Origin of the sequence: Kitasatospora fiedleri, assembly GCF_948472415.1 — a bacterium.
In the GTDB taxonomy this organism is placed as follows: domain Bacteria; phylum Actinomycetota; class Actinomycetes; order Streptomycetales; family Streptomycetaceae; genus Kitasatospora; species Kitasatospora fiedleri.
Map to the genome: position 1 here is coordinate 7644182 of NZ_OX419519.1, position 229424 is coordinate 7873605.

The following is a 229424-nucleotide window of genomic DNA, read 5'->3' on the forward strand; positions in this document are numbered from 1 at the left end:
GGGAGAACGGCTCCTACGGCCTGACCACCGTCCTGCGCTCGCACGTCACCCTGGCCCGCGGCGAGGTCCGCTTCGACTACCCGGCCAAGTCCGGCCGGCGGCGGATCGCGGCCCTCGCCGACCCGCCGACCCACGCCGTGGTCCGGTCCCTGCTGCGCAGCCGGTACCCGGGCGAGCGGCTCCTGGTCCACCGGGAGGGCCGCTCGTGGCACGAGGTGCACGGGAGCGACCTCAACGCGTACCTGCGCGAGACCGGCGGAACGGACCTCACCGCCAAGGACTTCCGGACGTGGAACGCCACCGTCCTGGCCGCGGTCGGGCTCGCCGTCTCGCGGCCGGTGGCCGCGAGGTCCGAGGCGGCCCGGCGGCGGGCGGTGACGCGGGTGGTCCGGGAGGTGGCCGACTACCTGGGCAACACCCCGGCCGTCTGCCGGGCCTCCTACATCGACCCGCGCCTGATCGAACTGTTCGAGGAGGGCGTCACCATCGCCCCGGCCCTCGGTGGGCTGGGCGCCGACGGCGGGCCGGTCGCCACGCACGGCCCGGTCGAGGACGCGGTCCGCGCGCTCCTCTCCTGACCGCTGACCGCTGACCCCTGACCCTGACCCCCGACCGCCCGGCCGGCTCGCGGCGAAGGCGCGGTGACGGAAAGGGGGATCAGGGCGCGGCGGCGGCCGGGGGTGCGTCGCGGTCGTGGACGAGGACGCCGGCGGCGTAGGTGACGCGGACGGCCCGGTCGTCGCCCAGCACGGCGAGCACGAAGAGCAGTTCCTCGACGTCCTCGGCCCGGGCGGTGCGCCGGGCCAGCAGCGGGGTGGCCTTCGGGTCCAGCACCACGAAGTCGGCCTCGTGGCCGGGTTCCAGCGAGCCGACCGTTCCCTCCAGGCCCATCGCCTGCGCGCCGCCGCGGGTGGCGAGGTGGAACGCCTCGACCGCGTCCAGCGGGTAGCCGGTGAGCTTGGCGACCTTGTGGGCCTCGTTCATGGTCGCCAGCATCGAGAAGCTCGTCCCCGCGCCGACGTCCGTGCCCAGGCCGAGGCGCACCGGCCGGGCCGGGTCCTTGGCGGCGCGGACGCGGAACAGGCCGCTGCCGAGGAACAGGTTGGACGTGGGGCAGTGCGCGAGCGCCGTCCCGGTCTCGGAGCAGCGGGCCCGTTCCCGCCCGGTCAGGTGGACGCCGTGGGCGAGCACCGCGCGCGGGCCGAGCAGCCCGTGGTGGTCGTAGACGTCCAGGTAGCCGCTCCGCTCCGGGAACAGCGCGCGGACGCGGGCGACCTCGTCGGTGTTCTCCGAGACGTGCGTGTGCACCAGCGTCCCCGGGTGCTCCCGCCACAGGGCCCCGGCCGCCTCCAGCTGTTCGGGGGTGCTGGTGGGGGCGAAGCGCGGGGTGATCGCGTAGAGGTTGCGGCCCTTGCCGTGCCAGCGCTCGATCAGCGCCTTGGAGTCGTCGTAGCCGCGCCGGGCGGTGTCCAGCAGCGCGGCGGGGGCGTCGCGGTCCATCAGCACCTTCCCCGCCGCGATCCGCAGGTCGCGCCGGGACGCCTCCGCGAACAGGGCGTCCACCGACTGCGGGTGGACCGTGCAGAAGGCCAACGCGGTGGTGGTGCCGTTGCGCAGCAGCTCGTCGCAGAACGCGGCGGCCGTGTCCGCGGCGTACCGGGCGTCGGCGAAGCGCCGCTCCTCGGCGAACGCGTAGTGGTCCAGCCAGTCGTCCAGCCGCGAGCCGAACGCGGCGATGACGCCGGTCTGCGCGTAGTGGACGTGGGTGTCGACGAACCCGGCGCTGATCACGTGGTCCGGGTAGTGCACCGGGGCGGTGCCCGCGGGGAGCCGGTCGCGCAGCGCGGTGTGGTCGCCGATCGCGGTGATCCTGCCGTCCTCGCAGATCAGCAGGCCGTCGGGCTCGTGGACGAAGGACTCCGCCCGGTCGGTGAGGAACGGGTCGGCCCGGAACCAGACCATCCGCCCGCGTACCGCCGTCGTGCCCCGTGCTCCGGTTGCCGTTGCCATGGGGGAGTATCCCCACGGCGCTCCGCGGACGGTCAAACCGGCCCGACGACCTGGCGCGGCGTCATGCGGCCCGCCGGGGGCGCGGGGTGAGGGCGGCGTGCTCCAGCGGGGCGGACGGGTCGACGGAGAGGTCGAGCGGGGCGGGTGCGGCGCCGGAGCGGGCCAGCAGGTCGCCGATGGCGGCGACCATCGCGCCGTTGTCGGTGCACAGGCGCAGCGGCGGGACGCGCAGGGTGAGGCCGGCGGCGGCGCAGCGCTGCTCGGTCAGGGCGCGGACGCGGGAGTTGGCGGCGACGCCGCCGACCACGACGAGGGTGCTGATGCCGTGGTCGGTGCAGGCGCGGACGGCCTTGCGGGTGAGGGTGTCGGCGATCGCCTCCTGGAGGGAGGCGGCGGCGTCCGGGACGTTCGGTTCCGTTCCGGCGGCGCGGTGGGCCTCGGCCCAGCGGGCGGCGGCGGTCTTCAGGCCGGAGAAGGAGAAGGCGTACGGGTCGTCGTGCGGCCCGGTGAGCGGGCGGGGCAGCCGGACGGCGGCCGGGTCGCCGGTGCGGGCGGCGCGGTCGACGGCGGGGCCGCCGGGGTAGGGCAGGCCGAGGACGCGGGCGGTCTTGTCGAAGCACTCGCCGGCCGCGTCGTCCAGGGTGTCGCCGAGGTGGACGATCGGGTCGCGGGCCAGGTCGCGCACCAGCAGCAGCGAGGTGTGGCCGCCGGAGACGATCAGCACCACGCAGGGGTTCGGCAGCGGCCCGCCGTCCAGGGTGGCGGCGGCGACGTGCCCGGCCAGGTGGTGCACGCCGTACAGCGGCACGCCGAGCGAGAAGGCGTAGCCCTTCGCCGCGGCGACGCCGACCTGGAGCGCGCCGGACAGGCCGGGGCCGGTGGTGACGGCCACCGCGCCGACGTCGGCGAGGGTCAGCCCGGCGCGCTCCAGGGCCTCGCGCACCACCGGGGCCATCGCGTGGACGTGCGCGCGGGCGGCGATCTCCGGGACCACGCCGCCGTAGCGGGCGTGCTCGTCCATGCTGGAGGCCACCGCCTGCCCGAGCAGCACCCCGTCCCGCACCAGCCCCGCGCCCGTCTCGTCGCAGGACGACTCGATCCCCAGCACCACCGGCGACTTCGCCACCCGCCCGCCCTCCACTCCGCAATTGCTTTGCACTTGCATACAGTGTGCAGTAAGGGTCCGTGAAACGCGTACTTCCCGCTCTCCCGGGCTTTCCGGTCCCGGGCGCCCCGGGGGTGGGTTTTCGGCCAGGCGCTTGACCGCTCCGGAGATGACGGGACATGCTCAAGCCGCGTCGGACGCAGGGGGATATCCGGAGCAGAGCGACTTCCGACCCGCACTCCAGGGAGGTATGAGACCGTGCGTTCCGTTGCTCCTCCGGCGGTGGCGCCCGTCGCGTCGGGCCGGCTGCCGCTCCTCGGGCACCTGCCGCACCTGGCCGTCCGACGGGTGGAGTTCCTGCAGTCGGTCAGGGGCCAGGGCGACATCGTCAGGATCTTCCTGGGCAACCGGCCGGTGTTCGTCCTGAACTCACCCGAGGCGGTCCACGAGGTCATGGTCACGCAGGGCCGGAAGTTCGGCAAAGGGCTGCTGTTCGACGTCGCGCGCCCCTTCATCGGCAACGGCATCATCACCTCCGACCGGGACCTCCACCGGCGCCAACGGCGGGCGCTCCAACCCGCCTTCCGCCGCGACGGCATCGCCGCGTGCGTCGGCACGATGACCGGCATCGCGGAGGAGCAGGTGGCGGCCTGGCGACCGGGCGAGGTGATCGCCATGGACCTGGTGCTGCGCCGGATGATGACGGCCATGCTGGTCGCCACCCTGTTCAGCACCGAACGCCCGGACGGCGCCGCCGCGGTGGCTGCCCTCGGGGAGCGGGTGGCCGAACACCTGACCACGGTGATGCGCGGGGTCTTCGTGGGCACCGTCCTGCCCGCGCGGATCGCGGCCTCGCCCGCGCTCGGGCACCGCAGGTACCTGGCCGCGGCCGCCGCGCTGCGCGAACTCGCCGACACCGCCGTCCGGCAGGCCCGGCAGGACCCCGCCGGCCACGGCGACCTGCTGTCGGCCATGTTCGCCCCGACCCCCGGCAACCCGGACGGGATGACCGACACGGAGGCCCGCGACGAACTGCTGTCCCTGCTGATGGCCGGCGCCGAGACCACCTCGACCACGCTGGCCTGGGCGCTCCACGAACTCGGCCGGCGCCCGGAGATCACCGACCGGATCAAGGCGGAGTGCGACGCGCTGCCCGCCGACGCCCTCCCCGCCACCGCCGCGCTCCCCTTCACCGACCGCTTCCTCCGGGAGGTGCTCCGGCTGCACCAGCCCAGCTGGATCCTCATGCGGCGGGCCCTGGAACCGGTGCGGGTCCGCGGCGTCGAACTCCCCGCGGGCGCCGAGCTGATCTACAGCGCGGTGACGATGCACCGGGACCCCGCGCACTTCCCCGACCCCCTGCGGTTCGACCCGGACCGGTGGCTCGACCGCCCCGAGAAGGACCTCCCGCCGGGCGCCTACGTGCCGTTCGCCCTGGGCAACCGGAAGTGCATCGGGGACCACTTCGCGATGACCGAGATGCTGGTCGTCCTCCGCTCGATCGTTTCCCGGTGGCGTCCGCACCCGGTCCAGGGGCACCGGGTCCGGCCGGTGGTCCAGGCGCTGATCCGGCCCGACGCGCTGCCCATGCGCGTCTCGCCCTGGCCGACCCGCTGAACCCACCCCCCACGCCCACGGAGGCGCGCCCCACCATGACACCGACGGCAGAGACGACCGCGCCCGCCGACGCCCCCCGGCACCCGGCCCCGCCACCCCTCGCCCTCCCCTTCCCCGGCCGGACCAGCCCCGACCTGCGCGCCGCCCACGACCGCCACCTCGGCTGGCCGAAGTCCTTCGGGTTCCTCGCCTCGGAAGCGGAGGAGTCCCACCACCTCAAGGGCCAGTTCCCGCTGATCGCGGCCATGTTCTACCCGAACGCGACCGGAGCCGAACTGGACCTGGGCGTCGACCAGCAGAGCTGGTACTTCCTGTTCGACGACGCCCTCGACGAGCAGTGGGGTCGGTCGCCCGACCGGGTCCGGCACCTGGTCGGACTCGTCAAGGAGGGCGTCACCGGCGACGCGTCCCCGCTGCCGCTGGCCGCCGCCTTCGCCGACATGCGGCGGCGCAGCTGCCGGGGCATGCCCGAGGACTGGCGCCGGAGGTCGGCCGCCCACTGGTCCTCCTACCTCGACCACCACGTCCACGAGGCGCGCAGCCGCCGGGACGGCGTCCCGATGCCGCTGAGCGCCTACCTGCGGGTGCGGCGCCACACCATCGGCGTGGCACCGGTCATCGACCTCGCCGAGCGGCTCTCCTCGTGCGTCCTGCCCGACCACCTGTACACGCTGCCGCACCTGTCGGTCATGCGCGAGATGACCAAGACGTTCGTCATCTGCGACAACGACCTCGTCTCGCTGGACAAGGACGCGGCCCTGGGGAGCCGAACAACCTGGTGCTCTGCCTGGAGCGCGAGCACGGCCTCTCCCGGCCGGAAGCCCTGGCGCGTACCCGCCGCCGCCGCGCCGAGGCGCTGGACCTCTTCACCGCCGCCCAGCGCGCCCTGCTCGACCCGGCGGCGACCGGCCACCTCGCCCCGGCCGAACGCGAACTGCTGCGCCGCTACTGCACCGAGGCGCTGCAGACCACCGTCCGCGGCGCCCACGACTGGCACCACGCCTCCACCCGCTACCACGGGTAGCACGGGCAGCGCCGGCACCCGCCGGCACGACGAGCCGCCCCTCCCGGGGCCGACCCCACCGAGGAGCACGCACCGTGTCCGACCACCGCCCGGCCTCCTTCGTGGCCTCCGAACGGGACCGCCGCTGCCCCTTCGACCCGTCACCCGACCTGCTGCGCCTGCGCGGGGAGAGCGGCCTGCCGCGCCTGCGCGTCGTCCACCCGGTGCGCGGGGAGATCGAGGCCGCCGTCCTCACCCGGTACGAGGACGTCCGGGCCGCCTTCGCCGACGAACGCCTGGTGACGGGCGACGGCATCGACCCGGAACTGCCGCGCACCCTGTTCAACCACCCCGGCTTCCTGCCCGCCTACAGCGGACCGGAACACGCCCGCCTGCGCCGCATGCTCACCGGCAGCTTCACCGTCCGCCAGGTCGAACGGCTGCGGCCCGCGATCCGGGAGACGGTCGACGCCCACCTCGACGCCATGGCCGAGCACGGTCCCGGCATCGACCTGGTCGAGGCGTTCGCCCTGCCCGTCCCCTCCCTGGTGATCTGCGAACTGCTCGACGTCCCGTACGGGACGCGGTCGGTGTTCCAGCGCTGCGCACAGGTGATCATGGACGGGACGGCCGGAGCCGACCGGCTGGTGACCGCGTCGGCCGAACTGAACGCCGCCATGGCCGACACCGTCGCCCGCCACCGGGCCGCCCCGGGCCGCGGCGTGCTGGGCGCGGTGGTGCGGCAGCACGGCGCCGAACTCACCGACGACGAACTCGTCGGATTCGGCACCACCCTCCTGGTCGGCGGACACGAGACCACGGCGACCATGCTCGCCCTGAGCGTGCTGGCCCTGCTCCGCCACCCGGACCAACTCGCCGCCCTCCGCGACGACCCCGCGACCACCGGCCCGGCCGTCGAGGAACTCCTGCGCCACCTCGCCATCCCCGCCCCGCTGCTGCGCACCGCCGTGGCCGACGTCGAGGTCAACGGCCAGCGGATCGCCGCCGGCGAGCACGTGCTGCTCTCCCCGCTGACCGCGAACCGCGACCCCGCCCTCGTCCCGAACGCCCCGACGAACTCGACGTCCACCGCCGCCCGGTCGCCCAACTCTCCTTCGGCTTCGGCGTCCACCAGTGCCTGGGCCAGCAACTGGCCCGGCTGGAGCTGAGGATCGCCCTGCCGGCCCTGCTGCGCCGCTTCCCCGCCCTCCGGCTCGCCGTCCCCGAAACGGCCCTCCGATTCCGCCGGGGCTCGACGGTCTACGGCGTCGAGCAACTCCCGGTCGCCTGGTGACCGCACGGGCCGGATGACCGCACGGGCCGGGTGAGCGCGCGGGCCGGGCGACCGGCCGGAGCGGCCGGGGGCGATTTCGGCCGCGGGTTCCGCCGGCATGGTTGACCAAGTTGAAGCGGGCATGGCATTTTCGTGCGGCGCGGGCGTGCGCCGACCGGTCGCACGTCTGCAATCCCCACAAGGAGAGCCATGTTCAAGAGATTCGCCGCCGCGCTGGGCGCGGGCACGGTCGTCGCGGGCGCCCTGACCTTCGGTGCCGCTCCCGCGCAGGCCGTTCAGGCGGGCGATCTGACCTCCACCATCGCGCTGAGCAACTGCTCCGCCTCGCTGGTCCGCTACCCCAGCTCGGTGGAGACCGACCGGGCGCTGATGCTGACCAACGGCCACTGCCTGCCGACCATGCCGACGGCGGGTCAGGTCATCCAGAACGCGAGCGCCAGCCGCAGCGGCACGCTGCTCAACTCCGCCGGCACCTCGCTCGGCACCGTCCAGGCGGACAAGGTGCTGTACGCGACGATGACCGGCACCGACGTCGCGCTCTACCAGCTCACCGACACCTTCGCCTCGATCACCTCCAAGTACGGGGCGACGGCGCTGACGATCAGCGACACCCACCCGGTCGACGGGTCCTCGATGTACATACCCTCCTCGTACTGGAAGCAGGTGTGGAACTGCTCGATCAACGGGTTCGTCCCGACCCTGCGCGAGGACCAGTGGACCTGGCACGACTCGCTGCGCTACAGCGCCGGGTGCAACACCACGCACGGCACGTCCGGTTCGCCGATCGTCGACGCCGCCAGCCGGAAGGTCGTCGGCATCAACAACACCGGCAACGACGACGGCGCGACGTGCACCCTGAACAACCCGTGCGAGGTGGCCGCGGACGGCACCACGACCGTCACCAAGGGCCAGAGCTACGGTGAGGAGACCTACTGGTTCACCACCTGCCTGGGCACCGGCCGGGTCATCGACCTGAACGTCAGCGGCTGCCTGCTGACCAAGCCGGCCGGCGCCGCCGTGTCGGTGACCAACCCGGGCAACCAGTCCACCGCGGTCGGCGGCGCGGTCGGCCTCCAGATCACGGCTACCGGCGGCACCGCGCCGCTGACCTACTCGGCCACCGGCCTGCCCACCGGCCTGTCGATCAACGCCTCCACCGGCTTGATCAGCGGGACGCCCACCGCCGCGGGCGGCTCCTCGGTGACCGTCACCGTCAAGGACGCGGCCAACAAGACCGCCTCCACCACCTTCTCCTGGACGGTCACCGCCACCCAGGGCTCCTGCACCCCGGCCCAGCTGCTCGGCAACCCCGGCTTCGAGACCGGCACCGCCTCCCCCTGGACCGCCAGCTCCGGCGTGGTCAACAACTCCACCTCGCAGGCCGCCCACGGCGGTTCCTGGAAGGCCTGGCTGGACGGCTACGGCTCCGCCCACACCGACAGCCTCTCGCAGACCGTCACCATCCCGGCCGGTTGCAAGGCGACCCTGAGCTACTGGCTGCACGTCGACACCGCGGAGACCACCACCTCCAGCGCGTACGACAAGCTGACCGTCACGGTGAACGGCACCACGGTGGCCTCGTACTCGAACCTCAACAAGGCCACCGGCTACGCGCAGAAGACCGCTGACCTGTCGGCCTACGCCGGTCAGAGCGTCACGGTGAAGTTCAACGCGGTCGAGGACTCCTCGCTGCAGACCAGCTTCGTGATCGACGACACCGCGATCCAGACCGGCTGAACCCGGTAGCCCCCGGCGGAGGAAGCAGAACGCCGCCGGGTTGCGCACCCCCTCACACCGGCCCCCGAGACCCGATCGCGGTCTCGGGGGCCGACGCCGTTCGGGCCGGGAAACCTTGGAGAGCGCTCTCCTAAGATGGAGAGGGAACGGCGTCCAAGGCGGTTTCGATCGCGGCTCCTCCGCCCGGGACGTGGGTGCGGGAAGGCCCGGATGTGGCGCACCGGAACAGGTGTGATCCCTTGACAGGTTCAGGTGGGGGTCAGGAGAATTCGGGAGAGCGCTCTCTGTTCTTGCCGCCGTGGCCCACCCCACCCCGCGAGCCGCCGGCTCGCGTCCCCCACCGCCGACTGGAGCCGTCGTGCGCCGTTCCGATCACCGACCAGCCCTCGCCGGGCCCCTCGCCGCCCTGCTGGTGGCCGGGGCCCTCGCCGCCTTCGGCAGTCCGGCAGCGCGGGCCGCCGACCAGCCGTGGACCAACGCGTCCCAGACCCCGGACCAGCGCGCCGACGAACTGCTCGCGGCGATGACCCAGACCGAGAAGCTGACCATGCTGCACGGCGGGCCGTCCTGCGGCTACGCGGGCTGCATCCCGGCCAACACCCGACTCGGCATTCCCGCGCTGCACTTCCAGGACGGACCGGTGGGCGCCGGTGACGGCCTGACCGGGGTGACGCAGCTGGCGGCCCCGGTGGCCGGGGCGGCCAGCTGGGACCCGGACCTGATGCGCGCGTACGGCCAGGTGCTCGGCGCCGAGCAGTGGGGCAAGGGCACGAACGTGGTGCTCGCCCCGACGGTCAACATCGTCCGCGACCCGCGCTGGGGCCGGGCCTTCGAGTCGTTCGGCGAGGACCCGTACCTGGCCGGGCAGATCGGTGCCGCCGACATCGCGGGCATCCAGAGCCAGGGCCCGATGGCGCAGGTGAAGCACTTCGCGGTCTACAACCAGGAGACCAACCGCAACTCGCTCGCCGACAACGCGGTGGTCTCCGACCGCGCCGAGCGGGAGATCTACCTGCCCGCGTTCGAGGCCGCCGTCCGGCAGGGCGTCGACTCCGCGATGTGCTCGTACTCGGCCGTCAACGGCGCCTTCGCCTGCGAGAACGGGCCGCTGCTGAACGGCGTGCTCAAGGGCGACCTCGGCTTCAAGGGGTTCGTCACCGCGGACTGGGGCGCCACCCACTCCACCGTGGCCTCGGCCAACAACGGCCTGGACGTGGAGATGCCCGGCAGCGACTACTACGGCAGCGCGCTGACCAACGCCGTCGGCGCGGGCCAGGTGTCGCAGGCGACCGTCGACGATCACGTCCGCCGGGTGCTGGTGTCGATGTTCCGCCGCGGGCTCTTCGACAAGGCGCAGAACGGCAACCGGGACGCGGTCGTCACCACCGCCGCGAACGCCGCCGTCGCGCAGCGGGTCGCGCAGGAGGGCAGCGTCCTGCTGAAGAACAGCGCCTCGGTGCTGCCGGTGGCGCCGTCGGTGAAGTCGATCGCGGTGATCGGCGAGGACGCCGGGGCCGGGGTGATGACCCAGGGCGGCGGCAGCGCCGCCGTCAACGCCCCGCACGTGGTGACGCCCTACCAGGGCATCAAGGCCCGGGCCGGCGCCGGGACCACGGTGACGTTCGCCCAGGGCGGGCCGTCCGCCGACGGCTCGCTGCCGCCGGTGCCGGCCACCGCGCTCAAGCCGTCCTCGGGCAGCGGCAGCGGCCTGTACGGCGAGTACCACAACAGCACCGACCTCTCCGGGCCGGTGGTGGCCAGCCGGGTCGACGCGGGCGTCGACACGGTCTGGGGCGGCCAGTCGCCCGCCGCCGGGGTCAACGCCACCAACTGGTCGGTGAAGTGGACCGGCACGCTGACCCCGCCCGCCAGCGGCAGCTACCAGTTCTCGCTGAACAGCGACGACGGCAGCCGACTGCTCGTCAACGGGCAGCAGGTCATCAACAACTGGTACAACCAGGGCCCGACCACCCGCACCGGCAGCATCACCCTGACGGCCGGTCAGCCGGTGAACGTCGAGGTCGACTACTACCAGGCCGGCGGCGGCAGCAACGCCACGCTCGGCTGGTCGGTGCCCGGCCAGAGCGCCCACGACCAGGCCGTGACGGCGGCCCGGAACTCCGAGCTCGCGCTCGTCTTCGTCAGCGACTTCCAGTCCGAGGGCTCCGACCTGCGCGACATCGACCTGTCGGCCGCGCAGAACCAGCTCGTCGCGGACGTGGCCGCCGTCAACCCGCACACCGTCGTGGTCGTCAACAGCGGCTCCGCGGTCACCATGCCCTGGGCCGGCGCGGTGCAGGGCATCGTGGCCAACTGGTACCCGGGGCAGGAGGCGGGCTCGGCGATCGCCGCGCTGCTCTACGGGGACGTCAACTTTTCCGGCAAGCTGCCGGTGACCTTCCCGAAGTCGCTCGCCGACGTGCCCGCCGCGAGCACCGCGCAGTGGCCCGGCCAGAACGGCAGCGTGCAGTACTCGGAGGGCGTGAACGTCGGCTACCGCTGGTACGACGCGAAGAACAAGGAGCCGCTCTACCCCTTCGGGTACGGCCTCTCCTACACCACCTTCGGCTACTCCGGCCTCACCGTCTCCGCGCCGGACGCCGCGGGCGACGTGGCCGTCGGTTTCGACGTCACCAACACCGGCACCCGGGCCGGCTCCGAGGTCGCCCAGGTCTACGTCGGCCAGCCCGCCGCCGGCGGCGAGCCGCCGAAGAGCCTGCGCGGCTTCCGGAAGGTCACCCTGGACCCCGGCCGGACCGAGCACGTCGCGCTGACCCTGGACGCCCGCAGCTTCCAGTACTGGGCGGGCTCCTGGACGACCGCCCCCGGCACCCACACCGTCTCCGTCGGCTCCTCCTCCCGCGACCTGCGCCTCACCGGCCAGACCACCGTCACCGGCGGCGGCACCGGCGGCGGTCTGACCCTGCTGCCGCGGACGGGGTGGTCGGCGTCGGCGTCCTCGACGGGCGGGGGTGACGTTCCGGCGAACATGTTGGACGGGGTGGCCGGTTCGCGGTGGTCGTCGGGCGTGCCGATGGCGGCGGGGCAGTCGGTGACGGTGGACACCGGTGCGGTGCGGTCGCTGGCGCGGATCACGATGGACTCGGGTGGCAGTGCGAACGACTACGCGCGGGTTACCAGGTGTTCCTGTCCTCGGACGGGGTGTCGTGGGGTTCGGCGGTGGCGTCGGGCAGCGGGACGGGGGCGCTGGTGACGGTGGACTTCCCGGCGCAGAACGCCCGGTACGTGAAGGTGGTGCAGACCGGGGCGTCCACCTCCTGGTGGTCGATCGCAGAGTTCAACGCCTACACCAGTGGCGGGAGTTCGGGCGGCGGCGGGACGAGCGTGCTGTCGCGGACGGGGTGGTCGGCGTCGGCGTCCTCGACGGGCGGGGGTGACGTTCCGGCGAACATGCTGGACGGGGTGGCCGGTTCGCGGTGGTCGTCGGGCGTGCCGATGGCGGCGGGGCAGTCGGTGACGGTGGACACCGGTGCGGTGCGGTCGCTGGCGCGGATCACGATGGACTCGGGCGGTAGTGCGAACGACTACGCGCGGGGCTACCAGGTGTTCCTGTCCTCGGACGGGGTGTCGTGGGGTTCGGCGGTGGCGTCGGGCAGCGGGACGGGGGCGCTGGTGACGGTGGACTTCCCGGCGCAGAACGCCCGGTACGTGAAGGTGGTGCAGACCGGGGCGTCCACCTCCTGGTGGTCGATCGCAGAGTTCAACGCCTACACCAGTGGCGGGAGTTCGGGCGGCGGCGGGACGAGCGTGCTGTCGCGGACGGGGTGGTCGGCGTCGGCGTCCTCGACGGGCGGGGTGACGTTCCGGCGAACATGCTGGACGGGGTGGCCGGTTCGCGGTGGTCGTCGGGCGTGCCGATGGCGGCGGGGCAGTCGGTGACGGTGGACACCGGTGCGGTGCGGTCGCTGGCGCGGATCACGATGGACTCGGGCGGTAGTGCGAACGACTACGCGCGGGGCTACCAGGTGTTCCTGTCCTCGGACGGGGTGTCGTGGGGTTCGGCGGTGGCGTCGGGCAGCGGGACGGGGGCGCTGGTGACGGTGGACTTCCCGGCGCAGAACGCCCGGTACGTGAAGGTGGTGCAGACCGGGGCGTCCACCTCCTGGTGGTCGATCGCCGAGTTCAACGCCTACGGCTGAGCCGGTCCTGACGCCGCGGGGGCTGCCTCCCCCGCGGACCGGAGGTGGTCAGCGCCTTCCCGACGCCGCTCGGGGAGGCGCTGACCGGTCCGGTGCCCCGGCGGCGGGAAGCCGGTCTCCCGCCCACGGGTGCGGGCGGGTCGTGGCGCCCGGTCGCCACCGGGTTTTACAACGTTATACAGAGCCTGAGGGTCGTCGGCAAGGGTGCGTCGGTGCCCGTCGGCGGCCCTCCGGCCTTTCCGGTGAGTCGCCCGCTGCCGCTGCTGATCATGGGAATCGATCCGCGACGATCCCTGTCGGAGCACTGGACACCGCTCCCGCCGCATGCTGTCATGCCGTTGCCCCCAGGTTTCTAACGTTGGAATTCTCCTCGGGAGGAGAATGTCATGCCCATGAACCGCAGGCAGTTCGTCGGCAGCGCCGCCGCCGTCGGCGCCGGCCTCTCGTTGCCCGCACCGGCCGACGCGCTCGCCGCCCCCGCACGTCCAGCCCCCGCCCGGCCCGCCGCCGCGACGGCCGCCGCCGCGACGGTCGCCCCCGCCCCGGGCGGCCTCTACTTCCCCAACGCGGCGCCGCTGGCCCCCGTCGCGTTCCTGCGCCTGCCGCCCGGCAGCATCACCGCGGCCGGCTGGCTCGACGGCCAGCTGCGGCTCCAACTCGCCGGCCTGTGCGGCCGCTACGACCAGCTCTCGCACTTCCTCGACCTGAACACCAGCGGCTGGACCCACCCCGACCGGGTCGGCTGGGAGGAAGTCCCGTACTGGCTGCGCGGCTACGTCGACCTGGCCGTCGCCACCCGCGACGCCACCGCCCTCGCCACCGCCCGCCGCTGGATCGACGCGATCGTCGCCACCCGGCAGTCCGACGGCTTCTTCGGGCCGACCGCCCTGCGCACCTCGCTCAACGGCGGACCGGACTTCTGGCCGTTCCTGCCGCTCACCTGGGCGCTGCGCAGCTGGCAGGAGTACAGCGGCGACACCCGGATCATCCCGCTGCTCAGCGCCTTCTTCCGCTACATGAACGCCCAGGGCCCCGGCGCGTTCAACAGCAGCTGGGTCTCGGTGCGCTGGGGCGACGCGCTGGACAGCGTCTTCTGGCTCTACAACCGCACCGGCGACGCCTTCCTGCTCTCCCTGGCCGACAAGATCCACACCTACGGCGCGAACTGGACCGACAACCTGCCCAGCCTGCACAACGTCAACATCGCGCAGGGCTTCCGCGAACCCGCCCAGTACGCGCTGCGCTCCCCGTCCACCACCCTGACCGGCTCCGCGTACCGCACCTACGACAAGGTGATGGCGCAGTACGGCCAGTTCCCCGGCGGCGGCTTCGCGGGGGACGAGAACGCCCGGCCCGGCTTCGGCGACCCGCGCCAGGGCTTCGAGACCTGCGGCGTCGTCGAGTTCATGGCCAGCCACCAGCTGCTGAACCGGATCACCGGCGACCCGCTCTGGGCCGACCGCTGCGAGGACCTCGCCTTCAACTCGCTGCCCGCCGCGCTCGACCCCGACGGCAAGGCCGTGCACTACATCACCAGCGCCAACAGCGTCGACCTCGACAACACACCCAAGAGCCAGGGCCAGTTCCAGAACGGCTTCGCCATGCAGGCGTTCATGCCCGGCGTCGACCAGTACCGCTGCTGCCCGCACAACTACGGCATGGGCTGGCCCTACTTCCTGGAGGAACTCTGGCTCGCCACCCCCGACAACGGACTCGCCGCCGCCATGTACGCCGCCTGCTCGGTCACCGCCAAGGTCGCCGACGGCACGGCGGTCACCTTCACCGAGACCACCGACTACCCGTTCGCCGAGACCGTCACGCTGCGCCTGAGCACCCCCAAGCCGCTGGACTTCCCGCTCTACCTGCGCGTCCCCGGCTGGTGCGCCGCGCCCGCCCTCACCGTCAACGGCGCCGCCGTCAGCGCCCCCGCCGGACCGGCCTACACCGTCGTCCGCCGGACCTGGCGCGACGGCGACACCGTCGTGCTGCGCCTGCCGCAGCGCACCACCGTCCGCACCTGGGCCGCCAACCGCGGCAGCGTCTCGGTCGACCACGGCCCGCTGACGTACGCGCTGCGGATCGGCGAGAACTACCAGCAGTACGCCGGCACCGCCGCCTTCCCCGAGTACGCCGTGCACGCCACCACGCCCTGGAACTACGGCCTCGCGCTGGACGCCGGGAGCCCCGCCTTCACCGCCGCCGGGGGAGCGCTCCCGGCCAACCCCTTCACCCAGGCCGGCACCCCGGTGCGGATCACCGTGCCCGCCCGCCGCGTCCCCGAGTGGCAGGCCGACGGCCAGCACGTGGTCACCCCGCTGCAGAACAGCCCCGCCCGCAGCACCGCGCCCGTCGAGACCGTCACCCTCATCCCGATGGGCGCGGCCCGGCTGCGGATCTCCGCCTTCCCCACCACCTCCCCGAACGGCACGCCCTGGACCACCGGCGGCGCCTCGTTCCGGCTGCGCAACCGCAACTCGGGCAAGGTGCTGGGCGTGGACGGCATGTCGACGGCCGACAGCGCCCGGGTGGTGCAGTTCGCCGACAGCGGGACGGCCGACCACCTGTGGCAGCTGGTCGACAACGGCGACGGCTGGCTGCGCATCCGCAACGTCAACTCCGGCAAGGTGCTGGGCGTCGACGTGATGTCCACGGCGGACAGCGCGCGGGTGGTGCAGTTCGCGGACAACGGCACCGCCGACCACCTGTGGCAGCTGGTCGACAACGGCGACGGCTGGTTCCGGCTGCGCAACCGCAACTCCGGCAAGGTGCTGGGCGTGGACGGCATGTCGACCGCGGACAGCGCGCAGGTGGTGCAGTTCGCCGACAGCGGCACCGCCGACCACCTCTGGCAGCTCCAGCCCGACGGCCAGGTCCGGGTCCAGAACCGCAACTCGGGCAAGGTGCTGGGCGTGGACGGCATGTCGACGGCCGACAGCGCGCAGGTGGTGCAGTTCGCCGACAGCGGCACCGCCGACCACCTGTGGACCTTCCTGGCCGACGCCGACGGCTGGTTCCGCATCCGCAACGTCAACTCCGGCAAGGTGCTGGGCGTCGACGGCATGTCGACCGCCGACAGCGCGCGGGTGGTGCAGTTCGCGGACAACGGCACCGCCGACCACCAGTGGCGCCTGGTCGACAACGGCGACGGCTGGTTCCGGCTGCGCAACCGCAACTCCGGCAAGGTGCTGGGCGTGGACGGCATGTCGACCGCGGACAGCGCCCGGGTGGTGCAGTTCGCCGACAGCGGCACCGCCGACCACCTCTGGCAGCTGCGCTGACCCCGCCGCACTCCGCGCCACCGCGACCCCGCACCGCCCTTCCCCACCCGTTCGTTGGAGGAGCACCGATGCACCGACCGCCCCCCGCCGCCGCAGCCGCAGCCGCGCTCCGCAGCCGGACGGCCGCCCTGCTCGCCGTCCTCGTGACGGCCGCCGCCCTGCTGCTGGCGGCCGGGCAGGCCCCGGCCCGGGCCGCCGCCTGGACGCCCAAATCGCCGCCGATGACCACCCCGTGGACCGCCCAGGTCCCCGTCGACCACCCGCTGCCGGAGTACCCGCGCCCGCAGCTCACCCGCCCCGACTGGCTCAACCTCAACGGCATCTGGGACTTCGCCGTCACCCCGGCCGGCGCCGGCCAGCCCGCGACCTTCGGCGAGCAGATCCGCGTCCCGTTCGTCGCCGAGTCCGCGCTCTCCGGCATCCAGCGGCAGATCACCCAGAACGACCGGCTCTGGTACAAGCGCACCTTCACCGTCCCGGCGAACTGGTCCGGCCGCCGCGTCCTGCTCAACTTCGGCGCCTCCGACTGGCAGACTACCGTCCGGGTCAACGGCACCCAGGTCGGCGCCGTGCACAGCGGCGGCTACGACGCCTTCGGCTACGACATCACCCCGTACCTCAACGGCGGCACCAACACCGTCGTGGTCTCGGTCTGGGACCCGACCCAGACCGGCGGCGGCGCGGTCGGCAAGCAGCGCAACACCAACGGCGTCCTGCCGCACTCCGGCGGCGGCATCTTCTACACCGCCGCGTCCGGGATCTGGCAGACCGTCTGGCTGGAGCCCGTCGCCGCCGCCCACCTCAGCCGCCTCGACCTGGTGCCCGACCCCGCCGCCGGCACCGTCCGGGCCACCGCCCTCGCCGACGGCGCCGCCGGCCAGAGCGTGCGGGTCACCGTCTCCACCGGCGGCACCGTGGTCGGCACCGCCACCGGCCAGGTCGGCGCGCCGATCACCGTGCCCGTCCCCGGCGCCCGCCTGTGGACCCCCGAGGACCCGTTCCTCTACGACGTCCGCGCCGACCTGCTGTCCGGCGCCACCACCGTCGACTCCGTCGGCAGCTACACCGGCATCCGCTCGATCGCCGTCGCCACCGTCAACGGCGTCCAACGCCCGGTCCTGAACGGGAAGTTCGTCTTCCAGACCGGCACCCTCGACCAGGGCTACTGGCCCGACGGCATCTACACCGCCCCCACCGACGACGCGCTCAAGTCCGACCTCCAGGCGCACAAGGACCTCGGCTTCAACCTGGTCCGCAAGCACATCAAGGTCGAGCCGCAGCGCTGGTTCTACTGGGCCGACCGGCTCGGCCTGCTGGTCTGGCAGGACATGCCCGCGATGGACACCCGCACCCCGACGCCGCCGCCCGCACCCAGTGGGAGGCCGAGTACCACCGGATCATCGACCAGCACCGCAGCTCGCCCGCGCTGATCCAGTGGGTCGACGAGAACGAGGGCTGGGGCCAGTACGACCAGGCCCGGATCGCCGCCGACGTCAAGGCGTACGACCCCTCCCGGCTGGTCGACAACATGAGCGGCGTCAACTGCTGCGGCGCCGTCGACGGCGGCAACGGCGACGTGGTCGACAACCACGTCTACGTCGGCCCCGGCGCCACCACCCCCACCGCCACCCGGGCCGCCGTCCTCGGCGAGTACGGCGGCCTCGGCCTGCGGGTGGCCGGCCACGAGTGGTACCCCGGCGGCGGCTTCAGCTACGAGGACCAGCCCAGCACGGCCGCCCTCAACGACCGCCTCGTCAACCTGCTCGACAGCCTGCGCACCGGCCAGATGCCCGCCGGGCTCTCCGCCTCCGTCTACACCGAGATCACCGACGTCGAGAACGAGGCCAACGGGCTGCTCAGCTACGACCGCCAGACGGTCAAGGTGGACGCCGCCCGGGTCCGGGCCGCCAACCTCGCCCTGATCGCGGCCTCCCGCACCACCCCCGCCAACCCCACCCTGCCCACCGGCCAGTACACGTCGCTGCGCGCCACCACCGCCTGCTGCACCGACCGCTACCTGCGCCACTACGACGGCCTCGCCACCACCGAGCACGTCGACGCCGCCAGCAGCGCGCTGCTGAAGGCCGACGCCACCTGGAAGGTCGTCCCCGGCCTGGCCGACCCCGCCTGCTACTCCTTCGAATCGCGCAACTACCCCGGCCAGTACCTGCGCCACCGCGACAGCCGGGTCCACCGCGAGGCCGGCAGCGACGCCCTCTTCCGCGCCGACGCCACCTTCTGCGCCCGGCCCGGAACCGGCGGCGTCCGCCTCACCGCCTACAACTACCCCGACCGCTACCTGCGCCACTTCGACTCCCAGGTGTGGATCGCCACCTACGGCGGCGGCAACCCGTGGGACGGCAACACCCCCTCGTTCGTCGCCGACACCACCTGGTCCGTCGACGCCCCCTGGGCGCCCTGACCGACCCGGCAGCACCGACCGGCTGCGGCCGGGCCGACCCCGGCCCGGCCGCAGCCGCGTCCCCCCGCCCGTCCCCCCGTTCCCCCGCAGCACCAGGAGACCCCCGTGACCGTGTCCCGCCCCCTGCGCGCCGCCCTGCTCTCCACCGCCGTGCTGGCCGCGGCGCTGCCCGGCGTCAGCGCCGCCGCCCCCGCCGCGGCCGTCACCGCCGCGATCTGCAACAAGTACTGCGACACCCGCGACCCCGCCCTCAGCCCGCAGGACCGGCAGCCGGTCTCCGCGACGCTCTCGGGCCGCACGCTCGCCCTGCACTTCGACGACGCCGACGCCATGGGATGGGCCTCGATCACCGGCGGCGCGGCCGGCGACGAGGTGTGGCTGGACCGCTCCATGGACGGCGGCCGGACCTGGACCGGCGGCAGCAAGCTCGGCGACACCAAGGTCCCGGCGGGCGGCAGCGGCTGGCGCACCCTGATGTACAACGTGGACGACTGGAACACCCGCGGCGTCGGCGCGCTGCGGGCCTGCGGACAGGTCGGCACGGCCCTCGCCTGCACCCCCTGGGCGCGCACCACCTGGAACGCCTGGGACCGGCGCACCGCCGCCGCCACCGCCCTGATGGCCTCCTTCGACCGCACCACCAAGCTCTTCGGCGGCAACGGCTGGTGGACCGGCGCCAACGCGCTCACCGCGATCATCGACAACGCCCGGCTCACCGGCATGGGCAGCTACACCTACGCCATCGCCGAGACGTACGACAAGAACATCAACGCGCAGGGCGGCAACTTCACCAACGAGTACCTGGACGACACCGGCTGGTGGGGCCTGGCTTGGGTGGCCGCCTACGACCAGACCGGCGACGGCCGCTACCTGGCCACCGCCCGTGCCGACGCCGACCACATGACCGCCAACTGGACCGGCTCCTGCGGCGGCGGCGTGCGCTGGAACACCGGCAGCACCTACAAGAACGCGATCACCAACGAGCTGTACCTCCAGCTCACCGCCGCCCTGCACAACCGCATCCCCGGCGACACCGCCTACCTCCAGCGGGCCCGCGACGAGTGGACCTGGTTCCGGGGCAGCGGCATGGTCAACGCCGACCACCTCGTCAACGACGGCCTGAACGACGCCTGCGCCAACAACGGCCAGCCCACCTGGACGTACAACCAGGGCGTGGTCCTCGGCGGCCTGACCGAGCTCTACCGGGCCACCGGCGACGCGAGCCTGCTCACCACCGCGCGCACCCTCGCCGACGCCTCCACCACCCGGCTGACCAGCGGGGGAGTGCTGCGCGAACCCGGCGAGGGCGACGGCTGCACCGGCGACGGCCCCTCCTTCAAGGGCGCCTACGTCCGCGGCCTGGGCCGGCTCAACACCCAGCTGTCCGACCACCCCTACGCGCCGACCCTCACCGCCTGGGCGAACTCCGCCTTCGCCAAGGACCGCAACCCGCTCGACCAGTACGGCCCGCACTGGGCGGGCGGCCCCGGCAGCACCGACTACGGCTGCCAGCAGAGCGCCCTCGACCTGCTCAACGCGGCCGGCTGAGACCTGCCCCGGCGTGCCGCCCGCCCGCCGCCCCGGCGTGCCGCCCCCCGGGCACGGCGGTGCCGCCCGCCCCGGTCGGGGGCGGGCGGCACCGGACGGACGGCCCCGCTCGCTACGCGGTGGCCGGCGGGTTCCACTTCTGGGCGGTGGTCCCGTTGCAGTCCCAGATCTGGAGCTGCACGCCGTTGGCGGTGTTGGAGGACGGGATGTCCAGGCAGCGGCCGGAGTTGGGGTTCACCAGCGTGCCGTTGACGGCCTGCCACTGCTGCGCGCCGCTGCCGTTGCAGTCCCAGAGCTGGACCAGGGTGCCGGCGGCGGTGCCCGAGGAGGTGACGTCCAGGCACTTGCCGAGCGCCTGGAGGGTGCCGCCGGTGGACGTCCACTGCTGGGCGCCGCTGCCGTTGCAGTCCCACAGCACGACCTTGTTGCCGTTGGCGGTGCCGGAGTTGGAGTCGTCCACGCACTTCGCGGTGTTCAGGCCCGAGGTGATCGGACCGGACCCGGTGCCCGGGCCGGACGCGTACACCTCCAGTTCGTAGAGCCGGGCGGCGGTGTCGCCGCCGGTGTTGGTCGGGGTCGAGACCACCACCCGCACGTACCGGGCCGAGCGGACCGCGAACGGGCTGTAGGTGCGGCTGGAGCGCGAGCCCGTGACGGTGGCGGCGGTGCTCCAGGTGGTGCCGTCGGTGCTGGTCTGCACCTGGAAGGCGCCGGTGTTCCAGGCGGTGTTCTCACCGCCGAGCCCGGCGTGCTTGAGCACCACCGAACCGACCGGCTGCGCCGAGCCCAGGTCGACCTGGAGGCTCGCCCCGGTCGCCTTCGAGCACCACTTGCTGTTGTTCTGCAGGCTGCCGTCGACGGCCTTGTCCGCGCCCTCGGCGGTGGCGCACGCGGCCGAGGAGCTGGTCGCCTTCCCGCGCGCCAGGTCGGTGCCCAGCTCCGGGGCGGCGGGCACCGGGCTCGCGCCGTCCTGGAAGGAGGGCGGCACGTCGCCCGCGCCGGTGCCCCAGCTCGTGCTGGGCGCCGACCCCATGGTGAAGTCGAGGGTGCCGCCGGCCGCGAGGTCCGGGTAGCGCAGGTAGTTGTGGCTGGTGGCCGTCCCGTTGACCTTCAGTCCCTGCACGTAGGAGCCGGTGCCGGACGCGTTGACGGTGATGTTGCCGCCCGGGCGCTGGATCAGCACGGACGGGAAGGACGGGCCGTGCACGGCCAGGGTGTCGGCGCCGGGCGTCGACGGGTACAGGCCGAGGGCCGCCCAGACGTACCAGGCCGAGGTCGCCCCGAGGTCGTCGTTGCCGGGCAGCCCGCCCGCGCCGGTGGTGAAGGACTCGGTCATCACCTTGCGGACGGCCGCCGAGGCCCCGGCCGGGTAGCGGGCGTAGTTGTAGGCCCACGGGACGCCGTGCTCGGGCTCGTTGCCGATGTAGTAGTACGGCAGGCTCTGCCCGGCGTTGACCTGGGTGAAGTGGTGGTCGAGCCGCTGGACGGCGGTCTGCCGGCCGCCCATGTCGTTGATCAGGTCGGCGAAGTCGTAGGGGACCATCCAGGTGTACTGGGCGGCGTTGCCCTCGGTGAAGTCGGCCTGGGCGGCCGGGTCCAGCGGCCACTTCCAGCTGCCGTCGGAGTTGCGCGGCTGCACGTAGCCGGACTCGGGGCCGTAGGTGTTGCGCCACCACTGGGCCCGGGTCATGAAGTCGGTGTAGTCCGCGGTGCTGCCGAGCGCCTTGGCGAACTGGGCGACGGCGAAGTCGGAGGCCGAGTACTCCAGCGAGTCGGACGGCGCGCCGGGGATGTAGTGCAGGTTGGTGTAGGTGCCCTGGTTGCCGCGGATCGGCGAGCCCTGCGCGGTGCCGCCGGCCGAGGCCTTCTTCATCAGCGCCAGCGCGGCGGCGGTGTCGAAGCCGCGGGCCCCGAAGGCGTACATGCTGGCGACGATGATCGGGCCGGGGTCGCCGGTCATTACGAAGTCCTCGTTGGTCTGCTGCGACCACTTGGGCAGCAGGCCGCCCTGCTGGCCGTCCAGGACCATCGAGTTGGCGATGTCGGCGGCCTCGTTCGGCGCGATCAGCGCGATCAGCGCCGCCCAGGAGCGGTAGATGTCCCAGCCGGAGTAGTTCTGGTAGACCGGGCGGGCCGAGTTGTGCACCGCGCCGTCGAAGCCGCGGTAGTCGCCGTTGACGTCGCTGGCGACGTTCGGGCTCTGGAAGACGTGGTAGAGGGCGGTGTAGAACTTCTTCAGGTCGGTGGCCGAACCGCCGCTGACCTGGGCCCGGTTGAGGACCTGGTTCCACGAGGCGTCGGCGGCGGAGCGCACGGCGGCGAAGTCCCAGCCGTTGTTCTCGGCGGTCAGGTTGGCCTGGGCGTTGGCGGTGCTGACGTAGCTCAGCGCCACCTTGAACTGCACCGTCCGCGAGCTGCTGGTGTCGAAGGTGAGGTAGGCGCCGGTGTTGGTGCCGGACGCGCTCGCCGAACCGGCGCTGACGGTGGAGCCGGACCAGGTGCCGAAGCCGGTCGGGGCCCGGTCGAAGCGGATGTCGAAGTAGATCTGGTAGGTCTTCGAAGAGCCGCAGAAGCCGCCGGCGGTGACGCTGCCGGTCACCTCCGAACCGCTGACCTTCACCGAGCCGCTGCGGTTGCCGGTGGCGCTGCGGCCGGTGTTGACCAGCAGCTGGGCGGCGTTGGTGGCGGGGTAGGTGAGCCGGCCCATGCCGGTGCGGGTGGTGGCGGACAGCTCGACGTCGGTGGCGTACTTGTCGAGCCGGTTCTTGTAGTAGCCGGGGGAGGCGGCCTCGTTCGACTTGGTGTAGCCCGAGGCGTAGCCGGTCCAGCTGCTGCCGGGCGAGGCGCCCAGCGCGCCGGTGACCGGCAGCAGCGGGAGGTCCTCGTTGTTCGGGCAGCCGGCCCCGTCGAAGTGGGTGAGGCTGAAGTCCTCGATCGAGGTGTCCGAGTTGCGGTAGCCGGACGGCGAGGCCGTCGGCGTGTCGGGGCTGAACTGGACTCCGCCGAAGGGCACCACGGCGCCCGGGTAGGTGGAGCCGCCGGCGCCGCCCCCGACGGGGTTCGGCGCGTTGCTGTCGTCGGTCCCGATGAACGGGTCGACGTACGGGGTGAGGTTGGCCGCCGCCGTCGCGGCGTGCGCGACGGGGGCGGTGGCGAGGAGGCCGGGGCCGAAGGCGGCGAGCAGGAGCGCGCCGGCCGCGACGGCGGCCCGGGACTTGAGAGCGGGCAGGGGCACCGTGAGCACCTTCCGGTAGCGATGTGAACGTTACCGAGCGAGTGGCATTGTTCCGACGATGTCGAGCGCCAGTCAAGGTCATGACACAACGTCAACTCCGGTTTTTTCCGGGGACTTTGCCCGGGACATCGAGGTGTGACGAAGCTATTGACAGCCCGCCGCCACGCCATCAGACTCCCAACTCTTGCGTGAACGTTACCAATTGCGGCACGGAGGCCGGCCCAATGACACAACCCCTCCTGGAAGCCAGGCAGGTGAGCAAGCGCTACGGCCAGGTGCACGCCCTCCAGGGCGCCGACTTCACCGTCCACCCCGGCGAGGTGGTCGCCCTGATCGGCGACAACGGCGCCGGGAAGAGCACCCTGGTCAAGACGCTCTCCGGCTCCGCCGCCCCCGACGGCGGCGAGATCCTGGTGGACGGCACACCGGTCCGGTTCGCCGGCCCGCTCGACGCCAGGCGCCACGGCGTGGAGACGGTCTACCAGGACCTGGCCCTCGCCCCCGACCTGGACGCCGCGGCCAACCTGCACCTGGGCCGCGAACTGCACCGCCCCGGCCTGCTGGGCCGGCTCGGCGTGCTGGACAACACCGCGATGCGCCGCGCCGCCGTCGCCGCCTTCGCCGAACTCGGCGTCGACCTGCGGGACGTGTCCGTCCCGGTGGCCGCGCTCTCCGGCGGCCAGCGGCAGTCGGTGGCGGTCGCCCGCGCGGTCGCCTTCGCCAGCCGCGTCATCTTCATGGACGAGCCCACCGCGGCCCTCGGCGTGGTCCAGCGCGGCCGGGTGCTGGAGACCGTCCGGCGGGTCCGCGACCGCGGCATCTCGGTCGTCCTGATCAGCCACAACATGCCGGAGGTGCTCTCGGTCGCCGACCGGGTCGAAGTCCTGCGCCTGGGACGGCGGGTGGCGGTCTTCGACGCCGCCGCCACCTCGGTCGAGGAACTGGTCGGCGCGATGACCGGGGCGCTGGACCCGGTGCCCACCTCCACCAGGAAGGACGGTACGGCGTGAGCACGCGGATGCCCGGAGCGGCCGGCGGCGAGACGGCCGGAGTCGGCGGGGCGGTCGAGGACGGCGGGGCGGCCGGTGTCGGTGCAGCGGCCGGTGCCGGCGAGGCGGTCGGTAGTGAGGCGGTCGGCGGTGAGGCGGTCGTGGTCGAGGGTGGTGAGGCGGGCGCCGGCGGGGCCGGCAAGGCGGTCGGCGGCGGCGCGGTGCGGCGTTCCCCGCGCGCCGTCCCCGGGTGGGCGCGCCGGCTCGCCGCGGCGAACGAGGCGTGGACCTTCGGCGTCCTGCTGCTGCTGGTGGCGTTCTTCACCGCCGCCCGGCCCGACACCTTCCTGACCCGCTACGACCTGACCCAGATCGCCACCAACGCCGCGATCTACCTGGTGCTGGGCGTCGGCATGACGTACGTGGTCATCGTCGCCGGGATCGACCTGTCGGTCGGCTCGGTCCTGGTGCTCTCCGCCGTGCTGTCGGCCGAGTACACCATCCACCACGGCGGGGCGGCGGCCGGCTGGGGCACCGTCGCGGTGTCCACCCTGATCGCGCTCGTCACCGGGCTGCTCTGGGGCGCGCTGCAGGGCTGGCTGGTGGCCAAGGCGAAGGTGCCGCCGCTGATCGTCACGCTCGGCGGCTTCGGCGCCGCCCTGGGCATCGCCCAGATCGTCACCGGCGGCCAGGACCCGGCCGGGGCGGTCTCCGGGAAGCTCCAGCGCGGCGTCGGCTTCGGCAAACTCCTCGGCCAGATCCCCTGGCTGGTCGTCATCGCCTTCGCCACCACCGTGGTGTTCGGCCTGGTCCTGGCCCGCACCCGGTTCGGCCGGCACACCTACGCGATCGGCTCCAACCCGGAGGCCGCCCGCCGCTCCGGCATCGACGTGGACCGTCACCTGGTGCGGGTCTACGCCCTGACCGGGCTGCTCGCCGGACTCGGCAGCACGATGTGGCTGGCCTACTTCGGCACCACCTCGATCGCCGGGCACTCCACCGACAACCTGAAGGTCATCACCGCGGTCGTGCTCGGCGGCGCCAGCCTGTTCGGCGGGCGCGGCAGCGTGCTCGGCACGGTGATCGGCGTCTTCATCCCGGCCGTGCTCACCACCGGGCTGATCATCATGGACGTCCAGCAGTACTGGCAGGACGTCGCGATCGGCGTGGTCCTGGTCGCGGCGGTCTACCTCGACCAGTTCCGCCGGCGCGGCCGCGAGCGCGGCTGACCACCCGGCCGGTCCGCCCGGGCGCCGCCGCACGTCCGGTCGCCGCACGCCCGGACCCCACGAGCCCGCTCCCGCGCGCCCGCCCCCACCCACCCGCAGTTCCCCCCACCCGCAGGAGGAGACCCGCCATGCCCGGAACCAGCAGATCGCGCACCCTCGTCCGCTGCTGCGCCGTCCTCGCCCTGGTCGCCGCCGGTACCGCCACCGCCGGCTGCGGCAGCGACGGCGGCGGCGGTGCCAAGAGCGTCACGCTGAAACTCGTCACCGGCGTCAAGAGCGACCCGTTCTACATCACGATGGCCTGCGCCGCCCAGGCGGAGGCCGAGAAGCGGGGCGTGAAGCTCACCGTCGACGGCTCGGCGCAGTGGGACGTCGCCGTGCAGCGGCCCATCGTCGACGCGGTCGGCGCCAACCGCCCCGACGGGCTGCTGATCTCGCCGGTGGACACCGCGGCCCTCACCCCGTCGCTGACCCAGGTGCAGAACGCCGGCACCAAGGTCGTCCTGGTGGACACCGCGGTCAGCGACGCCTCCGTCGGCGTCTCCCGGATCTCCTCCGACAACGAGGCCGGCGGGCGGACGGCCGCCAAGGCGCTGGCCGAGCTGATGGGGGACCGGGGCTCCGCCCTGGTGATCAGCGTCAAGCCCGGGGTCTCCACCACCGACGCCCGGATCAAGGGCTTCACCGAGGAGATGAAGGCGAACCACCCGGCGATCACCCTGCTGCCCGTCCTCTACGACAACGACCTGCCCGCGACCGCGGCCTCCCAGCTCCAGGCCACCCTGGCCGCCCACCCCGACCTCGGCGGGGTCTTCGCCGGCAACACCAACACCGCGCAGGGCGTCGCCACCGGCCTCCAGGCCGCGGGGCGCCAGGGCGCGGTCAAGGTCGCCGCGTTCGACGCCGAGCCCGACGAGGTCGCCGCCCTGAAGAGCGGCACCCTGGACGTCCTGGTCGCCCAGGACCCGGCCGGCATCGGCACCCAGGGCGTCGACCAGGCGCTCGCCGCCGTCGCCGGACAGCCGGTCACCGCGCAGATCGGCACCACCATGGTGGCCATCACCAAGGCCAACCTGGACGACCCCGAGGTCGGCAAGTACGTCTACCGGGAAGCCTGCTGACCCCGGGCCGGGACCGCTCCCGGCCCCGGCGGGAGCCGCCCGGCGGTCGGCCGGGGACGGGCCGGCGGGCGTCGTAGGATGCACTCTCCGACGCCCGCGCCGACCCGCGGGCGCCCGGGACCCCCGTCGTCCGATGCCCCGGTACGCCGCGCGCGCACGCACCGGACGCCGCGGGGCCGCGGCAGGGGCTCGACGGCGGGCCCCGGGGGAGCGTGCCGAGGAGGAGCCCTGTTGAAGCGCCCGACGATGAAGGACGTGGCCGAAGCCGCGGGGGTCAGTCTGATGACGGTCTCCCGGGTCGTCTCCCAGACCCCGGGCGTCTCGCCCGACACCGCCGCCAGGGTCGAACAGGCGGTGCGCCGACTCGGCTACCAGCGCAACGACAACGCCCGCAACCTGCGGCAGAAACGACTCGGCACGTCCACGATCGGGCTGGTCGTCGACGACCTCGCCAACCCCTTCTACGCCCTGATGGCCCGTTCGATCGAGGACGAGGCGCACCGGCGCGGCTGCGTCGTCCTGGTCGGCAGCACCAACGACGAACCGCGCCGGGAGCGCGAGGTGATCGCGGCCTTCACCGCCCGGCAGGTGGACGGTCTGATCATCGTCCCGACCATCGGCAGCCACGGCTTCCTGAAACCCGCCATGGAGGCGGGCACCCAGGTGGTCTGCGTCGACCGCCCCGCCAAGGACCTCGACGTGGACACCGTCACGGTCGACAACCGCGACGGCGCCCGACGGGCCGTCACCCACCTGCTGGACCACGGCCACACCAGGATCGCCTACCTCGGCGACCGCTACGACATCTGGACCCAGCGCGAACGCCACGCGGGCTACCTGGACGCGCTCCGCGCCCGCGGCCTGGCCCCCGACCCCGCCCTGGTGCGGCACGGCCTGCGCTCCCACCCGGAAACCCGGCTCGCCCTCGCCGCCCTGCGCGCCCTGCCCGAACCGCCGTCCGCCCTGTTCAGCAGCAACGACCTGATCACGCTCGGCGTCCTGGACCGCGCCGACGGCCCGGACGGCCCGGACGACCCGGAGACCACCGACGGCCCCGCGCCGATGGCCGTCGTCGGCTTCGACGACCTGCCGCTCGCCAAACGCCTCAACCCGCCCCTGACCGTCGTCAGCCAGGACCCGGTCGCGGTCGGCAGCACCGCGGCCAACCTCCTGTTCGCCCGGATCACCGGCGACCGCTCCGCCCCGCGCCAGGTCGTCCTGCTCACCCGCTTCGTCGAACGCCGCTCGGGCGAACGCCCCGCCCACCGGACCGACCACCCCACCGACAGCCCGGCCGCGGCGCCCTGAGCGGCCCGGGCTCCGGCCCGGGCGGTGGGGCGGGGGGTGCGGTGGTTAAGGTCGGGGCATGAGCGCTCGTTACCTCCTGCCGTACGCCCCCGATGCGATCGGCGGTCTGCCCGCCGGACTCGACGCCCTGGTGTGGGACGGGGACGGGCCGGTGCCGCCGGACGAGGCGCTGCGCGAGGTGGAGTTCTTCTGCCTGCCGTACATGCGGCACGCCGTCGCGCTGCCGGTGATCGGGCGGCTGCCGTCGCTCAAGGTGGTCCAGACGCTCACCGCCGGGATGGACGACGTCCTGCCGCACGTGCCGGCCGGGGCCGTCGCGTGCAACGCGCCCGGGCTGCACGACGCCAGTACCGCCGAGCTGGCGGTGACGCTGATCCTCGCCTCGCTGCGCGGCGTCCCGCACTTCACCCGCCTCCAGGACCAGGAGCGCTGGCAGCAGGAGTTCCACCCGTCCCTCGCCGACCGGACCGTGCTCATCCTCGGCTACGGCTCGATCGGCCGGGCGCTCGCCGCGCGACTGGAGCCCTTCGAGTGCGAGGTGGTCCGGGTCGCCCGCCGCCCCCGCCCCGAGGAGGGGGTGCACGGCGTGGCGGAGCTGGCGGAACTGCTCCCGGCCGCGGACGTCGTCGTGCTGCTGACGCCGCTGACCCCGGAGAGCCGCCACCTGGCCGACGCCGGGTTCCTGGCCCGGATGAAGGACGGCGCGCTGCTCGTCAACGTCGCCCGGGGCCCCGTCGTCGACACCGGGGCGCTGCTCGCGGAACTCTCCGCGCGGCGCCTGCGGGCGGCGCTCGACGTCACCGACCCGGAGCCGCTGCCCGCCGGGCACCCGCTCTGGCACGCCCCCGGGGTGCTGATCACCCCGCACGTCGGCGGCCCCAGCAGCGCCTTCCTGCCGCGGGCCAAGCGCGCCCTGCGCCGACAGGTCCTGCGGTTCGAGCACGGCGAACCGCTCGCCCCCGGGCACTGACCCGCACCACCCGCCCGCCCCCGGCCGCCGCTCGCGCCCGCGCGGCACTTCCTTCGGACGATCACCCGATCCAGGGTGCGCGACGTGCTGCGCGCGCCCACTCGTCCCGGGCGGACGGGTAGCGGCCGTCGCGGGTTCAGCCCAGGTCGAGGAGCTGCTCGTGGAAGCCGCCGAAGCCCCGCGCGGTGTCGACGAGGTGGATCTCCAGAATCCAGTGGCAGACCCGTCCGGCCCGGTCGGTGCGGCGCATGGGCGTGGTGTTGCCGGGCGCGATGTAGGACTCGATCTCGGCGGCGTCGATCTTCTCGTGCGGGAACTCGCCGACCAGGTGCCCGGCGTGGCCGGTGCCGCCGAGCGTCCAGCCCGCGGCCCGGGCCAGGCGGTCGACCTCGGCGTGCAGTCGGGCGCCGGTGACGTCCGGGTGCTCGGCGAAGTAGCGGCGCCCGGCGTCGAACACCGCGGGCAGGTCCGCGGCGAGGCGCAGCTTGTCCGGGTCGTCGCCCAGGACGTAGGTGCGGCCGAGGTCGGCCTCGAACTCCTCGAAGATCGGGCCGAAGTCGGCGAAGGCGATGTCGTCGGCCTCGAGGACCCGGTCCGGCGGGCTCTCCCGGTAGGGGAACAGGGTGTGCGGGCCCGAGCGGACGATGCGTTTGTGCCAGTGCCTGGTCGTCCCGAACAGCTCGTTCGCCAGGTCGCGGATGCTGTCGCTGACGGCCTGTTCGCTCCGGCCGGGGGCGACCAGGCCGCGCCGGGCCACCTCCTCGAACAGGACGGTCGCCTTGGCCTGGGCGTCGAGCAGCCGCCGGGCGCGGAACTCCTCCGCGGTGGCGGTGTCCACGTAGGCCCAGGCCCGGGCGCCGGAGCGCAGGTCGGCCCGGATGCGCAGGTAGTCCTCGACCTCGTAGTGGTCGGCCGCCGCGAGCTCCGCGGCGTTGAGCGTGAAGACGGTGCCCTCGATCGCGTCCGCGGGGTCGTCGGAGCGGACGGCCACCGGGTGCCGGTCGCTGCCGCTGTCGGCGATCACGTCCGGGTCGGTGATCGTCACGGTGTCCAGCCGGAAACCGGTCAGCGCGTCGGGGCGGCCCGCCAACTCGCGCCCGAACCGGGCCCGTTGGACCTGCGGGAGGCGGAGCGTCCCGTACGAGAACAGCAGCTGGTCGGACACGGGACCCCCATTACGGTGTGGCATCTGCCAGTGGTTTCGCCACTCTACCGTGGCAGTTGCGAGGGCCACCGGTGATTTCGCCCACGCTCGGGTGCGCGGTACCCTCGCGACTGCGTGCCGCCGGCGGCATTTCCGCCAGTGGATGCGAGGAGCGTGCGCCGGACGGGGACGGGGACGGGGTCGTGCGGGCCGAGTGGGTCGGAGACTCGGGTACGGGCGGCGTCGTTTCCGCCCGCCGGGAAGTCCTCGCCGTGCGGGGCGCGGACGGAGTGCTTGCCGAACCGGAGACCGGGTCCCGGCCGACGTGGCGCGCGCACAGGACGGCCACACAGGACGGGCGATCGCCCCTCCACCGCACCGGATCAGCCGGTCACCCGCTGGTTGCGGGCCGGGCGGATTCCGGCGGGGACCGGCTCCCGCTCCTGCTCCGCGACCACCCGCGCCGGTGGTCGGGGAGTCGCCGGTCCGGGGTGTGCCCGCGTGGAGGCGGCGGACCATGCCGTAGAGCGCGCCCAGGGCGTGCACCTGGTCGGCGAGGACGGCCGGGTACTGCCGGGCCGTCGTGTTCAACGCGACGTAGCACGCGCGCAGTTCGTGCTCGCGCCGCTGCCGCGCTGCCGCCGCCTCGACGCGTTCCCGCTTGCGCCGCCCGCCGCCCGCCGCCCGTCGTCCGTCGTCCGCCGCGCGTTGCGTCAGCAGCGTCCCGACGATGCCGACCACCGCAATGCCCAGCGCGCCGGCCCCCTCGATGTCCACTCCGGCCCTCCGTCCGCCGCGCTCCGCCGTACGACCAGCGAAGCAGCGGGCCCGGGGGCGGGGGAACGGCAGGTCCTGGGTCCGCACGGGATTCGCCCCGGGGCCGGGCCGGTCTCAAGCCGTCGCTCAGGAAGGGGCGTTCGGGCGGCGGGCCAGGAAGACGTGTTCCCGGCCGGGGCGGTCCGGGGCGTCCCGGACCTCGACCGGGTCCAGGCCCGCCGCGCGCAGATCGGCCTCGACCTCGGCGCGTTCGCGGAAGCGCAGGGTGGAGTCCGAGGTGAGGTGCTGCCCGTCCGCCGCGAACACGTAGTGCCAACGGAACGTCACCAGCGGCCCGGAGACGTCCAGCAGCTCCACCCAGTTCTCCACCGCGCCGACGCCCGGCAGCTCGCTCACCCGGTGGGACGCCTCCCGCGTCTAGGACTCCCAGGCCCGGCGGGCCGGCACCCGGCTCTCGAACACCAGGTGCCCGCCCGGACGCAGCGCGCCGCGCACACCCAGCAGGGTGGCGTGCCACTGCCCGGGATCGGTGACCGCCTGGGCGGCGTTCGCGGTCATGGTGACCAGGTCGACCTCCAACGGGGGCAGGCCCGTCGCGTCCCCGACCAGCCAGCGGACCCGCCCGGCACCCGGCTTGCCGCGGGCCACCGCGACGGACGCGGCGGCCGGGTCGACACCGAGCACGCGCACGCCGCGACCGGCCAGCAGCAGGGCGAACACCCCGGTGCCGCAGCCCAGGTCGAGGACGCGGGACGCGCCGAGCTCGTCCACCAGGGCGAGGTAGGGCGGCAGGTCGTCGCGCACCGGGTCGAGCGCGTCGTGGATCGCCGCCAGCCGGGGCAGGGTGAAGCATTCGTCGGCCATCCGTGCGACGGTAGTGCCGACGGCGCCCCGGCCGCGCCCGGTTTTCGGTACGGCCGGGGCGGGGGAGAGGGGAGCGGCGGCAGCGGGAAAAGGGGTTGTCGGGGGTCGGGGGGATTCCGTACGGTGTCCGGGTGAACACCGGAACGGCCATGGGCCACGCACGGATCGGTGACCCGGTGGGCGACTGACCGCGCCCCGGGTGCCGCAGGGCCGCCCGCATGCCAGAGGACCACCAGCTCCTCCGCGCAGTGCGCGTACCGCCCCCCTGCCGACCACATCCGGAACGAGGTCAGACCCGAACCATGCCCGCCGCCTTCAACCACACCATCATCGCCTCCCGGGACCGCACTGTCTCCGCCCGCTTCTACCAGGAGCTGCTGGAGGCCGAACAGGCGCCCTCCTGGGGCCCGTTCACCAATCTCCGGCTCGCCGACGGCGTGCTGCTGCAGTTCGCCGAACCGCCGGTGGAGATCCAGCGCCAGCACTACGCCTTCCTGGTCGACGACGAACTCTTCGACCGCGCCCACACCATGCTGCGCGAACGCGGCATCGACCACTGGGCCGACCCGCAGATGCAGCGCCTCGGCGAGACCAACACCGAGCACGGCGGGCGCGGCGTCTACGTGCTCGATCCGGCCGGCCACGGACTGGAGCTGATCACCCGCCCCTACCTGTGACCGGTTGATCCGCCGACCTGTTGATCTGCCGACCCGCTGACCTGTCGACGCGGGTCGGCGGATCGGCGAATCGCGGGTGCGAGGATGGGGCGATGGACCATCAGGAACTGCGTGCGGCCCTGGCGGAGACGCGAAGCGTCCTCACCCCGCAGCTCGGCCTGGACTGGGGCGTCCCGGCCGGCCCCCTGGAGTGGAGCTGCCGGGACACCCTCGCCCACATCGGCCACGACCTGCTCGCCTACGCCGGGCAGCTCGCCGCCCGGCCCACCGACCGCTACCTGCCCTTCGACCTGACGGTGCGTCAGGACACTGGCCCCGCCGACCTGCTGGCGACCGCGCTGGCCTGCGGCGACCTGCTGGCCCTCGCCCTGGCCGCCGCCGACCCCGGGCTGCGCGCCTGGCACTGGGGCCCGACCGACCCGAGCGGTTTCGCCGCGATGGGCGTCGCCGAGACGCTGCTGCACACCCACGACATCACCACCGGCCTGGCCCTCGACTGGACGCCGCCGCCCGCGCTCTGCGCCGCCGTCCTGGCCCGGCTCTTCCCGGACGCCCCCGCCGGAGAGCCCGCCCCCGTCCTGCTCTGGTGCACCGGCCGCGGCGAACTCCCGGGCCGGTCGCGCCGGGAGTCCTGGGCCTGGCGGGCGGCGCTCGCCGAATAGCTGTCGGAGCTGTCGGAGCCGTCGGAGCCGGTGTGGCGGTCGCAGTCGGCGGAGGCGTGCGGGGAACGGGTGCGCCTTCGCTAGAGTCGGGGCATGAGCGAGCAGACGGAGCAGCTGGAGCAGGCCGGGTCGGCCGAGGAGTCGGTGCGGGCGCCGTTCGGGAACTTCCCGCAGGTGCGGCGGGCGGTGGACGCCGTCGAGGAGTTGGCGGCCCCGGTGGCCGAACTGCTCGGGCGCTGGGACGCGGAACTGGCCCGGCAGGTGCTGTACGTGGACACCGACCCGGAACTGGCCGACACCGCCGTGTTCTGCGCCGCGTACGACGTCCCGGCGGAGGCGTCCGCGAACTGCGTGGTGGTCGCCGCGAAGCGCGGCGGGGAGACCACGCTGGCCGCCGGGCTGGTGCTGGCCACCACCCGGCTCGACGTCAACAAGGCGGTGCGGAGTCACCTGGGCGCGCGCAAGGCGTCGTTCGCGCCGATGGACACCGCCGTCGGCGAGAGCGGCATGGAGTACGGCGGCATCACCCCGTCGGCCTGCCCGCGCACTGGCCGCTGCTGGTCGACGCGGCGGTCGCCGCCGCCCCGTACGTGCTGGTGGGCAGCGGTCGGCGGCGCGGGAAGCTGATCCTGCCCGGTGCGGTCGCCGGTGCGCTGCCCGGGGCGCAGGTGCTGGAGGGGCTGGCCGGCTGAGCGTGGCGGTGCGCGGGCCGGTGCACGGGCCGGGCGGGGAACATCGGGGGTGTCCGGATGGTTGGACCGGATGGTCCCCCGGGGCGGTGCCCCGGGGGGACGAGTCGACGTCCCATGCGAGGAGTGAGTACTAGATGACCACGGACCGTGCCGTCCTGGCCGGCGGCTGCTTCTGGGGTATGCAGGAGCTGATCCGCAAACTCCCCGGCGTCCAGTCGACCCGCACCGGCTACACCGGCGGCGAGAACGCGCACGCCACCTACCGCAACCACCCCGGCCACGCCGAGGCGCTGGAGATCGTCTACGACCCGGAGCGGATCAGCTACCGGACGCTGCTGGAGTACTTCTTCCAGATCCACGACCCGAGCACCCTGGACCGGCAGGGCAACGACATCGGCAGCAGCTACCGCTCGGCGATCTTCTACGCGGACGAGGCCCAGCGCGCCACCGCCCTTGACACCATCGCGGACGTCGACGCGAGCGGCCTGTGGCCGGGCAAGGTGGTCACCGAGGTGACCCCGCTCGGCGATTTCTGGGAGGCCGAGCCCGAGCACCAGGACTACCTCCAGCACTACCCCAACGGCTACACCTGCCACTACCCGCGCTCGGGCTGGAAACTCCCGGTCCGCGAAGGGGCGTAAGGGCCTGAGCCCCGACCCCCACGGGGGCCGGGGGCGGGTACGGCGGCGGCGGTCATCGGTTTCGGTGGCCGCCGTTCGTCGTGGTGGAGAGGGGCGAAACGCCGGGCTCCGTTCACGGCACGGCGGCGGGGGCACTGAGGTCGCGGGTCTTGCGCAGGAGTTCACGGTCGGTGCAGTAGCTGTCCGGGTCGTCCACGGTGCACAGGACGTATTCGCCGTGGACGCGGAAGACACTCAGTGCGAACTCGCAGTCCCATGACTTGCCGAAGCTGGCAAATGCCTCCTGCCCCTCGGTGGCGCTCCGCTCACTGACGAAGACGTCGGATTCGCTGCGGACGTAGAACATCCAGGTGCCCTCGCGTTCGCACGAGGCCGTGCCCGGAATGCCGTCGGCGATGGCCCGGTGGTCGGGGCCCAGGTGCAGCGTCATGCCGAAGCCGTCCTGCCACGTCCCGAGCATGTCGCTCTGGCCGACCACGACTTCGTCGGGCCGCTGGTAGCCGATCAGGCCGGCACGAGCTGCCGAGAGGAGGGCCAGCGGCGCGAGCAGTACCGCCACGATGAGCGCGATCCACCCCCAACGCGCCAGTGCTGTCTTCTTGATCATGGCCACCCGCCCCGTTTCGTTCGACGCATGCGAACGCACCCGGCCGACGGCATCCAGGGGCAGGCGATCGGATGAGATCGCCTCATCATGGCATCAAATTTGAACGCGTTCAATCTTGTGATGTCGTCCCGGACGGACGGCGGCGCGGACCCGGTCCTCGACCGGGTACCGGGACCCGGGCCGTGCCCACTGCGCAGACCGCAGCGGAGTCGGCATCCGACCGGTGGTGCGCGGCACTGCCGATGCTCGGCGAGTTCTGACGGCTCGGCGGACTTTCGGGGGAGCGGCGCACGAGGTGACCGGGGAAGGCGGGAGAGAAGGGCTCGTGAGCCCCGCCGACTTCTCCACCGAACCGGACAGTTGCCCGCCGCGCGCCGTACTGCCTGGCGGTGCGGCTCTCTGCGGCTGGGCCCGGAATTGCGTGACGGGCCAGGTGGTCGGCCCGAAGGTGGAGCCGTTTCGCGGGGATGGGCTTGCCTGCTCGGAAACAGGCGAGTCGGCACCCCTCCTCGATCGTTCGCGGGCCTCCGGCCGTAGCCCCGGAATTCCCCTGGTTCTGCCCGGATTCCCGCGCGGTTGAGCGGTGGGTGACGAGGTCGGGTCGCGCTTCGGATCGCCGTGGCTCAGTTCGGCGAGTGCATCAGGGAGGTGAGGTAGGCGTTCAGTCGTTCCTCCATGGTTGGTGTCGTCAGCTCGGTCCGTCCGGCCTCCTGCCACGGCTGCGCCACCCACTGGACTTCCTCCGAGAACGCCAGGGGGGCTCGCACCTGCCAGTACAGCCGTTCGGCCGCGGTCGGGGCCAGCGTTCCGCCGGCCTCCTGGTAGGTCTCGGTGAAGCGCAGGCCCCACTGTGGGCCGTGCAGTAGCGCGAGATTGGTGGAGCAGTGCGCCACGTCGAGGTCCGTCGGGCCCCAGGAGGCCGCCGCCCAGTCGACGACACCGGTGATCCGGGGGTCGGCGGTGCCGGTCGGATCGTCGGGCGGTGGGCCGAACAGCACGTTGCCGGGCTGGAAGTCGCGGTGCAGGAAGCGCCCTTCGTAGCGCGGCGCGGGCGGGCGGATCACGTCGATCGCGGCGTTCCAGACCGCGGGGTCGGCGGTCTCGGGGGTCACGACCGTGTCGGCGGTCGTCAGCGCCACGTACTCCCGGGGTCGGACGGCGGGCCGTACCGCGTGGATCGCCACGAGTTGACGGGCCAGCAGGGGCAGGCGCGTCTCCAGCCCTTCGTCGGCGAGGACCGTTCGGCCCGGCAGGTGGGTCATGAGGAGCGAGGGGTACGCGCAGTGCGCGGCAGTCGGATCGACGGCCACCAGTGCGGGCGCCGACACGTCGGTGCCGGTCAGCGCGGTCAGGGCGCCGGCCTCCCGGTGCAGGAGGTCCTCGGCCGGCCCCTGCCGGGTCGGGTCGACGAAGGAGCGGAGCACCAGGTGGCGGGTTCCTCCGTCCCGCGTGCCGATGGTCAGCCTCCGCATGTCGGCGGTGGCACCGCCGTGCAGCGTCTCCGCTCGGACGATCCGTTCGCCGGGCCCCAGGTGTCGACGCACCCAGGCCAGCGTCGACGGCCGGACGGGCGCCGCCTCGTCATGGTTGGTCATCGTGCCACTTCATCACCTGGACGGCGGTGCGCACGAGCCCTTGCGAGCCGGTCCGCGAGTGGTGGGCGGGGAGTTTCAGCCGGTCCCCTCCGGGGTGCTGCGGGCGCGGAGGAGGGTGTCGAGGGAGTCGACGATCCAGTCCCAGGACTCCTGCGGGGGGACGGGGGTGTGGGCGAAGCCGCCGGCGGATTCCAGGCCGATGTAGCCGTGGAAGACGCTGCCGAGGAGGCGGACCGCGTGGGTCTGGTCGGGTTCGGGGAGGCGGTAGCCGCGGAGGATGGCCCGGGTGAGGTGGGAGTGGCGGGGGGCGGCGCCGGCGGCGGCGGTCTCGGGGTCGAGGCGGAGGCGGGCGGCGTCGTAGCGGCCCGGGTGTTCGCGGGCGTAGCCGCGGTACGCCTCGGCGAAGGCGGCCAGGGCGTCGCGGCCGGACCGGCCGGCGATCGCGTCGGTGGCCCGGTCGGCGAGTTCGGCGAGGGCCAGCAGGGCGATCCGGACCTTGAGGTCGTGGGAGCTCCTGACGTGCGAGTACAGGCTGGCGACCTTGACGTCGAAGCGGCGGGCCAGTTCGGTCACCGTCACCTGGTCGAAGCCCACCTCGTCGGCCAGTTCCGCGCCTGCTCGGGCCAGTACCTCGGGGGTCAGACCTGCACGTGCCACCGCACCCACCCGTCCCTTCCTCGTCGTCCGGTCGTGCTTCCTGAGTCGATTATCCATTTGCCTAAACGACTTAGGCAAATTAGCGTGGTGTTTCGTGAGAGAGCTGACCGATCCCGAGATCCGCGCCGCGTTCCTGAACTGTTCCAAGGGCGAGGCGAAACGACTGAACCTGCCCCGTGAGCTGCACGAACAGCCCTGGCCGGAGCTGGACTTCCTCGGCTGGCGCGACCCGCAGGCCCCGGACCGGGCCTACCTGGTCACCGAGCTGGAGGGCCGCCCGCAGGCCGTCGTCCTGCGGTCCTCCTCCGGCGCGTCCTGGCAGCCGCGCCGCAGCATCTGCTCGCTGTGCGTCACCACCCACACCGGCGGGGTCTCGCTGCTGGTGGCCCCGCTGGCCGGTCCCGCCGGGCGGCAGGGCAACTCGGTCGGTGCGTACATGTGCAGCGACCTGGCCTGTTCGCTGTACGTCCGCGGCCTGCGCGAGACCGGCACCAAGCTCCACGAGTCGCTGACGCTGGAGCAGCGGATCGAGCGGATGCGCGGCAACCTGGCCGCCTTCCTGGCGAAGGTGCGCGGGGAGGCCGCGGCGGGCTGAAGCCCCGCCGGGGGTGCGCGGCCGGGCTCAGGGGAGTTCGACGGAGAGCTGGGTGCCCAGTTCGCGGAAGCCGACCCGGGCGGCGACCCGGCGGGAGGCCGGGACGCGGGCGCGCCACTGGGGAAGCAGCCCGGCGGCGAGGGCGAGGGCGTGGGCGGCGGCGGCCGTCGCGGCGGCGCGGGCCAGGCCCCGGCCGCGGGCCGCCGGGTCGGTCAGCACGCTGAACTGGGCGGTCTCGAACGGCCAGGCGCGGTAACCGCAGGCGGCCAGGACGCGACCGTCCCGGAGGACGGCGAACGCGGGCGAGGTGATCTCGCCGAGCGCGGCCTCGTCGCGTTCCGCAGCCGATACCCGGGCCTCCAGGGCGCGCAACTCCTGGTGTTCGCTCGGGAGTTCGCGGACGGGTGGGTGCCGGGCCGCCGACGCGAGGTCGATCGGGGCGAGGTAGGCGAGCGCGGCGGGGCCGAGCACCCGGCCGACCGGCAGGGTGGTGCGCAGCCGGTCGGCGTCCCACCCGGCCTCCGGGCAGGACCGCAGCGCGGCGCGGAGCAGTTCGGCGCGCCGGGCATCCGGGGCGGTCGCCAGCACCGCGCCGCCCAGCGTCAGCAGGCCGGTCCAACCCGGCGGGCACAGGCCGGAGTTCGGCGACACCACGACGCTCGCGGCACCCGGCGCGGGGAAGGCCGCGGGCACGTCGGCCAGCCCCGTCCAGAGGCGGGACGCCCGGTGGAGCAGGTGGTCGTCGGTCATCGCCCGATTCTGGCAGCGCGGTCGGCTCCGCCGCACCGGGATTGCGGACGGGGGCGGGGGGAGTCGGCGGGTGTGGCGGTCGGTCCTGGCCTGGTTCCGGCAGTGCCGTCGGCTCCGCCGCACCGGGATTCCGGGCCGGGGGCGGGGTGGCGGGGCGAGGCTCAGTGGCCGCCCTTCGGGAGTTGGCAGCCGCCCTCCAGGTACGGACCGTGCACCTCGATGTGCGGCGGGTCGGACAGCACGCCCGTCAGGCAGGGGCCGAGCTGCGGGACGGAGAAGGTGAAGTGCACGCCGTCGCCGCCCTGGTCGACGGTGGCGTCCGGGTAGCCGAGGCGGGTGAGCAGGGCCTTGGCCTGCTCGGGGCCGGTCGGGGGCTGTGCGGCGGCCTCGGCGGCGAGGCGGGCGGCGTGCGCCTCGCCGCGGCACTGGGCGGCGGGGTTCAGCGCGGCCGTCCGCAGGTAGGCGTGGTTCTCGGCGTACTTGGGGTTCTCGGGCTGGGGGCCGGACGACGGGGTGTCCACCGGTGACGGCTGCGCGGTGGGCTTCCCCGCGCAGGTCCTCGCGACGCTCGGGAACGCCCGGTCGTGGTCGGCCACCGCCTGTGCGTACTGCTGCTCGTACGCCTGCCGGGCCGCCTGCGCGGCGTCCGGCGAACCGGCGGCGGCGCCCGCGGTGGAGCCGGAACCCGCAGTGGACCCGGAGCCGGGGGAGCCGGAGCTGTGGGTGGAGCCGCAGCCGGCGAGCAGGGTGCCCGCGGCGAGCACGGTGGCGGCCACGGCCAGGGCGGGACGTTTCACGGTGGGGCGCTCCGGTCGGCAGGGACGGGCCCCGGCGGCCCGTCGCGCCGATCATCATTCCGTATGCGGTGGACCGGTGGCCTGAGTACCCGTACTCAGGCCCGGGACGCGCGGGGCAGCAAGGGCGTTCCGGTTCGGGTCAGTTGGAGGCGGCCGTGGTCAAGGCAGTCGGAGGACCGCGCGGAAGGCCGGCAGGTGGTCGGCGAGGAAGGCGTCCACCGTGCGGGCGGGGCGGCCGAGCAGGTCGGGGACGGCGGTGGTCACCCCGGCCAGCGAGCCCGCGGCGACCTGGCGCAGCAGTTCGGCCAGGCCCGCGGTGAAGCCGGCCGGGAGGCCCTGGGCGGCCAGTGCGGCGGAGACCTCGTCCGGGGTGAGGGGCGCGAGGCCGACCGTCCGGCCCAGGGCGTGCGAGATCCGGGTGGCCAGCTCCCGGTCGGTGACGGCCTCCGGCCCGGTCAGGACGAAGGACTCGCCGGGGCGCGGCGGCCCCGTCAGCAGGACCTCCGCACACTCGGCGATGTCCCGGCAGTCGATGTGCGAGACGGGCGCGCCGCCGTAGCGGCCGACCAGGCGCCCGTCGGGGGTGAACGTGCCCGGGGCCAGCAGGTTCTGCAGGAAGCCGGAGGGTTGCAGGAGCGTCCAGGCGACCGGGCCGGACTCGGCGAGGCGGCGGTCGAGCACGCCGTGCGCGCCCCCGGCGAGCGGGCGGCCGGGCGCGGCGTGCCACACCGAGACCTTCACCACCCGTTCGACGCCCGCCGCCGCGGCCGCGTCGATGACGGAGCCGAGCCGGCGGACCATCGGCTGCTCCCCGTCCACCGGCACCGCGCCGGGCCCGTTCAGGAACAGTCGGTCGACGCCGTCGAACGCGGCGGTGAGCGAGCCCGGATCGGCGAAGTCGCCTACGGCGTACGCGCAGCCCAGGGCGCGGCCCTTGGCCTCGTCCCGGACCAGGGCGCGGAACTCGGCGTCCCGGTCGGCGAGTCGGCGGACCAGGTGGCGGCCGATCGAGCCGGTGGCTCCGGTCAGCAGGATCACGGCGGGTTCTCCCCTGTCTGGTGTTCCGTGGCGCGGCGGACGGCGCGCCGATAAGCTGAGGCATCCTCGATTTCGAGGTAAGTCGAGGATGCCTCGACTTGACCGCCGACCGCAAGAGCCGATGTGCAGGGGGCGGCCACCAGGGCCGATCGCAGGAACCGACCGCGAGGGCCGGCCGCAAGGGCCCGGCCGGGAAAGGGAGATGACGTGACCGAGACCGTCCGCCGCCGTCCGCGCGCCGACGCGCGGCGCAACCGCGAGCGGCTGCTCGCCGAGGCCGACGCCGTCTTCCGGGAGGAGGGCACCGGCGCCTCGCTGGAGCGGGTGGCCCGCCGCGCCGGGGTGGCCATCGGCACGCTCTACGGCCACTTCCCGACCCGCGCCGCGCTGATCGCCGCGCTGCTGGACGCGCGCAACCAGGAGCTGTTCGCGCACGGGGACGGACTCGCCGAGCACCCCGACCCGGCCCGGGCGCTGGCCGACTGGGTCCGCGCGGTGGTCCGGCACGCCGCCGCCTACCAGGGCCTGGCCGCCACGCTGGCCGCCCGTTCCGACGAACTCCAGGACTCCTGCCACCGGTTGACGGCCATCGGCGACCGCCTGGTCGACCGGGCCCGCCGGGCGGGCGCCCTGCGCGGCGACACCACGGGCGCGGACGTGTTCACCCTGATGAACGCCGCCGCCTGGGCCCGCGAGCACGACACCGAGGACCAGGCCGACCGGCTGCTCGACCTCGCGCTGGCGGGGATGATCGCGCGGTGACGCGGGGGCGGGGGCGGGGGCGGGGGCGGAAGGTGGACGGGGTGGACGGGCGGCGGCCACGGCGGCGCCGGGGCCGGTGAGTTCGCGCGGGTGTTCAACGGTGACGGAACTTTCAACACATTCACCGGTCATATGACTGGATGGTGGGCGTACTGATTGGGCACTGTGGTGGCGGGCCGGACGTCGGCCGCGCCGAGGGGAGTCGGTGCGGGGCCGGGCGTGGTGCGGCCCGTACCGGATCGGCCCTCTCGCTGCTGCGGAGCGTGCAGTCATGCCCGTGTCGGTTCACATGTTTCCAGGCCAGGGGGACTTCCCCGTGCGGACGCTGTACCGGGCCGCCGCCCGGGACGGTGCCCTGCGCCGCGCGCTGCGGGCCGTCTACGAGGAGATCGACGCCACCGTCGCGACCGCCGCCGCCACCGTCGATGATCCCGCCGTCGATGACGCCGCCCCGCTTCCGGCACCCCCGCACCCGCCCCCGTCCCCCCGCCGGCCGCCCTGCTGCTCGGCGAACACCCGCCCGGCGGGAGGGAGTTGGCCGAGGGCCCGGTCGGCCTCCAGCAACTGGCCCACTACGGTGCGGCGGTGGCCTGGCAGCGGGTCCTGACCGAGCGGTACGGGCCGCCCGACGCGCTGCTGGCCGTCAGCTTCGGGGAACTCGCCGCGCTGACCGCCGCCGGTGCCTGGACGGTCGGGGCCGGCGCGCGCGCCGCGTACGGCTTGGCCCGGGTGCTGGCCCGGACGCCCGGCGGGCTGACCCTGATCGGCTGCGGGGAGCCGCGGGCGGCCGCGCTGGCCGCCCGCGCCGGGGGCGGCCGGGTCGCCGTCGGCTGCGTCAACAGCCCCGGGGAGTGCGTGCTCGTCGGGCCGGTCGACCGGCTGACCGCCGTCGAGCGGCTCGCCGCCGAGCAGGGCGTCACCGCGGTCCGGCTGCGCCTGCCCTTCACCTCGCACCACCCGGAACTCGACCGGCAACGGCGGCAGTTCGAGGAGATCCTGCGCGGCGGCCCGGCGATCGGGGAGCCCGCCGTCCCGGTCTACTCGGCCGTCGCCGGACGCCGCTACACCCCCGCCGACGACCTGGCCGCCCGCGCCGCCGACTGCCTGGTCCGCCCCGCCCACCTGCCCGGGCCCTCGCCCTGCTCGCCGCCCACGGCCACACCGACTACCGCGAGGCCGGTCCGGGCGGCGCGCTGAGCCGCAACGCCGCCGACTGCCTGCGCGGCACCGGCGCCCGGGTGCACACCCCACCGTCCGGCCGGCCGTTCGCCCCACCGTCCGATCGACTGCTCGCCCCACCGCCCGACCAACCGCTCGCCTCACCGCCTGCCCCACCACCTGACCAACCGCCGACCCCCGCAGCGAGAAGGACCGTGACGATGACCGAGGAGCCGACGAGGACCCTGGACGAACTGCTGCACGGTCGCCACCACCCCGGCTACCTGCCCCGCCTGCACCGCGCCCTGGCCCGGCACCCCTACCGGGTCGCCGAGTCCGCCGCCGAGCGCGAGCCCTACCTGTACCGCCGCCTGCGCGCCCTGCTGCGCGCCCTGCCCGCTGCCGCCGACCTGCACGCCGACGCCGACGCGCTGGCCGCCGCCCTGGCCTGGGCCACCGTCGCCGACCCCCGGCTCGGCATGACGGTGGTCACCCAGAGCATCCTGGGCCAGGGTTCGCTGTTGCGGCTGGCCGGCGGGCCCAAGGACGTCCGGCCGGAGCTCGACGCCGTCGACGCCGGTGCCCTGCGGATCGGCTACCTGGTCACCGAGGCCGGCCGCGCCAGCAGCCACCTCGGCGCCGGGACGGTGGCCGAATTCGACCCCGGGCGGCGTGAGTTCGTGCTGCGCACCCCCACCGCGGCGGACCGGAAGTTCGGCGGCGTGGCCGGGCACCCCGGGCCGCGCGGAGCCGTGGTGATCGCCCGCGCGGTGGACGGGCGGGGCCGGGAGGGCGGGGTGTTCGCCTTCCTGGTGCGCCTGGCCGACCACGACGGCCCGCGCCCGGGCGTCACCCTCTCCCCGCCCGTCCCGGTCGGCGCGCTCCCGCTCGGCTACCACCGGATCGGGTTCGACGGCGTCCGCGTCCCCGAGGCGCACTGGCTGCGGGACGACGCCGACCTCGACGAGCACGGCCGCCTGCGCGACCCGCGCACCCCGAGGACCGGCTGCGCCGCACCCTCGCCGTCGGCCGGGACCTGTGGGGCGTCCTGCCCACCGCGCTGGCCGCGCTGGCCCGCCAGTCCGCGGTGCTCGCCGTCCGGCACTCCGCCACCGCGAGACCCGCGCCGCACTCGCCCCCGGCAGCCCCCTGCTCGCCCACCGCAGCCAGCAGCGCGCCCTGCTCGGCGCCCTCGCCGACGCCTTCGCGCTCAGCTGCGCCGCCGCCCGCGCTCGCGAACTGCTCGCCGCCGCGCGGGAGTCCGACACCGCCGGCGCCGAGGCCGGATTCGCGCCCTGGTCCGCCGTCAGCCGCCCGCTGTCCGCGTACAAGGCGCACTGCGCCGACGAGGCCGAACGGATCGTCGCCGAGTGCCAGCGCCGCTGCGGCCACGCCGGACTCGCCGACGACAACCGGCTGGCCGGCTACCACGGCTTCGCCCGCTCCTTCGACCCGGCCGGCGGCGACAGCCGGCTGATCCGCTACGACCTCGGGCGCGCCCTGCTCGACGACCCGCCCGCCACCGGCACCGCCACCGGCACCGGCGCCCTCCCGCCCGTCCCGGCCGACCTCGCCGACCCCGGCTGGTGGCCCGCCGTGCTGGCCCGCCACCAGCACACCCTCACCGGGTGGCTGCGCCGGGCCCGCACCGAGCACGCGCCCGGCTCCGCCACCCCCTTCGAGGTGTGGAACCCGCTGCTCGACCGGGCGGCCGAACTCGGCGCCACCTACGCCGCCCGGCTCGCCGCCGAGGACCTTCCGCGCGCCCTCGCCACCCTCCCCCCGGACGAGGCCACCACCGCCCTCGCCCACCTCGCCGCCCTGCGCGCCGCCGACCGGACGGCCGGCGCCCTGCTGCGCCACCGCACCCTCACCCCGGGCGACCTGGTCGGCCTGGAGAACGCCCTGGAGCGCGGCTACGACCGGCTGCTGCCGCACCTGGAGCGGATCGAACGCGCCTTCGCCTTCCCGGACGACCTGGTCCGGGCCCGCGACGGCGCGCCCGAGGCCCGACCGGCCGCCGCCGACCCCACCGACCCCGCCGACCCCGCCGAGCGGAAGGAGCCGGGGCCGTGAACGCGGTGGGCGTGTGGGGCACCGGGCGGTACGTGCCGGCCCGAGTGCGGAGCAACGCGGAGGTCGCGGCCGGGACGGGGGTGACGCCGGAGTGGATCGCGGAGCGCACCGGCGTGCGCCGCCGGCACGTCGCGGACGGGTCGCAGGCGGCCTCGGACCTGGCCGCGGAGGCGGTGCGCCGGGCGCTGGCCTCGGCGGGCGTGACGGCCCGGCAGCTCGGGCTGCTGGTCTGCGCGACCTCGACGCCGGACGAGCTGGGCCCGGCGACGGCCTGCCGGGTGCAGGCCCTGGTCGGGGCGGTCGACGCCGTCGCGCTCGACGTCTCCGCGGCCTGCTCGGGCTGGCTGTTCGGCGCGAAGGTCGCGCACGACTGGCTGCGGGAGGCGGACGGGCCGATGCTCGCGGTGGTGGTCGGGGTGGAGGCGTACTCGAAGTTCCTCGACCCCGCGGACCGGGCCACCGCCGTGCTGTTCGCGGACGGGGCCGCCGCCACCGTGCTGGGCCCGGTCGAACCGCCGGGCGGGCTGGGCGGGTTCCGGCTGGGCTCGGACGGCAGGCTCGCGGACCGGGTGCTGATCCCGGCCGGCGGCAGCCGACGCCCGGCGACCCGGCAGACCCTCGCGGAGGGCGCGCACCGCATCCGGATGGACGGGCGGACGGTGAGCCGGTTCATCCGGGACGCCTTCCCGCGGATGCTCGGCGAGACGCTGGAGCGCCACGGCCTGACCACCGACGACATCGACCACGTGATCACCCACCAGCCCAACCCCGTCCTGGTGCGCCGGCTCGCCGCCGAGGCGGGCCTCGCCGACCGGATGACCGTGGTCGGCGACCTGGTCGGCAACATCGGTGCGGCCAGCGCCCCGTACGCACTGGCCACCGCGCACGCCGAGGGCCGGCTGCAACCCGGCGACCTGATCCTGCTGACCGTCTTCGGCGCCGGCATGACCTGGGGCAGCGCCCTGCTGCGCTGGTCCGAGACCCGCCCCGGAACCCGCCCCGAAGCCCGTCCCGGAACCCCTCCCGGCATCCGTCCGGAGACCCGCCCCGGCAGCCGCACCGACACCGGGACCGGGGCCGACACCGCGGCCGACCCGCACCGCACCGAACGGAAGGAAGAACTGTCATGAGCAGCAGCACACTGCCGGGCGCGTTCCGGCTGGACGGCGCCCGCGCCCTGGTGACCGGGGCCTCCCGGGGCATCGGGCGGGCCTGCGCGCTGGCGCTGGCCGAGGCCGGGTGCGAGGTCGTGCTGACCGCCCGGTCGGCGGCGGCGCTGCACGCGGTCGCGGAGGAGGCCGAGGCGCTCGGCGCCCGGGCCCGGGCGCTGCCCGCGGACCTGGGCGCAGCGGGCGCGCCGAGCGCCGTGGTGGCGGAGGCGGCCGCCGCGCTGGGCGGGATCGACGTGCTGGTGCACAACGCCGGGGTGCTGCCCACGGCGGCGGACGGCAGCCCCGTCCTGGTGCCGTTCCAGCACTCCGCGCAGGACGACTGGGAGCACGTGATCGCCGTCAACCTGAACGTCACGGCCGAGCTGTGCCGGGCCGCGCACCCGCACCTGGCGGCCTCCGGGCGGGCCTCGCTGGTCCTGATGTCCTCGGCGGCCGGGCTGATGGGCACCCCGATGCTGGAGGCGTACGCGGCCTCGAAGGCCGCCCAGATCTCGCTGGCCCGCAGCCTGGGGGTCGGCTGGGCGCGGGAGGGCATCCGGGTGAACGCGGTCTGTCCCGGCTGGGTGACCACCGACATGACGAGTTTCGCGTCCGACGCGGAGCCGGTCTCGCAGTGGCTGATGAGCCACGTCCCGCAGGGCCGCTGGGGCACCCCCGAGGACGTCGCCGCGGCGGTGCTGTTCCTGGCCTCGCCCGCCGCCGACCTGGTCACCGCGCAGACCCTGGTGCTGGACGGCGGGCTCAGCACCCCGGACGGCGGACTGGCGGGCGTCCCCAAGCCGCCGTCCCCGTTCGCGGCCTGAGGGAGCGCCGGATGCCCCGCCGGATGACCGGCCGGATGCCCCGCGCGGCCGTCGTCGGCCTCGGCTCCTGCCTGCCCGCCCGCAGCGTCGACAACGAGGAGGTGATCGCCGAGGGCGGGCTCGACAGCAGCGACGAGTGGGTCCGCCGGCGCACCGGCATCCACCGTCGCCGCCGCGTCGCGCCCGGCACCGCCACCGGCGACCTCGCCGTGTACGCCGCCGCCGCCGCGATCGAATCCGCCGACGCCGCACCGGACTTCGTCCTGCTCGCCACCACCACCCCCGACCACCCCTGCCCCGCCACCTCCCCCGCCGTCGCCCACCGGCTCGGCCTGCCGCAGGTCCCCGCCCTCGACCTGGCCGCGGTCTGCTCCGGCTTCCTGTACGCGCTGGCCACCGCCGACGCCCTGGTGCGGGCCGGGGCCTGCCGCCGCCCGCTGGTGATCGGCGCCGACACCTACTCCACCATCGTCGACCCCGCCGACCGCGACACCGCCGCCCTGTTCGGCGACGGCGCCGGAGCGGTGCTGCTGGCCGCCGCCGAGGACGGCGCGCCCGGCGCCCTGCACGCCGCCGACCTGGGCAGCGACGGCGGCGGGGCGGCCCTGATCACCATCGGCGCGGGCGGCTCCCGGCACCCCGACCGGCAGCGGCGGGACCCGGACGCGCACTGGTTCCGGATGCGCGGCCGGTCGGTCTACGGCCAGGCCGTCCGCCACCTCACCGACTCCGCCGCCCGGGCGCTGGCCGCCGCCGGGTGGAGACCCGCCGACCTGGGCGCGTTCGTCGCCCACCAGGCCAACCAGCGCATCCTCGACTCGGTCGCCGACCGCCTCGGCCTGCCGCCCGCCGTCCGCTTCGGCAACCTGCGCGACCTCGGCAACACCGCCGCCGCGTCCATCCCGCTGGTGCTCGCCGACGACGGCCCGCAGCGCGCCCTCGCCCCCGGCACCCCCACCCTGCTCACCGCCTTCGGCGGCGGCCTCACCTGGGCGTCCGTCGCCCTCACCTGGCCCGCCGCCACCCCCGTCCGCCGCACCCTGGGCTGACGCCCCGCCACCAGGAGGAGACCCCCGTGGACCAGGTCACCGCACGCATCACCGCCGTCCTCACCGAGAAGTTCGACGTCCCCGCCGAGCTGGTCACCGCCCGGGCGAGCTTCCAGGAGCTCGACCTCGACTCGCTGTCCGTCGTCGAGCTGTACGTCACCCTCCAGGAGGAGTGGGGCGTCCCGCTGGACGCCGAGGCCGCCACCGGCGAGGTGACGGTCGGCGAACTCGCCGACGAGGTGCGGAAGTCACTGGAGGGGAGGCGGCCCGACGATGACTGACCGGATCGTGGTCACCGGCACCGGGACGGTCACCGCCGGGGGCGACGGGACGGACGCGACCTGGCGCACCCTGTGCGAGGGCCGCGGCACCGCCCGGCCCGACCCCGGCCTGGCCGGCACCCCGGTGCCGATCAGCTGCCGCCCGCCGCACCCCGACCGGGCCCCCGTCCGGCAGGGCTGGCGGCTGGACCGCTCCACCCGCTACCTGCTCACCGCCGCCCGGGAAGCCCTCCGGGAGGCCGGGATCGAGGCGTTCGGCGAACGGCCCCCCGACTGGGACCCGGGCCGGGTCGCCGTGGTGGTCGGCTCGGCCGCCGGGGGCGTGGCCGTTCTGGAGGACGCCCACCGTCGACTGCTGGAACGCGGACCGGACGCGCTCTCCCCGCTCACCCTCACCGGCTACCTGCCCAACCTGTCCGCCGCCGGCCACCTCGCCCTCGCGCTGCGCACCACCGGCCCCGCCCTGCACACCTCCACCGCCTGCGCCTCCGGCGCCAACGCGATCGCGCACGCCGCGCTGCTGCTGGCCACCGGGGCCTGCGACCTCGCGGTGGCGGGCGGAACCGACGCGATGGCGACCCCGCTGTGCGCCGCCGCCTTCGCCCGGACCGGCGCGCTCTCCCGGCGCACCGACCGGCCCGCCACCGCGTCCCGCCCCTTCGACCGGGACCGCGACGGCTTCGTGCTCGGCGAGGGCGCCGGCGTCCTGGTGCTGGAGCGGGCCGCCGACGCCGCCGCCCGCCGCGCTCCCGCCCTGGCCCACCTCGCCGGGTGGGCCACCACCTCCGACGCCCACCACCCCGTCGCGCCCGACCCGGCCGGCCGCGGCCTGCGCACCGCCGTCACGCTCGCCCTGCGGGCCGCCGACGCCGGGCCCGAGCAGGTCGACCACGTCAACGCGCACGGCACCGGCACCCCGCAGGGCGACCGGGTCGAAGCCGCCGCGATCCGCGACCTGTTCGCCCGCACCCCGCCCAGCGTCACCTCCGCCAAGGGCGCCCTCGGCCACACCATGGGCGCGGCTGGCGCGATCGAGGCCGCCCTCACCGTCCGCACCCTGCTCACCGGCACCGTCCCGCCCACTGCCAACCACGACGCCCCCGGCCCCGACACCGCCGGGATCGACCTGGTCACCGGCGCACCCCGCCGGCACGCGCCCCGGCTGGCCCTCAGCCACTCGATCGGCTTCGGCGGCCACAACACCGTGCTGGCGCTGCGCCGCTGACCGGCCGTCCGGCGCTCGGTCACAGGCGGCGCGGGCCGACCCCGCCCTCGGCCAGGCTGTCACCCGGGTTCAGCAGTGCGCACGCCTTCATCGACAGGCAGCCGCAGCCGATGCAGCCGGTCAGTTCGGCCTCCAGCCGCTCGATGGTCTGCCGGCGCTCCTCCAGGCGGCGCTTCCAGCCGCGCGAGGCGCGCTGCCACTCCTGGTGGCTGGGCGGCCGGTCCAGCGGCACGTCGGCGAACGCCGCCCGGACGTCCTCCAGCGGGACGCCGATCCGCTTCGCCACCGAGACCAGCGCGATCCGGCGCAGCATGTGCCGCGGGTAGTGCCGCCGCCCCCGCCCGTCGCGCTCGGAGGCGATCAGGCCCAGCTCCTCGTAGAACCGCAGCGCCGACACCGCCACCCCCGTCCGCGCGCTGACCTCGCCGATCGCCAGCCAGTCGCCCGCCGCAGGCCGCCCGCCACCGGACCGATGGGCCGTCATCCCCGCCTCCCCGCCTCCCCTGTTGACCTCAACCTTACGTGAGGACCTACGGTCGGCTGCGCCAGCACGGCGAGCACCACCGACCCGGAGAGGACCGCACCCCGATGACCTTTGTGATCGCCCTGCCCTGCGTCGACGTCAAGGACAGGGCCTGCGTGGACGACTGCCCCGTCGACTGCATCTACGAGGGGGAGCGGATGCTCTACGTCCACCCCGACGAGTGCATCGACTGCGGCGCCTGCGAACCGGTCTGCCCGGTCGAGGCGATCTTCTATGAGGACGACCTCCCGGAGGAGTGGCAGCCCTTCACCCCCGCCAACGCCGAGTTCTTCGACGACCTCGGCACCCCGGGCGGCAGCGCCAAACTCGGCCTGATCCCCAAGGACCACCCCGCGGTGGCCGCCCTCCCCGTCCAGCACACCGCCTGACCGACACCCCCCGCCCCGCACCGGGGCGGGGGACGAGGTGGTCGGGCACGTGGTGGGGCGCGGCGCGGCGCGGGCGTACTGCACCACGCTGGACGCGGTGGTGTGCGCCGTCTTCCGGGGCACCGTCGACGACTTCGGCCACGACGGCGAGCGGTGGGAGGCCGTGGTCGGGTGGAGCGGCGGCTACCTGGACCGCGACACCCTGGCGGTGGTGCTGTACGGCGAGGACGCGGAGACCGGGCAGGAGCGGTTCCGCAGCCACCGGGTCGACGCGCGCACCGGCCGCGACCTCGGCGCGTTCGACTCCGGCGCCCGGGACTGCTACGACCTGCGCCCGCTCGGCGACGGCAGCCGGCTGACCACCGACGGGTCCGGCCACCCCGTGCGCCGCTTCCTGCCCGCGGAGCCGGACTGACGGCCGGTCAGGAGGCCCGCCGGGCCGGTCCGTCCGGCGCGCGGCGGCGGAGTCCGTCAGGGGGCGGACGGGGCGGGACCGGCGGGCTTGCGGGCCTCGAACAGGGTGCGGGACATGGTGGAGACGAACACGCCCTCGCGCTCGATCAGTCCGTGCAGCGCGCGCAGGCGCTCGCGGTAGCGGTCGACCGAGAAGTCCGGCACCGTCCAGACCACCTTGCGCAGGAACCAGACCACCGCGCCGACGTCGAAGAACTCCAGGCGCAGCCGCTCGTTGCGGCACCGCACCACCTCCAGCCCGGCCGCCCGGGCCCGTCCGGCCTCCACCTCGTGCTCGCGGGCGGTGGGCACCGGGAACGGGCCGAGGAAGAACGCGCTCAGCTCGACGTTGGTGCGTCCGCCCACGTGCTGGGCGAAGTAGGTGCCGCCGGGGGCCAGCACCCGGGCGATCTCCGGGAAGTCCACCGCGGCCGGGTGGCGGCTGGTCACCAGGTCGAACGCGCCGTCCGCGAACGGCAGCGGCGCGTCGGCCGGGGAGGACACCAGCACGGCGCCCATCGGTGCAGCCGCCGGGTGGCCAGCGCCGCGTTCGGCGCCCAGCCCTCGGTGGCCGCCATCGTGCGCGGGAAGTGCGGGAAGTCCGCCGCGCCCGCGCCCGCGAGCACCTCGCCGCCGCCGGTCTGCAGGTCGAGCGCCGCGCGGGCGGCGGCCAGCCGCTCGCCCAGCAGCCGCTGGTAGCCCCAGGACGGGCGCTGCTCGGTGGCCCGGCCGTCGAGCCAGGCGAAACCCCAGCCGTCGACGGGGGCGGCCCCGGCCTCGTCGACCAGGGCGTCGAATGATCGGTCCATGGCCATCATCCAAGCACGTCAGGGCCGGTGGACCGGGGGATTTAACGCTCCGTAGAATCTTGCCGACAAGGTGTCGGCAACCGCTTGACTTAGGTGAGCCTCACCTAAATAATCGAGTGGATTCGATCTTTGGAGGCCCTTCCCGATGTCCAGCCCCGATCAGCAGCCCGCCGCCTTCTCCGCCCTGCTCCGCACCGCCAGCGCCGAGGAGCACCAGGCGGCCGAGCAGTCCTCCTTCATGAGCGACCTGCTCGGCGGGCGGCTCGGCGTCCAGGCCTACACCGACCTCACCGGCCAGCTCTGGTACGTCTACCGCGCCCTGGAGTCCCGCCTGGACGCCCTGGCCGCCGACCCGCTGGCCGGCCCGCTGATCGACCGCGCCCTGCTGCGCACCGCCGCCATCGAGCGCGACCTCGACCACCTGGCCGGCCCGGACTGGCGCGGCACGCTCGCCCCGCTGCCCGCCACCGAGGCGATCGCCGCCCGGATCGAGGAACTCGCCGACACCTGGCCGGCCGGCTACCTCGCCCACCACTACACCCGCTACCTCGGCGACCTGTCGGGCGGTCAGATCATCCGCGGCGTCGCCGAGCGCACCTGGGGCTTCGAGCGCAAGGGCGACGGCGTCCGGTTCTACGTCTTCGAGGAGATCGACAACCCGGCCGCGTTCAAGCGCGACTACCGCGCCAAGCTGGACGCCGCGGGCGCGCTGATGGACGAGGTCGAGCAGCGCCGGGTCGCCGAGGAGTGCAAGCGCGCCTTCGTCCTCAACGGCGCGATATTCAGCGAGCTCGGCGGGCGGTACCCGCTGAGCGCCTGAACACCTGGGCGGTTGGACGCCTGGGCGGTTGGACGCCTGGACGCCTGGACGCCTGGACGCCTGGACACCTGGGCGGCTGGACACCTGGGCGCCCGGGCGAGTGGGGCGCCGCGAGGCCCGGTGCGGGAACCGTTCCCGCACCGGGCCTCGTCGTCGTCCGTGCCGGATCGGGACGGGGGCGTACCGGGTCGGGGCGGGTGACGGGGCGGCCGTGCGCTCGGGCATCATCGTCCGCATGAGCGACACGCACAACGACCAGTTGGACACCCGCTGGCAGGGCTTCCTCGGCCTGCCCTTCCCGCAGAGCTGCTACCGGCGTTCGCCCGCCGGCGAGGACCTGGTGCTGCTGGACAGCCACCTCGCGGGCTGCGTGTCCGCCGCGTTGACCGGCCCGCTCGACCAACGCCGCAGAGCGGCCCTGCGCACCGGCATCGCCACCGTCGACCGCATCCTGCCCGAACTGGCCGACGACCCCGGGGCCGCCGACTACTTCACCCGCCTGCGCGAACTGGCCGTCCTGGCCGCCGCCCGGTAGGCCCCGTCCGCCGGGAGCCGGGGAGGACGCGGTCGGGCCCGCGCGGACGTGTCCGCGCGGGCCCGAGACGGGGTCAGCGGGCCTACTCGGCCGCGGCGGTGTCGGCGGTGGCGGTGCCGGAGGAGCGGCGGCGGACCAGGACGGTGGTCGCCCCGCCCACCAGCAGCAGCCCGGCCGCGGTGGCCAGCATCGGCACGGTGCCGGTGCCGCCGCCGGTGAAGGCCAGCTCACCGCCGGTGCCGCCGGAGGTGGTGAGGGTGGCCCCACCGGTGCCGCCGGTGCCGGTGCCGGTGCCGGTGCCCGTGCCCGTTCCGGTGCCGGTGGTCGGGGTGCCGGACGGCAGGGTCGCGTTCCGGTCGAAGGAGAGGACCGCCGTCACCGGGGCCAGCTCCTTGCCCTCCTTGTACTGGCCGAACACCGGCACGCCCTCGGCCGTCAGCGTCGCCGGGACCTGGCGCAGCGTCACCACGCCGTCGACCGGGGTGAAGTCGGCCTGGGCGAGGTCCAGCTTGGCGATCTTCGCCCCGGTCAGCCGGACCGGCTCCCCGCCGGAGAGCGAGTTGGCGGTCACGTCGGCCACCAGGTACGCGCCGGAGGTGTCCACCCGCAGGCCCAGGTGGGAGAGGGCGGTGTCCAACTGGTAGTGCCCGTCGGCCGCCTGGTGCCCGAGGAAGCGCACCGACCCGGCGAAGCCCGCCGACAGCGCGTGGGTGTCCGTCCGGTAGCTGCCGCTGCCCGAACCGAAGCGGAACTCGGCCGCGCCGCCGCCGAACTCCACCTTGCCGTTGGCGATCGGACCCGTCACGTAGGCCAGGAAGTCGGACTGCACGTTCCACTCCAGCCGGCCGTCGACGATCGCCAGCTCGTTGCCCGCCGGGGTGGAGGCGGACGCGGACGCGGAGGGCGAGGGCGAGGAGGACGGCGCGGTGGAGGCGGAGGCGGACGCCGAGGGCGACGGGGAGGAGGACGGCGCGGTGGAGGCGGAGGCGGACGCGGAGGGCGAGGGCGAGGAGGACGGCGCGGGCGAGGCCGAAGCGGAGGCCGAGGCCGAGGCGGAGGGGGACGGGGCGGGCGTCTGCTTGAGGACGATCGACAGCGGGTCCAGCGCGGTGCCCTCGGGGTAGAACCCGGCGAACGCCTTCGCGCCGTCGGCGGTCAGGGTGGCGGCGGTGGCCCCGCCGTTGGTGGTGTCGCGGGCGACGGTGAAGGTGGCCAGCGCGACGTCCTGGCGCAGCGTCGGGGCGGCGGCGCCGATGCTCTCCTTCGAGGCGGTGTCCGCGGTGAGGGTGCCGGTGGTGCCCTCGGTGACGATCCGCAGGTCGCTGATCGCGATGTCCAGCGCGCCGTCGTGGGCGAGGAAGCGCACCCCGCCGTCGAAGGCCGCGTTCAGCCGGTGCGTCGTCAGGTCGTAGCCCGCGGAGGCCAGGTTGAAGTGGTACGAGCCGTCCGCGTTGGTGGTGGCCCCGCCGCTCAGCGTGACGCTCCCGCCGCCGGCCGGGCCGGTCACGTAGCTGCGGAAGCTCGCCTTGACGCCCCAGTCCAGCGAACCGGTGTCGTAGCTGACGGTGGTGGGGGCGCCGGCGCCGAAGGCGAGTGAGGGCAGGCCGAAGGCGGTCAGGCCGAGACCCGCGGTCGCGGCGGCCAGCGCGGCCAGCCGGGTGCGGTTGCGGTGGCGGACGGCAGGGGTGTGGGACATGGATCGGACTCCGGAATCGGTGGGGTGAGGGGGGAGGAGGGGCCGGGGGAGCGGCCGGGGACCTGCCGGGGGGGCGTTCGGGAACGGGGGCGTTCAGGAACGCCTGCGGCGCCGGACGACGAGCGTCGTGGCCGCCGCCACCGCCGCGGCGAGCACCAGGGCGAGGGTGGTGATCAGGGCGGTGCGGGAGGAGGAGGACGTGGCGGCGGCGACGGGCGCGGTGGCCGGGGAGGGCGTGGGCGTGGGCGTCGCGCCGAGGTCGGGCAGCGGTGGGACGGCCGCGGCGGGGGTGAGCGGGAGGTTGACGGTGAGCGGGTCCATCTCGGTGCCGGCCGGGTAGAGGTTGCCGAAGGCGCCCGCACCGGCGGCGGTGAGGGTGAGCGGCAGGTCGGTGGCGGTGAGGAGGTCGTTCTCGGTCTTCAGGGCGCTCGCGTCGAAGGTGGCGATCTCGGTGGTGGCGGCGGTGCGGGTGGTGCCGTCGGGGGTGCGGCCGGAGACGTCGACGGTCAGGCGGCCCTCGGTGCCGGCGGCGGTCAGGCGCGGGTTGGCGAGTGTCAGGTCCAGGCCGAGGGCGTCGCCCTCGCGCAGGCCGGTGAAGCGGACGGTGCCGGTGAAGCCCGCGTCGAGGGTGCGGGTGGCCGGGTCCCAGGTGCCGCGGGCGGGCGTCCAGCGGAAGAACGCCCCGCCGTCGGCCGCGCCGTCGCCGAGCTGCCAACCGCCCTGGGCGATCGAGCCGGTGACGTAGTCGCGGAAGGTCCGCCGGACGCCCCAGTCGAGCGCGCCCCGGTCGAGGGCGGTGGCGGTGGCGGTGGCGCTCGGGGCGGCTCCGGCCGCGCTCTCCGCGGGCTCCGGGGCGGCGGTCGGGGTGGGCGTCGGGGTGGGTGTCGGCGTCGGGGAGGGCGCAGTGGCCGGGGACTTGAGCGTCACGGAGAAGGTGAGCGGGTCGAGCGCGGTGCCCGCGGTGTAGAAGCCGCCGAAGGCACTGGCCCCGGCCGAGGTCAGCGTCGCGGGGACGTTGCTGAGGGTGAGGGTGCCGGAGGCGTTCTTGAGCGAGACGCCGGAGAGCGAGAGGTCGGCCAGCCGGGCCTGGCCGGTGCTGGAGGTCTTGCCGGTCTCGCGGGACTTGGAGCTGACGTCCGCGTACAGGGCGGCGCTGCCGTCGGCCGCGGCCTTGACGGTGAGGTGGGAGATCGAGAGGTCGAGCGCGTTGCTGCCGTTCTCCTGGTGGCCGGTGAAGCGGACCCCGCCCTGGAAGGCGGCGGAGAGCGCGCCGGTGGCCGGGTCGTAGCTGCCGGCCGCGGAGTGGAAGCGGAACGCCGAGCCGCCGACGGTGGCCGCGCCGCCGGTCAGGGCCCACTTGCCGTTGGCGATCGGGCCGGTGACGTAGGTGAGGAAGGACTGCTTGATGCCCCAGTCGAGCCGGCCGCCGGAGACCGCCGGATCGGCCGCGGCGGCCCGGCCGGGGAGCCAGGCCAGGGCCAGCAGCAGGGCGAGCGGCAGCACGAGGGCGGTGCGCAGCCGGCCGGCCGGGCGGCGGGGTGGTACGGGGGGCCGTCCGGGGACGGGCATGGCGGATCACTCCTCGGCGGAGGGGAAGCGGGCAGGTGGCAGGGGGTGCGGGGGGAGGCGACCCCCTTGCTCAATTGAGGTAAGGCTAACCTAATATATGAGTCAAGTGTCCCGACCACGACCCCCCTGGGCGACCTCGACGGGACGTCAACGCACCGAGAAAGGCCCGAGGTTGACCCGCACCCTCCGCGACCGGACCAGAACCGCCCCCGCCGTCCTGCTCGCCGTCCTCGGACTCCTGCTCGGTGCCGCCGCCTGCTCCACCGGCGAGGCCGCCCCCGGCGCACCGGCGGCCTCCGCCACCGCCGCCACCGCCGACCCCGACCGGATCGAGGCGCTGCCCGACACCCCCGCGCCCCGCCTGCCCGTCACCGTCCCCTCCGCCGACGGCCGACAGGTCACCGTCACCAGCGCGGACCGGATCATCCCGCTCAACGGCAGCCTGGCCGAGCTGGTGTTCAGCCTCGGCCTCGGCGACCGCGCGGTGGCCCGTGACGTGTCCACCACCTTCGAGCAGGCCGCGAAACTCCCCGTCATCACCCAGGCCCACGAGGTCTCCGCCGAAGGCGTGCTCTCCCTGCACCCCACCGTGGTGCTCGCCGACCGCAGCACCGGCCCCGCCGAGGCCGTCGACCAGATCCGCGCCGCCGGCGTTCCGCTGATCGTCCTGGACGACGCCAAGAAGCTCGACGACGTCGGCCCCCGGATCGACCGGGTCGCCGCCGCCCTCGGCGTGCCCGAGGCCGGCGCCCGGCTCAAGGAGCGCACGCAGCGTCAGATCGCCGACGTGCAGGCACAGCTCCCGGCCGCCGGGGCCACCCGCCCCAAGGTCGCCTTCCTCTACCTGCGCGGCAGCGCCTCCGTCTTCCTGCTCGGCGGCCCCGACTCCGGCGCGCCCTCGCTGATCGAGGCCGCCGGCGGCGAGGACGCCGGCACCGCCGCCCACCTCACCGGCGACTTCACCCCGCTCACCAGCGAAGCCCTGGTCAAGGCCGCCCCCGACGCGATCCTGGTGATGACCAAGGGCCTGGAGTCGGTCGGCGGCGTCGACGGCCTGCTCCACCTCCCCGGCGTCGCCCAGACCCCCGCCGGACTCGACCGCCGGATCATCGCCGTCGACGACGGCCGCCTGCTCTCCTACGGCCCGCGCACCCCCGAGGTGCTGCGCGACCTCGCCACCCAGCTGCACCGGGACGCCGAGTGACCGCCACCCTGCCCGAGACCGGCCCGACCGGCCCGACCGGCGCCGCCGCGACCCCGCTGGTGAAGAGGACCGCCCGCGACCGGCGCCCGCTGCTGCTGGCCGGGCTGTGCGCCGCCCTGCTCGCCTGCGCGCTGCTCGCCGCCGGCACCGGCGCCTACGCCATCCCGCTCGGCGACATCCTCGCCTCGCTCGCCCACCGCGCCCACCTCGGCGGCCACGCCCTGGACCGGGTCCCCGAATCGGTGCTGTGGAACGTCCGGCTGCCCCGGGTGGTGCTGGCCCTGCTGGTCGGCGGCGCGCTCGGCTGCGCCGGGGCGCTGATGCAGGGCGTGTTCGGCAACCCGCTGGCCGAACCCGCCGTGATCGGCGTCTCCTCCGGCGGCGCGGTCGGCGCCGTCAGCTGCATCGTGCTCGGCCTGGACGCGCTCGGCTCCTGGACGGTCACCGCCGCCGCGTTCGCCTCCGGCCTGCTCACCGTCGGCGCCGTCTACGCCATGTCGCGCAGCGGCGGCCGCACCGAGGTGGTCACCCTGCTGCTCACCGGCGTCGCCGTCAACGCGTTCTGCGGCGCGCTGATCGGCCTGCTGCTGTTCACCGCCGACACCGCCGCGATCAGCCAGGTGACGTTCTGGCAGCTCGGCTCGCTCTCCCAAGCCAGCTGGACGAAGGTGCTGGCCGTGCTGCCGTTCGCCGCCCTCGGCCTGGCCGTCGCCCCCCGCTACGCCCGCCGCCTGGACCTGCTCGCGCTCGGCGAACGCCCCGCCCGGCACCTGGGCGTGGACGTCGAACGGATGCGGATCGTGCTGATCACCGTGGTCGCGCTGCTCACCGCCGCGGCCGTCGCGGTCAGCGGCATCATCGGCTTCGTCGGCCTGGTCGTCCCGCACCTGCTGCGGATGCTGGCCGGCCCCGGCCACCGCTTCCTGCTGCCCGCCTCCGCCGTCGGCGGCGCGCTCGTCCTGGTCGCCGGCGACCTCGCCGCCCGCACCCTCGCCGCACCCGCCGAACTCCCGCTCGGCGTCCTCACCGCACTCCTCGGCAGCCCGTTCTTCTTCTGGCTGCTGCGCCGCACCCGACGCCGCCAGGGAGGCTGGGCATGACCGTGCTGCTGGAAGCCGAGGGCATCGGTTTCGCCGTCGGGGGACGGGAGTTGCTGGCGGACGTCGACCTGACCGTGCGGGCCGGGGAGATCCTGGCGCTGCTCGGCCCCAACGGCGCCGGCAAGTCCACCCTGCTGTCCGTCCTGGCGGGCGACCAGCGCCCGGCCCGCGGCGAGGTGCGGATCGACGGCCGCCCGCTGGCCGGGCACCGGCCCGCCGAACTCGCCCGCCGCCGCGCCCTGCTGCCGCAGACCCACGAGGTGTCCTTCCCGTTCCCCGCCGTCGAGGTGGTCCGGATGGGACGCGCCCCCTGGGCCGGCCGCCGCACCGCCGACCAGGACGAACGGGCCGTCGCCCGCGCGATGGCCGCCACCGACTGCGCACACCTGGCCGAACGCCCGTTCACCGCGCTCTCCGGCGGCGAACGGGCCCGGGTCGCGCTGGCCCGCGTCCTCGCCCAGGACACCGCGCTGCTGCTGCTCGACGAACCCACCGCCGCGCTCGACCTGCGCCACCAGGAACTCGTGTTGCGGGTCGCCCGGAAACGTGCCGACGCCGGACACGGCGTGGTCGTCGTCCTGCACGACCTGACGCTGGCCGCCGCGCACGCCGACCGGATCGCACTGCTGGACGCCGGGCGCACCGTCGCCGTCGGCCCCACCACCGAGATCCTGGACGCCGACCTGCTCAGCCGGGTCTACCGCCACCCCGTGGAGGTACTGGCGCACCCGCGCGGGGGCGCGCCGATCGTGCTGCCCGAGCGCCCCGAGAAACAGATTGACGGATCGTCGGCCCGGGAAGATCCCCGGTTGGTGGGCGACCGACCGGGCGAGATCCGGGCCGCAGGGCGGTCCGGGCGGGTGACCCGGGAGGGCGGTCCACATGTCCGCGCCAGGTGCGGGTACCCGCACCAGCAGGAACCGGACCACCCGGAGGCACCACATGCAACTCACCATGCTCCTGCTGCTCACCCCCCTGATCCTCGCCGGGGCCGTCACCGCGACCCGCGGCTCCGCCCGCCGCGGCCGCCACCGCGCCGACCCGCGCGGCCGGGAATCCTGACAGGCCGTCACTCCTCGTACCGGACGGTGAAGCGGGTCCCGCCGTACCGGCCCGGCCCGCCGAGGCGCAGCACCAGCAGGGTGCCGCACCGGGCCCGCGCCTCCGCCAGCCGCGCCCGGTCCGCCCGGTCGGTCCGGATGGTCCGGGTGGACCGGCCCGGCGATCGGGGCGGGACGCTCCAGCGGCGGTGACGCAGTCGGCCGGAGCCGATCCCCCGGCGCGGCGTCCGCACCCCGTCCCGGAGCGGGAGCGGCGCCCCCGGCCGGTCCCAGTCGATCCGCAGCTCCGGAGTGCCGAACTCCGGACCGGTGGATCGGGCCGGGCCGTACTCCGGGGCGGCATCCAGTCCGCGATGCCGTACCGCCGGAGCTCGTCCAGGACGTCGGCCACCTCGCCGCGGACCCCGAAGTAGGCGACGGCCCGCAGCTCGCAGGTGACCTTGCGGGCGGAGGGGGAGCCGAAACCCGCGAACTCGGTGCGCCGGGAGAAGGTCTCCGCGCAGTGCGTCACCACGTGCTCCAGGCCCCCGCACGCGCCCACCCGCTCGACCACCGCCCCCATCGCGCGCTCCGCCGCCGCCCGGCGCGACTCCACCCCGGGCGACTCGACCAGCCGCCGCAGCTTCCGCTTCGACGGCCCGCTCAGGTTCGTCCCGCCGAACCGCACCAGGGCGAGCGCCCCGACCAGCCCCAGCGTCCTGGCGCACTCGGTCGCGAACGACCTCCGCTTCCCCGTCATCCCGCACCTCCGGCTCCACCCTCGGCGAGCCGGGGGCCGGACGCATGAGTACGGGTACTCAGCCGGCCCCGGCGCCGGCCGCGGCGGCGCTGCTGTGCGCCCGGCCCGGGCGAGGGGGCGCCGGGCGCCCGAGGGGCGGGGCGGGCGTCAGGCGGCCGGTTTCTCCCAGACCGAGACGTGCCGGGTGCTGTGCTCGGTGAACGGCGTCCGCGTCCACCCGTCCCAGCGGTCGCGGAGCCGCAGGCCGGCCAGTCGGGCCATCAGGTCCAGTTCGGCGGGCCAGACGTAGCGGAAGGGGACGGTCCGGGCGGTGCCGCGGCCGTCCGGGGTGACCTGGAGGTAGTGGCAGGTCGCGTCCTGGGTGACGGTGTCGTAGGCGGTGTAGGCCCACTCGCCGGGGCCGGTACGGAACGGGACGGTGTTCTGCCCGGCCGGGATCTTGCGCAGCTCCGGGACCATCACCTCGACGACGAAGCGGCCACCGGGCGCGAGGTGGTCGGCGGCGTTGCGGAAGCAGGCGACCTGGGCCTCCTGGCCGGTCAGGTTCATGAGGGTGTTGAAGACCAGGAAGACCAGGGCGAAGGGCCCGTCGGCCGTCAGGTCCGCCTTCGCGGTGGCGAAGTCCCCGAGGGTGACGCCGATCGACTCGCCGCCGGGCTTGGCGCGCAGGCGCCGCACCATCGCCCGGGACAGCTCGATGCCGTGCACCGGAACGCCGCGGCGGGCGAGCGGCAGGGCGATCCGCCCCGTCCCGATCCCCAGCTCCAGCGCCCTTCCGCCGCCCGCCAGTTCGGCGAGGACGTCGACCGTCCGGGCGATGACGTCCGCCCGGAACTCGGGCCCCGAGGACTCGTCGTACCGCTCCGCCACCTGCTCACCGAAGTACCCGTCCGCGTCGCTCACCGGCCGACCGTACCGCGCGGGCGGCGCGGGGGCCCGGCATTTTCCCGGCCGCAACTCCCGCCGCCCAAAAGGCCGTTCGGCCTGCGGGGGTGAGAAGGGCGGGGGAGCGTCAGCGGGTGCGGTGGTCGATCAGGGCGGCGATGCCGTCGAGGATGCGGGCGATGCCGAAGTCGTAGGCGTCGTCGCGGCCACCGGGGGGTTCGGCGAGGGCGGCGGCGAGGGCGGGGTAGCGGTCGGCGTGGGTGTGGACCAAATCGCCGAGCGCGCGCAGGAGTTCGGCCTCGGGGGAGCCGTCGCGGGACTGGCGGTGCTGGGCGGCGATGGTGCGGACGTGGCCGACCAGCAGGACGGCGGCGTCCATGCGTTCCGCGCCGGACAGGCCGTGGCCGTCGAGTGCCGCCACCACCCGTTCCAGCCAGGCCAGTTCGCGCGGGCCGGTGGGACGCGGAGCGGCGAGGGCGTCCAGCAGCCAGGGGTGGACGGCCAGCACGGCGGACATCCGGTGGGCCCAGTCGGCGAGCTGCTCGCGCCACGGGGCACCGCTCGCGGGCGGGGGGTCGCCCGCGACGTGCTCGACCATCAGGGCGACCAGTTCGGCCTTGCCCGGCACGTACCGGTACAGCGCCATCTTGGTGTGGTCGAGCAGCCCCGCGACCCGCTGCATGGACACCGCCGCCAGGCCCTCGGCGTCCGCGATGCCGACCCCGGCGCGGGCGATCGACTCCAGGCTCAGGGACGGCTTCGGCCCCCGGGTCGGCCGGGCAGGCGGGCCCCACAGCAGCCGCAGCGCCGCGTTCGGTTCCGGCACGGTCCCTCCTCGCTCCGCGGGCCGGCCTTGTGCGCGACCCGGAACTGTGTCTACCGTACACAGCAATGAACCGCGTCCGGTGGACGCAGTTTCTCGGCGGTGACGCCACCCGAGGAGGAAGCACGTGCGGATACTGATCTCCGGCGCCGGCATCGGCGGCCCCGCGCTCGCGTACTGGCTCGCCGGTACGGACACCGGCCCACCGTGGTCGAACTCGCCCCCGGACTGCGGGCCGGCGGGCAGGCCGTCGACTTCCGCGGCCCCACCCACCTGACCGTCCTGCGCCGGATGGGCCTGCTGGACGAACTGCGCGCGCACCGCACCGGCGGCACACCCATGACCTTCACCGACCCGCGCGGCCGGACCAGGCTGCGGCTGCCCGCCGAGTTCGCCGGCGGCGAGGTGGAGATCCCGCGCGGCGACCTCGTCCGGCTGCTGCACCGGCACAGCGCGCCCGGCACCGAGTACCTGTTCGGCGACACCGTCACCGCCCTGCGGCAGCGGCCCGACGGCGTCCTGGTCTCCTTCCGGCACGCCCCCGAACGGCACTTCGACCTGGTGATCGGCGCCGACGGCCTGCACTCCCGGGTCCGCGCCCTCGCCTTCGGACCGGAACGGCGCTACGTCCGCCACCTCGGCTACTACGCCGCCACCTGGCCCTTCCCCAACCGCCTCGGCCTGCCCGCCGGCAGCACCGGCGTCAACACCCCCGGCCGGCTCGCCGCCGCCGGGGCCGACCCCCGCGACCCCGACCGGGCCGGCGCCTTCCTGCTGTTCGCCGCACCCGAACTCCCCCTCGACCGGCACGACCCCGCCCGGCTCAAGGCCCTGCTGCGCGAACGCTTCGCCGACCTGCCGCACCCCGTCCCGCACCTGCTCGCCACCCTGGACGAGGTCGACGACCGCGACCTGTACGTCGACTCGATCAGCCGCGCCGACGTCCCCGCCTGGTCCGACGACCGGATCGCCCTGCTCGGCGACGCCGCCTGCGGCGCCACCATCGGCGGCATGGGCACCGGCACCGCCCTGGTCGCCGCGTACGTCCTGGCCGCCGAACTCGCCCGCGCCGACGGCGACCACCGCGCCGCACTCACCCGCTACGAACGCACCGTCCGCCCCTACGCCCGACGCTGCCAGCGCGGCGGCGACCGCACCGGGCCCTTCCTCGCCCCGCGCACCGCCCACGGCCTGTGGCTGCGCAACACCCTGCTCGGCCGGCGCCCGCTGCTGAACCGCATGCTCGCGATGGGGGAGGACATCGCCACCCTCGACCTGCCCGAGCCCGCCCGGGTGCCGCAGGGGTGAGGGGGCGGCCGTCGGTCCCGTTCCGTCCTCGGGTGAAAGTTTCGCGGGGCCGGCAGGCTCCCCGCAGTGGCCGGGCGCGGGTGGGGCGGGCGCGAAGGGCCTGTTCGGCGGCGGGTCGACGGTGGTCCGGCCCGCTGGCGCGGGGTCAGGGGCGGTCGGGGTGGCGGGAGTTCGCGGTGTCCGGGGCCTGCCGTGAGGGCGGGGCGGGCCGCTAGCATCGGGCGCGGTTCGTTGCGGGAGCGCTCCCACGTTCCGGTTCCCGCATCGGCCCCGGTCAGCATGCCCCCCACCCGGCTGCCGTCCGCCTCTCCCACCCGAGAGCACCCCACCGGAGGACACCGTGCACACCCCCGACCCGCACCGGCACACCCCCGTCCCGCCCGTCCGGCCGACCCGTCGGGCCGCCGCCCTCGCCCTCGCCGCCGCGACCGCGGCCGTCGGCCTGGTGGTCGCCGCCCAGGGCGGCGCGGGCGCGGCCGTGCAGGGCAGCCTCGCCGCCGACACCCAGTTCTACAAGGACCCGACCTCGCAGGTCGTCAAGTGGGTCGCCGCCAACCCCGGGGACTCCCGCACCCAGGTGATCTCCAAGCGGATCGCCAGCCAGCCGCAGGGCATCTGGTTCTCCAACTACCGCCCCGACAGCGTCACCTCCGACGTCCGCGCGGTCACCTCGGCCGCTGCACAGGCCGGCCAGGTGCCGGTGCTGGTGGCCTACGCGATCCCCAACCGGGACTGCGGCGGCGCCTCCGCCGGCGGCGCGCCCGACCTGCCCTCGTACGACGCCTGGGTCGGCAAGTTCGCCGCCGGGCTGGGCAGTTCGCGCACCGTGGTGGTGCTGGAGCCCGACTCGATCGCGCTCACCACCTGCCTGAGCGCCCAGCAGCAGAACGACCGGTTCGCCTCGCTGGCCCGCGCCGTCACCACCCTTCACGCCGCGAACCCGAACGCCAAGGTCTACCTCGACGGCGGCCACTCCACCTGGAACTCCGCCGCCGAGCAGGCCAACCGGCTGCGCGGCGCGGGCGTGCTGAACGCGGACGGCTTCTTCACCAACGTCTCCAACTTCAACACCACCGCCAACGAGAGCTCCTTCGCCCGCAACGTGCTGAACGCCCTCGGCAACCCCGGCAACCTGCACGCCGTCATCGACACCAGCCGCAACGGCAACGGCCCGGCGGGCAGCGCCTGGTGCGACCCGTCCGGCCGCCGGATCGGCAACTACCCGACCGCCGCGACCAACGACAGCGCCGTCGACGCCTTCCTGTGGATCAAGCCCCCGGGCGAGGCCGACGGCTGCGCCGCCGCGGCCGGGACGTTCGTCCCCGACATCGCCTACCAGCTGGCGCAGAACGCGCCCGACCCGAGCACGCCGTCCCAGCCGCCGTCCTCGCAGCCGCCGACGTCCCAGCCGCCCACCTCGCAGCCGCCGACGTCCCAGCCGCCGACCTCGCAGCCGCCGACCGGGAACGCGGCCTGCTCGATCGCGTACCGGGCCAACTCCTGGGCGGGCGGCTTCACCGCCGACGTGACGGTGAAGAACACCGGCTCCGCCGCGATCTCCGGCTGGACGCTCGGCTGGACGTTCCCCGGCGACCAGAAGGTCACCAGCGCCTGGAACGCCAAGGTCACCCAGAGCGGGGCCGCCGTCACCGCCACCGACCTCGGCTACAACGGCACCCTGGCGGCCGGTGCGTCCACCGCCTTCGGCCTGCAGGCGACGTACGGGTCGAACAACACCACCCCGACCGCCTTCACGCTGAACGGCGCCGCCTGCACCACCTCCTGAACCACCCTCCCCAGCCCCGCCGGCCACCCCCCACCCGAGGGCCGGCGGGGCACCCTTCCGTTCCGCGCCGGGTCAGGGCCGGAGCTGGACGGCCGTCACCATCACGTAGCCGACCAGCAGTCCGAACAGGCACACCGCGGTGATGTACCGGGGGGTGAACGGCAGCCCGCGAGCGACGGGTAGAGCAGGACGGCGCCGCCCGCCGCGAGGTCGGCGATGTACAGGCCGTCGGGCGGGACGATGCCGGTGCTGCGGGCGGCCCAGCCGGTGGCGATCAGGAAGCCCGTCAGCAGGGTGAACCCGGACAGCAGCCCGGACCCGATCGCCCCGAGCGTCGGGTGCGGTTCCGGGAACGGCTCGCCCTCCGGGACCTCGGGGCGCAGCCGGTTCGCCACGCGAGCGCGCCCACCGCGAGCACCAGCGCCCCGAGGGCGCCGAGCAACGGAGCAAGGTTCAACGACTCCTCCTGGAGAACACGAAGTGCTGCCCCGCGAGGGCCGCGAGCACGGCCGGCAGCAGGACGGTGACGAGCAGGACGGTCGCCCAGACCGAGGGTTCGAGCGGGCCCGGCCCGGCCGGAGTGTCCGGCGGCGGGGCGGCGACCAGGGTCGAGTGGGCACTGCCGGCGGTCGGGACGGGGGCGGGTGCCGGGGGCGGCGGGCTCGCCGCCCGGGCGACGGCCGTCGGGGCCGGAGCCGCAGTCTGGGACGGAGGGTGGGGAGAGGCGGACGGGGTGCGGAGGGGCGTCGGGTGCGAGGCGGCGGGGGACGGGGTCGGGGTCGGGGCCGGGAGCGGCGTCGGGTGCGCAGTGGGTGCGGTGGTGGGAACGGGAGTTGGCGACGGGTGTGGTGTGGGGGTGGGGGTCGGCGTCGGGGTGGGGACGGGCGTCGGGGTGGGGGTGGGCGTGGGTGCCGGGTGGTGGCAGTGCCACGGCCACGGCCAGGGCGGGTGGTGCGGCAGGGGAAGCGAGGGCAGCGGAGGCAGGGGCGGGAGCGACGGGAGCAGGGGCGGCGGGTACGCGCCCGCGGCATGGTCCATTGCCCGATCATCGGACCGTTCCGGTGGTGCGCGGTAGTCGTTCGGGGTCAAACCCCACCGGCCGGTGAACCCTCCCGAGCTGCGGCGGAACGTTCGAACGTGGATCGGTCGCCCGTTCGGTCGGTGGCGGCCGCGGTCAGGGCCACCGCCGCCGCAGCCAGCACCGGCCAGCCGGTGCCGAGCAGCAGGGCCAGGACCGCCGGGCAGCTCACGGCCGCGGCCAGGCGCGGCGCGCCGGTCAGGACCCGGACCGCCGAGGCCGTGCAGGTCAGGTAGACGGTGAGGAACAGGGCGGTGGGGACCGCCACCAGCTGAGCGGTGGTCAGCAGGCCCGAGCCGACCAGGGCGAACAGCGGGACGCCGATGAGCGCGGTCGCGGCCGGTACCGCGAGCGCACCGCGCCGGCCGGCCGCCGCACCGGACGGGAGCAGGGCGTCCAGCAGGGCGGCGGCGCCGGTCAGGTAGGTGTTGGTGGCAGCCAGGGTCAGGACCAGGGCCGCGCCCGCGGCCAGCAGCGGGCCCCGGTCGCCGATCGCGGCGCGCATCAGGTCGGCGAGCGGCACGGAACCGCCCGCGCCCGGGCCGAGCACCGCGACCGTCGCGGCGGCCAGACCCAGGCAGAGCAGCGAGGTGACGGCGAAGGCGATCAGCACCACCCGGCGCAGCTGGCGGCGCGGGTCGCGCAGCCGGGTGGTCAGCGAGGCGGCGGCCTCCCAGCCGACGAACGCGAACATCAGCGGCGGCGCGGCCTGCGCGACGCCCGTCCAACCGTGCGGCAGGAACGGCGTCCAGTGCGCGGCCCGGGCCGCCGGAGCCGCGCCGATCACCGCGAACAGCACCAGCCCCACCAGCGCGGACACCAGCACCAGTTGCAGCCCGGCACCGGTGCGCACCCCCAGCAGCCGCACCGCCAGCACCACCGCCAGCAGCACCAGCCCCGCCCGGACGGCCGCGCCCCCGTCCGCGCCGACGGCCGCCGCCGCGTAGCTCCCGCCGATCAGGCAGACCACCGGCGCCCCCGCGACCACCCCGCCAGGAAGCACCACCCGCGGCCCGGCCCGCCCGCGCCCCAGCCCGGCCGCCGTGTACCCGGCCACCCCGCCGGACGACCCCAGCCGGGTGCCCAGCCCGCAGAACACCGCCGCGATCAGACCGGACAGCGCCAGCAGCCCCAGCCACGCCACCAGCGAGGCCGGGCCGCCGCCCGCGCCGCGAGCCCGGCAGGAGCAGCAGGCTGGCCCGAGCAGCGCACCGATGTACAGCGCGGACGCCCCGGCGGTGGACAGGAAGGCGGCCGGGCGGGAGGAGCCCCGGCGGGAAGCCCGGGAAGCCCGGGAGGCTTGGGAGGCTCGGGAGGTGAGGAGGCGGGGCGGGGACGGGTCGCGGACGGGGTGTCGGTCATGCCCTGATCCTGGCCCCGATCGCGCGGCACCCGCTGGCGAAATCCGCGCCGTGACGGGGCCCGGACGGCACGTCCTGCCGCGTAGCGGTCGTTTCGCGGCACCGCGTGCCGGGGCTAGGGTGCGGGGCATGTCGAGTCCGCAGTACGACCGCATCGACCGCGCCATCCTGGCCCACCTCCAGCGCCACGGCCGGACGCCCAACGTCGACCTCGCCGAGGCCGTCCGGCTCTCGCCCTCCTCCGCCCTGCGCCGGACGAAGGCGCTGGAGGCGGACGGGTGATCGCCGGGTACCGGGCCGAACTCGACCGGGAGCGGGTCGGGTTGGGGCTGACGGTGTTCGTGGCGCTGCGGGTGGAGCAGCACTCGCGGAGACCTCCCGGCACATCGAGGAGGCGCTGTGCGCGATCCCGGCGGTGGTCGCCTGCCACGTGGTGTCGGGCGAGGCGGACTTCCTGGTGGAGATCGCCGTCCGGACCTGGCCACCTACGAGCAGGTGCTGCTGGACGAGATCCTCGCGGTCGGCCCGGTCCGCGACGCCCGCTCCACCTTCGCCATCCGCACCGTCCGGTCCCGGGGGCCGCTGCCGCTCGACCACTGGCCGCCCCGACGGGGGTAGGACGGGGCGGGTGCCCGGGCTACCGGTGGGTAGGGAAGACTGGGCCGGGGCGGTGAGCGCCGCCGTCCCGCCGCTCCGCCGTCCTGTCGTTCCGTCGTCGCGTCCGTCCCGCACCGGAGGTGCCACCGTGGCCGAACCCCTGATCGCCGCCGTCGGCGGACTGCACCCGCAGGTCGACCCCGACGCGTTCGTCGCGCCCGGGGCGGTGGTGGTCGGGGCGGTGACCGTCGCCGCCGGGGCCAGCGTCTGGTACGGGGCGGTGCTGCGCGGGGACGCCGAGCGGATCAGCGTCGGCGCGCTGACCAACATCCAGGACAACTGCACCGTCCACGCCGACCCGTCCTTCCCCGCCGTCCTCGGGGAGCGGGTCTCGGTCGGCCACAACGCCGTCCTGCACGGCTGCACGGTCGAGGACGACGTGCTGATCGGATGAGCGCCACCGTCCTCAACGGCGCCCGGATCGGGGCCGGTTCGCTGGTCGCGGCCGGCGCGGTCGTCCCGCAGGGCATGCAGGTGCCGCCCGGGTCGCTGGTCGCCGGCGTCCCCGCGAAGGTCAAGCGCGAGCTCACCGAGGAGGAACGGGCCGGCATCCGGGCCAACGGCGAGGGCTACCAGCTGCTGGCCGCCGCCCACGCCCGGGACGTCCCCGGGGCGGACCGCTGAGGCCCGGCCGCCCTCGGACCGGTTCCGAGCGGCGGCGGCTCAGGAGACGAAGCCGACGACGCCGAAGCCCGGGCGCCCCTCCACCTGGCGCAGCCAGCCGACGACGTCGGAGACGGCGTCCGCCACGGCGGGCTCCAGCGGCGGGGCGTGGCCGTCCCGCTCGGTCTGCTCGAACTGCTCCAGCGCGGCCAGGCACTGCTTGTGCGTCCACTCGCCGCAGCGCGGCAGGTCGTCCGAGGGGATTCCGCTCGGCAGGCCCCCGTAGTAGCCGAACTCGGCCACCGAGACCGCCGTGATCCGCAGCGCCCGCAGCCCCTCGTCCACCATCTCCAGCCAGGAGCCGCGGAACGGCGAGAAGCTGGAGTTGTCCAGGAAGCTGCCGGTCAGCTCGCACAGGCGCTTGTAGGCGTAGCCGTACTGGAAGACGTACGGGGAGTCCGCCGGGTAGGGGCCGCCGTGCACCACCGCGTGCAGCGCCTCCGCGGCGGTCGGCGCGCCCTCCGCTATCTCGTCGGAGAACCAGTCGTCGTCCGCGGCGAGGCGGGCGCCGAAGCGCTCGCCGACGACCCGGAGCACCTGCTCGTCGCCGGAGCCGACCAGGCCGCGCACGGCGGCGGTGTCGATCAGGAAGGGGCTCAGGGAGGAACTCATGTGATCACCCTAGGTGCCGTGACCGACAGTCAGCTCGGGCGTCCGGCAGTCACAGCAGGCCACGTCAGGGCTCGTCAGGGCTCGTCAGGCCACGTCCGGGCTCGTCAGGGCGCGGCGGCCGAGGGCCAGTGGCCGGAGCGGGCCAGGGCGAGGACGAGGGCGGCGATGTTCCAGGCGTCGTCCGCGCCGCTGTGGTGGCGGCCCTCCAGCGGGAGGCCGGCCAGCTCCAGGGCCTGCGCCATGCCCGGCGTCGGCGCAGGCCGCGGGCGTCCGTGAAGACCGCCTTGGCGTTGGTGTGCCGGTGGCCGAACGGGTACGCGGTGCCCGTGGCCCGGCACTGGCGGGTGAACTGCCGCTGGTCGTAGTCGCCCCAGCTGGCCCAGGGCCGCTCGCCGGCCCGGTGCTCGGTGGCCAGCAGGCGGCAGGCGGCGGAGAACGGCAGACCGGTGTCCACCTCGGGCCCGGTCAGGCCGGTCAGTTCGGTGCAGAAGGCGCTGACGGTCGAACGCCGGGGGCGGACCAGGACGCGGTGCCGGCCGACCCGCTCCAGGGAGTCGAGGTCCACCACCGTCAGCCCGATCTCGATGATCTCGCTGACCTGGCCGGGCGGCGGCTGTCCGTCCCAGCAGGTGGCCTCGATGTCGACCACGTTCAACAGCCCCCGCGGCAGCCCGTGTTCCATGGGGGGATCATGGGCGGAGCCCGCCGCGCCGGTCAATCGGATATCGCCGACACCTGCAGGCGTCGCACCACCGGCGTCAGCAGCGCCGTGCACCACGGCCCCGCGTTCGCTCCACCATCGGCGCCTTCGGCCCCAGCCGACCCTCGTCGGCGTCGCCGGCGGGTTCGGCGGCACCCGCTCCGGCTTCACCCGGCCCAGCCGGAACGCGGAAGTCTCCTCCACTCGCTCCAGCGCCCTGCCCCGGCTTCGGTGACCTGGCCGCGGGAGCCTCGTTGGAACGATCATGATGTTGACCCATGACCCGCACCGCGGCCCGTCCGAGGGCGCTCCCGCGCGGGGCGCACTCCCACCAGTGACAGCTGGAGGCGTCGGCACCGGGCAGGAAGGGCTGGAGCGCATGATCGCGCTCCCCGCCGCCGCCACCTTGGGCACCGACCACCACATCGACGGTGCCCGGACCCTCGCCCGGCTCGGCGCGGACCGCGTCTACATGATGGGCGACAACCCGGCGCTGCCCCCGATGCCCGCCAGGCCCACCCTGGCGGACTTCTTCCGCCTGCGGCTCGCGCAGGACCCTTTCACCGCCCTGCACCTGATCCACAGCGCCCGCCGCGCCCGCGCCCTCGACCTCGGCGACGCGGTGGTCACCGCCTGCCTGCTGCACGACATTGCCGTCGGCGGCCTGCTGCGCAGCCACCACGGGCACTGGGGCGCCCAGCTGGTCGCCCCCTACGTCAGCGAGGAGGTCGCCTGGGCGATCCGCCAGCACGAGGTCTTCCGCTTCTTCCCCGACCCCGCGGTGGGCTACGACTACCCGCAGGCCTACGACGCGTTCTTCGGCGCCGACTACCGTCCGCCCGAGCACGTGCGGCATGCCTACCGGCAGGCCCGTTCCCACCGCTGGTACATGACGGCGCGTCTGGTCACCCTCAACGACCTCTACACCTTCGACTTCGACCCGGACGAGGCGATCGACATCAGCGAGTTCGAGGACGAGCTCGGCCGCTGCTTCCGGCAGCCCCGCGAAGGGCTGGGGTTCGACGACTCGCCCTCGGCACACATGTGGCGCACCATGATCTGGCCCAACAACTTCCTGTAGCGCGGCTCGGCGGCGCCGCGGACTCTGGTCGGCCGTGGCGGTCCAAGCCATCCGTGCGCCGGATGGACCGAGGACCGTCAGCCGCGGAGCTGCCTGACACAGCTGCCCGACCACGACGGAACAAGGCTTAGGGTGGCTGTCGACCGAAGGGGGCGGCGGATGGCCGACGTCAGGGAGCTGATCTGCTATCCCGTGAAGGGGTGCGCGGGCACGTCGACGAGCGAGGCGGTCCTGACGCCGGCGGGCCTCGCGCACGACCGCAGCTTCATGGTCATCGGCGAGGACGGCACCTACCGCACCCAGCGCCGCCACCCCCGCCTCGCCCTGGTCCGGCCCGCCGTCAGCCCCGACGGCACCCGGCTCACCCTCGACTCGGCCGACGGTACGGACCGCTTCGGCACGGTGCGCCTCGACGTGACGACGACCGCGCCCCGCCGCGACGTCGACCTGTTCGGCGCCGCCTTCCGGGGCATCGACCAGGGCGACGAAGTCGCCGCCTGGCTCTCGGAGTTCCTCGGCACCCCCAGCCGCCTGGTTCGGGTGCCGCCCGAGCACGACCGGATCGCCGACGGCCTGACCCCCGGCCCTTCCGGCTACGCGGACAGCAGCGCCGTCCACCTGCTGTCCCGCGCCTCGCTGGCCCTCCTCGACCGGCGGCTGGCCGAACGGGGCGCCGCGCCCCTGCCGATGAACCGCTTCCGTCCGAACATCGTCGTCGGCAGCCACGGCCACGACTCCGAGGGCCACGGCGACGACTGGGCGGCCGTCCCGCACGCCGAGGACCGGGCGCGCCGCCTCACCATCGGCGCGGCCGAGTTGGGCTACGCCAAACTCGCGGTGCGCTGCGCCGTCACCCTGGTGGAACAGGAGACCGGGGCGCGCCGGGGTCCGGAGCCGCTGCGCACCCTCGCGGGCTACCGGCGGGCCGCGAGCGGCGGCGTGGTGTTCGGGACGAAGTTCTCCGTGCTGACACCGGGAAAGCTGTCGGTCGGCGACGAGGTGGCCGTCCGGGAGTGGGGCGACCCCGAACGGATTTCCTAGGGCTGTCCTCACACCACCCGCCGTGCGGGCCCGCGTCGAGCTCGCCTCCGCTCGCGTGGAGAACCACGGGGTCTGCGCGGCTGCCGACAGGAGAACGACGGCCCGCACCACGCGGTGCGGGCCGTCGTTCTCCTGTGCACTACCTCGTCCGGACCGGAGGGGACGCCGGGACGGAGCGCGCTTCAGCCCGCCCTGCCACCCCCTGCTGCGACGGCCTTCAGCGGAAGGTCCAGACCTGGTTGGGCTGGGTGCCGCCCCGCCGTAGCAGTCCCAGATCTGCAGCGGGGTGCCGTTCGCGGTGCCTCGGCCGACCGCGTCCAGGCACTTGCCGGAGTTGGGGTTGGTCAGGGTGCCGTTCGCATTGGCCTGCCACTTCTGGGCGCCGAGCCCGTTGCAGCTCCACAGCCGCACCTGGGTGCCGTTGTCGGTGCGGCCGCCCGCCACGTCCAGGCACTTGCCGGACGTGGTGTTGACCAGGGCGCCGTTCGACCAGGTCCACTGCTGGTTGGGCCAGGTGCCCGCGCCGGTGTAGCAGTCGTACAGCTGGACGGGGGTGCCGTCCGCGGTGCCGCCCTCCTGGTCGTCCAGGCAGCGTCCGCTGCCCTGACCCACGATGCTCTTGCCGCCGCCGCCGCCGTTGTTGTTGCCGCCGCTGCCGTTGGGCGTGTAGGAGAAGGAGTTCACCGCGAGGCCGGGGCCGCCCTGCCAGGGCTCGAAGCCGAACTGGACGCTGGTCATGTACCAGGACGGCTGGAGGTAGCCGCGGTGGATCGAGTCGTCGGTGAAGTCCTTGATGTTCACGGTGATCGCGTTGGTGCCGGACTGGCGCACGTACGAGACGGTGTTCCAGGCGGGGCTGCCGCCCTGCCGGCCTTCCCAGACGTCCCAGGTCGCACCCTCCAGCGACACCGTGCCGACCTTCGACCCGAACGGCGCCGGCGGGCCCTGGTGGTTGGCCCAGATCATCAGCTCCTCGCCGTCGTTCTGCCCGGCGGGGTTGGGGTGGCTGTCGAACCAGATGTCGTACGCGGCGTCCCAGGACCCGGCGGCGGTGCTGAAGGCGACGCTGGACTGCGGGTTGGTGAACGAGGACACCTGCTGCGGCAGGCCGTTGCCGGTCGAGCAGTTGCCGTAGTGGCAGCCGGCGTAGATGGACGGGTAGGCGGCGGGGGCCCCGCCGGTGCCCACGTTGTGGTTGCCGGTGGTGACCTTGAAGCCGTTGTCGGAGACGTCGATGCACTGCTGGATCGAGTCGCCCCACTCGTTGTTCTGCACGATGTACGCGCCGTTCGAGACGGGGGTGCTGCCGAATGTGTCGCAGATGGTGGTGTTGGCACCGGCCGGGCCGGCCGCGGCCACCGGGAGGACGGTGGCCGCGGCCACCAGGGTGAACGCCGTCAGCGCGGCGCGCAGCGTTCGGACGAGAACGGAACCGGGCACGGAGAGACCTCTCTCGTTTCGCGACGTCGGTCAGGACGCCCAGCGGGTGGTCTGGGAGCGCTCCCACAACAGGCAGGACTCATGAAGCCAGCCGGTCATGTTTATGTCAAGAGCGTTGCCGCGTACAAGAGTTGAACCGGTCCCGCGCGAACCGGAGCCCCCCGGGCCCGGCGGTGCGGAACGACCTTCAGGGCCAGAGCGGTTCCTCGGCCCGGCGTTCGGCCTCGCGTAGCACCCGCAGCACGTTGCGGCCGGTCAGTGCCTCCAACTCCGTTGCGGACCAGCCGCGTTCGGCCAGTTCGTTCAGGAGGAGGGGGTAGCCGGACACGTCGGGCAGGTCGACCGGCTGCCGGTCGACGCCGTCGTAGTCGCCGCCGAGGCCGATGTGGTCCAGGCCCGCGACCTCCCGGGCGCGCTCGACGTGGTCGGCGACCTGGGCGGCGGTGGCCTCGGGGCGCGGGTGGGCGTCCAGCCAGCGCTTGAGCTCGGGCGGCGGGGGCCCGCCCGGACCGGCGGCGAAGGCGGCGGCGATCTCCTCGGCCACGGCGGCCGGGCTCTCGCCCGGGGCCGGGTGCCGGGGCCAGCTCCAGGACGCCGGGGGCAGGTCGAGGCGTTCCCGTTCGGCGGCCAACGCGGCCCGCCAGGAGGCGACTTCGGGCGAGATGAAGTCGGGCACGAAGGTCAGCTGGACCACCCCGCCGTTGGCCGGGAGCAGCGCCAGCACCTCGTCGGAGACGTTGCGGGGGTGGTCGTTCACGGCGCGGCAGGAGGAGTGGCTGAAGATCACCGGGGCGGTGGAGGCGGCCAGGGCGGCCCGCTGGGTGGACTCGGCGGTGTGCGAGAGGTCGACCAGCACGCCGATCCGGTTCAGCTCGGCGACCACGGCCAGCCCCGCCGCGGAGAGGCCGCCGACACCGGGGGAGCCGGGGTCGGTGGCGGAGTCGGCCCACGGCGTGTGGTGGTTGTGGGTGAGCGTCAGGTAGCGCACGCCCAGCCGGGCGTAGGCGCGCAGCACGCCGAGGGAGGAGGCCAGCGAGTGGCCGCCCTCGATGCCGAGCAGCGAGGCGATCCGGCCGTCGGCGATCGCCGCCTCGACCTGGTCGGCCGTCACGGCCAGCCGCAACTGCCCGGGGTAGTGGGCGATCAGCCGGTGGGTCAGGTCGATCTGCTCCAGGGTGGCGACGGCGGCCACCGGTTCGGGTAGGTCGGAGGGGACGTAGACCGACCAGAACTGCGCGCCGACCCCGCCCTCGCGCAACCGGGGCAGGTCGGTGTGGAGTTCGGGCCGGTGCCGGTCCAGCCCGGCCACCGAGCCGCCGCTGCGGGCCCGCAGGGCGACCGGCAGGTCGTTGTGGCCGTCGAACGCCGGGCTGCGGCGCAGGACCTCCCGGACGACGGCCTGCGGGGAACCGTCGGAGCTGTCGGAACTCTCAAGGTCGGCAGGGTCGGCAGGGTCGGCAGGGTCGGCAGGGTCAGCCGGGTCGGCAGGGCCGGTCGGGTCGGCGGGGCCCGGGGCGGTGCGGTCCGTCATGGGGCGGTGGCTCCTGTTCGCGGGAGGGGGAGGGCGGCGCGGCGCCGGGCCTGGCGGTCCGGGTCGGGCACCGGCAGCGAGGCGATCAGCCGCCGGGTGTACGGGTGCTGCGGGTCGCCGAGCACCCGGGCGGTGGGCCCGGACTCGACCACCCGGCCCCGGTGCAGCACGGCGACCCGGTCGGCCACCCGCTCCACTACGGCCAGGTCGTGGCTGACGAACAGCGCGGCGAAGCCCAGCTCGCGCTGGAGCCGGGTGAACAGCTCCAGCACCTGCGCCTGCACCGAGACGTCCAGCGCGGAGGTCGGCTCGTCGGCGATCACCAGCGCCGGATCGAGGGCCAACGCCCTTGCCAGCGAAGCGCGTTGGCGCTGGCCGCCGCTGAGCTCGTGCGGGTGGCGCTCGGCCGTCCCGGCCGGCAGCCGGACCTGCTCCAGCAGCTCCCGGACGCGCGCGGCGACGGCGGCCCCGTCCAGCTCGGGCCGGTGCACCCGCAGCGGCTCGGCCACGCAGGCGCCGATGGTCAGGTGCGGGTTGAAGCTGGTGGCCGGGTCCTGGAAGACGTAGCCGAGCCGGCCGCCGCGACCGGCCGCGGTGCCGCCGGCGCGGCGGCGCGGGCCGGTGCGCAGCGTCTCGCCGAGGACGGTGAGGGTGCCGCCGCTGACGGCGGTGAGCCCGGCGAGGGCGCGCCCGATGGTGGTCTTGCCGCTGCCGCTCTCGCCGACCAGCCCCAGCACCTCGCCCGCGCCGATCTCCAGGTCCACCCCGTCCACGGCCCGGAACGCCCGGCGGCCCAGCCGCCCCGGGTACTCGACGGTCAGGCCGCGGGCCGCGACCACCGGCGGGACGCCCCCGTCGGCGGGCCGGGCCGGGCGGGGCGCGGCCTTCCCGAAGTCCGGTACCGCAGAAAGGAGTTGGACGGTGTACGGGTGCTGCGGTGCGGCGAACAGCGCGCGGACGGGGGCCTGCTCCACGATCCGGCCCTCGCGCATCACCGCGACGCGGTCGGCCAGGTCGGCCACCACCCCCATGTTGTGGGTGATCAGCAGCAGCGCCGTGCCCAACTCGTCCCGGCAGCGGCGCAGCAGGTCGAGGATCTCGGCCTGCACGGTCACGTCCAGCGCGGTGGTGGGCTCGTCCGCGACCAGCAGCCGGGCCCCCAGGGCGAGGGCCATCGCGATGACGGCGCGCTGCTGCTGACCGCCCGACAGCTGGTGCGGGTAGTGGTCGACCCGCCGTTCGGGCTCGGGGATGCCGACCTGCCCGAGCAGGTCGACCGCGCGGGCGCGCCGCTCGGCGCGGGTGCCCCGGCCGTGCGCGCGCAGGCCCTCGGTGAGCTGCCAGCCGATCGGGTGCACCGGGTTCAGCGCGGTGGCGGGCTCCTGGAAGACCATGGCCGCCGCCGTCCCGCGCAGCGCCCGCAGCGTGCGGCGGTCCGCGGTCAGCACGTCCACCGGCCCGGCGTCCCCGTGGTCGAGCAGCACCCGCCCCCGGGCGGCGGCCGATTCGGGCAGCAGCCCGAGCACGCTGCGCGCGGTGACGGTCTTCCCGCTGCCGCTCTCGCCGACCAGCGCCACCGCCTCCCCGGCCGCCACCGCCAGGTCCACGCCCCGGACGGCGAGGGCCGGCCCGCTGTCGGTGGCGAACGACACGTGCAGGTCCTCGATCCGGAGCAGCTCCGTGGGCGGCGTCTTGGGCTCAGGCACGGCTCTGCTCCGGGGTGTCGGCGTGCGGGGCGGCGGGCGGGGCGGGCGCGACCGCGGGCGCAGCGGTGGGCTCGGCGGTGGGCGCGGCGACGACCGCGTCGACCACCGCGGGGGCGGCGGCGACCGGCGCGGCGGTCCCGGCGGGGGCGGTCCGCGGTGCCCGGCGGCGGCGCAGGCGCGGGTCGGCGAGGTCGTTGAGGCTCTCGCCCAGCAGGGTCACGCCGAGGACGGCGAGGACCGTGGCGGTGCCCGGGGCGAGCGCCGTCCACCAGATGCCCGAGGTGACGTCGGGGACGGAGCGGTTCAGGTCGTAGCCCCACTCGGCGGCGGAGTTGGGCTCGATGCCGAAGCCGAGGAAGCCCAGGCCGGCCAGGGTGAGGACGGACTCGGCGGCGTTCAGGGTGAGCAGCAGCGGCAGGGTGCGCACCGAGTTGCGCAGCACGTGCCGGAACATGATCCGCAGGCGGCCGGTGCCGATCACCCGGGCGGCCTCCACGAAGGGCTCGGCCTTGACCCGCAGCACCTCGGCGCGCACCACCCGGAAGTACTGCGGCACGAAGACCAGCGCCACCGAGCAGGCCGCCGCCGTCAGGCCGCCGACCAGGCTGGAGCGCCCGCCGCTGATCACGATGGACAGCACGATGGCCAGCAGCAGCGAGGGGAAGGCGTACAGCGCGTCGGCGACCCCCACCAGCAGCCGGTCCGGCCAGCCGCCCAGGTACCCGGAGACCAGGCCGAGCAGGGTGCCGGGCAGCGCCGACAGCACCAGCGAGAGCGCGATGACGGCCACGGCGGTCCGGGTGCCCCACAGGGTGCGCGCGAGCACGTCGTAGCCGCCGACGGTGGTGCCCAGCGGGTGGCCGTGGCCGGGCGGCTGCTGCGAGCCGAACAGCACTCCGCCGTCCTGGAGTTGGGCGTGCCCCCAGGGCGCGAGCCAGGGCGCGAGGAGGGCGGCGAGCAGGAACAGCGCGGTGAGCCCGGCCCCCGCCAGCAGCATGCCGCGCTGTAGGCCGACGCTGCCGCGCACCCGCTGCGGCACCAGCCGGGGCACCAGCCGGGGCAGCCAGGATGGACGGTCCGCACCGGACGGACGGTCCGCACCGGGCGGACGGGAGGGCTCGGGCGGACGGGACGGCTCGAACGGACGGGACGGGGAGGACGGCGAGGACTCGCGGGATGGCTCGGACATCAGTACCTCACCCGGGGGTCGATCAGCGCGGCCAGCGCGTCCACCAGGAAGTTGACCACCGCGACCACCACCGCGAACAGCGCGACGATGCCCTGGACGGCGGCGAAGTCGCGCACTGTCAGGTAGTGGGCCAACTGGTAGCCCAGGCCCTTCCACTCGAAGGTGGTCTCGGTGAGCACCGCCCCGCCGAGCAGCCCGGCGACCTGGAGGCCGAGCACCGTCACCACCGGGATCAGCGCGGGCCGGGCGGCGTGCCGGGTGATCAGGCGCAGGCCGCCGACGCCGCGCGAGCGCGCCGCCGCCACGTACTCGGTGTCCAGGGTGGCGATCAGGTGGGTGCGCACCAGCCGCAGCAGCACGCCGGCCAGCAGCAGGCCGAGGGCCAGCCCCGGCAGCACGCCGTGCCGCAGCACGTCGGCCACCGCCGCGCCGTCGCCGCTGCGCACCGCGTCGACCAGGTAGAGGCCGGTGGTGCTGGACAGGTTCTGCAACTCCAGTTCGACCTGGATCGATGCGCGGCCGGAGACCGGCAGCCAGCCGAGCCCGACCGCGAAGACCAGTTTGAGCAGCAGCCCGACGAAGAAGACCGGCGTGGCGTAGCCGAGGACGGCGGCCAGGCGCAGCACGGCGTCCGGGGCGCGGTCGCGGTAGCGGGCCGCGACCGCGCCCAGCGGGACGCCCACGGCGACGGCCACCAGCAGGGCCCAGCAGGCGAGTTCGAGGGTGGCCGCGCCGTAGGTGCGCAGCACCGCGGAGACGGCCTGGTTGTCGGTGGCGGTGCGGCCGAAGTTGCCGGTGGCGGTCTGCCGCAGGTAGTCCAGGTACTGGGTGAGCAGCGGCCGGTCGTAGCCGGCCGCGTGCAGTTTCTGCTGGAGCTGGGCCGGGGTGAGCCGGTCGGCGAAGGCGGTGGTGACCGGGTCGCCGGTGGCCCGCATCAGGAAGAAGACCGTGGTGAGCAGCAGGAAGACGGTCGGGACGACGAGCAGGAGGCGGACGGCCAGGTAGCGGGCCAGCGGCGAGCGGAGCACGGCCGACAGGGGTCGGCCGTGCTCCTGGCGTCCGCGTCCGCCCAGGGGTGGGGCGAGCGTCATGGCGGGATCTCTCGGGTGTGCGGGGTGCGCCGGTCGGCGGGGGTCAGCTCTTGCTGAGCTCGGCCCAGCGGAACCGGTAGGCGCTGTTCAGCCGCTCGGGCACGCCCTGCACGCCGGCCCGGGTGACGATCGCGGTGGACCCCTGGAGCAGCGGCAGCAGCGGCACCTGCGCGGCGGTGGCGTCCTGCACCTGCTCGATCTGCCGGGTGCGGGCGGCCGGGTCGGTCTCGGTCTCCTCCTGCTTGATCAGCGCCTGCACGGCCGGGTCGTCGTAGCCGCTGTTGACCCAGCTGTCGTGGGAGAAGAACGAGCCGACGTAGTTGTCGGCGTCCAGGTAGTCGGCGTACCAGCCGAGCTGGTAGAGCGGGTAGAGGTCGGCGACCCGGTCCTTGCCGTACTGGGACCACGCGGTGGACTGGAGGTCGACCTTGAACAGGCCGGTGGCCTCCAGCTGGGTCTTGATCAGGGCGTACTCGTCGGCCGAGGAGGAGCCGTAGTGGTCGGTGTTGTACTGGAGGTGGAGGTCGACCGGGGTGCTGACGCCGGCGGCGGCGAGCACGGCGGCGGCGGCGTCCTTGGAGGGGCCGCCGTTCTTGTCGCCGTAGAGCTTCTTGAAGGACGGGGTGGCGCCGGTGATGCCGTCCGGCACCGAGGTGTAGAGCGGCTCGAAGGTGTTCTTGTAGACCTGGGAGGCGAGTTGGGCCCGGTCGACGGAGTGGGCGACGGCCTGCCGGACGGCGAGCGCCTTGGCCGGGTCGGCCTGGCCGGTCGCGCTGCCGTAGGGCTGGGTCTTGAAGTCGAAGACCAGGTAGCGGATGCCGTTGCCGGAGCCGGTGTGGACGGTGACGTCCTTCTTGCCGGAGAGGTCCTGGAGGTCGGCGGTGGGCAGGGTGCGGTAGACGGCGTCGATGCCGCCCTGCTGGACGTCCAGCTTCAGGTTGTTCGGGTCGGTGTAGTACTTGAGCCGGACCTGCGCGGTCTTCGGCGTGCCCAGCTGGCCCCGGTAGGCGGAGTTGGCCTCGAAGGCGACGAGTGAGTTCTTGGCGTAGCTGGTGATGCCGTAGGGGCCGTCCCAGGGCTTGCCCTTGACCACGGCGTCGTCGTCGAGGACCTTGTCGGCGGGGAAGACCTCCTCGTCCAGGACGAAGCCGGCGCCGGTGGAGAGCACCTGCGGGAAGAGGCTGTCGTTGGCCGACTTGAGGGTGAACACGACAGTGGTCGGGTCCGGGGCGGCGACCGAGGCGAGGTTGTAGAGCAGCGAGGACGGGCCGTTCTTGTCGGCGATCCGCAGCTGCCGGTCGAAGCTGAACTTGACGTCGGACGAGGTCAGGTCGTGGCCGTTGGCGAACTTCAGGCCGGGCTTCAGGGTGGCCGTGTACTGGGTGGGCGCGGTCAGCTTGACGTCGGTGGCCAGGTTCGGCGAGACGTCCGAGGTGCCGTTCTTGGCGCTGAGCAGCGGGGAGTAGACCTCGTCCGCGATGGTGCCGGAGCCGGCGTCCCAGGAGCCGGCCGGGTCGAGGCTGACGATCTGGTCGGTGGTGCCGATGGTCAGCACGGAGGCCGCGCCGCCGCCGGAGGCGGAGCCGCCGGCCTTGGCGCTGGTGCAGGCGGTGGCGGAGACCAGGACGGCGGCGCTCAGCGCGAGCGCGGCGGTGGCGCGTCGGCGGGACGCCGGGGTGGGTATGACGACGGTCGAACGGCCGTGTCGGACAGGGGACTTGTGCATGGACGGTCTCCGGGTTCGCGGGTGCGCGGGTGCGGCGGCGGTCGCCGGCGGCGCGGCAGCGGTGCGGACGCGGGATGCGGCGGGCACGCTGGACGCGGGGCGGGCGGGTGGCCTGGTGAGCGGCGGGACGGGCACCGCCGGGCCGCCGGTGGGCGGGGGGCGGCTGTCGTGCTCAGCGACAGAGCGAACTGGAGACCATGAGCAGGTCGATGTGGCGGCGGCTGTACAGAGCCGTGGGCACCCTCGTCCTCCCGGTCGTGGTCGGTCCGGGCGTGGCACCGGAACTCGTGGCGAGGCACGAAGGTAGATCAACGGTCGGGGCCGGTCAAGGGAGCGGTCGGCGGTCCGGGTGCTCCGCCGGTCGCTCGGGTGAACCACAACTCCCCTGCCTCGCCCAATAGTTAACTGATCATCAGGCAATAGTGCCGGGGCCGTTCCGGTGACGGTCGTTCACCTCGCGTGCGGTGATCGCCACACGGTGGCAATGCAATCTTCACGACACGGTATCTACCCGCATAGACAATCGGCTGCCACGCTGGCTCGAAACCGCGGGCAGGTCCCAACGTGCCTTCCCGTAATGCCACTTGCGCGTTGCCCTGCCCTGCCCCGCATCCCGGTCCCCCCGTCCCTCCGTCGAGTTCAGGAGTGCCCCCGTGCCGAATCGTTTCCTCCGCCGTTTCGCCGCCTTCGCCACCACCTCCGTCCTCGCCGCCGGAGCCGTCACCGTCGGCACCGGCACCGCCGAGGCCGCGCTGCCCACCCCGGTCTCCGCCGCCACCGCCCGCAGCTACCTGGCCCAGTTGACCGTCAAGGCCGAGAACCGCACCGGCTACAACCGCGACCTGTTCCCGCTCTGGATCACCATCTCCGGCACCTGCAACACCCGCGAGACCGTGCTCAAGCGCGACGGCTCCGGCGTGGTCACCGACGCCAACTGCGCCGCCACCTCCGGCACCTGGTTCTCCCCGTACGACGGCGCCACCTGGCACGCCGCCTCCGACCTGGACATCGACCACCTGGTGCCGCTCGCCGAGGCCTGGGACTCCGGCGCCTCCGCCTGGACCACCGCCCAGCGCCAGGCCTTCGCCAACGACCTGACCCGCCCCCAGCTACTCGCCGTCACCGACAGCGTCAACCAGGCCAAGGGCGACAAGGACCCGGCCGAGTGGCTGCCCTCGGTGACCGGCTACCGCTGCACCTACGTCCGGGCCTGGGTGCAGGTGAAGTACTACTACAAGCTGTCCGTGGACAGCGCCGAGAAGACCGCGCTCACCAACATCCTCAACGGCTGCTGAGCGCAGCGCCGTTCGACCCGGACCGTCCGCGCGGAACCCCGCGCGGACGGTTTGGGCGTTTGCGCACGCGAATGACCGAAATGTCCGATCGGCGCGCCTTCGTCCTGGTCAACGCGGTTCTCCGGCATCCTTGCTGACGGAACGACGGACGGCTGGACACGGGCGGAGGGCTGACGGATGGACAGGCGGAGCTTCCACCGGGCGGGGGTCGCGGCCGGCGCCGGGCTGTTCACGGCCGCGGCGGGCGGACGGGCCTACCCGGCCCAGGAGTACGGAGCCCAGGCGTACGGGCCCCAGACGTACGAGGCCCAGGGCTACCCGGCAGCGGCCTACGCGGTGCCGACGTACGAGACGCAGGGGTACGAGACGCGAGGGTACGAGACGCAGGGGTACGGGGCGCACGGCTACCCGGCACCGGCGTACATGGTGCCGGCCTACCCGGCGCCGACGCACGCCGCGCCCGCGTACGTCGTGCCGCCGCGCACGGCGCCGTACGGGGCGGTGCTCTCGGACGGGCTGGCGGTGCCGTGGACGCTCAGGCAGGTGGTCGCCGGGGACCTGAACGTCTGCTACGCGGAGTGCGGCCCGCCCGACGGCCCGGTGGTGGTCTGCCTGCACGGGTGGCCGTACGACATCCACAGCTTCGCCGAGGCGGCCCCGCTGCTGGCGGCGCGCGGCTACCGGGTCCTGGTGCCCTACCTGCGGGCCACGGCCGGACCAGGTTCCGCTCCGAGCAGATCCCGCGCAACGCCCAACAGGCCGCCGTCGCTCGGGACCTGGTCGCCCTGCTGGACGCGCTCGGGGTCAGCAGCGCCCTGCTGGCCGGGTTCGACTGGGGCGCCCGGACGGCCGCGATCGTCGCCGCGCTGCGGCCCGACCGGGTCAAGGCCCTGGTGTCGGTGGGCGGCTACCTGATCACCGACGTCCACGCCCAGGCCGACCCGCTGGGCGCGGAGGCCGAACACGCCTGGTGGTACCAGTACTACTTCACCACCGAACGCGGACGCCGCGCCCTGCTCGACCGCCGGCTGCGCCGCGACCTGTGCCGGCTGGTGTGGCAGACGGTCTCGCCCGGCTGGCAGTTCGAGGAGCAGGTCTTCGACCGCACCGCCACCGCCTTCGACAACCCCGACTACCCGGAGATCGTGGCGCACAACTACCGCTGGCGCCTGGGCCTGGCCGGCGGCGAGCGCCGCTACGACGCCGACGAGCGGCGGCTCGCCGACCGGCCGGTGATCACCGTGCCCGCCGTGGTGCTCGACCCCGCCCTCGACCCGTTCACCGCGCCCGGCCGGGGCCGCAGCTACCGCGACCGGTTCGTCGGGCCGTACCTGCACCGCACCGTCGACGGCGTCGGCCACAACCTGCCGCAGGAGGCGCCCGGCGAGTTCGTCCGGGCGGTGCTCGACGCCGACCGGCTGTGAGCGCCGACCGGCTGTGAAGGCCGACCGGCTGTGGGGGCCGACCGGCGGACGGGGGCCGACCGGCGGACGGGGGCGGGCGGGCCCGGGGCGTGGGGCCCCGTTGGGCTCCGCGTCACCGGGTGAAGGATTGACGAACAGTCAGACCGCCCCCTGGACAAGCCGTTACCCGTCGGTAAGTCTCGTACGACGTGACCGACACCACCAACGCCACCGCCGCGCCCGCCCGCCGCGCCGCCGGGTGATCCAGGCCGCCGCCCTCACCGCCGGGGCCCTCGCCCTGCCGCTCACCACCCCGGCCGGCCGGGCCGACGCCGCCGACACCCCCCGGTTCCTGCACGGCGTCGCCTCCGGCGACCCGCTGCCTGACGGCGTCCTGCTGTGGACCCGCCTCACCCCCACCGCCGACGCCCTGCCCGGCTCCGGGCTCGGCCCCGACACCGCCGTCCGCTGGCAGCTCGCCACCGACCGGGACTTCACCACCGTCGTCGCCACCGGCACCGTCACCACCGGCGCCGCCACCGACCACACCGTCAAGGCCGACGTCCGCGGCCTGCGGCCTGACACCGCCTACTGGTACCGCTTCCTCGCCGACGGCGCGACCTCCCCGTCGGCCGCACCCGCACCACCCCCGCCGCCGACGCCGCCCCCGACCGGCTGCGCCTGGGCGTCGCCTCCTGCGCCAACTGGGAGGCCGGCTACTTCGCCGCCTACCGCCACCTCGCCGCCCGCGGCGACCTGGACGCCTTCCTCTTCCTCGGCGACTACATCTACGAGTACGCGAGCGGCGCGTACGGCACCCGCGGCACCGTGGTGCGCCCGCACGCCCCCGCCCACGAGATCCTCACGCTCGCCGACTACCGCACCCGGCACGGCCGCTACAAGACCGACGCCGACCTCCAGGCGCTGCACGCCGCCGTCCCCACCATCGCGATCTGGGACGACCACGAGTTCGCCAACGACGCCTGGTCCGGCGGCGCCGAGAACCACACCCCCGGCACCGAGGGCGACTGGTCCGCCCGGGTCGCCGCCGCCAAACAGGCGTACTTCGAGTGGATGCCGGTCCGCCCGTCGGTGGCCGGCACCACCTACCGGCGGCTGCGCTACGGCAAGCTCGCCGACCTGCACCTGCTCGACCTGCGCTCGTTCCGCTCCCAGCAGGCCGCGATCGGCGACGGCCAGGTCGACTCCGCCGACCGCACCCTCACCGGCCGGGCCCAACTCGACTGGCTCAAGGCCGGGTTGGCCGCCTCCGACACCACCTGGCGGCTGGTCGGCAACGAGGTGATGATCTCCCCGGTGGCCTTCCTCTCGCTGCCCGACTACCTGCTCCGCCCGCTCGCCCAACTGCTCGGCCTGCCCGGCGAGGGCCTCGCCGTCAACGTCGACCAGTGGGACGGCTACACCCACGACCGGCGCGAACTGCTCGCCCACCTCAAGGACCACCGCATCACCAACACCGTCTTCCTCACCGGCGACATCCACTCCGCCTGGGCCTGCGACGTCCCCTACGAGGCCGCCACCTACCCCGCCTCCGGCAGCGCCGCCACCGAGTTCGTGGTCACCTCCGTCACCAGCGACAACATCGACGACATCCTCAAGGTCGCCCCCGGCACGCTCTCCCTGGTCGCCGCCGCCGCGATCCAGGCCGCCAACCGGCACGTCAAGTGGACCGACCTGGACTCGCACGGCTACGGCGTCCTCGACATCACCCCCGAACGCGCCCAGATGGACTACTACGCCCTCTCCGACCGCACCAGGACCGACGCCACCACCCGCTGGACCCGCTCCTACCGCACCCGCACCGGCACCCAGCAGATCGAACGCGTCAACGCCCCGGTCGCCTGACGCACCGTCCGCCGCCACCGTCCGGGGGCGGCGGCGATGGTGACGGGACGTCACCCCGGTAGGGTCGCAGCCACGCCGTTGGAGACGTGCCCTCCGGGGCGGAAGGGTGGCCCGACCGTGCGCACCGCACCGCACCCGCTGCTGGCGTACTTCCTGGCCGCCGCCGAGGGCCGCTTCCCGCCCGCGGACGGGCGGGTGACGGTGCTGCCGCCGCTGCCCGGCGGGCTGGAGTGCTCGGTGGCGTTCACCGGGCACGCCGTCGTCGCCACCGCCCTGGACGCGCGCCAGGTCGCGGACGGCGGCGCGGACGGCTACGGGGGCTCGCTCGACCCGCGCTTCCTGCTGCGCCTGGCCGGGCCGGACGGCTGGATCGGCGTCACCGACGCCACCCTCACCGCCCGCGCCACCGGCGGCCCGCCCCGCCTCGGCCCGCTGCCCGGCCTCGACGACCACCCGCGGGTGCGCTTCGCCCGCTCCCAGCGCACCCGCGTCACCGTCCACGGCGACGGACGCGGACTGGTCACCCTCGCCCGCGGCCTGGCCGGCCGCCGCGAACTCAGCGTCGAACTGCACGACACCCGCCCCGACGGCCGGGGCCACGGCCGCACCCTGCTGCGCGACGCCCTCACCCTGCTCCCCGCCGGCACCCCCGTCTTCGCCGCCGTCGCCCCGGGCAACGCCCGCTCCCTGCGCGCCTTCCTCGCCGCCGGCTTCACCCCCGTCGGCAGCGAGGTCGTCCTGCGCCCCGGTCAGGCCAGGTCGTCGGGGCCGGGGACGCCGCCGTAGGCCGGGGCGAAGAGGACCAGGGCGACCAGGTCCTCGGCGATGTCGTGGAAGCGGTGCGGTTCGCGGGCCGGGACGAAGAGCGAGCTGCCGGGGCCGACGTCGACGGTGCGGTCGCCGGAGGTGAAGCGGGCACGGCCCCGGGTGACGACGTACACCTCGTCCTGGAGGTGCGGGGACTGGTCGTCGGTGGAGCCCGCCGGGAGCGAGTAGGTGCCGAAGCTCAGGGCGGGCACGCTCAGGTGCTCCGCGTAGTGGGGGGAGCCGTCCGGGGCGGGGCGGAAATGGCCGCTGTCGATGATCTCCATGACGGCCGATCCTCGCACGGGGGACGGGTGTCGGGGGAGGGCGGCGGGGAGGCGGCCGGGGCGGTGAGCGGGTTCAGCCGAGGCGGGCGAAGGTCGCGGGGACCGGCAGGGTGGTCCAGCGGCCGAGGGGCCAGACCAGGACGCGGGCGCGGCCGATCACGTTGCCGACCGGGAGGAAGCCGCCCCCCGGGTTGTGGAGCTGCTGGTAGCGGGAGTCGAGCGAGTCGTCGCGGTGGTCGCCCATCACCCACAGGAAGCCCGCCGGGACCTCAACCGTGCCGACCGGAAAGTCGTCGCAGGGGGTGGAGCCCGGGTACAGGTAGGGCTCGTCCAGGGCGGTGCCGTTGACCTTCAGGGGCTGGCCCGCGTCGCACTCGACGGTGTCGCCGCCGACCGCGATCACCCGCTTGATCAGGTCCTTCTCGCCGGCGGCGGGCATCAGTCCGAGGTGGCTCAGCACGCCCCGCACGACGCCGCCGGAGCCGGTCGGCTCGGTCAGCCAGCCGCCCGGGTCGCGGAAGACCACCACCTCGCCGCGGTGCGGCTGCTCGCCCAGCCAGGGGCTGAACTTGTCGACCGCCACCCGGTCGTCCTTCTGCAGGGTGCCCATCATGGACCCGGACGGGATGACGAACACCTGCACCAGGAAGGTCTTGACCAGCAGCGACAGCAGCAGCGCCGCGACCACGCAGCCCGCCACCGCCCGCCCCCGGGAGGGGCCGAGCCCCCGGCGCAGCCGCTGCCGCCACCCGGCACCGGACGGGGTGTCCGCGGACGAGGCGCCGTCGGCGGAGGTGCCTTCGGTGGCTGCGGTGGTCACGGCGGCTCCCGGGGCGGACGGTGGCGGGCTGCGGGCGATGACGGCTGACAGGTCGACAGGTCGACAGGTCGGGCGGCCGGTCGGTCGGAACGGCCGTCATCGTACGTGCACCGTGCGTGTGTTCGGCGTAAGGTGACGCCCCCTCGACCACGCGCCGCCAGCCCCCGGACGCGGGTGTGCCGCGACCGGTACCCGACCGGTCGCGGCACACCCGCTCACGTGCTCACCCGCTCGCGCCGCTCACCGGCGCCCGGCGGCTACAGGCGCTGCCACAGGGCCGGGACGACGTCGGGCGTCCAGGTGCTCTGCGAGGTGTGTCCCTGCAGGCACTTGTAGCCGACGCCGTTGTAGGTGACCACGTCGCCCGCCTTGTACGCCACGCCCGCGGCCCAGGTGCCGCCGCCGGTGCCGCCGCCGTTGACCACCAGGGTGTAGCCGGTGCCGTGGGTGGCGGAGGGGCCGGTGCCGGTGACCGTGATGGTGTAGGTGCCGGCCGGGGTGGTGGCGGAGGTGGAGACCGTCAGGGTCGCGCTGCCGCCGCTGGTGACGGAGGACGGGCTGAACGAGACGGTGGTGCCGGACGGGGCGCCGCTCGCGCTCAGCGCCACGCTCTGCGCGCTGCCGGAGCTGGTCGAGGTGGAGACCGTGGCGGTGGCCGCCGAACCGGCCTGGACGGTGCCGGTGGCCGGGTTCACCGCGAGGGCGAAGTCGTCGGCCGGGGTGGTGGTGCCGCCGACCGAGGTCTTCCAGATCGCGTACGCCACCCCGTCGGCGTTCCGGTTCAGCACCGTCGCGTCCACGTTGGAGGTGGTGTCGCACGCCGAGTGGTAGCAGGAGTCGTAGGCGCGGTTCGCGGTGCCGCCCCACTTGGCGGACTGCGCCGCGGACTTGACGGCGCTGGCGCCCGCGGCGTAGCCCGAGGTCGGGATGCCGCCCTGCTGGAAGGAGTAGTCGTCGGAACGGCCCTGGCCCTCGACGTTCTCCTCCGGCTGGAGGTTCAGCGAGTCCCAGTACGCCTTGAGCGGCGCGGCGGTGGCCGAGCCGAGGTTGTTGACGAAGTAGCCGGCGTTGGGGGAGCCGACCATGTCGAAGTTGTAGTAGCCCTTGATCGCCGAGCGCTGGGCGGAGGAGAGCTGGCCCACGTAGTACTGCGAGCCCTGCAGGCCCTGCTCCTCGCCGGCCCACCAGGCGAACCGGACGTGCCGGCTCATGGTCGGGTTCTGCTGCGCCAGCACGAGCGCGTTCTCCAGCAGGACGGCCGAACCGGAGCCGTTGTCGTTGATGCCCGGTCCGGCCGCGACCGAGTCCAGGTGCGCGCCGAACATGGTGACCTGGTCGGACGGGCCGCCGGGCCAGTCGGCGATCAGGTTGTTGGCGGTGTAGGTGCACGAGGTGCAGGTCTGCTCGGTGACGGTGTAGCCCGCCGCCTGGAGCCTGCCCTTCACGTACGCCAGCGACTGGGTGTAACCGGCGCTGCCGGCCCGGCGGTTGCCGCCGTTCTGCTGCGCGACCGCGTACAGCTGGCCCAGGTGCGCCTGCACCTTGGCCACGTCGATGTCGGGTGCCGGGCCGCCCGGGTTGCCCCCGCCGCCGACCGTCAGCTGGTACTGCGCGGTGTGGGTGGCCGGACCGGAGCCGGTCACCGTCAGGGTGTAGCTGCCCGCCGGGGTGTTCGCGCCGACGTTGACGCTCAGCGTCGCCGAGCCGCCGGACTGCACGGTGGACGGGGAGACCGTCGCGGTGGTGCCGGACGGCGCGCCGGTCACGGCCAGCGAGACGTTCGCCGCCGAGCCCGCGGTGACGGCCGTGGAGACGGTCGCGCTGGTCGAGCCGCCCGCCTGGACGGTGCCCGCGGCCGGGTTCAGCGCCAGCGAGTAGTCGCTGGTCGGGGCCGCCGCGCAGGTCGGGTCGCCGGTCTGGGCCGGGACGCTGACCGCGTCCCAGGCGGCCTTGGCGCGGTTGAAGAAGGTGCAGGTCGGGTCGAGGTTCTTGGCCGCGGTCAGGGTCGCGGTCCGGTACTTCTTGTACGTCATGCCGCTGGTCTTGAGCAGCATGCCGCCGTAGAAGATCCGGCCCGCGTCGCGGATGCCGAGGCCGGTGACGGACGAGGAGTTGCAGGTCGGGCTGGACGGCTTGCCGCCGCCCGGGTTGGAGCCCTCCGCCAGCAGGTAGAACCAGTGGTTCAGCGGGCCGGCCGCCGCGTGCTCCTCGGTGTTCGGGATCGAGGCCGAGTAGCAGTTCGGGTTGCCGGAGACCTGCGAGGGGTTGTACATCACCCGGATCGGGCCCTGCCCGACCAGGTTGATCATCTCGCCGACGGTGTAGTCCGGGGAGTCGTACGGGGCCGGTTCGTTGGCGTATGCCTCGGTCAGCGCGCCCATGATGTCGCCGGTCGCCTCGCCCAGGCCCGACTCGTTGTTCGCGCCGCCCGGGGTGTACTGGTCGATGCCGTGGCCGAACTCGTGGCCCACCACGTCGATCGCCGCGATCCACTCGTTGGACTGGCTGTGGCCGATCGAGATCGACGAGCCGTCCCAGTACGCGTTGACGTCGTTCAGGCCGACCTTGACCGGCCAGCTGCCGCCGTTGCCGTTGTGGCCGTTGCGGCCCAGCCAGTCCCGGAGCATGTCCCACTCCTTCTGCGCCGCGAACATCGCGTCGGCGCAGCCGGTCTCCTTGGAGGTGGCGGCCCCGGTGCCCCAGGAGTCGGTGGACTTGCCGAAGACCTGGCCGGTCGAGTAGTCGGCGCAGCTCAGGCCCGGGCGGCTCGGGTCGCGCAGCGCGTACGAGCCGCCCGAGCCGGTGGTGTTGATGGTCAGGCCCGCCGGGCCGTTCCACTTGCTGTTGATGGTGCCGGCCCGGACGTCGTCGTACCGGTCGGCGACCTCGCCGGTCACCGCGTCCACGAACACGTGCAGGTGGCTGGGCCGGTCCGCGGTCGCACCGGTCAGCACCGACTCCCAGGCCAGCCGCGAGGTGCCGTCCTTGACCCGCACCACCAGGCGCGGGGCCTCGGCCGCGTCGACCCTCGCCAGCTCGGCGCGGGCCGTCCCGGCCGCGGCCGCCGCGCTCACCTTCGCCGCGGTCGGCACGCCGACCGGCCCGGACACGGCGTTCTGCACCGCCCGGACCCTGCCCTGGCCGTCGGCGAGCACCACCGCGTCGCCGCCGACCACCGGCAGGCCCCGGTAACTGCGCTCGTAGGAGACCGAGTACAGGCCGTTCAGGAACGGGGTGACGGCGCGGCGCTCGTAGCTCTCGTCCGGGCCCTTGGCCAGTGCGTCCGACCCGGCCGACGCCGCCAGGTCCGCCGCCGAGACGGCGGCGGCCAGCGGGGTGGGGGCGAGCGGGGCGGGGGGAGGCGCGGCGTTCGCCTGTCCGGCGAAACCACCGAGCATGCCTCCCAGCACGGCCAGGGTGGTGCCGGCGGTCAGCAGTCTGCGTTTCATCAGAGCTCCTCAGCTCCTCGGATGTGGGGGTGCCCGGAACCCTCACACCGCCGCCATGGCCCGGTCAACGGACCTGACAATCCCCGCAGTGGGATGGCAAATTCCGTCAAATGCATTGATCGGAAAGGGAATTGACCTGCCATCGGCAAGGGTCCGGGGTGCTTCGGGCCAGGGTCACGACAAGGGCGATGGCAAAGAAGAGGTACAGACCACACCATGTACGGGCCCGCCCCGGCCGGGTACCGTCTCGACAGCAGGAACGCTCCACGGCAGGGACGTTCAACAGCAGGGACGTTCGAGGGCCGGAGCCTTCGACGGCAGGGACGGAAGCGCAACCGGGGGAGGTGTCGGCGCATGCTGGGAGCACCCAACCCGGTCGAACTGCCGTACGGCGGGAGCTGGCAGGAGTTCGGCGCCCTGCTGCGCCACTGGCGCCGCGACGCCGGCTGGACCCAGGCCCAACTCGGCGCCGCCGTCGGCTACGACCACACCGCCGTCAGCCGACTCGAACACGGCATCCGCCGCGCCACCCCCCGACTGGTCCGCCGGATCGACGAACTCCTCGGCAGCGGCGGCGAACTCACCCGCTGCTACCACCGCGCCGAGAGCGCCGAGGGCGACCGCCCCGCCCTCCCCCCGCACCTGCTGCGCCCCCCGCTGCCCCCCGGCACCGGCCCCCTCCCCGCCGGACCGCCACCGTCCCCGCCGACGACTGCCCCGCCACCCTCCCCGGCTACGACGTCCAGTGCCCGCTGCACGGCGCCACCGGCTGCCACCTCCCACCCCCGCCACCGCCGTCGCCCTGCACGCCGCGTTCTGCGCCGACCCGCCGCGCCCCTCGACACCGACACCGTGCACGCCCTCGCCGCCGTCCTCGGCGCCCAGCTCCACGGCGCCGAACGGGCCATGGCCGGGCCGGCGGCGGGTGGACGGGTTCCGGGTGGACGGGTTCCGGGTGAGCGGAGCACGGGTGGCCGGGGCCCGGGCGAACAGGGGCCGGGGGAACGGGGGTTCGGCGGGAGCGGACCGGGCGCCGTGATCGAGGGCACCCTGCGCGCCGTCGTCGCCCGGCTCGCCGACGCCCCCGCCCGGCACCGCCGGGTCCTGGCCCGCCTCGCCGCCGAGTACGCCCACGCCGCGGGCAGCCTGCGCCTGCACGGCGGACGCCCCGCCACCGCGATGGCCTGCTTCGACCGCGCCCTCGGCTGGGCCGCGCTGGCCGGCGACGCCACCACCCAGGTCGCCGCCCTCAGCGACATGGCCGTCCTCGGCCTGCTCGACGACGATCCCGCCTCGGCCGGCGACTACGCCCGCGAGATCCGCCGCGCCGCCCCGGACGCCACTGGTCCGACGCCCTCGCCACCCTCGGCGAAGCCCGCGCCACCGCCCTCGCCGGCGACATCCGCGCCACCGCCCGGCACCTCGGCCGCGCCCGCCAGCACCTCGACCGGCCCGCCACCGCCGTCGACGCCGAGGAACACGTCCCCTGGCTCGCCCCCGCCGCCCTGCGCCTACGCGTCGAATCCGGCTCCTCCGCCGCCCTGCGCGACCTGGCCGCCGCCACCGCCGACCCCCGCCTCGCCCACCGCGCCCTGACCGCCGCCACCGCCGCACTCGACCTGCTCGGCGACGGCCGACTCCCCGCCGCCCGCGCCATGCTCACCGTCCGGATCGCCGACTGCCACCTCTGCGCCGACGACCCGCACACCGCACTCGCCACCCTCACCCCCGTCCTCGACACCGACGGCACCCCGCTCCCCGCCCTGGTCCGCCACGAACTCCGCGGCCTGCGCACCCGCCTCGCCGCGGGCGCCGACCGCTGGGGGCCGGGGGCGGCGGAGGCGGTGGCGCGGCTGGGGGCGGCGATCTGAGGCCGCCGCGTGGGCGGTGCCGGTGGGGCGGGGGGTTGGTTGCCCTCTCCGCCCTGGGCCGCCGCGCATCGCCCGACGTGTGCGGTCAGGGCCGATCGCCGGGAGTGGGAATTCGGGTGTGGGTGGGTGGGGGGGGCGGGCGGCAGACTCGGCGGAGGGGAATCGACGGCGTCGCGGTGGCAGCCGCTTTCGGGCTGGGGCGGCCCTCGGGGCCCTGGCGTTCGCTCGACAACGGGGGTGCCCCGACCGACAGTCGGCTGCCGGTCACCTCGCGGGGGGAGGTGGGCGGCACGGACGGACCGGTTGCTGAGCGACTGGCACCTGGAGCAGGCCCGCCGGGTGCACCGCCTGCAGCGGGCGGCGCCGGCGGCCGGGACCGCCGTGCCGCGCCCCGTCGAACCGCCCGCTCCGGCCGCCGGCTACTGGCACCGGCCGTCCGCGGACGAGCAGACGGCGGTCCGGGTCAGCGCCTGGCTGGACGGGCACGACCTCCGGCAGACCGGAGCCGATGCCGATGCCGACGCCGACACCGACGTCGATGCCACGGCGGCCACCGGGTGGGTCGGCCGTACGCCGGCCCGGATCGCGGGCCTGGGCACCGGTGGCGGCGAGCCCGACCCGCCGCACCCCGTGGCGCAGTGGCGGGAGTGGGTGGCCGAGGCGGAGGCGGGCGGGCTCCCGGTGGCCGCGCCGGCCCGCGCCCTGCTCCCGGTGGTCGCCGACGCCACCGCCCTGGTGCACGACGCGATGCGCGCGGCCCCCGCCGCCGTCCTGGTGCACGGCGACACCTCCCGGGCGAACGTGCTGCGCACCCCCGACGGCTACGCGCTGATCGACCGAGAGACCGCCCGGGCGGAAGTCCCCTGGTGGGCGGCGGTGGACGTGGCCTTCCGGTTCGCCACCCCCGTCGGCGGCCGCACCGTCGCCCCCGACCCCCGGCAGGCGCGCCCCCTGCTCGCCGCCCACCTGCACGCCGACGGCCCGCCCGGCCCCGCCGACCCGACCGCCTTCGCGGGCCTGCTGCGCAGCCAACTCGCCTGCACCGCCTGGTCCCTGTGGCCGGCCCTGGGCCACCGCGCCGCCACCCCCGAACAGCGGGCCCGCGGACTGCGGATCGTCACCGCCACCGCCCGCGACCTCCCCCGGATCATCCGCTCCCTCGACGGCTGGACCACCCTGCACCACTGAACCGCCCGGCCGGGCCGCCCCCGGCTGCGCCCCGCAGCCTCGCCGCTCTGCTCCCTCGCCCGGTCGGCCCGATTCTCGCTGTTCCCCCAGCCCCCATACTCTGTCGGCCCTGCGCCCCCAACACCCCTCAATCCGATGTCATCACCCTTTCTTGGTGAAAGACATATGATCGCCCCGCCAATTCGGCCCGGACGCGAGCGGGCTGACGACCGATTCGACGGGGAAGTGGCCATGGCGGCAGGGCGAGGCGACGACGACCTCGGCGGTCGGGAGATTGCCGACGGCGATCTGCTGGAGGTTGCTGGCGATCCGGCGCAGACCACCGAACTGCAGCGCACTCTGCGGACGTTGGCGACGAACGACAAGGTCAGCCTTGAACTGCGGGAGATGGCGCGCGAGGTGCTCACCGGGCTGATCGGGATGCGGGAGAAGACCGAGTCTGACCGCTACCTGTCGGCGATCAGTGCCCGCCTGGACGAGATGCGCACCGCGGCCGAGAACCTCTCGCCGGAGGAGCGAGCGGCCTCCGAGAAGCGGGCCGTAAAGCTGCGTGAGCAGTACGAAGCCGAGCGTGGCCCGGAAGAGTCCGACGAGACCTGGGATCGTTCGCACGAGTCTCACAAGGACTTCGCTTGACCGTTCCCCGTAAGCTTTCTCGGAGCTTGGAAGTCGTCTCATCCGGGCCACCGGGTAGGCTCCAGGCGCGATGCTCGTGGAGCACCTGGTGCCGGACGTTCCAGTTGGCACCGGTTGAGCGTCCGGCCATGCCTACGCAGTACGAGTTCGGCTGAGACATCGAGGAGCAGCCGGGCGGGGATGACGTCCAGGAGGGTGAGGTCAGACATCGGGTCGAGATCGCCGCCATCGAGGGCCGCCGGGAATTGGCCGGCAACCGCGCGGTGCTGATCGGCAGTCGACAGGGCCGTGGAAGGAGCGATCACGTCCTTCGGGCTGTCAGTGCGGTGTACCGACAGGCTGCCAGCTGCAACGGAAACCTGCTATCGGTACCCCAGCCAGGTGTCACCTCCGATTGCGGCGCGGAGCCTGTCAGTCCGGACTGGCATGATGCGCGGTGCGCAGATCACGCTGGCCATGTGGTCGAGGAGGGAAACGAACGTGTTGAACAGAGGGTCAGAAGAGTTTTGCCGTCACTGTGGTGAGCCCGTCACCCTCGTCGGCGACCGCTGGACCCATGGCCGCCATGGTTTCGGCGGCTGGGGCACCGTGGGGTGCAGCGCGTACAGCTTCACCCTGCGCGGAGCCTGGGACAGCCGTCTGACCAAGTCCGAGAAGGCCCAGCCTCGTACGCGGGGTCAATTGGATGGGCGAGAGGAGTTCCCCGCCTGGCCCGCCTTGCAGCAGGCGCGGCGGGTAGCCGAGCGTAAAGAGCGCGAGGCGGCTGAACTCGCGGCGGTGCGCTTCTCTCCCGTGTTGGCCAGGGCTGTCAAAGCCGCAGAGGCGATCGTCGCGAATCCGGGTAGTACGACCTTCCGGACCCTGGAGCGGCGTCGCCAGGCCGTGTGCGTGGCGATGGAGCAGCAGGCCCGAAGCGCCCGTCTGACCCGTCATGACGGCGACCGCACATCGCTGCACTCCAGCGGTGGTAGGGAAGCCGAACTCAACCGGCTCTTGCAGCTCACCCGGGACCTGTTCAAGGCGCTACGGGAAGCCGAGGAGTTTCTGCCACCCGAGGAAGCGGTCAAAGCGGCCACCAGCCGCTACAGCGCCCGAATCGACCAGATCGCCACAGCGCGTTACGACTCTTTGCCGACGCACGGAGACGGGGCCTTCGACGAACGCCGGGCACTGGAGGCCGCCCGCCTACGAACCAGGAATTCCTAGGACTCGAGACAGTTCGGAGGGGCGCGGTTCGCGTTCGTGTTCTTCGGTGGCCGGGGTAGCGACCTGACGGACTTCCTTGCGGTCATCGCCGGCCGCGCCGTTAGCGGTGTGGACCACCAGAGCCGTCAGCGGTGGGTCGCCGCGGTGGTGCGAGGTGCGGACAGTGCGGCCGAGTACCCGGCCGCACCAGAGAGATCCCGGCTTCGAAACGCACCGACACTGTGACTGACGGTGCGTCAGCTCTGCCCCAGCGAGGGAGGTGCCTGCTCGTTAGGCTGCCCGAAGGGAACGTGGACGCTGGGCGTCGTACGCGAGGTGCTCGTGAGGTGGATGGCCTGGTCGTCGAAGAAGATGTGCGGCTTGAGGATCCTCATGATCTTGCCTTTGTCGATCCCGCCGAGGAAGAACGCGTCGTTCACTCGCAGGCCCCACCGCTTCAGGCTCATGACGGCCCGTTCGTGGGCGGGAGCGTTGCGGGCGGTGACGAGTGAGACGTGGACACGGAGGCGGTATCCGGGATCCTTCTGGCGTTCCTCCTCCTCGCGCCGCTGGATCCGGTTCACCGCGGCCAGGAAGTCTTTGAGCGGCCCCGGGTCGTGCGCGGTGCCGGCGTTGGCGATCTCATGCTCCCGAAATCCCTCGATCCCGTTGCTTTGGTAGACCTGTTCGGAAGCGTTGTCGGCCAGGATCCCGTCGAAGTCGAAGGATATTCGCAGGTCTCGGTCGCTCGTGTCGTCCTCGACGGTCGGGCCGAGGACGGAGCCGGCGGGTAGGCCCGCGCTGACGGCTTCGCGGACGTCCTCCTGGTTCGCTGAGAGGAACAGCGACATGTTGAGCGCCGGCATGAAGCGGTACGGCGATTTGCCCTGCATGAACACGGCCCGGGTGATCGGCAGCTCGTGGGTCTGGATGGACCGCATGACCCTCAGTCCGGTGTCGGGGTCATTGTGGGACAGCACGATGACCTCGACCAAGGGGTCGTGCGGGGCGGGAGCGAGGTCGTTCAGCGACAGCAGACGCCGGACGAACGAGAAGGCCACCCCGGGTTTGAGGGTCTCGTCCAGGTGCTCCTCTTGGTAGGAGCGGTAGCCCTCTTCGCCCTGCTCCCGGAACACCGCGTCAGACTCGGTCAAGTCGAACAGGGCGCTGGAGGCAATGCCTATGACGAGGCGTTCCGAAAGATCGTACGGCATCTCGCCAACCCCTCTGCACCATTCTGGGCCCATTACGCCCATTATTGTCGCACTTATGTGCGATCGTACCTGATGGGCCAGTGTGGGGGCCGTCAGGGGGCCGCGAGGCGTTGGAGCAGGGTGTTGAGGGTGGCGCGTTCGGTGGGGGAGAGGGGGGTGAGGAGGTCCTCGGTGACGCGGCGGCTGTCGCGGTCGGCGGTGCGGAGCAGGGCGTGGCCGGCGGGGGTGAGGACGACCTGGCGGCTGCGGCGGTCGGCCGGGTCGGGGCGGCGTTCGGCCAGGCCCAGGCGTTGGAGGTCGTCCAGCAGGGAGACGATCGCGCTGGGGTCGTAGCCGAGGCGGTCGGCGAGTTCGCGCTGGCGGGCGCCGTCGACGGTGGCGAGGTAGCGCAGGATCGCGTGGTGGCGCAGCCGGAGTCCGTGCTGTTCCAGGGCGGCGTTGAACGCGCTGCCGGAACGCAGGCCGAGGCGGTACAGCAGGTAGCCGGTGTCGGCGTGCAGGCCGTGCATCCAGGGGTCGTCGCTCATGGGGGTCATCATGCCAGAGCGAAGATGTTCGGAACAATCATTGACATCAACAATGATTGTTCATAGCTTCAATGGCCATGAGCAACGAAACCCTCCAGAACCCACCGACCGCCCTGAACGGCCGTCAGCCCCTCGACCTGACCGGCAAGGTCGCCGTGGTCACCGGCAGCGGACGCGGTCTCGGCCTGGCCTACGCCACCGCGCTGGCCGCCGCCGGCGCCGCCGTCGTGGTCAACGATCTGGACGCCGAGGTCGCCGACGCCGCGGCCGCCACCCTCACCGCCGCGGGCGGCCGGGCCGTCGCGGTGGCCGCCGCCGTCGGCACCGCCGAGGCCGCGCAGGCCCTGGTGGACCGGGCCGTCGACGCCTTCGGGCGGCTGGACGTGATGGTCACCAACGCGGGCATCCTGCGCGACCGGGTGCTGTGGAAGATGACCGACGAGGACTTCGACGCCGTCGTCGCCACCCACCTGCGCGGCACCTTCACCTGCGCCCGGGCCGCCGCCGTCCGGATGCGCGAACAGGGCGAGGGCGGCCGGTTGATCCTGATCGGCTCCCCGGCCGGGCAGCGCGGCAACTTCGGCCAGACCAACTACGCCGCCGCCAAGGCCGGGATCGCCGCGATGGCGCGCACCTGGTCGATGGAGCTCGGCCGGTCCGGCATCACCGTCAACGCCGTCGTCCCGGTCGCGGCCACCGCGATGACCGAGACCGTCCCCGCCTTCGCCCCGTACGTCGAGGCGATGCGGCAGGGCGCCCCGCTGCCCGATTTCCTGCGCAAGGGCGAGGGCTTCGGCACCGCCGAGGACTGCGCCGCGCTGGTCCCCTTCCTCGCCTCCGACGCCGCCCGCGAGGTCACCGGCCAGTGCATCGGCATCGGCGGCGACAGGCTCGCCCTCTGGTCGCACCCGCAGGAGGCGGCCGTGGCCTACGCCAACGGCGGCTGGCGCCCGGAGACCATCGCCGCCGCCTGGGCGACCTCGGTCGGCCGCGAGCCGCAGACCGTCGGCATCCCCGCCCCCGCCGTCCCGGCCGCCGCCCCCGCCACCCCGGGCGGAGCGAAGTGAACCCCGCCGAGCTGACCGCGATCGACGTCCACACCCACGCCGAGGTCTCCGCGCACGGCCGCACCGCGCTCGACGAGGAGCTGAACGCGGCCTCCAGCGGCTACTTCAAGGTGGCCGGCGACCGCAGGCCCACCGTTACCGAACTGGCCGCGTACTACCGCGAGCGGCGGATGGCCGCCGTGGTGTTCACCGTCGACGCCGAACACGCCACCGGCCGCCCGCCCGTCCCCAACGAGGAGATCGCCGAAGCCGCCGCCGCCAACGCCGACGTGCTCATCCCGTTCGCCTCGATCGACCCGTTCCGCGGCAGGGCGGGCGTCCGGCTGGCCCGCCGCCTGGTCGAGGAGCACGGCGTCCGGGGCTTCAAGTTCCACCCCAGCATCCAGGGCTTCTTCCCCAACGACCGGCTCGCCTACCCGCTGTACGAGCTGATCGAGGAGACCGGCACCGTCGCGCTCTTCCACACCGGCCAGACCGGCATCGGCGCGGGCGTCCCCGGCGGGGGCGGCATCCGGCTCAAGTACTCCAACCCGCTGCACGTGGACGACGTCGCCGCCGACTTCCCGCAGCTGAAGGTGGTCCTCGCCCACCCGTCCTTCCCCTGGCAGGACGAGGCGCTGGCCGTCGCCACCCACAAGCCCGGCGTGCACATCGACCTCTCCGGCTGGTCGCCCAAGTACTTCCCGCCGCAGCTCGTCCGGTACGCCAACACCCTGCTCCAGGACAAGGTGCTGTTCGGCTCCGACTACCCCGTGCTCACCCCCGACCGCTGGCTCGCCGACTTCGCGCAGCTGCCGATCAAGGACGAGGTCCGGCCGAAGATCCTCAAGGACAACGCCGCCCGCCTGCTCGGACTCGCCCGGCCGTGACGCCATGAGTGGAAAGGCAGTCACCCGCCCCATGCGCAACCAGGGAACCGGCTCCTGGCCCGCCCGCCGGGCCCGGAAGACCCCGCACCGCACCGCCCTCGTCCACGACGGGCGCCACCACACCTACGCCGACCTGCACGACCGCACCACCCGGCTGGCCCACGCCCTGCGCACCGCCGGCGTCCGCCGCGGCGACCGGGTCGCCTACCTCGGCCCCAACCACCCCGCCTTCCTGGAGACGCTGTTCGCCACCGGCCTGCTCGGCGCGCTCTTCGTCCCGCTCAACACCCGCCTGGCCCGGCCCGAGATCGCCCACCAGCTCGACGACTGCGGGGCCCGGGTGCTGGTCCGCGCGCCCGGCTGCGCCCCGCTGGTCCCGCCCGGCGCGGTGCCGGTGGCGGTGGAGGTCGGCGAGGCGTACGAGTCCTGGCTGGCCGGGGCCGACCGCACCCCGGTCGACGAACCCGTCGGCCTGGACGACACCTGCCTGATCATGTACACCTCGGGCACCACCGGCCGTCCCAAGGGCGCCCTGCTCACCCACGGCAACCTCACCTGGAACGCCTACAACGTCCTGGTCGACACCGACCTGCGGGCCGACGACCGGGCCCTGGTCAACGCCCCGCTGTTCCACACCGCGGGCCTCAACATGCTCACCCTGCCCGTCCTGCTCAAGGGCGGCACCTGCCACCTGATCGAGTCCTTCGACCCGGCCGGGGCGCTGGAACTCATCGCCCGGGAACGGATCACCCACACCTTCGGCGTGCCGACCATGTACGACCTGATGGCCCGCCAGCCCGGCTGGGCCGACGCCGACCTGCGCAGCCTGCGCGTCCTCAACTGCGGCGGCGCCCCCGTCCCGCGCCCGCTGATCGACACCTACCTGCGCCGCGGCCTCTCCTTCCAGCAGGGCTACGGCATGACCGAGACCGGCCCCGGCGCCCTCTTCCTGGACGCCGAGCACGCCGTCGCCAAGGCCGGCAGCGCGGGCGTCCCGCACTTCTTCACCGACGTGCGGCTGGCCGCGCCGGACGGGCGGGAGGCGGGCGTCGGCGAGACCGGCGAGATCCTGGTCAGCGGCCCGCACGTCGGCCCCGGCTACTGGGGCCTGCCCGAGGCCACCGCGCAGTCCTTCCGGGACGGCTGGTTCCGCAGCGGCGACGCCGCCCGGGCCGACGCCGACGGCTACCTCACCATCGCCGACCGGATCAAGGACATGTACATCTCCGGCGGCGAGAACGTCTACCCCGCCGAGGTCGAGGAGGCCCTGCTCGCCCTGCCCGGCGTCGCCGAGTGCGCCGTCTACGGCGTCCCCGACGCCAAGTGGGGCGAGGTCGGCCGGGCCGTCGTCGTCCCCGCCGCGGGCACGGCGCCCGACCCGGACGCGCTGCTCGCCGCCCTGGCCGGGCAACTCGCCAGGTACAAGCTCCCCCGGACGCTGGTGCTCGCGGACGAACTGCCGCGCACCGCCTCCGGAAAGCTCCTCAAACACCGGCTCCGCGCCCGGTACGGCAACTGACCCCTCCGCCCCCTCCCCGAAAGGCCCACCCCCCATGGCACGCACCGTCGACGGGCTCGACGCCCTCAAGGCCCTGGCCGGCACCGACCTCGGCAGCAGCTCCTGGCTCGACGTCACCCAGCGGCGCATCGACACCTTCGCCGACGCCACCGACGACCACCAGTGGATCCACACCGACCCCGAACGCGCCGCCGCCGGCCCGTTCGGCGCGCCCGTCGCGCACGGCCACTTGACGCTCTCCCTGTTCATCCCGCTCTTCACCGAACTGCTGGAGGTCGAGGGCGTCACCACCAAGGTCAACTACGGCCTCAACAAGGTCCGCTTCCCCGCCCCGGTCAGGGCCGGCTCCCGGGTCCGCCTGACCGCCCGCCTCGCCGCCGTCGAGGACGTCCCCGGTGGCGTGCAGGTCACCGTCGACGGCACCGTCGAGATCGAGGGCGCCGCCAAGCCCGCCGCCGTCCTGCAGAGCGTCTCCCGCTTCTACGCCTGACGCCCCGACGCGCCTGACGCCCTGACACGCCGACACCCTGACACGCCGTCAACCGGCCCAGGTCGACCGCCGAACGCCGGCGGTCGGCCCCGCCGATATTCGGACGACCCCGACCGGGCCCGCTGTTAGGGTGGCCCGATGGCAGTGCTCAGGCAGTTCCAGGTCACCTTCGACTGCGCCGAACCCGCCCGGGTCGCCCGCTTCTGGTGCGAGGTGCTCGGCTACGAGTCCCACCCGCCCAAGGGCTTCGACAGCTGGGAGCGGTACGAGACCTCCTCCCGCCCGCCGAACGTGGCTCGTGGTCCGCCTGCACCGACCCCACCGGCGTCGGCCCCCGCCTCTACTTCCAGCGCGTCCCCGAGGGCAAGACGGTCAAGAACCGCGTCCACCTCGACGTCCGGGTCGGCACCGGCCTCCTCGGCGAGGAGCGCCTCGCCGCCCTGGAAGCCGAATGCGCCCGCCTGCTCCCCCTCGGCGCCGTCCGGGTCCGGCTCCTGTACGACGGCGGCGACGACTCCTGCATCGTCATGCAGGACGTCGAGGGCAACGAGTTCTGCCTCGACTAACCCCCGTCCCCGTCCCCCTCCCCGCCTCCGGCCCGACGAGCGGGGGCACCGACCCGACATGGTGAACGCCCCCGGGCGCGCGCGGCCGTGCCCGCCCCGGCCGGAGGAGAACCGGACGGGAGCAGAGGAGGCGACGCGTCATGAGTACGGCAGCCCGCGTCCCCCGGGACTACCGCGTCAGTGACCCCGAACGGGCCCTGAAGTACGCGGTCCAGCACATCGCGGGGGACCGCGCCGAGATCATCGAGGGAGTGGCTTTATATGTGAGTGGTGGTTCTGGTCCAACTTCTGTGGTGTGCCTACTCCCTGTGGCTGTCGGTCTTGCTGGTACGCCTCGTGAGATCGTCCGGAAACTGACGGTGCAGACCGCCTCTGGGGTGATGGTTCTGGGCTGTGCGCGAGGTACTGCTCCGGCTGGAAGAGCTGCTCTTCCTGGCGGATCCGGGGATCAGGGTGGAGTCGGTCCAGGACGATGGCGAGGTGATTCGAGTCGGTGTCAGATGCCGGACGGCCGAGGCTCGTTGCCCGGGTTGCGGGAGCTGGTCTGGGCGGGTGCACGGCTCTTACCAGCGGTTTCCCGCTGACCTCCTCTTGGCCGGACGGCGGGTGGTCCTGCGACTTCGTGTTCGGCGCTTCACGTGTGAAGACGTTTGCTGCGGGCGGCGGACGTTCGTCGAGCAGGTCGCGGGCCTGACCCGGCGGCACAGCCAACGGACCGAACGACTCCGATCGGTGCTGGCCGAGGTCGGCCTCGCCTTGGCCGGTCGCGCCGGTGCCCGGCTGGCCGACGTCTTCGGCGCGAAGGTCAGCCGGAATACGGTCCTGCGGCTGGTCGATGCCCTCCCGGAACCCCCGCCGCAGGTCCCGCGTGTGGTCGGCGTCGACGAGTACGCGATGCGCAAGGGCTGTATCTACGGGACCGTTTTGGTCGACGTCGAGACTCGCAGGCCGGTGGACCTCCTGCCGGATCGCGAGGCAGGCACTGTTGCGGCCTGGCTGGCCGAGCGCCCGGGGATCGAGGTCGTCTGCCGTGACCGTGCCCCGTTCTTCGCCGAGGGCGCCAGGACCGGGGCGCCCACGGCGGTCCAGGTCGCAGACCGGCTCCACCTCTGGCGCAACCTCGGCGAAGCGGCCGAGCGGTGCGTCTCCCGCCACCGCTCGTGCCTCCGCGCGACCTTCAGCGCATCGGAACCGGAGCTGGCTGCGGCCCCGGCCGAGAGCGGGTCGCCGTGGCCCACCGGGCACCGGTTCGCCGACCGCACCCGCGCCAAGCACGCCACCGTCCACGCGCTGCTGGCTGCCGGCCACAGCAGACGCTCCATCCAGCGCCAGCTCGGCATGACCTACGGCACCGTCCAACGGCTGGCCGACGCCGCACGGCCGGAAGACCTGTTCCACGGGCAGTGGCAGAACCGCAGGACCAAACTCGACGACTTCAAGACCCACCTGCACGACCGGTGGGCCGAAGGCTGCACCAACGCCTGGACCCTCTGGGAAGAGATCAAGGAACACGGCTACACCGGCGGCTACGGAGCCGTCCGCGCCTACCTCCAGCCGTTCCGCACATCCCCGACAGCACCGGCCGCCCGTCCGCCATCCCCGCGCACGGTCACCGGCTGGATCCTGACCCACCCCGACACCCTGCCGGAGGGCGAACGCCTGAAGCTCAAGTCCGTCGTCGCCGGCTGCCCTGAGCTGGATGCCCTCGCCGGGCACGTCCGCACCTTCGGGCAGATGCTCACCCAGCTCCAGGGTGACCAGCTCCCACAGTGGATCAAAGCGGTTCGCGCCGACGACCTACCCAGCCTTCACGCTTTCGTCAACGGCCTCGAACGCGATCTCGCCGCCGTCACCGCCGGCCTCACACTGCCGTGGAGCTCCGGCGTCGTTGAAGGCCACGTCAACCGGATCATTCTGTGGAATCAGCTCTGTCAAGCAGCGGACGTCATCCGGTGGCTGACAGGGTCTGCTGTGTGGCCGCCGCTCGAACAACGGCCTCTTCAACCTGGTGTCGACCGGCTTCACCTCGACTCCAGATGAATACGCGCCAACGACGTGGCGCGTCGCTGCTCCAGTTCCGGAACTCTTCGACCGCGACGTTGTCGGAGAGCCGCCATCGGATGGTGCTGCCTGATGCTTCGGGAATGTCGGTGAGGCCGTCGAGCTGTTCGGCGAGTGCGAAGCTGTCGACCTCTGCGGTGGTGCGGTCCCAGGTCGAGACGGCGTCGGCGAGGGCATGGGATTCGATGAGTGCCGGGATGGACGGGGCGATTTCGAGGAACGTGCCGCCTCCATCGTCCACCCCGACTCGTCCGTCCGTATGCACTAGGTAGCGCACTGGAGAGGAGACACGTTCCCCGAACCAATCGAAGTACCAGCCATCGGCGGAGCCGGACCACATGCCCTGGCCCAGGTCGTAGTGCCAGTCACGAAGCACCTCGCGGCGTTCGCCCTCGACGGTGTAGCTGCTTCGCACCTGGTAGCGCAGTCCGCCGTACTTCTGCTCGAATCCCTCCCGGCGGATCACGAGCATCATGGGTGTGGGAACCAACTGGCCGAAGCAGTCCCGGACCCGCAGGAACTCGGTGGAGAGCCGGGGTTCCGACGGATCATCGCGCCAGCCGGTTCGTTCAAGCAGACTCTTTGCACGAGAGGAAAGACCGGTGAGGTCATCCAGGATGTGCATCCTGCACTTCTTTTCCCAAGACAGGGGCATGGATTCGTAGGACCGCACGATACTCGGTCGAGGTGACTCGGTGCAGTTCGAACCACAGTGGCCGTGACCGTCGTGGGTTCAGCATTGACCTCCCGGACCGCACTCTCGGGGACGGGCGGTCACGTTGACGACCGGCAGCAGTGTCGCGGTAGCTGGGACGCCGATCTGACGTGGCGTAGGCCCTGCTGGCGTGGGGGCATTGGCAAGCCGTTCCAGTAGCTGGTCCAGAGCGGCCTGGCCGTCGTCGACGGCGGCTCGTTCGTCGTCGGTGAGTGGGATGGCCACGAGCATCTTCTGCAGGTTCTCCTTTGCCTCCAGCAACTGGCCCTTGCTGGAGGCCTTCGGCGTGTAGAAGTCGCAGCGCGCGCAGGCCATTCGGTGCTGGCATTGCTCGAAGAATGTGTAGCTGCAGTAGCCGTGTCCGAGGTCGTAGTGCTGCCAGGGTTCGCCGGCCGCGGCGGCGCCGGAGGCCACGGCGTCGCGGTCGACCAGGACCTCAATGGTGCGCACGTTGCGCTCGAAGTAGCCGGCTTCGGAGTAGGCCTTGGACAGGGTGTTCGGTGTGATCTTCGCGTAGTACTGGGTGGATTGCGGGGAACGGCGCCCGAGCCAGGCCTGCAGCTCGAACAGGGTCATCGGTTCCTTGGCGTTGTAGAGCTGGCTGGCGATGGTGGACCGGGCGCGGTGGCTGGTGATATTGCCGCGGACGTCAGCGGCCGGGACTCCGGCCTTGCGGCAGAGCATCGGGATGATCGTGTCGTTGATGTAGCTGGTGGAGACGCGGCGGGCCCGGACGGCGAACAGCGGGTCGACCAGCTCGCCGGTGCGGCGGTCGGTGAATTTCGGCTGGTCGGGGCGCGCAGCCTGTCAGGCGTCGACGGCCTGGCCGAGGATCGGGTCGACCGGCTTGGTGAAGGCGGTGCCGGTCTTGTGGGTGGGGACGTCGAGCAGGCAGACCGCGTCGCGGGCCAGGACCTGCTGCGAGTCGCCGTCGATGGGTGTCCCGTCGTGCTGCCAGCGGATGCAGCCCACCTTCAGCCGGGCGATCTCGTTGCTGCGTTGTCCGGAGAACAGCCAGGTCAGCGTGACCGCGCGGACCAGTTCGAAAGGGTAGAAGTGCCCGGAGCGGGCCTGGGGGAGGTCGGCGGGTTCCAGGTTCAGGCCCGCCCACAGCAGCTTCGCCCAGACCTCGTCGGCGATCACCCTGGGGTCGGGTCCGAGGAGGGCGGTGATGCTGCGGGGAATCGCCAACGCGCGAACGGGATCGAAGCGGCGGGGCAGCAACTCCCATTCCTGGCAGTCCCGGAAGAACGTCCGTAGCGCGGTGATCTGCCCGGCTTTGCTGGGCGCTTCCAGCGGCTTGCCGAGACGGTCGCCCAGCCCGATCGTGCGCTGGACGTAGTCGCCGACCTTCATTCGGTCCAGCGCGGCGATCCACGAAGCGCAGGTCTGCCGGGTCCAGTCGGCCGGATCGGCGGCGTCGGGCTGTTCGGCGGCGATCCACCGGCCGACCTTGAGCAGGTTGGAGCGGACGCTGCCGCGAACGCGCGGGCTCAGCGTCGAGGTGGTGTGCCAGCGGTCGGCCCACTGTTCCCAGATCGGCGCGCCGCCGCTGGCCCGGGCCGAGTGGCGGCCGGTGCCGGGACGCGGAGGATCACAGAATCCGAGCTCGGCGACCGCCCGCTGCATCGCGTGCAGGGTGTTCAGCCGACTGCCTTCCAGCAGCCCGTCGCGGCGGACCCGGTCGAACAGTGTGGTGTCCAGATCCTCAAGATGCGGGCTGCGGTTGAGCAGGAACAGCTGGCAGGCCACCATCGGCAGCAGGGTGTCCTCGTCCCGGCCGAGCCGGTAGCCCCAGGCGCCCAGGACCGTACGAAGTCGTGCGACCTCGCCGTTGACGTGGTCGCGTCCGAAGATGCGCCAGGCCAGGGTGAGCCGCTGGAAGCTGCCGAGCCGGTGGAACTCGTTGAAGCCGCCGAGCAGGTAGGCGTGCGCCGCGAGGTAGGGGCGGACCTCGTCGCCCGCCCAGGCGGGCGCGTGCCGGCGGAACTCGGCCTGAGTGCGGCCGAGCAGGTGGAACCATTCCTCCTCGGTCCAGCCCCAGAAGGTCCTGCCGGTCTCCGCGCACCGCGTCAGCAGCACCGCGACCACGTCGAGCATGGCCCGTCGGCGGTGCGGGGTGGGCGGGGAGTCCAGTGCGGCGTTGACCGCCTCCAGCGGACCCAGCAGTCGCGCGATCACGCGCCAGCCCGGCGCGGACGGGTCGTGGTACTACAGTCGCCGCAGATTGCGTATGCCCAGGTCGGCCACGGCCCTGGCCTCGGCGGGTCGCACCGCCACCGCGGCGGTGTCGCGGGGCGGGGAGATCGGCGAGGACCAGCGTCCGGCCCCGTCCTCGGCGGCGATGGCCGGCAGTGGTGCGGTCACCGCGACACCTCCGCCGTCGTGCCGTCCGCGGAGGTGAGCATCTGTATTCGCCAGGCATGGATGTGCTCCATGCCGCGGGCCAGCTTGTCGGCGAGGTCCCGGCCGGACAGGTGTACGTACTGAAGAGTGGAATCGGTGTTGCGGTGGCCGGCGAAGGTCGCGATCGCGTGCAACTCCCAACCCATCCGGGCCAGATCGGTCAGACACAGGTGCCGGGTTGTGTGGGTCGAGAACCGCGGGACACCGGCTGCCAGGGCGATCCGGCGGACCACCTTCGACCAGGTCCACAGGGTCAGCGGCTGTCCGTGGTTGCGCCGGAACGCCGACAGGAACAGCGGCCCCCTGGCCCGGCTGACCGTGGCCCGGTGGGCGAGGTAGGCCGACATCAGCACGCCGGTCGACGCCGAGTACGGCACCACCCGCTCCAGGCGGTTCTTCGTCGTCTCCGCCCGCACCCTCAGCGTCCGGTGGGCCGGATCGAGGTCGTCGGTCCGCAGCGAGCACAGCTCCTCCCGCCGCAGCGCGGAATCGTAGGCCAGGGCCAGCATCACCCGGTTGCGGACCGGCTCCTCCCGCGCGACCTGCAGGATCCCCAGCCACTGCTGTTCGCTCGGGATCCACGGCAGCTTCGTCAGCCGCGGCACCAGCCCGCGCTGTTGCCCGCCCCGCTGGCGGCCAGGGGTGTAGCGGCCGCGGCCCACCGGGTTCGACTCGCGCAGACCCTCCTCCATGAGGAAGTCGTAGAACAGGCGGACCGGCACCAGGCGCTGCTGGATCGTGGCGTTGGCCAGCCCGGCCCCAGAGTCGATCGCCACCACGTTTGCACCCCGACGGTGCGGCCGTGACGTCAACTCCCTCACGTAGACGGCGATGTGGGCGCAGTTCGCGGTGACCGGGTCGACGTTCTCCCGTTCGCACATCAGCAGGTACTCGGCCAGCCCGCGGGCGTAGGCGTCGATCGTCCTCGGCGCCCGACCGAGATCAGTCCAGGTCTGCAGCCACACTGCTGCCTGCTCGTGCCGGCCCAGCACCGGCCACTTCTCCGTCAGCACCGTCGTGCCGCTCAAGCCATCTCCCAAGTTCGTGGTTGCACCGAGGAGACATGATCACCCCGGACAGATTCCACGTAACTTTTAAAATGATCAAGCGTCAGATGTACGGCCGCGCCGGCTTCGACCTGCTGCGGAAGCGAGTCCTGCTCGCCTGACTGCAGCTCTGTCGGTCGGGTCGTTCAGCTGAGCGCGAGCGGCGCGGGATCCAGGGCCAGCTTGCTCCGGCATGAGTCGACAGCTCGCGTGACCCATGCGGCGACGGCGTCGCGATCTGGCGCGATCGCGTGAAGCTCACGTGCCTTCTCCTGGGCTTCGACCATCCACGGGGCCAGCGGGTCTTCCCGGAGGACGCGCTCGAAGTGATCGCGGGCCGCGTCCGGATTACCGATCAGGGCAGCTGCGATTCCGGCGTCGAAGCTGTCCCAGAGGAATCCCCGCCGCACAGGCCTGGACATCAAGTACCGGGCGGCGCCTGGCAGAGCCAGGAACTTCTCCCTCAGCGCCACCACGCTCGCAGCCGCCTGCCGGCTGAGGTCGAGCGCCACCCGCGTGAACTGGTCCTCTGTGCGAAACAGTTCGGAGCCGACCCGGACTCCTTCCACGTGGAAGGCCAGGTGGTCCACGTCGTGCCACAGCCACATCGCACCGACGTACAGACCGCTGCCGGCAGTCCGCGGCGGGGTGAACTCCACGACCCCGAGCCACCATCCGTGATCATCAATCCACAGCCGCGACCGCCCTTGCTGGTTCAGGCCGAGCGGCTTCAGGGACTCCCGCGCCGCCGAGGTGATGATCCGGAGGGCCGAACTGCGATCTGCCATGACCGGCATTATTGATCGTCTTACCGACACCTCCATCAGCACCGAGCGTCACCGTCCCACAAAAGTTGGACCAGAGCCCGTTTTCACCTATGCAGCCAAGGGGGTCATCACCCCCGTGTCGCCGTCCTGGGCGCACGAGAACGCGGCCGAGGTGGTGCGCCGGCAGCCGACCCCGCGGCTGGAGGAACTCGGCCTGGTCCCCGGCTCCGGCACCCTCGACCTGCCCGGCAGCGCGAACTGGTTCATCCCCGACCTGGCGGTCGTCCCGCTGCTGGTGGTCCGTCAGCAGCGCGAGTGCACCGTCTTCTCCGACCCCGGCCGCCTCGGTTGCGCGGAGGTCGACGGCCCCCACCCCTTCGGCAGCCCCGTCCGCCTCCCCGCCCCGTTCGACCCGGACCCGGACACCGGCCGTTTCCGAAACCGGACCCGCCGCGTCCGGCCCGATGACGGGGGGAGTGGCGGACCCCTCCGGTGGGGAGGGGTACGGTCGAGGCAGACGCACGGGAGGGCAGGGGCATGACGGCGACAGCGGAGACCGGGGCGTTGCGCGTGCCGCGCAGCATCAACGGCATCGAGCAGGCGCTCACGTACGAGGAGCGGGCCCGGTTCTACGGCGAGCTCGGGCCCGTCGAGGACCCGGCGGACCGGGAGGCCGTGATCACCGCGTGGTGGCTGCGGGCCATGTCCGGCGCCTACGGGAGCGATCGGAGCGGGTTCCGGGCGGCGGTCGCGCCGGTGCTCGCCACCGGGCGGGCGCAGCAGGCCGGGGCTGCCGCGTGAGCGGTTGGCGGATATGGCTCCAGGACCAACCCGCGCACACCATGGTCGCGATCTCGAAGGCGGACGACATCCTCTTCGCCCTCGTCACCGCCTCCCTGGTGCTCCTCGACGACCGGGCCGGCAGCCCCGTCGACGAATGGGGCGACCTGCGCAACGTCGTCCTGGCGCCCTCCGTCACCGCCGAGGTCTTCGTCAACCCCGACCAGCGCACCATCGACGTGGTGCGCCTGGTCTGGCTCCCCGGCTTCGACGACTGACCGGCCGGCGAGTCCGGTGGACCCCCGGCCCGGGGGCCGGGGGTGGCGGGTCAGAGGGCGGGGGTCAGGCGGGGGGTGCGGTCCTCGACGGCCTGGGCGGCGTCCAGGACGAGTTCCTCCTCGAAGCGGCCGCCGATCAGCTGGACGCTCATCGGGAGGCCGTCGACCAGGGCGGCGGGGACGGTGGCGGCGGGGAAGCCCAGGATCGGGACGGCCGCCATCGGCCACTGGGCGGCGACCAGGGCGGCGGCGCGTTCGGGGGAGGCGAGGTCCGCGTCCTGTTCGAAGGGCGGCTCGGCGCTGACCGGGGTGAGCAGCAGGCGTTCGCGGCCCAGGAGTTGCTGGAGTTCGGTGATCAGCGCGGCGCGCCGCGACCAGCCGTGGATGTACGTGCCCAGCGCGGGGGCCTCCCCCCACTCGGCGGCCGCGGCGGCGAAGGAGTAGGCCAGCGAGGTGCGCACGCCCGGGTCGCCGACCCGGTCGACCAGCGGCATGGTCGGGCGGAAGTCCTCGTAGATCAGCAGGGACCAGAGCCGGGCCGCCTCGGCGAGCAGCGGGAGGCCGTCCAGTTCCTCGACCCGGTAGCCGGCCTCGGTGAGCTTGCCGACGGCCGCGTCGATCGCCCGTTCCACCGCCGGGTGGTTGGGGACGGTGCCGATCGAGCGCACCACCGCGACCGCCGGGAGGGTGCCGGGCGCGGGGCGCTCCGGCAGGGCGGGGACGCCGACCGGGTCGCGCAGGTCGGGGGTGGTCATCACGCGCAGCGCGAGGCGGGCGTCCGCGACGGTGCGGGCCAGCGGGCCCTCGACCGCGCAGGACTGCACGGTCAGCGGCATCACCAGCTGCTGACGCCCCGCCGGGGTGTCGACGAAGACCGGCGCGGCCCAGTTGGAGACCCGGCCGACCGTCGGGCGGATGCCCACCACGCCGCAGCAGGCGGCCGGGTAGCGGATCGAGCCGCCGATGTCGTTGCCCTGGGCGAGCGGGGTCATCCCGGCGGCCAGGCCCGCCGCCGCGCCGCCGCTGGAGCCGCCGGGAGTGCGGTCGGGGGCCCAGGGGTTGAGGGTCCGGCCGTGCAGGTCGTTGGTGCTGAACCAGCGGTAGGAGAACGCGGGCGCGTTGCTGCGGCCCAGGAAGACCGCGCCCGCGCCGCGCAGCGCCGCCACGCAGGCGGCGTCCTCGGCGGCCGGGGTGCCGGCCAGCGCGGCCACGCCGTGCGAGGAGGCGAAGCCGCGCTGGTCGGTGTTGATCTTCGTGGAGACGGGGACGCCGTGCAGCGGCCCGAGGTCCTCGCCGGCGGCGGTGCGCCGGTCGGCCTCGCGGGCGGCGGCCAGGCTCTCCTCCGGGCGGAGGTCGGCCAGCGCGTTGACGGTCGGGTTGACGGCCTCGACGCGGTCCAGGCAGGACCGCACGAGCTCGGTGGCGGAGAGGGACCGGTCGCGGATCGCGGCGGCGGCCTCGACGGCCGTGAGCTGCCACGGCCGGGTGGAGAGGGAGTGGTTGTCCATGAACGCCTCTACGAGGGCGCGCGCTCCGGCGGAACGCGCGGAGGGGGAGTGCTGACGCACAAGATGTGACGACGTTATGCAACAACGTTTGATGAAGTCAAGGTCCGGGGCCCGCGCCCCCGCATCGGTGCGGGCGCGCCCCACCCCGGCCCGGCGAGCACGCCCCGGCCCGGCGAGCACGCCTCAGGCCCGGCCGGTGAGCAGGCGCACCGCGGTGCGGGCGGCGTTCGCGCCGCGGGGGGCGGGCCAGTGCGCCGGGTCCTCCAGGGTGGAGAGCCAGTAGCCGCGGAAGAGCAGGTGGAGCAGGTCCGCGGCGCCGGGGTCGGTGATGCCGGCCTCGGCGAGCAGCGGGTCGAGGGCGGCCCGGTGGTCGCGGGCGAGTTCGGCGACCAGGACGGCGGCGTCGGAGCCGTCGCCCTCGCTGACGATCTCGGCGAGCAGGCGCCGCATCACCTCGTCGTCGCGCTCGGTGGTGCACATCCACTCGGCCAGGGCCAGCAGGCGGTCCGGGCTGCTGTGCCCGGCGAGCAGGGCCTCGGTCTCCCCGGCCCAGTGGCGCTCCGCGTGGCGCAGGGCGTTGGCGATCAGGGCGGAGCGGGTGGGCAGGTAGTTGGTGATCATCGCGGTGGAGCCGCCGAGTTCCTGCGCCACGGCGCGGATGGTGACGGCCCGGACGCCGCGGGTGCGGGCGACCTCGATGGTGGCGTCGGCGATCCGGGCCAGGCGGTCTTCCTGGTCGACCTCGATCGGCATCGGCGTACTCCTCCGGAAAGTGTTGACCGGGTGGCGGGCAGGTGCAATCTTGTCATACAACAACGTTGCACAACGCCGTTGCATGACGTCGCCGGCGAAGTCCCCCGGCGCGCGTCCGCCCGTTGCGCACCCCCTGCCACGCCCTCCAGGCCGGAGCGACACCCCCATGCCATCCCCCGAACACCCGCCCCTCGCCATCGAGCGGATCGTCCCCGCCCCCGTCCCCTCGCAGGCCCGCCAGCACCTGGTGCGGGTCCGCGACGGCGTCCGCCTCGCCACCGACGTCTACCTGCCGCAGGACGGCGGCCCGCAGTGGCCCACCGTGCTGATCCGGCTGCCGTACGACAAGAACAGCCGCTACGTGTTCACCGACCGGATCGCCGCGCGCCTCACCGCCCGCGGCTACGCCGTCGCCGTGCAGGACGTGCGCGGCAAGTTCCGCTCCGAGGGCGGGACGCTGCCGTTCGTCCACGAGTCCGCCGACGGGTACGACACCATCGAGTGGACCACCCGGCAGGACTGGTCGGACGGCCGGGTCGGGATGTTCGGCGACTCCTACTACGGCTTCACCCAGTGGGCCGCCGTCGCCGCCGGGCACCCCGCGCTGCGGGCCGTCGTCCCGCGGGTCACCACCGCCGACTTCAGCGCGATGTTCCGCCACGGCGGACGCGAACTGCCGCCCCCGCCCTGGCGGGAGGGCGTGACGTACTTCGCCCACCACTGGGTGGGCCGGGACACCTACGAGTACCGGGCCGACCCGGCGGCCCGGCCCGCGATCGCGCCGTACGAGCAGGCGTTCCGGCAGATCGGCGACCGCTCGGCCTGGTTCACCCTACTCGCGCCGCACCGGGTCGACCTGTGCACCCAGTTCGGCCGGCACCCGTTCGACGCCCGGCCGGTGCCGGTGCTGCACTGCGTCGGCTGGTACGACAACATCGTCCGCGCCCACCTCGCCGACTACCTGGAACTCGCCGCCCGCCCCGAGTGGGACGCCGTGCAGTACCTGTGGGCCGGGGCCGTCGACCACGAGAACTACCGGCTGGCGCTGGCCCCCGTCGCCCCGCCGGACGACCACGCCGAGGACGAGCGGGCCCTGGAGCGGATGCTCGACGACTACCTCGGCCCGGCCCTCGACTTCCTCGACGTGTTCCTCCAGGGCAGCCGGAACGCCGATGAACTCCCCAAGGTCGCCTGGGAGTTGGGCCACGCCGGCTGGCGCACCGCCGACACCTGGCCGCCGCCCGGAACCCGCCCGCTCACCCTGCACCTGGACGGCGCCCACCTGGCCGCCGGCCCGCTGCCCGGCGGCGCGCTGACGGCCCGCCCGCCCCGGGAACAGCGGTGCGCCCGCTGGACGCACGACCCGGACGCCCCCGTCCCGTCCCTGGTCGAGAACTCCTTCGCCTACCTGCACACCCACCCCGACCTGGCCGCCCCCGCCGCCCGCCCCGACGTGCTGGCCTTCACCGGCGAGGCGCTGGCCGAACCGCTCGACCTGGCCGGGCCGGTCGAGGCCGAGCTGCACGTGGACGGCGAGGCCCCCGTGTTCGACGTGTTCGCCAAACTCGCCGACCTCGCCCCCGACGGCACCGCCCGGCTGATCGTCCGCGGCCAGGTGCAGGCCACCGCCGCCGGACCGGTGCACATCGACCTCGCGCACACCGGCTACCGGGTCCGCGCCGGACACCGGCTGCTGCTGCTGGTCGCCGCCTCCGACTTCCCGCTCTTCCTGCCCGCCACCGGCACCGGCGACAACCCGTGGACCGCCACCGAGGCCCGCCCCGTCGTCCAGCGCCTGCACACCGGCGGCCCCCGGCCCTCCCGGCTGACCGTCACCGTCCTGCCCACGAGCGCCGGTTGACGCCCGCCCCAGCCCGCCCCCGTCCGCCCCCGTCCGCCGGCACCCGCCGACACCCCCGACCACCGACCCCCACAGGAGCACCCCCTCATGCACGCTCCCCGCGCCGCCGCCGCCCGCAGAGCCGAGCCCCGCAGAGCCGAGCCCCGCGCAGCCGCGACCCGCAGAACCGCCCTCCTCGCCCTGGCCTGCGCCCTCGCGCTGACCGCCTGCGGCTCGGCCGGCGCCCCCGGCGGCGGCAGGCCCGCCGAACTCACCGAGTTCACCCCCGCCGCCACCGGCCGGGTCGACCACGCCGCCTGGAACCTGCCCACCGGCGAACCGCTCAGCCTCGACCCCGCCAAGGCCGGCGACTACGCGCCCAGCACCGTGGTCTCCAACCTGTGCGACCCACTGCTGCGCCTGCACGCCGACTACACCTACGGCCCCGGCCTGGCCACCGGCTGGACCTGGAGCGACCCCACCACCCTGGTGCTCGACCTGCGCGCGGACGTGACGTTCTGGGACGGCAACCCGATGACCTCCGCCGACGTGGTCGCCAGCCTCAAGCGCCAGCAGGACCCGGCCACCCGCAGCGTCAACGCCGACGCCCTGCGCAACGTCACCGCGATCACCGCCGACGGGCCGCACCGCGTCACCGTCCGCTTCAAGCAGCCCGACCAGCTGTTTGTCAAAGCGCTCACCAACGGCTTCGGCGCCGTCAGCGAGGCGAGCTACCTGGCCACCGCGGGCGCCGACTACGGCACCCCCGGCGGCGGACTGATGTGCACCGGCCCCTACCGGCTGGGGCAGTGGAAGGCCGGCGAGTCGATCGGCATCACCAGCACCGGCACCTACTGGGACCCCGCCCTGCAGCCCAAGGTCGGGGAACTGACCTTCCGCTTCATCACCGACGGCTCCACCCTCACCGGCGCCCTGCTCTCCGGCGAGGTCGACGGCTCCTACGAGGTCAACACCGCCACCGCCCGCGCCGTCGCCCGCTCCACCGCCGGCACCCTCTACCGCGGCGCCTCCGCGCAGACCGTCTTCCTCACCCCCACCGGCCCCGACTCCCCGCTCGCCGACCCGCACACCGTCCAGGCCCTGCAACTGCTGCTCGACCGCGACGCCCTGATCCGCAACGTGTACGACGGCGCCGCCCAGAAGCTCAAGACCTTCGTGCCCGCGCTGGTCCGCGCCCACGACCCCGCCGCCGCGACCTACGCCCGGGGCTACGACGCCCTGCCGCCCGTCCCCGCCGTCGACCTCGACCGGGCCCGCGCCGCCATCGCCCAGTCCGCCAACCCCCGCTACAGCCTCACCGTCGCCACCGCCGCCGGCGACCAGCAGTCCCTCCAGACGCTCACCTTCCTCCAGGACGCCGCCCGCCGGATCGGCCTGGACATCCGGATCGAACAGCTCCAACCCACCCAGCTCTCCGGCCTGTTCTACGACCCGGCGCTGCGCCGGGGCCTGGACGCCGTGATCGTGCTCGGCTACGTCGAACTGCCCGACCCGGCCTCCTACGTCCAGCAGATGACCGATCCCGGCTCGCTGTTCAACTGGGTCGGCTACCGCAACGACACCGTCACCGCCGCCCTCGCCGAGGCCCGCGCCGCCACCGACCCCGCCCGGGCCGCCGACGCCTTCAACCGGGCCCAGGCCGCGTTCGTCCAGGACCTGCCGATCGTCCCGCTCGCCGCCCCCGACGAGCGGCTCTTCCTCAACAAGCGGCTCAGCGGCGCCCCCGCCACCTTCGCCTACGTCAACATGCCCTGGGCCGCCTACCTCGGCGGCACCCGATGACGCTCCGCCACCTGGGCCGCCGCCTGCTCGGCCTGCTCGCCACCCTGCTGGCCGCCAGCCTCGCCCTCCACGGCGCCCTGTTCCTCGCCCCCGGCGACCCCGCCACCCTGCTGGTCGGCGGCGGCAAACCGCCCAACCCCGAACTGCTCGCCGAGATCCACCGCCAGTACCACCTCGACGACCCCTTCCTCACCCAGTACTGGCACTGGCTCACCGGCCTGCTGCACGGCGACGCCGGCACCTCGCTCGCCCAGCACGACACCGTCGCCCACCTGATCGGCGCCCGGATCGGCACCACCGCCCTGCTGATCGGCTACGCCGCCGCCCTCATCCTGGCGGCCGGCCTCACCCTCGGCACCCTCGCCGGACTGCGCGGCGGACGCACCGCCACCGCCGTCACCGCCGCCACCGGCACCCTGATGGCCGTCCCCACCTTCGTCTCCGCCGTCCTGCTGATCTGGCTGTTCGCCGTCCGGCTCGGCTGGCTCCCCGCCTACGGCGACGGCGACGGCGGCCTCGGCGACCGACTGCGCCACCTCACCCTGCCCGCCCTGGCCCTGGCCGCCTCCTGGCTCGCCTACGTCGCCCAGGTCACCCGCTCCGCCGTGCACGCCGAACAGGGCTCCGAACACGTCCAGACCGCCCGCAGCCGGGGCATCCCCGAACGGCTGGTCGTCCGCCGGCACGTCCTGCGCAACGCCTCCGGGCCGATCCTCTCGGTGGCCGGCGTCTCCGTCGCCGGACTGATCGCCGGCAGCTCCGTCATCGAGCAGACCTTCGGCCTCAACGGCCTCGGCGCACTGCTCGTGCAGAGCGCCGCCCGCCGGGACCTCGCCGTCGTCCAGGCCCTCGCCCTGCTCACCGTCACCGCCTTCGCCCTGGTCAACACCGCCGTCGACCTGGCCACCGCCGCACTCGACCACCGCACCCCGATCGGAGGCGCCCCCGCATGAGCACCCTCCGCCCCGCCGCCGCGGTCCGCGGCCCGCGGCGGCGCGCGATCCGCGTCCGCGGCCGACTGGTCCCGCTGCTCGCCGGGACGTTCGTCGCCCTGGTCGTGCTCGCCGCCGCCCTCGCCCCGCTGATCGCCCCGCACGACCCGAACGCCGTCGACCCGCTCGCCGTCTCCCGACCCGCCACCGCCGCCCACTGGCTCGGCACCGACGACACCGGACGCGACATCCTCTCTCGCCTCCTGTACGGCGCCCGGCCCAGCCTGCTCGCCCCGCTCGCCGTCACCCTCGCCGCCGGGGCCCTCGGCACCGCGCTCGCCGTCAGCGCCGCCTGGCGCGGCGGCTGGTGGGACCGCGCCGTCACCGCCGCCCTCGACCTGGTCTTCGGCTTCCCCGGACTCGTCCTCGCCGTGGTCGGCGCCGCCCTGTTCGGCGCCGGGCTGCCCGTCGCCGTCGCCACCCTCACCCTCGCCTCGCTGCCCTACGTCGTCCGGGTGGTGCGCGGCAGCGCCCTGCGCGAACGCCACCTGCCCTACACCGCCGCGCTGCGGATGCTCGGCGTCGGCGGCACCCGGATCTGCCTGCGCCACCTGCTGCCCAACCTCGCCCCGCTGATCCTGGTGCAGACCGCCACCTCCTTCGGCTACACCCTGCTCGACATCGCCGCGTTCTCCTTCATCGGCCTCGGCGCCCGACCCCCCACCGCCGAATGGGGCCTGATGGTCGCCCAGGGCGCCCCCGGCATCCTGGCCGGCCGCCCCGAACAGGCCCTCGCCGCCGGCACCGCCATCGTCCTGTTCACCGTCGCCTGCGGACTGCTCGGCAACGCCCTGTCCCAGCGCCTCGCCGGAGACCCCACATGACCACGCCCCTGCTGGAGTTCGACGCCCTGCGCGTCACCCTGCCCGGCCCGCACGGCACCCGGCGCACCGTCCTGCACCGGGTCGACCTCGCGCTCGCCCCCGGCAGCGCCGTCGGACTGGTCGGCGAATCCGGCTCCGGCAAGTCGCTGACCGCGCGCAGCGTCCTCGGCCTGCTCCCGCCCGGCGCCGCCCTGACGGGCGACGTCCGCTTCGACGGCGCCTCCGTCCCCGCCATGCGCCCGCCCGAACTGCGCGCCCTGCGCCGCGGCGGCGCCGCCATGGTCTTCCAGGACCCGCGCGCCCACATCAACCCGCTGCGCACCGTCGGCGACTTCCTCACCGAGGCGCTCACCGCCGTCCGCGGCCTCACCCGCGCCGCCGCCGACGCCCGCGCCACCGCGCTGCTCGACGAGGTCCACGTCGCCGACGCCGCCCGCCGCCTGCGCCAACGCCCCGCCGAACTCTCCGGCGGCCTGCTGCAACGCGTCATGATCGCCGCCGCGCTCGCCGCCGAACCCCGGCTGCTGCTCGCCGACGAACCCACCACCGCCCTCGACGTCACCACCCAGGCCGAGGTGATGGCCGTCATCGACGAAGCCCGCGAACGCCACGGCCTCACCCTGCTGTTCATCACCCACGACCTCGCCCTCGCCGCCGCCGTCTGCGACCGCGTCGCCGTCCTCTACGCCGGCACCCTCGCCGAGGAACTCCCCGCCGCCCGCCTCGCCGGCCGCGCCGCCCACCCCTACACCCGCGCCCTGCTCGCCGCCCGCCCCGACCCCACCGCCCCCGACGCGCGGCTCCGCGCCGTCGAGGGCCGCCCGCTCGCCGCGTCCGAGACCGGCCCGGCTGCCCCTTCGCCCCGCGCTGCGCCCACGCCACCGCGGTGTGCCGCACCGAACGCCCCGAACCGGCCCCGCACGGCGACGGCCGGGCCGCCTGCCACCACCCTGTCCCCCCGGAAGGGAGCACCCGGTGAAACCCGCACGGGAACCCGCGTCCGAACCTCCGGCCGGGCCGACGCCCCTGCTGGACGTCGACCGGCTGGTCAAGCACTACGACGGACACCCCGCCGTCGACGGCGTCAGCCTGCGCCTGATGCCCGGCCAGGCCCTCGCCGTGGTCGGCGAGTCCGGCTCCGGCAAGACCACCACCGCCCGTCTGGTCACCGGCCTGGAACGCGCCGACGCCGGACGGATCACCCTCGACGGCGCACCCCTGCCCGGCCCCCGCGCCCGCACCGCCGAACGCCTCGCCCACGCCCGCCGCGCCCAGATGGTCTTCCAGGACCCGTACACCTCGCTCGACCGCCACCAGCGGATCGGCGACGCCGTCGCCGAGGTCCTCGCCCGGCACACCCCGCTGCGCGGCGCCGCCCTCGAAGCGCGCCGCGACGAACTGCTCGACCAGGTCGGCCTGGACGCCCGGCAGGCCGGCGCCCGCCCCCGCGCCCTCTCCGGCGGCCAGCGCCAGCGCGCCGCGATCGCCCGCGCCCTGGCCGTCGAACCGAGACTGCTGGTGCTGGACGAGGCGGTGGCCGCGCTCGACGTCTCGGTGCAGGCCCAGATCGTCAACCTGCTGGTCCGCATCCGCGAACAGCGCCCGATCGCCTACCTGTTCATCACCCACGACCTGGGCATCGTCCCGTTCCTGTGCGAGGACGTGGTGGTGATGCGGCACGGCCGGATCGTCGAGTCCGGCCGCTCCCGGGACGTGCTGACCGCCCCGCGCGACCCGTACACCCGCGCCCTGGTCGACTCGATCCCCCGCCCCGGCTGGAAGCCCGTCCGGCAGCCCGCCCGCGATTCCGCCCAGGACCCCCACCGGAACCCCGACCGGAACCCCGACCGGAAGGCCGCCGCCCCGTGACCCCCGCCCTCGACTTCGCCTTCGAGATCCGCGCCCACCTCGCCCCCACCCGACACGTCGGCCACGGCGACGGCGAGACGCTCGAGTTCACCCCCATCACCGGCGGCACCGTCACCGGCCCCCGCCTCACCGGCACCGTGCTGCCCGGCGGCGACTGGAGCAGCACCCGCGGCCCGGTCTGCCAGCTCGACGCCCGCTACCTGCTGCGCGCCGAGGACGGCGCGGTCATCGACATCGTCAACCGCGGCTACTACCGGCTCGACCCCGACTGCCCCGCGCAGGACGAGGACGAGGACGAGGACGACGGGCTGCGGATCGCCGAGCCGGGCGCCTACTACCGCACCGTCCCCGTCTTCCGCACCGACGCCCCCGCCCACCGCCGGCTCGCCGGAACGGTCTTCGTCGGCCTGGCCCGGCCGGAGGACGAGGAGCGCACCGTGGTGATCCGGGTGTACGCGCTGCGCTGAGCGGGCCGGTGCCGGGCGGCCGGAGACAAAAATCGGATAGGTCATCCGCTTGTGCTATCGTCCCGCACAAGGGGATGACCTATCCGATTATTTGAGTGGAGGAGCCCATGGGGAAGACAGCCGTGGTCACGGCGGGCACCGGCGGCATCGGCCTGGAGACCGCGCTCGGACTGGCCGCCGCGGGATTCGCCGTCACCGTGGTCGGCCGCAACGCCGGGCGCGGGGCCGGGGCGGTGGAGCGGATCAACGCGGAGCGGCCCACGCGGCCCGCCCGGTTCCTGGCCGCCGATCTGGTCTCGCTCGACCAGGTCCGCGCGCTGGCGGACACGATCGCCGCCGAGCGGGCGGCGTCGGGGGAGCCGCTGACGGTGCTGGTCAACAACGTGGGCGCGATGTTCGCCCGGCGGCAGCGGATCGACGGCGTCGAGGCGTCGTTCGTGGTCAACCACCTGTCGCCGTACCTGCTGACCGAACTGCTGCTGCCCACGCTCACCGCCGGGGCGCCCAGCCGGGTGGTGAACGTGACCTCGGCCGCGGTCGGCGTCGCCAGGCGGGCCTTCGACGCCGTCGAGCCGCCGGGCGGCTACTACGGCTTCCACTGGTACGGGCGGGCCAAGCTGGCCAACCTCGCGTACACGCTCGACCTGGCGAAGCGGCTGGCGGGATCGGGCGTGTCGGTCTTCGCCGCCGACCCCGGGGGCGCCGCTACCGCGATGACCGACGGAACCCTGACCGACCCGAGGATCGTCTCCCCGCCGCTGCGGCTGCTGTGGCCGCTGGTGCGCCGCCGGTTCGAACGCTCCACCTCCGGCTCCGCGGCCGCGGCCGCCCGGCCCTCGATCACCGCCGCCACCGACCCCGCGCTGGCCGGCCGGACCGGCCTCGTCCTCGGCCCCTCGGCCGTTCCCGTCGCCCCGTTCCGCGCCGCGACCGACCCCCGGACCGCCGCCGCCGTGCGCCGACTCAGCGAGGCCCACGCACCCGTGGCCGCCCCCGCGCGCACGGAACGCCGCAACTGAGCCCCGAGCCGGCCGTCGTCGCCCGTTCACCGCTTCCACCCGAGGACACCACCATGACCACCGCAGAACCGACCCGCTACGCCCGCACCGTGCACGGCTCCGGCCCCGGCCTCCTGCTCGCCCACGGGGCGGGCGGCGGCATCGCCGCCAACTTCGGACCGATCATGGACGGTCTCGCCGCCCGGCACACCGTCGTCGGCGTCGACTACCCCGGCTCGGGCACCACCCCGCTCCCCGCCGCGCCCCTGGAACTCGACGACCTGGCGGACCAGTTGGTCGCCGCGGCGGACGCGGAAGGGCTCGACACCTTCGCCGTCTGCGGGTACTCGCTGGGCGGCGCGGTCGCCCTGCGGGTCGCCGCCCGCCACCCGCGCCGGGTCACCGCACTCGTGCTGAGCGCGGCCTTCGCCCGCCTGGACACCCGCACCGAACTGGCCGCCGCTATCTGGCAGCAGCTCCACGACGCCGGACAGCACCTCATCCTCGCCCAGTACCTGACCCACCTGACCGTCAGCGCCCCGGTGCTGGACCACCTCGGCCCCGCCCGGGTGCGCGCCGCCGCCGAGCAGAGCGCCCTCGCCCTCCCGCCCGGCACCTCCGCCCAGGTCGACCTGGTCCGCCGGACCGACGTCCGCGACGGCCTCGCGGCCGTCACCGCGCCGACCCTCGTCGTCCTCACCACGGCCGACCCCCTGATACCGGTGGCCCTCCAGCGCGAACTGGCCGCCGCCGTCCCGGGCGCACGGACCGCCGAACTCGCGACCGGGCACCTGCCGTTCCTGGAGCAGCCCGAACGGTGGCTGGAGACCATCACCGGCTTCCTCGCCGAGCGGGACGGCGCCCGCTAGCCCCGGCGGTGGGCGGGCCGCCCGGCCCGTCCACCCCCAGGGCCGCACTCCGTCCGGGACCGTCCGGGACCGTCCGGGACCGTCCGGATAGGATCGCCGGACCGACCCCGCGCACCACGACGAGCAACCTGGACACGCCCTATGACGACCCCACCGCTGCGCAAGGACGCCGCCCGCAACTGGGAGCGGATCGTCGCGATCGCCCGCGACCTGGTCGATCAGGGCACCCCGTTGCAGCTCAACGACGTCGCCCGCCGGGCCGGTCTCGGGGTCGCCACCGTCTACCGGCACTTCCCCACCCCCGAGGCACTGCTGGAGACCGTCGCCGCCCCCTGCCTCGAGGACCTCGCCGGCCACGGCGCGCAGGCCCTGGCCGACACCGACCCCTGGCGGGCACTGGGGAGCTTCCTGGCCCGCGTCGTCGAGGCGCAGCTCACCGACGCCGCGCTGCCCCCGGTCGCCGCCGCCCCCGCCGACGCCCTGCCGCGGACCACGGAACTCAAGGAGTCGCTCGCGTCGGCCGGCACCGCGCTGCTCGACCGGGCCCGCGACGCCGGAGCCGTCCGCCCCGACCTCGCCGCGCGCGACCTGGTCCCGCTCATGTGCGGCATCGCCCACGCCGTGAACGTCCACGGCGGCACGCCCGCCGACAAGGCCGAAACCGCCCACCGCTACCTCGACACCCTGCTCGAAGGCATGCGCCCCGCGCCGTCGCACGCCTGACGTCCCGGAGGCCCGGGGCGAGCGGGGGACCGGGAGCGCGGGGGCGGTTACTCGCCGGTCCGGGCGTCCGCCGGGTCGCGGGAGCCTTCGGTGTCCGAGGCCAGGCCCGCGAGGAGGCGCAGGCCGTCCTCGGAAGGGCTGCCGGGGGCGGCGGAGAGGACCAGAAGCTCCACGCCCGAGCCGTCCGGCAGGGAGAAGTTCTCCTGGTGCAGTTCGAGCAGCCCGACCAGGGGATGGCGGTACGCCTTGCGGCCGTGGGTGCGGGCGCGCACGTCCGCGCGGGCCCACAGGCGGCGGAAGCGTTCGCTGCCCATCGACAGTTCGCCGATCAGGGAGGCCAGCCGGGGGTCGTCCGGGTACTTCCCGGCGGCCAGCCGCAGGTGGCCGACCACGTCGAGGGTGCAGCTCTCCCACTCCGCGTAGAGGCCGCGCTCGCCCTCCTCCAGGAAGATGTGCCGGGCGGTGTTCAGGCCCTCGGCGGGCCGGCCGTAGAGCAGCCCGGCCAGGCGGTTGCGGGCGAGGACGTCCATCCGGTGGTCCATGATGATCGCGGGCGCGTCGGAGACCATGCCGAGGACGCGCAGCAGCTCCGGCCGGATACGCCCGGTCGGCGCCTTCGCCCGGCGCCGGGGCTGCCGGGCCAGCCGGTGCAGGTGCTCCTGCTCCGTCGCGTCCAGGCCCAGCACCCGCGCCAGCGCGTCCAGCACCTGCTCGGAGGGCTGGGTGGCCCGCCCCTGCTCCAGGCGCACGTAGTAGTCGACGCTCACCCCGGACAGGTGCGCGACCTCCTCGCGCCGCAGCCCCGCCACCCGCCGTCGGCTGTCGGTGGGGATGCCGGCCGCCGCCGGGTCGACCCGGGAGCGCCTGGTTCGCAGGAAACCCGCGAGATCGTCCATGGGCCCAGTATCGCCCGGCACCGCCCCGGCCGGGTGGTCCTGCGAGTACCAGGAAGTCCGGTCCTACGGAAGCGGAGCCCCTGAACGGGGCGCGCCGCGGCGGCCAGGATCGGAGGCACCGCGGACCACCGGACCGCGGACCGCCGAACCGGAGGACCCCCATGAAGACGCTGATCGTCCACGCCCACCCGGAGCCCAAGTCGCTCAACGGCTCGCTGACCGACCACGCGGTGACCGTCCTGCGGGCCGCCGGGCACGAGGTCCGGGTGAGCGACCTCTACGCGATGGGCTGGAAGGCGGCCGTGGACGCCGCCGACTACGGCCCCCACGCGTCCGACCCGCTGAAGGTCCCGCTGGACTCGGGCCGCGCCTTCGACGCCGGGGCGCTCACCCCCGACGTCCGCGCCGAGCAGGAGAAGCTGCTCTGGGCCGACACCGTCGTGTTCCAGTTCCCGCTGTGGTGGTACGGCATGCCCGCCATCCTCAAGGGCTGGGTCGACCGGGTCTTCACCTACCGCTTCGCGTACGGCGTCGGCGAGCACAGCGCCACCAAGTACGGCGAGCGCTTCGGCGAGGGCACCCTCGCGGGCCGCCGGGCCCTGCTGTCGGTCACCGTCGGCGGCCCGGAGTCGCACTACGCCGCCCGCGGGATCAACGGCCCCATCGACGACCTGCTGTTCCCGATCCACCACGGCATCCTCTACTACCCGGGCCTGGAGGTGCTGCCGCCCTTCGTGGTGTACGGCGGCGACCGGCTCGCCGAGCAGGACTACCCGGCCGTGGCCGCGGCCTGGGAACAGCGGCTGCTCACCCTGGGGTCGACCGAGCCGATCGCCTTCCGGCCGCAGAACTCCGGTGACTACGAGATCCCCTCGCTGCACCTGAAGGACGGGCTGGAGCCGGTCGGCCGGACGGGCTTCGGGCTGCACGTGCGTCCCTGAGGGGGTGGTCGACGGGCGGTGGCCGGTGGCCGGTGCTCGGTGGTCGACGGGCGACGGGCGACGGTCGGTGGCCGGCCGTCGGCGTGGGGCCCGGCGGGGGCGGGTGCGGCGGATAGCATCGGCGGATGACCGAGTTCCGCATCGTCCTGGCCACCCCGCTGACCGCCGACGAGACCTGGCGGCGTGTCACCGACTGGCCGCGGCACGGGGCCGGGGTGCCGTTCACCGCGGTGCACGGGGACGGCCGGACGGTGGTGGCCCGCACCGGCGCGGGTCGGTTCGGCTTCGACGACGTGATGGACGTCGTCCGATGGGAGCCGCCGCGGGCCGACCGGCCCGGCGTCTGCCGCCTGGTCAAGCGCGGCCCGCTGGTGACCGGTTGGGCCGAGATCGAGGTCCGCCCGCACCGGGGCGGCGCCGTCGTCCGCTGGCGCGAGGACCTGCGGGTCGGCCCGCTGCCCGCCCTGTTCGACCGGCCGACCGCCTGGTGCGGCCGCATCCTCTTCCGCCGGACCCTGCGCACCCTGCTGCGCTGACCGGCCGGGGCCGGCGGCAGGCCCTGATCGGTCAGTCCCCCTCCCGGACGCGGGCGTGCAGGTGCATGTCGTGCCAGCCGTCGGCGTGCAGCAGGGCGCTGCGGCGGGTGCCCTCCAGGAGGTAGCCGGTCTTCCCGGCGATCCGGCAGGAGGCGGGGTTCGCCGTGGAGTGGCCGAGTTCGATCCGATGGAAGCCCGCCTCGTGCAGGGCCCAGTCCGAGACGCGGTCCACCGCCCGGGAGCAGACGCCGCGGCCGCGGGCCTCGGGGGCGGTCCAGTAGGCGATCTCCGCCTGTCCGCCGCACAGGACGAGGCACTGGAGGGAGACCCGCCCGAGCAGCCGACCGCCGTCGGCGTCGGCGTCGGCGTCGGCGTCGGCATTGGCATCGGTGCCGGCGTCGCCGTCGACGGTGGCCACGGCCCAGTGGGCGGCGGTCTCGTCCGCCCAGCCGCGCTGCCACTTGGCGATCCACTCGCCCGCCTCCTCGGCGGAGTCCGCGCCGCGCAGGTGCCGGCGCCGGATCGCCGGATCGCGGAAGACCCGGGCGACGGCCGCCGCGTCGGAGCCGAGCCAGGGCCGCAGCAGCAGGCCGCCGCCGATCGGCAGGGTGGGCTGGGCGGAGCTGCTGAGGCTGCCCGGAGGGATGACGGGGGGAACGAGGGGAGACACGCACCGGATCATGGCGCAAGCCGCGGTGGGAGGGCGGTACCGGGAGCGCGCCGGGAGCGCGCACGGCCGAACGGTGCGGACGGCCGGGCCACCGTTCGTCCGGTGGGCGGTTCCTGACGGATCGTCTGCTCGCGTGCGCAGGCTCTTGCTCGGACGAGCAGACAGGGCTACCTTCTTGCTCAGGCGAGCAAGAGCTGGCTCGGGCGAGCAGAGAGGGGTGCCCGGTGGGGCGCACATTCACCGAATCGGCGCGGCGTCAGCAGATCGTGGCGGCCGCCATCGAGGTGATCGCGGAGGCCGGGTACGCCAAGGCGTCGTTCGCGCGGATCGCCAAGCAGGCCGGGCTGAGCAGCACCGGGCTGATCTCGTACCACTTCAAGGGCAAGGACGACCTGCTGCGCGAGGTGGTGGCGGAGGTGCTGCGGGTCGCGGAGGCGTACATGCTGCCGCGGATCGACGCGGCGGTGGGCCCGCGCGGGCGGATGCGGGCCTTCATCGAGTCCAACATCGAGCTGGTGGCCGCGCACCCGCGCGAGCTGGCGGCGCTGGTGGAGATCCTGAACGGCCAGGGGGACGACGCGGCGGGCGAGTTCGCCGCGAGCCGACGGGCCGTCATGGACTTCCAGGAGCAGCAGGTCCGCAGGGCGCAGGCGGACGGCGAGTACGGCCCGTTCGATGCCCGGGTGCTGGTGACGGCCGTCCGGGGCGCGATCGACGCGGTGCTGGTACGGGTGCTGCGCGAGCCGGAGCTCGACGTGGCCGCCGGCGCAAGGGAGTTGGCCGACCTGTTCGACCGGGCGGTCCGCCCGGCGGAGGTCTGCCTGGAGACGCATCGGAGACTGGGGGAAGAATGATGGACGGACAGCAGGTACGGGCGGAAGCCGCCGGGGCGGGCCGGACGGAGCTGCCGCGCGGCGCGGACGGCCGGGTCGACTGGGCGGCGTACGCGGGCGACGGGGCGACGCCGAAGGAGCGGGCGGCGCGCGGGAAGCGGCAGTTGCTGCGCTCCGTCCTGTTCGAGCTGGGGGTGCCGCTGGCCGCCTACTACGTGCTGCTCGGCCTGGGCGCCGGGCAGTGGCTGGCGATCACGCTGAGCGGCCTGGCGGCCCTGCCGTGGGTGCTCTACGGCCTGGTCCGGAACCGGCGCCTGGACCCGATGCCGGTGTTCGCGCTGGTGCTGATCGCGGTGGGGGCGCTGCTGTCGGCCGTCACCGGCAGCCCGCGGGTGCTGCTGGTGCGCGACAGCTGGGTGTTCGGCGTGATCGGCCTGTGGGTGCTGGGCAGCCTGCTGACCCGCCGCCCGTTCATGCTGGGCGCGGCCCGGACGGTGGTCGCCGCGAAGATCGGCCCGGTCGGCGCGGACGCCTGGGCCGGGCAGTGGGAGCACGACCCGGTCTTCCGCCGCGACCTGCGCCTGCTGACCCTGGTCTGGGGCTGCGGTTTCGCGCTGGACGCGCTGGTGCGGGTGGCGTTCGCGCTGACCCTGCCGATCGGTGCCGTCCCGCTGGTGAACACCCTGCAGTGGCTGGCCGTGCTGGGCACGCTGTTCGCCTTCCACTTCTGGTACATCAAGCGGCACGGCCTGGAGGTCTGACCGGCCCGCGCCGACGCGGCTGGACCGACGGCCGGACCGGGGCGGCGCGGGCCGCTGCTCCGGTCCGGCCGTCAGTCCAGCCGTGCCCGCTCCCGGGCGGTCCGGATCGCGATGATGTTGTCGACCAGGCGGGGGGCGTCGGTCGCGGGGTCCATCGGGGAGGCGAGCAGGGCGCGGACGTAGGCCGGGGCGAGGATCAGTTCGAAGACATCGCCCCAGGTCAGCACGGTGGCGCCGGCGGCGTCCAGGGTGGCCTGGAGCTGGCGGATTCGGGGTTCGACGAAGTCGAGGCCGTGCTCGCCCTGGTCGCCGGCCCGCAGCATGGCGCGGAAGAAGGCCAGGTGGCCGGGCTCGCCCAGTTCGGCGAGCAGGCGGCTGGTCCAGCCGAGCAGGTCGGCCCGCAGGTCGCCGGTGGCGGGCAGGGGCGAGCGGCGGCCCAGCTCCTCCACGACGGTGTCGATGATCAGGCCGTCGGCGGTCCGCCAGCGGCGGTAGAGGGTGGCCACGTGCACGCCGGAACGCGCCGCCACCTCGGCGAGCTCCACCGTGCCGTCGGCGGATTCGGCCAGCAGTTCGCGGGTGGCGGCGTGCACGGCCTCTCTGGTGCGGGCGGTCCGGCCGCCGGGCCGGGACGTCCCCGTTGCTTGCGTCACTACACCAGTTTAGCGCCTTAGCGCGAATTTGTTGCGTTAGTGGGACAGGCATGCCAGGCTAAATGCGAAAGATTCGCGTCAGTGTGGTCGAGGTCAACCGTGAACGGTGAAGGGGAGGGCGTCATGGCACGAGTCCTGGTGGTGGGCGGCGGGATCGCGGGGGACACGCTCGCGCTGATGCTGGAGCGGGACGGCTGGGCGGTCACCGTCGCCGAGATCGCCCCGGCGCCGCGGACCGGCGGGCAGACCGTCGACCTGCGCGGCGACTGCCGCGAGGTACTGGACGGACTCGGGCTGCTCCCGGCCGCGCTGGAGTGCCTGGTGCCGCAGGCCGGGGCGGCCTGGATCGACGCGCGGGAGCGGCGGCTGGCCGAGATGCCGGTCACCGCCTTCGACGGTCGCGGCTACGTCTCCGAGGAGGAACTGCTCCGGACCGACCTGGCCCGGATCATCCACCGGGCGACCGGCCCGGGCGTCACGCACCGGTTCGGCGAGACCGTCGAGGCGCTGGAGGACACCCCCGGCGGCATACGCGCGCGGTTCCGCAGCGGAACGACGGAGGAGTTCGACCTGGTGGTCGGCGCCGACGGCGCGCACTCCCGGGTCCGCGCCCTGCGGTTCGGCCCGGAGGAGCGCTACCGCAAGCCGCTCGGGCTGGCACACGCCTGGTTCACCCTCCCCGAGCGGCCCGGGACGCCGCGGCTGGACGGCTGGTTCCTGATCTACAACGAGCCCGGCCGCCGCAGCGTGCAGGCCCGGCCGGGCCGGGCGGGCGAGCAGGAGGTCGGGCTGACCTTCGCCGCCGACTCCCTGCCGCCCCGACAGGACCGCGAAGCCAGGTTCGCCCTGCTGGAGCGCACCTTCGCCGACGTCGGGTGGCGCGCGGGGGAGTTCCTGGCCGCCGCACGGCAGGCCGAGGACTTCGCGCTGGACACCTTCGACCAGGTACGGATGCCGAGTTGGCGCAACGGCCGGGTGGTGCTGCTCGGCGACAGCGCCTGGTGCGCGAGCCCGCTCAGCGGCCTCGGCACCGCGCTGGCGCTGCGCGGCGCCGCCGAACTGGCCACCGCGCTGAAGTCGGCCGACGTCCCGGCCGACCCCGGTCGGCTGCCCGCCGCGCTGGCCGCCTACGAGCGGGCGATGCGCCCACGAGTCACCTCGGCCCAGCAACTGCCGCCCGGCCGGGTCGCCTCCATGGCACCCGCCACGGCCCTGGGCATCCGGGCCAACGCGCTGGCGATGCGGGCACTCCAGTCGCGTCCGCTCCGTCCGCTGGTACGGCGGGCGATGGCGGGCACCGAGCACGGCCGCAGCGCGACCGAGGCGACCGAGGCGGCGTAGGGGGGCGGGCCCCGGTCGCGGCAGCGGCGGGACGGCGGATGGCGAGGCCGGTGGGTCGCTCAGGCTCACGCGCACGTCCGCGTCCGTGAGCGTCAACTCCTCGACGGAACTGGGCTCGTGCTGCTCCAGCGCGCCGGCAGGTGGGCGGTCGCGAGCCGCTGGAGGGGCTCCGACCGTCACGCCCACCACGAGGTCCTGTCCGGCGGATCGTGGCCGAGCGATGAGGTCCTGCCAGCAGCCTGGTTCGGGCCGTGGGGGATAGTAAGCCCTGACTGAGTACAGGCGTAGGGAGGTCACGGGTGGCGACCCCGTCATGGTGGGAAGAGCTGGTAGGCGTCAGCGGCATTCTGGTGGATGCTGACTGTGTCGAGGTTGAGTACTGGCGAGGTCCCGCAGGGGAAACCATCGCGGAGGGCGGGGACGACGTTCCGCCGTTGACGGTGCGGCTGAGCACCCTCGGGCGCGTCTTTGCCGAGCACGCGGCCGAGTTCACCGCGGAGCAGACCCATCGGTTGTTCCAGCTCTTGGAGGAGATCCTGGTGAAGGGCAGTGACGAGGACGGGAACGCCATCACCACAGGATTCTTCGAGGCGCTGTTGAACGCCTGGGACGAGGGGTTCGACCTCGACTCTGTCTGGGCGGTCGTAGGCCCCCAGTCCCGTGATTACTGCCGGGCCTGGAATGCCTTCACAGGGGTCGAAACCCCTGGCTGGATGCGCTGAAGCCTGTCGGCTGGTCACGAGCGGAGCCACAGGCGTATCGATGCGACCGTGACGGTGCCGTGGAAGACGGAAGCGCGCTTGTCGTACCTTGTCGCCACGGCCCGGGAGTGCTTGAGCCGGTTGATCGTGCGCTCGACCTCGTTCCGGCGCTTGTACATCTCCTTGTCGAAGCCGGCGGGCCGGCCCCCTCGGCTGCCGCGGAGGGCTTGGCGCGTCTGCGAGCGGCCCGGATCTTCCAGTTTGTCCCCATCTGCGTCCCCTTTTGCGCGCGCCGGCGGCATGCTGGTGGGCCCGGTTGATGGTCGAGTCGACGGAGACGGCCCAGTCCACCCGGCCCACCGCGTCGTCACGGACCTGGACCTGCTTCCGCAGCTTCGCCCACGTGCCGTCCGCCTTTCAGCGGGCGAACCGCTCGTAGACGGTCTGCCACGGCCCATACCGCTCGGGGAGATCGCGCCACGGGGCCCCGGTCCGCAGCCGCCACAGTACGCCGTTGACCACCTGGTGGTGATCACGCCACGGACGGCCACGCCCGTCCACCTGCGGCAGCAGGGGTTCTATCCGCTCCCATGCCGCGTCCGTCAACTCGCCTCGACCAGCCACAAGATCAATGATCGGAGTGCTCGTGGTCGGCCTCGCACGCGGGGTCCGTCAGGAACTGGCTCAGCCGATAGGCGGTCGGCTGCACCAGACGGCCGCACAGCGTGTCGATCTGGAGCATCGACCCGTCGATTCGCGCCTCCCGAAGACGGTGCAGGTGTGCGCGAAACTCCGCCTCGTCCCGCGTTTCGAAGATCACTTCCCACCGCCCCGCGTCCGGCGCAGTGCGAGCAGCAAGCCGCTGCCTCTCGGTCTCTTGCCGCCGCTTTCTCTTCCCCTGTCCTGGCACCAGCCCAGAATCGCTGGCCAGTGCGGGAACGGCAAGACAATTGACCCGAGCACCACAGCCCTGCTCGGTGACCATTTGTCAGACAGGCTCTAGTGCAGCGGCCTCTGCCGTCGCCCCCGACGCCGACCAGGGCGACCCGGTCGACACGTCGATCGCCGACCCCGCGACCTCCGGCGACGCGCCGACCGGGCAGCCGGCCGGCCCGGTGGGCCGGGCCGCGACGTCCGACCTCGTCGGGACGGGCGCGGACCTCTCGGTCGGCGCTATCGGGCCGGTGCTGCTCGCCGCCGGGAGCGCAGCCTTCCTGACCGGCCGCAACCGCCGCCCGCACACCCGGCACCGGCGCCAGGAATCCCTGACGGAACCCCCGGCGCCCGGGGCGGCCCGGTGGGTCGTCACTCCTCCGGGAGTTCCACGATCACCAGGGTGCCCCGGCTGCCCGGGCCGACCGCGTGCGCGGTCCTGGCCGGGACCACGTACAGCTCGCCCGCCCGCACCGGCAGTGGGGTGCCCTCCAGGAGGAGTTCCAGTCGGCCGTCGAGGACGAGGAGTGCCTCGGCGGTGCGGTGGCTCTCCTCGGGCAGCGGTGTTCCGTCCATCCGCAGGACCTTCACGCAGGCCGGTCCCACCAGGCCCAGGGGGAGGGAGCTCCAGGCTTCCGGGAGACCGGCCGCCGTCTCCGTCAGGTTGACCGCCAAGGTGACCGGGTTCACGGCGCACGCCTCCTGACGGACCCGCCCGTCCGGACGGGCCCGTGTCTCGACATCAAGGGGATGACCCGGAAACTACCCGACCGGGAGCGGCGGTTGGTCGACCGTTCGGCAAAGAATGCATCCGGCCCGGAGTGGGCACACGGCCTGGCATGAACGAGACCGCACCGCCGAACCCGGAGCCGTCCGTGCCGCCGCACCCGGTGGCCCCGCCCCATCCGGTTGCCCCGCCGAAGCCGGGCGCGCCGCCGGCCACCGTGCCGCCGACCGCCGCTCCGCCGAGCGGGCGCCGCCGCGCGTGGCGGTTCGGCGCGGCGGCGGCCGTGCTGGTCCTGGTGGGGGCCTGCGCGGTGGCCCTGGCCGGCCGGGAGGGGCGCGGGCCGGTGCACGGGTCGATGCCCGCGCCGGTCGTCGGGCCGGTGGACGGGGACGGGGCGCAGGCGCTGCCGGGGAGTCCGCACGCGCTGCTGCTGGACGGGGTGTCGGGCCGGGTCGAGATCGTCGGCTCCCGCGACTCCGCCGCCACCGCCGCGTACCTGCCCGAGGGCTCCGAGGCACTCGGCCGGGTCGGGTTCGGGCCGGTCGGGAGCGACGGCGCCGTGCCCGTGCGGTGCGCCGCCGCGGACGGCGGGCCGCTCGCGCGGTGCGGCGGGGTGCTGCGGCTCACCGTCCCGGAGGACACCGCACTGACGGTCCGCCAGGAGTCCGGGGAGATCGCACTGTCCGGGCTGCGCGGCGACCTCGCGCTGTCGCTGGCCTCGATCCGCTGCACCGCCGTCGGCCTGCGCCCGGAGCACGCGACGGTGTCGGTCCGCTCCGGCAGCGCCGACCTCGGCTTCGCCGCCCCGCCCGGCGACCTGACCCTGGAGTCGACGTCCGCCTCGGTGGCCCTGCGGCTGCCGGCCGACCACCCCGACGACGGGTACGCCTTCGAGTCGGACGCGGCCTCCGCCGACGTCCGGATCGCGCTGCCCGAGCAGCCGGGCGCCGACCACCGGGTACGGCTGCGCACCACCTCGGCCTCGGTGGCCGTGCTGCCCGCCGAGGCCGGGTGACGCGGAGTGGCGCGGGCCGACGCCGGGTCAGCCCGCCGTGCCGCAGCGCTCGGTGTCGATCTCCGGCAGGGTCGCCGCCGCGTAGCGCGCGCCGTGCACCGTCCGGTCGGACAGCACCCGGCCGGCCGCCGCCAGCAGCTCGGCGGGGACGTCCAGGTCGAGGGTGGCGACGTCCTCGCGCAGGTGGGGCACCGAGCGGGTGCCCGGGATGGCCAGGACGTGCTCGCCCCGGGAGAGCACCCAGGCCAGGGCCAGCTGGGCCACCGTCAGGCCCGCGGCCGCCGCCAGGGCGGACAGCTCGGCCCGCAGGGCCAGGTTGGCCGGGTAGTGGGCGTCGGTGAAGCGCGGCATGCCGAGCCGGATGTCGCCGGGCGGCAGGTCGGCCGTCCGGGGCGGCTCGTCGGTCAGGAAGCCGCGGCCGACCGGGCTGAACGCGACCAGGGCGACGCCCAGTTCGCGGGTGGCGGCCAGGGTGCCGCGCTCCGGGTTGCGGGTCCACAGGCTGTACTCGTTCTGCAGCGCCGCCACCGGGTGCACCGCGTGCGCCCGGCGCAGGGTGGCCGCCGACACCTCGGACAGGCCGATCGCGCGGACCTTGCCCGCCGCGACCAGCTCGCCCAGCGCGCCGACGCTCTCCTCGACCGGGACGGCCGGGTCGAGCCGGTGCAGGTAGTACAGGTCGATCACGTCGGTGCGCAGCCGGGCCAGCGACTCCTCGACGGTGCGCCGGATCGTCTCCGGGCGGCCGTCGATGACCCGCCGCCCGTCCACGCCGGTCATGCCGCACTTGGAGGCCAGCACGATCCGCTCGCGGTGCGGGCCCAGCACCCGGCCGACCAGCTCCTCGTTGGCGCCGAAGCCGTACAGCGCGGCCGTGTCGAACAGGGTGACGCCCGCGTCCAGCGCGGACAGCAGCAGCTTCGCGGCGTCCTCGGGGGAGGGCGGGGTGCCGTAGGCGTGGCTGAGGTTCATGCAGCCGAGGCCGACGGCCGGGACCTCGAACGGCCCGATGCGACGGAGCTTGCTCATGCGGGCACCGGGGCGGCGGCGAGCTGCCGTTCCAGGTCGGCCAGGGTGCGGTAGCAGGACAGCACCTGGGCGAGCGAGGCGTTCGGCTCGCGGCCCTCGCGGATCGCCGCGACGAACTCGCGGTCCTGCAGTTCGATGCCGTCCAGCGAGACGTCGATGCCGCTGACGTCGATCGGTTCCTCTTCTCCGGTCATCAGGTCATCGTAGCGAGCCAGGTAGGTGCCGGTGTCGCCGATGTAGCGGAAGAAGGTGCCCAGCGGGCCGTCGTTGTTGAAGGAGAGCGAGAGGGTGCAGATCGCGCCGCTCGCCGCCTGCAACTGGATCGACATGTCCATCGCGATGCCCAGCTCCGGGTGGAGCGGGCCCTGGAGCGCGTTGGCCCGGACGATCGGCGAACCGGTCTGGTACGCGAACAGGTCGACGGTGTGCGCGGCGTGGTGCCACAGCAGGTGGTCGGTCCAACTGCGCTGCTGTCCCATCGCGTTGAGGTTGCTGCGGCGGAAGAAGTAGGTCTGCACGTCCAGCTGCTGGATGGTCAGCTCGCCCGCCGCGACCCGGCGGCGCACCCACTGGTGGCTGGGGTTGAAGCGGCGGGTGTGCCCGGCCATCGCCACCAGGCCGGTGCGCTCGGCCGCCGCGGCGCACGCCTCGGCGTCCGGCAGCGAGGCCGCCACCGGGATCTCCACCTGCACGTGCTTGCCCGCCGCCAGGCACTGCCGGGTCTGGGCGGCGTGCAGCGGCGTCGGGGTGGCCAGGACCACCGCGTCCACGTCGTCCATCGCCAGCACCTCCGCCAGGCTGCCCGCCGCCCGGGCGATGCCCTGCTCGGCGGCGAACTTCCGGGCGCTGTCCAGCGAGGAGGAGACCGCGGCGGCCACCTCCACGCCCTCGATCCGGCGCAGGGCCGCCGCGTGCTTGGCGCCGAACGCGCCGCCGCCCGCCAGGGCGATCCTCAGGGGCTGCTGCTTCGTCATCTCAGTTCTCCTCGGCGGGAGTCGGGCCCTGCGGGCGGTTGGTCAGGATCAGGTGGCCGACGGCCGTGTTGGACGCCGGCACGTGGTAGAAGCGGTGCTCGACGTCCACGGCGCCGCCGTCGTCCACGTCGCTCAGCGCGCCGCGCGCGATCAGCCACATCACCAGCTCGATGCCCTCCGAGCCGGCCTCCTCCACGTACTCCAGGTGCGGCACCCGGGCCAGGCCCGCCGGGTCGGCGACCAGCCGGTCCAGGAACGCGTTGTCCCACTCCCGGTTGATCAACCCGGCGCGCGGGCCCTGGAGCTGGTGGCTCATCCCGCCGGTGCCCCAGACCTGCACGTCCAGCGGGCGCGGGTACGACTCGATCGCCCGGCGCAGCGCCCGGCCCAGCTCGAAGCAGCGGGCCCCCGACGGCACCGGGTACTGCACCACGTTCACGTGCAGCGGGATCACCCTGCACGGCCAGCGCTCCACCTCGCCGAACATCAGCGACAGCGGCACGGTCAGCCCGTGGTCGACCGGCATCTCGTTGGCCAGGGTGAGGTCGAAGTCGTCCTGGATCAGGCAGTGCGCGAGGTGCGCGGCCAGCTCCGGGTCGCCCTCGACGCCGGGCACCGGGCGCGGGCCGTAGCCCTCGTCGGCGGTCGGGTAGGCGGCGCCGGTGCCCAGCACGAAGGTCGGGATCAGCGAGAGGTCGAAGGCGCTGGCGTGGTCGTTGTAGACCAGCACCACCACGTCCGGGACGTGCGCGGCGGCCCACCGCCGGGAGTGCTCGTACCCGGCGAACACCGGCCGCCAGTACGGCTCCCCGGTCCTGCCGTGGTCCAGCGCGGCGCCGATCGCCGGGACGTGCGAGGTGAACACGGCGGCCGAGACGGCGGCGTGCTCGGCGGGCGGCGCCTGGTCGGCGTGCGCGGCCTCCAGCACGGCGTGGTCGATCCGGCTGCCCGAGGCGGTGGCCGAGCGGCCGCCGGAGACCATCATCTCCCGGTACTCCCGCTCGGTCATGCCGGTCATCGAGCCCGCCATCTGCTGGAACGACAGCCCCAGCGTGGCACCCCACTTGGCGAGGAAGTAGATGTTCCCGCCCTCGCGCACCGCCGCGTTCAGGTCCCGCTCCAGCAGCGCCCGCCTCTGCTCCTCGCGCAGCGGCCAGGCGTCCAGGTAGCCGCGCTCGTCGGCCAGGTACGCGGCCCGGTTCTCGGCCGTCATCAGCGACATGCAGAACTGGTTGAGGTGGTAGCCGCGGGCGGACTGCTCGGCGTCGAAGATCGTGGTGCCGGGGACGAGCCGGTAGCTTCGGTCCAGTGCCATGCCGTCAACTCCCTTCGTTCTCGGGCCAGTACAGGCGGTTCGGGTTGTCCACCAGGAGCCGCCGGCGCAGTTCGGGGGTGGGCGCGACGTGCGGCAGGAAGTCGACCAGCAGGCCGTCGTCCGGCATGTGGTCCTTCAGGTTGGGGTGCGGCCAGTCGGTGCCCCACAGCACCCGGTCGGGGAACTCCTCGACCACCCGGCGGGCGAACGGCACCACGTCCCGGTACGCGGCCCGCTCGCCGTCCAGCGCGGGCGGGCCGGTCAGCGAGAGCCGCTCCGGGCAGCTGACCTTGCACCAGATGTCGTCCCTGGCCCGCAGGAAGGACAGGAACTCGGCGAACTCCGGCCCGTCCGGGTCCTTGGAGACGTCCGGGCGGCCCAGGTGGTCGACCACCAACGGCACCGGAACGGAGAGGAAGAACTCGCGCAGCCCGGCGAGGTCGGCGGCCTCGAAGTACAGCACCACGTGCCAGCCCAGCGGGGCGATCCGCGCCACCACGTCCCACAGGTCCGCGCGCGGGGTGACGTCCACCAGGCGGCGGACGAAGTTGAACCGCACCCCGCGCACCCCCGCCTCGTGCAGCTCGCGCAGCTCCGCGTCCGAGATGCCGGGCCGCACCGTCGCCACGCCGCGCGCCCGGCCGTCCGACCGGCGCAGTGCGTCCAGCAGGGCGCGGTTGTCGCCGCCGTGGCAGGTCGCCTGGACGATCACGTTGCGGGCGAAGCCCAGGTGGTCGCGGAGGGCGAACAGCTGCTCGGCGGAGGCGTCGCACGGGGTGTACTTGCGCTCGGGCGCGTACGGGAACTCGGCGGCCGGGCCGAACACGTGGCAGTGCGCGTCCACCGCGCCCGCGGGGAGGTCGAGTTCGGGGCGGCCGGGGGAGGGATGCCAGTCCAGCCAGCCCGGGGTCTTCTGCTGTTTCATGGTGATCAGTCCTCGTAGCGCAGGCCGAGCGCGGCCAGCGGGCCGCGCATCGCGTACATGTCCAGGCCGAGCTCGCCCGCGCGCAGCCGCTCGCGCTTGCCCGCCTCGTTCTCCTCGCGCCGCGCGGACGCCTCGGCGGTCCCGGCGGCCCGCTCGCGCGGCACCACCACCACGCCGTCCGCGTCCGCCAGCACCACGTCGCCCGGGCGGACCGGCGCGTTGGCGCACACCACCGGCACGTTGACCGAGCCCAGGGTGGCCTTCACCGTGCCGCGGGCGTTGACCGCCCGGGAGAACACCGGGAAGTCCATCGCCGCCAGCTCCGCGACGTCCCGCACCCCGCCGTCGATCACCAGGCCCGCGCAGCCCCGGGAGCGGAACGAGGTCGCCAGCAGCTCGCCGAAGAACCCGTCCTCGCTCTCCGTGGTGCAGGCCGCCACCACCACGTCGCCCGGCCGGATCTGCTCCGCCGCGACGTGCAGCATCCAGTTGTCGCCCGGCTGGAGCAGCACCGTCACCGCCGGGCCGCACAGCCGCGCCGCCGGGTACACCGGGCGCAGGTACGGGCGGGCCAGGCCGGTGCGGCCCATCGCCTCGTGGACGGTCGCCGTGCCGAAGGCCGCCAGCGCGGCCACCGCGGCCGGGTCGGGCCGCTCGATCCTGGTGTGCACGACACCGAGTTCGGGGTGCGTCATGGTCTGCTCCTGGGGGGTCTCAGCGGCCGGCCGCGGCGAGGCGGGCGGCCAGTCGGGGGTGGACGCGCAGCGCGTTGCCGGCGTACACGGCCGCCCGCTGTGCGTCGGTGAGCCGGTCGGTCGCGTCCACGTACCGCCGGGTGTCGTCGAAGTGGTGGCCGGTCAGCGGGTCGACCCCCCGCACCGCGCCGATCATCTCGCTGGCGAACAGCACGCCCCCGGACGGGACCACCGAGGCCAGCAGGTCGATGCCCGGCTGGTGGTACACGCAGGTGTCGAAGAAGACGTTCGTGCCCACCAGCTCCTCCGGCTGCGGCCCGCCCAGCGCCTGCGCCAGCCCGCGGAAGCGCCCCCAGTGGTAGGGCACCGCGCCGCCGCCGTGCGGGACCACCAGCCGCAGCGTCGGGAAGTCCGCGAACAGGTCGCCCTGGAGCAGCTGCATGAACGCGGTGGTGTCGGCGTTCAGATAGTGCGCGCCGGTGGTGTGGAACGCCGGGTTGCAGGAGGTCGACACGTGCACCATCGCCGGGACGTCGTACTCCACCAGCGCCTCGTACAGCGGGTACCAGCTCCGGTCGGTCAGCGGCGGCGCGCTCCAGTGCCCGCCCGACGGGTCCGGGTTGAGGTTCACCGAGACCGCGCCCAGCTCCTCCACCGCCCGCCGCAGCTCCGGCAGGCAGCTCGCCGGGTCCACGCCCGGCGACTGCGGCAGCATCGCGCCCATCGCGAAGCGCTCCGGGAACAGCGCGCCCACCCGGTGCACCAGGTCGTTGCAGATCCGGGCCCAGGCGGCGGAGACCGCGAAGTCGCCCAGGTGGTGGGCCATGAAGCTGGCGCGCGGCGAGAAGACGGTCAGGTCGGTGCCGCGCTCGTCCATCAGCCGCAGCTGGTTGGACTCGACCGCCTCGCGCAGCTCGTCGTCCGGGATGCGCGGCCCGGCCGGGTCGGGGGCGGCGGCCGGGTCGCCCGCGGCGGCGACCTGGCGCTCGCGCCAGGCGGCGAGCTGCGGCGGGGCGGTGGTGAAGTGGCCGTGCGCGTCGATGATCACGGAGGTCTCCTGAGGGGTCTTCGGACGGGAGGGGTCAGGCGGCGGACGGCCAGCCGGTGTACTGCTCGGCCAGGTACGCGCGGCCCGCGCGGGTGCCCACCACGCCGTCCAGCTCGCCCAGTTGGCGGCGTAGCTCGAACGGGGAGGCGCCCGGCGCGGTGTGCAGCAGACGGGTCATCCAGGACGAGAAGTGCTGCGCCCGCCAGACCCGGCGCAGCGCCTGCGGCTGGTAGTCGGCCAGCGCCGGTTCGCCCTCGGCGCCCAGCGCCCGCAGCAGCACGCCCGCCAGCACCTTGACGTCGTGCAGCGCCAGGTTCAGCCCGCGCGCCCCGGTCGGCGGCACGGTGTGCGCGGCGTCGCCCGCCAGCAGCAGCGCACCCCAGCGCATCGGCTCCTGCACGAAGGACCGGAAGCGCAGCACCGTCCGCTCCAGGACCGGGCCCTCCACCAGCCGGAAGCCGTCCCGGCCCGCGACCCGGGCCTGCAGGGTCGCCCAGATCCGCTCGTCCGGCCAGTCCTCCGGCCGCTCCCGCGGGTCGCACTGGAAGTACATCCGCTGCACGGTCGCCGTCCGCCGACTGACCAGCGCGAAGCCGTGCTCCGAGTGCGCGTACACCAACTCCGGTGCGCTGGGCGGGGCCTGGGCCAGCACGCCGAACCAGGCGAACGGGTACTCGGCGCCGTACCGGGTGCGCAGCGCCGCCGGGACCAGGCCGCGGCAGGTGCCGCGCGAACCGTCCGCGCCGACCACGTACCGGGCCCGCAGCTCGTGCCGCGTCCCGTCCGCCGCCGTGAAGCGCACCCGGGGGCGGTCGGTCGCCACGTCCAGCACCTCGGTGCCGCGGACGCCGAAGTGCACCGTCCCGCCGTCCCGTTCGCGGGCGTCCGCCAGGTCGGCGAACACCTCGGTCTGCGGGTACAGCCACACCGAGGCGCCCACCAGCTCCCGGAAGTCGATCCGGTGCGCCCGGCCGCCGAAACGCAGCTCGGTGCCCCCGTGCTCGTGGCCCTCGCGCAGGACCCGGTCGCTCACCCCGGTCTCCACCAGGTCACGGGCCGCGCCCGCCTCCAGGATGCCCGCCCGGTGGGTGCCCGCGATCTCGGCCCGGGTGCGCAGGTCGACCGCCACCGCGTCCACCCGGCCCGGCCCAGCCGGTGCGCCAGCATCAGCCCCGCCGGGCCCGCGCCGACCACCGCGACGGGCACCTCGGTGACGGTGTCGACCGCGTCGTCGGCCGCATCGGAGCCGGAGCCGGTGACGGAGCGGGTGACGGAGACGGAGTCGGCAACGGCATCGACGGCGGAGTCGGTGACGGGTTCGGGCATGACGGCTCCAGGGCACGGCGGGGCGAGGGTGGCGGCACCCGGGGCGACAGGCCGGCCGGCACGCCCCGAACGTTGGCAGCTCGCTCCGCCGGCCGTCGCCACCCTTTCCGCCTGACGGAAACGCGCTGCTCGTGGCGGGCTGCGCGGCGCAGACTGTGGGACGGCCCACGGCGTCGTGCGCGGTGCGGCGTCGTGCGTCGTGCGCGGTGCGGTGTCGTGCACCGTGCGCGTTACGGCGTCGGGCGCGCTACAGCGCCGTGCGGGCCCGTCGTCCCAACTCCTCGGAGATCCCGTGCACCGCCCGCAGCAGCGGCTCCCGCAGCCCGCGCGCCCGCTCCGCGCCGCGCGCCGCCACCACGATCCCCAGCGCCGCGCCCACCGGCCCGGTCCGGCCGATCCGCACCGGCGCGGCCACCGCCACCGTGCTCTCCGACAGCTGACGGTCGCTCACGAACACCTGCTCGCGGCGGATCAGGTCCAGCTGCGCCCGCAGCGTCCTCGGGTCGGTCACCGTGTGCGGCGTCCACGGGCGCAGCGGCGCCGCCAGCACCTCCTCCTGCAACGCGCGCGGCGCGTGCGCCAGCAGCACCCGGCCCATCCCCGTCGACCCGACCGGGAACCGGGTGCCCACCATCGTCAGCAGCTCCACCGAGCGGTGCCCCGCGATCCGCTCCACGAACACCAGCTCGGTGCCCTCGCGGACCGCTAACTGGATGTTCTCGTGCGTCGCCTCGTACAGGTCCTGCATGAACGGCAGCGCCGCGTCCCGCAGGATCTGGGTCCGCGGACACCCCGAGGCGATCTCCACAGCCGCAGCCCACGTGCCACGACCCGTCCTCGGCCCGCTCCAGCGCACCCCAGGACGCCAGCTCCGCCACCACCCGGTGCGCGGTGCTGACCGCCAGCCCCGTGCACTGCGCGATCTCCGACAGCGTCCGCGACGGGTGCTCGCGGTCGAACACCGCCAGCACCTGGAGGACCTTGCCGGCCGCCGAAACCCGGTTCGCACTCATCCCGCCAGTCTCGCACCCGCCCGTCGCGCCCCCGCCAGCCTCACCCCGCCCGTGGAGGAACCCCCGTGGACCTGCTCGCCCTGACCTCGATGGCCGTCCGCCCCGCCCTCGCCGACCTCGCCCCGCTGCTGCCCCCGGTACGGTTCGAGGCCGCCGGCGGCGTCGAGGTGACCCGCCGCATCCGTGCGGGCGGGTCCGCCGACCTCGCCGTGCTGCCGCCGACGCGCTCGCCGCACTGCACGCCGAAGGGCTGGTGGAACGCCCCCGCCCGCTCTGGGACTCCGCCACCGTCGCCGCCGTGCCCGCCGACGCCCCGCCCGCCGACCTCGCCACCACCGCCGACCTGCGCACCCTGCTCACCACCGCCCGGGCCGTCGCCCACTCCACCGGCCCCAGCGGCACCGCCCTGCGCGCCCTGGTCGAGCGGCTCGGCCTCACCGCCCGGGTCCGCCTCGTCCAGGCCCCGCCCGGCACCCCCGCCGGCCACCTGCTCACCGACGGCCGCGCCGACCTCGCCTTCCAGCAGCACAGCGAACTCGCCGACCTCCCGGCATCCGCGTCCTCGGCCGCTCCCCGGCGACACCGCCATCACCTCCACCTTCGCCGCCGCCGTCCTCACCGCCACCCCCGCCCCGGCCCCGCCCCGCCACCTGCTCGACCTGCTCGACCGCCTCGCCACCGCCGGAGCCCCGCCCACCGCCCGGGCCCGCGGAATGCACCCGCACACCCCGGCGACCGGCCGTCCCGCCGGGTGACCGCCGACCGGCACCGGGCCGGCCGAATTCGGTTCCGGCGGACCGGCCCGACCGCCTACCATCGCGGCCATGCCCAGACCCTTCGGCTTCAGCCACGACCAGCGCCCCGACGGCACCGTCACGATCACCCACCAGGGCCGCCCGGCCGGCACGCTGCGCGGGGCGCGCGCCGAGAAGTTCCTCGCGGAGGTCGGCTCCGGTGACGCCCAGCTGGTGATGGCCCGCTGGACGGGCGCGTACAAGCACGGCAACGAGCGCACGGCACGCGACCACCCGCGCAACCGGCGCTAGCCCCCCGTCCCGGCCCCGGGCTTCCGTCCTCGCCCCGTCCCTCCGCCGGGCGATAGCGCACCGCCCGGTGCGCCGTCAACTCCGCGACGCGGCGCGCCGATAACGGCTGGACGGCCCCGCGCCCGGTGCCGAGACTGGGTGCGGTGACGACCCATACGGACCACTCGACGGCCCCCTCCGCCGCCGCCCCCTCCACCGACCTCGGCGAACTGCGGCGGCAGTTGGCCGTCCTGCACGGCGGCAAGGTGACCTCGGTGCACGTCCCCAGCGGCAGCGCGGGCCTGTTCGCCCTGCTGCTCGGCCTGCCGGACCCCCGACCCGACGGCCCGGCCGAACTCGCCCACCGCTGGCTCACCGTCGCCCGCAGCAGCTGGACCCTCGACCGCCCCACCACCCCCCGCACCACCCCCGGCCCCGGGGCCCGGCACCTGGCCGACGACCTGCGGGCCCTGATCGGCCGGGAGATCACCGCCGTCCGGATCGCCGAACCCGACTGGAACACCCTGATCGAGTTCGGCGACCACCACCTGCGCATCCACCCCGCCGCCCCCGCCCCCACGCCCCACCCGACGAAACCCCCGCCTGGGCCCTGCGCCTCCCCTCCCGCCACCTCCTCCTGATCGGCCCCGGCCCCGCTGGCGAAACCGCCCCTGACCTGCGACGATGCCCGAATGCTGCGCCACGTCCACCGCGTCACCGCGGACGATCCCGCCGACCGCGACGCGTACGGCCGCCCCACCGGCACCACGGACACCCGCAGCGACCGCGGCCCCGAACCGGAGCCGCGCGCGGTCGAACAGCGCCCCGCCGACCAGGCGTTCTGGGACCGGACAGGCGGACGCCCGGGCGAACTCCGGGCCCGGGTCTCCGGCGCGCCGTGGGATCACGCCACGGCTGTGGGTAGGGGGGCGTGCGGGGGCGGAGCCGGTGCCACCTCGCTCCGGGTGCCGACGTCCTGGACGCCGGGCTGGTCTCGGTCTTCGGCCGCGGTGAGCGGAAGGGGACGGACGGGCCCGTGCTCGCCCGGCTGATTCCGCAGCCGCCGGAGGTCCTGCGGAAGGTCTTCGCCGCGTTCACGGCCGGTGGTTGACGAGCTCGGCGGCGGAACGGCCCCGGCGGAGGACGGGACGTTCGGCGTGGTGGGCGTGCGGGTGCGTCATGTTCCGGGGCCGGACGGCGGGGCTTCACTGCTCCAGCGGATCTCGCCGTCGACGACGGTGTCGGTCGGGGTCAGGCCGAGGGCGCGGGCGACGCCGGCGGATGCCCGGTGTTCGGGGTGGACGTGGGCGAGCAGGACGTCCACCCGCTGGGTGCGCAGCCAGTGGGCCATCGCGAGTGCGCCCGTGCGGGCGTGGCCGTGTCCCTGGTGGGCGGTGCCGATCACCCAGGCCAGTTCCGCCGTGACGCGGCCGTCCGGGGTGCGCTCCAGGGTGGCCTGGACCGTGCCGACGAGTCGGCGGTCGGAGTTGCGGCGCAGCATCCAGTTGAGCCAGCCCTGTTCGCCGTCCGGGGAGCGGCCCTGCTCCAGGCGGCGGTAGCGGGCGTGGAGTTGCTCCGGTGAGAGCGGGCGCCCGCCGATCCAGGTGTGCAGCCGTACGTCGTCCAGGAGGGTGAACGCCTCCGCGGCGTGCGCCGCCCGCAGCGGTTCGAGGCGGAGGGCTCCGGCGGTGATCTCGGTGGCGGCGGGCCACTGCGCTGGGTCGGGCACCCGGCAGCGTACGCCGCAGTGCCCCGGCGCGTGGTCACCCGGTGCGGGGCGGGCCGTCCAGCTCGGCGTCCAGGTGGGCGAGGACCGCCTCCGGCTGTTCCAGGTGGGGGAGGTGTCCGGCGCCGGGCACGACGGCGAAGCGGGCGGCGGGGAAGGCGCGGGCGTAGGCGGCGCCGTACCCGGGGGTGGCGACCCGGTCGCTCTCGCCCCACAGCACCAGGACGGGCACCCGGACGTCGCGCAGCCGCTCCCGCAGCCGGGGTCGTGCATGTAGGGGTCGCCGGCCAGCGCCCGCATGGTGGCCAGGTTGGCCCGGCGGCGGGCGAGTTCGGCCGGGGGGAGGGTGGCGGGGTCGACGAAGTGGCGGTCGGGGTCGTGCCAGGAGTGCTCGGCCAGGCCGCGGGCGTCGAGGGCGAAGACGTCGGTGAGCGGCTCCCCGTCCACCTGGATGCCCACGGCGTCGATCAGCACCAGCCCGCCGACCACCGCCCCGCCGCCGGCGCCCGTCCCGGTGTCGCGCAGCGCCATCTCGGCGCCGATCCAGCCGCCCAGGGAGGAGCCGACGACCAGGACGTCCCGCAGGCCGCGCAGGCGCAGCAGGTCGAGGTAGTGCTCGGCGAGGTCGGCGATCCGCGTGAGCGCGGCGGGGCGTTCGGTGCCGTCCCAGCCGGGGTGGACGGGGGTGAGGACATGGGCGGTGCGGGCCAGTCGGGCGGCCAGCGGGGCGACGGTGGCGGGGCCGCCGCCACCGTGCAGGAGCAGGACGGGGCGGCCGGTACCGGCCTCGGTGAGGAGCTGTTCGGCGGTCATGCGCCCACCCTAACTAAGGATGCTTAATTAAGCTAGTTGAGTCAGGGGTAGGCTGGCAGGCATGAACCCGAGCTCCACGTTCTCGGCCAGGCCGTCAAGCAGGTCCAGTACCGGCAGCACCGCGCCCTCGACACCGCCCTGACCGCCGTCGGCACCACCCTCGCCCAGTGGGACGCGCTCCGGGCGATCGGCCGCCGCCCCGGCGCCTCGGCCCGGGAACTCGCCGCCGCCACCTTCCAGACCGAGCAGTCCTTCGGCACCCTGGCCGGCCGCCTCCTCGCCCAGGGCCTGATCGAACGCACCCCCGGCCGCGGCCGCCGCCTCGAACACCACCTCACCCCCGCCGGCGACCGCCTCCTCGCCACCGGCGAACAGGCCGCCGACCAGGTCCTCGCCGCCCACTTCGCCCCGCTGGACGCCGCGGACCGCGCCACCCTGCTCCGCCTGCTCCGCGCCCTGGCCCCCGCGCCCGCCGACACCCTTGCGCCCGCCGGCGACACCGCCGAGGACGGCTGACGGCCGCTCAGGGCGGGGGAGGGGACCCGCCGGGGCGGCGGCGTGACAACCTGGCGGCGTGAACGACGTCCTCACCGCCGCCCTGCGGCGCGCCGCCGACCACCAGCACCGCTTCGAAGCGCGCTTCGCGGCGCACCTCGACGCCCTGGCCGACCCGGCGTCCGGCCCGCTGGAGCCGCCGCCGCACGGCAGGTTCCCGGCCCGGGCCCTCGCGCTGGTGCGCGAACTGTCGCTGCGCGGCGGCAAACGGCTGCGGGTCGCCCTGCTGCACGAAGCCGCCGCCCTGGCCACCGACCGGCCGGTGCCCGGCCTGGACGCCGCCGCGATCAGCATCGAACTGCTGCACACCCACGGGCTGATCCACGACGACCTGATCGACGACGCCCCGTACGCCGGGGCGGCCCGTCCACCTACCACGCCTACCGCCAGGAGTTCCCCGACCGGCCCGACACCGCCCTCGCCCTCACCGTCCTGGCCGGGGACCTGGCCGCCTTCCTGGCCGTCCGGGCCCTGCTCTCCGGCGACCTGCCCCCGCCCGCGCCCTGGCCATGGCCACCGTCGCCACCGACGCCGCGGCCGCCGCGGTCAACGGCCAACTCCTCGACCTGGAACGCGACTTCCACCCGCACCCGACACCGAGTTCCTGCACACCGTCACCGAGTACAAGTCCACCCGCTACTCGATCCTCGCCCCGCTGCGCCTGGGCCTGCTCGCCGCCGGCGCCGACCCCGCCCCGCACGACGCCGAACTGCGCGCCTACGCCACCGCGCTGGGCATCGCCAACCAGATCCACGACGACTGGCTCGACCTCTTCGGCGACCCGGCCGCCCTCGGCAAACCCCTCGGCACCGACATCCGCGCCGGTCGCCGCAGCTACCTCGTCCGCGCCCTGCTGGCCGCCACCGCCGACGACGCCCCCGCCCGCGCCACCCTGCACGCCGTCCTGGGCGTCCCGCACCCGGACGAGGACGCCCTCGCCGAACTGCGCGGCCTCGCCCGCGCCCGCGGCCTCGACCGCACCCTGCACGACGAAGCCGCCCGACACGCCCACCGCGCCGCCACCTGGCCGCCGCCTGGCAGCGGCACTGGCGCCCGGACGCCGTCGCCTTCTTCACCCACCTCCCGGCCTGGTCCGTCACCCGCGACCACTGAAGCCCGCCGCGCCCGGCCGGACCGGCCCGTGTGGCCGCCTGCGACGTCGAGGACGAGCTCCCGCAGGTCTGAGTCGGAGTCGGGAGTTCGGACCTGACCGGACGCGACCGGCCCGGCCGCCCGTGCGGGGCAGCCGGGCCGGTCGGGCCGACGGGGTGTCAGGGGGCCTCCGGGGCCGGGAGGAAGCCGGTGTCCCGGAAGTAGGAGAGGTAGCGGACGAGCACCTCCTCGGTCAGCGGCGCCGGGCGGACGCCGAGGCGGGCCGCGGCCTCGGTGGTGCGGCGGGAGTCGAAGCGGCGGGCCTCCGCAGGCTGCTCCGCGCCGCCGCCCCCGCTGCCGTCCGCGCCGCCGTCCGCGCCGCCGCCCCGCTGCCGTCCTCGCCGAGGAAGAGCTGGGCGGCGTTGTCGTGGCGGGCCGCGACGGCGGCTCGCCACTGGTCGGCGGGCAGGGTGCGCAGGCGGTAGCCGAGGTGCTCGGCGGCGGCGAACACCCGTGCCAGGTCCGGCGGTTCGGGGTGGGTGAGGTGGAAGGTCCGCCGCCGCCGGGGGCGTCGAGGACGAACGCGGTGATCGCCGCGCTGACGTAGTCCACCGGCACCCAGCCGGTGGAGCCCGGCGGCAGGTCGGGCACCGCCCCCGCCTGGAGGCAGCCCTTGATCAACTGCCAGAGCAGGTCGCGGTCCTGGCAGGCCCCGGTCACGCTGTCGCCGCTGATCCGACCGGGACGGTGCACGGTGACCGGCAGCCCACGCTCCCGGGCCAGCCCGACCAGGCCCTCGGCCACCCACTTGCTCTGCGCGTAGCCGTCCGGCAGCGCCGCCACCGGCCCGGCCGGGGTGCGCTCGGTCACGACGCCGGGGCCGCCCGTCGCCGGGTGCACGCCGGTGGTCGAGACGTGGTGCAGGCCGGGGAGCGGGACTCCGCCAGCAGCCGCAGCAGCTCCTCGGTGCCCGCGACGTTCGCGGGCCGCAACTCCCGGTAGCCCCGCCGCGAAGTTGACCCGGGCCCCGTTGTGCACGATCGGCCCGAGCCGGCGCAGCAGCGCCGCGCGCGCCCCCGGGTCGAGACCGAGCCCGGGCGCGGCCAGGTCCCCGGGCACCGGACGGAGCAGCTCCCGGTACCGCTCCTGCCACAGGCCGTACCGGCGCAGGTTCCGCTCCAGCCGCAGCGCCCCGTCCCGCTCGTCCTCGGCCCGCACCAGGCAGTCCACCGGGCCGCCGGTCGCCTCGATCAGGTCGCGCAGCAGGAACGCCCCGAGGAAACCGGAGGCACCCGTCAGCAGCGGCCGGGAGGAGGGCGGCACGGCGGCACCCGCCCGACCCGCCGTTCCGGCCCCGGTGATGTCCGGCGCCAGCCGGACCTCGGCCGCCCAGTCCACCGCCTCCGTTCCCGTCCCTGCCTCCGTTCTCGCTCTCGCTTCTGTTCCCGTTCCCGCTCCCGTTCCCGCCTCCGTTCCGGTCCCCGGCCCGGCGTCGGCCGCCGCGTCGGCCGCAGCCCCGGGCCCGTCCAGCAGGCGGGCGACGCCCTCCGCCGTCGGGGCCGCGAACAGGGCGCGCAGGGAGAGGCGCCGGCCGCAGCGTTCCTCGATCCGCTGAGCCAGGGACACCACCAGCAGGGAGTGGCCGCCGCAGGCGAAGAAGTCGTCCGTGGGGCCGATCTCCGGCAGGCCGAGGGTCCGGGCGAACACCTCGCACAGGACCGCCTCCCGTTCGGTGCGCGGTTTCCGGCCGGTGCCCGGGGGTGCTCGGGCGCGGGCAGGGCCCGGCGGTCGGTCTTGCCGTTGGGCGTCAGCGGGAGCGCGTCCAGGGCGACGTACGCGGAGGGCACCAGGTGGTCCGGCAGGACGGCCGCCAGCCGGGCCCGCAGCTCCGCGGCGTCCGGGGGCGTCCGGTCGTCCGGCCCGCCCACGGTGTACGCGACCAGTCGGCGGTCGCCCGGCCGGTCCTCGCGCACCACGACGCAGGCGGCCGCGACGCCCGGCAGCGCGGTGAGCGCCGCCTCGACCTCGCCGGGCTCGATCCGGAAGCCACGCAGCTTGACCTGCTCGTCGACCCGGCCGACGTACTCCAGCTGCCCGTCGCGGCGCCAGCGGGCCAGGTCGCCGGTGCGGTACATCCGTTCGCCCGGCGCCCCGGCGGGGTCGGCCACGAAGCGGGCGGCGGTCAGGCCCGGGCGGCCCAGGTAACCGCGGGCCAGGCCCTCCCCGGCCACGTACAGCTCGCCCACCACGCCCGGCGGGACGGGGGCCAGCCGGGCGTCCAGGACGCGCACCCGGGTGCCGTCCACGGGGACGCCGATCGGCACGGACCGGTCCGGGACGGCCGGACCCGCGGCGGGCTGGAAGCCGCTCATGGTGGCGCAGACCGTGGTCTCGGTGGGCCCGTACGCGTTGACCAGGCGGTGCTCGGGGGCCCAGGCGCGGGCCAGCGCGGGCGGGCAGGCCTCCCCGGCCAGGACCAGGGTCGTCCCGGCGGGCAGCGACCCCGCAGGCAGCGCCGCGAGCGCCGCCGGGGCAGGGTCAGGTGGGTGATGCCGTGCTCGCGGACCGGGCGGCCAGGGCCGGTCCGGGCAGCAGCGCCTCCCGGGCGTCCAGCTCCAGGCAGGCGCCGGACAGCAGGCCCATGCACAGCTCCCAGAAGGCGGCGTCGAAGCTCACCGACGCCAGTTGCAGCACCCGGTCGGCCCCGGTCAGCCCCAGCCGCTCCCGCTGGGTGCCCGCCATCGCGGCGATGCCCCGGTGGGTGACCACCACGCCCTTGGGCCGCCCGGTGGAGCCGGAGGTGTAGATGACGTACGCCGGGTGCGCCGGGTCCACCACCGGCAGCCGGTCCGACGCCCCGGCGGGCTCCGACCCGGCGGGCGCGTCCACCCCCGCCCCGGCGGACGCGTCCAGGTACAGGTGGGGCACGTCGGACGCCGGCAGCCCCCGGTGCACCTCGGGCGTGGTGAGCAGCAGCCGCGGCGCGGCGTCGTCGAGCATGTACGCCAGCCGGGCCGCCGGGTAGCCGGGGTCCAGCGGCAGGTAGGCGGCCCCGGCCCGGAGCACGGCCAGCAGGGCCACCGGCAGGCCGCCGTCGCGGGGGAGCGCCACGGCGACCCGGTCCTCCGGGCCGATGCCGCGGGCGGCCAGCCGCCGGGCCAGCGCCTCGGCGCGGGCGTCGAGTTCGCGGTAGGTCAGGGTGGTGCGCGGGTCGCGGACCGCGGGCGCGTCGGGGGTGCGGCGCACCTGCCGGGCGAACAGTTCGGGGAAGGCGGCGGGCGGTTCGGCCCGCGGGCCGGTGCCCCAGCGCTCCAGGCGGGCCCGCTCGGCCGGGTCGAGCACCGGGTAGGCGTGCAGCGGCAGGCCCGGGTCGTCGGTGACGGCGCCCAGCAGCCGCACCAGCCGCTCGGCCAGCGCCCGGACGGTGCCGGCGTCGAACAGCGCGGTCGCGTAGTCCACGGTGGCCGCCAGCCCCCCGGTGCCGTCGGGGTCCGCGGCGAAGGTGAAGGACAGGTCGAACTTGCTGGCGCCCAGGTCCAGCGGCACCGGGTCGACGCGCAGCCCGGGCAGTTCGACGGGCGCGGCGGGGGCGTGGTTCTGCAGCACCAGCATGGTCTGGAACAGCGGGTGATGCTCGGCCCGGGCCGGGTTCAGCAGCTCCACCAGCCGCTCGAACGGGACGTCCTGGTGGGCGTACGCGGCCAGGTCGAACTCCTTGACCCGGTCCAGGAGTTCCCGGAAGGTCGGGTCGCCCGACAGGTCGGTGCGCAGCACCAGCGTGTTGACGAAGAAGCCCACCAGGCCGGCCGTCGCCTCGTCGGTGCGCCCGGCCACCGCGGTGCCCAGCGGGACGTCCTCGCCCGCGCCGTGCCGGGACAGCAGCAGCGCCAGCGCGGCCTGGAGCACCATGAACTCGCTGCACCGCCCGGCCCGGGCCAGCCCGGCGATCCGGCCGGCCGTGGCGGCGTCCACCGCGAAGTGGTGGGTGGCGCCGTCGTGTCCGGCCCCGGCCGGGCGCGGCCGGTCGCAGGGCAGCTCGACCCGCTCCGGCAGGTCGGCCAGCGCCCCGCGCCAGAACGCCAGCTGCCGGGCCAGCGGGCCGTCCGGGTCGTGCTCGTCGCCCAGCAGCTCGCGCTGCCACAGCGCGTAGTCGGCGTAGTCGACCGGCAGCGGGCTCCAGTCGGGGGCCGCGCCCGCCAGCCGGGCCCGGTAGGCGGCGCCTAGGTCGCGGAAGAGCGGCGCCAGCGAGGAGCCGTCCGCGGCGATGTGGTGCACCACCAGCACCAGCACGTGCGAGTCGGCCGCCAGCCGCAGCAGCACCACCCGCAGCGGCGCCTCCCGCTCCACGTCGATCGGCTCGGCCACCGCCGCGGCCGTCCGGTCGGCGCACTTGCCCGGCTCGACGTCCTCCACCGCGAACGGCAGCCGCACCTCGGCGGCCGGCACGATCCGCTGCACCGGCCCGTCCGGGCCCGCCGGGAAGACGGTGCGCAGCACGGCGTGCCGGTCCACCGCGTCGTGGCAGGCCAGCCGCAGCGCGTCCACGTCCAGCGGGCCGTCCAGGCGGACCGCGAACGGCACGTGGTACGTCGCGGACGGGCCGTCCAGGCGGTGCAGGAACCACAGCCGCCGCTGGGCGGGGGACAGCGGCAGCGGCTCCGGCCGGGGCCCGCGGCGCAGCGCCGGGCGGGCCGGGCCGTCGGCGTCCCGGAGCGCCGCGGCGAGCGCCGCGACGGTCGGGTGCTCGAACAGGGTGCGGATCTGCGCCTCGGCGCCCAGTGCGGAGCGAATCCGGCCCACCAGCAGCGTCGCCAGCAGCGAATTGCCGCCCAGCGCGAAGAAGTTGTCGTCCGCGCCGACCCGGGGCAGGCCCAGTGTCTCGGCGAACAGCCCGGCCAGGATCTCCTCCCGGCCCTCCAGCGGCGCCCGGCCGCCCACCGGCGCGGCGGCGGCCGGCGCGGGCAGCGCCGCCCGGTCCAGCTTGCCGTTGGCGGTCATCGGCAGCGCCTCCAGCACCACCACCGCCGAGGGCACCAGGAACGCGGGCAGCCGGCCGCCCAGGTACCCGGCCAGCGCCGCCGGGTCCGCGGTGCGGCCCGCCGCCGGGACGGCGTACGCCACCAGCGCGCGGTCGCCCGGCCGGTCCTCGCGCACCAGCACGCAGGCCGCCCGCACCGACGGGTGGGAGCGCAGCGCGGCCTCCACCTCGCCCGGCTCGATCCGGTGACCGCGCAGCTTCACCTGCTGGTCGGCCCGCCCGACGTACGCCAGCTCCCCGTCCGCCGTCCGCCGCACCAGGTCGCCGGTGCGGTACATCCGTTCGCCCGGTGCCCGGCCGGGTCGGCGACGAACCGGGCCGCGGTCAGCCCCGGCTGCCCCAGGTAGCCGCGCGCCACGCCCGGCCCCGCCAGGTACAGCTCGCCCTCCGCGCCCTCCGGCACCGGCCGCAGCGCGCCGTCCAGCACCAGGGCGCGCACCCCGTCCAGCGGCCGCCCGACCGGCGGCACCCCGGCCGGGGCGTCCTCGGCGGGCACCCGGTGCAGCAGGACGAAGGTGGTGGCCTCGGTCGGCCCGTACGCGTTCAGCACCCGGGTGCCGGGGTGCGCCGCCGCCAGCCGCTGGAGCACCCCGGGGGCCGCCGCCTCGCCGCCGCAGGCCACCAGCCGCAGCAGGCCCAGCGCCGCCGGGTCGGTCTCGGCGACCACGTTGAACAGCGCCGTGGTCAGGAACGCCGCCCGCACCCCGTCCCGGACCACCGCCTCCCGCAGCGCCGCCGGCTGCAGCACGCCCTCCGGCGCCGCCACCACCCGGCCGCCGCGCAGCAGCGGCACCCACAGCTCGAAGGTCGCCGCGTCGAAGACGTACGCCGAGTGCAGCAGCACCGCCTCGCCCGCGCCGTCCCCGTCCCAGGCCCGGTCGGCGGCCAGCGCGGCCACGTCCGCGTGCGTGACGCCCACCGCCTTGGGCCGGCCGGTCGAGCCGGAGGTGAACATCACGTACGCCAGCCGCCGCCCGCCCGCCGGGGCGGGCAGCGGGCCGGGCACCGGCGGCGCCCCGGCCAGCACCCGGCCCGCGCCGTCCACGGTCAGCACCCGCACCCCGGGCCCCAGCGCCCGCACCCACGGGTGCCCGGCGTTCGCGGCGTCCACCACCAGCAGCCGGGGGGCCGCCGCCGCGGCGACCGCGGCCAGCCGCTCGGCCGGCCAGCGCGGGTCCAGCGGCACGTACGCCGCGCCCGCCCGCAGCACCCCCAGCGGCGCGGTGACCTGCGCGGCCGAGCGGCCCAGCAGCAGGCCCACGCCCTCCTCGGGGCCGCCCCCAGGCCGGTCAGCGCACCCGCCAACCGGTCCGACAGCTCGACGAGTCGCCGGTAGGTCAGCGGCTCGACCGCCCCGGCCACCGCCGGCGCCTCCGGCCGCTCGGCGGCCCACCGGGCCACCGCCGCCGCCAGGTCGGTGCCCGCGACGCCGGTGGGCAGCGCCGCCCCCGCGCCCCGCGCCAGCAGCTCCTCCCGCTCGCCCGCCAGCAGCACCGGCACCGCGTCGGCCCGCCCCGCCAGGCCCGCGCCCAGCAGCTCCAGCAGCCCGCGCAGCCGGTCCACCGTGCGCTCCGCCCACGGCCGCTCCAGCACCGAGGGGCGGAAGGCGAAGGTGATCCGCAGCGTCCGGCCCGGCGCCACCGTCAGGGTCAGCGGGTAGTGCGCGGCGTCGCTGCCCGCCATGCCGGTCACGGCCAGGCCCGGCAGCGCCCGCCCGGCGGCCCGCAGGCCCTCCTGGTCCAGCGGGTAGTTCTCGAACACCAGCAGGGTGTCGAACAGGGTGTCCAGGCCGGTGGTCGCCCCGATGTCGGTCAGCCCGACGTGCTGGCTGCCCAGCAGCGCGCCCTGCTCGTCCTGCAACCGGGCCAGCAGCGCGGCCAGGCCCTCGCCCGGCCGCACCGCCAGCCGCACCGGCACCGTGTTGATGAACAGGCCGATCATCGACTCGACCCCGGGCAGCTCCGGCGGCCGACCCGACACCGTCGTCCCGAACAGCACGTCCGACCGGCCGGTCAGCCCCGCCAGCAGCAGCCCCCAGGCGCCCTGCACCAGCGTGTTCAGGGTCAGCCGGTGCGCCCGGGCGGTGGCCCGCAGCCGCTCGGTGGCAGCCTCGTCCAGCTCCAGCACCAGCGTCTCGGGCAGCTCGCCCGCGTGCGCCGCCCGGGCCGCGGCCCGCCCCGCCAGCAGCGTCGGCGCCTCCACCCCGGCCAGCGCGCCCCGCCAGGCGTCCAGCGCCGCGCCCCGGTCCTGCCCGGCCAGCCAGGCCAGGTAGGAGCGGTACGGGGCGACCCGGGGCAGCCCGGCGGCGTCGCCCCCGCTCCCGTACAGCTCGAACAGCTCGCGCAGCAGCAGCGGCACCGACCAGCCGTCCAGCAGGATGTGGTGACTGGTGATCACCAGCCGGTACCGGGCCGGGCCGGTGCGCAGCAGCGCGAAGCGCATCAGCGGCGGCGAGGCCAGGTCGAAGCGCCGCACCCGGTCGGCGGCCAGGAACTCCCGCAGCCGCTCCTCGACTGCCGCGCCGTCCCCCGCTGCGGCCTCCGCGCCGTCCGCCGCGGCGGTCAGGTCCGCCACGTGCAGCGGCACCGGGACCTCGGCGGCCACCGCCTGCACCGGCTGGTCCAGGTCCTCGTGCAGGAACCCCACCCGCAGGTTGGCGTGCCGGCGCAGCAGCGCGCCCAGCGCGGCCCGCAGCGCGGCCGGGTCGACCTCGCCCTCCAGGGCCAGCACGAACTGCGAGGTGTAGACGTCCACCGCCTCGGCGTCGTACAGCGCGTGGAAGAGCATGCCCGCCTGCAACGGCGTCAGCGGCAGTACGTCCTCCAACTGGAACCCGGTCATGCGCGTCCACCCCACTTGGTCTGCAGTCGGTCGAGTTGGGCCTGGTCCAGCGAGACCAGGGGAAGGTCGGACGGCGTCCAGCCGCCCGCGTCGGGCTGCGCGGAGTGCTCCGCGATCGCCCGCAGCGCCCGGTCGAAGGCGTCGGCGAGCGCCGCCACGTCCGCTTCGTCGAGCAGGTCGGCGGCCCAGGTCCAGCGGGCCGTCAGGCGCGGGCCGCCGGGCCCGTCCTCGGTGTGCGCGTTGATGTCCAGCACGTGGTGCACCGGCATCGCCGGGTCCGCCGGGTCCGGCGCGCCGCCCTCGGGCAGCACCTCCCAGTCCGCCTCCGGGCCGGCCCCGGGCGCCGGGTGGCGGCCCAGGTAGTTGAAGCCGATCCGCGGCTCGGCGCCGCCGGCCAGCAGCTCCCGGGCGGCCGGGTCCAGGTGCCGCAGCACGCCGTACCCGACGCCGTGGTCGGGCACCGCCCGCAGCTGCTCCTTGACGTTCTTCACCGCCCGGTCCACCAGGCCCGCGTCGAACCGGCCGGCACCCGCGGGTCCAGCGGCCCCGGGTCCAGCAGCACCGGGTACAGGCTGGTGAACCAGCCCACGGTGCGCGACAGGTCCAGGCCCTCGGCGAGCTGCTCGCGCCCGTGGCTCTCCAGGTCCACCAGCACCCCGGCCCGCCCGTCGTCCCCGGCCCGCCCGGCCCGCCAGGAGCGCACCGCCAGCGCCAGCGCCGTCAGCAGCACGTCGTCCACCCCGGCGTGGAACGCCTGCGGCGCGCTGGTCAGCAGCTCCCGGGTGCGGTCGGACGCCGGACGGGTGGTCAGCGACCTGGTCCGCCCCGCCGTGTCCCGGGCCGGGTCCAGCGGACGCACCCCCAGCGGCGGGTCGTCGGCCCGCGCCACCGCCTCCCAGAGCGGCAGCTCGCCCGCCCGGGCGCCGCTCGCGCCCTGCGCGGCCAGCAGCCGGGCCCAGGCCCGGTACGAGGTGCCCACCGGCGGCAGCACCGCGCCGCCCGGCGCGACCCCACCGGACACCGCGCCGACCGGCGCACCGGACACCGCACCGGGCAACTCACCGGACACCGCACCGGGCAACGCACCGGTCAGCCCGGCGGGCGCCGCGTCGGACACCGCCCGCCAGGCGGTCGCCAGGTCCTCGACCAGGATTCGCCAGGACACCGCGTCCACCGCCAGGTGGTGCACCAGCAGCAGCAGCCGCCCGCGCACCCCCGGCCCGGCGTCGCACCACACCGCCTCCAGCACCCCGCCGTGGGCCGGCCGCAGCCGCGCCCGGGCCCGTTCGCCCTCGGCGGCCAGCGCGGCGCGCACCTCCCGCTCGTCCAGCCCCGCGACGTCCAGCCGCACCAGCCGCGGCCCGACCGGCACCGCCCCGCGCGGCAGCGCCTCCAGCGCCGCCGCGCCGTCCGCCGCCCGGGTCACCCGGACCCGCAGCATGTCGTGGTGGTCGACCAGCAGTTGGAGCGCCGCCGCCAGCCGCTCCCGGTCCGCCCCGGCCGGGGTGCGCAGCACCGCGGACTGGTGGTAGCCGTCGGTGGGGCCCGGCCGGTCCAGGAACCAGGCCGCGATCGGGGTCGGCGGCATGGTGCCCGTCCCGTCCTCGGCCGCCGCCGCGGGGACCTCCCCGGCCGGCCGGGCCACCGCCGCCACCGCCTGCGGGGTGCGGTGCAGGAACACGTCGCGCGGGGTGATCCGCAGCCCCGCCTCGCGGGCCCGGCTGACCAGCTGGATCGACAGGATGCTGTCCCCGCCCAGCGCGAAGAAGTCCTCCTCCGGCCCGACCTCCGGCACCCGCAGCACTCCTGCGAACACCTCGCACAGCACCCGCTCCGGCCCGTCCGCCGGCCGCCCCGCGCCGCCGCCGGCCGCCGTCGCGGGCCGCGGCGGGTCGGGCAGCGCCCGCCGGTCCGCCTTGCCGCTGGGCAGCAGCGGCAGCGCCGCCAGCCGGACGAACACCGCCGGCACCAGCCCGGACGGCAGCAGCTCCGACAGCCCGGCCCGCAGCTCCGCGTCCGGCGGCAGCGCGCCGCCGTCCGCGGCGGGCACCAGGTAGGCCACCAGCCGCTCCGCCCGGACCAGCACGCAGGCCGCGCCCACGCCCGGCAGCGAGGTCAGCGCCGCCTCCACCTCCCCGGGCTCGATCCGCAGGCCGTGCAGCTTCACCTGGTCGTCGCCCCGGCCCAGGTAGCGCAGCAGCCCGTCCGCGCCGCGCCGCACCAGGTCCCCGGTGCGGTACATCCTGGTCCCGTCCGCCGCGAACGGGTCCGCGACGAACCGGGACGCGGTCAGCGCCGCCCGCCCCAGGTAGCCGCGGGCCAGGCCCGCGCCCGCCAGGTACAGCTCGCCCACCGCCCCCGGCGGCACCGGCCCCAGCGCGTCGTCCAGCACGTACGCGCGCAGGTTGTCCACCGGGCGCCCGATCGGCACCGCCGCGTCCGCCCCGTCCACGGCCGGCCGCCAGCGGTGCGCGGTGGCGTCGATGGTCGCCTCGGTCGGCCCGTACAGGTTGTGCACCGCCACGCCCCAGGCCCGCTCGGCCCGCGCGGCCAGCGCCCCGGTCAGCGGCTCGCCGCCGCACAGCACCGCCCGCAGCGCGGCCGGGGCCGGCTCCCGCTCGGTCTCGCCCAGCACCAGCGCCAGCAGCGAGGGCACGAACTGGGCGACCGTCACGCCCTCGGCGCGCATCCGCCCCAGCAGCGCCACCGGGTCGTGGTTCAGCTCCGGCGGCACCGGGCAGGTCGCGCCGCCGTACAGCAGCGGCAGCCAGGTCTCCCACACCGAGGCGTCGAAGCTCGGCGAGGTCCGGGCCAGCACCCGGTCGTCCGGGGTCAGCTCCAGGTGCCCGGCCAGCCAGGCCATGTGGTTGACCAGCCCCGCGTGGGTGACCACCACGCCCTTGGGACGGCCGGTGGAGCCCGAGGTGTGGATCACGTACGCGGCGTCCAGCGGCGCCGGGTCCACCAGCGGCATGTCCGGCGACTCCGGTGCGTCCGGCTCCCCGTGCCCGTACCCGTCGCCGTCGCCGTCCAGCGCCAGCACCGGCACCGGCAGGTCCGGCAGCGCCGCCAGTGCCCGCGCCGGGGCCAGCAGCAGCACCGGCCGGGCGTCCTCCACGACGAAGCGCAGCCGGGCCGCCGGGTACTGCGGGTCCAGCGGCAGCCAGGCCGCGCCCGCCTTGGCGACCGCCAGCATCGCCACCACCTGCTCCGCGGTGCCCGGCATCGCCAGCGCCACCACGTCCCCGCGCCCGACCCCGCGTCCGCGCAGCCGCCGGGCCAGCGCGTCCGAGCCCGCGTCCAGCTCCGCGAAGGTCAGGCCCGCGCCCCCGTCCCGCACCGCGAGCGCGTCCGGGGTGCGGGCGCACCGGGCGCGGAACGCCCCCGGCACCGTCCGCTCCGCCACCGCCCGCACCGGGCCGCGGCCCGCCGCGGCCAGCGCCGCCCGCTCCGCGCCGTCCAGCACCGGCACCGACCGCACCCGCAGCCCCGGATCGGCCGCCAGCACGCCCAGCAGCCGCACCAGCCGGTCCGCCAGCGCCCGCGCCGTCCCCGGCTCGAACAGGTCCGCGGCGAACTCCAGCGACCCCTCCAGCCCCAGCGGGCGGCCCCGCCCGTCCCGGCGCTCGGCGAAGGTGAAGGTCAGGTCGAACTTGCTGATCCCGGTGCGCACCGGCTGCTGCGCCACCGCCAGGCCCGGCAGGTCCAGGTCCGCCCCGGCGTTGTTCTGCAGCGCCAGCATCACCTGGAACAGCGGGTGGCGGCTCTCGGTCCGCTCCGGCGCCAGCGCGTCCACCAGCCGCTCGAACGGCACGTCCTGGTGCGCGTACGCCGCCAGGTCGAACTCCCGCACCCGGTCCAGGACCTGCTCGAACGTCGGGTCGCCGGACAGGTCGGTGCGCAGCACCAGCGTGTTGACGAAGAAGCCCACCAGCTCGTCCAGCGCCTCGTCGGTGCGCCCCGCCACCGGCGTGCCAGCGCGACGTCCTCGCCCCCGCCGTGCCGGGACAGCAGCACCGCCAGCGCCCCCTGGAGCACCATGAACAGGCTGCAGCCGCGCGAGCGGGCCAGCGCGTCCAGCGCCCGGTGGGTGTCGGCGTCCACCGGGAAGGCGAACGCGTCGCCCCGGTGCGAGGCCACCGCCGGGCGCGGCCGCGTCCAGCGGCAGCTCCAGCACGTCCGGCAGGCCCGCCAACGCCTCCTCCCAGAACGCCAGCTGACGGGCCGCCAGCCCCGCCGGATCGGCCTCGTCGCCCAGCAGCCCGCGCTGCCACAGCGTGTAGTCCGCGTACTGCACCGGCAGCTCGGCCCAGCCCGGCGCCCGCCCCGCCGACCGGGCCCGGTACGCCGCGCCCAGGTCCCGGGCCAGCGGCGCCAGCGACCAGCCGTCGCCCGCGATGTGGTGCACCAGCAGCACCAGCACGTGCGCGTCCGGCCCCAGCCGCAGCAGCCGGGCCCGCACCGGGCGCTCCACCGCCACGTCGAAGGCGTACGCCGTCTCGGCCGCCAGCACCGCCGCCAGCAGCGCCGGGTCCACCTCGCGCGGCGTCAGTCCAGGTCCGCGCCGGCCGCGTCCAGCACCAGCTGGCCCGGCACGCCCCCCGCCTCCGGGAAGACCGTCCGCAGCGACTCGTGCCGCTCCACCACGTCCGCCAGCGCCAGGCCCAGCGCCGCCGCGTCCAGCGGCCCGTCCAGGCGCAGCACCAGCGGCACGTTGTACGTCGCGCTCGGCCCCTCGAAGCGGTGCAGGAACCACAGCCGCTGCTGCGCGTACGACAGCGGCAGCGGGTCGGGCCGGCGCGCCGCCCGCTCCAACCGGGGCCGGGCGGCCCGGCCGCCGTCCAGCGCCGCCGCCAGCCCCGCCGGGGTCGGGTGCTCGAAGACCGTGCGCACCTCGGTGTCCACGTCGAGCGCCGCCCGCAGCCGGGCCGCCAGCCGGGTGGCCAGCAGCGAGTGGCCGCCCAGCGCGAAGAAGTCCTCGTCGGCGCCGACCGAGGCCCGGCCCAGCAGGTCCGCGAACAGCCCGCACACCAGCTCCTCGCGGGCCGTGCGCGGCGCCCGGCCCGGCCCGGCGGCCCCGCCGTCCCGTCCCGGGCACCGGCAGCGCCGCCCGGTCCACCTTCCCGTTCGGGTTCAGCGGGAACGCCGCCAGCAGCACCACCGCCGCGGGCACCATGTACCCGGGCAGCACCCGGCCCACCGCCGCGGCCAGCTCCTCCGGCCGCGGCGCGGCCCCGGCCGCCGGGACGACGTACGCCACCAGCCGCCGGTCGCCCGGCACGTCCTCGCGCACCAGTACGAACGCGTCGGCGACCTCCGGCAGCGCCGCCAGCACGCCCTCGATCTCGCCCGGCTCCACCCGGTAGCCGCGCAGCTTCACCTGCCCGTCGGCCCGGGCGACGTACGCCACCTCCCCGTCCGCCGTCCAGCGCACCAGGTCCCCGGTGCGGTACATCCGCGAGCCGTCCGCCGCGAACGGGTCCGCCACGAAGCGCTCGGCGCTCGCCCCGGCCGCCCCAGGTAGCCGCGCGCCACGCCCCGGCCCGCCAGGTACAGCTCGCCCACCACGCCCGGCGCGACCCGGTTCAGCGCGCCGTCCAGCACGTACAGCCGCATGCCGTCCAGCGGTCGGCCGATCGGCGGCGGGCCCGGCGGCAGGTCGGGGGAGACCCGGTGCCGGGTGGCGAAGGTGGTGGTCTCGGTCGGCCCGTACACGTGCAGCACCGCGGTGTCCGGCGCGGTCGCCGCGACCCGCTGCATCGCGTCCGGCGAGGCCAGCTCCCCGCCCGCGCACACCACCCGCAGGCCCGCGAACGCGCCCGGGTCGGTCTCGGCGACCACGTTGAACAGGGCGGTGGTCAGGAACACCGCCGTCACCCCCCGCTCGTGCACCGCCACGTCCAGCGTCCGGGCCTCCAGCAGCCCGCCCGGCGCCACCACCACCCGGCCGCCGTTCAGCAGCGGCGTCCAGATCTCGAAGGTCGAGGCGTCGAAGACGTACGCCGAGTGCATCAGCACCGCGTCCACCGCGCCGTCCGCCCAGGCCGCGTCGGCCGCCAGCGCCGCCACGTCGGCGTGCGCCACCCCCACGCCCTTGGGCAGGCCGGTGGAGCCCGAGGTGAACATCACGTACGCCAGCGCCTCCGGACCCACCGCCGGGGCCGGCCGCCCCGGACGCGGCGGCGCGCCGCGCAGCACCCGGCCGCACCGGTCCAGCACCACCACCGGCAGGCCCAGACCCGCCACCCACGGCGACCCGGCCCCCTCCTCGTCCACCAGCAGCAGCCGCGGCCGGGCCACCTCCGCGACCCGGTCCAACCGCTCGACCGGCCAGCGCGCGTCCAGCGGCACGTACGCCGCTCCCGCCCGCACCGCGCCCAGCGAGGCCGTCACCTGCGCCGCCGACCGGCCCAGCAGCACGCCCACCCGGTCCTCCGGGCCCACCCCGTGCCCGGCCAGCACCCCGGCCAGCCCGGCCGACAGCCGGTCCAGTTCGGCGTAGGACAGCACCTCCTCGCCGTCCACCACCGCCACCGCGCCCGGCGCGCGCCGCAGCTGCCGCTCGAACAGCGCGGGCAGCGTGTCCGCGACCGCGGCGCCCGGGCCGGCGGGCAGCTCCCGCGCGGTGCCCCAGCGGGTCAGCCGCAGCTGCTCCTCCGCCGTCAGCAGCCGGTGGCCCGACAGCCGGCGGTCCGGCTCGGCCGCCACCCGCTCCAGCAGCCGCACCAGCCGGGCCGCCAGCGCCTCGGCGGTGGAGCGGTCGAACAGCGCGGTGGCGTACTCCAGGCCCGCGGTCAGCCCGCCCGCCCCGGCACCCGTCCCGGTTTCGGCGTCCCCGGCTTCCCCGGCGTCCGCGGTGTCCTCGGCGAAGGAGAAGGTCAGGTCGAACTTGCTCAGCCCGTTGTGCACCAGCCGCTGCTCCACCGCCAGGCCCGGCAGCTCCGGCCGGGCGGCCCGCTGGTTCTGCAGCACCACCACGGTCTGGAACAGCGGGTGGTGGTCCCGGGCCCGCACCGGGTTGAGCTCCTCCACCAGCCGCTCGAACGGCACGTCCTGGTGGGCGTACGCCGCCAGGTCGAACTCCCTTACCCGGCCCAGCAGTTCACGGAAGGTCGGGTCGCCGGACAGGTCGGTGCGCAGCACCAGCGTGTTGACGAAGAACCCCACCAGGTCCGCCAGCGCCTCGTCGGTGCGCCCCGCCACCGGCGCGCCCAGCGGCACGTCCTCGCCCGCCCCGTGCCGGTGCAGCAGCGCCGCCACCGCCGCCCGCAGCACCATGAACAGCGTCCCGCCGGTGGACCGGGCCAGCCCCAGCAGCGCCGCGTGCAGCGCCGGGGACACCTCGAACTCCACCACCGCGCCGCGCGGGTCCGCCACCGCCGGACGCGGCCGGTCCCACGGCAGCGCGACCAGCCCCGGCAGCCCCGCCAGCGCCCCGCGCCAGTGCGCCACCTGCTCGCGCAGCAGCGCCCCGTCCTCGCGCAGCAGCTCGCGCTGCCACAGCGCGTAGTCCGCGTACTGCAACGCGGGCGCCCCGGATGCCCGGGCCGGGCCGTCCCCCGCCAGCCGGGCCCGGTACGCCGCGCCCAGGTCCCGCACCAGCGGGCCAGCGACCAGCCGTCCCCGGCGATGTGGTGCAGCACCAGCACCAGCACGTGGTGCTCCGGCGCCGCCCGCAGCAGCCGCACCCGCAGCGGCGGGTCCACCAGCACGTCGAACGGCTCGCCGACGGCCGCCAGCACCGCCGCCTCCAGGTCCTTCGGCGCGGTGCTCTCCACCACCGGGCGCGGCACCGCCGCCGCGGCGTCCAGCACCACCTGGTGCGGCACCCCGTCCCGCTCCGGGAACACCGTGCGCAGCGACTCGTGCCGCTCCACCACGTCCGCCAGCGCAGCCCCAGCGCCGCCGGGTCCAGCCCGCCGCGCAGCTCCAGCACCAGCGGCAGGTTGTAGGCCGAACCCGGCCCCTCCATCCGGTTCAGGAACCACAGCCGGCTCTGCGCGAAGGACAGCGGCACCGGATCGGGCCGCTCCACCGCCCGCACCACCGGCCGCCGCGCCGCCCCCGGCTCCAGGACGCGGGCCAGCCCGGCCGCCGTCGGGTGCTCGAACAGGGTGCGCACCGCGAGGTCCGCGCCCAGCACCGACCGCACCCGGCCCACCACCCGCATCGCCAGCAGCGAGTGCCCGCCCAGCTCGAAGAAGCTCTCCTCCGGACCGACCTCCGCCCGCTCCAGCACCTCGGCGAAGATCCCGGCGACCAGTTCCTCGCGCACCGTGCGCGGCGCCCGGCCCGGCCCGGCGGCCCCGCCGCCGTCCGCGGGCACCGGCAGCGCGGCCCGGTCCACCTTCCCGTTGGGCAGCAGCGGCAGCGCCGCCAGCACCACCACCGCCTCCGGCACCAGGTGCCCCGGCAGCACCCCGGCCAGCGCCGCCCGCAGCGCGCCCGCCGCCGCGCCCGGCGCGACCGCGTAGCCCACCAGCCGGGCCCGGCCCGGCACGTCCTCCCGGACCACCGCGCAGGCCGCCGACACCCCCGGCAGCGCCAGCAGCGCCGCCGCCACCTCGCCCGGCTCGATCCGGAACCCGCGCAGCTTCACCTGGTCGTCGGCCCGCGCCAGGTAGTGCAGCAGCCCGTCGGAGCCCCACCGCACCAGGTCCCCGGTGCGGTACATCCGCTCCCCGTCCGCCGCGAACGGGTCCGCCACGAAGCGCTCGGCGGTCAGCCCCGGGCGGCCCAGGTACCCGCGGGCCAGGTTGGCCCCCGCCAGGTACAGCTCCCCGGCCACGCCCGCCGGCACCGGCCGCAGCCGCCCGTCCAGCACGTACGCCCGCATCCCGTCCACCGGGCGCCCGATCGGCACCGCGGCGCCCGCCACCGGCCCCGCCACCCGGTGCGCGGTGGCGTCGATGGTCGCCTCGGTCGGGCCGTACAGGTTGTGCACCACCGCGCCCCAGCGCCCCCCGACCGCCTCGGCCAGCGCGCGGGGGAGCACCTCCCCGCCGCACAGCACCGCCCGCAGCCCGCCCGGCGGCCGCCCGGGCCCGCCGCCGCCGTCCGCCGCGGCACCCGCCGGGACGGCGCCCTCGCCCTCGGCGAGCACCAGCGCGAGGTGCGAGGGCACGAACTGGGCCACCGTGACGTCGAAGCGGCGCATCCAGTCCAGCAGCTCGCGCGGCTCCCGTTGGCCTCCGCCGGGGCCACGCACACCTCCGCGCCGCAGGTCAGCGGCAGCCACAGCTCCCACACCGAGGCGTCGAAGCTGGTGGAGGTCCGGGCCAGCACCCGGTCGTCCGGGGTCAGCTCCAGGTGGCGGGCCATCCAGGCCATGTGGTTGGCCAGCGCCAGGTGCGGGACGACCACGCCCTTGGGACGGCCGGTCGACCCGGAGGTGTAGATCACGTACGCGGCCTCCGCCGGACCGGCCGGCTCCCCGGCCCGCCCGCCGCCGGGGTCCGCCGGGACGGGCGGCAGCGGCTCGTCCAGCGCCAGCCGGGGCACCCCGGCCGCGTCCGCCGGCAGGCTCCCGGCCGGGAGGCCCGGGCCGGTGAGCAGCAGCGCGGGCCGGGCGTCCGCCAGCATCTGCCGAATCCGCGCGGGCGGGTACCCGGATCGACCGGCAGGTAGGCGGCACCCGCCCGCAGCACGGCCAGCATGGCGACCACGGCCGCCGCCGACGGCGCCGCGGCCAGCGCCACCAGCGCCCCCGGGCCCGCCCCGCGCCCGCGCAGCACCGCCGCCAGCGCGTCGGCCCGGGCGTCCAGCTCGGCGTAGCTCAGCCGGGTGCGCCCGTCCCGCACGGCGGGCGCGTCCGGGGTGCGGGCGGCCCACCGGGCGACCTGCTCCGCCACGTTCGCGGTCGGCAGCGGGCGCTGCTCGCCGCGCCCGTCGGCCAGCAGCCGGGCCCGCTCCCGCGGGGTCAGCGGGTCGAGCTCCCCGACGCTCCGGTCGGGGTCGGCCGCGGCCAGGGCCAGCACCCGGGCGAACCGGTCCGCGAGCGCGCGCGCCGTGCCCGGGTCGAACAGCTCGGTGGCGTACTCCAGGTACCCGCCCAGCCGGACGGCACCGGGCCGGTCCGGGCCCGCGTCCACGGCGTCGGAGTCGGGGTCGGCGGTTCTCGCGGCGTCGGTGTCCCCGGCCGCCAGGGCGGCTCCGGCGAGCTCGGTCAGCGAGAAGGTCAGGTCGAACTTGCTGGTGGTCGGCGGACCGGACAGGTCCCGCACGGTGACGCCGGGCAGGTCGAGTTCGGCCGCCCGCTGGTTCTGCAGCACCAGCATGGTCTGGAACAGCGGGTGGTGGCCGCCGGAGCGGTCCGGGTTCAGCTCCTCGACCAGCCGCTCGAACGGCAGGTCCGCGTGGCCGAACGCGGCCAGGTCGAACTCCCGGACCCGGCCCAGCAGTTCACGGAAGGTCGGGTCGCCGGACAGGTCGGTGCGCAGCACCACGGTGTTGACGAAGAAGCCCACCAGCTCGTCCAGCGCCTCGTCGGCGCGCCCGGCCAGCGCCGTGCCCAACGGGACGTCGGTGCCCGCGCCGTGCGCGTGCAGGGTCACCGCGAGCGCCGCGTGCAGCACCATGAACGGCGTGCAGCCGCTCTCCCGGGCCAGCCGCACCACCCGCTCGTACGCCCCGGCGGGCAGCGCGAACGGCACCGCGCCGCCCCGGTGGCCGGGGACGGCCGGGCGGGGGCGGTCCCGGGCAGCTCGACCGGCCCCGGCAGGCCCGCCAGCGCCCCGCGCCAGAACGCCAGCTGACGCGCCGCCAGCGACTCGGGGTCGCCGTCCGCGCCCAGCAGCTCGCGCTGCCACAGCGCGTAGTCGGCGTACTGGACGCGCAGCGCCGGCCAGTCGGGCGCGCCGCCGCCGGTGGTCCGGGCCCGGTAGGCGGCGGCGAGGTCCCGGCACAGCGGGGCCAGCGACCAGCCGTCGGCGCCCACGTGGTGCAGCACCAGCACCAGCACGTGCCGCTCGGGGCCGGTGCGCAGCAGCCGCGCCCGCACCGGCAGGTCCGCGGTCAGGTCGAAGGGCGCGGCGGCCAGCCGCCGCACCGCGTCCGCCACCCAGGCGTCATCGCCGGCGCCGTCATCGGTGTCGTCGCCCGCCGGGGCCCGCTCGACGTCCAGCGGCACCCGCGCCGCCGCGTCCGCCGGCGCCAGCACCAGCTGCTGCGGCACGCCGTCGCGCTCGGCGAGCACCGTGCGCAGGCTCTCGTGCCGGGCCAGCACGTCGTCCAGCGCGCCGCCCAGCGCCGCCGGGTCCAGCGGACCGTCCAGGGCCAGCACCAGCGGCACGTTGTAGACGTCCCCCGCGCCCTCGACCCGGTTGAGGAACCACAGCCGCCGCTGCGCGAAGGACAGCGGCAGCGGGTCGGGCCGCTCCGCCGCCACCAGCGCGGGCCGCGCCGCCCCCGCCGGGCCCAGCACGGCCGCCAGCTCGGCCACCGTCGGGTGCGCGAACACCTCGCGCAGCTCCAGCTCCGCGCCGGTCGCCGCCCGGACCCGGGCCGCCAGCCGGGTGGCCAGCAGCGAGTGCCCGCCCAGCGCGAAGAAGTCGTCGTCCACGCCCACCGCGGGCAGCCCCAGCACGTCCGCGAACAGCCCCGCCAGCACCTCCTCGTACGCGGTGCGCGGCGCGGGCCCCTCGGCCGCGGCGGTCGGCGGCGCGGGCAGCGCCCGCCGGTCCACCTTGCCGTTGGCGTTCAGCGGCAGCGCGTCCAGCAGCACGAACGCGCCCGGCACCGTGTACGCGGGCAGCACCCGGCCCAGCGCCCGGGCCAGCGCCGGGCCCTCCACCCGCGCCCCGGGCTCCGGCACCACGTACGCGACCAGCCGCGGGTTGCCCGGCACGTCCTCGCGCACCAGCACCCGCGCGTCCCGGACGCCCGGACGGGCCAGCAGCGCGTTCTCCACCTCGGCGGGCTCGATCCGGAACCCGCGCAGCTTCACCTGCCCGTCGGCCCGCCCCACGTAGTCGACGTCGCCGCCCGCCGTCCAGCGCACCAGGTCGCCGGTGCGGTACATCCGCTCCCCGTCCGCCGCGAACGGGTCGGCGACGAACCGCCCGGCGGTCAGGCCCGGGCGGCCCAGGTAGCCGCGGGCCACCCCCGCCCCGCCCACGTACAGCTCGCCCACCACGCCGGGCGGGACGGGGCGCAGCGCCGCGTCCAGCACGTACAGCCGCACGCCGTCCAGGGCCCGGCCGATCGGCGGCACCCCGGACGCGCCGGGGCGCACCCGGTACCGGGTGGCGAAGGTGGTGGTCTCGGTCGGCCCGTAGACGTTCAGCACCGCGGTGTCCGGCGCGGCCGCGGCGACCCGGCCCAGCACGCCGGGAGCGGCCGCCTCGCCGCCCGCCGCCACCAGCCGCAGGCCCGCGAACGCCGCCGGGTCGGTCCGGGCGATCTCGTTGAACAGGGCGGTGGTCACGAAGAGCGCGCCCACCCCGTCCCGCTCGACCGCCGCCCGCAGCCCGGGCGCGTCCAGCACCCCGGGGGCGGCCACCACCACCCGGCCGCCGTTCAGCAGCGGGGCCCAGATCTCGAAGGTCGAGGCGTCGAAGACGTACGCCGAGTGCATCAGCACCGCGTCCACCGCGCCGTCCGCCCAGGCCGCGTCGGCCGCCAGCGCCAGTACGTCCGCGTGGCTGACCCCGACGCCCTTGGGCAGGCCGGTGGAGCCCGAGGTGAACACCGTGTACGCCAACCGCCCGCCGGGCACCGCCCCCGGCAGCGGGCCGGGCCACTCCGGGCCGCCGCGCAGCACCGCGCCCGCCCGGTCCACCACCAGCACCGGCAGCCGCCCGGCCGCCGCCGCCACCCAATCCAGCCCGGCCGCCGCCCCGTCCACCACCAGCGCCCGGACCCGGCCCACCTCGGCCACCCGGTCCAGCCGCTCGGCCGGCCAGGCCGGGTCCATCGGCACGTACACCCCGCCCGCGGCCACCGCGCCCAGCGAGGCCGTCACCACCGCGGCCGAACGCCCCACCAGGACGCCCACCCCGTCCTCGGCCCGCAGGCCCCGGCCGGTCAGCGCCCCGGCCAACCCGGCCGACAGCCCGCCCAGTTCGGCGTAGGACAGCACCCGCTCGCCGTCCACCACCGCCGGCGCGTCCGGCGCGGCCTGGGCCCGGGCCGCGAACGCCGCCGCCAGGCCGTCCGCCGCCGGGCCGTCCGTCGCCCGCCGCGGCAGCGCCCCGCCCCGGCCCTGCTCGACCAGCTCCCGGGCCCGGGCCGCGTCCACCAGCGGCAGGCCGTCCACCGGAGCGTCCGGGGCCGCCCCGGCGAACGCGGCCAGGAAACCGGACACCGCCCGCTGGTGCAGCCGCACGTCCTCGGGCGGTACAGCGCCGGATCGGTGTCGAAACCGATCAGCGGGCCCGTCCCCTCGGCCCGCTCGGAGACGAACAGCGACACGTCGTTCAGCGGGCCGATCGACAGCAGCCGGGAGGTGGCCCGGCTGCCCGCGAAGTCCAGGTCGTAGTCGTAGCCCATGACGTTCACCACCAGGTCGGTCAGCCGCGACCCGCCGTCCGACAGGTTCAGCTCCCGGGCCAACTGCTCGCGCGAGAAGCGCCGGTGCCGCAACGCGCCGCGCATCTCGGCCGCCACCGCCCGCACCAGGCCGCCCACCGTCGCCCCCGGCTCCACCGCCAGCGGCAGCGGCAGCACGGTGGCGGTCATCCCCACCGCCTCCCGTAACCCGCCCGGACGCCCGTGCGAGGCCAGCCCCAGGCAGACCTCCCGCCGCCCGGCCACCCGGGCCGCGTACGCGGCGAGCGCCGCGACCAGCACCGCGCTCCAGGTGGTGCGGTGCTCGGCGGCCAGCCGCCGCAGGCCCTCGAACACCGGCAGCGGCAGCGTCTCGCCGGTGTGCAGCGCCCCGCCGGTGCCCGGCGCGCCGGCGTCCTTCCCGCCGCCGCCCGACCGGTCCGCGCCGCCGCCGTCGGTGCGCCGGCGTAGCAGGCTGCCCGCGCCCGCGCCGCTCCCGTCGACGGCCCGGTCGGCGAACCGGCCGACCCAGTACGCCCGGTCCGCCGCGTACCGCTCCGAGGCCCGGTACGCCGCCTCCTCCTCCACCAGCGCGCGCAGCGGGCCGCCGAGCGGCCCCGGCAGCGCCACCGGCTCCACTCCTGCCGCCGCCCGGGTGTACAGCTCGGCGACCGCCCGGGCGAACACCGCGCCGCTGAGGCCGTCCACCGCGATGTGGTGGTAGCGCACGTACCAGTAGTGCAGCTCCGGGCCCAGCCGCAGCAGCGCCCAGTGGTGGGTGGGGGCCTCGACGTCGTCGACGGTGGCCATGTCCCCGGCCATGTACCGCTCCGCCGCCGCCGCCGGATCGGCCGCCCCGCTCAGGTCCACCCGCAGCAGCCGCGCCCGCGGCACCCCGGACCGGACCACCCGCTGGCGCACCGCGCCGTCCCGCTCGACCAGCACGGTGTTCAGGCTGTCGCACTGGTGGACCACCCGGTCGACCACCTCGGCGAACAGCTCCTCGTCGAGCCCGCCGCGGATCTCCATGCATTCGCCGATGTTGTACTTCGGGCTGTCCGGATCGACCAGCTGGCCGTACCGCACGCCCTGCTGCGCGGTGGTCAGCTCCAGGAGTTCGGAGTCCGGGAGTTCGGACTCCGGCAGCTCGGAGCCGGGGAGTTCGGCTTCCGGGAGTTCCGGGTCCAGGAGTTCCGGGGCGGTTTCGTCCGACAGGACGGGACGGTATTCAAGCATGCCGACGACACCTTCGGTGAGGTTTTCCAGTGACGAATGGGAAGAACTGCGGACACGGTGGAGCGCGCGGTCGGCCGGGGCGCGTCCGCGGGGTGAATTCCCACTGAATGGAGGGATTGCCACCGGGCCCGTGGAAGGTGCCGACGGGCCCGGAGCGGAAATCCCATAAATAAGATGATCAGATCAAGATGATCGGATCGGACGGCCGGACCGCTCGGACGGCCGGACCCCGGGTCAGTCGGTGTCGGACTCCATGGCCGCGACCAGGCCGGCCGGGCGCATGTCGGTCCACAGGCGGTCGATCCGCGCCACGCACTCCTCCCGCGACCCCTCGGCGCCCACCTGGTCCCAGCCGCCCGGGGCCTCGATGTGCGCGGGCCAGAGCGAGTACTGCGCCTCCGCGTTCACCAGCACGACGAAGCGCCCGGATTCGTCATCGAAAGGATTGCTCACGTTGCCCACCCCTTGTATCGCCTTGTCTCGGTCGCCGTTCCGCGTTTCGAGCGTCTTGCGGTCCGGGGGCGACGGCACTCCGGTGCGGAACCCCCGAAAACCGCCCGGCGCACAACCCGGCGCACAACCCAGCGCAGATGTCATGGGTGTGATGCGCCGGGGCACGACTGCCCCCGAAAAACATATCTATTCCTATCACGTCATTGGATGTGTCGAGGCCGCTCCCGGTGATCGCCACGTTACCGGTCCGTAATCATTCAAGTGAGCGAATTAGAAAAGGCCCCGGTCATATGCCGAACCGCCCGGACCGGCGCACATGCGGTCGCGACCTGCCCGCTGCACCCCCGCATGTACCGATATGGAACGATCCGTTCCCCTCGGTCTCCGGTGCTCTCCCCGTGACCCCCTGCGCCCTTCCGGCCCCCACCGTGCTCCCGTGCGCCCGTCGTACGCCCCGGGTTCTCCCGTGTCCTCCGGTGTCGCCCCGTGTCCCCCGATGTCCCCCGGCCACTTCCCCCGGGGCCACCCCGAGGCCGCCCGGGCCCCGCTCCCGGGACGGACCCTCCGGCCGCCGCCCGTCCGGGGCCGCGTAGAGTGACCGCTCCGCCCACCGGGAGAGGACGGCAGCGTGCGTGAGCGTTCCGGAATCCTGTTCGTCACCGACCTCGCGTACCCGGCCCAGGGGCGCCGGTACTGCGATGAGGACATCTACCTGACCGCGCGGCTGCGCGAGGAGTTCGACCTGGCGCTGTGCCACCCGCGCGACGCCGCCGCCCTGATGGACGGCTTCGACGCGGTCGTCATCCGCAACAGCGGGCCGGTGCTGCACTACCGCGAGCAGTTCGACGCCTTCCGCCGCCGGGCCGCCGAACGCGGCACCCGGGTCTACAACCCGCTGACCGGCCGCGGCGACATGGCCGGCAAGGACTACCTGCTCGACCTCACCGCGGCCGGCCACCCGGTCATCCCCACCGTCGACCGCCCCGCCGACCTCCACCGGCTGCCCTCGGCCGAGCGCTACGTGGTCAAGCCCAAGGCCGGCGCCGACTCGATCGGCCTCTCCGTGGTCGACCGCGCCGAACTGACCGACCGCGCCCCCGGCCCGGCCCCCTCCTGGGACGGCATGCTCGTCCAGCCGCTGGTCGACTTCCGCTACGAGGTCTCGTTCTACTTCGTCGACGACGCCTTCCAGTACGCCCTGCACGCCCCCGACCCGTCCCGCCGCTGGGAGCTGACGCCCTACCACCCCACCGCGGACGACCTGGACTTCGCCCGCCGGTTCATCGCCTGGAACACCCTCGACCACGGCATCCAGCGCGTCGACGCCTGCCGCACCACCACCGGCAAACTCCTCCTGGTCGAACTGGAGGACCTCAACCCCTACCTCTCGCTGGACGTCGCCCCACCGCCGCAGCGCGAGGCGTTCGTCACCGCGATGGCCGCCTCACTCCACCACTTCCTGCACACCGCCCCGGGGAGTGACCACCCCGCCCACGGCCGCCGCCCGCCGCTCCGGCTAGGACCTGTTTCAAAAGTGCTGGTCACAGCCACTCGTTGATGGCTGCGATCAGCACGGTCGCTTCGTAGCGAACGGCGAGTTTGTCGTACCTCGTGGCGACCGCGCGGTGGCGCTTGAGGCGGTTGATCCCGCACTCCACCGCGTGGCGTTCCTGGTAGTCGTTCTTGTCGAACTTCGGTGGCCGCCCGCCGTGGGAGCCGCGTTCCTTGCGATTCGCGATCTGGTCCCGCTTCTCGGGGATCGTGCAGCCAACGTGGCGTCTTCGCAGGTAGGAGCGGTTCGCGCGGGACCCGTAGGCCTTGTCGGCGCGGACCCTGTCCGGCCGGGTCCGTGGGCGTCCCGGGCCCAGGCACGGTACGCGGATTCGGTCCAGGACGACCTGGAACTGTGGGGAGTCGCCGCGCTGTCCGGCGGTGATCACGAGCGACATCAGCTTCTGGGCTTGTTCGACCGCCAGGTGGATCTTGGAGGGCAGTCCGCCGCGGGAGCGTCCGAGTCCGTGGTCGTCGGGCTCGGTGAAGATGCCGCCGGGCGACTCGACCTGCAGGTCCCCCTTTTACGCGCGCCGGCCGCGTGCTGGTGTGCAGCGGAGGCCGGCCGGGCCTGGCGCCCTGCGGCAGCAGCGGTTCCAGCACTGCCCACTGGGCGTCCGTCAGGTCTCCCCGGGCCATGGAACGTGATCATCGCATGGCCTTGATCTACTTCTGGGGGCGGGCCGCTTCCTTCAGCCAGTCCGCGGCGACGGCTCGACGGGCGGCGGCTCGGATGAGTAGCGAGCCCGGTTGGCGTTGAAATGGGCCAGGTAGTAGGTGGCACCGTCGAGGTGCAGCTCCATGGGCGGAGGATCGGCGACCAGCTGGGTCCAAATGTGTCGGCCGTCCAGCTGTGCCTCCATCTTGGGGGTGTTCCAGGAGCGCGCCCAGCTCTCCGCCTCTTCCGGGGACCACAGGAAGCGGGCGCCGAACTCCTTCTCCTCGCCGGGCTCCGCCGCCGTCAACGCCCTTACCAGCGCCGGGCTGTAGACGGCGCGGACCCGGAAGTTCACGAGGAACCGCCTCTTGATCACGATTCGCGCGTAACGACGGCTGTTTCTCCGGTGGCGTCCGGCCACGATGACGCTTTCGCCACCGTCGCCCCAGCCCGGCGGTGCGACCCACACCTTCGCCCCCGGCACGAAGTGCCGATGCCCCTTGCGAATCTCCAGCCCGCCTTCGCCCTGGCTGGTCTCCGGGGCGATGTTGGCCACGATGCACAGGCCCAGCGGCTCAGGTCCGGTTTCATCCGTCATGGCTGCCATCATCGCCAGGCCCACGGGCGCTGTCGCGTCCTTTTGGCGGGCCGGGCTCATGGCACGGAGCCATCGCGACATCGGGACCGTGCTGGTCGCAGCCATCAATGAGTGGCTGTGACCAGCACTTTTGAAACAGGCCCTAGGCGCCCTTCGCCGCGGCGACCTTCGCTCCGGCGTCCTTCGCCCCTGTGGCCTCCGTTCCGCCGCCCTTCCCCTTGCCGTTTCGGGTCGGCCGTTCGGCGTGGGCGGCCCGGGCCGCCAGGACCTCGGGGGTGCGGGTCTCGGCCCAGCGGGCCAGCGTCCAGACGTGCTGGGCGGCCTCCTCGCCGAGCGGGGTCAGCGAGTAGTCGACCCGCGGCGGGATGACGGGGTACGCCTCCCGGTGGACCAGGCCGTCCTGCTCCAGCGTCTGCAGGGTCTGGGCGAGCATCTTCTCGCTCACCCCGCCCACCGCGCGGCGCAGCTCGCTGAACCGGTGGGTGCCGTCCAGCAGGACGGCCAGCACCAGCACCGCCCAGCGGCTGGTGACGTGCTCCAGGATGCCGCGCGAGGGGCAGCAGACCGAGTTGACGTCCACGGGGATACCGCCGGTCAGTTCCTTCACCCTGATGTTCACGGAAGTACCTTACCCGAAAGTGGGTACTTCCGAATGGTTAGCGACTTTCCTAGGGTGGGTCTCCAAGCGTTGTCCCACCTCAGGAGTTGCATCACCATGAGCATCGTCGTCACCGGCGCCACCGGTCAGCTGGGCCGTCTCGTCATCGACGCCCTGCTGGCCCGCGTCCCGGCCAGCGAGGTCGTCGCCGCCGTCCGCGACGAGGGCCGGGCCGCCGACCTGGCCGCCCGCGGCGTCGAACTGCGGGTCGCCGACTACGACCGGCCCGAGACGGTGGCCGCGGCGATCCGCCCCGGCGACACCGTGCTGCTGGTCTCCGGCAGCGAGGTCGGCCGCCGGGTCGCCCAGCACACCGCCGTGATCGAGGCCGCGAAGGCCGCCGGGGCCGCCCGGCTGGTCTACACCGGGGTGCTCGGCGGCCCGGACGCCGACTTCCGGCTCGCGGACGAGCACAAGGCCACCGAGCAGCTGATCCTCGACTCCGGCCTGCCGTACACCTTCCTGCGCAACGGCTGGTACACCGAGAACTACACCGCGCTGATCCCGGTCCAGCTGGAGCACGGCGTGGCCGGCAGCACCGCCGGCGGCCGGATCGGCTCGGCGTCCCGCGCCGACTACGCCGCCGCCGCGGCCGAGGTGCTGACCGGCGAGGGCCACGAGAACCGGGTCTACGAGCTCAGCGGCGACACCGCCTGGACGCTGGAGGAGTACGCCGCCGAACTCTCCCGGCAGAGCGGCCGCCAGGTCGCCCACCACGAGCTGCCGGCCGAGGCCAACCTCGGCGTGCTCACCGGCGCGGGCCTGCCCCCGCAGCTGGCCGAGATCCTGGTCGACGTCGACGTCTCCGGCATCTCCCGCGGCCTGCTGGCCGGCGGCAGCGGCGATCTCTCCCGCCTGATCGGCCGCCCCACCACCCCGCTCTCCACCACCATCGCCGAGGCCCTCGCCACCACCCGCTGAGCCTCCGGCCCGATCGGCTCCGGCCCGCCCGGTCCCGGCCTGCCCGGCCGTGTCCGGCCCGGCCCAGGCCCGCTCGGCTCCGGGGCCCTGGGCTCAGCCCGGTTCGTCCTCGTCGCTGCGGCGGCCCGCCCGGGCCGCGGCGAGGAAGACGGCCAGGGCCACCACGGGGCAGGCGAGTCCGAGAGCCAGCAGGACGTAGCGCACGACGACCCCCTCCTTCTGTTCACGAACCCTTTCGGCGTGGAGGGCGGTCAACCTGACCCCTAAGGGCGGACTTTCACCCGTCGGTGTCGTGGGCGTCGTCGCTGTTGCCGCCGTTCTTGCCGTCACCGTCACCGTCGCCGGTGTCGGCGACGGCGGTGCGGATGCGGCCGAGCAGGGTGCGCAGCTGCTCGCGTTCGGCGGCGCCGAGGGCGCCGGTGGCCGCGGCGAGGGCGGCACGGTCGAGTTCCTCGGCCTCGCGGTGGCGGCGCACGCCCTCCGCAGTGAGGGTCAGCAGGAACGCGCGCCGGTCGGAGGGGTGCCGGACGCGTTCGACCAGGCCGTCCCGTTCGAGGCTGTCGACGATCGTGGTGGTCGTGCGGGGGCGTTGCCCACGTACTCGGCGAGGTCGCGCATGCGCAGCGGCCCGCCCGCCAGGGCCAGGACGCGCAGGGTCCGCAGCCGGGCCACCGAGGCGCCGTGCTCGCGCAGTCGGCCGTCCACGAAGGTGCGCAACTGCTGGGTGGTGGCGAACAGTTCGTCGATCAGGACGTCGCTGCTGCCGAACCGGTGCCGCGCCTTCGCTTCCGCTGCCATGCCGTGTGCTCCCCATCCTCGTCCGGTTCCGCTGCGGAATCCGGTGCGTTCCCGCCGGGCCCTCGGACTTCATGAGCATACTCATACTGAGTATGCTCAGCTTCTATGAGCACCCGCCTGGGCCAGCGCCGTGTCGTGCCCATCATGGCTGTCCTGACCACCTTCATCTGCATCGTCGACGGGGCGATCACCACCGTCGCCCTCCCCAGCATCGCCCGGCAGTTCGACCTGACCCCGGCCGCCCTCACCGGCGTCGTCGTGGTCTACCCCGTCTGCCTGGGCCTGATGATCCCCGCCTCCGCCTGGCTGGTGGAACGCCACGGCGGCCGCCGCCTGATGCTGCTGTCGCTGTCCGCCTTCACCGCCGCCAGCGCCCTGTGCGGCGCCGCCCCGAACCTGACCGCCCTGGTCGGCGCCCGCGCCCTGCAGGGCCTGGCCGCCGGTCTGCTCATGCCGACCTCGCAGGCCCTGCTCTTCCGCACCTTCAGCCAGGCCGAGCAGGTCAGGCTGTCCCGGCTGATGGTCATCCCGCAGCAGATCGCCCCGGCGATCGCCCCGCTGCTGGGCGGCCTGCTGATCACCGGCCTGTCCTGGCGCTGGGTGTTCTACGTCAACGTGCCCTTCGGCGCCGCGGCGGTCCTGTTCGGCGCGCTCTTCCTGGCCGAGCACCGCGACCACGCCGCCGGCCGCCTCGACCTGCCCGGCCTGCTGCTGTGCGGCGCGGGCACGGCCGCCCTGATGTACGGCGTCTGCGCGGGCCCCGACCTCGGCTGGACCCGGCCGCCGGTGCTCGGCACCCTGGCCGCCGGCGCGGTCCTGCTCGCGGTCGCCGTCCGGCACCAACTCCGCACGCCCGAGCCGATCCTGCGGCTGCGGCTGTTCCGCGACCGGCTGTTCCGCGACACCAACCTGGTCAGCCTGGTCGGCTACGTGCCGATGATGGGCGCCATGTTCCTCGGCCCGATCTTCCTCCAGGAGGCCCGCGGCGGCACGGCGCTGGAGAGCGGCAGCACCACCTTCACCGAGGCGTTCGGCGTCCTTGTGACGATGCAGGTGGTCGGCGCGGTCTACCACCGGGTCGGACCGCGCCCGATCATCGGCACCGGCCTGCTCGGCGTCGCCGGCGTGATGCTGCTGTTCGCCACCGCCGACGCCGACACCGGCCTGTGGACCTTCCGCGGCTACATGTTCCTGCTCGGCCTGGCCATGGGCGCGGTCTTCATCCCCACCACCATCGCCTCCTTCAGCACCATCGCCCGCGCCGACGTCGCCCACGCCGCCACCCTCAACACCGTCGTCCGGCAGACCGGCAGCGCCCTGGCCCCCGCCGTCGTCACCTCGGTCCTGGTCCTCGGCGCGAGCGGCCCGCAGCGCGCCCACCCGCCCCTGGCCGCCTACCAACTCAGCTACGCCGTCCTGGCGGCCGTCGCCCTCGTCGCCGCGCTCTTCGCCTTCACCCTCCCCGCCGGCCCCGGCACCACCCGCCCCACGGACGCCCCCACCACCGCCCGCACCCGCCCCGGACCCCGCCAGCAGGTCGGCTGACCGCCCCGCCCCGCCGCCCGGTCCGGACCCCGAGCCGGGACGGGCCCGGTCAGGGCGCCGGGACGGTACCGAGCGCGGGGAGCATCCGGGCGACCTCCGCGTCGTCGGCACCCTCGACGGCGACGTCGCCCGCCACGCGCAGCTCCAGGTGGGCGAACCGGGGGCCAGCGCGGCGAGGAGGGCCGGCGGATCGAGGTCCCCGTCCACGTCCGCGGCCCCGATCACCAACTCCCTGATGCCCAGGTACTCGAGTTGGGCGAGCAACGGGTGCTCCGCGAGGAGGACGAAATCGCCGGTCTCCTCGGGCTCGAAGTGCGCCCGGCCCAGGTCGAGGTGCCGCAGCCGGGGGTACCGGGCCGGGTCCAGCTCCGCCAGCTGGGCGTTCGTCCCCACCGTGCCGTGGACGTCGCAGTCGATCTCCACCTCCAGCGAGACGAGGGCGGGCGTCGCGGAGGGGAACAGGGAACCGTCCGCGAAGACGGCCCCCCGCACCCGCAGGTGCGCCAGGCCGTCGTGCGCCACGTCGTCGAACAGGAACGCGCCCTCGAGCTCCAGCGAGCGCAGCGCGGGCAGCGACCCCCACAGCGCCCGCGCCACCTCCTCGGGGACCACCGCGGCGTTCAGGTACGCCTCGGGCTCGACGGAGTTCCCCGCCGAGGTCGGGTGCGACTCCAGCAGCGTGTCGAACCCGTGGCCGAAGGACAGGGACGCCAACCGGGGCCACCGCCGCCGCCCCAGCGCGACCGCGGCCCGCTCGGCGGAGTGGTGGTAGTCGGTGAGGCGCAGCTCCAGACCGCGCAGCAGCCGGGCCGCCGGATGGGACAGCAGGGCGTCGACCAGCACCCCCTCCCACTGCTCGGGATCGGCCGGGTCGACCTCCCCGCCCCCGAACGGCCCGGTCGGCGACCGCTCCGCCAGCAGCCGCTCCACCAGCGCCCGGCGCCGCCGCCCCGGGTCCGGCGCGAGCCGGAAAACGGCCTCGTCGACGAACCCCCGGGACCAGGTGAACCGCCAGGACCCGTCCGCCCGGAGCAGATCGAGCCCGCACTCCCGCTCCACCCGCCCGTACGCCGCGACCGTCTCCGCCGACTCCCCGCCGCTGCGGTGCTCCCGCCGGATCGCCTCCCCGCGCGGATCGCCCACCGCGGCGAGCGCGTCCGCGTGGGCGAGCCACTCCGCCCACCCGTCCGATACCGGTACCGCTACATCATCGACAGAGCCCACATCGCCCTCCTGGCCTCGGGTACGGGGGCACCCTACGGGCGCCCACCGACACCCGCCGTCCCCGGCCGGCCTCCTGACGGGCCGCCGGCTCGGGCGGTCCGCTGAGGCGGGGGAGTCGGCTCAGACGCTAGGACTTCCACGCCCCCAGCATGTCCTTCATGGAGTCCGTCAGCGCGAGCTGCAGCAGCGGACCGTAGGTGATCCGGCCGACGCCGAGGCGGCGGAAGCGGTCGAGGTCGTGCCGGACGGGGTGGGCGGTGGAGTTGACGGGGACGCCGAGGGCGCCGGTCACCGCCGTGAGCAGGGCGTCGTCGTCCTGGATGCGCACCGGGTAGACGCTGTCGGCGCCGGCCCGCTCCAGGGCCAGCAGCCGTTCGACCGCCTCGTCGAGGACGGCGGATGCGTCCTGCGCGTGCAGGAAGAGGTCGGTCCGCCCGTTGATCCAGACCGGGACCCCCGCGTCGTCGGCCGCCGCGCGCAGCCCGGCGACGTACTCCGCGTGCTCCTCGGTGCTGCGCAGCCGCCCGCCCTCCGAGTGGACGGTGTCCTCGACGTTGAGGCCGACGCCGCCAACCTCGATCAGGCCGGCGATCAGGTCGGCGGGCCGCTGCCCGTACCCGGCCTCCAGGTCCACGGAGACCGGGACGTCGACGGCCGCGATGATCGGCCTGACGGCGGCGAGCACCTCCTCGAAGGTCTGACCCTCGTGGTCCTCGGCGCCCCGGGACTCGGCCAGCGGATGACTGCCGATCGTCAGCGCGGGAAACCCGGCGCCGGCCGCCGTCCGCGCCGACCACACGTCCCAGACGGTGGGCAGCACGAGCGGCTGGTGGTCGGCGTGCAACTGCTTGAGGCGTCGAGCGCGCTCGACGGTGGTGGGAAGGTCCATGCCCAGGACGCTACCCCCGGATCGGCCGCGCACAACGCCTTGACGGGCACGACATGCGCCCGGGCCGGACGGTCAGGCGGGATCGGGGTCAGGGACGGGGCTGTCGGCGGAGGTGACGGCCAGCAGCCGTTCCAGGGCCGTCAGTACCGCGTCCAGGGCGTCGGAGCGGGTGAGGTCGTCCAGCGGCAGGCCGGGCCACAGGTTGTAGTCGCGGGCCGCGGCGTCCGCGAGTCTCCCCGCCAGCGTGGGCAGTCGGCGCAGGTCGGCGGTCAGGGCGGCGGCGGCCGCCGCGCCGAGGCGCTGCCGGACCGCGCCCAGGCTGAAGTCGAGCCGGGCCTTGTCGCTGCGGGGCGTGAGAGTCAGGGCCCAGAGGCGGCAGTTGCGGCCGGCGGCCGTGTACTCGGCCAACGCACTGGGGTGTTGACCGCGGCCCCCTTCCCAGCGGCCGTGGCGGGAAGCGTGCTCCAGGAGGCGGCGGGCGGCGTTCTCGTGGGCACGGGGGTAGCCGCTGACCGCCTGTTCGATCTCGTCGCGGGACCAGGCGGCCCGGCGGGTGGCGGTCGAGGAGGACTTCCCGGGCACCGCGGCCGTCTCGCCGTAGACGCGCGGCACCAGGACGCGGAGCGCCCCGGCGCCCCGGTAGTGGGTCAGTTCGACCGCGTACACGTCGGTCTGGCGCAGTTGCCGGTTGAGGAACTCCACGACCGCCCGCAGCTCGCCCGGGATTCGGTCGGCCACGAAGAGCAGCCGCATGCGGCCGGCGGCCAGCCGCTCCTCCACCTCGGCCCAGAACTCCTGCGTGGTCCGCTCGCCCAACAGGGCCTCGTACGCCTGCTCCAACGGAACGCCGTCGGTGGCGCAGGTGTCCTCGAAGGTCTTCCGCAGCAGGGCCGCCGGCCAGTAACGGGCCCCGTTGGCGGCGTAGTCGAGCATCTGGCCGACCACCTCGCGCCGGATGCGGGTGTCGCCGGCCCGCTTCACCTCCACCAGGGTCGGCACCGCGTCCTCGTCCACGAACAGGTGGTCCAGCGCCAGCGTCGGCCCGGTGTGCTCCCCGGTGGCCACGCCCATCTCCCGCGCCACCAGAAACAGGTGCAGCGGACGGCCGTCGGCCAGCGAGCCGAAGTCCAGGACGCGCGGGTGACGGGCCAACAACCGCTGGAACTCCTCCTCGGAGTCGAAGCCGACCGCCTCCAGGGTGTGCACGTCCTCGTCGCCCACCACGAACACCGGTTGCAGTGTCACCGACACCCCTCCGTCACCCAAGCCATCCCCGCGGGCACCGAACCTACCAGCGGCCGACCACCGGACGCGGGGCCGCGTCGGGGTGGGGGCACGGCCGGTCTCCGGGGGCGGCGAGTCGGGGACGTCCGGGACGGCGAGCGGGCGCGGGGCCTGTGGCGAAGCGCCGTCAGCTCCCGGCGGGCGGTCGGAGAGCAGCGCGGCGACGGCCCCTGGCGACGGGTGCGTCGCCGCCCACCCCGAGGGCCGGTACGTGCCGGAACCCTTCGGTGTCCGCGACGGGCAGCGTGCCGAGGACCGCTGACATCCCGGCACCGGCACCGGAAGCCCGTCGGCACCCCCGCCGCTTGTCGGCCCGGGGTGCCAGGCTGTGTCCCATGGACGAGCACCACGAGCAACTGCTGCGCGGCCGGGTCTACGGCGCCGACCACGAGGACCCCGGCCCGCGCCCCGGCCGCGAGTACCGCGAACTGGTGGGCGGCCCTCTGGACGGCCTCCTCCTGGACGTCACCGGCCGGGACCAGGCCGACCTCGAACGCGGCGCCGCCCTCGTCACCGGCCTCAGCCACTACGGCAGCGAAGGCCGCGCGCACTACGCCCCCCGCCCCACCGCCCCGCACCGCTGGGACTGGACGGGCGACACCCCGTAGCGCCCCCGCGCACGCGAGACCGCCCGGCGCGGCGGGCGCGGGTCGACCCCGTACGGCGGGGGCCCGGCCGCAAGGGGGGATTGGCCGGGCCCTCGTCCGCCGCACCCGACGCCTGCCCCGGCGGGGCGCTCTCATGCGCCCTCCTGTTCCCGTCCTTGCTCCTGCCCCTGTTCCTGTTCCTGCGGGACTCGTCCGAGTCCGTCGAGGAGCTGGAGGATCTGCTGGAAGGGCCTGCGCAGGGCCACCGCGGCGGGGCGGGAGTCGGCGCGGGCGTAGGCGGCGAGACTGTCGCGGACGGTGGCCAGGGCCGGCCCGGGCCCGCCGGTGTCCAGGACGCCGGTGATCGCCCGACCGGTGGCGGCGGTGAGGGCGTGCAGGTGCGGCCGGGCGTCGGTGACGACCGGGGCGAGGTCGTCCCTGGCGGTGAACGCGGCGACCTCCCCGGCCAGGGTCTCCAGGTGCGGGGCGAGGCGGTCGACGGCGGTGACGGCCCGGGCGGTGCGCTCGGCGCTGTCGCGGTACCGGCGGTGCAGGGGGTTGAAGCGGACGGAGCGTTCGGCTTCGCGGGCCCGTGCGGCGTTGTCGTGGACCGCGTCGACGTGGCCGGTGACGGCGGTGACGTTGTCGCGGGCCACCGCGGGATCGGTGCCGAGGGCGGCGGCGGTGCCGGCCAGTGCCCGGGTGAGGTGGGCGGACGAGTCGCGGGCGAGGGCGGTGAGGGCGCGCCGGGGGTCGGCGGGCCACAGCAGCGGCGCGAGCAGGACGGTCACGGCCGCCCCCGCCGCGGTCTCCCAGAGGCGGTGGAGGGCGTAGGCGTCGGGGGAGGTGCTGGCGAAGACCAGCAGGGAGGAGGCCGGGACCTGGACGTTCGGCGGCCCGCCGACCCGCAGCAGCATCCCGATGCCCAGGCCCAGGGCGACGACCAGGGTGAGCGCGCCGGTCGAGGGGTGCAGGACGTTCAGGGCGGCGATGCCGATCGCCACCCCCGCCACGACGCCCAGCACCCGCTGCAGCGAGGTGCGCAGGGCGGTCGCCGGGTCACCGCCCAGGGCCACCAGCGGGACGACGGCCGCGTACACGGGCGGCTGGTCCGCCCCCAGCCAGAGCGCCACCTGCCAGGCGACGGCGACCGTGACCACGATCCGGGCCGCGGCGGGCCCCTGGGACGCCAGGACGCCCCGGGCCCGGCCGCCCGCCGGTGCGTGCCGCCGCGCCGCCCCTCGTGCCCGCTCGGACAACGCCTCGGACGGTCTGCGCACCATCGGTCTCCCCGATCCGGACCGTGATCAACATGATCAAGCCGTGATCAACGCGATCAACGCGATCAACGGGCCCAGCGTGGTCGCCGGACGGGCCACGGCCGCCGATTGCGCCGAATGCGGCATGTCACGGACCGGCACCCCGCGCCGGAGACAGCTCGGACGGGGACGGGCACGGGGTCGGTCAGCCGTCTTCCCCGCGCAGCGCGGCGACAGCCCGGGCGGTGGCGGCGCCGATGGCGGCGTTGATCGCGGTCTCGTCCGAGCCCGGCCGGGAGCGGGTGAAGACGGCGGCGGCGTACCGGCGGCCGTCGGGGTGGGAGATCACGCCGACCTCGTTGCGGACCACGCCGAGCAGGCCGCCGCTCTTGGCCGCGACCCGCACCGGCGGCCGGAAGCCGCTCGCGATCCGGTGCCGGGTCAGCTGATGGCCCATCAGGGTGCGCACCCGGGCGCACGCGGCGGCCGGTCCGGCCCGGTCGGTCCAGATCAGCCGCAGCAGTTCGGCCATGTTGCGCGGGGTGGTCCGGGTCCCCCGGGACGGGTCGAGCGCGCGGGCGGTCGGCAGCAGCTCCTCGGCCCGGGCCGACTCGGCCGCCGACGCCCGCTCCCCCCAGGCCACCGCGTCCGCCCAGCCGGTGCGGCCCAGGTCCCGGCCGATGGAGTCGAGCATGGTCCGCAGGTCGGACTCCAGCACGGTGCCGGTCAGTCCGAGCCGTTCGGCGGTCGCGTTCACGGCGGCGACGCCGATCCGCCGCAGCAGCACGTCGGTGGTGTGGTTGTCGCTGATGGTGAGCATCAGGACGACCATGTCCCGCCAGGAGAGCACCACGTCGTCCTCGAACAGCGAGGTCCCGGTCGGGCCGGGGGTCCGGTCGGCGGCGCTCAGCGTCACCCGTTCGCCCGGGTCCAGGCGGCCCTCGGCGAACCAGGTCTCCACCTCCAGGGCCACCTGCACCTTGACCACCGAGGCCGGAACCGACGGCTCGTCGGCGCGGAAGCCGAACTCGCCGGAACCGGCTCCACGGAAGCCGGACTCGCCGTCGTCGTCCAGCGGTAGGACGCACAGCGCGCCCTCGCAGCCGGCCCGCTCAAAGATCCCCCGGATGTCGTCCGTCACGGCGCCCATCCTGCCGGCAGGGCTCCGGCAGGGCTCCGGCAGGACCTCAACAGGACCCCGGCAGGGCCCCGGCAGGGCGGTCACCGCCGGTGCAGCGCGTCCAGCCGGGCGAGTTCCGCCGCGGACAGCCGCAGGCCGCCGGCCGCGACGTTGGCCTCCAGGTGCGCGGGGTCGCCGGTGCCGGGGATGGCCAGCACGTGCGGGCCGCGGTGCAGCGTCCAGGCGATCCGGACCTGCGCGGGGGAGGCCCCGTGCGCCCGGGCGACCTCGACCACCTCCGGGTGCTCCTCGGCGCCCGCCCCGTACTGGCGGCCCGCGGCCGCGATCGCGTAGAACGGCACGAAGGCGACGCCCTGTTCGCGGCAGAGCTCGACGAGGGCGTCCTGCTCGGGCCGGACCCCGAGGCCGTACATGTTCTGCACACACACCACCGGTGCGACGCTCTGCGCCTCGGCCAGTTGGTGAGGCTGGACGTTGGACAGGCCGAGGTGCCGGACCAGCCCGGCCGTCCGCAGCTCGGCCAGCGCGCCGAACCGCTCGGCGACCGAACCGTCGCCCACCACCCGGAGGTTCACCAGGTCCAGGTGGTCGCGGCCGAGCTGGCGCAGGTTCTCCTCCACCAGCCCGCGCAACTGGTCCGGCCCGGCGTGCGGCAGCCACGCCCCCGACGGGTCCCGCGGCTGCCCGACCTTGGTGGCGATCACCAGGTCGTCGGGGTAGGGCGACAGCGCCCGGTTGATCAGTTCGTTGGCCGAGCGCAGCGGCGAGAAGTAGAAGGCCGCGGTGTCGAGGTGGTTCACGCCGAGCTCGACGGCCCGGCGCAGCACGCCGACCGCCTGCCCGCGGTCGCGCGCGACCGCGCCGGGCACCAGGGCCGCGCCGGTCTGGGCCAGCCGCATCGCGCCGAAGCCGATCCGGTGGACCACGCGGTCGCCCAGCGTCCAGCTGCCCGCCGCGGCGGCGGTGATCGTCTGTGGGGTCATGCCGCCGATGATCGACCGGCGGCTACAGTGGCGGCCACTGATTCGGACATCCGCGAATCCTCGGAGAGCGGTCCTCGGAGAGCGGTCCTCGGAGAGCAGGAGGTGGCCGTCCTGGCCGAACTGGCCTTCCCGGCCCGCGACGTGGCGCGGGTGCGGTTCGCCGTCTCCCCGATGTGGCAGCTCACCACCGGCTACCGCCTGCTGGCCGCCGGCACCGCGGACCCGGTCCACCGGCGCTGGCTCGACCAGGTGCGCCCCCGGGTGGCCGCCGCCGCGCTCGACCGGGGCCGGCTCGCCGAACTGCTCCCGTCCGGCACCCCGTACGTGCCGGACTTCCTCAACCCCGCGCCCGCCGGCCCCGCCCCCGCCCTGGACGAGGAACTCGCGGCGATCGCCGCCACCCCGCCGAACGCGTCCGCGCCGACCTCGACCACCTCCGTCACCACCAGGGCCGCACCGGCCCCCGGACGCGCGCCCTGCACGCCGACCCGGCCGCCCGGCTGCCCGCGCTCCTCCGGGAGATCGCCGCCTTCTGGGAGACGGCCCTCGCCCCGTACTGGCCGCGCATCCGCGCCCTGCTGGACGCCGACGTCCTGCACCGCTCCCGGCAGGCCGCCCGGCACGGCACCGGACGGCTCCTCAACACCCTGCACCCGCAGCTCAGTTGGGACGACACCGCGCTCCGCCTGGACCGCCGGAGCCGGACCCTGGCCCGCCACACCGCGGGCGGCGGACTGCTCCTGATCCCCACCGCCTTCAAGGGCCCCGGCCTGTCCACCCGGATCGCCCCGCCCGATCCGCCCCAACTCGCCTACCGCGCCCACGGCGTCGGCCGCCTCTGGCAGCCCCGCACCGGCTCCGCCACCGAGGCACTCGCCGCCGTCCTGGGCCGGGCCCGCACCCTCCTGCTGGCCGAACTCGACGCCCCCGCCACCACCACCGAACTCGCCCACCGCACCGGCCTCTCCCCGGCCCACGTCTCGCAGAACCTCACCGCTCTGCGCGCGGCCGGCCTCGCCACCGCCCACCGCACCGGCCGCACCGTCCTGTACGCCCGCACCGCCGTCGCCGACGCACTGCTCGCCGCCGATCACTGACGAGCCGTCATATCCATTTCCCGCCAGGCGACTTGTTGCCCGGCTCGGCCGCGTGGAACGATGGCCGCTCCGCGCCGGACTCGGCGTCGGGGGGTCGGGTGGGCGTGGGGGCGCCCGCCCTCTGCGGTGGGGGAGTACACCATGGCTCTGCAATTCGTCGGTCTGTTCGCGAACGACCCGGTCTACCAGGCGGCGCAGGCCCAGCTCACGCTCTGCGACCGGCCGGCCGCCCCGGCCGACGCGGCCTGGGGGCTGTGGCCGGCGCCCGCGGTGCTGGGCGCGACCCTGCTGGGAAAGCTGGCGAACGTGCCGGGCGCCAACGTCGTCGTGCGCGGCGCCCGGGGCCGGATGCCGGTCGGGGACACCCAGCTGATCGGGGTCCCGGCGGGCGGCCAGCAGCAGCACAACCTGACGGCCGAGACGGCCGGATCGCTGCGGACGTGGCTGGCGGCGAACCCCGGGGCGGCGCTCACCGTCGTGGTGAACGTGACCACCAGCCCCAGCACCACCTTCGCGGGGACGATCGTCGAGATCCTCAACCACGAACTGTCCGCGCACGCCGAGCCCTACGCCGACTTCCTGATCGCGGAGGCGGCCGCCGCCGGGACGGGCGTCCTGGACACGGCCGACCAGCAGCACCAGGCCCTGGCCGCCGGCAACCCCCGCTACCGGCTGATCGGGGCGGAGTACGTGACGACCCACCCGGCGGCCGACCAGGCGCCGCGCTACCGCACCCGGATGGCGCAGGACACGGTGGCCAACGCGACCCTGCCGCCGGGCGTCTGACCGCGCGGCAGCCGACCGCGGCCGAAGTGGCGCCGGGCCCCGAGGAGGGGGCCCGGCGCCACTTCGTCGTCCGCCCGGCGGCGGGCGGCCGAACGGGGCCGTACCGGGTCGGCGGCGGGTCGGCAGCCAGGTCCGTGGCGGGTCAGCGGCCGGGTCCGCAACGGGTCGGCAGCCGGGTCCGCAGCAGCGTTCCGGTCGCCGGCCCGGTGACGTCCGGAAACGCGGAGGAGGTCCAGACCATTGACCGGGTGCCTCCTCGCTCCCTAGCATCCGCCCTGTCACAGCAGCCCCATTTCAGCCATCCCGGCCCGGACGTCCCGGCCCGGGTGGCCGGCGTACCCGCGTGCGGCCCCACCCGCCCGCGCCGCCGCCGAACGGGGCCGCCGGGACGGCCCTCGACGGCGGAGGGCCCCGCACCGCGCACCACGGAAAGACCAACGGGGAGCTCGATTCATGCCTACCGGGAACACCGGACCGGAACCGGTGGCCGAAGCCACCGCCGTGCTGTCGGCGGGCCAGGAACGCCTCTGGTTCCTGGCCCAACTGGAGCCGGGGGACCCGTCCTACAACATCCCGTACGTCCTGCGGCTCACCGGGCGGCTCGACCCGGCGGCGCTGCGGACCGCCCTCGACGCCGTCGTCGTCCGGCACGAGGCCCTGCGCTGCCGGTTCCCCGCCGCGGACGGGCGGCCCGCCGTGGTGGTCGAGCCGCCCGGGCCGGTCCGGCTCGATGCGCGCGACCTGCGGGGCGCCCCGGCGGGGGAGGCGCAGGCGGCGCTGGCCGAGCTGAGCAACACCGCCTTCGACCTGGCCGCCGACCCGCCGCTGCGCGCCGCGCTGCTGCGCACCGGGGACGAGGAGCACCTGCTGGCCCTGGTGCTGCACCACATCGCCGCCGACGGCTGGTCGCTCGGGCTGCTGCGCGCCGAACTCGCCGCGCACTACACCGCGCACCGGGAGGGCCGCAGCGCCGAACTCCCGCCCGCCCCCTCCTACCTGGCGCACGCCGCCGCCGAACGGGCCTGGCTGGACGGCCCCGAGGCGGCCCGGGCACTCGCCCACTGGCGCGAACGCCTGGCCGGAGCGCCCCCGCTGGAACTGCCCCTCGACCGGCCCCGGACCGGCGCGCCCAGCAGCGCCGGGGCCTACCACACCCGGGTGCTGCGCGGCCTGCGACCCGTCCTGGAGGCGTTCGCCCGGGCCCGCCGGGTGACGCCGTTCATGGTGCTCGCCGCCGCCTACCAGACCCTGCTGCACCGGTGCACCGGACAGGACGACTTCTGCGTCGGGGTGCCCACCGCCGCCCGGGACACCGTGGAGAGCGAACGGATCGTCGGGTACTGCTCCTCGGCGCTCGTGCTGCGCGCCGACCTCTCCGGGGCGCCCACCTTCGACGCCCTGCTGCGCGCCGTCCGCAGCGACTGGACGCGCGCGCTGAGCCACCGGCGCATCCCCTTCGAACGGCTCCTCGACGAACTGGGCACCGACCGGGACCCGGACCGCGCGCCGGTCTTCCAGACCATGCTCACCGTGCACACCCACACCGGCGGCGAACTCGGCGAGGAGCCCTTCGCCGACCTGCGCTGCGCCGAGGCCGACGCCGGCCACACCGCCGCGAAGTCCGAACTCGGCCTGGACGTCCGACCGGACGGCGACGACCTGCACGCCGTCTTCGGCCACCGCACCGACCTGCTGGACCCCGCGACGGCGGCGGCCCTCGCCGCCCGGTTCGAGACACTGCTGCGCGCCGCCCTCGCCGACCCGGACACCCCGGTGCACCGGCTGCCGCTGCTGACCGACGCCGACCGCGCCCTGCTGGCCGACGGGGCCCGCGGGCCCGCGCTCCCGGCCGGACCGCCCACCGTCCTGGCCGCCGTCGACCTGGCCGCCCGTCAGGGCCCGGACGCCCCGGCGGTGGTCGGCCCGGACGGGACGCTCACCCGCGCCGGGCTCGCCGCCGCCTCCCGGGCGCTGGCCGCCCGGCTCGCCGCCCACGGCGTGCGCCGCGGCGACCTGGTCGCGCTCTGCCTGCCGCGCGGCCCGCGCGCCGTGACCGCGATGCTGGCGGCCTGGCGGCTGGGCGCCGGCTACCTCCCGCTGGACCCCGGCTACCCGCCGTCCCGGCTGGCGTTCATGCTCGCCGACAGCGGCGCCGCCGTGCTGCTCACCGAGGACGGCACCCTCCCGGACGGCGTGCGCGCCGACCTCCCGGTGCTCGCCGCCGACGGGCCGGACCCGCAGGACCGGGCCGCCCCCGAGGAGAGCCCGGCCACCCCGAGGACCCCGCCTACCTGATCTACACCTCCGGCTCCACCGGCACCCCCAAGGGCGTCCTCGTCCCGCACCGCGCCCTGGCCGCCCGGGTGGCCTGGATGCGCGACGGGTACGGCCTGACGGCCGACGACCGCGTCCTGCAGTACGCCACCCTGTCCTTCGACACCAGCGCCGAGGAGGTCTTCCCCGCGCTCGCCGCCGGCGCCGTCCTGGTCACCGCCCGCCCGGACGCCACCCTCCCCGACCAGCTCGCCGAGCCGTACTGCGCCGGCCTCACGGTGCTCGACCTGCCCACCCCGTACTGGCACCACCTGGTCGCCGACCTCGCCGAGACGCCCTGGCCGCCGGACCTGCGGCTGCTCGTGCTGGGCGCCGACCAGGTCCGCCCGGAGGCCGTCGCGGCCTGGCGGGCCCGGTTCGGGGAGCGCGTCCGACTGGTCAACTCCTACGGCCCCACCGAGACCGCGATCATCGCCACCACCGCCGAGCTGGGCCCCGCGGACGCGCACCGCCGCCCGCCGATCGGCCGCCCGGTCGGCGGCACCACGGTCGCCGTCCTCGACCGGCACGGCACCCCGGTGCCGCCCGGCACCCCGGGCGAACTGGTCATCGGGGGAGCGGGGGTGACGGACGGCTACCTGGGCCGCCCCGGCGCCACCGCCCGCGCCTTCGTGCCCGACCCGGACGGCCCGCCCGGCGCCCGCCGCTACCGCACCGGCGACCTGGTGCGCCGCCTCCCGGACGGGACGCTGGAGTTCCTCGGCCGGATCGACGACCAGGTGAAGGTCCGCGGCTACCGGGTCGAACCCGGCGAGGTGGAGTCCGCGCTGCTCGCCCGCCCGGGCGTCGCCCAGGCCGCGGTGGTCGCGCACCGCGACACCCTGGCCGCCTACGTGGTCGGCACCGGCCTCGACCCGGACGCGCTGCGCACCGCCCTCGCCCGGACGCTCCCCCCGCACGCCGTCCCCGGCGCGATCGTCCCGCTGGACGCCCTCCCGCTCACCCCCAACGGCAAACTCGACCGCCGCGCCCTGCCCGCCCCCGACGCCGTGGCCGGCGCCCGCCGCCGCCCGCCGCACGTGCCGCCGCGCACCGAGGCGGAGGAACTGGTCGCCGACGTCTGGCAGGAGGTGCTGGGCGTGGCCGCCGTCGGCGCCCACGACGACTTCTTCGACCTCGGCGGCCACTCCCTGCTCGCCACCCGGGTCGTCGCCCGAATCCGCGCCGCGATCGACCTCGCCGTCCCGCTGCGCGCCCTGTTCACCCACCGCACCGCGGCCGCCTTCGCCGAGGCCGTCGAAGCCGCCCTGGTCGCCGAGATCGACAACCTGTCCGACGACGACGCCGCCCGGCTGCTCGCCGCCCCGGACGCCCCGGAAGGAGACCGGCTCCCGTCATGAGCTCCGACACCACCGCCCCGGACGCCCCCGCCAAGGCCGGGCTGTCCGCCGCCAAGCGCGAACTCCTCAGACGCCGGCTGGTCGGCCGCCCCTCCGCCCGGACCACCACCGTCCCCCGGCGCGCCCCGGACGCCCCCGTCCCGCTCTCCTTCGCGCAGGAACGGCTCTGGTTCATGGAGCAGTTCGCGCCGGGCACCGCCGCCTACAACATCCCCGTGGTCCGCCGGCTGCGCGGCCCGCTCGACCCGGACGCCCTGCGCGCCGCCCTGGACGCCGCCGTCGCCCGGCACGAGACGCTGCGCTCCCGCTACCCCGCCACCGAGGACGGCCGCCCGCTGCTGGTCGTCGACCCGCCCGGCCCCGCCGAACTGACCGTCACCGACGCCGCCGACGAAGCGGCGGCCGAACGGATCGTGGACGCGGACGCCGCCGTCCCGTTCGACCTGGAGCACGGGCCGCTGCTGCGGGCCCGGCTGATCCGGCTCGCCGCCGAGGACCACGTCCTGCTGCTGGTCGTGCACCACAGCGTCAGCGACGGCTGGTCCAGCGAGGTGCTGCTCGGCGAGGTGCTGCGCGGCCACGCCGCCCGGGTCGCGGGAGCCCCCGACCCGCTGCCCGAACTCCCGGTCCAGTACGGCGACTTCGCGATCTGGCAACGGCAGGAGCTGAGCGGCGACCGGCTGGCCGCCGAGGTCGCCCACTGGGGTGCCGCACTCGCCGGGGTGGAGCCGCTGGAGCTGGCGTTCGCCCGCCCGCGCCCGCCGCGCCAGACCTTCGAGGGCGCCGGGTACGCGTTCCGGGTCGAGCGCCCCCTGCTGGAGCGCCTCACCGCCCTGGGCCGCCGCCACGACGCCACCGCGTACATGGTGCTGCTGGCCGCCTTCCACCTGCTGCTGGCCCGCCACAGCGGACGCACCGACTTCGCGGTCGGCTCGCCCGTGGCCGGCCGCCCGGAGGCCGAACTGGAGCCGCTGGTCGGCATGTTCGTCAACGTCCTGGCGCTGCCCGCCCGGCTGGAGGGCGACCCGGACTTCGCCGAACTGCTCGCCCGCACCCGGGAGACCTGCCTGACCGCCTACGGCACCAGGACCTGCCGTTCGCCCAACTGGTGAGCGAACTCAACTGGCCCCGGGACGTCTCCCGGCCGCCGGTCTTCCAGGCCGTCCTGGCGGTGCAGAACTACGCCGTCCAGGGCGAGGGCCCCGACACCGCGCCGCTCACCGCCGAACCGTTCGGCGTCCGGGCCAGCGGCACCCGCTTCGACCTCGAACTCTTCCTCCAGAACGGCCCGAGGGCCTGAACGGCTCGTTCAACTACAACACCGACCTGTACGACGAAGCCGACATCGCCCGCCTCGCCGACCACCTCGGCCGCCTGCTGGCCGCCGTCGCCGACGCGCCCGACACCCCGCTGTCCGCCCTCGACACCCTCACCGCCGAGGAACGGGAGTTCGAGACCCGGCGGTTCAACGACACCGCCGTGGACCGCCCGGCCACCACCCTGACCGCCCTGGTCGCCGCCCAGACCGCCCGCACCCCCGACGCCGTCGCCGTCGCCACCGAGGGCCGCCCCGCCCTGACCTACCGCCAACTCGACGAGCGGGCCGACCGGATCGCCGCCCGGCTCGCCGCCGAGGGCGTCGGCCCCGGCAGCCTGGTCGCCGTCAGCGCCGAACGCTCACCCGACCTGGTGGCCGGCCTGCTCGGCGTGCTGCGCACCGGCGCCGCCTACACCCCGCTGGAACCCGACTACCCGGCCGAACGCCTCGCCTTCCTGCTCGCCGACAGCGACGCCACCGTCCTGCTCACCCAGCGCAAACTGCCCGTCCCGGCGGGCTGCGCGGCCCGCGTCCTGCTGCTCGACGACCCGGCCGAGTGGCCCCGGGCCCGCACCCGCCCGGCCGGACCCGCCCCCGACGACCCCGCCTACGTCATCTACACCTCCGGCTCCACCGGCCGCCCCAAGGGCGTCCCCAACACCCACCGGGCGATCGCCAACCGCCTCCAGTGGATGCAGGACGCCTACCGGATCGGCCCCGAGGACGCGGTGCTCCAGAAGACCCCCACCGGCTTCGACGTGTCGGTCTGGGAGTTCTTCTGGCCGCTGACCACCGGTGCCCGGATCGTGCTCGCCAAGCCCGGCGGCCAGAAGGACAGCGGCTACCTGCGCGACCTGATCGCCTCCGCCGGGGTCACCGTCGCCCACTTCGTCCCCGCCATGCTGCGGGCCTTCCTCGCCGAGGAGGACGTCGAACGCTGCACCACCCTGCGCCGCGTCGTCAGCAGCGGCGAGGCCCTCCCGCCGGACGCCGCCCGCGAACTGACCACCCGGCTGCCCGGCCTGCGCCTGGCCAACCTGTACGGGCCCACCGAGGCCGCCGTCGACGTCTCCTCCTGGGAGTGCGCCGGGCCGCTGACCACCGTGCCGATCGGCCTGCCCGTCGACAACACCCGGCTGTACGTCCTGGACGCCCGGCTGCGCCCCGTCCCCCCGGGCGCCCCCGGCGAACTCCACATCGGCGGCACCGCCGTCGCCCTCGGCTACCACCGCCGCCCCGGCCTCACCGCGGCCCGCTTCGTCCCCGACCCCTACGGCCCGCCCGGCTCCCGCCTCTACCGCACCGGCGACCTGGCCCGCCGCCGCCCCGACGGCACCCTGGAACACCTCGGCCGGATCGACGACCAGGTCAAACTGCGCGGACTGCGGATCGAACCCGGCGAGACCGAGGCCGCGCTGCGCGCCCGGCCCGACATCGCCGACGCCGCCGTCGTCCTGCACCGGGACCGCCTGGTCGGCCACCTGGTCCTCGCCCCCGGCGCCGAGGAACCCGACCCGGTGGCCCTGCGCGCCGCCCTCAAGCGGACCCTCCCCGACCACCAGGTCCCGGCCGCGTTCACCACCCTCCCCGCCCTGCCGCTCAGCCCCAACGGCAAACTCGACCGGCGCGCCCTGCCCGCCCCGCACATCCACCGCCCCGACGGCGCGGCCGAGCCCGCCACCCCCGCCGAGACCGTCCTCGCCGAGATCTGGGCCGAGGTGCTCGACCTGCCCGAGGTCGGCACCGACGAGAACTTCTTCGACCTCGGCGGCCACTCCCTGCTGGCCACCCAGGTCGTCGCCAGGGCCCGCAAGCGGCTCACCGCGATCGGCGCCCGCCCGGTCGGCGTGATGGACCTGTTCACCCACCGCACCGTCCGCGACCTGGCCGCCCTCGCCGCCGCCGACGACCGGCCGAGCGGCCCGCGCGCCCTGCTGCACCGCCTCACCCGCGCCGTCCCCGCCGCCCGCCGCACCCTCACCCTGGTGTGCGTCCCCTACGGCGGCGGCAGCGCCGTCGTCTACCAGCCGGTCGCCGACGCGCTGCCGCCCGACGTCGAACTCTGGTCCGTCGCCGTCCCCGGCCACGACCTCGGCGTCACCGAACACCACCTCGACTTCGACGACCTCGCCGAGGCCGTCGCCGCCGAGGTGCGCGCGAAGGTCGACGGACCGCTCGTCGTGTACGGGCACTGTGCCGTCGGCACCGCGCTCGCCGTCGCCGTGGCCCGCCTGCTGGAGGGCTCCGGCCGGGAACTGGAGGCCGTCTACGCGGGCGCCCAGTTCCCGTTCGCCCGGCCGCGCAACCGGCTGCTCGCCGCGCTCGGGAAGATCGCCGCGCTGGAACCGCTGGTCGGCGACCGCTCCTACGCCAACTGGCTGACCGGCATGGGCGTCGACACCTCCGAACTCGACGAGGACCAGGTCCGGTTCGTCATCGGCAACATGCGGCGCGACACCCGGGCCGCCGAGGACTACTTCACCCGCGCCCTGGCCGAGGTCGAGGCCGGCGCGCCCCGGCTGCGCGCCCCCGTGGTCTCGCTGGTCGGCGACAAGGACCCGGCGGCCGACTTCTACCAGGAGCGCTACCGCGAGTGGCTGCTGCTGGCCGAACGCTCCGCGGTCGCCGTGCTGGACGAGGGCGGCCACTTCTTCATCGCCTACCGGGCCGCCGAGACCGCCGCCGCCGTCACCACCGTCCACCGCGCGCTCCTGGACGGCACCACCGCCGACCTCCCGCGGCGGGACCCGGAGAACTCCTGGTGGTTCCACGGCGGGACGGCCCCCGCCGCGGACGGCACGGACGGCTCCGCACCGGGCTCCGCGGACGGCCCGGCGGGCCGGGAACCGGCCGCCGCCGCGGACGGCCCGCAGCCCGGCATGGGCCGCTTCCTCTGGGTCGTCGGCGGCCAGCTCGCCTCCATCACCGGCTCGGCGCTCACCGAGTTCGCCCTGCCGATCTGGATCCTGCTGGAGACCGGGTCGATGGCCCGCTTCGCGCTGTACGCCGTGGTCGCGATGCTCCCCGGCATCCTGGTCGGCCCGCTCGCCGGCGCCCTGGTCGACCGCCTCGACCGCCGCCGCGTGATGCTGCTGGGCGACCTCGCCGCCGGCGCCACCCAGGCCGGACTGCTGACCCTGCTGCTCACCGGCCGCCTGCACACCTGGGAGGTGTACGCGCTACTCGCGGTGCTGTCCGTCGCGCTCACCTTCCAACGCCTGGCGTACGCCTCCGCCGTCCCGCAACTGGTGCCCAAACGCCACCTCGGCCACGCCAACGCATCGTCCAACTCGCCTTCGGCACCGCCCAGTTCGTCGTCCCGCTGGCCGCCGTGGCGCTGCTCGCCGCGATCGGCCTGCGCGGCATCCTGATCATCGACGTGGTCTCCTACGCCGTCGCCGTCACCATCCTGCTCACCGTCCGCTTCCCGAAGACACTGCCCTGGACCCGCCGGGAGTCGCTGACCGCGGAGATCCGGCACGGCATCGCCCTCTCCTGGCGCCACCGCGGCTTCCGGGCGATGCTGCTCTGGTTCGCCGGCCTGAACGTCTTCCTCTCCCCGCTGTTCCTGCTCACCACCCCGCTGGTGCTCTCCTTCGACGACCTCGGCGGCGCCGCCCGGGTCGCGGTCGCGGCCGGCGCGGGCGCGATCCTCGGCGGCGTCGCGATGGGCTTCTGGGGCGGACCGCGCCGCCACAAGCTGCGCGGCATGCTCGCGCTGGCCGCCGTCCTCGCCCTGGCGGGCGCGGTGGAGGGGCTGCGGGCCAACCTGTGGACGGTGGCGGCCGGCGCGTTCGGCATGTCCTTCGCGCTGGCCCTGGTCAACGGCATCTACGCGACGATCGTCCAGGTCAAGGTCGCCCAGCGGTTCCACGGCCGGGTGTTCGCCCTGAACACCCTGGTCGCCTGGTCCACCCTCCCGCTCGGCCACGGCGTCATCGCCCCGCTCGGCTCCGCCCTGTTCGGCCCGCTGATGGAACCGGACGGCGCGCTCGCCCCCGTCTTCGGCCCGCTGATCGGCACCGGCCCCGGCCGCGGCATCGCCCTGATGTACCTGCTGTTCGCCGCCGCCATGCTCGCCCTGGTCGCCCTCGGGCTGCGCCTGCCGGTGCTCGCCCGCTTCGACCGCGACGTCCCGGACGCCGAACCCGACGACCTGGTCGGCCTGCGCGAACGCGCCCGCACCGCCGCCGCCCGCCGCGCGGCCGGGACGGGGGCCCGATGAGCACCGCCCCGCACACCCCCGCCACCCTGCCCGCGCTGCTCGCGCACCGGGCCGCCGCGCACGGCGAGCGCACCGCCGTCGTCTGCGGCGCGCAGCGGCTCGACTTCGCCGCCTGGCAGGCCCGTTCCGGGGCGCTGGCCGCCGCGCTGCGCGCCGAGGGCGTCCGGGACGGCGACCGGATCGGGCTCTGCTTCGGCACCGACCGCTGGGCGGAGTACGCCGTCGCGTTCCTCGCCGTGCTGCGGGCGGGCGCCGTCGCCGTGCCGCTCTCCGACCGGACCTCGCCCGCCGGGACGGCGCACGCCCTCACCGACGCCGGGGCCCGCCTCCTGCTGCACGCCGACGGCGGCCCCCGCCCGCCGGGCGTCCCGGACGGCGTCCGCACCCGCACCGAGGCCGCCGCCACCGCCCACCACCCCGCCGACCCCGCCGACCCCGGCCTCCCCGAACCCGAGCCGGACGCCCCGGCGCAGATCCTGTACACCTCCGGCACGACCGGCACCCCCAAGGGCGTCACCGCCCGGCACGCCAACCTGGTCCACGGCTGCACCCTCGACGAGCGCCGCCGCCCGCTGCGGCACTCCCGCACCTTCCTGCACGCCTTCCCGGTCGGCACCAACGCCGGGCAGACCATGCTGGTCAACGCGCTCAACGCGCACGCCGCCTGCGTCACCGCCCCCCAGTTCACCCCGGCCCGGTTCGTCCGGCTGATCGCCGAGCACGCGGTGGGCAGCGTGTTCCTCGTCCCCGCGACGGCCGTCGAACTGCTCGCCTCCCGGGCGCTGGCCGCCGCGGCCGAGCGCGGCGACCTGGACACCGTCCGGCTGGTCGGCTCCACCGCCGCCGCGCTGCCGCAGCCCGTCGCGCTCGCCCTCGACCGGGCGTTCGGCAAGGCCCAGGTCGTCAACTACTACACCTCGACCGAGGCGGCCCCCGCCCAGGTCACCCTGCTGTTCGACCCGGCCCGCCCGGACTCCCCGGGCCGCCCCGCCTCGCTCGCCGAGCTGCGCGTCACCGACGCCGACGGGCACCCCGTCGCGCCGGGGGAGCCCGGCGAGCTGTGGCTGCGCTCGCCCGCCGCCCCGCGCGCCTACCTGGGGAGCGGGACAGCGCGGTGTTCCGGGGCCGCTGGGTGCGGATGGGCGACCTGGGCCGGGTGGACGCCGACGGGTTCCTGCACCTGCTCGACCGGGAGCGCGACGTCGTCAAGTCCGGCGCCCACAAGGTCTCCACCCTCCAGGTCGAGAACGCCCTGCACGCCCACCCGAAGGTCGCCGACGCCGCCGCGTTCGGCGTCCCGCACCCGGTGCTCGGCAGCGTCGTCGCCGCCGTCGTCGTCCCGGACGGCGAACTGACCGCGGCCGAGCTGCGCACCTTCCTGCTCGACCACCTCGCCGTCCACGAACTCCCCGCCACCGTGCACTTCCGCGCCACCCTGCCGCGCAACGAGGGCGGCAAGGTCCTCAAACGCGAACTGCGCCGCACCCTCACCACTCCGGACACCCCCGAGGCCACGCCATGACCACCCCGCTCACCCCGCCCAGCACGGCGTCTGGCTCACCGGGCGCACGCTCGACACCGGCACCGCCTACCACCTCGCCGTCACCCTCGACCTCACCGGCCCGCTCGACGCCGACGCCCTCGACCGGGCCTGCGCCGCCGTCGTCGCCCGCCACCCCGTCCTGGCCTCCCGGTTCGCCCCCGACGGCACGGCCGCGCCCACCGCCGCCGTCGCCCCGCCGCGCCGGGTCGACTGCGCCCCCGCCGACCTCGACAAGCTGCTCGACGAGGAGCGCGCCGCCCCGTTCGACCCCGCGACCGGGCCGCTGTGCCGGTTCGCGCTGTTCCGCCCCGGGCCGAACGGTACGTGCTGCTGGTCACCGCCCACCACCTCGTGCTGGACGGCGAGTCCAAGGAACGCCTGGTCGCCGACCTCGCCGCCGCCTACCGCGGCGAACCGCTCGACTCCGCCGCCGCCCCGGCCGACCCGCCGGCCCCCGCCCTCGAAGCCCCCGCCCTGGCGGCCGCCGCCGCGTACTGGACGCCGCGCTGGCAGGAACCCGCCGCGCCCGTCCTGCCCGGCCTGGCCCCGCCGCCCGACGGCGGCGTCCGCCCCGCCCCCGGCGCCGAGACCGCCTTCCGGCTCGACGGACGGCGCTGCGCCGACACCGCCCGCGCCCTCGGCGTCACCCGCTTCGAACTCCTCACCGCCGCCTGGCACGCCCTGCTGGCCCGCTACGGCGACCCCGTGCCCACCACCGCCGTCGAACTCTCGCTGCGCCGCCCCGGCGAACCCGTCGCCCTCGGCCTCGCCGTCAACGAACTGCCGCTGCGCCCCGGCGACCCCGCCGACCGGACCTTCGCCGACTGGGCCCGCACCGTCCGGGCCGAACTGCGCGCCCTGTACGCCCACCGCGCCGTGCCGCTGGGCCGCGCCGTCCCGGCCTGACCCCCCGCACCGCGCTCACCCCGCTGTCGGTCAGCTACCGCCGCCGCCCGGCCGCCGCCGCCCCCGACTTCGGGCCGCTCACCGCCCGGGTCGGCTGGACCGGCTTCGCCGGCACCGCCCGCAACCTGCTCCACCTCCAGCTGGTCGACTGCGGCGAGGAGATCCTCGGCAGCCTCCAGTACCGCACCGGCGCGCTGGACGCCGCCACCGCCGCCCGGATCGCCGGGCACTACACGGCACTGCTGGACGCCGCCCACGCCGCCCCCGACACCCCCGTCGCCGCCCTGGAGTTCCTGGCCCCCGACGAGCGCGCCGCCCAGCTCGCCGCCCCCGCCCCCGCCCCGACCTGCCCGCCACCACCGTCCCCGCCCGGTTCGCCGCCCGCGCCGCCGCCCACCCCGACGCGGTCGCCGCCGTCGCCGACGGCACGCCCGTCACGTACGGCGAACTGGCCCGCCTGGTCGCCCACGCCGCCGCCGCCCTCACCCGGCACGGCGCCGGGCCCGGCCGCACGGTCGGCATCACGCTGCCCCGCGGCCTGGACCAACTCGTCGCCGTGCTGGCCGTGCTGGCCACCGGCGCCGCCCACCTCCCGCTCGACCCCGACTACCCGGCCGCCCACCTGGCCTTCGTCCGCGACGACGCCCGGCTCGCCCTGCGGATCACCGACCACCCGGAACAGCCCGGCGACCTCACCCCCGCCGACCTCGCCCCCACCGGCGACGGCACGCCCCCGCTGCCCCCGGCGCCCGACCCCGCGCTGCCCGCCTACGTCCTCTACACCTCCGGCACCACCGGCCGCCCCAAGGGCGTCGAAGTCCCGCACTCCGCGCTGGCCAACGTCCTCGGCAGCCTGCGCGACCGGCTCGGCGCCACCGCCGCCGACCGCTGGCTCGCCCTCACCTCGCTCGCCTTCGACATCTCCGCCGTGGAACTCCTGCTGCCGCTCACCACCGGCGCCCGGGTCGTCCTCGCCCCGCCCGGCGCCCACCGCGACGGCCCCGCCCTGCTCGCCCTGCTCCGCGAACAGCGGATCACCCACGTCCAGGCCACCCCCAGCGGCTGGCAACTGCTGCTGGACGCCGGACTCGCCGACACCGCCCTCACCGCCCTCACCGGCGGCGAGGCCCTGCCCGCCCCGCTCGCCGCCGCCCTGACCGCCGCCACCGCCCGGCTGGTCAACGTCTACGGCCCCACCGAGACCACCATCTGGTCCACCTGCGCCGACCCGGCCCTCGACGAGCACGGCGCCGTCACCCTCGGCGAACCCCTGGACAACACCCGGGCCTACGTCCTCGACCAGCGGCTGCGCCCCGTCCCGTACGGCGTCCCCGGCGAACTCCACCTGGCCGGGGACGGCGTCGCCCACGGCTACCGCGGCCGTCCCGGCCTCACCGCGAGCCGCTTCCGACCCGACCCGTACGGGCCGCCCGGAGCCCGGATGTACCGCACCGGGGACCTGGTGCGCCGCGCGCCCGGCGGCGCCATGGAGTACCTGGGCCGCGCCGACACCCAGGTCAAGCTCCGCGGCCACCGCCTCGAACTCGGCGCGATCGAGGCCCGCCTCGCCACCCACCCCGGCGTCGCCCGGGCCGCCGCAGCCCTGCGCGGAGCGGACCGGCTGGTCGCCTACGTCGTCCCGGCCGGCCCGGCCCCCGACCCGGCCGAACTGCGCGCCCACCTGGCCGCCGTCCTCCCCGCCGCCGTCCTGCCCAACGCCTACGCCGTCCTGGACGCCCTCCCGCTCACCCCCAACGGCAAGCTCGACCGGGCCGCGCTACCCGACCCCGGGCCCGCCCGCCCCGACCCCGCGCCCGCCGCCGGGGGCGCGAACGCCGGACCCGGGGACGCCGGACCCGGGGACGCGGTGCTCGACGCGGTGCTCGCCATCTGGGCCGAAGTCCTCGAACTGGACGACCTCGGCCCCGACGAGGACCTCTTCGACCTGGGCGGCCACTCGCTGACCATCACCGCGATCGCCGCCCGCGTCTCCCGCACCCTCGGCGTCGACGTCCCGCTCGACGTCTTCTTCGACGAACCCACCGCCCGCGGCGTCGCCGCCGCCGTCCGCGCCCTGCAAGGAGCCACCCCGTGAGCAACGAGATCCGCTACGTCGTCGCCGTCAACGACGAGGAGCAGCACGCCCTGTGGCCCGACGGCGCACCGCTGCCCGCCGGCTGGCGCGCCGAGGGCTTCGCCGGCACCGAGGCCGAGTGCACCGCCCACGTGGACCGGGTCTGGCCGGACATCCGCCCGCTCAGCCTGCGCCGCCGCCTGGCCGGCCACCCGGACGCCCGCGAGGACGCCCGATGAGCGAGCTGCGCGACCGCGTCGCCGACCTGGTCTCCCGCGCCACCGACGGCGCCGTCGGCACCCCCGAACTCCTCGGCTCCGCCGACGTGCCGCTCGCCGCGCTCGGCGTCAGCTCGCTCGCCCTGCTGCGGCTCGCCGACAGCCTGGAGGAGGAGTTCGGCATCCTGGTCGACCTGGCCGACCGCACCCTGTACACGGCGGACCTCGACGGGCTCACCGCGCGGGTGCGGGAGCTCGGCGGCACCCCGTGACCGCCCTGGAGGTGCCGTTCGCCGGCGGGCGGGCCGGAGCGGCGCCGCTCACCTGGGGACAGCGGGCGATCTGGCACGCGATCGGCCGCACCGCGCCCAACGACCACTACTTCAACCTGGGCCGCGTCCTCCCGCTCGCCGACCGGGGCACCCCCGTGGACGCCCCCCGGCTCACCGCCGCGCTGGCCGCCCTCATGCACCGGCACGAGGCGCTGCGCACCCGGATCGCCGACGGCCCCCGCCAGCAGCTGCACGGCGCGGGCCGGATCACCGTCGACCTCCGCGACGCCCCCGACGCCGACGCGGCCGCGCGCACCGCCGACGGCCTGCTCGCCGAACTCACCGCCCGCCGCTTCGACTACGCGGGGAGTGGCCGGTCCGCTTCGGCGCGGTGCGCCACGACGGGCGGATCAGCCACGTCGTGCTCGCCCTGTGCCACCTGGCCTCCGACGGCCACGGCGCCGAGGTCCTGGTCCGGGACCTGCGGCTGCTGGCCCGGCGCGGCTCCGCCGGACCGGCCACCCCCCTGACCCCGCACGACCTGGCGCACCACCAGCACTCCCCGGCGGGCCGCCGGGCCGGCGAGGCCGCCCTCGCGTTCTGGGCCGACGGGCTGGCCGCCGCCCCGCCCACCATGTTCCCCACGCCCGTCGCCGCCCCCGAGCACCCGCGCTACTGGACCGGCCGCCTGGTGTCCGCCGCCCTGCCCCGGGCGGTGGACGCGCTGGCCCTCGCCCACCGGGTCAGCGGCTCCACCGTGCTGCTCACCGCCGCCGCCGCGCTGGTCGCCGCCGACCAGGGCCACCGGACGGCGGCCGTCATGCCGATCGCCGGGAACCGCGCCGGAGCCGACCGGCGCACCCTGGTCAGCACCCTCTCGCAGGACGCCCTGTTCGTCCTGCGCACCCCCGACGACCCGGACGCCGTCCTCACCGACCTGCTGGCGGACGCCTGGCCCGCCGCGCTGGCCGGCTACCGCGCCGCCTCCTACGACCCGGCGGCCTGGGACGCCCTGCTGGCCCGCGCCGCCCGCGAACGCGGCACGGAGGTCCACCCCTACTGCTGCTTCAACGACATGCGCCTGGTCGACCGCCCGCCCGCCACCGGCCCGCTGGACGCCGCCACCCTGGCCGGGCTGCGCCGGCGCACCGCGCTGGACTTCCCCGCCACCCAGGACCGGGTGGCCTGCCGCTACTGCCTGCACCTCACCGGCGACGGGGACACCCTCACCGTCACGCTCACCGCGGACACCGCGTACCTGCCCAAGGCCGCGATCCACGCCCACCTGCGCGCCCTGGAGGACGTCATCGTCGACTCGGCGGCGGGCCACCCGCCCCGGGTGGCCCGGCTGCGGGAGGCGCTGCTGCGGGAGGCGCCGCGATGACCGAGGGAGCCGTGACGACCGGACCCGGACCGGTGCCCCGCCCGGTCGCCCGCGCCGCGGACGGGGCCACCTCGTGCCCGCAGGGCGGCCGGATGCGCTTCGAGGTGACCGCCGGCGACGGCGGCCCGCTCACCGGACGGGTCCTGGTCACCGACGTGGTGGCCGGCCGGGTGCGCGCCGCCGCGGACCTCCGGGGCACCCACTGGGAGCTCACCGTCCCCGCGCACTGGCCGAGTTCGCTCTACCGGGCCAGCTTCCACGACCTGCGCCCCGAGGAGCCCGAGCCGGAACGCGACGCCGAGCACGAGGTGTGGTTCGCCGTCCGGGCCGCCCGCCCGGCCGCCCCGATCCTGGTCTCCGTCCCGTTCGCCACCTGGCGGGCCTACCACCGGGCCGGCCAGCCCGGCCGCAGCCTCTACTACGCCGAACAGCCCGACCGGGCCGCCCGGGTGGCGCTGGACGCCCCCGGCGGCGGCCCGCCGCCCGAGCGCTGGGAGGAACCGCTGCTGCACTGGCTGCACCGCACCGGCCGCCCGGTCGAGTTCTGCTCCGGATTCGACCTGGACGACGGCGACGCACTGCTCTCCGCCCACCGGCTGCTGGTGGTCAACGGCCACGACGAGTACTGGACCGCCGGGATGCGCGACAGCGTCGAGGGCTTCGTCCGCCGCGGCGGCAACCTCGCCGTGTTCGCCGGGAACACCGCCTGGTGGCAGATCCGGCTGGAGGACGGCGGACGCACCCTGGTCTGCCACCGGGACGCCGCCGCCGACCCCGTCGCCGCCACCGACCCCGCCCGGGCCACCGTCGAGTGGTCCTCCGCGCCGGTCGACCGCCCGGAGAACACCATGACCGGCGTCAGCTTCCGCAACGGCGCGGGCGCCTGGGGCGAGGGCATGGCCGTCATCGGCGAGGAGGCGTACACCGTCCGGTTCGCCGACCACTGGGTGTTCGAGGGCACCGGCCTGTCCGACGGCGACACCTTCGCCCGCGGCGCCCTCGGCTACGAGACCGACGCCGCCGAACTCGACTGGTCCCTCGGCGTCCCCCGGCCCACCGGCCGCGACGGCACCCCGCGCTCCTTCGCCGTCCTCGCCACCGCCGACCTGCGCCACTGGCGCAGCTACGGCCAGGGCGGCTGGGCCACCCTGGGCGTGCACCGGCTCGGCGCCGGGACGGTCTTCAACGCGGCCACCATCAACTGGGGCCGGGCGCTGGACGACCCGGCCGTCGACCGGGTCACCCGCAACGTCCTCGACCGGCTCTCCGGCACCGTCCCCGCCCCCCGCTGGCACACCGTCGGCCCGGCCCCCGCGCTGCGCGGCCTCGCCGCCTGCGAGGGCACCCTGTTCGCCCTCGCCGCCGACGGACGCACCCTGCTGCACCGCGAACCGTCCGAGCAGAACCTGCCCTGGCGGCCCTGCGCCGACCCCGCCCCCGCCGAACTGCGCTGCCTGACCGCCCCCCGCGAAGCCTGCCACCCCGTCCCGCTCGCCCTGCTCGCCGTGACCACCGGGGACCGCCTCGTCCACCGCGACCCCGTCACCGGCCCCGCCCCCTGGCGGGACGCCGGACCGGTGCCCGCCGGGACGAGCGCCCTCGCCCTGTGCGACGCCACCCTGTTCGCCCTCACCCCGCACGACGACACCCTGCACCACCGCCCCGCCCAGCTCCCCGACGCGCCCTGGACGGCGCTCGGCGGCGCCGGGAAGGCCACCGCCCTGACCGTCCTCAACGCCCGGCTGTACGCCCTCGGCCCCGACGGCCTGCTCAGCCGCCCGCCCGTCCGCACCGACGAACCCTTCCGCCCGGCCGCGCCCTTCCCCCCGGCCACCGCGCTGGCCGCCCACGCCGGCCGCCTGCTCGCCGCCACCCCGCCCGGCCGGCTGATCAGCCACCCGCCGGCCTGAACCCCGGCCGTCCGGGTCCGGGGCCGTCCGGGGCCGGGCCCGGTTCGGGTTCGGGCCGCGCGGGTCAGTGACCCAGCACGCCGCGGACCCAACCGTCCACCGTGCCGGTCAGGTCGTGCTGCCCGGCCCCGTGGTCCAGCACGAAGGTGCGCACCGAGTCGCCGCCGTGGAACACGCCGCGCTTGTCGAACTCCAGCACCACCTCGACCCGGTCCGGACCGGTGACGAAGGACAGCTCGACCTCGCTGCACCGCCGGGCGAACTGCGCCGCCGCCTTGTACTCGATCTCCTGGTAGAACGGCAGCGTCTGCCCCGTGCCGCGGATTCGCCCCGCCTCCAGATCGGCCCGGTGGAAGTGGAAGCCGAGCGCCGCCAGCGCCTCCAGCACCCGCTCCTGCACCGGCAGCGGACGCACCTCCAGCGGATCGGTGTCCCCGCGGTCCAGCTGGCCCGCGATGTCCACGTCGGTCCGGACCCCGAGCACCATGCCCGCCAGGTGGTGCCCCCGACCGCCGTCAGCGGCGTCTCCCACGGCACGGGAAAGGCGAACGGCACCGCCCGCCGCTCCCCGGCCGCCAACCGCAGCGGCCCGGACACCCGCACCCGGCCGAACTCCTCGGTGGTGTGGCCCTCGCGGTCCTCGTACTCGACCTCCACCCGGGCCGCCAGGCAGAGCGCGATCCCGTTGATCTCGGCCTCCCGCTCCCCGCCGACCAGGTTCACCTGCCCGTGCACCGTGCCGCCGGGCCGGACCACCGGGGTGGACAGCACCGTGTCGACGGTGGGTCCGCCGACACCCAGGGCACCGAGAAGCCGCTTGAACACCATCCGGGGGCACTCCTCACAGAATCGGGATCACGAGCCCGACGATCGTACTTTGCCCGTCCTTTGCCACCGCCCGGCCCTCCCTCCCCTTCCGTGCGGCACCTCCTTCCGTGCGGCACCTCCTCCAGCGCGGCACCGGCGGCCGCTCACAGCGCGTCCAGGCACTCCACCGGGTCCGGGCCGCCCCACTCCTCCGGATCGTCGTCCCCGTCCACTCCGCCCGTCCCGTCGAACTCCGCGTCCGCCGCCCGCACCGCCGAGCCGTACTCCTCCGCGTCCCGCACCGGGTGCAGGGCCCGCACCCCGCCCCCGCCCACCGCCACCACCCCGAGCGTGCAGCGGTTCCCCGGCCCCGGCCAGAGGTAGTCCCGCACCACCGCGAACCCGCCCCGCTCCCCGACCTGCCCGGCCGCCCCGCCCACCAGCGCCAGGAACCACAGCGGATCGCGGAACTCCTCCCGGTGCACCGTCAGGTTCACCACCGTCAACGTCTCCGAGGCCGCGTCGTACCCCACCCGCGCGAGCCCCGGCTCCTCCGCCGTCCGCAGGAACGCCCCCCAGTGCGCCCGATGGTCCCCGCCCTCCGCCAACCACCGCTCCACCGCGGCGTGATCGGGCTCCGGATGCAGCCCCCACGGCAACCCGCCCCCCTCCCCGCCCCGGTCGTCCCACCCCGCCAGCTCCCCCCACCCCGCCCACGGCCCGGCCGCCCCGGCCAGGTACCGCCGCAGCGCGACCGGCCCCAGGTGCAACCGCGCCATCGCGGAGTACGGCTCGGACATCGCGGAACCCTTCCCAGACCACCGGCAGAACGTCGACGCGCAGATCCTGGCAGCCGGTGGTGACACCCCGCCCCCACCCCGTCCCGTCCCGCGCCCCCCTCCGGCGTCCCCCGTTCGGCCGCGGGATGCCTCGCCGGATGACTGGGCCGGGCGATCCGGTTAGACGCCCACCGTGCTGAGATTCCTGTGGGTGGCCTTGCTGGGGTGCGGAGCGGCGGCGGCCGTGGTGGTGGCGTCGGTGGTGTCGCCGTGGTGGTGGTTCCTGGCGGTGCCGCTGCTGCTACTGGCGGCGGTGGCGGTCGCGGACGTGGTGCAGACCCGGCACTCGGTGCTGCGCAACTACCCGGTGCTGGGGCACCTGCGGTTCGCGCTGGAGGACGTCCGGCCCGAGGTGCAGCAGTACTTCGTCGAGCGCAACGTGGACGGCCGCCCCTTCGACCGGGACACCCGGAGCATCGTCTACGAGCGGGCCAAGGGCACCGACGCCGAGGAGCCGTTCGGCACCGAGCTGGACCTGTACGAGCCCGGCCGGGAGTTCCTCGTCCCGTCGCTGGCCCCGGTCGCGGTGCCGAAGGAGGCGCCCCGGGTGCGGATCGGCGGCCCGGACTGCACCCGGCCCTACGACATGGCGCTGCTGAACGTCTCCGCGATGAGCTTCGGCTCGCTCTCCGCCAACGCCGTGCTGGCGCTGAACACCGGCGCGGCACAGGGCGGCTTCGCGCACGACACCGGCGAGGGCGGCCTGTCCGAGTACCACCTGCGGCCGGGCGGCGACCTGGTCTGGGAGCTCGGCACCGGCTACTTCGGCTGCCGCACCGAGGACGGCGGCTTCGACCCGGCCCAGTTCGCCGAGAAGGCCGCCCACCCGCAGGTCAAGTGCCTGTCGCTGAAGCTCGGCCAGGGCGCCAAGCCCGGCATCGGCGGGGTGCTGCCCGGCGCGAAGGTCAACGCCGAGATCGCCAAGGTGCGCGGCGTGCCGGAGGGCAAGACGGTCATCTCGCCGCCGTACCACCGGGTCTTCTCCACCCCGCGCGAACTGGTGCTGTTCCTGGCCCGGATGCGGGAGCTGGCGGACGGCAAACCGGTCGGCTTCAAGCTGTGCGTCGGCTCGCGGCAGCAGTTCCTGGCGGTGTGCAAGGCGATGCTGGCGGAGGGCGTCACCCCGGACTTCATCGTGGTCGACGGCGCCGAGGGCGGCACCGGCGCGGCCCCGCTGGAGTTCGCCGACCACGTCGGGATGCCGCTCACCGAGGGCCTGCTCACGGTGCGCGACGCGCTGCTGGGCACCGGCCTGCGGGACCGCATCCGGATCGGCGCCAGCGGCAAGGTCGCCACCGGCAGCGACCTGGTCAAGCGGCTGATCCAGGGCGCCGACTACACCAACGCGGCCCGGGCCATGATGTTCGCGATCGGCTGCATCCAGGCCCAGCGCTGCCACACCAACACCTGCCCGGTCGGCGTCACCACCCAGGACCCGCGCCGGGCCCGGGCCCTGCACGTGGGCGACAAGTCCCAGCGGGTCGCCCGCTACCAGGAGGCGACCGTCAAGAGCGCCCTCCAGATCATGGCCTCGATGGGCGTGGACGACCCGGCCGACCTGCACCCGCGGATGCTGCGCCGCCGCCTGGACCAGCAGACCGTCCGCTCCTATGCCGACCTGCACCCGCCGATGGCCCCGGGCCGCCTGCTGGACGACCCGCCGCAGTCCTGGGCCCGCGACTGGCGCGAGGCCGACCCCGACCGCTTCACCGTCTGAACCGCTTCGCCGTCCGAACCGCCCACCGTCTGAACCGCCCACCTGCGACAAGGAGCTCCCCGTGGCACGTACCGTGGCCCGCGTGATCGTCGACGCCCTCCGGGACCTGGAGGTGCGGCACGTCTTCGGCGTGGTCGGCGACGCCCTCAACCCGCTGACCGACGCCATCCGCACCACCGAGGGCATCGAGTGGGTGGGCTGCCGGCACGAGGAGGCGGCGGCCTTCGCGGCCGGCGCCCAGTCGCAGCTCTCCGGGGGCTGGGCGTGTGCATGGGCACCGTCGGCCCCGGCTCGGTGCACCTGCTGAACGGCCTGTACGACGCGGCCAAGAGCCGCACCCCGGTGCTGGCGATCGCCGGGCAGGTGCCGTCCGCGGAGATCGGCGGCGACTACTTCCAGGAGGTCGACAACGACCTGCTGTTCCGGGACGTCGCGGTGTTCCGGGCCACCGTCTTCTCGCCCGACCAGCTGCCCCGGCTGCTGGAGGCGGCGGTCCGCGCCGCGCTCGCCGAACGCGGCGTCGCCGTGCTGACCGTGCCCGGCGACCTGGGCGAGCAGGAGCTGACCGACGACCGCCCGGCCCGCTTCCCGCACACCCGCCCGGTCACCCGCCCCGACGACGAGGGCGTCCGGCGGGCCGCTGAACTGATCAACGCGGGGGAGCGGGTGACCCTGCTGGTCGGTCGCGGCGCCCGGGAGGCCGGACCGGAGGTCCGCGAGCTGGCCGAGCGGCTGGCCGCGCCGATGGTGCTCACCCTCAAGGCCAAGGAGGGCTTCGAGGACGCCAACCCGTACCAGGTCGGCCAGACCGGCCTGATCGGCAACCCGGCCGCCGCCCACGCCCTGGACTCCTGCGACACGCTGGTCCTGCTCGGCACCGACTTCCCCTACCGCGACTGGTACCCGCAGGGCCGCAAGGCCGTCCAGATCGACCTGGACGAACGCCACCTCGGCCGGCGCACCCCGGTGGACGTCGGCCTGGCGGGCGACACCGCGGCCACCCTGCGCGCGCTGCTCCCGCTGCTGGACGCCGTCGAGGACCGCACCCACCTGGACGAGGCGCTCGGGGCGTTCGCCGACTGGCAGCAGGGCCAGCGCAAGCTCGCCGACACCCGGCACGACCACCGCCTGCTGGGCCGGCTGCGCAGCGCCTTCGACAACCGCGACGGCGACGTCCGACCGGAGGCGCTGGCGGCGGCGGTGGACGCGGCGGCCGCCGACGACGCGGTCTTCACCTCCGACACCGGCATGGCCACCGTCTGGCTGTCGCGCTTCGTCACGATGCGCGGCGGACGGCGGCTGCTGGGCTCCTACAACCTGGGCTCGATGGCCAACGCCATGCCGCAGGCGCTGGGTGCCCAACTGCACTACCCGGACCGCCAGGTGGTGGCGTTCTGCGGGGACGGCGGACTGAGCATGCTGCTCGGCGATCTGATGACGATCAAGACCCACCGGCTGCCGGTGAAACTGGTGGTGTTCGACAACCGCCGGCTCGGCATGGTCAAGCTCGAACAGGAGCAGTCCGGACTGCCCGAGTTCGGCACCGAGCTGGACAACCCGGACTTCGCGGCGGTGGCGACCGCGCTCGGCCTGACCGGCATCCGGGTCACCGGCCCGGACGAGCTGGCGGACGGCGTCCGGCGGGCCTTCGAGACGCCCGGGCCGGTGCTGCTGGACGTGCTCACCAACCCCCAGGAGATCGCCGTCCCGGCGAAGCCGACCGTCGAGCAGGGCTGGGGCTTCGCGATCGCCAAGGTCAAGGAGACGCTGCGCAGCCATGGCGAGTGACACCCGCCAGGCCCGCCAGGCCGGTCGACCGGCCCGCCAGGCCGGTCGACCGGCCCGCCAGGCCGGTCGACCGGCCCGCCAGGCCGGTCGACCGGCCCGCCCGGCCGGTCGACCGGTCCGGGGCGGGGCCGGTGCGGCAGGGTGGTCGGCATGAGCGCCCCCGAGGAGAGCGACTACGCCGTCAGCGCCGAGTTCTACGACCTGCTCCAGGCGGAGGGCGACCGGCGGCGGGCCCGGCGGTGGTTCGCCGCCGCGGCCGGCCGGGCCCGGCACGGGATCGTCGAATTCGGCGCCGGGACCGGGCTCGTCACCGAGGTGCTGCTGGAGTCCTCGGGCGTCCCGGTGCACGCCGTCGAGCCCGCCCCGGCGATGCGGACGGTGCTGATGTCCCGCACGGCGGCGCTGGGCGCGGACCGGCGGGCCCGGCTGACCGTCCACCCGGGCCGGGCCGAGGACGCCGGGCTGGTCGAGGCCGCCGACCTGGCGGTGGCCGCCAACGTGGTCGGCTGCGTCGAACCGGCCGCCCGGCGCGCCCTGTGGCGGACGGCGGCCCGGGCCCTGGTACCCGGGGGAGTCCTGCTGTTCGACCCGCCGCCCACCGAACTCCCCGACGGCGCCGAGACCCTGACCGGCCTCGGCCCGGTCCGGCTGGGCACCGACAGCTACCGGGCGGACATCACCCGGCTGCCCGACCGGGGGCTGCTGCGGATGGTCTTCGACTACCGGGTCGAACGGGCGGGCCGGGCGGTGCGCCACGCCCGGGAGGAGTTCCCGATGTGGCCGGCCGAGCCCGCGGCCCTGGCGGCGGAAGCCGCGCAGGCGGGCCTGGAGTTCGTCGCCTCCCCGCACCCGGAGCTGCTGGCGGCCCGCCGCCCGTCCGGCTGAGCCCGCCGCCCCCGGCCTCCTCGCCCTCACCCCCGCGACCGGGCCGGACTTGAAAGTCCGTCAATTTCTCTCATGCGTCGGGTATTTGCGCGAAACGGATAGCTTGCTACGGTCCACTCGCCGGAAGTTGCACATCGGTCGCGGGCGGGCGTTCCGTCGGCGACCCCCAGCACGAGGAGACCCCTTTGTCGCGCGCCCGTTCCGCCGCCGCCCTCGCGGCCGTCGCCCTGGCCACCGTCGGCCTCACCGGGTTCATGGGCCTGACCGCCACCGAGGCCGCGGCCACCACGCCGCCCACGCCGTACATGTGCCCGCCGTTCCTCACGGACGGCGCGCACGGCCTCTACGGGTGGACCTACGGCCAGGGCTGGCTGGTGTGCAACTACGGCGGCGGCCCGGCCGCCCCGCTGACCTGCCGGTACAACGCGTTCAGCGGCGACGCCTGGTTCAGCGCGCCGAACCCCGACTACTGCCCGACCCGCGCGGTGCCCACCGTCGCCTGAGCCCACCGCCGCCCGAGCCCGTCGCCTGAGCCCGCCTTCGGCCGAGCCCATCGCCGCCTGTGCCCGCCCGCGCGGGTTCAGCCGAAGAGCCGCGCCAGCGCGAGGCCCGCGGCGCCCTGGGGGACCGCCAGGTCGGTGGCGCGGGCGAGGGCGACGTGCTGCCAGCGCGGATCGGGCAGCCGGGCGGCGAGCGCGGCGCGGATCGCGCCCTCGTACGGCTCCGGGTCCGCGAGGAGGGCGTCGCCGCCGAGGGTGACCTCCTCGACGTCGAGCAGGCGGACCAGGTTGGCGACGCCGATCGCGAGGGCGGCCGCGGCCTCCCCGGTGCGGCCGGCCCGCAGGGCGGTGAGGCAGACGGCCTCCAGGCACCCGCGGGCGCCGCAGGCGCACGGCGGCCCGGCCGGGTCGATGCACTGGTGGCCGAACTCGCCGGCGTTGGTGCGCGCGCCGCGCTGGACCCGGCCGCCGAGGACCAGGCCGGCCCCGACGCCGTCGCCGAGGTGGACGAAGGCGCGGTCGTCCGGTCCCGGACGGCTCAGGACGCCGGCGGTGGTGTTCTTCTCGACGACCACCGGCAGCCCGGTGCGGGTCCGCACCGCCTCGCGCAGGTGCAGGCCGTGCCAGCTCGGCATGCCGGTGACCTGGTGCAGGACGCCGTCGCGGGTGTCCAGCGGGCCGGGGCAGGCCAGGCCGAGGCCGAGCACGTCGCCGGTCCCGGAGGCCGCGGTGAGCGCGCGGACCATGGCGGCGAGCCGGTCGAGGACAGGGCCGGGGCCGCCGTCCGGGTCGATCGGCTCCTCCGCCCGGGCGGTGACGGCGCCGGTGAGGTCGACCCGGAGCAGGCGCAGTTCGCGGCGGCCGATCTCGGCGCCGAGGGCCGAGCGGGAGCCCGGGACGAGGCGCAGCAGGGTGCGCGGCTTGCCGCTCTGCCCGGCGACGCGCTCGTGGCCCGCCTCGGTGAGCAGGCCGTCGGCGAGCAGCCGGGCGGTGATCTTGCTGATGGCCTGGGCGGTGAGCCCGGTGCGGGTGGCCAGTTCGACCCGGCTGGTGCCGCGGTCGGCGGCGGCGCGGACGGCGCGCAGGACGGCGGTGTCGTTGCGGTCGCGGAGCAGGGCGAGGTTGAGGGCGCCGTGGTGGGCCGGGTCGGTGGTCACCCGTCGATTATGCGAGCTTGCCGGTTAGTCCACGCTGTTGTTTAACTTGGGGCATGGACCTCCCGACCCTGAACGTGGGACTCATCGGCTACGGCATCGCCGGTGCGGTCTTCCACGCGCCCCTGATCAGCACCACGCCGGGCCTGCGCCTCGCGGCCGTGGTGACCTCCGACCCGGAACGCCGCGCGCGGGTCTCCCGCGAGCACCCGCAGGCCGAGCTGTTCGCGGACGCCGACGCCCTCCGGGCCGCCGCGCCCGGCCTCGGACTGGACCTGGTCGTGGTCGCCTCCCCCAACCGCACCCACGTCCCGCTGGCCACCGCCGCCCTGGAGGCCGGACTCCCGGTCGTGGTCGACAAACCGCTCGCCGCCACCGCCGCCGACGGCGAGCGGCTGGCCGACCTGGCCCGGGACCGGGGCCTGCTGCTCAGCGTGTTCCAGAACCGGCGCTGGGACGGCGACTTCCGCACCGTCCGGCAGCTGGTCGCCTCGGGACGGCTCGGCCGGGTCAACCGGTTCGAGTCGCGCTTCGAGCGCTGGCGCCCCGAACTCAGCGGCGCCTGGCGGGAACTGGGCGACCCGGCCGAGGCCGGCGGCGTGCTCTACGACCTGGGCGCGCACCTGGTCGACCAGGCCCTGGTCCTGTTCGGCCCGGCCGAACGCGTCTACGCCGAACTGGACGCCCGCCGCGACGGCGCGCAGACCGACGACGACAGCTTCGTCGCCCTCACCCACGCCGACGGCACCCGCTCCCACCTGTGGATGAGCGCCACCGCGGGCGACCTCGGCCCCCGCTTCCGGGTGCTGGGCTCCCGGGGCGCGTACGTCACCCACGGCCTGGACGGCCAGGAGGACGCGCTGCGCCGGGGCCGCACCCCCGCGGACCCGGACTGGGGCGCCTACCCGCGCGAACGCTGGGGCGCGCTGCGGGCCGGGGAGGAGACCGAACCGGTGGCGACCCTGCCCGGCAGCTACCAGGACTACTACGCCGACCTGACCCGGGCGCTGCACGGTCGGGGCCCCGTCCCGGTCGAGGCCGGCGACGCCGTCGAGGCGCTGCGCGTGCTGGAGGCCGCCCAGCGCTCCGCCCGCACCGGAGCGGCGGTGGCGCTGTGACCCTCGACATCGCCGAACTGGAGCGTCAGCACCGGGAGTTGCAGCTCCCCTCGGCCGACCTGGACGACCTCTGGCGGCTGGGCTCACTGATCGTCGCCGAAGCCCGGGCCCGCGACCTCGCGGTGACGGTCGACATCCGCCACGGCGAACAGCAGGTCTTCCACGCCGCGCTGCCCGGCACCAGCGCCGACAACGACCACTGGGCCCGCCGCAAGGCGGCCGTGGTGCGCCGCTTCGGCGAAGCCTCCTACCTGGTGGGCGAACGCCACCGGGCCGCGGGCCGCACCTTCGACCTCGACCCGGCGCACTACGCCGCGCACGGCGGCTCCTTCCCCCTGCTGGTGCGCGGTACGGGCATGGTGGGCACGGTCACTGTCTCCGGCCTGCCGCAGGTCGAGGACCACCGCCTGGTCACCGACTGCCTGGCCCGGTACCTGGAACAGCAGCGGTAGGGGAGCGCCCTGCGGCCCCGCGCCGTACGGCCCCGCAGCGCCGCGTCCGTCCGGCCCCGCAGCCCCCCCGGCCGGACGGCCCCCGCGTCCGCACGGCTGCGGGGCCGTCCGGGGCCGGGGCCCGTCCGGTCCGGTGGATGCGGGAGGCCCGCGCTCGAACGTCCCTGACCGTCACCGGAGTTCACCGCCGCCCGTCGGCGGGGCACCGGCGTGTCGGCCGGACACGGCCGGCCCGGCTGCGCAAGATGGCCGGTATGGAAGCGATCTGGAACGGCACCGTCCTCGCCCGCAGCGACGACACGGTCCTCGTCGAGGGCAACCACTACTTCCCGCTCGAAAGCGTCGAGCGGGCGTACCTGGAGGAGTCCGACACGCACACCACCTGCCCCTGGAAGGGCGAGGCTTCGTACTACAGCGTCGTGGTCGACGGCCGGAAGAACCAGGACGCGGCCTGGTACTACCCCGACCCGTTCCCCGCGGCCGAGCAGATCCGCGGCCGCCTCGCCTTCTGGAAGGGCGTGCAGGTGGTCTGACCGGCCCGGCCCGGACGGGGCTCCCCGCCCGGGCCGCGCGGCGACCCGTCGTCGCCGGGCTTCCTGGCTCAGGCGGTGGCGGCCGGCAGGTGTGCGCGCGCCCACTCCTCGAAGCCGGTCAGGTCGAGGCCCAGCGCCCGGGCGAACTCCGGCCGGGCCGGCTGGCCGACGACCTCCATGAACTCGTGCGTGGCACCCATGTCGCCCATCCCGGCGGCGCGGGCCTGCTCCTCGGTCATGTCCGGGGCCGTCAGCGGGACGCCCCAGGCGCGGGAGAGGACCTCGGCGACCTCGGTCATGGTCAGGTAGTCGCTGGCGAGTTCCAGTTCCACCCGGTGGAACGCGGCGGGGTCGGCGACGGCCGCCGCCGCGGCCCGGCCCACGTCCGCGGCGGCGACGAGCGACAGGTGCGTGCCCGGTTTGACGACGGTGACCAGGCCCCCCTCCAGACCGCGCGGGAAGTAGAACCGCAGGGCCGGCTCGAAGTTCTCCATGAAGAACGACGGCTTGAGCAACGTCCAGTAAGGGAAGTCGAGTTCGCGCAGCCGCTCCTGGATCGCGGCCTTCGTGCCGAGCGGGACCTCCAGCAGTGCCCACCGCCCCTCGGCCCAGCCCGGGGCCTCGACGTGCTGCCCCACGCCGCTGGTGGAGGACTGGACGAACTGCCGCACCCCGGCGGCCCGCGCAACCGTCATGAGGTTGTCCGCCTGGCGGACCTCGCCGGCGAAGTCGAACCCCGGCCCGGTGTACGCAGGCATCTGCACGGAGAAGACGGCCCGCACGCCGTCCACGGCCGCCTCCAGGGTCGCGGGTTCGGTGAGGTCGCCCACGCACAGGACGGCGCCGAGTGCCTCGACGGCCCGGGCGCGCGGCGTGCTCGGGTCGCGCACCAGGGCGCGCACCGGTATCCCCCGGTCGAGCAGGGCGCGGGCGGTGGCGCCGCCTTGGCGGCCGGTGGCACCGGTGACGAGAACCGGCGGTTCGGCAGTGGTCATGGGTCCATCTCCTCGACGGTCGCGCACGGCAAAAACGGCGGGGCCCGCCGTTTTGCGTTCGCTACGATACGGCGGGGCCCGCCACTAATCAACGTTGGGGAGACCATGACCGGCCAGCGCTCGGACGCCCGCCGCAACCGCACGCACATCCTGGCCGTGGCCGAGGCCGAGGTGGCGGCCCGGGGCGCCCAGGCGTCCCTGGAGCAGATCGCCCGCGTCGCGGGCGTCGGCTCGGCCACCGTGCGACGCCACTTCCCCACCCGCAAGGCCCTGCTCGAAGCCGTCTTCCAGCAGCGCGTCCACGACCTGTGCGAGCGCGCCCACGCGCTCCGCGCCGAACCCGACAGCCGCGCCGCCCTGCTGGAGTGGCTGCGCGAACTGCTCGCCTACTCGCTCGCCGCCCGCGGCCTGGCGGACGTCCTCTCCTACGAGCCGCTCCGGGACGAGGCCGCCGACAGCTCCTGCGCGCCCGCCCTCGCCGCGGCCGGCGACCTGCTGCTGCGCAGGGCCGTCGAGGACCGGACCGTCCGGGCGGACACCACCATCGACGACCTGCTTGTCCTGGTCATCGGGATCGCCCTGGCCACCGAGGACTACACCGACCCGGCGACCCGGGCGGACCGCGCCTTCCGGCTCGCGGTCGCGGGCCTCGGCACCGACGGCAGCTGAGCACCGACGGCAGCTGGGCACGCCCGCACACCCCGGCCGGGGCGATCCCCGCACCGCCGAGGTGCCCGGTCCGGGAGGAGCGGGGGCGCGTACCGTGGGTGAGGTGAACGAGCGCAACGAATGGCGGGTGGCGGTGGACCGGGGCCGGGTGGTCCAACCGGTCTGCGACCACCTGGACGGGCTCCAGCAGGTCCCCGCGAACACCGTCCCCGGCTGCGAGGAGTGCCTGCGCTCCGGCGGCACCTGGGTGCACCTGCGGGCCTGCCTGAGCTGCGGGCACGTCGGCTGCTGCGACAGCTCGCCCGGGCAGCACGCCCACCGCCACGCGCACGCCGCCGACGGCCACCACCTGGCCCGGTCCCTCCAGCCCGGCGAGGACTGGGCCTGGTGCTACACCGACGAGGTCTTCCTCCGACCCGCCTGACCGCGCGGACACCGCGCGGACACCGCGCGGCCCCGGCCCGGACCGGCAGTGCGGCCCGGCCGCCCCCCGCACCGGCCCGGCGCGCGGGTGAACCGCGTTTTTCCGCCCTCCGGCCCGCCCCGTGTGCTGGAGTGACGGGATGGACATCACACCTGGACGCCCGTACCCCCTGGGGGCGTCGTTCGACGGCGAGGGCACCAACTTCGCCCTGTTCTCCGCCTGCGCCGAACGCGTCGAACTCTGCCTGATCGACGACGACGGGAGCGAACGCCGCCTGCCGCTGAAGGAAGTCGACGGCGACGTGTGGCACGGCTACGTGCCCGGCGCGGGCCCGGGCACCCGCTACGGCTACCGGGTGCACGGCCCGTGGGACCCGGCGGCCGGGCACCGCTGCAACCCGGCGAAACTGCTCCTGGACCCGTACGCCAGGGCGATCGACGGGCAGATCGACGCCGACCCCGCCCTCTGCGGCCACCACCCCGACGACCCGGGCCGCCCCGACGACCGCGACAGCCTCGGCCACGTCCCGCTCGGCGTGGTCACCGACTCCGCGTTCGACTGGGAGGGCGACCGCCCGCCCGGCCACGCCTACCACGAGACGGTCGTCTACGAGGCGCACGTCAAGGGCATGACCCAGCGGCACCCCGACGTCCCCGAGGAACTCCGCGGCACCTACGCCGGACTCGCGCACCCCGCCGTGATCGAGCACCTCACCGCCCTCGGCGTCACCGCGATCGAACTGATGCCCGTCCACCAGTTCACCCAGGACGGCTTCCTCACCGACCGCGGCCTGTCCAACTACTGGGGCTACAACACGATCGGCTTCTTCGCCCCGCACAACGCCTACGCCGCGGCGGGCAGCCGGGGCGGACAGGTCCGCGAGTTCAAGTCCATGGTCAAGGCCCTGCACGCGGCCGGCATCGAGGTGATCCTCGACGTGGTCTACAACCACACCGCCGAGGGCAACGAGAACGGCCCCACCCTCTCCTTCCGGGGCATCGACAACGCCTCCTACTACCGGCTGGTGGACGACGACCCCGCCCACTACTTCGACACCACCGGCACCGGCAACTCGCTGCTGATGCGGCACCCCAACGTGCTCCAGCTCATCATGGACTCGCTGCGCTACTGGGTCACCGAGATGCACGTCGACGGCTTCCGCTTCGACCTGGCGGCCACCCTCGCCCGGCAGTTCCACGAGGTCGACCGGCTCTCCTCGTTCTTCGACCTGGTCCAGCAGGACCCGGTGGTCAGCCGGGTCAAACTGATCGCCGAACCCTGGGACATCGGCGACGGCGGCTACCAGGTCGGCAACTTCCCCACCCTGTGGAGCGAGTGGAACGGCCGCTACCGCGACACCGTCCGCGGCTTCTGGCGCGGCGACGACGGCACGGCCGGCGAGTTCGCCGAACGGCTGCTCGGCTCCTCCGACCTCTACCAGCACGACCGCCGCCGCCCGCGCGCCGGCATCAACTTCGCCGTCGCGCACGACGGTTTCACGCTGCGCGACCTGGTCTCCTACCACGACAAGCACAACGAGGCCAACGGCGAGGACAACCGGGACGGCGAGAGCGACAACCGCTCGTTCAACTGCGGCGCCGAGGGCCCCAGCGACGACCCGGCGGTCAACCGGCTGCGCGCCCGCCAGCAGCGCAACCTCCTCACCACCCTGATGCTCTCCCAGGGCGTCCCGATGATCGCCCACGGCGACGAGATCGGCCGCACCCAGCAGGGCAACAACAACGCCTACTGCCAGGACAGCGAACTCTCCTGGATGGACTGGGACCTCGACCCGCAGCGGCGCGAACTGCTCGACTTCACCCGCCGCGTCGTCGCCCTGCGGCACGAGCAGCCCGTCCTGCGCCGCCGCCGCTTCCTGCGCGGCCCGGACGGCCAGGACGGCCCCCCGGAGCAGGCCGAGGCCGTCTGGCTGCGCACCGACGGCGAGCTCATGAACGACGGCGACTGGGAACGCGGCGACACCCACGCCCTCGCCCTCTACCTGTCCGGCGACGGCATCCGCACCGGTGACGGCGTCCGCACCGACGGGGGCGTCCGCACCGGCGGCGACACCGAGGGCGCGGACTCCCTGCTGCTCCTGGTCAACGGCTGGTCGGGCGAGGTCGCCTTCCAACTGCCGCCCGCCGCCTTCGGCGAGAGCTGGACCACCCTGGTGGACACCGCCGACCCGGCGCTCACCGACGCCGACGAGACCGACTTCAAGGCGGGCACGACCGTCCCCCTCGAAGGCCACAGCCTGCGCGTCCTGCGCCGCGCCCACCGGAGCCCGGCCGCCTGACGGCAGCCCACCCCCGGCGGTGCCCCCCCGCCCGAGCGCGGGGCACCGCCGGCCGGTTCCGCACCGCTCGGCTTCGCACCGCTCGGTTTCGTGCCGCTCGGTTTCGCGTCGGCCGGTTTCGCGCCGGGCAGGGCGGGAATCCGGTGCGGGCGGCCGGTCGGGCGCGTTCAGGTCCTTTCGGTGGGCGGGGGTTCGTGGTGGCGGGGTCGTCGGGCGGCAGGAGACGCTGGTGGCGGGCGCTGCGGCGCACGCCGCTGACGATGTGGAACGACGACATCACCGACTTCGCGGCGGCGCTGACGTACTACGCGGTCCTGGCGGTGCTCCCGGCGCTGCTGGCCACGGTGGTGGGCTTCGCGCTGATCAGCCCGGCGGCGGCCCGGGACGCGGCGGTGCGGTTGGCGGGGCTGGTGCCCGGCCAGGCCGGGCCCGAGCTGGGCGGGGTGCTGACCCAGGCGCTGGGCGGGGGATCGGCCGGCTGGACGCTGATGGCGGCGGGCGCGGGCAGCGCGCTCTGGTCGTGCTGCAGCTACCTGGCGGTGTTCCGGCGGGCGCTGCACCGGATGCACGGCACCAGTGACCGGCGCTCCCCGTGGCGCCGGGCCCCGCGAATCGTGCTGACCGCGGCGGTGCTGCTGGTGCTGCTGGCGGTGAGTGCGCTGGCGCTGATCCTGAGCGGTCCGGTCGCCAGGGGCGCGGGCCGGGTGCTGCACCTGGGCGGGACGGCCCCGCTGGTGTGGTCGGTGGTGCGCTGGCCCGCACTGCTGGTGGTGGCGGCGGCGCTGGTGCTGATCGTCTTCCGGACCGGCCCGGAACCGGCGTGGCGCCGGTGGGGCAGCCTGCCGGGCGGCGCGCTGGCGGCGGCGCTCTGGCTGGCCTTCTCGGCGGGCTTCGCGCTGTACACCGCCACCCTGGGCACCTACAGCCGCCTGTACGGCTCGCTGGCGGGGACGGTGGTGTTCCTGGTCTGGCTCTGGCTCTCCAACCTCGCCCTGCTGGCCGGCGCCCAGTTCACGGCGGAACTGCACCGCGCCGCCGCCTGTTCGACCCGCACCCCCGGGGCGTCCGGTGTGTCCGGTGCGCCCGCCGGGTCCGGGCGCACCGCGGAGCCGCCCGCCGCCGACCCCTCCCCGGCCGGAGGCTGAGCACCACGCCCCCGCCGACCGGCCGCCCGCCGACTGCCCCTCCGGCTACCCGCCCACCGTCGACCCGCCCGCCAGCCGGGCGTACTCCCACGGATCGTGGGCGCTGAAGGGCACCACCTCTCCGCCGTGCCGGCGGACCAGCTCGCGCAGCCGGGCGTGGTTGCCCAGCCGCAGCGGCCGGTCGACCTCGGTGAGCTGCTGCAGCACGTCCATGCCGGGGTGGCCCTCGGGCCGGTCCGGGTCGATCTCCCGGTGGAAGTAGTAGGCGTCGCCGCAGTGCAGCAGCCAGCGGTCGGCGCCGGGGTCGCGGACCGCGACCCCGGCGTGTCCGGCGCTGTGCCCGCCGAGCGGGACGATCGCCAGGTCCGCGGCGAGCCGCGGCAGCGGGCGGACGGTGTCGAAGCCGAACCAGGGCTCCCCGTCGGCCTGCCGGTGCACCGTCCAGGCGGGCCGGTGCGCCCAGTGGGCGGGGCGGTAGCGAATCCGGTCCTCGGGGTGCGGCCCGGGGGAGCCGAGCGCGGCGCGCCGCTCCGCCTCCAGCAGGTGGACCTCGGCGGCGGGGAAGTCCGGCAGCCCGCCGGCGTGGTCGAGGTCGAGGTGGGTGAGCAGGACGTGCCGGACGTCGCGCGGATCGTGGCCGAGCGCCCGGACCTGGTGCAGCGCCGTCTCCGCGAGGTCGAGCACGGGCCGGGCGCGCCCGCGGAAGTCGGGGCCCAGGGTCCGGTCGGGGTCGGCGACGTCGGCGGTGCCGAGTCCGGTGTCGACCAGGACCAGGCCGTCCCGGTCGGTCTCCAGGAGCAGGCAGTGGCAGACCGCCGGGAGCTGTTCGCCCTCGTGCTCGACGCCGCGCAGTGAACCGCAGTTGAGGTGGTGGATTCGCATGTCCCCTCCAGGGGCGGCGGCCGCCCGCCCCGGAAATGGCGAACGACCGATCGCTAATAACGAACGGTCGTCAGGTTATGCTCGTGCCATGAGTCCTCGCAAGTCCGCCGCCGAAGCCGTCGCCACCCGCGCCCGCATCCTCGACCGCACCCTCGCCCTGGCCGTCGCCACCGGCCTGGAGGGCGTCACCATCGGGTGCTCGCCGACGACCTGGGCATGAGCAAGGCCGGCGTGATCGGCCCGTTCGGCACCAAGGAGGAACTCCACCTGGCCGCCGTGGACGAGGCGGTGGCCCGCTTCCAGGAGGCGGTCCTCGCCCCGCTGGCCGGCGCGGACCCCGGCACCGGGCGGTTGGTCCGGGCCCACGACGCCTGGTTCGCCTCCATGGCGGCCGACGGGCACGCGGGCTGCCTGCTCACCGCCGTCGCCGCCGAGTTCGACGCCCGCCCCGGCCCGGTCCGCGACCGGGTCCGCGCGGCGCTCGCGCGCTGGGACGCCTTCGTCCTCGGCGAACTCGACGCGGCGCTCGCCGCCGGCGAACTGCCCCTCGGCACCGACCCGGCACAACTGCTCTTCGAACTGCGCGGCGTCGCCCTGGCCGCCGACCAGGGCGTCCAGCTCTGGCACGACCCGCAGGCCCCCGCCCGCGCCCGCCGCGCCGTCCGCCGCCTCCTCACCGCCCCCTGACCGCGCGTCACCGCCCCCTGGCCGCGCGTCACCGCACCCCTGCGAGCGCCGGTGCGCCCCACCCCGACCGTCAGAGGCTGAGCAGCCCGACGGCGTGACCGTCGTGGTCCACCACCGGCCAGGCGTCCAGGCCCCGGGAGCGCATCGCGGCGGCCGCGGTGTCGGCGGCCATGTCGGCGGTGGCGAACGGCGCGCGGTCGTGGACGACGTCGCGCACCGGGGTGCGCTCGGTGTACCAGGAGCGGGCCTGGAACGGCGCGAGGTGCAGGCGGGTCAGCAGCCCGGCGCAGCGGCCCTCCTCGTCGCGGACCAGGAGGTGGTCGGCGCCGGAGCTGTGCAGGATGTCCATCGCGGTGTCGACCATGACGTCGTCGCTGATCTGCAGTTCCGGGTGGTTCATGAGATCGCCGACCGTGGTGGCGGTCGTGGGGCGTTCGAGGGCGATGGTCATGGCGTGGCTCCTTCTGGTCTCCGCCGCCGGGGCGGCGGTGGTCGGGGCACTGGCGGTGGGACGGCCGGCGGGGTCCGCCGTGGGCCCGGCTCGCGGCGCGGACCGGGCCCGGCGGGTGCTACGCGGCGAGGTCGACCTGCCGGGCCGGCCGGCGGTCGGCGGAACCCCGGGTGCCGCCGCCCACGGCCGTGCGGGTCTCGCCGGCCCGCCGGTTGCGCCGGGCCCGGCGGCTGCGGCCGGCGGCGGGGCCGCGGCGGGGCCGTTCGACCACGGGAGCGGCGATCACGGTGGGGATGCCGGTGGGGACGCGGGCGCCGGTGATCCGGCTGAGCTCCTCGTCGCCGGCGCTGACCTCGGTGGTGACGGGGGTGATGGCCGCGGTGGTCATCATCCGGGCCATCTCGCGGCGCTGGTTGGGCAGGACCAGGGTGACGACGGTGCCGGACTCGCCGGCCCGGGCGGTGCGCCCGCCGCGGTGCAGGTAGTCCTTGTGGTCGGCGGGCGGGTCCAGGTTGACCACCAGGTCGAGGCCGTCGACGTGGATGCCGCGGGCGGCGACGTCGGTCGCGATCAACGCCGTGACCTGCCCGGACCGGAACTGCTCCAGGGTCCGGGTGCGCTGCGGCTGGGACTTGCCGCCGTGCAGCGCCGCGGCCTTGACGCCGCTCGCCAACAGGCTGCGCACCAGGCGGTCGGCGCCGTGCCGGGTGTCGATGAACATGATCACGCCGCCGTCGCGGGCGGCGATGTGCGCGATCGTGGCGTCCTTGTCGGCGTTCCGGACGTGCAGCACGTGGTGCTCCATGGTGCTGACCGCCCCCGCCGAGGGGTCCACCGCGTGGGTGACCGGGTCCTTGAGGAACTGCCGCACCAGGCGGTCGACGTTGCGGTCCAGGGTGGCGGAGAACAGCAGGGTCTGGCCGCCCTCGGCGACCTGGTCGAGCAGCCAGGTGACCTGGGGCAGGAAGCCCATGTCGGCCATCTGGTCGGCCTCGTCCAGCACGGTGGCCTCGACCGCGTCCAGCCGGCAGTCGCCGCGCCGGATCAGGTCGGCGAGCCGGCCGGGCGTGGCCACCACGATCTCCGCGCCGCGGTTCAGCGCCTGTGCCTGGCGGCCGATCGACATCCCGCCGACCACGGTGGCCAGCCGCAGCCGCACCGCGTGGGCGTACGGGGTGAGCGCCTCGGTGACCTGCTGGGCCAGCTCGCGGGTCGGGACCAGGACCAGGGCCAGCGGGCTGCGCGGCTCGGCCTGCCGCCCGGCGGTGCGGGCCAGCACGGCCAGGCCGAAGGCCAGCGTCTTGCCGGAGCCGGTCCGGCCCCGGCCCAGCACGTCACGGCCGGCCAGCGCGTTCGGCAGCGTCGCGCCCTGGATCGGGAACGGCGCCGTGACGCCCTGGCGGGTCAGCACCGACAGCAGGGCCTTCGGTAGGTCCAGCTGGTCGAAGGACTCGACGGGCGGCAGCGCCGGGGTGGTGCTCACCGGCATCGCGAACTCGCCCTGCGGCGAAGCACTTTGACGGCCACCGCGGCCGGCGGGGCGCCGACCGGAGCCGGCCTGCCGGCCGCCGTGCGAGGAGCCGGAGCGGGAGCCGGCGTTCTGCTGGGCGTACGGGGAGCGACTGGAGCGATTCATGCGGAAAACCTTCCTCGGGTCGGCGCGTCACGAGGAAGGCTCCGTGGCGCGGGGCGCCGGCGGAGACCGCAAGGGAACGGGCCGGAAGTGTGACGGGTGGAACGTGGACGGCAGAACCGTGCGGCACGTCACCCGCGGTCGGCGCTCACCGCAAGGGGGCGGGAGCGCGCAACCGCGAACCGTGAGACGTCACAGCGGGACGTCACGGCGGGGCGCCGATCCGGGCGCGACGCCGTGCGTCTCGCGCGGGGATGGCCGCCGGTGGCGGAGCCTGGGGGAGGCCCGAACGGGCCGGGAACGCGCCGATGGCGCAATGCCGAGGGGCCCGCACCGGGCATGTACGCGGTGCGGGCCCCTCGCTGCTGGGCGGGTGCCGGAGCAGGAACTACAGCGGACGGATGTTCTCGGCCTGCGGGCCCTTCTGGCCCTGCGTGACGTCGAACTCGACCTTCTGGCCCTCGAGCAGCTCGCGGAAGCCGTTGGCGTTGATGTTCGAGTAGTGGGCGAACACGTCAGGACCGCCGCCCTCCTGCTCGATGAAGCCGAAGCCCTTTTCCGCGTTGAACCACTTCACGGTGCCATTAGTCATAAATAAATCTCCTTCTTGGGCTGTCCGGAACCCGCACCTCGCGGGCCCCGAGTCGCCGAGATGAGCACCCACCCGGCGAAGAGCCGGGAAACAAAAATGCGCCTGCGGAACATCAGCAGGCGCACACAGATTTCATGGGAACCATTACTGCAACTAAGACGACTGTAACAGGCCCGGGTCCGCCGCGGGGGGATATTTCCCCGCGGGTTTTTTCCGGAGCCCTCCCGAGGGGCGCCGGCACCGCCTCGGCCCCGGCCCCCCGGGGCGGTCTGCGAGGATGGCCCGCATGGACGTGCGGAGCAGGAACCACGTGACGGTGACCGGCCCCACCGGCGCGCCCGTGGTGGTGCTGGCGCACGGCTTCGGGTGCGACCAGAACATGTGGCGCCTGGTGGTGCCGGCGCTGGAGCGGGACTTCACCGTGGTCCTCTTCGACCACGTGGGCTCGGGGAACTCGCAGCGGTCGGCCTGGGACCCGGACCGCTACGGGACGCTGGCCGGGTACGCCGACGACGTGCTGGAGGTGTGCCGGGAGGTGGCACCGGGGCCGGTCACCTTCGTGGGGCACTCGGTCAGCGCGATGATGGGCGTCCTGGCCGCCGCCCGCGCGCCGGAGTCGTTCGGCGGCCTGGTGCTGCTCGCCCCGTCCCCCCGCTTCGTCGACGACCCGGCCACGGGCTACCGGGGCGGGTTCAGCGCCGCCGACATCGACGAGCTGCTGGAGTCGCTGGACGCCAACTACCTCGGCTGGTCCGGCGCGGTGGCCCCGGTGATCATGGGCAACCCGGAACGGCCCGAGCTGGCCGAGGAGTTGACCAACAGCTTCTGCCGCACCGACCCGGAGATCGCGCGGTCCTTCGCCCGGGTCACGTTCCTCTCCGACCACCGCGCCGACCTCGCCGCGGTACGGGTGCCCACCCTGGTCGCCCAGTGCTCGCACGACGCGATCGCCCCGCCCGAGGTGGGCGCGTTCGTCCACGCGCAGGTGCCGGGCAGCCGGCTGGTCACGCTGAACGCGACCGGGCACTGCCCCCAACTGGCCGCCCCGCAGGAGACCGCCGCGGCGATCGCCGCCTTCGCCGGGGCCGCCCGGTGAGACGCGCGCCCGGCGAGCGGGCGGGCGACGGGAAACCGGCCCGGGACGACACCCCGGCCGACGAGGCCGCCCGGTTCTCCGCCCTGCTGGAGGACAGCGTCGAGGACCTCTACGAACACGCCCCGTGCGGCTACCTCTCCACCCTGCTGGACGGCCGGATCGCCAAGGTCAACACCACCCTGCTGGACTGGCTCGGCTACCGCCGCGACGACCTGGTGGGCCGGATGGCCTTCACCGACCTGCTGACCGTCGGCGGCCGCCTCTACCACGAGACCCACTTCGCCCCGCTGCTGCGGATGCAGGGCGAGGTCAGCGGCATCGCCCTGGAACTCAGGGCCGCCGACGGCTCCCGGCTGCCCGTCATGGTCACCTCGACGGTCAAGACCGGCGGCGACGGACAGCCCCTGCTGATCCGCACCACCGTCTTCGACGCCCGCGACCGCCGCGCCTACGAGACCGAACTGCTGCGCGCCGCCAGGAGGCGGACCGGGAACGCGACCGCCTCAAGCTGCTCAACACCACCCTGCAGAAGACCCTGCTGCCGCCCGCGCTGGCGAACGTCCCCGGCCTGGACGTCGCCGCGCACTACCACATCGCCTCCGTCGACGAGGTCGGCGGCGACTTCTACGACCTGTTCCCGCTGGCCGCCGGAGCCTGGGGCCTGTTCCTGGGCGACGTGTGCGGCAAGGGCGCCGCCGCGGCCGCCGTCACCTCGCTGGCCCGCTACACGCTGCGCGCCGCCGCCGTCTACGACCCGGACCCGGCCGCCGTCCTGCGCAACCTCAACACCGTCCTCCACCACGAGTACCACGGCCCCGACCCCCGCTTCTGCACCGTCCTCTTCGGACGGCTCACCCCCGACCCCCGGGGCGGCTTCCGGATCACCCTGGCCAGCGGCGGACACCCCCCGGCCCTGCTGCTGCGCGCCGACGGCACCGCCGACCACCTCCCCACCCCCGGCGGCCAGCTCGTCGGCGCCTTCGCCGAGGCCCACATCGCCACCACCGCCATCCACCTCGCCCCCGGCGACACCCTCCTGCTCTACACCGACGGCCTCACCGAAGCCCGCACCACCACCCCCGGCGGCGAGGACCGCTACGGCGACGACGCACTCCTCGACTTCGCCCGCGCCCTCGCCCCCACCACCGCCTCCGCCACCGTCGACGCGATCCGCGACCTGCTCGACACCTTCGGCACCGGCGTCGACGACGACACCGCCGTCCTCGCCATCCACGTGCCCCGCACCCCGTAGCCGGCCACCTGCCGCCGCCACCGCGCCCCGGCCGTCCCGCCCGAACCGGCAGCCGTGCCACCCCACCTGATCGGACGTCGGAAAATCCGAGGGGTTTGGAAACCCGAGAAAAGCGAAGACGACTCCCGTCACCGACCGTTCTCGTGGAGGTAGGGAAACACATGAGCATCATCGCCTGGATACTGATCGGTCTGATCGCCGGTGCCATCGCGAAGGCCCTGATGCCGGGCAAGGACCCGGGCGGCATCATCATCACGATGCTGATCGGCATCGCGGGCGGCCTGCTCGGCGGCTGGCTCGGCAAGGTCATCTTCGGCGTCGACTCCATCGACGGCTTCTTCGACCTCTCCACCTGGGTCGCCGCCATCGTCGGCTCGGTCATCCTGCTGATCGTCTACCGCATGGTCACCGGCAACAAGCACCACCACAGCCACGCCTGATCCCCCCCGACAAGCCCCCGCAGTGCCCCCCACCACAAGGGGGGCCGCTGCGGGGGGCTTGTCGTGTGAACACCGCCGGCGCCTTCCGCGTCCCCCTGCACCCCGGGCCGAACCGGTACGTGACCCCGGAGCCGGACTGAGTACGCGTGCTCAGGTACCTCCCGCCGGGGCCCACCAGGATGGCTGACGTCACAACAGCTGGGGAGGGGACAACCATGAAGTGTGCGAAGGCTTTCGGCGCAGCGGCACTGGCGCTGTGCACGGTGACCGGCCTCGGCGCCGGCCCGGCCGGCGCGAGCGACGGCGTCGCGCTGCCGTACCCCGGGCCGGACGGCGTGGTGTGGGTGAACGGCCAGGTCGGGGACGGCGGTCTGGTGTCGGGCGGGACGTCGAAGAGCCTGCCGACCGTTCTGACCGTGGCCTGCGAAGGCGGCGGCAGCGTCCAGGCGACGATGGAGTCCCAGCAGACCCGGGTCGCCGCCTTCACCGTGGACTGCCCGGTGGGCACCACCGGAGTCGGCTCCGCCACCATGGCACCGGGCCTGGTCGAGGGGTCCTTCTCCGTAGGCATCGACGCCTCCGCCGACACGACCGGCTGGGCCCTGGTGGTGACCCAGCCGGAGTAACACCCGGCGACACCACCCCCGCCCGGGCCGACGCCAACCACCCTACGGAACAGGCACTTTGCCCGTACGACGAACGCCGCCCGACACGGCGTGGCCTCCACCCGGCACGGCACCGTCGTCACCCGACCGCCGCGTCGCACCACCACACGTACAGCGCGAACTGGATCGCCATCAAGAGGAGTTGAACGAAAGCCGGGCTCTTCCGGTCGGTGCGTCAAGGCGGCCGGTTCCGTGGCGGCAGGGAAAGCGCGGACCGGATCGGCGGCCGCAGCCGGGCCGGTAAGCGGCCCGCAAGTGCCGTGTTGGACCGGCTGCGACAACAGCTGTTGGTCCGTCCCGTTTTGGGAGGTGGGACAGGCCGGTTTGTCAGACGGCGTCAGTTGGCCCGCGTCAGGTCGGGGGCGGTGCCCGGCGGGACCTGTTGCCCGTGGGGGTCGGCTGGGTGTTCCGCTTGCTGCCGGGCGGCGGCGTGCGGTGTTCGGCCCCGTCGCACCACCCGGACGAGTCGGCGTCCCAGGAGGAGGTAGCCGAGGACGGCGCCGCCGGTGTTGAGGATGATGTCGTCGACGTCGAAGGCCCGGCCGGTGAGGAGTGCGCCCTGGACCACCTCGACCAGCAGCATCAGCGCCGCGGTGGCCAGCAGAATCCGGAACAGGCCGCGGGCCTTGGGCCAGAGCACCGGCAGCAGCAGTCCGAACGGCGCGCCGAGCAGGACGTTCCCGCCCACCTGCCGCAGGGCGTCCGGCACGGTGGCGTGCCACAGGTAGTGGCGCAGCGAGTTGCCGGGCCGCAGGTTGTCGTGGACGTGGCCGACCGCGCCGGGCTCGGGTACCAGGGTGATCCGGGCCAGCGCGGCCGCGAAGGCCACCGACGCCAGGAGGGCGGCGACCAGGACGAGCCATCGGGCGGCGACCGCGATCCACCGCCGCCTCCCGGCCGACTCGCAGCCGACCGCAGCCGCGGCCTCAGCGTCCCCGACGGCCCGGCCCGCCGTGCGGGGCTCCGCCCTATCCGGCGGCACCGCGTCACGCTCCCGGCCGGTCACCTGCTCGCCCGTCCCCGCGTACCCGCTCTGCGGTCGCCTCCCACTCGCATCGACGATCCTTGCTGCCACGCCTTCCCCTCTTGTCTGTCCGCGCAGTTGTGCGCGGCTCTTTATGTGCGTGTGGGGCCCGCCCGACGGCCGGGCGGGCCCCACAGACGAACCACTGGGTGGTGGTCAGTCCTTGAAGGCGTCCTTGACGTGCTCGCCGGCCTGCTTGAGGTCGCCCCTGGCCTGGTCGACCTTGCCCTCGGACTCCAGGCGCTCATTGCCGGCCACCTTGCCGGCGGCTTCCTTGGCCTTGCCCTTGGCCTTGTCGGCCATGTTCCCGATCTTGTCGCCCGTGCTCATCGGATTCTCCTCGTTGCTGCTCGCCTACCCCGGTGCCCCCACCGTGGTGTCGGACCCAGCGCATGCCCGCCCGGACGGTTCTGATTCATGTGAATATTCGGCCAGCTCAGGGGCACACTGCGCTCCGACAACGACTGCGTGGAGGTCACCATGGTTCCCCTTCTTCTGGTTCTGCTGCTGGCGCTGATCCTGTTTGGCGCCGGGTTCGCGCTCAAGGCCCTGTGGTGGGTGGCGATCATCGTGCTGGTGGTGTGGGTGGTGGGCTTCGTCGCCCGCGGCACCAACGCCGGTGGCAGCCGCGGCCGCTGGTACCGCTGGTAGCCGACGGCCAGGACAGCACCCCGGAGCGACCGGGCACCGAGCGGGGCCCGCGCACTAGCGCGGGCCCCGCTCCCGTACGCCCGCCCGCCCCTCCGGGACCGGCCACCGGACCGCGACCCCGCATCGGCCGGCCGAACGGGGCCCGCAGGCATGCGCGGCGATTCACGGGTTGGACCTGTCCGGCGGATCATGCGACCTCTCCCTGCGGGGCTCGTTGTGCTCTGCATGAGGCGGGGTGATCTGACGAACGATGAATGGGGTCGGCTGGTACCTCATCTGCCGGGGGGGCGGTCGGCGGGGCGGGCGGTGGAACGACCACCGCAGGGTGATCAACGGGATCTTGTTCCGGCAGCGCACCGGCGCTCCTTGGCGGGACCTTCCAGAGCGTTTCGGCAGTTGGAAGACGGTCTACGAGCGGCACCGGCGGTGGTCCGCAGACGGCACGTGGGACAGAACCCTGCGGGCCGTCCAGGCCGACGTCGATGCGGCGGGCCGGCTCGACTGGAGCATGGTGGGCGTCGACTCCACCTCCTGTCGCGCCCACCAGCATGCCGCAGGGGCCCGGAAGAAGCCGCCTCGCGTCCCGGGGAAAGATCGACGCCTCGGCAGCACCGCCCCGACGAAGGACTCGGGCGTTCCCGGGCGGGCTGACGACGAAGATCCACCTGGCCGGCGAAGGCGGTCGCCGTTCACTGGGCCTGCTGATCACGCCGGGCCAGTGGGGCGACGCCCCGCAGCTCATATCGGTCATGGAGCGCATCCGCGTCCCACGCCCGGGCGGTGGACACGCGCGCACGAGACCCGACCGGGTGAGCAGCGACAAGGCGTACAGCCCCCGCCGCAACCGCTGCTACCTGCGCAGACGCCAGATCAAGCACACCATCCCCGAACCCCGGGACCAGCGGGCCAACCGCCGTCGCCGCGGCAGCAGAGGCGGGCGCCCACCCTCGTTCGACCAAGAGGCCCACAAGCGCCGCAACGAGATCGAGCGCACGATCAACCGCCTCAAGACCTTCCGGGCCGTCGCAACCCGCTACGACAAGCGGGCCTACGTCTTCCACGGCACGGTCACCGTCGCAGCGATCCGCCTCTGGCTCCGACCATGATCCGCCGGACAGAACCTAACCCGGTCGATCAGATCGGCGGTGCGCGCATCCAGCTCGACTTGCAGCAGAGGTACCAGCTCCAGCGCTGCCACCGCGGCGTCCTTATAGGCCTCCGGATCGGCCAGTACGGCGTCGACGGCCGTCCGCACCGACATGGTGGCGACGCCCTTGCGCCACGCCAGCAGGTCCTCGCCCCGGGCGTAGCGGGCGGTGAGCCGTTTCAGCGGCGCCAAAGCCGGGGCTGACGGCGCGTCAGCCTCCGGCCGGCCTTCTTCCCCGCCAGGGGGCTGCGATTCGAGGAGCCATCCGATTCCGCCGTGTCGCGTGAGCAGGTTCAGCGCGTCGCGCCACTCCCGGGTGCCCCACACATTGGTGCCCGCCGAGGCGTCCAGCGCCCGTTCCACCATGGCGGCCTCCCGTGCGGTGGCCGTGCTCATCGGATCGGCGACGTCCTCCAGGAACCGCGCGGCGGCGTAGTCGAGCCCGTAGTACTCGCGGTCCCTGCCGGCGGCGTACAGCCGGATCGCGGCCAAGACCATCGCCTCGTCGCTGTAGCGGCGTCCGGGAGAGACGACCTCCCGGTGCTCCGGAAGCTGCCGGCCGACGGCGGCCACCACGGTGGCCGCCGTCGGGCCGTCGTGCCAGCGCAGCTCCCACCGCCTCTTGTCGTCGTAGTAGTCGGCGGTGATCGTGCACCGGTAGGTTTTGGACATGTTCCAGACGAATGTCCGAATCGCGCTACTGCGGCTGGCCACCTCACGCCTCCGGATGAGGCTGGGCCTGGGCAGCAACCCACTTCGCCGCCGCCACCGGGGTCTTGAAGCCCTGCTCGACGGCGTCGCAGATCATCATCACACCGCCCTCGTGCCAGCGCGGCCGCGCCCGGCCCTCCCACCGCCAGGCGTCGCGCTTGGTGCGGTGGATGCGGACCTGGCCGAGCACGTCGGCCTGCACCAGACGGTCGGTGTGCCGGCGGGCCACCAGGTACCCGTGCACCTCCGGCTCGCCACGCAGGATCCGCACGCCCGCATACAGCCACACCGGCCCGGCCTTGAGCGGCGGCGTGCCGTACCCCTGCTCGGCCAGCGGCGGGTACCCCACCGAGTGCGTCTTGCCGGTGAACTCCAGCACCCGATCACACC

General features: G+C 75.1%; 178 protein-coding genes and 39 pseudogenes (2 of these 217 running past the window's edge). 119 read left to right on the top strand and 98 right to left on the bottom strand.

Going from position 1 to position 229424, the window contains the following annotated elements; genetic code table 11:
- Positions 1 to 578: the 3' portion of a DNA topoisomerase IB gene (locus tag QMQ26_RS34895; RefSeq protein ID WP_282204110.1), read on the top strand. 427 nt of this gene lie to the left of the window's left edge; the window shows 578 of its 1005 coding nt (coding positions 428-1005); the start codon falls outside the window, past its left edge; the stop codon is at positions 576 to 578.
- Between the two features lie 79 nt (positions 579 to 657).
- Here the strand turns inward: QMQ26_RS34895 and guaD are convergent, their stop codons facing one another.
- Positions 658 to 1962, bottom strand: a complete 1305-nt coding sequence (gene guaD, locus QMQ26_RS34900; RefSeq protein ID WP_404814020.1) for a guanine deaminase — start codon at positions 1960 to 1962, stop codon at positions 658 to 660.
- 109 nt (positions 1963 to 2071) lie between these two features.
- Positions 2072 to 3121, bottom strand: a complete 1050-nt coding sequence (tsaD, locus tag QMQ26_RS34905; RefSeq protein ID WP_404814237.1) for a tRNA (adenosine(37)-N6)-threonylcarbamoyltransferase complex transferase subunit TsaD — start codon at positions 3119 to 3121, stop codon at positions 2072 to 2074.
- A gap of 276 nt (positions 3122 to 3397) precedes the next feature.
- Here tsaD and QMQ26_RS34910 point away from each other — a divergent pair, with 276 nt between their 5' ends.
- The 7 genes and pseudogenes from QMQ26_RS34910 (at position 3398) to QMQ26_RS34935 (ending at position 11980) form a co-directional block, all read left to right on the top strand.
- Positions 3398 to 4732: a cytochrome P450 gene (locus tag QMQ26_RS34910; RefSeq protein WP_282204113.1), complete on the top strand. Its 1335-nt coding sequence runs from the start codon at positions 3398 to 3400 to the stop codon at positions 4730 to 4732.
- Positions 4733 to 4977: 245 nt separating this feature from the next.
- Positions 4978 to 5436: pseudogene (locus QMQ26_RS38520) on the top strand (terpene synthase family protein); the annotation flags it as partial.
- A gap of 74 nt (positions 5437 to 5510) precedes the next feature.
- Entirely contained in the window at positions 5511 to 5756 is a 246-nt protein-coding gene (locus tag QMQ26_RS34915; RefSeq protein WP_282204114.1) for a hypothetical protein, read from the top strand.
- Positions 5757 to 6412: 656 nt separating this feature from the next.
- Positions 6413 to 7029: pseudogene (locus tag QMQ26_RS34920) on the top strand (cytochrome P450).
- Between the two features lie 399 nt (positions 7030 to 7428).
- Positions 7429 to 7788, top strand: a pseudogene (locus QMQ26_RS34925) (putative Ig domain-containing protein); the annotation flags it as partial.
- Positions 7789 to 8037: 249 nt separating this feature from the next.
- Positions 8038 to 8766 (top strand): annotated as a pseudogene (locus QMQ26_RS34930) (putative Ig domain-containing protein); the annotation flags it as partial.
- A 358-nt stretch (positions 8767 to 9124) separates the two neighbouring features.
- Positions 9125 to 11980, top strand: coding sequence for a beta-glucosidase (locus QMQ26_RS34935; protein WP_282204115.1), 2856 nt, complete (start codon positions 9125 to 9127; stop codon positions 11978 to 11980).
- On the opposite strand, the gene QMQ26_RS34940 is transcribed toward QMQ26_RS34935, so the two are convergent.
- Positions 11901 to 12068: a hypothetical protein gene (locus QMQ26_RS34940; RefSeq protein WP_282204116.1), complete on the bottom strand. Its 168-nt coding sequence runs from the start codon at positions 12066 to 12068 to the stop codon at positions 11901 to 11903. The two genes, QMQ26_RS34935 and QMQ26_RS34940, sit on opposite strands and share 80 nt — an antisense overlap.
- A 3-nt stretch (positions 12069 to 12071) precedes the next feature.
- Positions 12072 to 12284, bottom strand: coding sequence for a hypothetical protein (locus QMQ26_RS34945; protein WP_282204117.1), 213 nt, complete (start codon positions 12282 to 12284; stop codon positions 12072 to 12074).
- Between QMQ26_RS34945 and QMQ26_RS38525 the strand changes: the two are divergent.
- From QMQ26_RS38525 to QMQ26_RS34970, 5 genes and pseudogenes are all read left to right on the top strand, one after another.
- Positions 12190 to 12429: pseudogene (locus QMQ26_RS38525) on the top strand (discoidin domain-containing protein); the annotation flags it as partial. The gene QMQ26_RS34945 and the pseudogene QMQ26_RS38525 sit on opposite strands and share 95 nt — an antisense overlap.
- A gap of 41 nt (positions 12430 to 12470) precedes the next feature.
- On the top strand, positions 12471 to 12926 hold the full coding sequence (locus tag QMQ26_RS34955) for a discoidin domain-containing protein (protein ID WP_282204118.1): 456 nt from the start codon (positions 12471 to 12473) through the stop codon (positions 12924 to 12926).
- A 386-nt stretch (positions 12927 to 13312) separates the two neighbouring features.
- Positions 13313 to 16204: an RICIN domain-containing protein gene (locus tag QMQ26_RS34960; protein ID WP_282204119.1), complete on the top strand. Its 2892-nt coding sequence runs from the start codon at positions 13313 to 13315 to the stop codon at positions 16202 to 16204.
- Between the two features lie 68 nt (positions 16205 to 16272).
- Positions 16273 to 18626 (top strand): annotated as a pseudogene (locus QMQ26_RS34965) (AbfB domain-containing protein).
- Between the two features lie 150 nt (positions 18627 to 18776).
- The gene (locus QMQ26_RS34970) at positions 18777 to 20174 is read left to right on the top strand and encodes a glycoside hydrolase family 76 protein (RefSeq protein WP_404814238.1); all 1398 of its coding nucleotides are present in this window, start codon (positions 18777 to 18779) and stop codon (positions 20172 to 20174) included.
- Between the two features lie 112 nt (positions 20175 to 20286).
- Here the strand turns inward: QMQ26_RS34970 and QMQ26_RS34975 are convergent, their stop codons facing one another.
- Positions 20287 to 23409 carry a GH92 family glycosyl hydrolase gene (locus tag QMQ26_RS34975; protein ID WP_282204120.1) on the bottom strand — a complete coding sequence of 1041 codons (3123 nt, stop codon included), beginning with the start codon at positions 23407 to 23409 and terminating at the stop codon, positions 20287 to 20289.
- Positions 23410 to 23633: 224 nt separating this feature from the next.
- Here QMQ26_RS34975 and QMQ26_RS34980 point away from each other — a divergent pair, with 224 nt between their 5' ends.
- The 5 genes from QMQ26_RS34980 to QMQ26_RS35000 all read left to right on the top strand — a co-directional run bounded on the left by QMQ26_RS34980 (position 23634) and on the right by QMQ26_RS35000 (position 29026).
- Positions 23634 to 24419 carry an ATP-binding cassette domain-containing protein gene (locus tag QMQ26_RS34980; RefSeq protein ID WP_111551561.1) on the top strand — a complete coding sequence of 262 codons (786 nt, stop codon included), beginning with the start codon at positions 23634 to 23636 and terminating at the stop codon, positions 24417 to 24419.
- A complete protein-coding gene (locus tag QMQ26_RS34985; RefSeq protein WP_282204121.1) occupies positions 24416 to 25627 on the top strand; it encodes an ABC transporter permease in 1212 nt (403 codons plus the stop codon). Before QMQ26_RS34980 ends, QMQ26_RS34985 begins: the two co-directional genes overlap by 4 nt.
- Positions 25628 to 25755: 128 nt before the next feature.
- Entirely contained in the window at positions 25756 to 26748 is a 993-nt protein-coding gene (locus QMQ26_RS34990; protein WP_100838832.1) for an ABC transporter substrate-binding protein, read from the top strand.
- 231 nt (positions 26749 to 26979) lie between these two features.
- Positions 26980 to 28056, top strand: coding sequence for a LacI family DNA-binding transcriptional regulator (locus tag QMQ26_RS34995; RefSeq protein ID WP_282204122.1), 1077 nt, complete (start codon positions 26980 to 26982; stop codon positions 28054 to 28056).
- 58 nt (positions 28057 to 28114) lie between these two features.
- Entirely contained in the window at positions 28115 to 29026 is a 912-nt protein-coding gene (locus QMQ26_RS35000; RefSeq protein WP_100838830.1) for a 2-hydroxyacid dehydrogenase, read from the top strand.
- A 136-nt stretch (positions 29027 to 29162) separates the two neighbouring features.
- Here the strand turns inward: QMQ26_RS35000 and QMQ26_RS35005 are convergent, their stop codons facing one another.
- The 3 genes and pseudogenes from QMQ26_RS35005 to QMQ26_RS35015 form a co-directional block, all read right to left on the bottom strand.
- Positions 29163 to 29864 (bottom strand): M24 family metallopeptidase, encoded by a 702-nt coding sequence (locus tag QMQ26_RS35005; RefSeq protein WP_282206675.1) that lies wholly within the window; start codon positions 29862 to 29864, stop codon positions 29163 to 29165.
- 54 nt (positions 29865 to 29918) lie between these two features.
- Positions 29919 to 30689, bottom strand: a pseudogene (locus QMQ26_RS37650) (gamma-glutamylcyclotransferase family protein); the annotation flags it as partial.
- A gap of 384 nt (positions 30690 to 31073) precedes the next feature.
- Positions 31074 to 31811, bottom strand: a pseudogene (locus QMQ26_RS35015) (class I SAM-dependent methyltransferase).
- 302 nt (positions 31812 to 32113) lie between these two features.
- On the opposite strand from QMQ26_RS35015, the gene QMQ26_RS35020 reads away from it, so the two are divergent.
- The 4 genes and pseudogenes from QMQ26_RS35020 (at position 32114) to msrA (ending at position 34483) form a co-directional block, all read left to right on the top strand.
- On the top strand, positions 32114 to 32488 hold the full coding sequence (locus QMQ26_RS35020) for a VOC family protein (RefSeq protein ID WP_100838827.1): 375 nt from the start codon (positions 32114 to 32116) through the stop codon (positions 32486 to 32488).
- A gap of 92 nt (positions 32489 to 32580) precedes the next feature.
- Complete coding sequence (locus QMQ26_RS35025) at positions 32581 to 33150, top strand: maleylpyruvate isomerase N-terminal domain-containing protein (protein ID WP_282204123.1); 570 nt, start codon at positions 32581 to 32583, stop codon at positions 33148 to 33150.
- Between the two features lie 144 nt (positions 33151 to 33294).
- Positions 33295 to 33842 (top strand): annotated as a pseudogene (locus tag QMQ26_RS35030) (YbaK/EbsC family protein).
- Positions 33843 to 33976: 134 nt separating this feature from the next.
- Complete coding sequence (gene msrA, locus QMQ26_RS35035) at positions 33977 to 34483, top strand: peptide-methionine (S)-S-oxide reductase MsrA (protein WP_282204124.1); 507 nt, start codon at positions 33977 to 33979, stop codon at positions 34481 to 34483.
- A 112-nt stretch (positions 34484 to 34595) separates the two neighbouring features.
- Here msrA and QMQ26_RS35040 read toward each other — a convergent pair whose 3' ends face one another.
- The 3 genes from QMQ26_RS35040 to QMQ26_RS35050 all read right to left on the bottom strand — a co-directional run bounded on the left by QMQ26_RS35040 (position 34596) and on the right by QMQ26_RS35050 (position 37342).
- Positions 34596 to 35096, bottom strand: a complete 501-nt coding sequence (locus QMQ26_RS35040; protein WP_282204125.1) for a hypothetical protein — start codon at positions 35094 to 35096, stop codon at positions 34596 to 34598.
- Positions 35097 to 35713: 617 nt separating this feature from the next.
- Positions 35714 to 36685, bottom strand: a complete 972-nt coding sequence (locus QMQ26_RS35045; RefSeq protein ID WP_282204126.1) for a phosphotransferase family protein — start codon at positions 36683 to 36685, stop codon at positions 35714 to 35716.
- Between the two features lie 75 nt (positions 36686 to 36760).
- A complete protein-coding gene (locus tag QMQ26_RS35050) occupies positions 36761 to 37342 on the bottom strand; it encodes a TetR/AcrR family transcriptional regulator (protein WP_282204127.1) in 582 nt (193 codons plus the stop codon).
- A gap of 94 nt (positions 37343 to 37436) precedes the next feature.
- Between QMQ26_RS35050 and QMQ26_RS35055 the strand changes: the two genes are divergently transcribed.
- The gene (locus tag QMQ26_RS35055; RefSeq protein ID WP_100838822.1) at positions 37437 to 37937 is read left to right on the top strand and encodes an FBP domain-containing protein; all 501 of its coding nucleotides are present in this window, start codon (positions 37437 to 37439) and stop codon (positions 37935 to 37937) included.
- A gap of 27 nt (positions 37938 to 37964) precedes the next feature.
- On the opposite strand, the gene QMQ26_RS35060 is transcribed toward QMQ26_RS35055, so the two are convergent.
- The 3 genes from QMQ26_RS35060 to QMQ26_RS35070 all read right to left on the bottom strand — a co-directional run bounded on the left by QMQ26_RS35060 (position 37965) and on the right by QMQ26_RS35070 (position 40522).
- Positions 37965 to 38687 carry a GNAT family N-acetyltransferase gene (locus QMQ26_RS35060; RefSeq protein WP_282204128.1) on the bottom strand — a complete coding sequence of 241 codons (723 nt, stop codon included), beginning with the start codon at positions 38685 to 38687 and terminating at the stop codon, positions 37965 to 37967.
- 161 nt (positions 38688 to 38848) lie between these two features.
- The gene (locus QMQ26_RS35065) at positions 38849 to 39484 is read right to left on the bottom strand and encodes a hypothetical protein (protein ID WP_282204129.1); all 636 of its coding nucleotides are present in this window, start codon (positions 39482 to 39484) and stop codon (positions 38849 to 38851) included.
- A 159-nt stretch (positions 39485 to 39643) separates the two neighbouring features.
- A complete protein-coding gene (locus QMQ26_RS35070) occupies positions 39644 to 40522 on the bottom strand; it encodes an NAD(P)H-binding protein (RefSeq protein ID WP_282204130.1) in 879 nt (292 codons plus the stop codon).
- Between the two features lie 207 nt (positions 40523 to 40729).
- Between QMQ26_RS35070 and QMQ26_RS35075 the strand changes: the two genes are divergently transcribed.
- Positions 40730 to 41284, top strand: a complete 555-nt coding sequence (locus QMQ26_RS35075) for a TetR/AcrR family transcriptional regulator (protein ID WP_282204131.1) — start codon at positions 40730 to 40732, stop codon at positions 41282 to 41284.
- 534 nt (positions 41285 to 41818) lie between these two features.
- Positions 41819 to 42481, top strand: a complete 663-nt coding sequence (locus QMQ26_RS35080; RefSeq protein ID WP_282204132.1) for an acyltransferase domain-containing protein — start codon at positions 41819 to 41821, stop codon at positions 42479 to 42481.
- Between the two features lie 122 nt (positions 42482 to 42603).
- Here QMQ26_RS35080 and QMQ26_RS35085 read toward each other — a convergent pair whose 3' ends face one another.
- Entirely contained in the window at positions 42604 to 43413 is an 810-nt protein-coding gene (locus QMQ26_RS35085; protein ID WP_282204133.1) for a hypothetical protein, read from the bottom strand.
- 67 nt (positions 43414 to 43480) lie between these two features.
- On the opposite strand from QMQ26_RS35085, the gene QMQ26_RS35090 reads away from it, so the two are divergent.
- From QMQ26_RS35090 to QMQ26_RS35115, 6 genes are read left to right on the top strand one after another with little or no spacing between them, the layout of a single operon-like run.
- Positions 43481 to 44518: an acyl-CoA dehydrogenase family protein gene (locus tag QMQ26_RS35090; protein ID WP_282204134.1), complete on the top strand. Its 1038-nt coding sequence runs from the start codon at positions 43481 to 43483 to the stop codon at positions 44516 to 44518.
- Complete coding sequence (locus tag QMQ26_RS35095) at positions 44515 to 45648, top strand: 3-oxoacyl-ACP synthase III family protein (RefSeq protein WP_282204135.1); 1134 nt, start codon at positions 44515 to 44517, stop codon at positions 45646 to 45648. The genes QMQ26_RS35090 and QMQ26_RS35095 overlap by 4 nt, the downstream gene beginning before the upstream one ends.
- Positions 45645 to 46493 carry an SDR family NAD(P)-dependent oxidoreductase gene (locus QMQ26_RS35100; RefSeq protein ID WP_282204136.1) on the top strand — a complete coding sequence of 283 codons (849 nt, stop codon included), beginning with the start codon at positions 45645 to 45647 and terminating at the stop codon, positions 46491 to 46493. The genes QMQ26_RS35095 and QMQ26_RS35100 overlap by 4 nt, the downstream gene beginning before the upstream one ends.
- 11 nt (positions 46494 to 46504) lie before the next feature.
- The gene (locus QMQ26_RS35105; protein ID WP_282204137.1) at positions 46505 to 47542 is read left to right on the top strand and encodes a beta-ketoacyl-ACP synthase 3; all 1038 of its coding nucleotides are present in this window, start codon (positions 46505 to 46507) and stop codon (positions 47540 to 47542) included.
- A gap of 26 nt (positions 47543 to 47568) precedes the next feature.
- Positions 47569 to 47823 (top strand): acyl carrier protein, encoded by a 255-nt coding sequence (locus tag QMQ26_RS35110; protein WP_100838814.1) that lies wholly within the window; start codon positions 47569 to 47571, stop codon positions 47821 to 47823.
- Positions 47816 to 49048, top strand: coding sequence for a beta-ketoacyl-[acyl-carrier-protein] synthase family protein (locus QMQ26_RS35115; protein ID WP_282204138.1), 1233 nt, complete (start codon positions 47816 to 47818; stop codon positions 49046 to 49048). Before QMQ26_RS35110 ends, QMQ26_RS35115 begins: the two co-directional genes overlap by 8 nt.
- 19 nt (positions 49049 to 49067) lie before the next feature.
- Here the strand turns inward: QMQ26_RS35115 and soxR are convergent, their stop codons facing one another.
- Positions 49068 to 49532, bottom strand: coding sequence for a redox-sensitive transcriptional activator SoxR (gene soxR / locus QMQ26_RS35120; protein WP_100838812.1), 465 nt, complete (start codon positions 49530 to 49532; stop codon positions 49068 to 49070).
- 104 nt (positions 49533 to 49636) lie between these two features.
- Here soxR and fdxA point away from each other — a divergent pair, with 104 nt between their 5' ends.
- Together fdxA and QMQ26_RS35130 are read left to right on the top strand one after the other, a co-directional pair.
- Entirely contained in the window at positions 49637 to 49960 is a 324-nt protein-coding gene (gene fdxA / locus QMQ26_RS35125; protein ID WP_100838811.1) for a ferredoxin, read from the top strand.
- A 49-nt stretch (positions 49961 to 50009) separates the two neighbouring features.
- Positions 50010 to 50375 carry a hypothetical protein gene (locus tag QMQ26_RS35130; RefSeq protein ID WP_282204139.1) on the top strand — a complete coding sequence of 122 codons (366 nt, stop codon included), beginning with the start codon at positions 50010 to 50012 and terminating at the stop codon, positions 50373 to 50375.
- A 56-nt stretch (positions 50376 to 50431) separates the two neighbouring features.
- Here the strand turns inward: QMQ26_RS35130 and QMQ26_RS35135 are convergent.
- A pseudogene (locus QMQ26_RS35135) lies at positions 50432 to 51222 on the bottom strand (methyltransferase domain-containing protein).
- A 145-nt stretch (positions 51223 to 51367) separates the two neighbouring features.
- On the opposite strand from QMQ26_RS35135, the gene QMQ26_RS35140 reads away from it, so the two are divergent.
- Together QMQ26_RS35140 and QMQ26_RS35145 are read left to right on the top strand one after the other, a co-directional pair.
- Positions 51368 to 52042 (top strand): biliverdin-producing heme oxygenase, encoded by a 675-nt coding sequence (locus QMQ26_RS35140; protein ID WP_100838809.1) that lies wholly within the window; start codon positions 51368 to 51370, stop codon positions 52040 to 52042.
- 235 nt (positions 52043 to 52277) lie between these two features.
- Positions 52278 to 52577, top strand: a complete 300-nt coding sequence (locus QMQ26_RS35145) for a hypothetical protein (RefSeq protein ID WP_159073218.1) — start codon at positions 52278 to 52280, stop codon at positions 52575 to 52577.
- Between the two features lie 82 nt (positions 52578 to 52659).
- Here QMQ26_RS35145 and QMQ26_RS35150 read toward each other — a convergent pair whose 3' ends face one another.
- Positions 52660 to 54273 (bottom strand): HtaA domain-containing protein, encoded by a 1614-nt coding sequence (locus tag QMQ26_RS35150; RefSeq protein WP_282204140.1) that lies wholly within the window; start codon positions 54271 to 54273, stop codon positions 52660 to 52662.
- A 93-nt stretch (positions 54274 to 54366) separates the two neighbouring features.
- Positions 54367 to 55842 carry an HtaA domain-containing protein gene (locus tag QMQ26_RS35155; protein WP_282204141.1) on the bottom strand — a complete coding sequence of 492 codons (1476 nt, stop codon included), beginning with the start codon at positions 55840 to 55842 and terminating at the stop codon, positions 54367 to 54369.
- A gap of 172 nt (positions 55843 to 56014) precedes the next feature.
- Here QMQ26_RS35155 and QMQ26_RS35160 point away from each other — a divergent pair, with 172 nt between their 5' ends.
- From QMQ26_RS35160 to QMQ26_RS35170, 3 genes and pseudogenes are all read left to right on the top strand, one after another.
- Positions 56015 to 57046, top strand: coding sequence for a heme/hemin ABC transporter substrate-binding protein (locus QMQ26_RS35160; protein ID WP_282204142.1), 1032 nt, complete (start codon positions 56015 to 56017; stop codon positions 57044 to 57046).
- A 56-nt stretch (positions 57047 to 57102) separates the two neighbouring features.
- Complete coding sequence (locus tag QMQ26_RS35165; RefSeq protein ID WP_282206676.1) at positions 57103 to 58146, top strand: FecCD family ABC transporter permease; 1044 nt, start codon at positions 57103 to 57105, stop codon at positions 58144 to 58146.
- Positions 58143 to 58910: pseudogene (locus QMQ26_RS35170) on the top strand (heme ABC transporter ATP-binding protein); the annotation flags it as partial. The gene QMQ26_RS35165 and the pseudogene QMQ26_RS35170, both read left to right, overlap by 4 nt.
- A 1183-nt stretch (positions 58911 to 60093) precedes the next feature.
- On the opposite strand, the gene QMQ26_RS35175 reads toward QMQ26_RS35170, so the two are convergent.
- Complete coding sequence (locus tag QMQ26_RS35175; RefSeq protein ID WP_282204143.1) at positions 60094 to 60849, bottom strand: class I SAM-dependent DNA methyltransferase; 756 nt, start codon at positions 60847 to 60849, stop codon at positions 60094 to 60096.
- 109 nt (positions 60850 to 60958) lie between these two features.
- Positions 60959 to 61657 carry a TetR/AcrR family transcriptional regulator gene (locus QMQ26_RS35180; protein ID WP_282204144.1) on the bottom strand — a complete coding sequence of 233 codons (699 nt, stop codon included), beginning with the start codon at positions 61655 to 61657 and terminating at the stop codon, positions 60959 to 60961.
- Positions 61658 to 61861: 204 nt separating this feature from the next.
- On the opposite strand from QMQ26_RS35180, the gene QMQ26_RS35185 reads away from it, so the two are divergent.
- Together QMQ26_RS35185 and QMQ26_RS35190 are read left to right on the top strand one after the other, a co-directional pair.
- Positions 61862 to 62962 (top strand): FAD-dependent monooxygenase, encoded by a 1101-nt coding sequence (locus tag QMQ26_RS35185; protein WP_282204145.1) that lies wholly within the window; start codon positions 61862 to 61864, stop codon positions 62960 to 62962.
- 340 nt (positions 62963 to 63302) lie between these two features.
- Entirely contained in the window at positions 63303 to 64748 is a 1446-nt protein-coding gene (locus tag QMQ26_RS35190; protein ID WP_282204146.1) for a glycoside hydrolase family 6 protein, read from the top strand.
- Positions 64749 to 64849: 101 nt separating this feature from the next.
- On the opposite strand, the gene QMQ26_RS35195 is transcribed toward QMQ26_RS35190, so the two are convergent.
- Positions 64850 to 65143: a hypothetical protein gene (locus QMQ26_RS35195; protein WP_282204147.1), complete on the bottom strand. Its 294-nt coding sequence runs from the start codon at positions 65141 to 65143 to the stop codon at positions 64850 to 64852.
- A 690-nt stretch (positions 65144 to 65833) separates the two neighbouring features.
- Positions 65834 to 67354: an APC family permease gene (locus QMQ26_RS35200; protein WP_404814021.1), complete on the bottom strand. Its 1521-nt coding sequence runs from the start codon at positions 67352 to 67354 to the stop codon at positions 65834 to 65836.
- On the opposite strand from QMQ26_RS35200, the gene QMQ26_RS35205 reads away from it, so the two are divergent.
- Entirely contained in the window at positions 67317 to 67469 is a 153-nt protein-coding gene (locus QMQ26_RS35205; RefSeq protein ID WP_282204148.1) for an Lrp/AsnC family transcriptional regulator, read from the top strand. The two genes, QMQ26_RS35200 and QMQ26_RS35205, sit on opposite strands and share 38 nt — an antisense overlap.
- A 463-nt stretch (positions 67470 to 67932) precedes the next feature.
- A pseudogene (locus QMQ26_RS35210) lies at positions 67933 to 68468 on the top strand (gamma carbonic anhydrase family protein).
- A 39-nt stretch (positions 68469 to 68507) separates the two neighbouring features.
- Here QMQ26_RS35210 and QMQ26_RS35215 read toward each other — a convergent pair.
- Both QMQ26_RS35215 and QMQ26_RS35220 read right to left on the bottom strand, forming a co-directional pair.
- Complete coding sequence (locus QMQ26_RS35215) at positions 68508 to 69119, bottom strand: DUF7691 family protein (protein ID WP_282204149.1); 612 nt, start codon at positions 69117 to 69119, stop codon at positions 68508 to 68510.
- A 104-nt stretch (positions 69120 to 69223) separates the two neighbouring features.
- Positions 69224 to 69801: pseudogene (locus QMQ26_RS35220) on the bottom strand (exonuclease domain-containing protein).
- A gap of 397 nt (positions 69802 to 70198) precedes the next feature.
- Between QMQ26_RS35220 and QMQ26_RS35225 the strand changes: the two are divergent.
- Together QMQ26_RS35225 and QMQ26_RS35230 are read left to right on the top strand one after the other, a co-directional pair.
- A complete protein-coding gene (locus QMQ26_RS35225; RefSeq protein WP_282204150.1) occupies positions 70199 to 70900 on the top strand; it encodes a hypothetical protein in 702 nt (233 codons plus the stop codon).
- 159 nt (positions 70901 to 71059) lie between these two features.
- Positions 71060 to 71941 (top strand): MOSC domain-containing protein, encoded by an 882-nt coding sequence (locus QMQ26_RS35230; protein WP_282204151.1) that lies wholly within the window; start codon positions 71060 to 71062, stop codon positions 71939 to 71941.
- A gap of 315 nt (positions 71942 to 72256) precedes the next feature.
- Here QMQ26_RS35230 and QMQ26_RS38530 read toward each other — a convergent pair.
- Positions 72257 to 73216, bottom strand: a pseudogene (locus QMQ26_RS38530) (GH12 family glycosyl hydrolase domain-containing protein); the annotation flags it as partial.
- On the opposite strand from QMQ26_RS38530, the gene QMQ26_RS35240 reads away from it, so the two are divergent.
- Complete coding sequence (locus QMQ26_RS35240) at positions 73143 to 73466, top strand: hypothetical protein (RefSeq protein WP_282204153.1); 324 nt, start codon at positions 73143 to 73145, stop codon at positions 73464 to 73466. The pseudogene QMQ26_RS38530 and the gene QMQ26_RS35240 sit on opposite strands and share 74 nt — an antisense overlap.
- 102 nt (positions 73467 to 73568) lie before the next feature.
- Here the strand turns inward: QMQ26_RS35240 and QMQ26_RS35245 are convergent, their stop codons facing one another.
- From QMQ26_RS35245 to QMQ26_RS35265, 5 genes are read right to left on the bottom strand one after another with little or no spacing between them, the layout of a single operon-like run.
- Positions 73569 to 74912 (bottom strand): dipeptidase, encoded by a 1344-nt coding sequence (locus QMQ26_RS35245; protein WP_282204154.1) that lies wholly within the window; start codon positions 74910 to 74912, stop codon positions 73569 to 73571.
- Positions 74909 to 76618: a dipeptide ABC transporter ATP-binding protein gene (locus QMQ26_RS35250; RefSeq protein WP_282204155.1), complete on the bottom strand. Its 1710-nt coding sequence runs from the start codon at positions 76616 to 76618 to the stop codon at positions 74909 to 74911. The genes QMQ26_RS35245 and QMQ26_RS35250 overlap by 4 nt, the downstream gene beginning before the upstream one ends.
- On the bottom strand, positions 76611 to 77807 hold the full coding sequence (locus tag QMQ26_RS35255; RefSeq protein WP_282204156.1) for an ABC transporter permease: 1197 nt from the start codon (positions 77805 to 77807) through the stop codon (positions 76611 to 76613). The genes QMQ26_RS35250 and QMQ26_RS35255 overlap by 8 nt, the downstream gene beginning before the upstream one ends.
- Complete coding sequence (locus QMQ26_RS35260) at positions 77807 to 78898, bottom strand: ABC transporter permease (protein WP_282204157.1); 1092 nt, start codon at positions 78896 to 78898, stop codon at positions 77807 to 77809. Before QMQ26_RS35260 ends, QMQ26_RS35255 begins: the two co-directional genes overlap by 1 nt.
- Positions 78899 to 78941: 43 nt before the next feature.
- Entirely contained in the window at positions 78942 to 80624 is a 1683-nt protein-coding gene (locus tag QMQ26_RS35265; RefSeq protein WP_282204158.1) for an ABC transporter substrate-binding protein, read from the bottom strand.
- 653 nt (positions 80625 to 81277) lie between these two features.
- Between QMQ26_RS35265 and QMQ26_RS35270 the strand changes: the two genes are divergently transcribed.
- The 4 genes and pseudogenes from QMQ26_RS35270 (at position 81278) to QMQ26_RS35285 (ending at position 85974) form a co-directional block, all read left to right on the top strand.
- Positions 81278 to 81919, top strand: a complete 642-nt coding sequence (locus tag QMQ26_RS35270) for an HNH endonuclease family protein (RefSeq protein WP_282204159.1) — start codon at positions 81278 to 81280, stop codon at positions 81917 to 81919.
- A 423-nt stretch (positions 81920 to 82342) separates the two neighbouring features.
- Positions 82343 to 83343 (top strand): annotated as a pseudogene (locus QMQ26_RS35275) (alpha/beta fold hydrolase).
- A 238-nt stretch (positions 83344 to 83581) separates the two neighbouring features.
- Positions 83582 to 85188, top strand: a pseudogene (locus QMQ26_RS35280) (alkaline phosphatase D family protein).
- 117 nt (positions 85189 to 85305) lie between these two features.
- Entirely contained in the window at positions 85306 to 85974 is a 669-nt protein-coding gene (locus QMQ26_RS35285) for a GNAT family N-acetyltransferase (RefSeq protein WP_282204160.1), read from the top strand.
- On the opposite strand, the gene QMQ26_RS35290 is transcribed toward QMQ26_RS35285, so the two are convergent.
- The 3 genes from QMQ26_RS35290 to QMQ26_RS35300 form a co-directional block, all read right to left on the bottom strand.
- Entirely contained in the window at positions 85938 to 86279 is a 342-nt protein-coding gene (locus tag QMQ26_RS35290; protein WP_282204161.1) for a cupin domain-containing protein, read from the bottom strand. The genes QMQ26_RS35285 and QMQ26_RS35290 overlap by 37 nt on opposite strands.
- 73 nt (positions 86280 to 86352) lie before the next feature.
- Entirely contained in the window at positions 86353 to 87099 is a 747-nt protein-coding gene (gene lepB, locus QMQ26_RS35295) for a signal peptidase I (RefSeq protein WP_282204162.1), read from the bottom strand.
- A 257-nt stretch (positions 87100 to 87356) separates the two neighbouring features.
- Positions 87357 to 90548 (bottom strand): M28 family peptidase, encoded by a 3192-nt coding sequence (locus QMQ26_RS35300; RefSeq protein ID WP_282204163.1) that lies wholly within the window; start codon positions 90546 to 90548, stop codon positions 87357 to 87359.
- Positions 90549 to 90902: 354 nt separating this feature from the next.
- Between QMQ26_RS35300 and QMQ26_RS35305 the strand changes: the two genes are divergently transcribed.
- The 5 genes from QMQ26_RS35305 (at position 90903) to QMQ26_RS35325 (ending at position 95449) form a co-directional block, all read left to right on the top strand.
- Entirely contained in the window at positions 90903 to 92144 is a 1242-nt protein-coding gene (locus QMQ26_RS35305) for a helix-turn-helix domain-containing protein (RefSeq protein ID WP_282204164.1), read from the top strand.
- A 59-nt stretch (positions 92145 to 92203) separates the two neighbouring features.
- Positions 92204 to 92419 carry a hypothetical protein gene (locus QMQ26_RS35310; RefSeq protein ID WP_282204165.1) on the top strand — a complete coding sequence of 72 codons (216 nt, stop codon included), beginning with the start codon at positions 92204 to 92206 and terminating at the stop codon, positions 92417 to 92419.
- Positions 92420 to 92722: 303 nt separating this feature from the next.
- Positions 92723 to 93607, top strand: a complete 885-nt coding sequence (locus QMQ26_RS35315; protein ID WP_404814022.1) for a phosphotransferase — start codon at positions 92723 to 92725, stop codon at positions 93605 to 93607.
- Between the two features lie 231 nt (positions 93608 to 93838).
- Positions 93839 to 94243, top strand: a complete 405-nt coding sequence (locus QMQ26_RS35320; RefSeq protein ID WP_282204167.1) for a hypothetical protein — start codon at positions 93839 to 93841, stop codon at positions 94241 to 94243.
- Between the two features lie 429 nt (positions 94244 to 94672).
- Positions 94673 to 95449 carry a hypothetical protein gene (locus tag QMQ26_RS35325; RefSeq protein WP_282204168.1) on the top strand — a complete coding sequence of 259 codons (777 nt, stop codon included), beginning with the start codon at positions 94673 to 94675 and terminating at the stop codon, positions 95447 to 95449.
- A 236-nt stretch (positions 95450 to 95685) separates the two neighbouring features.
- Here the strand turns inward: QMQ26_RS35325 and QMQ26_RS35330 are convergent, their stop codons facing one another.
- Positions 95686 to 96642 (bottom strand): 5'-nucleotidase, encoded by a 957-nt coding sequence (locus QMQ26_RS35330; protein ID WP_282204169.1) that lies wholly within the window; start codon positions 96640 to 96642, stop codon positions 95686 to 95688.
- A 92-nt stretch (positions 96643 to 96734) separates the two neighbouring features.
- Positions 96735 to 97169: a MarR family winged helix-turn-helix transcriptional regulator gene (locus tag QMQ26_RS35335; protein ID WP_282204170.1), complete on the bottom strand. Its 435-nt coding sequence runs from the start codon at positions 97167 to 97169 to the stop codon at positions 96735 to 96737.
- 71 nt (positions 97170 to 97240) lie between these two features.
- Between QMQ26_RS35335 and QMQ26_RS35340 the strand changes: the two genes are divergently transcribed.
- The 6 genes and pseudogenes from QMQ26_RS35340 (at position 97241) to QMQ26_RS35370 (ending at position 103720) form a co-directional block, all read left to right on the top strand.
- Positions 97241 to 98236 carry an SDR family oxidoreductase gene (locus tag QMQ26_RS35340; protein ID WP_282204171.1) on the top strand — a complete coding sequence of 332 codons (996 nt, stop codon included), beginning with the start codon at positions 97241 to 97243 and terminating at the stop codon, positions 98234 to 98236.
- The gene (locus QMQ26_RS35345; protein ID WP_100838775.1) at positions 98233 to 99105 is read left to right on the top strand and encodes an amidohydrolase family protein; all 873 of its coding nucleotides are present in this window, start codon (positions 98233 to 98235) and stop codon (positions 99103 to 99105) included. The genes QMQ26_RS35340 and QMQ26_RS35345 overlap by 4 nt, the downstream gene beginning before the upstream one ends.
- A gap of 31 nt (positions 99106 to 99136) precedes the next feature.
- The gene (locus QMQ26_RS35350) at positions 99137 to 100624 is read left to right on the top strand and encodes an acyl-CoA synthetase (RefSeq protein ID WP_282204172.1); all 1488 of its coding nucleotides are present in this window, start codon (positions 99137 to 99139) and stop codon (positions 100622 to 100624) included.
- Positions 100625 to 100658: 34 nt separating this feature from the next.
- Entirely contained in the window at positions 100659 to 101114 is a 456-nt protein-coding gene (locus tag QMQ26_RS35355; protein WP_100838773.1) for a MaoC family dehydratase, read from the top strand.
- Between the two features lie 138 nt (positions 101115 to 101252).
- A pseudogene (locus QMQ26_RS35360) lies at positions 101253 to 101680 on the top strand (VOC family protein).
- A gap of 552 nt (positions 101681 to 102232) precedes the next feature.
- Complete coding sequence (locus tag QMQ26_RS35370; RefSeq protein WP_404814239.1) at positions 102233 to 103720, top strand: ISL3 family transposase; 1488 nt, start codon at positions 102233 to 102235, stop codon at positions 103718 to 103720.
- Here the strand turns inward: QMQ26_RS35370 and QMQ26_RS35375 are convergent.
- The 6 genes from QMQ26_RS35375 to QMQ26_RS35400 all read right to left on the bottom strand — a co-directional run bounded on the left by QMQ26_RS35375 (position 103626) and on the right by QMQ26_RS35400 (position 108696).
- Positions 103626 to 104366 (bottom strand): hypothetical protein, encoded by a 741-nt coding sequence (locus tag QMQ26_RS35375; protein WP_282204174.1) that lies wholly within the window; start codon positions 104364 to 104366, stop codon positions 103626 to 103628. The genes QMQ26_RS35370 and QMQ26_RS35375 overlap by 95 nt on opposite strands.
- Before the next feature lie 108 nt (positions 104367 to 104474).
- Positions 104475 to 105140, bottom strand: coding sequence for a site-specific integrase (locus QMQ26_RS35380; protein WP_282204175.1), 666 nt, complete (start codon positions 105138 to 105140; stop codon positions 104475 to 104477).
- 123 nt (positions 105141 to 105263) lie between these two features.
- The gene (locus QMQ26_RS35385; protein WP_282204176.1) at positions 105264 to 106637 is read right to left on the bottom strand and encodes a hypothetical protein; all 1374 of its coding nucleotides are present in this window, start codon (positions 106635 to 106637) and stop codon (positions 105264 to 105266) included.
- Between the two features lie 30 nt (positions 106638 to 106667).
- On the bottom strand, positions 106668 to 106823 hold the full coding sequence (locus QMQ26_RS35390) for a hypothetical protein (protein WP_282204177.1): 156 nt from the start codon (positions 106821 to 106823) through the stop codon (positions 106668 to 106670).
- Positions 106820 to 107890, bottom strand: coding sequence for a tyrosine-type recombinase/integrase (locus QMQ26_RS35395; RefSeq protein ID WP_282204178.1), 1071 nt, complete (start codon positions 107888 to 107890; stop codon positions 106820 to 106822). Before QMQ26_RS35395 ends, QMQ26_RS35390 begins: the two co-directional genes overlap by 4 nt.
- A gap of 164 nt (positions 107891 to 108054) precedes the next feature.
- The gene (locus QMQ26_RS35400) at positions 108055 to 108696 is read right to left on the bottom strand and encodes a hypothetical protein (protein ID WP_282204179.1); all 642 of its coding nucleotides are present in this window, start codon (positions 108694 to 108696) and stop codon (positions 108055 to 108057) included.
- Positions 108697 to 108811: 115 nt separating this feature from the next.
- On the opposite strand from QMQ26_RS35400, the gene QMQ26_RS35405 reads away from it, so the two are divergent.
- The 3 genes from QMQ26_RS35405 to QMQ26_RS35415 are packed head-to-tail and all read left to right on the top strand — an operon-like array spanning position 108812 to position 109733.
- Entirely contained in the window at positions 108812 to 109216 is a 405-nt protein-coding gene (locus tag QMQ26_RS35405) for a hypothetical protein (protein ID WP_318552148.1), read from the top strand.
- Positions 109213 to 109476 (top strand): hypothetical protein, encoded by a 264-nt coding sequence (locus tag QMQ26_RS35410; RefSeq protein ID WP_100838771.1) that lies wholly within the window; start codon positions 109213 to 109215, stop codon positions 109474 to 109476. The genes QMQ26_RS35405 and QMQ26_RS35410 overlap by 4 nt, the downstream gene beginning before the upstream one ends.
- Before the next feature lie 41 nt (positions 109477 to 109517).
- Positions 109518 to 109733 (top strand): hypothetical protein, encoded by a 216-nt coding sequence (locus tag QMQ26_RS35415; protein WP_282204180.1) that lies wholly within the window; start codon positions 109518 to 109520, stop codon positions 109731 to 109733.
- A 50-nt stretch (positions 109734 to 109783) separates the two neighbouring features.
- Here the strand turns inward: QMQ26_RS35415 and QMQ26_RS35420 are convergent, their stop codons facing one another.
- Entirely contained in the window at positions 109784 to 111241 is a 1458-nt protein-coding gene (locus QMQ26_RS35420) for an amidase (protein WP_282204181.1), read from the bottom strand.
- Positions 111242 to 111424: 183 nt separating this feature from the next.
- Positions 111425 to 111994, bottom strand: a complete 570-nt coding sequence (locus QMQ26_RS35425; protein ID WP_282204182.1) for a TetR/AcrR family transcriptional regulator — start codon at positions 111992 to 111994, stop codon at positions 111425 to 111427.
- A gap of 166 nt (positions 111995 to 112160) precedes the next feature.
- On the opposite strand from QMQ26_RS35425, the gene QMQ26_RS35430 reads away from it, so the two are divergent.
- The 10 genes and pseudogenes from QMQ26_RS35430 to QMQ26_RS35475 all read left to right on the top strand — a co-directional run bounded on the left by QMQ26_RS35430 (position 112161) and on the right by QMQ26_RS35475 (position 122379).
- Complete coding sequence (locus tag QMQ26_RS35430; protein ID WP_282204183.1) at positions 112161 to 113855, top strand: CocE/NonD family hydrolase; 1695 nt, start codon at positions 112161 to 112163, stop codon at positions 113853 to 113855.
- 87 nt (positions 113856 to 113942) lie between these two features.
- The gene (locus QMQ26_RS35435) at positions 113943 to 115637 is read left to right on the top strand and encodes an ABC transporter substrate-binding protein (RefSeq protein WP_282204184.1); all 1695 of its coding nucleotides are present in this window, start codon (positions 113943 to 113945) and stop codon (positions 115635 to 115637) included.
- A complete protein-coding gene (locus tag QMQ26_RS35440) occupies positions 115634 to 116590 on the top strand; it encodes an ABC transporter permease (protein WP_282204185.1) in 957 nt (318 codons plus the stop codon). Before QMQ26_RS35435 ends, QMQ26_RS35440 begins: the two co-directional genes overlap by 4 nt.
- Positions 116587 to 117453: an ABC transporter permease gene (locus tag QMQ26_RS35445; protein WP_282204186.1), complete on the top strand. Its 867-nt coding sequence runs from the start codon at positions 116587 to 116589 to the stop codon at positions 117451 to 117453. The genes QMQ26_RS35440 and QMQ26_RS35445 overlap by 4 nt, the downstream gene beginning before the upstream one ends.
- Positions 117450 to 117941, top strand: a pseudogene (locus QMQ26_RS35450) (ATP-binding cassette domain-containing protein); the annotation flags it as partial. The gene QMQ26_RS35445 and the pseudogene QMQ26_RS35450, both read left to right, overlap by 4 nt.
- Before the next feature lie 487 nt (positions 117942 to 118428).
- Positions 118429 to 119322, top strand: coding sequence for an ABC transporter ATP-binding protein (locus QMQ26_RS35455; protein ID WP_282204187.1), 894 nt, complete (start codon positions 118429 to 118431; stop codon positions 119320 to 119322).
- Positions 119319 to 119789, top strand: coding sequence for a DUF3237 domain-containing protein (locus tag QMQ26_RS35460; protein ID WP_282206678.1), 471 nt, complete (start codon positions 119319 to 119321; stop codon positions 119787 to 119789). Before QMQ26_RS35455 ends, QMQ26_RS35460 begins: the two co-directional genes overlap by 4 nt.
- Positions 119790 to 119896: 107 nt before the next feature.
- Positions 119897 to 120808 (top strand): SDR family NAD(P)-dependent oxidoreductase, encoded by a 912-nt coding sequence (locus QMQ26_RS35465; RefSeq protein WP_282204188.1) that lies wholly within the window; start codon positions 119897 to 119899, stop codon positions 120806 to 120808.
- A 53-nt stretch (positions 120809 to 120861) separates the two neighbouring features.
- Complete coding sequence (locus QMQ26_RS35470; protein ID WP_100838760.1) at positions 120862 to 121656, top strand: alpha/beta fold hydrolase; 795 nt, start codon at positions 120862 to 120864, stop codon at positions 121654 to 121656.
- Positions 121657 to 121797: 141 nt separating this feature from the next.
- Entirely contained in the window at positions 121798 to 122379 is a 582-nt protein-coding gene (locus tag QMQ26_RS35475; RefSeq protein ID WP_100838759.1) for a TetR/AcrR family transcriptional regulator, read from the top strand.
- 47 nt (positions 122380 to 122426) lie between these two features.
- Here the strand turns inward: QMQ26_RS35475 and QMQ26_RS35480 are convergent, their stop codons facing one another.
- Positions 122427 to 123275 carry a helix-turn-helix transcriptional regulator gene (locus tag QMQ26_RS35480; RefSeq protein WP_100838758.1) on the bottom strand — a complete coding sequence of 283 codons (849 nt, stop codon included), beginning with the start codon at positions 123273 to 123275 and terminating at the stop codon, positions 122427 to 122429.
- 161 nt (positions 123276 to 123436) lie between these two features.
- Between QMQ26_RS35480 and QMQ26_RS35485 the strand changes: the two genes are divergently transcribed.
- Positions 123437 to 124216, top strand: coding sequence for an NAD(P)H-dependent oxidoreductase (locus QMQ26_RS35485; RefSeq protein WP_282204189.1), 780 nt, complete (start codon positions 123437 to 123439; stop codon positions 124214 to 124216).
- 125 nt (positions 124217 to 124341) lie between these two features.
- The gene (locus tag QMQ26_RS35490) at positions 124342 to 124752 is read left to right on the top strand and encodes an SRPBCC family protein (protein WP_100838756.1); all 411 of its coding nucleotides are present in this window, start codon (positions 124342 to 124344) and stop codon (positions 124750 to 124752) included.
- 31 nt (positions 124753 to 124783) lie between these two features.
- Here QMQ26_RS35490 and QMQ26_RS35495 read toward each other — a convergent pair whose 3' ends face one another.
- Positions 124784 to 125422, bottom strand: coding sequence for a GNAT family N-acetyltransferase (locus tag QMQ26_RS35495; protein ID WP_282204190.1), 639 nt, complete (start codon positions 125420 to 125422; stop codon positions 124784 to 124786).
- A gap of 224 nt (positions 125423 to 125646) precedes the next feature.
- Here QMQ26_RS35495 and QMQ26_RS35500 point away from each other — a divergent pair, with 224 nt between their 5' ends.
- A complete protein-coding gene (locus QMQ26_RS35500; protein ID WP_282204191.1) occupies positions 125647 to 126276 on the top strand; it encodes a TetR/AcrR family transcriptional regulator in 630 nt (209 codons plus the stop codon).
- Positions 126276 to 127016 (top strand): VC0807 family protein, encoded by a 741-nt coding sequence (locus QMQ26_RS35505; RefSeq protein WP_282204192.1) that lies wholly within the window; start codon positions 126276 to 126278, stop codon positions 127014 to 127016. Before QMQ26_RS35500 ends, QMQ26_RS35505 begins: the two co-directional genes overlap by 1 nt.
- Positions 127017 to 127087: 71 nt before the next feature.
- Here QMQ26_RS35505 and QMQ26_RS35510 read toward each other — a convergent pair whose 3' ends face one another.
- Positions 127088 to 127669 carry a TetR/AcrR family transcriptional regulator C-terminal ligand-binding domain-containing protein gene (locus tag QMQ26_RS35510; protein WP_282204193.1) on the bottom strand — a complete coding sequence of 194 codons (582 nt, stop codon included), beginning with the start codon at positions 127667 to 127669 and terminating at the stop codon, positions 127088 to 127090.
- Between the two features lie 123 nt (positions 127670 to 127792).
- Here QMQ26_RS35510 and QMQ26_RS35515 point away from each other — a divergent pair, with 123 nt between their 5' ends.
- On the top strand, positions 127793 to 129010 hold the full coding sequence (locus QMQ26_RS35515) for an FAD-dependent monooxygenase (protein ID WP_282204194.1): 1218 nt from the start codon (positions 127793 to 127795) through the stop codon (positions 129008 to 129010).
- A 299-nt stretch (positions 129011 to 129309) separates the two neighbouring features.
- Complete coding sequence (locus tag QMQ26_RS35520) at positions 129310 to 129732, top strand: DUF7674 family protein (protein ID WP_282204195.1); 423 nt, start codon at positions 129310 to 129312, stop codon at positions 129730 to 129732.
- Positions 129733 to 129746: 14 nt separating this feature from the next.
- Here the strand turns inward: QMQ26_RS35520 and QMQ26_RS35525 are convergent.
- The 3 genes and pseudogenes from QMQ26_RS35525 to QMQ26_RS35535 all read right to left on the bottom strand — a co-directional run bounded on the left by QMQ26_RS35525 (position 129747) and on the right by QMQ26_RS35535 (position 131334).
- Positions 129747 to 130335: pseudogene (locus QMQ26_RS35525) on the bottom strand (IS5 family transposase).
- 4 nt (positions 130336 to 130339) lie between these two features.
- Positions 130340 to 130696: a hypothetical protein gene (locus QMQ26_RS35530; RefSeq protein ID WP_282204196.1), complete on the bottom strand. Its 357-nt coding sequence runs from the start codon at positions 130694 to 130696 to the stop codon at positions 130340 to 130342.
- A 320-nt stretch (positions 130697 to 131016) separates the two neighbouring features.
- Complete coding sequence (locus tag QMQ26_RS35535; RefSeq protein ID WP_282204197.1) at positions 131017 to 131334, bottom strand: cupin domain-containing protein; 318 nt, start codon at positions 131332 to 131334, stop codon at positions 131017 to 131019.
- A 149-nt stretch (positions 131335 to 131483) separates the two neighbouring features.
- Here QMQ26_RS35535 and QMQ26_RS35540 point away from each other — a divergent pair, with 149 nt between their 5' ends.
- On the top strand, positions 131484 to 132386 hold the full coding sequence (locus QMQ26_RS35540; RefSeq protein WP_282204198.1) for a DUF4097 family beta strand repeat-containing protein: 903 nt from the start codon (positions 131484 to 131486) through the stop codon (positions 132384 to 132386).
- Between the two features lie 27 nt (positions 132387 to 132413).
- On the opposite strand, the gene QMQ26_RS35545 is transcribed toward QMQ26_RS35540, so the two are convergent.
- The 10 genes and pseudogenes from QMQ26_RS35545 to QMQ26_RS35590 all read right to left on the bottom strand — a co-directional run.
- Positions 132414 to 133415: an aldo/keto reductase gene (locus tag QMQ26_RS35545; protein WP_282204199.1), complete on the bottom strand. Its 1002-nt coding sequence runs from the start codon at positions 133413 to 133415 to the stop codon at positions 132414 to 132416.
- Entirely contained in the window at positions 133412 to 134389 is a 978-nt protein-coding gene (locus QMQ26_RS35550) for a Gfo/Idh/MocA family oxidoreductase (protein ID WP_282204200.1), read from the bottom strand. The genes QMQ26_RS35545 and QMQ26_RS35550 overlap by 4 nt, the downstream gene beginning before the upstream one ends.
- 1 nt (position 134390) lies before the next feature.
- Positions 134391 to 135704 (bottom strand): protocatechuate 4,5-dioxygenase subunit alpha, encoded by a 1314-nt coding sequence (ligA, locus tag QMQ26_RS35555; protein ID WP_282204201.1) that lies wholly within the window; start codon positions 135702 to 135704, stop codon positions 134391 to 134393.
- 4 nt (positions 135705 to 135708) lie between these two features.
- Positions 135709 to 136629, bottom strand: coding sequence for an amidohydrolase family protein (locus QMQ26_RS35560; protein ID WP_282204202.1), 921 nt, complete (start codon positions 136627 to 136629; stop codon positions 135709 to 135711).
- A gap of 5 nt (positions 136630 to 136634) precedes the next feature.
- Complete coding sequence (gene ligK / locus QMQ26_RS35565) at positions 136635 to 137324, bottom strand: 4-carboxy-4-hydroxy-2-oxoadipate aldolase/oxaloacetate decarboxylase (protein ID WP_282204203.1); 690 nt, start codon at positions 137322 to 137324, stop codon at positions 136635 to 136637.
- Between the two features lie 19 nt (positions 137325 to 137343).
- Positions 137344 to 138372 (bottom strand): amidohydrolase family protein, encoded by a 1029-nt coding sequence (locus QMQ26_RS35570; RefSeq protein WP_282204204.1) that lies wholly within the window; start codon positions 138370 to 138372, stop codon positions 137344 to 137346.
- A gap of 34 nt (positions 138373 to 138406) precedes the next feature.
- Positions 138407 to 139501 carry a 4-hydroxybenzoate 3-monooxygenase gene (locus QMQ26_RS35575; protein ID WP_282204205.1) on the bottom strand — a complete coding sequence of 365 codons (1095 nt, stop codon included), beginning with the start codon at positions 139499 to 139501 and terminating at the stop codon, positions 138407 to 138409.
- Complete coding sequence (locus QMQ26_RS35580) at positions 139402 to 139698, bottom strand: FAD-dependent monooxygenase (RefSeq protein ID WP_282204206.1); 297 nt, start codon at positions 139696 to 139698, stop codon at positions 139402 to 139404. The genes QMQ26_RS35575 and QMQ26_RS35580 overlap by 100 nt, the downstream gene beginning before the upstream one ends.
- Positions 139699 to 139945: 247 nt before the next feature.
- Positions 139946 to 140506: an IclR family transcriptional regulator gene (locus QMQ26_RS35585; RefSeq protein WP_282204207.1), complete on the bottom strand. Its 561-nt coding sequence runs from the start codon at positions 140504 to 140506 to the stop codon at positions 139946 to 139948.
- A gap of 94 nt (positions 140507 to 140600) precedes the next feature.
- Positions 140601 to 140711 (bottom strand): annotated as a pseudogene (locus tag QMQ26_RS35590) (IclR family transcriptional regulator); the annotation flags it as partial.
- Between the two features lie 253 nt (positions 140712 to 140964).
- Between QMQ26_RS35590 and QMQ26_RS35595 the strand changes: the two are divergent.
- Positions 140965 to 141669 carry a substrate-binding domain-containing protein gene (locus QMQ26_RS35595; protein WP_404814023.1) on the top strand — a complete coding sequence of 235 codons (705 nt, stop codon included), beginning with the start codon at positions 140965 to 140967 and terminating at the stop codon, positions 141667 to 141669.
- 231 nt (positions 141670 to 141900) lie between these two features.
- A complete protein-coding gene (locus tag QMQ26_RS35605; RefSeq protein WP_282204210.1) occupies positions 141901 to 142377 on the top strand; it encodes a hypothetical protein in 477 nt (158 codons plus the stop codon).
- A gap of 536 nt (positions 142378 to 142913) precedes the next feature.
- Here QMQ26_RS35605 and QMQ26_RS35610 read toward each other — a convergent pair.
- The 3 genes and pseudogenes from QMQ26_RS35610 to QMQ26_RS38535 form a co-directional block, all read right to left on the bottom strand.
- Positions 142914 to 143465, bottom strand: a complete 552-nt coding sequence (locus QMQ26_RS35610) for a GNAT family N-acetyltransferase (RefSeq protein ID WP_100838738.1) — start codon at positions 143463 to 143465, stop codon at positions 142914 to 142916.
- Positions 143466 to 143499: 34 nt separating this feature from the next.
- Complete coding sequence (locus tag QMQ26_RS35615) at positions 143500 to 144009, bottom strand: alpha/beta fold hydrolase (RefSeq protein WP_404814241.1); 510 nt, start codon at positions 144007 to 144009, stop codon at positions 143500 to 143502.
- Positions 143985 to 144275: pseudogene (locus QMQ26_RS38535) on the bottom strand (alpha/beta fold hydrolase); the annotation flags it as partial. The gene QMQ26_RS35615 and the pseudogene QMQ26_RS38535, both read right to left, overlap by 25 nt.
- A 69-nt stretch (positions 144276 to 144344) precedes the next feature.
- Here QMQ26_RS38535 and QMQ26_RS35620 point away from each other — a divergent pair.
- Positions 144345 to 144791: pseudogene (locus QMQ26_RS35620) on the top strand (MarR family winged helix-turn-helix transcriptional regulator); the annotation flags it as partial.
- Positions 144792 to 144849: 58 nt separating this feature from the next.
- Positions 144850 to 145943, top strand: a pseudogene (locus QMQ26_RS35625) (polyprenyl synthetase family protein).
- Between the two features lie 158 nt (positions 145944 to 146101).
- On the opposite strand, the gene QMQ26_RS38540 reads toward QMQ26_RS35625, so the two are convergent.
- The 12 genes and pseudogenes from QMQ26_RS38540 to QMQ26_RS35690 form a co-directional block, all read right to left on the bottom strand.
- Positions 146102 to 146377, bottom strand: coding sequence for a hypothetical protein (locus tag QMQ26_RS38540; protein WP_404814024.1), 276 nt, complete (start codon positions 146375 to 146377; stop codon positions 146102 to 146104).
- A gap of 193 nt (positions 146378 to 146570) precedes the next feature.
- Positions 146571 to 147629: pseudogene (locus QMQ26_RS38545) on the bottom strand (SDR family oxidoreductase); the annotation flags it as partial.
- Positions 147630 to 147775: 146 nt separating this feature from the next.
- A pseudogene (locus tag QMQ26_RS38550) lies at positions 147776 to 148435 on the bottom strand (AMP-binding protein); the annotation flags it as partial.
- Between the two features lie 25 nt (positions 148436 to 148460).
- Positions 148461 to 152242, bottom strand: a pseudogene (locus QMQ26_RS38555) (amino acid adenylation domain-containing protein); the annotation flags it as partial.
- A gap of 242 nt (positions 152243 to 152484) precedes the next feature.
- Positions 152485 to 153801, bottom strand: a pseudogene (locus tag QMQ26_RS38565) (condensation domain-containing protein); the annotation flags it as partial.
- The gene (locus QMQ26_RS35635; RefSeq protein ID WP_282204211.1) at positions 153798 to 154292 is read right to left on the bottom strand and encodes a hypothetical protein; all 495 of its coding nucleotides are present in this window, start codon (positions 154290 to 154292) and stop codon (positions 153798 to 153800) included. The pseudogene QMQ26_RS38565 and the gene QMQ26_RS35635, both read right to left, overlap by 4 nt.
- Before the next feature lie 617 nt (positions 154293 to 154909).
- A pseudogene (locus QMQ26_RS38780) lies at positions 154910 to 160314 on the bottom strand (amino acid adenylation domain-containing protein); the annotation flags it as partial.
- A 186-nt stretch (positions 160315 to 160500) separates the two neighbouring features.
- Positions 160501 to 161400 (bottom strand): annotated as a pseudogene (locus tag QMQ26_RS38785) (condensation domain-containing protein); the annotation flags it as partial.
- A gap of 68 nt (positions 161401 to 161468) precedes the next feature.
- Positions 161469 to 161789, bottom strand: a pseudogene (locus QMQ26_RS37655) (hypothetical protein); the annotation flags it as partial.
- A gap of 146 nt (positions 161790 to 161935) precedes the next feature.
- Positions 161936 to 164453, bottom strand: a pseudogene (locus QMQ26_RS38570) (non-ribosomal peptide synthetase); the annotation flags it as partial.
- Positions 164351 to 168514 (bottom strand): amino acid adenylation domain-containing protein, encoded by a 4164-nt coding sequence (locus QMQ26_RS38790; RefSeq protein WP_449768982.1) that lies wholly within the window; start codon positions 168512 to 168514, stop codon positions 164351 to 164353. The pseudogene QMQ26_RS38570 and the gene QMQ26_RS38790, both read right to left, overlap by 103 nt.
- Before the next feature lie 242 nt (positions 168515 to 168756).
- Positions 168757 to 168975: an MbtH family protein gene (locus QMQ26_RS35690; RefSeq protein ID WP_282204214.1), complete on the bottom strand. Its 219-nt coding sequence runs from the start codon at positions 168973 to 168975 to the stop codon at positions 168757 to 168759.
- A gap of 628 nt (positions 168976 to 169603) precedes the next feature.
- On the opposite strand from QMQ26_RS35690, the gene QMQ26_RS35695 reads away from it, so the two are divergent.
- Positions 169604 to 170533 (top strand): ATP-grasp domain-containing protein, encoded by a 930-nt coding sequence (locus tag QMQ26_RS35695; protein WP_282204215.1) that lies wholly within the window; start codon positions 169604 to 169606, stop codon positions 170531 to 170533.
- Here the strand turns inward: QMQ26_RS35695 and QMQ26_RS35700 are convergent.
- The 3 genes and pseudogenes from QMQ26_RS35700 to QMQ26_RS35710 form a co-directional block, all read right to left on the bottom strand.
- Positions 170517 to 171041: an IS5 family transposase gene (locus QMQ26_RS35700; protein WP_404814242.1), complete on the bottom strand. Its 525-nt coding sequence runs from the start codon at positions 171039 to 171041 to the stop codon at positions 170517 to 170519. The two genes, QMQ26_RS35695 and QMQ26_RS35700, sit on opposite strands and share 17 nt — an antisense overlap.
- 177 nt (positions 171042 to 171218) lie before the next feature.
- Entirely contained in the window at positions 171219 to 171806 is a 588-nt protein-coding gene (locus tag QMQ26_RS35705) for a hypothetical protein (protein WP_282204216.1), read from the bottom strand.
- 211 nt (positions 171807 to 172017) lie between these two features.
- Positions 172018 to 172401: pseudogene (locus tag QMQ26_RS35710) on the bottom strand (winged helix-turn-helix transcriptional regulator); the annotation flags it as partial.
- A 96-nt stretch (positions 172402 to 172497) separates the two neighbouring features.
- On the opposite strand from QMQ26_RS35710, the gene QMQ26_RS35715 reads away from it, so the two are divergent.
- A complete protein-coding gene (locus QMQ26_RS35715) occupies positions 172498 to 173361 on the top strand; it encodes an NAD(P)H-binding protein (protein WP_282204217.1) in 864 nt (287 codons plus the stop codon).
- A 277-nt stretch (positions 173362 to 173638) separates the two neighbouring features.
- Here the strand turns inward: QMQ26_RS35715 and QMQ26_RS35720 are convergent, their stop codons facing one another.
- Together QMQ26_RS35720 and QMQ26_RS35725 are read right to left on the bottom strand one after the other, a co-directional pair.
- Complete coding sequence (locus QMQ26_RS35720; protein ID WP_282206682.1) at positions 173639 to 173929, bottom strand: MarR family winged helix-turn-helix transcriptional regulator; 291 nt, start codon at positions 173927 to 173929, stop codon at positions 173639 to 173641.
- On the bottom strand, positions 173854 to 174159 hold the full coding sequence (locus QMQ26_RS35725; RefSeq protein ID WP_282206716.1) for a hypothetical protein: 306 nt from the start codon (positions 174157 to 174159) through the stop codon (positions 173854 to 173856). The genes QMQ26_RS35720 and QMQ26_RS35725 overlap by 76 nt, the downstream gene beginning before the upstream one ends.
- 144 nt (positions 174160 to 174303) lie before the next feature.
- On the opposite strand from QMQ26_RS35725, the gene QMQ26_RS35730 reads away from it, so the two are divergent.
- Positions 174304 to 175704: a DHA2 family efflux MFS transporter permease subunit gene (locus QMQ26_RS35730; RefSeq protein WP_282204218.1), complete on the top strand. Its 1401-nt coding sequence runs from the start codon at positions 174304 to 174306 to the stop codon at positions 175702 to 175704.
- A gap of 1351 nt (positions 175705 to 177055) precedes the next feature.
- Here QMQ26_RS35730 and QMQ26_RS35735 read toward each other — a convergent pair.
- On the bottom strand, positions 177056 to 177817 hold the full coding sequence (locus tag QMQ26_RS35735) for an isocitrate lyase/PEP mutase family protein (RefSeq protein WP_100838729.1): 762 nt from the start codon (positions 177815 to 177817) through the stop codon (positions 177056 to 177058).
- 72 nt (positions 177818 to 177889) lie between these two features.
- The gene (locus tag QMQ26_RS35740; RefSeq protein WP_282204219.1) at positions 177890 to 179062 is read right to left on the bottom strand and encodes a hypothetical protein; all 1173 of its coding nucleotides are present in this window, start codon (positions 179060 to 179062) and stop codon (positions 177890 to 177892) included.
- Positions 179063 to 179436: 374 nt separating this feature from the next.
- On the opposite strand from QMQ26_RS35740, the gene QMQ26_RS35745 reads away from it, so the two are divergent.
- Positions 179437 to 179709 (top strand): hypothetical protein, encoded by a 273-nt coding sequence (locus QMQ26_RS35745; protein WP_100838728.1) that lies wholly within the window; start codon positions 179437 to 179439, stop codon positions 179707 to 179709.
- A gap of 131 nt (positions 179710 to 179840) precedes the next feature.
- On the opposite strand, the gene QMQ26_RS35750 is transcribed toward QMQ26_RS35745, so the two are convergent.
- The 3 genes from QMQ26_RS35750 to QMQ26_RS35760 all read right to left on the bottom strand — a co-directional run bounded on the left by QMQ26_RS35750 (position 179841) and on the right by QMQ26_RS35760 (position 183071).
- Positions 179841 to 180971, bottom strand: a complete 1131-nt coding sequence (locus QMQ26_RS35750) for an FUSC family protein (protein ID WP_282204220.1) — start codon at positions 180969 to 180971, stop codon at positions 179841 to 179843.
- A 181-nt stretch (positions 180972 to 181152) separates the two neighbouring features.
- Entirely contained in the window at positions 181153 to 182088 is a 936-nt protein-coding gene (locus QMQ26_RS35755) for a serine hydrolase (RefSeq protein ID WP_282204221.1), read from the bottom strand.
- An 80-nt stretch (positions 182089 to 182168) separates the two neighbouring features.
- Positions 182169 to 183071: an aldo/keto reductase gene (locus QMQ26_RS35760; protein ID WP_282204222.1), complete on the bottom strand. Its 903-nt coding sequence runs from the start codon at positions 183069 to 183071 to the stop codon at positions 182169 to 182171.
- Positions 183072 to 183244: 173 nt separating this feature from the next.
- Between QMQ26_RS35760 and QMQ26_RS35765 the strand changes: the two genes are divergently transcribed.
- The 12 genes and pseudogenes from QMQ26_RS35765 (at position 183245) to QMQ26_RS35825 (ending at position 202478) form a co-directional block, all read left to right on the top strand.
- Positions 183245 to 184168: a DUF5937 family protein gene (locus tag QMQ26_RS35765; protein ID WP_318552150.1), complete on the top strand. Its 924-nt coding sequence runs from the start codon at positions 183245 to 183247 to the stop codon at positions 184166 to 184168.
- Positions 184169 to 184309: 141 nt separating this feature from the next.
- The gene (locus QMQ26_RS35770; RefSeq protein WP_282204223.1) at positions 184310 to 184954 is read left to right on the top strand and encodes a hypothetical protein; all 645 of its coding nucleotides are present in this window, start codon (positions 184310 to 184312) and stop codon (positions 184952 to 184954) included.
- A 453-nt stretch (positions 184955 to 185407) separates the two neighbouring features.
- Entirely contained in the window at positions 185408 to 187249 is a 1842-nt protein-coding gene (locus QMQ26_RS35775) for a condensation domain-containing protein (protein WP_282204224.1), read from the top strand.
- Positions 187249 to 188628, top strand: a complete 1380-nt coding sequence (locus tag QMQ26_RS35780) for a non-ribosomal peptide synthetase (protein ID WP_282206683.1) — start codon at positions 187249 to 187251, stop codon at positions 188626 to 188628. Before QMQ26_RS35775 ends, QMQ26_RS35780 begins: the two co-directional genes overlap by 1 nt.
- A pseudogene (locus QMQ26_RS35785) lies at positions 188625 to 194171 on the top strand (amino acid adenylation domain-containing protein). Before QMQ26_RS35780 ends, QMQ26_RS35785 begins: the two are co-directional and overlap by 4 nt.
- Positions 194168 to 195693 (top strand): annotated as a pseudogene (locus tag QMQ26_RS35790) (class I adenylate-forming enzyme family protein). The pseudogenes QMQ26_RS35785 and QMQ26_RS35790 overlap by 4 nt, the downstream one beginning before the upstream one ends.
- Before the next feature lie 58 nt (positions 195694 to 195751).
- Positions 195752 to 196620, top strand: a pseudogene (locus tag QMQ26_RS35800) (condensation domain-containing protein); the annotation flags it as partial.
- 346 nt (positions 196621 to 196966) lie between these two features.
- Positions 196967 to 198715 (top strand): non-ribosomal peptide synthetase, encoded by a 1749-nt coding sequence (locus tag QMQ26_RS35805; protein WP_282206685.1) that lies wholly within the window; start codon positions 196967 to 196969, stop codon positions 198713 to 198715.
- On the top strand, positions 198712 to 198933 hold the full coding sequence (locus tag QMQ26_RS35810) for an MbtH family protein (RefSeq protein WP_100838719.1): 222 nt from the start codon (positions 198712 to 198714) through the stop codon (positions 198931 to 198933). The genes QMQ26_RS35805 and QMQ26_RS35810 overlap by 4 nt, the downstream gene beginning before the upstream one ends.
- A complete protein-coding gene (locus tag QMQ26_RS35815; protein WP_282204226.1) occupies positions 198930 to 199184 on the top strand; it encodes an acyl carrier protein in 255 nt (84 codons plus the stop codon). Before QMQ26_RS35810 ends, QMQ26_RS35815 begins: the two co-directional genes overlap by 4 nt.
- A 70-nt stretch (positions 199185 to 199254) precedes the next feature.
- Positions 199255 to 200568 (top strand): condensation domain-containing protein, encoded by a 1314-nt coding sequence (locus tag QMQ26_RS35820; protein ID WP_404814243.1) that lies wholly within the window; start codon positions 199255 to 199257, stop codon positions 200566 to 200568.
- A 92-nt stretch (positions 200569 to 200660) separates the two neighbouring features.
- Positions 200661 to 202478, top strand: coding sequence for a N,N-dimethylformamidase beta subunit family domain-containing protein (locus QMQ26_RS35825; protein ID WP_282206686.1), 1818 nt, complete (start codon positions 200661 to 200663; stop codon positions 202476 to 202478).
- 64 nt (positions 202479 to 202542) lie between these two features.
- Here QMQ26_RS35825 and QMQ26_RS35830 read toward each other — a convergent pair whose 3' ends face one another.
- From QMQ26_RS35830 to QMQ26_RS35840, 3 genes and pseudogenes are all read right to left on the bottom strand, one after another.
- Entirely contained in the window at positions 202543 to 203010 is a 468-nt protein-coding gene (locus QMQ26_RS35830; protein ID WP_282204227.1) for a sporulation protein, read from the bottom strand.
- Between the two features lie 32 nt (positions 203011 to 203042).
- A pseudogene (locus QMQ26_RS35835) lies at positions 203043 to 203306 on the bottom strand (sporulation protein); the annotation flags it as partial.
- Between the two features lie 143 nt (positions 203307 to 203449).
- On the bottom strand, positions 203450 to 204085 hold the full coding sequence (locus tag QMQ26_RS35840) for a hypothetical protein (protein WP_159073210.1): 636 nt from the start codon (positions 204083 to 204085) through the stop codon (positions 203450 to 203452).
- A 175-nt stretch (positions 204086 to 204260) separates the two neighbouring features.
- Between QMQ26_RS35840 and QMQ26_RS35845 the strand changes: the two genes are divergently transcribed.
- The 4 genes and pseudogenes from QMQ26_RS35845 to QMQ26_RS35860 all read left to right on the top strand — a co-directional run bounded on the left by QMQ26_RS35845 (position 204261) and on the right by QMQ26_RS35860 (position 209017).
- Complete coding sequence (locus QMQ26_RS35845; RefSeq protein ID WP_282206687.1) at positions 204261 to 205841, top strand: FMN-binding glutamate synthase family protein; 1581 nt, start codon at positions 204261 to 204263, stop codon at positions 205839 to 205841.
- A 61-nt stretch (positions 205842 to 205902) separates the two neighbouring features.
- Positions 205903 to 207629: pseudogene (locus tag QMQ26_RS35850) on the top strand (thiamine pyrophosphate-dependent enzyme).
- A gap of 150 nt (positions 207630 to 207779) precedes the next feature.
- Complete coding sequence (locus QMQ26_RS35855; protein WP_282204228.1) at positions 207780 to 208514, top strand: class I SAM-dependent methyltransferase; 735 nt, start codon at positions 207780 to 207782, stop codon at positions 208512 to 208514.
- A 185-nt stretch (positions 208515 to 208699) separates the two neighbouring features.
- The gene (locus QMQ26_RS35860) at positions 208700 to 209017 is read left to right on the top strand and encodes a hypothetical protein (RefSeq protein ID WP_282204229.1); all 318 of its coding nucleotides are present in this window, start codon (positions 208700 to 208702) and stop codon (positions 209015 to 209017) included.
- Positions 209018 to 209094: 77 nt separating this feature from the next.
- On the opposite strand, the gene QMQ26_RS35865 is transcribed toward QMQ26_RS35860, so the two are convergent.
- Positions 209095 to 210171 (bottom strand): ROK family protein, encoded by a 1077-nt coding sequence (locus QMQ26_RS35865; RefSeq protein ID WP_282204230.1) that lies wholly within the window; start codon positions 210169 to 210171, stop codon positions 209095 to 209097.
- 53 nt (positions 210172 to 210224) lie between these two features.
- Between QMQ26_RS35865 and QMQ26_RS35870 the strand changes: the two genes are divergently transcribed.
- The 3 genes from QMQ26_RS35870 to QMQ26_RS35880 all read left to right on the top strand — a co-directional run bounded on the left by QMQ26_RS35870 (position 210225) and on the right by QMQ26_RS35880 (position 212271).
- Positions 210225 to 211286: a Gfo/Idh/MocA family oxidoreductase gene (locus QMQ26_RS35870; protein ID WP_282204231.1), complete on the top strand. Its 1062-nt coding sequence runs from the start codon at positions 210225 to 210227 to the stop codon at positions 211284 to 211286.
- Positions 211283 to 211738, top strand: a complete 456-nt coding sequence (locus tag QMQ26_RS35875) for a heme-degrading domain-containing protein (protein ID WP_282204232.1) — start codon at positions 211283 to 211285, stop codon at positions 211736 to 211738. The genes QMQ26_RS35870 and QMQ26_RS35875 overlap by 4 nt, the downstream gene beginning before the upstream one ends.
- Before the next feature lie 254 nt (positions 211739 to 211992).
- Positions 211993 to 212271, top strand: a complete 279-nt coding sequence (locus QMQ26_RS35880) for a DUF427 domain-containing protein (RefSeq protein WP_100838709.1) — start codon at positions 211993 to 211995, stop codon at positions 212269 to 212271.
- A gap of 68 nt (positions 212272 to 212339) precedes the next feature.
- On the opposite strand, the gene QMQ26_RS35885 is transcribed toward QMQ26_RS35880, so the two are convergent.
- Entirely contained in the window at positions 212340 to 213266 is a 927-nt protein-coding gene (locus QMQ26_RS35885) for an NmrA family NAD(P)-binding protein (RefSeq protein ID WP_282204233.1), read from the bottom strand.
- A 105-nt stretch (positions 213267 to 213371) separates the two neighbouring features.
- Here QMQ26_RS35885 and QMQ26_RS35890 point away from each other — a divergent pair, with 105 nt between their 5' ends.
- From QMQ26_RS35890 to QMQ26_RS35905, 4 genes are all read left to right on the top strand, one after another.
- Positions 213372 to 213935 carry a TetR/AcrR family transcriptional regulator gene (locus QMQ26_RS35890; RefSeq protein ID WP_282204234.1) on the top strand — a complete coding sequence of 188 codons (564 nt, stop codon included), beginning with the start codon at positions 213372 to 213374 and terminating at the stop codon, positions 213933 to 213935.
- Positions 213936 to 214107: 172 nt separating this feature from the next.
- Positions 214108 to 214359: a UBP-type zinc finger domain-containing protein gene (locus tag QMQ26_RS35895; protein ID WP_282206688.1), complete on the top strand. Its 252-nt coding sequence runs from the start codon at positions 214108 to 214110 to the stop codon at positions 214357 to 214359.
- Positions 214360 to 214498: 139 nt separating this feature from the next.
- On the top strand, positions 214499 to 216658 hold the full coding sequence (glgX, locus tag QMQ26_RS35900; RefSeq protein ID WP_282204235.1) for a glycogen debranching protein GlgX: 2160 nt from the start codon (positions 214499 to 214501) through the stop codon (positions 216656 to 216658).
- A gap of 197 nt (positions 216659 to 216855) precedes the next feature.
- Positions 216856 to 217803: a YihY/virulence factor BrkB family protein gene (locus tag QMQ26_RS35905; protein ID WP_282204236.1), complete on the top strand. Its 948-nt coding sequence runs from the start codon at positions 216856 to 216858 to the stop codon at positions 217801 to 217803.
- A 45-nt stretch (positions 217804 to 217848) separates the two neighbouring features.
- Here the strand turns inward: QMQ26_RS35905 and QMQ26_RS35910 are convergent, their stop codons facing one another.
- Entirely contained in the window at positions 217849 to 218685 is an 837-nt protein-coding gene (locus tag QMQ26_RS35910; RefSeq protein WP_282204237.1) for an MBL fold metallo-hydrolase, read from the bottom strand.
- 88 nt (positions 218686 to 218773) lie between these two features.
- Here QMQ26_RS35910 and QMQ26_RS37660 point away from each other — a divergent pair, with 88 nt between their 5' ends.
- Both QMQ26_RS37660 and QMQ26_RS35915 read left to right on the top strand, forming a co-directional pair.
- Positions 218774 to 218905 carry a hypothetical protein gene (locus tag QMQ26_RS37660; RefSeq protein ID WP_318552151.1) on the top strand — a complete coding sequence of 44 codons (132 nt, stop codon included), beginning with the start codon at positions 218774 to 218776 and terminating at the stop codon, positions 218903 to 218905.
- Positions 218902 to 219372, top strand: a complete 471-nt coding sequence (locus QMQ26_RS35915; RefSeq protein ID WP_318552152.1) for a TetR/AcrR family transcriptional regulator — start codon at positions 218902 to 218904, stop codon at positions 219370 to 219372. Before QMQ26_RS37660 ends, QMQ26_RS35915 begins: the two co-directional genes overlap by 4 nt.
- Before the next feature lie 70 nt (positions 219373 to 219442).
- Here QMQ26_RS35915 and QMQ26_RS35920 read toward each other — a convergent pair whose 3' ends face one another.
- From QMQ26_RS35920 to QMQ26_RS35930, 3 genes are all read right to left on the bottom strand, one after another.
- Complete coding sequence (locus QMQ26_RS35920) at positions 219443 to 219823, bottom strand: CBS domain-containing protein (protein WP_282204238.1); 381 nt, start codon at positions 219821 to 219823, stop codon at positions 219443 to 219445.
- 118 nt (positions 219824 to 219941) lie between these two features.
- Positions 219942 to 221459 carry a DEAD/DEAH box helicase gene (locus QMQ26_RS35925; RefSeq protein ID WP_282204239.1) on the bottom strand — a complete coding sequence of 506 codons (1518 nt, stop codon included), beginning with the start codon at positions 221457 to 221459 and terminating at the stop codon, positions 219942 to 219944.
- A gap of 385 nt (positions 221460 to 221844) precedes the next feature.
- Positions 221845 to 222048 (bottom strand): cold-shock protein, encoded by a 204-nt coding sequence (locus tag QMQ26_RS35930; RefSeq protein WP_033253417.1) that lies wholly within the window; start codon positions 222046 to 222048, stop codon positions 221845 to 221847.
- A 286-nt stretch (positions 222049 to 222334) separates the two neighbouring features.
- Here QMQ26_RS35930 and QMQ26_RS35935 point away from each other — a divergent pair, with 286 nt between their 5' ends.
- The 4 genes and pseudogenes from QMQ26_RS35935 (at position 222335) to QMQ26_RS35950 (ending at position 225462) form a co-directional block, all read left to right on the top strand.
- Positions 222335 to 223144, top strand: coding sequence for an alpha/beta fold hydrolase (locus tag QMQ26_RS35935; RefSeq protein WP_282204240.1), 810 nt, complete (start codon positions 222335 to 222337; stop codon positions 223142 to 223144).
- A pseudogene (locus QMQ26_RS35940) lies at positions 223141 to 224396 on the top strand (PP2C family protein-serine/threonine phosphatase). The gene QMQ26_RS35935 and the pseudogene QMQ26_RS35940 overlap by 4 nt, the downstream one beginning before the upstream one ends.
- A 161-nt stretch (positions 224397 to 224557) precedes the next feature.
- A complete protein-coding gene (locus QMQ26_RS35945; RefSeq protein WP_100838699.1) occupies positions 224558 to 224836 on the top strand; it encodes a GlsB/YeaQ/YmgE family stress response membrane protein in 279 nt (92 codons plus the stop codon).
- Between the two features lie 215 nt (positions 224837 to 225051).
- Positions 225052 to 225462 (top strand): hypothetical protein, encoded by a 411-nt coding sequence (locus QMQ26_RS35950; RefSeq protein ID WP_282204241.1) that lies wholly within the window; start codon positions 225052 to 225054, stop codon positions 225460 to 225462.
- A 376-nt stretch (positions 225463 to 225838) separates the two neighbouring features.
- On the opposite strand, the gene QMQ26_RS35955 is transcribed toward QMQ26_RS35950, so the two are convergent.
- Together QMQ26_RS35955 and QMQ26_RS35960 are read right to left on the bottom strand one after the other, a co-directional pair.
- Positions 225839 to 226576 (bottom strand): VanZ family protein, encoded by a 738-nt coding sequence (locus QMQ26_RS35955; protein ID WP_282204242.1) that lies wholly within the window; start codon positions 226574 to 226576, stop codon positions 225839 to 225841.
- Between the two features lie 105 nt (positions 226577 to 226681).
- The gene (locus QMQ26_RS35960) at positions 226682 to 226855 is read right to left on the bottom strand and encodes a CsbD family protein (RefSeq protein ID WP_100838697.1); all 174 of its coding nucleotides are present in this window, start codon (positions 226853 to 226855) and stop codon (positions 226682 to 226684) included.
- A gap of 150 nt (positions 226856 to 227005) precedes the next feature.
- Here QMQ26_RS35960 and QMQ26_RS35965 point away from each other — a divergent pair, with 150 nt between their 5' ends.
- Positions 227006 to 227176, top strand: coding sequence for a hydrophobic protein (locus tag QMQ26_RS35965; protein ID WP_100835002.1), 171 nt, complete (start codon positions 227006 to 227008; stop codon positions 227174 to 227176).
- Between the two features lie 225 nt (positions 227177 to 227401).
- A pseudogene (locus QMQ26_RS35970) lies at positions 227402 to 228282 on the top strand (IS5 family transposase).
- Here QMQ26_RS35970 and QMQ26_RS35975 read toward each other — a convergent pair.
- Both QMQ26_RS35975 and QMQ26_RS35980 read right to left on the bottom strand, forming a co-directional pair.
- Positions 228225 to 228995: a hypothetical protein gene (locus QMQ26_RS35975; protein WP_282204243.1), complete on the bottom strand. Its 771-nt coding sequence runs from the start codon at positions 228993 to 228995 to the stop codon at positions 228225 to 228227. The pseudogene QMQ26_RS35970 and the gene QMQ26_RS35975 overlap by 58 nt on opposite strands.
- 43 nt (positions 228996 to 229038) lie before the next feature.
- Positions 229039 to 229424: the 3' portion of a hypothetical protein gene (locus tag QMQ26_RS35980; RefSeq protein WP_282204244.1), read on the bottom strand. The gene runs 121 nt beyond the window's last position; 386 of the gene's 507 nt are visible here — the last part of the coding sequence; the start codon falls outside the window, past its right edge; it ends in the stop codon at positions 229039 to 229041.

Coding starts and splice junctions, on each gene's coding strand:
- guaD (WP_404814020.1), bottom strand. CDS start 1,962: ATGGTCTGGTTCCGGGCCGACCCGTTCCTCACCGACCGGGCGGAGTCC.
- QMQ26_RS34960 (WP_282204119.1), top strand. CDS start 13,313: ATGCCCATGAACCGCAGGCAGTTCGTCGGCAGCGCCGCCGCCGTCGGC.
- QMQ26_RS34980 (WP_111551561.1), top strand. CDS start 23,634: ATGACACAACCCCTCCTGGAAGCCAGGCAGGTGAGCAAGCGCTACGGC.
- QMQ26_RS34990 (WP_100838832.1), top strand. CDS start 25,756: ATGCCCGGAACCAGCAGATCGCGCACCCTCGTCCGCTGCTGCGCCGTC.
- QMQ26_RS35000 (WP_100838830.1), top strand. CDS start 28,115: ATGAGCGCTCGTTACCTCCTGCCGTACGCCCCCGATGCGATCGGCGGT.
- QMQ26_RS35020 (WP_100838827.1), top strand. CDS start 32,114: ATGCCCGCCGCCTTCAACCACACCATCATCGCCTCCCGGGACCGCACT.
- QMQ26_RS35025 (WP_282204123.1), top strand. CDS start 32,581: ATGGACCATCAGGAACTGCGTGCGGCCCTGGCGGAGACGCGAAGCGTC.
- msrA (WP_282204124.1), top strand. CDS start 33,977: ATGACCACGGACCGTGCCGTCCTGGCCGGCGGCTGCTTCTGGGGTATG.
- QMQ26_RS35045 (WP_282204126.1), bottom strand. CDS start 36,685: ATGACCAACCATGACGAGGCGGCGCCCGTCCGGCCGTCGACGCTGGCC.
- QMQ26_RS35060 (WP_282204128.1), bottom strand. CDS start 38,687: ATGACCGACGACCACCTGCTCCACCGGGCGTCCCGCCTCTGGACGGGG.
- QMQ26_RS35100 (WP_282204136.1), top strand. CDS start 45,645: ATGAGCAGCAGCACACTGCCGGGCGCGTTCCGGCTGGACGGCGCCCGC.
- QMQ26_RS35105 (WP_282204137.1), top strand. CDS start 46,505: ATGCCCCGCCGGATGACCGGCCGGATGCCCCGCGCGGCCGTCGTCGGC.
- QMQ26_RS35115 (WP_282204138.1), top strand. CDS start 47,816: ATGACTGACCGGATCGTGGTCACCGGCACCGGGACGGTCACCGCCGGG.
- soxR (WP_100838812.1), bottom strand. CDS start 49,532: ATGACGGCCCATCGGTCCGGTGGCGGGCGGCCTGCGGCGGGCGACTGG.
- fdxA (WP_100838811.1), top strand. CDS start 49,637: ATGACCTTTGTGATCGCCCTGCCCTGCGTCGACGTCAAGGACAGGGCC.
- QMQ26_RS35140 (WP_100838809.1), top strand. CDS start 51,368: ATGTCCAGCCCCGATCAGCAGCCCGCCGCCTTCTCCGCCCTGCTCCGC.
- QMQ26_RS35145 (WP_159073218.1), top strand. CDS start 52,278: ATGAGCGACACGCACAACGACCAGTTGGACACCCGCTGGCAGGGCTTC.
- QMQ26_RS35150 (WP_282204140.1), bottom strand. CDS start 54,273: ATGTCCCACACCCCTGCCGTCCGCCACCGCAACCGCACCCGGCTGGCC.
- QMQ26_RS35155 (WP_282204141.1), bottom strand. CDS start 55,842: ATGCCCGTCCCCGGACGGCCCCCCGTACCACCCCGCCGCCCGGCCGGC.
- QMQ26_RS35205 (WP_282204148.1), top strand. CDS start 67,317: ATGTCGAGTCCGCAGTACGACCGCATCGACCGCGCCATCCTGGCCCAC.
- QMQ26_RS35200 (WP_404814021.1), bottom strand. CDS start 67,354: ATGGCGCGGTCGATGCGGTCGTACTGCGGACTCGACATGCCCCGCACC.
- QMQ26_RS35215 (WP_282204149.1), bottom strand. CDS start 69,119: ATGAGTTCCTCCCTGAGCCCCTTCCTGATCGACACCGCCGCCGTGCGC.
- QMQ26_RS35225 (WP_282204150.1), top strand. CDS start 70,199: ATGATCGCGCTCCCCGCCGCCGCCACCTTGGGCACCGACCACCACATC.
- QMQ26_RS35230 (WP_282204151.1), top strand. CDS start 71,060: ATGGCCGACGTCAGGGAGCTGATCTGCTATCCCGTGAAGGGGTGCGCG.
- QMQ26_RS35245 (WP_282204154.1), bottom strand. CDS start 74,912: ATGACGGACCGCACCGCCCCGGGCCCCGCCGACCCGACCGGCCCTGCC.
- QMQ26_RS35255 (WP_282204156.1), bottom strand. CDS start 77,807: ATGTCCGAGCCATCCCGCGAGTCCTCGCCGTCCTCCCCGTCCCGTCCG.
- QMQ26_RS35260 (WP_282204157.1), bottom strand. CDS start 78,898: ATGACGCTCGCCCCACCCCTGGGCGGACGCGGACGCCAGGAGCACGGC.
- QMQ26_RS35265 (WP_282204158.1), bottom strand. CDS start 80,624: ATGCACAAGTCCCCTGTCCGACACGGCCGTTCGACCGTCGTCATACCC.
- QMQ26_RS35290 (WP_282204161.1), bottom strand. CDS start 86,279: ATGGAGATCATCGACAGCGGCCATTTCCGCCCCGCCCCGGACGGCTCC.
- QMQ26_RS35300 (WP_282204163.1), bottom strand. CDS start 90,548: ATGAAACGCAGACTGCTGACCGCCGGCACCACCCTGGCCGTGCTGGGA.
- QMQ26_RS35305 (WP_282204164.1), top strand. CDS start 90,903: ATGCTGGGAGCACCCAACCCGGTCGAACTGCCGTACGGCGGGAGCTGG.
- QMQ26_RS35310 (WP_282204165.1), top strand. CDS start 92,204: ATGCTCACCGTCCGGATCGCCGACTGCCACCTCTGCGCCGACGACCCG.
- QMQ26_RS35320 (WP_282204167.1), top strand. CDS start 93,839: ATGGCGGCAGGGCGAGGCGACGACGACCTCGGCGGTCGGGAGATTGCC.
- QMQ26_RS35325 (WP_282204168.1), top strand. CDS start 94,673: ATGCGCGGTGCGCAGATCACGCTGGCCATGTGGTCGAGGAGGGAAACG.
- QMQ26_RS35330 (WP_282204169.1), bottom strand. CDS start 96,642: ATGCCGTACGATCTTTCGGAACGCCTCGTCATAGGCATTGCCTCCAGC.
- QMQ26_RS35335 (WP_282204170.1), bottom strand. CDS start 97,169: ATGAGCGACGACCCCTGGATGCACGGCCTGCACGCCGACACCGGCTAC.
- QMQ26_RS35340 (WP_282204171.1), top strand. CDS start 97,241: ATGGCCATGAGCAACGAAACCCTCCAGAACCCACCGACCGCCCTGAAC.
- QMQ26_RS35350 (WP_282204172.1), top strand. CDS start 99,137: ATGCGCAACCAGGGAACCGGCTCCTGGCCCGCCCGCCGGGCCCGGAAG.
- QMQ26_RS35355 (WP_100838773.1), top strand. CDS start 100,659: ATGGCACGCACCGTCGACGGGCTCGACGCCCTCAAGGCCCTGGCCGGC.
- QMQ26_RS35375 (WP_282204174.1), bottom strand. CDS start 104,366: ATGCACATCCTGGATGACCTCACCGGTCTTTCCTCTCGTGCAAAGAGT.
- QMQ26_RS35380 (WP_282204175.1), bottom strand. CDS start 105,140: ATGCTCTGCCGCAAGGCCGGAGTCCCGGCCGCTGACGTCCGCGGCAAT.
- QMQ26_RS35400 (WP_282204179.1), bottom strand. CDS start 108,696: ATGGCAGATCGCAGTTCGGCCCTCCGGATCATCACCTCGGCGGCGCGG.
- QMQ26_RS35410 (WP_100838771.1), top strand. CDS start 109,213: ATGACGGCGACAGCGGAGACCGGGGCGTTGCGCGTGCCGCGCAGCATC.
- QMQ26_RS35415 (WP_282204180.1), top strand. CDS start 109,518: ATGGTCGCGATCTCGAAGGCGGACGACATCCTCTTCGCCCTCGTCACC.
- QMQ26_RS35420 (WP_282204181.1), bottom strand. CDS start 111,241: ATGGACAACCACTCCCTCTCCACCCGGCCGTGGCAGCTCACGGCCGTC.
- QMQ26_RS35425 (WP_282204182.1), bottom strand. CDS start 111,994: ATGCCGATCGAGGTCGACCAGGAAGACCGCCTGGCCCGGATCGCCGAC.
- QMQ26_RS35430 (WP_282204183.1), top strand. CDS start 112,161: ATGCCATCCCCCGAACACCCGCCCCTCGCCATCGAGCGGATCGTCCCC.
- QMQ26_RS35435 (WP_282204184.1), top strand. CDS start 113,943: ATGCACGCTCCCCGCGCCGCCGCCGCCCGCAGAGCCGAGCCCCGCAGA.
- QMQ26_RS35440 (WP_282204185.1), top strand. CDS start 115,634: ATGACGCTCCGCCACCTGGGCCGCCGCCTGCTCGGCCTGCTCGCCACC.
- QMQ26_RS35445 (WP_282204186.1), top strand. CDS start 116,587: ATGAGCACCCTCCGCCCCGCCGCCGCGGTCCGCGGCCCGCGGCGGCGC.
- QMQ26_RS35465 (WP_282204188.1), top strand. CDS start 119,897: ATGGGGAAGACAGCCGTGGTCACGGCGGGCACCGGCGGCATCGGCCTG.
- QMQ26_RS35470 (WP_100838760.1), top strand. CDS start 120,862: ATGACCACCGCAGAACCGACCCGCTACGCCCGCACCGTGCACGGCTCC.
- QMQ26_RS35475 (WP_100838759.1), top strand. CDS start 121,798: ATGACGACCCCACCGCTGCGCAAGGACGCCGCCCGCAACTGGGAGCGG.
- QMQ26_RS35480 (WP_100838758.1), bottom strand. CDS start 123,275: ATGGACGATCTCGCGGGTTTCCTGCGAACCAGGCGCTCCCGGGTCGAC.
- QMQ26_RS35485 (WP_282204189.1), top strand. CDS start 123,437: ATGAAGACGCTGATCGTCCACGCCCACCCGGAGCCCAAGTCGCTCAAC.
- QMQ26_RS35490 (WP_100838756.1), top strand. CDS start 124,342: ATGACCGAGTTCCGCATCGTCCTGGCCACCCCGCTGACCGCCGACGAG.
- QMQ26_RS35505 (WP_282204192.1), top strand. CDS start 126,276: ATGGACGGACAGCAGGTACGGGCGGAAGCCGCCGGGGCGGGCCGGACG.
- QMQ26_RS35515 (WP_282204194.1), top strand. CDS start 127,793: ATGGCACGAGTCCTGGTGGTGGGCGGCGGGATCGCGGGGGACACGCTC.
- QMQ26_RS35530 (WP_282204196.1), bottom strand. CDS start 130,696: ATGGTCACCGAGCAGGGCTGTGGTGCTCGGGTCAATTGTCTTGCCGTT.
- QMQ26_RS35540 (WP_282204198.1), top strand. CDS start 131,484: ATGAACGAGACCGCACCGCCGAACCCGGAGCCGTCCGTGCCGCCGCAC.
- QMQ26_RS35545 (WP_282204199.1), bottom strand. CDS start 133,415: ATGAGCAAGCTCCGTCGCATCGGGCCGTTCGAGGTCCCGGCCGTCGGC.
- QMQ26_RS35550 (WP_282204200.1), bottom strand. CDS start 134,389: ATGACGAAGCAGCAGCCCCTGAGGATCGCCCTGGCGGGCGGCGGCGCG.
- ligA (WP_282204201.1), bottom strand. CDS start 135,704: ATGGCACTGGACCGAAGCTACCGGCTCGTCCCCGGCACCACGATCTTC.
- QMQ26_RS35560 (WP_282204202.1), bottom strand. CDS start 136,629: ATGAAACAGCAGAAGACCCCGGGCTGGCTGGACTGGCATCCCTCCCCC.
- ligK (WP_282204203.1), bottom strand. CDS start 137,324: ATGACGCACCCCGAACTCGGTGTCGTGCACACCAGGATCGAGCGGCCC.
- QMQ26_RS35580 (WP_282204206.1), bottom strand. CDS start 139,698: ATGCCCGAACCCGTCACCGACTCCGCCGTCGATGCCGTTGCCGACTCC.
- QMQ26_RS35715 (WP_282204217.1), top strand. CDS start 172,498: ATGAGCATCGTCGTCACCGGCGCCACCGGTCAGCTGGGCCGTCTCGTC.
- QMQ26_RS35725 (WP_282206716.1), bottom strand. CDS start 174,159: ATGGCAGCGGAAGCGAAGGCGCGGCACCGGTTCGGCAGCAGCGACGTC.
- QMQ26_RS35730 (WP_282204218.1), top strand. CDS start 174,304: ATGGCTGTCCTGACCACCTTCATCTGCATCGTCGACGGGGCGATCACC.
- QMQ26_RS35735 (WP_100838729.1), bottom strand. CDS start 177,817: ATGGACCTTCCCACCACCGTCGAGCGCGCTCGACGCCTCAAGCAGTTG.
- QMQ26_RS35745 (WP_100838728.1), top strand. CDS start 179,437: ATGGACGAGCACCACGAGCAACTGCTGCGCGGCCGGGTCTACGGCGCC.
- QMQ26_RS35750 (WP_282204220.1), bottom strand. CDS start 180,971: ATGGTGCGCAGACCGTCCGAGGCGTTGTCCGAGCGGGCACGAGGGGCG.
- QMQ26_RS35760 (WP_282204222.1), bottom strand. CDS start 183,071: ATGACCCCACAGACGATCACCGCCGCCGCGGCGGGCAGCTGGACGCTG.
- QMQ26_RS35770 (WP_282204223.1), top strand. CDS start 184,310: ATGGCTCTGCAATTCGTCGGTCTGTTCGCGAACGACCCGGTCTACCAG.
- QMQ26_RS35775 (WP_282204224.1), top strand. CDS start 185,408: ATGCCTACCGGGAACACCGGACCGGAACCGGTGGCCGAAGCCACCGCC.
- QMQ26_RS35815 (WP_282204226.1), top strand. CDS start 198,930: ATGAGCGAGCTGCGCGACCGCGTCGCCGACCTGGTCTCCCGCGCCACC.
- QMQ26_RS35825 (WP_282206686.1), top strand. CDS start 200,661: ATGCGCTTCGAGGTGACCGCCGGCGACGGCGGCCCGCTCACCGGACGG.
- QMQ26_RS35840 (WP_159073210.1), bottom strand. CDS start 204,085: ATGTCCGAGCCGTACTCCGCGATGGCGCGGTTGCACCTGGGGCCGGTC.
- QMQ26_RS35855 (WP_282204228.1), top strand. CDS start 207,780: ATGAGCGCCCCCGAGGAGAGCGACTACGCCGTCAGCGCCGAGTTCTAC.
- QMQ26_RS35870 (WP_282204231.1), top strand. CDS start 210,225: ATGGACCTCCCGACCCTGAACGTGGGACTCATCGGCTACGGCATCGCC.
- QMQ26_RS35880 (WP_100838709.1), top strand. CDS start 211,993: ATGGAAGCGATCTGGAACGGCACCGTCCTCGCCCGCAGCGACGACACG.
- QMQ26_RS35885 (WP_282204233.1), bottom strand. CDS start 213,266: ATGACCACTGCCGAACCGCCGGTTCTCGTCACCGGTGCCACCGGCCGC.
- QMQ26_RS35890 (WP_282204234.1), top strand. CDS start 213,372: ATGACCGGCCAGCGCTCGGACGCCCGCCGCAACCGCACGCACATCCTG.
- glgX (WP_282204235.1), top strand. CDS start 214,499: ATGGACATCACACCTGGACGCCCGTACCCCCTGGGGGCGTCGTTCGAC.
- QMQ26_RS35910 (WP_282204237.1), bottom strand. CDS start 218,685: ATGCGAATCCACCACCTCAACTGCGGTTCACTGCGCGGCGTCGAGCAC.
- QMQ26_RS37660 (WP_318552151.1), top strand. CDS start 218,774: ATGAGTCCTCGCAAGTCCGCCGCCGAAGCCGTCGCCACCCGCGCCCGC.
- QMQ26_RS35915 (WP_318552152.1), top strand. CDS start 218,902: ATGAGCAAGGCCGGCGTGATCGGCCCGTTCGGCACCAAGGAGGAACTC.
- QMQ26_RS35920 (WP_282204238.1), bottom strand. CDS start 219,823: ATGACCATCGCCCTCGAACGCCCCACGACCGCCACCACGGTCGGCGAT.
- QMQ26_RS35925 (WP_282204239.1), bottom strand. CDS start 221,459: ATGAATCGCTCCAGTCGCTCCCCGTACGCCCAGCAGAACGCCGGCTCC.
- QMQ26_RS35930 (WP_033253417.1), bottom strand. CDS start 222,048: ATGACTAATGGCACCGTGAAGTGGTTCAACGCGGAAAAGGGCTTCGGC.
- QMQ26_RS35935 (WP_282204240.1), top strand. CDS start 222,335: ATGGACGTGCGGAGCAGGAACCACGTGACGGTGACCGGCCCCACCGGC.
- QMQ26_RS35945 (WP_100838699.1), top strand. CDS start 224,558: ATGAGCATCATCGCCTGGATACTGATCGGTCTGATCGCCGGTGCCATC.
- QMQ26_RS35950 (WP_282204241.1), top strand. CDS start 225,052: ATGAAGTGTGCGAAGGCTTTCGGCGCAGCGGCACTGGCGCTGTGCACG.
- QMQ26_RS35960 (WP_100838697.1), bottom strand. CDS start 226,855: ATGAGCACGGGCGACAAGATCGGGAACATGGCCGACAAGGCCAAGGGC.
- QMQ26_RS35965 (WP_100835002.1), top strand. CDS start 227,006: ATGGTTCCCCTTCTTCTGGTTCTGCTGCTGGCGCTGATCCTGTTTGGC.
- QMQ26_RS35975 (WP_282204243.1), bottom strand. CDS start 228,995: ATGTCCAAAACCTACCGGTGCACGATCACCGCCGACTACTACGACGAC.